183 protein-coding genes, 1 tRNA gene, 1 other RNA gene, 2 pseudogenes and 2 riboswitches are annotated in these 179580 nt (G+C 37.8%); of the genes and pseudogenes, 71 read left to right on the top strand and 116 right to left on the bottom strand.

Annotated elements, in window-relative coordinates:
* Positions 1 to 66 precede the first annotated feature (66 nt).
* Positions 67 to 2871: a phage tail tape measure protein gene (locus PTQ27_RS04630; RefSeq protein WP_273747852.1), complete on the bottom strand. Its 2805-nt coding sequence runs from the start codon at positions 2869 to 2871 to the stop codon at positions 67 to 69.
* Positions 2872 to 2916: 45 nt separating this feature from the next.
* Here PTQ27_RS04630 and PTQ27_RS04625 point away from each other — a divergent pair, with 45 nt between their 5' ends.
* Positions 2917 to 3240 carry a hypothetical protein gene (locus tag PTQ27_RS04625; RefSeq protein WP_273747853.1) on the top strand — a complete coding sequence of 108 codons (324 nt, stop codon included), beginning with the start codon at positions 2917 to 2919 and terminating at the stop codon, positions 3238 to 3240.
* Here PTQ27_RS04625 and PTQ27_RS04620 read toward each other — a convergent pair.
* From PTQ27_RS04620 to PTQ27_RS04450, 35 genes and pseudogenes are all read right to left on the bottom strand, one after another.
* Positions 3219 to 3335: pseudogene (locus tag PTQ27_RS04620) on the bottom strand (GpE family phage tail protein); the annotation flags it as partial. The gene PTQ27_RS04625 and the pseudogene PTQ27_RS04620 sit on opposite strands and share 22 nt — an antisense overlap.
* 32 nt (positions 3336 to 3367) lie before the next feature.
* A complete protein-coding gene (locus PTQ27_RS04615; RefSeq protein WP_273747854.1) occupies positions 3368 to 3682 on the bottom strand; it encodes a phage tail assembly protein in 315 nt (104 codons plus the stop codon).
* A gap of 91 nt (positions 3683 to 3773) precedes the next feature.
* Entirely contained in the window at positions 3774 to 4292 is a 519-nt protein-coding gene (locus tag PTQ27_RS04610) for a phage major tail tube protein (protein WP_273747855.1), read from the bottom strand.
* A 10-nt stretch (positions 4293 to 4302) separates the two neighbouring features.
* Positions 4303 to 5694 carry a phage tail sheath family protein gene (locus PTQ27_RS04605; protein ID WP_273747856.1) on the bottom strand — a complete coding sequence of 464 codons (1392 nt, stop codon included), beginning with the start codon at positions 5692 to 5694 and terminating at the stop codon, positions 4303 to 4305.
* 48 nt (positions 5695 to 5742) lie between these two features.
* Positions 5743 to 6246 (bottom strand): Gp37 family protein, encoded by a 504-nt coding sequence (locus tag PTQ27_RS04600; RefSeq protein ID WP_273747857.1) that lies wholly within the window; start codon positions 6244 to 6246, stop codon positions 5743 to 5745.
* On the bottom strand, positions 6247 to 6681 hold the full coding sequence (locus tag PTQ27_RS04595; protein ID WP_273747859.1) for a gp436 family protein: 435 nt from the start codon (positions 6679 to 6681) through the stop codon (positions 6247 to 6249).
* Positions 6681 to 6977 (bottom strand): DUF7210 family protein, encoded by a 297-nt coding sequence (locus PTQ27_RS04590; RefSeq protein ID WP_273747860.1) that lies wholly within the window; start codon positions 6975 to 6977, stop codon positions 6681 to 6683. Before PTQ27_RS04590 ends, PTQ27_RS04595 begins: the two co-directional genes overlap by 1 nt.
* Before the next feature lie 70 nt (positions 6978 to 7047).
* The gene (locus tag PTQ27_RS04585) at positions 7048 to 7989 is read right to left on the bottom strand and encodes a hypothetical protein (RefSeq protein WP_273747861.1); all 942 of its coding nucleotides are present in this window, start codon (positions 7987 to 7989) and stop codon (positions 7048 to 7050) included.
* 28 nt (positions 7990 to 8017) lie between these two features.
* A complete protein-coding gene (locus PTQ27_RS04580) occupies positions 8018 to 9130 on the bottom strand; it encodes a peptidase (protein WP_273747862.1) in 1113 nt (370 codons plus the stop codon).
* Between the two features lie 235 nt (positions 9131 to 9365).
* Positions 9366 to 9830 (bottom strand): phage virion morphogenesis protein, encoded by a 465-nt coding sequence (locus tag PTQ27_RS04575; protein ID WP_273747863.1) that lies wholly within the window; start codon positions 9828 to 9830, stop codon positions 9366 to 9368.
* Positions 9830 to 10093 carry a Gp49 family protein gene (locus PTQ27_RS04570; RefSeq protein WP_273747864.1) on the bottom strand — a complete coding sequence of 88 codons (264 nt, stop codon included), beginning with the start codon at positions 10091 to 10093 and terminating at the stop codon, positions 9830 to 9832. Before PTQ27_RS04570 ends, PTQ27_RS04575 begins: the two co-directional genes overlap by 1 nt.
* 123 nt (positions 10094 to 10216) lie before the next feature.
* A complete protein-coding gene (locus PTQ27_RS04565) occupies positions 10217 to 11500 on the bottom strand; it encodes a phage head morphogenesis protein (protein WP_273747865.1) in 1284 nt (427 codons plus the stop codon).
* A complete protein-coding gene (locus tag PTQ27_RS04560; protein WP_273747866.1) occupies positions 11493 to 12959 on the bottom strand; it encodes a DUF935 domain-containing protein in 1467 nt (488 codons plus the stop codon). The genes PTQ27_RS04565 and PTQ27_RS04560 overlap by 8 nt, the downstream gene beginning before the upstream one ends.
* A complete protein-coding gene (locus tag PTQ27_RS04555) occupies positions 12949 to 13074 on the bottom strand; it encodes a hypothetical protein (protein ID WP_273747867.1) in 126 nt (41 codons plus the stop codon). Before PTQ27_RS04555 ends, PTQ27_RS04560 begins: the two co-directional genes overlap by 11 nt.
* A complete protein-coding gene (locus PTQ27_RS04550) occupies positions 13074 to 14579 on the bottom strand; it encodes a terminase large subunit domain-containing protein (RefSeq protein WP_273747868.1) in 1506 nt (501 codons plus the stop codon). Before PTQ27_RS04550 ends, PTQ27_RS04555 begins: the two co-directional genes overlap by 1 nt.
* The gene (locus tag PTQ27_RS04545) at positions 14579 to 15151 is read right to left on the bottom strand and encodes a DUF3486 family protein (protein ID WP_273747869.1); all 573 of its coding nucleotides are present in this window, start codon (positions 15149 to 15151) and stop codon (positions 14579 to 14581) included. Before PTQ27_RS04545 ends, PTQ27_RS04550 begins: the two co-directional genes overlap by 1 nt.
* 22 nt (positions 15152 to 15173) lie before the next feature.
* Positions 15174 to 15470, bottom strand: a complete 297-nt coding sequence (locus tag PTQ27_RS04540) for a VpaChn25_0724 family phage protein (RefSeq protein WP_273747870.1) — start codon at positions 15468 to 15470, stop codon at positions 15174 to 15176.
* A gap of 1 nt (position 15471) precedes the next feature.
* A complete protein-coding gene (locus tag PTQ27_RS04535; protein ID WP_273747871.1) occupies positions 15472 to 15807 on the bottom strand; it encodes a DUF2730 domain-containing protein in 336 nt (111 codons plus the stop codon).
* Positions 15807 to 15959, bottom strand: coding sequence for a hypothetical protein (locus PTQ27_RS04530; protein WP_273747872.1), 153 nt, complete (start codon positions 15957 to 15959; stop codon positions 15807 to 15809). The genes PTQ27_RS04535 and PTQ27_RS04530 overlap by 1 nt, the downstream gene beginning before the upstream one ends.
* A gap of 39 nt (positions 15960 to 15998) precedes the next feature.
* Positions 15999 to 16271 carry a DUF2644 domain-containing protein gene (locus PTQ27_RS04525; RefSeq protein WP_273747873.1) on the bottom strand — a complete coding sequence of 91 codons (273 nt, stop codon included), beginning with the start codon at positions 16269 to 16271 and terminating at the stop codon, positions 15999 to 16001.
* Between the two features lie 2 nt (positions 16272 to 16273).
* Positions 16274 to 16783 carry a glycoside hydrolase family 108 protein gene (locus PTQ27_RS04520; RefSeq protein ID WP_273747874.1) on the bottom strand — a complete coding sequence of 170 codons (510 nt, stop codon included), beginning with the start codon at positions 16781 to 16783 and terminating at the stop codon, positions 16274 to 16276.
* Between the two features lie 88 nt (positions 16784 to 16871).
* Positions 16872 to 17555, bottom strand: a complete 684-nt coding sequence (locus PTQ27_RS04515) for a flagellar basal body-associated FliL family protein (RefSeq protein ID WP_273747875.1) — start codon at positions 17553 to 17555, stop codon at positions 16872 to 16874.
* Positions 17556 to 17639: 84 nt separating this feature from the next.
* A complete protein-coding gene (locus tag PTQ27_RS04510) occupies positions 17640 to 17999 on the bottom strand; it encodes a Mor transcription activator family protein (protein WP_273747876.1) in 360 nt (119 codons plus the stop codon).
* A 164-nt stretch (positions 18000 to 18163) separates the two neighbouring features.
* Complete coding sequence (locus tag PTQ27_RS04505) at positions 18164 to 18706, bottom strand: HI_1489 N-terminal domain-containing protein (RefSeq protein ID WP_273747877.1); 543 nt, start codon at positions 18704 to 18706, stop codon at positions 18164 to 18166.
* Positions 18693 to 19238 (bottom strand): gp16 family protein, encoded by a 546-nt coding sequence (locus tag PTQ27_RS04500; RefSeq protein WP_273747878.1) that lies wholly within the window; start codon positions 19236 to 19238, stop codon positions 18693 to 18695. The genes PTQ27_RS04505 and PTQ27_RS04500 overlap by 14 nt, the downstream gene beginning before the upstream one ends.
* A gap of 67 nt (positions 19239 to 19305) precedes the next feature.
* Complete coding sequence (locus PTQ27_RS04495) at positions 19306 to 19695, bottom strand: hypothetical protein (RefSeq protein ID WP_273747879.1); 390 nt, start codon at positions 19693 to 19695, stop codon at positions 19306 to 19308.
* A gap of 2 nt (positions 19696 to 19697) precedes the next feature.
* Positions 19698 to 20273: a DUF5420 family protein gene (locus PTQ27_RS04490; RefSeq protein WP_273747880.1), complete on the bottom strand. Its 576-nt coding sequence runs from the start codon at positions 20271 to 20273 to the stop codon at positions 19698 to 19700.
* A gap of 23 nt (positions 20274 to 20296) precedes the next feature.
* Complete coding sequence (locus PTQ27_RS04485; RefSeq protein WP_353617025.1) at positions 20297 to 20479, bottom strand: hypothetical protein; 183 nt, start codon at positions 20477 to 20479, stop codon at positions 20297 to 20299.
* 207 nt (positions 20480 to 20686) lie between these two features.
* Complete coding sequence (locus PTQ27_RS04480) at positions 20687 to 20890, bottom strand: ANR family transcriptional regulator (protein ID WP_273747882.1); 204 nt, start codon at positions 20888 to 20890, stop codon at positions 20687 to 20689.
* Positions 20891 to 21082: 192 nt separating this feature from the next.
* Positions 21083 to 21610, bottom strand: a complete 528-nt coding sequence (locus tag PTQ27_RS04475; protein WP_040080735.1) for a host-nuclease inhibitor Gam family protein — start codon at positions 21608 to 21610, stop codon at positions 21083 to 21085.
* The gene (locus tag PTQ27_RS04470; protein ID WP_273747883.1) at positions 21591 to 21830 is read right to left on the bottom strand and encodes a hypothetical protein; all 240 of its coding nucleotides are present in this window, start codon (positions 21828 to 21830) and stop codon (positions 21591 to 21593) included. Before PTQ27_RS04470 ends, PTQ27_RS04475 begins: the two co-directional genes overlap by 20 nt.
* A gap of 11 nt (positions 21831 to 21841) precedes the next feature.
* Entirely contained in the window at positions 21842 to 22156 is a 315-nt protein-coding gene (locus PTQ27_RS04465) for an HI_1482 family protein (RefSeq protein WP_273747884.1), read from the bottom strand.
* A gap of 2 nt (positions 22157 to 22158) precedes the next feature.
* Complete coding sequence (locus tag PTQ27_RS04460) at positions 22159 to 23076, bottom strand: AAA family ATPase (protein ID WP_273747885.1); 918 nt, start codon at positions 23074 to 23076, stop codon at positions 22159 to 22161.
* Positions 23077 to 23131: 55 nt separating this feature from the next.
* Positions 23132 to 25108 (bottom strand): transposase domain-containing protein, encoded by a 1977-nt coding sequence (locus PTQ27_RS04455; protein WP_273747886.1) that lies wholly within the window; start codon positions 25106 to 25108, stop codon positions 23132 to 23134.
* Between the two features lie 9 nt (positions 25109 to 25117).
* The gene (locus PTQ27_RS04450; RefSeq protein WP_273747887.1) at positions 25118 to 25360 is read right to left on the bottom strand and encodes a helix-turn-helix domain-containing protein; all 243 of its coding nucleotides are present in this window, start codon (positions 25358 to 25360) and stop codon (positions 25118 to 25120) included.
* A gap of 185 nt (positions 25361 to 25545) precedes the next feature.
* On the opposite strand from PTQ27_RS04450, the gene PTQ27_RS04445 reads away from it, so the two are divergent.
* The 3 genes and pseudogenes from PTQ27_RS04445 to dacB form a co-directional block, all read left to right on the top strand.
* Positions 25546 to 25929, top strand: a complete 384-nt coding sequence (locus tag PTQ27_RS04445) for a hypothetical protein (protein ID WP_273747888.1) — start codon at positions 25546 to 25548, stop codon at positions 25927 to 25929.
* Positions 25930 to 25935: 6 nt separating this feature from the next.
* Positions 25936 to 26241: a S24 family peptidase gene (locus tag PTQ27_RS04440; protein ID WP_273747889.1), complete on the top strand. Its 306-nt coding sequence runs from the start codon at positions 25936 to 25938 to the stop codon at positions 26239 to 26241.
* 235 nt (positions 26242 to 26476) lie between these two features.
* Positions 26477 to 27544: pseudogene (gene dacB, locus PTQ27_RS04435) on the top strand (serine-type D-Ala-D-Ala carboxypeptidase); the annotation flags it as partial.
* 62 nt (positions 27545 to 27606) lie between these two features.
* On the opposite strand, the gene PTQ27_RS04430 reads toward dacB, so the two are convergent.
* Positions 27607 to 27876 carry a GNAT family N-acetyltransferase gene (locus PTQ27_RS04430; protein ID WP_273747890.1) on the bottom strand — a complete coding sequence of 90 codons (270 nt, stop codon included), beginning with the start codon at positions 27874 to 27876 and terminating at the stop codon, positions 27607 to 27609.
* Between the two features lie 175 nt (positions 27877 to 28051).
* Between PTQ27_RS04430 and purH the strand changes: the two genes are divergently transcribed.
* Complete coding sequence (purH, locus tag PTQ27_RS04425; protein WP_273747891.1) at positions 28052 to 29641, top strand: bifunctional phosphoribosylaminoimidazolecarboxamide formyltransferase/IMP cyclohydrolase; 1590 nt, start codon at positions 28052 to 28054, stop codon at positions 29639 to 29641.
* A 63-nt stretch (positions 29642 to 29704) separates the two neighbouring features.
* Here the strand turns inward: purH and dapA are convergent, their stop codons facing one another.
* Entirely contained in the window at positions 29705 to 30598 is an 894-nt protein-coding gene (gene dapA, locus PTQ27_RS04420) for a 4-hydroxy-tetrahydrodipicolinate synthase (protein WP_434802827.1), read from the bottom strand.
* Positions 30599 to 30686: 88 nt separating this feature from the next.
* A complete protein-coding gene (locus PTQ27_RS04415) occupies positions 30687 to 31628 on the bottom strand; it encodes a Kdo(2)-lipid IV(A) acyltransferase (RefSeq protein ID WP_273747893.1) in 942 nt (313 codons plus the stop codon).
* Between the two features lie 177 nt (positions 31629 to 31805).
* On the opposite strand from PTQ27_RS04415, the gene hpf reads away from it, so the two are divergent.
* From hpf to gloB, 3 genes are all read left to right on the top strand, one after another.
* Positions 31806 to 32090, top strand: a complete 285-nt coding sequence (gene hpf / locus PTQ27_RS04410; RefSeq protein ID WP_273747894.1) for a ribosome hibernation-promoting factor, HPF/YfiA family — start codon at positions 31806 to 31808, stop codon at positions 32088 to 32090.
* 403 nt (positions 32091 to 32493) lie between these two features.
* Positions 32494 to 32591: signal recognition particle sRNA small type (gene ffs, locus PTQ27_RS04405), an RNA gene on the top strand.
* A 42-nt stretch (positions 32592 to 32633) separates the two neighbouring features.
* Complete coding sequence (gloB, locus tag PTQ27_RS04400; protein WP_273747895.1) at positions 32634 to 33341, top strand: hydroxyacylglutathione hydrolase; 708 nt, start codon at positions 32634 to 32636, stop codon at positions 33339 to 33341.
* A gap of 22 nt (positions 33342 to 33363) precedes the next feature.
* Here the strand turns inward: gloB and phoR are convergent, their stop codons facing one another.
* From phoR to pstS, 6 genes are all read right to left on the bottom strand, one after another.
* Positions 33364 to 34614, bottom strand: coding sequence for a phosphate regulon sensor histidine kinase PhoR (gene phoR, locus PTQ27_RS04395; protein WP_273747896.1), 1251 nt, complete (start codon positions 34612 to 34614; stop codon positions 33364 to 33366).
* 2 nt (positions 34615 to 34616) lie between these two features.
* Positions 34617 to 35309 carry a phosphate regulon transcriptional regulator PhoB gene (phoB, locus tag PTQ27_RS04390; protein WP_273747897.1) on the bottom strand — a complete coding sequence of 231 codons (693 nt, stop codon included), beginning with the start codon at positions 35307 to 35309 and terminating at the stop codon, positions 34617 to 34619.
* A gap of 69 nt (positions 35310 to 35378) precedes the next feature.
* Positions 35379 to 36143 carry a phosphate ABC transporter ATP-binding protein PstB gene (gene pstB / locus PTQ27_RS04385; RefSeq protein WP_273747898.1) on the bottom strand — a complete coding sequence of 255 codons (765 nt, stop codon included), beginning with the start codon at positions 36141 to 36143 and terminating at the stop codon, positions 35379 to 35381.
* A gap of 11 nt (positions 36144 to 36154) precedes the next feature.
* Positions 36155 to 37006, bottom strand: a complete 852-nt coding sequence (pstA, locus tag PTQ27_RS04380) for a phosphate ABC transporter permease PstA (protein WP_273747899.1) — start codon at positions 37004 to 37006, stop codon at positions 36155 to 36157.
* Positions 37006 to 37953: a phosphate ABC transporter permease subunit PstC gene (gene pstC, locus PTQ27_RS04375; RefSeq protein WP_273747900.1), complete on the bottom strand. Its 948-nt coding sequence runs from the start codon at positions 37951 to 37953 to the stop codon at positions 37006 to 37008. Before pstC ends, pstA begins: the two co-directional genes overlap by 1 nt.
* 64 nt (positions 37954 to 38017) lie before the next feature.
* Positions 38018 to 39040, bottom strand: a complete 1023-nt coding sequence (pstS, locus tag PTQ27_RS04370) for a phosphate ABC transporter substrate-binding protein PstS (protein WP_434802826.1) — start codon at positions 39038 to 39040, stop codon at positions 38018 to 38020.
* A 223-nt stretch (positions 39041 to 39263) separates the two neighbouring features.
* Here pstS and uppS point away from each other — a divergent pair, with 223 nt between their 5' ends.
* The 15 genes from uppS to PTQ27_RS04295 all read left to right on the top strand — a co-directional run bounded on the left by uppS (position 39264) and on the right by PTQ27_RS04295 (position 54836).
* Positions 39264 to 39977: a polyprenyl diphosphate synthase gene (gene uppS, locus PTQ27_RS04365; RefSeq protein ID WP_273747901.1), complete on the top strand. Its 714-nt coding sequence runs from the start codon at positions 39264 to 39266 to the stop codon at positions 39975 to 39977.
* Positions 39978 to 40002: 25 nt separating this feature from the next.
* Positions 40003 to 40872, top strand: coding sequence for a phosphatidate cytidylyltransferase (locus tag PTQ27_RS04360; RefSeq protein WP_273747902.1), 870 nt, complete (start codon positions 40003 to 40005; stop codon positions 40870 to 40872).
* A 3-nt stretch (positions 40873 to 40875) separates the two neighbouring features.
* Positions 40876 to 42189 (top strand): RIP metalloprotease RseP, encoded by a 1314-nt coding sequence (rseP, locus tag PTQ27_RS04355; RefSeq protein ID WP_273747903.1) that lies wholly within the window; start codon positions 40876 to 40878, stop codon positions 42187 to 42189.
* Positions 42190 to 42274: 85 nt separating this feature from the next.
* Positions 42275 to 44653, top strand: coding sequence for an outer membrane protein assembly factor BamA (gene bamA / locus PTQ27_RS04350; RefSeq protein ID WP_273747904.1), 2379 nt, complete (start codon positions 42275 to 42277; stop codon positions 44651 to 44653).
* A 62-nt stretch (positions 44654 to 44715) separates the two neighbouring features.
* Positions 44716 to 45495, top strand: coding sequence for an OmpH/Skp family outer membrane protein (locus tag PTQ27_RS04345; RefSeq protein ID WP_273747905.1), 780 nt, complete (start codon positions 44716 to 44718; stop codon positions 45493 to 45495).
* A complete protein-coding gene (gene lpxD / locus PTQ27_RS04340; protein ID WP_273747906.1) occupies positions 45495 to 46520 on the top strand; it encodes a UDP-3-O-(3-hydroxymyristoyl)glucosamine N-acyltransferase in 1026 nt (341 codons plus the stop codon). Before PTQ27_RS04345 ends, lpxD begins: the two co-directional genes overlap by 1 nt.
* A 31-nt stretch (positions 46521 to 46551) precedes the next feature.
* Positions 46552 to 47010 (top strand): 3-hydroxyacyl-ACP dehydratase FabZ, encoded by a 459-nt coding sequence (gene fabZ / locus PTQ27_RS04335; protein WP_273748250.1) that lies wholly within the window; start codon positions 46552 to 46554, stop codon positions 47008 to 47010.
* Between the two features lie 27 nt (positions 47011 to 47037).
* Entirely contained in the window at positions 47038 to 47832 is a 795-nt protein-coding gene (lpxA, locus tag PTQ27_RS04330) for an acyl-ACP--UDP-N-acetylglucosamine O-acyltransferase (protein ID WP_273747907.1), read from the top strand.
* A gap of 179 nt (positions 47833 to 48011) precedes the next feature.
* Complete coding sequence (gene der, locus PTQ27_RS04325) at positions 48012 to 49532, top strand: ribosome biogenesis GTPase Der (RefSeq protein ID WP_273747908.1); 1521 nt, start codon at positions 48012 to 48014, stop codon at positions 49530 to 49532.
* A gap of 175 nt (positions 49533 to 49707) precedes the next feature.
* Entirely contained in the window at positions 49708 to 51135 is a 1428-nt protein-coding gene (gene hldE, locus PTQ27_RS04320; protein ID WP_273747909.1) for a bifunctional D-glycero-beta-D-manno-heptose-7-phosphate kinase/D-glycero-beta-D-manno-heptose 1-phosphate adenylyltransferase HldE, read from the top strand.
* Positions 51136 to 51140: 5 nt separating this feature from the next.
* A complete protein-coding gene (gene pyrR / locus PTQ27_RS04315) occupies positions 51141 to 51689 on the top strand; it encodes a bifunctional pyr operon transcriptional regulator/uracil phosphoribosyltransferase PyrR (protein ID WP_273747910.1) in 549 nt (182 codons plus the stop codon).
* Between the two features lie 77 nt (positions 51690 to 51766).
* Positions 51767 to 52711, top strand: coding sequence for a peptidylprolyl isomerase (locus tag PTQ27_RS04310; RefSeq protein ID WP_273747911.1), 945 nt, complete (start codon positions 51767 to 51769; stop codon positions 52709 to 52711).
* A 61-nt stretch (positions 52712 to 52772) separates the two neighbouring features.
* Positions 52773 to 53642 (top strand): 16S rRNA (adenine(1518)-N(6)/adenine(1519)-N(6))-dimethyltransferase RsmA, encoded by an 870-nt coding sequence (gene rsmA, locus PTQ27_RS04305; protein WP_273747912.1) that lies wholly within the window; start codon positions 52773 to 52775, stop codon positions 53640 to 53642.
* Between the two features lie 60 nt (positions 53643 to 53702).
* Positions 53703 to 54101 carry a transposase gene (locus PTQ27_RS04300; protein ID WP_273747913.1) on the top strand — a complete coding sequence of 133 codons (399 nt, stop codon included), beginning with the start codon at positions 53703 to 53705 and terminating at the stop codon, positions 54099 to 54101.
* Positions 54102 to 54104: 3 nt separating this feature from the next.
* Positions 54105 to 54836, top strand: a complete 732-nt coding sequence (locus PTQ27_RS04295) for an IS3 family transposase (RefSeq protein ID WP_273747914.1) — start codon at positions 54105 to 54107, stop codon at positions 54834 to 54836.
* A 39-nt stretch (positions 54837 to 54875) separates the two neighbouring features.
* Here PTQ27_RS04295 and ilvY read toward each other — a convergent pair whose 3' ends face one another.
* The 3 genes from ilvY to rpmE form a co-directional block, all read right to left on the bottom strand.
* The gene (gene ilvY, locus PTQ27_RS04290) at positions 54876 to 55760 is read right to left on the bottom strand and encodes an HTH-type transcriptional activator IlvY (protein WP_273747915.1); all 885 of its coding nucleotides are present in this window, start codon (positions 55758 to 55760) and stop codon (positions 54876 to 54878) included.
* A 1-nt stretch (position 55761) separates the two neighbouring features.
* On the bottom strand, positions 55762 to 56802 hold the full coding sequence (locus tag PTQ27_RS04285) for a glycosyltransferase family 4 protein (protein ID WP_273747916.1): 1041 nt from the start codon (positions 56800 to 56802) through the stop codon (positions 55762 to 55764).
* 297 nt (positions 56803 to 57099) lie between these two features.
* Complete coding sequence (gene rpmE, locus PTQ27_RS04280; RefSeq protein WP_273747917.1) at positions 57100 to 57312, bottom strand: 50S ribosomal protein L31; 213 nt, start codon at positions 57310 to 57312, stop codon at positions 57100 to 57102.
* Between the two features lie 368 nt (positions 57313 to 57680).
* Between rpmE and tkt the strand changes: the two genes are divergently transcribed.
* Entirely contained in the window at positions 57681 to 59687 is a 2007-nt protein-coding gene (gene tkt / locus PTQ27_RS04275) for a transketolase (protein WP_273747918.1), read from the top strand.
* A 118-nt stretch (positions 59688 to 59805) separates the two neighbouring features.
* Here the strand turns inward: tkt and PTQ27_RS04270 are convergent, their stop codons facing one another.
* A complete protein-coding gene (locus tag PTQ27_RS04270; protein ID WP_273747919.1) occupies positions 59806 to 60876 on the bottom strand; it encodes a PhoH family protein in 1071 nt (356 codons plus the stop codon).
* A 12-nt stretch (positions 60877 to 60888) separates the two neighbouring features.
* Entirely contained in the window at positions 60889 to 61614 is a 726-nt protein-coding gene (gene fadR / locus PTQ27_RS04265) for a fatty acid metabolism transcriptional regulator FadR (RefSeq protein ID WP_273747920.1), read from the bottom strand.
* A 162-nt stretch (positions 61615 to 61776) separates the two neighbouring features.
* Here fadR and nhaB point away from each other — a divergent pair, with 162 nt between their 5' ends.
* The 3 genes from nhaB (at position 61777) to metC (ending at position 65185) form a co-directional block, all read left to right on the top strand.
* Positions 61777 to 63318, top strand: a complete 1542-nt coding sequence (gene nhaB, locus PTQ27_RS04260) for a sodium/proton antiporter NhaB (protein ID WP_273747921.1) — start codon at positions 61777 to 61779, stop codon at positions 63316 to 63318.
* Between the two features lie 61 nt (positions 63319 to 63379).
* Positions 63380 to 63919, top strand: coding sequence for a disulfide bond formation protein DsbB (gene dsbB / locus PTQ27_RS04255; protein ID WP_273747922.1), 540 nt, complete (start codon positions 63380 to 63382; stop codon positions 63917 to 63919).
* 75 nt (positions 63920 to 63994) lie between these two features.
* On the top strand, positions 63995 to 65185 hold the full coding sequence (metC, locus tag PTQ27_RS04250) for a cystathionine beta-lyase (protein ID WP_273747923.1): 1191 nt from the start codon (positions 63995 to 63997) through the stop codon (positions 65183 to 65185).
* 55 nt (positions 65186 to 65240) lie between these two features.
* Here metC and PTQ27_RS04245 read toward each other — a convergent pair whose 3' ends face one another.
* The 4 genes from PTQ27_RS04245 to PTQ27_RS04230 all read right to left on the bottom strand — a co-directional run bounded on the left by PTQ27_RS04245 (position 65241) and on the right by PTQ27_RS04230 (position 69065).
* Positions 65241 to 66329 carry a 5-methyltetrahydropteroyltriglutamate--homocysteine S-methyltransferase gene (locus PTQ27_RS04245; RefSeq protein ID WP_273747924.1) on the bottom strand — a complete coding sequence of 363 codons (1089 nt, stop codon included), beginning with the start codon at positions 66327 to 66329 and terminating at the stop codon, positions 65241 to 65243.
* A 122-nt stretch (positions 66330 to 66451) separates the two neighbouring features.
* Positions 66452 to 67096, bottom strand: a complete 645-nt coding sequence (pyrE, locus tag PTQ27_RS04240) for an orotate phosphoribosyltransferase (protein ID WP_273747925.1) — start codon at positions 67094 to 67096, stop codon at positions 66452 to 66454.
* Between the two features lie 85 nt (positions 67097 to 67181).
* Complete coding sequence (locus tag PTQ27_RS04235; protein WP_273747926.1) at positions 67182 to 68210, bottom strand: Lnb N-terminal periplasmic domain-containing protein; 1029 nt, start codon at positions 68208 to 68210, stop codon at positions 67182 to 67184.
* 12 nt (positions 68211 to 68222) lie between these two features.
* Positions 68223 to 69065 (bottom strand): 23S rRNA (adenine(2030)-N(6))-methyltransferase RlmJ, encoded by an 843-nt coding sequence (locus PTQ27_RS04230; RefSeq protein WP_273747927.1) that lies wholly within the window; start codon positions 69063 to 69065, stop codon positions 68223 to 68225.
* A 58-nt stretch (positions 69066 to 69123) separates the two neighbouring features.
* Here PTQ27_RS04230 and ampD point away from each other — a divergent pair, with 58 nt between their 5' ends.
* Complete coding sequence (gene ampD / locus PTQ27_RS04225) at positions 69124 to 69675, top strand: 1,6-anhydro-N-acetylmuramyl-L-alanine amidase AmpD (RefSeq protein WP_273747928.1); 552 nt, start codon at positions 69124 to 69126, stop codon at positions 69673 to 69675.
* 33 nt (positions 69676 to 69708) lie between these two features.
* On the opposite strand, the gene grxB is transcribed toward ampD, so the two are convergent.
* Genes grxB through hemC form a run of 5 tightly spaced genes read right to left on the bottom strand, consistent with a single transcriptional unit; the run spans position 69709 to position 74792 of the window.
* Complete coding sequence (grxB, locus tag PTQ27_RS04220) at positions 69709 to 70356, bottom strand: glutaredoxin 2 (RefSeq protein ID WP_273747929.1); 648 nt, start codon at positions 70354 to 70356, stop codon at positions 69709 to 69711.
* A 60-nt stretch (positions 70357 to 70416) separates the two neighbouring features.
* Positions 70417 to 71682 carry a heme biosynthesis protein HemY gene (locus PTQ27_RS04215; RefSeq protein WP_273747930.1) on the bottom strand — a complete coding sequence of 422 codons (1266 nt, stop codon included), beginning with the start codon at positions 71680 to 71682 and terminating at the stop codon, positions 70417 to 70419.
* Between the two features lie 14 nt (positions 71683 to 71696).
* On the bottom strand, positions 71697 to 73070 hold the full coding sequence (locus PTQ27_RS04210) for a uroporphyrinogen-III C-methyltransferase (protein ID WP_273747931.1): 1374 nt from the start codon (positions 73068 to 73070) through the stop codon (positions 71697 to 71699).
* Between the two features lie 16 nt (positions 73071 to 73086).
* On the bottom strand, positions 73087 to 73851 hold the full coding sequence (locus PTQ27_RS04205) for a uroporphyrinogen-III synthase (RefSeq protein ID WP_273747932.1): 765 nt from the start codon (positions 73849 to 73851) through the stop codon (positions 73087 to 73089).
* Between the two features lie 8 nt (positions 73852 to 73859).
* Positions 73860 to 74792, bottom strand: coding sequence for a hydroxymethylbilane synthase (gene hemC, locus PTQ27_RS04200; protein WP_273747933.1), 933 nt, complete (start codon positions 74790 to 74792; stop codon positions 73860 to 73862).
* A 323-nt stretch (positions 74793 to 75115) separates the two neighbouring features.
* Between hemC and adhE the strand changes: the two genes are divergently transcribed.
* Complete coding sequence (gene adhE, locus PTQ27_RS04195) at positions 75116 to 77722, top strand: bifunctional acetaldehyde-CoA/alcohol dehydrogenase (protein ID WP_273747934.1); 2607 nt, start codon at positions 75116 to 75118, stop codon at positions 77720 to 77722.
* A gap of 148 nt (positions 77723 to 77870) precedes the next feature.
* On the opposite strand, the gene PTQ27_RS04190 is transcribed toward adhE, so the two are convergent.
* The 6 genes from PTQ27_RS04190 to PTQ27_RS04165 all read right to left on the bottom strand — a co-directional run bounded on the left by PTQ27_RS04190 (position 77871) and on the right by PTQ27_RS04165 (position 86706).
* Positions 77871 to 78959 carry a hypothetical protein gene (locus PTQ27_RS04190; protein WP_273747935.1) on the bottom strand — a complete coding sequence of 363 codons (1089 nt, stop codon included), beginning with the start codon at positions 78957 to 78959 and terminating at the stop codon, positions 77871 to 77873.
* Positions 78960 to 79003: 44 nt separating this feature from the next.
* On the bottom strand, positions 79004 to 80212 hold the full coding sequence (locus PTQ27_RS04185; RefSeq protein ID WP_273747936.1) for an ATP-binding protein: 1209 nt from the start codon (positions 80210 to 80212) through the stop codon (positions 79004 to 79006).
* Positions 80213 to 80383: 171 nt separating this feature from the next.
* The gene (locus PTQ27_RS04180) at positions 80384 to 81778 is read right to left on the bottom strand and encodes an efflux transporter outer membrane subunit (RefSeq protein ID WP_273747937.1); all 1395 of its coding nucleotides are present in this window, start codon (positions 81776 to 81778) and stop codon (positions 80384 to 80386) included.
* A 3-nt stretch (positions 81779 to 81781) separates the two neighbouring features.
* The gene (locus PTQ27_RS04175; RefSeq protein WP_273747938.1) at positions 81782 to 82906 is read right to left on the bottom strand and encodes an ABC transporter permease; all 1125 of its coding nucleotides are present in this window, start codon (positions 82904 to 82906) and stop codon (positions 81782 to 81784) included.
* 1 nt (position 82907) lies between these two features.
* A complete protein-coding gene (gene rbbA / locus PTQ27_RS04170; RefSeq protein WP_273747939.1) occupies positions 82908 to 85640 on the bottom strand; it encodes a ribosome-associated ATPase/putative transporter RbbA in 2733 nt (910 codons plus the stop codon).
* 13 nt (positions 85641 to 85653) lie between these two features.
* The gene (locus PTQ27_RS04165) at positions 85654 to 86706 is read right to left on the bottom strand and encodes an HlyD family secretion protein (RefSeq protein ID WP_273747940.1); all 1053 of its coding nucleotides are present in this window, start codon (positions 86704 to 86706) and stop codon (positions 85654 to 85656) included.
* A 143-nt stretch (positions 86707 to 86849) separates the two neighbouring features.
* Here PTQ27_RS04165 and PTQ27_RS04160 point away from each other — a divergent pair, with 143 nt between their 5' ends.
* Positions 86850 to 87404, top strand: coding sequence for a TetR/AcrR family transcriptional regulator (locus tag PTQ27_RS04160; RefSeq protein WP_273747941.1), 555 nt, complete (start codon positions 86850 to 86852; stop codon positions 87402 to 87404).
* 60 nt (positions 87405 to 87464) lie between these two features.
* Here PTQ27_RS04160 and PTQ27_RS04155 read toward each other — a convergent pair whose 3' ends face one another.
* From PTQ27_RS04155 to trhP, 6 genes are all read right to left on the bottom strand, one after another.
* Positions 87465 to 88538, bottom strand: a complete 1074-nt coding sequence (locus tag PTQ27_RS04155; protein ID WP_273747942.1) for an N-acetylmuramoyl-L-alanine amidase — start codon at positions 88536 to 88538, stop codon at positions 87465 to 87467.
* A gap of 19 nt (positions 88539 to 88557) precedes the next feature.
* Positions 88558 to 89049: a tRNA (adenosine(37)-N6)-threonylcarbamoyltransferase complex ATPase subunit type 1 TsaE gene (tsaE, locus tag PTQ27_RS04150; protein WP_273747943.1), complete on the bottom strand. Its 492-nt coding sequence runs from the start codon at positions 89047 to 89049 to the stop codon at positions 88558 to 88560.
* Positions 89042 to 89602: an oligoribonuclease gene (orn, locus tag PTQ27_RS04145; RefSeq protein ID WP_273747944.1), complete on the bottom strand. Its 561-nt coding sequence runs from the start codon at positions 89600 to 89602 to the stop codon at positions 89042 to 89044. The genes tsaE and orn overlap by 8 nt, the downstream gene beginning before the upstream one ends.
* 8 nt (positions 89603 to 89610) lie before the next feature.
* Positions 89611 to 90090, bottom strand: coding sequence for a pantetheine-phosphate adenylyltransferase (gene coaD / locus PTQ27_RS04140; RefSeq protein ID WP_273747945.1), 480 nt, complete (start codon positions 90088 to 90090; stop codon positions 89611 to 89613).
* A gap of 1 nt (position 90091) precedes the next feature.
* Entirely contained in the window at positions 90092 to 91372 is a 1281-nt protein-coding gene (gene waaA, locus PTQ27_RS04135) for a lipid IV(A) 3-deoxy-D-manno-octulosonic acid transferase (RefSeq protein WP_273771111.1), read from the bottom strand.
* Positions 91373 to 91483: 111 nt separating this feature from the next.
* Positions 91484 to 92863 carry a prephenate-dependent tRNA uridine(34) hydroxylase TrhP gene (gene trhP / locus PTQ27_RS04130; protein WP_273747947.1) on the bottom strand — a complete coding sequence of 460 codons (1380 nt, stop codon included), beginning with the start codon at positions 92861 to 92863 and terminating at the stop codon, positions 91484 to 91486.
* A 130-nt stretch (positions 92864 to 92993) separates the two neighbouring features.
* Here trhP and PTQ27_RS04125 point away from each other — a divergent pair, with 130 nt between their 5' ends.
* On the top strand, positions 92994 to 93365 hold the full coding sequence (locus PTQ27_RS04125) for a cytochrome b562 (protein WP_273747948.1): 372 nt from the start codon (positions 92994 to 92996) through the stop codon (positions 93363 to 93365).
* 175 nt (positions 93366 to 93540) lie between these two features.
* Here the strand turns inward: PTQ27_RS04125 and frr are convergent, their stop codons facing one another.
* Positions 93541 to 94098, bottom strand: a complete 558-nt coding sequence (frr, locus tag PTQ27_RS04120) for a ribosome recycling factor (RefSeq protein ID WP_273747949.1) — start codon at positions 94096 to 94098, stop codon at positions 93541 to 93543.
* Positions 94099 to 94133: 35 nt separating this feature from the next.
* Positions 94134 to 94850, bottom strand: a complete 717-nt coding sequence (gene pyrH, locus PTQ27_RS04115) for a UMP kinase (protein ID WP_273747950.1) — start codon at positions 94848 to 94850, stop codon at positions 94134 to 94136.
* Between the two features lie 92 nt (positions 94851 to 94942).
* On the opposite strand from pyrH, the gene PTQ27_RS04110 reads away from it, so the two are divergent.
* The gene (locus tag PTQ27_RS04110; protein WP_273747951.1) at positions 94943 to 96484 is read left to right on the top strand and encodes a phosphoethanolamine transferase; all 1542 of its coding nucleotides are present in this window, start codon (positions 94943 to 94945) and stop codon (positions 96482 to 96484) included.
* A 9-nt stretch (positions 96485 to 96493) separates the two neighbouring features.
* Positions 96494 to 97297 carry a class I SAM-dependent methyltransferase gene (locus PTQ27_RS04105; RefSeq protein ID WP_273747952.1) on the top strand — a complete coding sequence of 268 codons (804 nt, stop codon included), beginning with the start codon at positions 96494 to 96496 and terminating at the stop codon, positions 97295 to 97297.
* A gap of 52 nt (positions 97298 to 97349) precedes the next feature.
* On the opposite strand, the gene PTQ27_RS04100 is transcribed toward PTQ27_RS04105, so the two are convergent.
* Genes PTQ27_RS04100 through PTQ27_RS04085 form a run of 4 tightly spaced genes read right to left on the bottom strand, consistent with a single transcriptional unit; the run spans position 97350 to position 99503 of the window.
* Complete coding sequence (locus PTQ27_RS04100; protein ID WP_273747953.1) at positions 97350 to 97574, bottom strand: sulfurtransferase TusA family protein; 225 nt, start codon at positions 97572 to 97574, stop codon at positions 97350 to 97352.
* A gap of 52 nt (positions 97575 to 97626) precedes the next feature.
* Positions 97627 to 98139 (bottom strand): hemerythrin domain-containing protein, encoded by a 513-nt coding sequence (locus PTQ27_RS04095; protein ID WP_273747954.1) that lies wholly within the window; start codon positions 98137 to 98139, stop codon positions 97627 to 97629.
* Between the two features lie 11 nt (positions 98140 to 98150).
* Entirely contained in the window at positions 98151 to 99305 is a 1155-nt protein-coding gene (gene tgt / locus PTQ27_RS04090) for a tRNA guanosine(34) transglycosylase Tgt (RefSeq protein WP_273747955.1), read from the bottom strand.
* A 57-nt stretch (positions 99306 to 99362) separates the two neighbouring features.
* Complete coding sequence (locus tag PTQ27_RS04085) at positions 99363 to 99503, bottom strand: hypothetical protein (RefSeq protein ID WP_273747956.1); 141 nt, start codon at positions 99501 to 99503, stop codon at positions 99363 to 99365.
* Positions 99504 to 99597: 94 nt separating this feature from the next.
* Here PTQ27_RS04085 and PTQ27_RS04080 point away from each other — a divergent pair, with 94 nt between their 5' ends.
* A complete protein-coding gene (locus tag PTQ27_RS04080) occupies positions 99598 to 100170 on the top strand; it encodes a YceB family lipoprotein (RefSeq protein ID WP_273747957.1) in 573 nt (190 codons plus the stop codon).
* 110 nt (positions 100171 to 100280) lie between these two features.
* A complete protein-coding gene (gene cspD, locus PTQ27_RS04075; RefSeq protein ID WP_273747958.1) occupies positions 100281 to 100493 on the top strand; it encodes a cold shock domain-containing protein CspD in 213 nt (70 codons plus the stop codon).
* 167 nt (positions 100494 to 100660) lie between these two features.
* On the opposite strand, the gene PTQ27_RS04070 is transcribed toward cspD, so the two are convergent.
* The 10 genes from PTQ27_RS04070 to PTQ27_RS04025 form a co-directional block, all read right to left on the bottom strand.
* Positions 100661 to 101140, bottom strand: coding sequence for an OmpA family protein (locus tag PTQ27_RS04070; RefSeq protein ID WP_273747959.1), 480 nt, complete (start codon positions 101138 to 101140; stop codon positions 100661 to 100663).
* A gap of 27 nt (positions 101141 to 101167) precedes the next feature.
* Complete coding sequence (gene tolB / locus PTQ27_RS04065) at positions 101168 to 102457, bottom strand: Tol-Pal system beta propeller repeat protein TolB (RefSeq protein WP_273747960.1); 1290 nt, start codon at positions 102455 to 102457, stop codon at positions 101168 to 101170.
* Between the two features lie 15 nt (positions 102458 to 102472).
* Positions 102473 to 103738, bottom strand: a complete 1266-nt coding sequence (tolA, locus tag PTQ27_RS04060; protein WP_273747961.1) for a cell envelope integrity protein TolA — start codon at positions 103736 to 103738, stop codon at positions 102473 to 102475.
* 17 nt (positions 103739 to 103755) lie between these two features.
* Complete coding sequence (tolR, locus tag PTQ27_RS04055) at positions 103756 to 104196, bottom strand: colicin uptake protein TolR (RefSeq protein ID WP_273747962.1); 441 nt, start codon at positions 104194 to 104196, stop codon at positions 103756 to 103758.
* Between the two features lie 127 nt (positions 104197 to 104323).
* A complete protein-coding gene (gene tolQ / locus PTQ27_RS04050) occupies positions 104324 to 105004 on the bottom strand; it encodes a protein TolQ (protein WP_273747963.1) in 681 nt (226 codons plus the stop codon).
* 35 nt (positions 105005 to 105039) lie between these two features.
* Positions 105040 to 105429 carry a tol-pal system-associated acyl-CoA thioesterase gene (gene ybgC / locus PTQ27_RS04045; protein ID WP_273747964.1) on the bottom strand — a complete coding sequence of 130 codons (390 nt, stop codon included), beginning with the start codon at positions 105427 to 105429 and terminating at the stop codon, positions 105040 to 105042.
* A gap of 164 nt (positions 105430 to 105593) precedes the next feature.
* On the bottom strand, positions 105594 to 105881 hold the full coding sequence (ybgE, locus tag PTQ27_RS04040) for a cyd operon protein YbgE (protein ID WP_273747965.1): 288 nt from the start codon (positions 105879 to 105881) through the stop codon (positions 105594 to 105596).
* Positions 105881 to 105979, bottom strand: coding sequence for a cytochrome bd oxidase small subunit, CydX/CbdX family (locus PTQ27_RS04035; protein ID WP_273747966.1), 99 nt, complete (start codon positions 105977 to 105979; stop codon positions 105881 to 105883). The genes ybgE and PTQ27_RS04035 overlap by 1 nt, the downstream gene beginning before the upstream one ends.
* A gap of 16 nt (positions 105980 to 105995) precedes the next feature.
* Entirely contained in the window at positions 105996 to 107132 is a 1137-nt protein-coding gene (cydB, locus tag PTQ27_RS04030) for a cytochrome d ubiquinol oxidase subunit II (protein ID WP_273747967.1), read from the bottom strand.
* A 13-nt stretch (positions 107133 to 107145) separates the two neighbouring features.
* A complete protein-coding gene (locus PTQ27_RS04025; RefSeq protein WP_273747968.1) occupies positions 107146 to 108696 on the bottom strand; it encodes a cytochrome ubiquinol oxidase subunit I in 1551 nt (516 codons plus the stop codon).
* Positions 108697 to 109117: 421 nt separating this feature from the next.
* Between PTQ27_RS04025 and PTQ27_RS04020 the strand changes: the two genes are divergently transcribed.
* The gene (locus PTQ27_RS04020) at positions 109118 to 109447 is read left to right on the top strand and encodes a DUF5339 domain-containing protein (RefSeq protein ID WP_273747969.1); all 330 of its coding nucleotides are present in this window, start codon (positions 109118 to 109120) and stop codon (positions 109445 to 109447) included.
* Positions 109448 to 109561: 114 nt separating this feature from the next.
* Here PTQ27_RS04020 and groL read toward each other — a convergent pair whose 3' ends face one another.
* The 5 genes from groL to secM form a co-directional block, all read right to left on the bottom strand.
* A complete protein-coding gene (gene groL, locus PTQ27_RS04015; protein WP_273747970.1) occupies positions 109562 to 111202 on the bottom strand; it encodes a chaperonin GroEL in 1641 nt (546 codons plus the stop codon).
* Positions 111203 to 111218: 16 nt separating this feature from the next.
* Positions 111219 to 111509 (bottom strand): co-chaperone GroES, encoded by a 291-nt coding sequence (locus PTQ27_RS04010; protein WP_273747971.1) that lies wholly within the window; start codon positions 111507 to 111509, stop codon positions 111219 to 111221.
* 386 nt (positions 111510 to 111895) lie between these two features.
* Positions 111896 to 112294 (bottom strand): 8-oxo-dGTP diphosphatase MutT, encoded by a 399-nt coding sequence (gene mutT, locus PTQ27_RS04005; protein ID WP_273747972.1) that lies wholly within the window; start codon positions 112292 to 112294, stop codon positions 111896 to 111898.
* 98 nt (positions 112295 to 112392) lie between these two features.
* The gene (gene secA, locus PTQ27_RS04000; protein WP_273747973.1) at positions 112393 to 115092 is read right to left on the bottom strand and encodes a preprotein translocase subunit SecA; all 2700 of its coding nucleotides are present in this window, start codon (positions 115090 to 115092) and stop codon (positions 112393 to 112395) included.
* Between the two features lie 59 nt (positions 115093 to 115151).
* Positions 115152 to 115472 carry a secA translation cis-regulator SecM gene (gene secM / locus PTQ27_RS03995; RefSeq protein ID WP_273747974.1) on the bottom strand — a complete coding sequence of 107 codons (321 nt, stop codon included), beginning with the start codon at positions 115470 to 115472 and terminating at the stop codon, positions 115152 to 115154.
* Between the two features lie 107 nt (positions 115473 to 115579).
* Here secM and PTQ27_RS03990 point away from each other — a divergent pair, with 107 nt between their 5' ends.
* Positions 115580 to 115882 carry a DciA family protein gene (locus tag PTQ27_RS03990; RefSeq protein WP_273747975.1) on the top strand — a complete coding sequence of 101 codons (303 nt, stop codon included), beginning with the start codon at positions 115580 to 115582 and terminating at the stop codon, positions 115880 to 115882.
* 31 nt (positions 115883 to 115913) lie between these two features.
* Entirely contained in the window at positions 115914 to 116288 is a 375-nt protein-coding gene (locus PTQ27_RS03985) for a copper resistance protein NlpE (RefSeq protein ID WP_273747976.1), read from the top strand.
* 178 nt (positions 116289 to 116466) lie between these two features.
* On the opposite strand, the gene PTQ27_RS03980 is transcribed toward PTQ27_RS03985, so the two are convergent.
* Positions 116467 to 116556, bottom strand: a tRNA-Ser gene (locus tag PTQ27_RS03980).
* A 98-nt stretch (positions 116557 to 116654) separates the two neighbouring features.
* Positions 116655 to 116966: a BolA family protein gene (locus PTQ27_RS03975; RefSeq protein WP_273747977.1), complete on the bottom strand. Its 312-nt coding sequence runs from the start codon at positions 116964 to 116966 to the stop codon at positions 116655 to 116657.
* Between the two features lie 93 nt (positions 116967 to 117059).
* Between PTQ27_RS03975 and PTQ27_RS03970 the strand changes: the two genes are divergently transcribed.
* The 10 genes from PTQ27_RS03970 to PTQ27_RS03925 all read left to right on the top strand — a co-directional run bounded on the left by PTQ27_RS03970 (position 117060) and on the right by PTQ27_RS03925 (position 126176).
* Positions 117060 to 117647: a YajG family lipoprotein gene (locus PTQ27_RS03970; protein WP_273747978.1), complete on the top strand. Its 588-nt coding sequence runs from the start codon at positions 117060 to 117062 to the stop codon at positions 117645 to 117647.
* A gap of 170 nt (positions 117648 to 117817) precedes the next feature.
* On the top strand, positions 117818 to 118549 hold the full coding sequence (gene rsmE, locus PTQ27_RS03965) for a 16S rRNA (uracil(1498)-N(3))-methyltransferase (protein WP_273747979.1): 732 nt from the start codon (positions 117818 to 117820) through the stop codon (positions 118547 to 118549).
* Positions 118549 to 119109, top strand: a complete 561-nt coding sequence (locus PTQ27_RS03960) for a YqgE/AlgH family protein (RefSeq protein WP_273747980.1) — start codon at positions 118549 to 118551, stop codon at positions 119107 to 119109. The genes rsmE and PTQ27_RS03960 overlap by 1 nt, the downstream gene beginning before the upstream one ends.
* Positions 119109 to 119522 carry a Holliday junction resolvase RuvX gene (gene ruvX, locus PTQ27_RS03955; RefSeq protein ID WP_273747981.1) on the top strand — a complete coding sequence of 138 codons (414 nt, stop codon included), beginning with the start codon at positions 119109 to 119111 and terminating at the stop codon, positions 119520 to 119522. The genes PTQ27_RS03960 and ruvX overlap by 1 nt, the downstream gene beginning before the upstream one ends.
* Positions 119523 to 119566: 44 nt before the next feature.
* Positions 119567 to 120625: an AI-2E family transporter gene (locus PTQ27_RS03950; protein WP_273747982.1), complete on the top strand. Its 1059-nt coding sequence runs from the start codon at positions 119567 to 119569 to the stop codon at positions 120623 to 120625.
* Positions 120626 to 120792: 167 nt separating this feature from the next.
* Positions 120793 to 120909, top strand: a riboswitch (glycine riboswitch).
* A 120-nt stretch (positions 120910 to 121029) separates the two neighbouring features.
* On the top strand, positions 121030 to 122397 hold the full coding sequence (locus tag PTQ27_RS03945) for an alanine/glycine:cation symporter family protein (RefSeq protein WP_273747983.1): 1368 nt from the start codon (positions 121030 to 121032) through the stop codon (positions 122395 to 122397).
* Positions 122398 to 122442: 45 nt separating this feature from the next.
* Positions 122443 to 123129, top strand: coding sequence for a thermonuclease family protein (locus tag PTQ27_RS03940; protein WP_273747984.1), 687 nt, complete (start codon positions 122443 to 122445; stop codon positions 123127 to 123129).
* Complete coding sequence (locus tag PTQ27_RS03935) at positions 123122 to 124318, top strand: aminotransferase class V-fold PLP-dependent enzyme (RefSeq protein ID WP_273747985.1); 1197 nt, start codon at positions 123122 to 123124, stop codon at positions 124316 to 124318. The genes PTQ27_RS03940 and PTQ27_RS03935 overlap by 8 nt, the downstream gene beginning before the upstream one ends.
* 105 nt (positions 124319 to 124423) lie before the next feature.
* Positions 124424 to 125398, top strand: coding sequence for a 6-phosphofructokinase (pfkA, locus tag PTQ27_RS03930; protein WP_273747986.1), 975 nt, complete (start codon positions 124424 to 124426; stop codon positions 125396 to 125398).
* 73 nt (positions 125399 to 125471) lie between these two features.
* Positions 125472 to 126176 (top strand): YwiC-like family protein, encoded by a 705-nt coding sequence (locus tag PTQ27_RS03925; RefSeq protein ID WP_273747987.1) that lies wholly within the window; start codon positions 125472 to 125474, stop codon positions 126174 to 126176.
* A 51-nt stretch (positions 126177 to 126227) separates the two neighbouring features.
* Here PTQ27_RS03925 and PTQ27_RS03920 read toward each other — a convergent pair whose 3' ends face one another.
* Together PTQ27_RS03920 and rluD are read right to left on the bottom strand one after the other, a co-directional pair.
* Entirely contained in the window at positions 126228 to 126350 is a 123-nt protein-coding gene (locus PTQ27_RS03920) for an entericidin A/B family lipoprotein (RefSeq protein WP_273747988.1), read from the bottom strand.
* 80 nt (positions 126351 to 126430) lie between these two features.
* Positions 126431 to 127408, bottom strand: a complete 978-nt coding sequence (gene rluD / locus PTQ27_RS03915) for a 23S rRNA pseudouridine(1911/1915/1917) synthase RluD (RefSeq protein ID WP_273747989.1) — start codon at positions 127406 to 127408, stop codon at positions 126431 to 126433.
* A 138-nt stretch (positions 127409 to 127546) separates the two neighbouring features.
* On the opposite strand from rluD, the gene PTQ27_RS03910 reads away from it, so the two are divergent.
* From PTQ27_RS03910 to PTQ27_RS03870, 9 genes are all read left to right on the top strand, one after another.
* A complete protein-coding gene (locus tag PTQ27_RS03910) occupies positions 127547 to 128326 on the top strand; it encodes an outer membrane protein assembly factor BamD (protein ID WP_273747990.1) in 780 nt (259 codons plus the stop codon).
* A 75-nt stretch (positions 128327 to 128401) separates the two neighbouring features.
* A complete protein-coding gene (tsaD, locus tag PTQ27_RS03905) occupies positions 128402 to 129436 on the top strand; it encodes a tRNA (adenosine(37)-N6)-threonylcarbamoyltransferase complex transferase subunit TsaD (protein ID WP_273747991.1) in 1035 nt (344 codons plus the stop codon).
* A gap of 86 nt (positions 129437 to 129522) precedes the next feature.
* Positions 129523 to 129828 (top strand): iron donor protein CyaY, encoded by a 306-nt coding sequence (gene cyaY / locus PTQ27_RS03900; RefSeq protein WP_273747992.1) that lies wholly within the window; start codon positions 129523 to 129525, stop codon positions 129826 to 129828.
* 100 nt (positions 129829 to 129928) lie between these two features.
* Complete coding sequence (gene recQ / locus PTQ27_RS03895; protein ID WP_273747993.1) at positions 129929 to 131728, top strand: DNA helicase RecQ; 1800 nt, start codon at positions 129929 to 129931, stop codon at positions 131726 to 131728.
* Between the two features lie 157 nt (positions 131729 to 131885).
* Entirely contained in the window at positions 131886 to 132428 is a 543-nt protein-coding gene (gene infC, locus PTQ27_RS03890; protein WP_273748251.1) for a translation initiation factor IF-3, read from the top strand.
* 282 nt (positions 132429 to 132710) lie between these two features.
* Positions 132711 to 132908: a 50S ribosomal protein L35 gene (gene rpmI, locus PTQ27_RS03885; protein WP_005596065.1), complete on the top strand. Its 198-nt coding sequence runs from the start codon at positions 132711 to 132713 to the stop codon at positions 132906 to 132908.
* Positions 132909 to 132986: 78 nt separating this feature from the next.
* Positions 132987 to 133340: a 50S ribosomal protein L20 gene (gene rplT / locus PTQ27_RS03880; protein ID WP_005596075.1), complete on the top strand. Its 354-nt coding sequence runs from the start codon at positions 132987 to 132989 to the stop codon at positions 133338 to 133340.
* 54 nt (positions 133341 to 133394) lie between these two features.
* The gene (locus PTQ27_RS03875) at positions 133395 to 133919 is read left to right on the top strand and encodes a hypothetical protein (RefSeq protein WP_273747996.1); all 525 of its coding nucleotides are present in this window, start codon (positions 133395 to 133397) and stop codon (positions 133917 to 133919) included.
* Between the two features lie 52 nt (positions 133920 to 133971).
* Entirely contained in the window at positions 133972 to 134250 is a 279-nt protein-coding gene (locus PTQ27_RS03870; protein WP_273747997.1) for a hypothetical protein, read from the top strand.
* Positions 134251 to 134296: 46 nt separating this feature from the next.
* Here the strand turns inward: PTQ27_RS03870 and paeA are convergent, their stop codons facing one another.
* The gene (gene paeA / locus PTQ27_RS03865; protein WP_273747998.1) at positions 134297 to 135589 is read right to left on the bottom strand and encodes a polyamine export protein PaeA; all 1293 of its coding nucleotides are present in this window, start codon (positions 135587 to 135589) and stop codon (positions 134297 to 134299) included.
* A gap of 30 nt (positions 135590 to 135619) precedes the next feature.
* Entirely contained in the window at positions 135620 to 136255 is a 636-nt protein-coding gene (locus PTQ27_RS03860) for a TIGR01621 family pseudouridine synthase (RefSeq protein WP_273747999.1), read from the bottom strand.
* Between the two features lie 49 nt (positions 136256 to 136304).
* On the opposite strand from PTQ27_RS03860, the gene PTQ27_RS03855 reads away from it, so the two are divergent.
* Positions 136305 to 136937, top strand: coding sequence for a histidine phosphatase family protein (locus PTQ27_RS03855; protein WP_273748000.1), 633 nt, complete (start codon positions 136305 to 136307; stop codon positions 136935 to 136937).
* Between the two features lie 148 nt (positions 136938 to 137085).
* On the opposite strand, the gene purT is transcribed toward PTQ27_RS03855, so the two are convergent.
* The gene (purT, locus tag PTQ27_RS03850; RefSeq protein ID WP_273748001.1) at positions 137086 to 138267 is read right to left on the bottom strand and encodes a formate-dependent phosphoribosylglycinamide formyltransferase; all 1182 of its coding nucleotides are present in this window, start codon (positions 138265 to 138267) and stop codon (positions 137086 to 137088) included.
* A 185-nt stretch (positions 138268 to 138452) separates the two neighbouring features.
* Positions 138453 to 139061: a DUF2057 family protein gene (locus tag PTQ27_RS03845; RefSeq protein WP_273748002.1), complete on the bottom strand. Its 609-nt coding sequence runs from the start codon at positions 139059 to 139061 to the stop codon at positions 138453 to 138455.
* 137 nt (positions 139062 to 139198) lie between these two features.
* On the opposite strand from PTQ27_RS03845, the gene corC reads away from it, so the two are divergent.
* Positions 139199 to 140098 (top strand): CNNM family magnesium/cobalt transport protein CorC, encoded by a 900-nt coding sequence (gene corC, locus PTQ27_RS03840; protein WP_273748003.1) that lies wholly within the window; start codon positions 139199 to 139201, stop codon positions 140096 to 140098.
* 57 nt (positions 140099 to 140155) lie between these two features.
* The gene (lnt, locus tag PTQ27_RS03835) at positions 140156 to 141664 is read left to right on the top strand and encodes an apolipoprotein N-acyltransferase (RefSeq protein WP_273748004.1); all 1509 of its coding nucleotides are present in this window, start codon (positions 140156 to 140158) and stop codon (positions 141662 to 141664) included.
* Positions 141665 to 141726: 62 nt separating this feature from the next.
* Here the strand turns inward: lnt and ribH are convergent, their stop codons facing one another.
* The 4 genes from ribH to ribD all read right to left on the bottom strand — a co-directional run bounded on the left by ribH (position 141727) and on the right by ribD (position 145419).
* Entirely contained in the window at positions 141727 to 142188 is a 462-nt protein-coding gene (ribH, locus tag PTQ27_RS03830; protein ID WP_273748005.1) for a 6,7-dimethyl-8-ribityllumazine synthase, read from the bottom strand.
* A gap of 181 nt (positions 142189 to 142369) precedes the next feature.
* Positions 142370 to 143569, bottom strand: coding sequence for a bifunctional 3,4-dihydroxy-2-butanone-4-phosphate synthase/GTP cyclohydrolase II (locus tag PTQ27_RS03825; protein ID WP_273748006.1), 1200 nt, complete (start codon positions 143567 to 143569; stop codon positions 142370 to 142372).
* A gap of 16 nt (positions 143570 to 143585) precedes the next feature.
* Complete coding sequence (locus tag PTQ27_RS03820; RefSeq protein ID WP_273748007.1) at positions 143586 to 144233, bottom strand: riboflavin synthase; 648 nt, start codon at positions 144231 to 144233, stop codon at positions 143586 to 143588.
* An 85-nt stretch (positions 144234 to 144318) separates the two neighbouring features.
* The gene (ribD, locus tag PTQ27_RS03815) at positions 144319 to 145419 is read right to left on the bottom strand and encodes a bifunctional diaminohydroxyphosphoribosylaminopyrimidine deaminase/5-amino-6-(5-phosphoribosylamino)uracil reductase RibD (RefSeq protein WP_273748008.1); all 1101 of its coding nucleotides are present in this window, start codon (positions 145417 to 145419) and stop codon (positions 144319 to 144321) included.
* 179 nt (positions 145420 to 145598) lie between these two features.
* A riboswitch (FMN riboswitch) is annotated at positions 145599 to 145724 on the bottom strand.
* Between the two features lie 209 nt (positions 145725 to 145933).
* Here ribD and lon point away from each other — a divergent pair.
* Positions 145934 to 148339: an endopeptidase La gene (gene lon / locus PTQ27_RS03810; protein WP_273748009.1), complete on the top strand. Its 2406-nt coding sequence runs from the start codon at positions 145934 to 145936 to the stop codon at positions 148337 to 148339.
* A 71-nt stretch (positions 148340 to 148410) separates the two neighbouring features.
* Here the strand turns inward: lon and upp are convergent, their stop codons facing one another.
* From upp to leuA, 7 genes are all read right to left on the bottom strand, one after another.
* Complete coding sequence (gene upp, locus PTQ27_RS03805; protein ID WP_273748010.1) at positions 148411 to 149040, bottom strand: uracil phosphoribosyltransferase; 630 nt, start codon at positions 149038 to 149040, stop codon at positions 148411 to 148413.
* Positions 149041 to 149054: 14 nt separating this feature from the next.
* The gene (gene fadD, locus PTQ27_RS03800) at positions 149055 to 150749 is read right to left on the bottom strand and encodes a long-chain-fatty-acid--CoA ligase FadD (protein WP_273748011.1); all 1695 of its coding nucleotides are present in this window, start codon (positions 150747 to 150749) and stop codon (positions 149055 to 149057) included.
* Positions 150750 to 150758: 9 nt separating this feature from the next.
* Entirely contained in the window at positions 150759 to 151190 is a 432-nt protein-coding gene (locus PTQ27_RS03795) for a SoxR reducing system RseC family protein (RefSeq protein ID WP_273748012.1), read from the bottom strand.
* Positions 151187 to 152146 (bottom strand): MucB/RseB C-terminal domain-containing protein, encoded by a 960-nt coding sequence (locus PTQ27_RS03790; RefSeq protein ID WP_273748013.1) that lies wholly within the window; start codon positions 152144 to 152146, stop codon positions 151187 to 151189. Before PTQ27_RS03790 ends, PTQ27_RS03795 begins: the two co-directional genes overlap by 4 nt.
* A 183-nt stretch (positions 152147 to 152329) precedes the next feature.
* Positions 152330 to 152959, bottom strand: a complete 630-nt coding sequence (locus PTQ27_RS03785) for a sigma-E factor negative regulatory protein (RefSeq protein ID WP_273748014.1) — start codon at positions 152957 to 152959, stop codon at positions 152330 to 152332.
* Positions 152960 to 153009: 50 nt separating this feature from the next.
* Positions 153010 to 153582: an RNA polymerase sigma factor RpoE gene (rpoE, locus tag PTQ27_RS03780; RefSeq protein WP_273748015.1), complete on the bottom strand. Its 573-nt coding sequence runs from the start codon at positions 153580 to 153582 to the stop codon at positions 153010 to 153012.
* A gap of 214 nt (positions 153583 to 153796) precedes the next feature.
* Positions 153797 to 155341 (bottom strand): 2-isopropylmalate synthase, encoded by a 1545-nt coding sequence (gene leuA, locus PTQ27_RS03775; RefSeq protein ID WP_273748016.1) that lies wholly within the window; start codon positions 155339 to 155341, stop codon positions 153797 to 153799.
* 533 nt (positions 155342 to 155874) lie between these two features.
* On the opposite strand from leuA, the gene PTQ27_RS03770 reads away from it, so the two are divergent.
* Together PTQ27_RS03770 and PTQ27_RS03765 are read left to right on the top strand one after the other, a co-directional pair.
* On the top strand, positions 155875 to 156690 hold the full coding sequence (locus PTQ27_RS03770; protein ID WP_273748017.1) for a Cof-type HAD-IIB family hydrolase: 816 nt from the start codon (positions 155875 to 155877) through the stop codon (positions 156688 to 156690).
* Positions 156691 to 156757: 67 nt separating this feature from the next.
* Positions 156758 to 157921, top strand: coding sequence for an efflux RND transporter periplasmic adaptor subunit (locus PTQ27_RS03765; RefSeq protein WP_273748018.1), 1164 nt, complete (start codon positions 156758 to 156760; stop codon positions 157919 to 157921).
* A gap of 78 nt (positions 157922 to 157999) precedes the next feature.
* Here the strand turns inward: PTQ27_RS03765 and PTQ27_RS03760 are convergent, their stop codons facing one another.
* Positions 158000 to 158944: a bile acid:sodium symporter family protein gene (locus PTQ27_RS03760; protein WP_273748019.1), complete on the bottom strand. Its 945-nt coding sequence runs from the start codon at positions 158942 to 158944 to the stop codon at positions 158000 to 158002.
* 150 nt (positions 158945 to 159094) lie between these two features.
* Here PTQ27_RS03760 and PTQ27_RS03755 point away from each other — a divergent pair, with 150 nt between their 5' ends.
* Positions 159095 to 159913, top strand: a complete 819-nt coding sequence (locus PTQ27_RS03755) for a 5'-nucleotidase, lipoprotein e(P4) family (protein ID WP_273748020.1) — start codon at positions 159095 to 159097, stop codon at positions 159911 to 159913.
* 98 nt (positions 159914 to 160011) lie between these two features.
* Here PTQ27_RS03755 and PTQ27_RS03750 read toward each other — a convergent pair whose 3' ends face one another.
* A complete protein-coding gene (locus PTQ27_RS03750; RefSeq protein WP_273771109.1) occupies positions 160012 to 162975 on the bottom strand; it encodes a TonB-dependent hemoglobin/transferrin/lactoferrin family receptor in 2964 nt (987 codons plus the stop codon).
* Positions 162976 to 163283: 308 nt separating this feature from the next.
* On the opposite strand from PTQ27_RS03750, the gene pepB reads away from it, so the two are divergent.
* The gene (gene pepB, locus PTQ27_RS03745; protein WP_273748022.1) at positions 163284 to 164564 is read left to right on the top strand and encodes an aminopeptidase PepB; all 1281 of its coding nucleotides are present in this window, start codon (positions 163284 to 163286) and stop codon (positions 164562 to 164564) included.
* 54 nt (positions 164565 to 164618) lie between these two features.
* Positions 164619 to 165101, top strand: a complete 483-nt coding sequence (gene greB / locus PTQ27_RS03740) for a transcription elongation factor GreB (RefSeq protein ID WP_273748023.1) — start codon at positions 164619 to 164621, stop codon at positions 165099 to 165101.
* Positions 165102 to 165131: 30 nt separating this feature from the next.
* Here greB and recB read toward each other — a convergent pair whose 3' ends face one another.
* Complete coding sequence (recB, locus tag PTQ27_RS03735) at positions 165132 to 168689, bottom strand: exodeoxyribonuclease V subunit beta (protein ID WP_273748024.1); 3558 nt, start codon at positions 168687 to 168689, stop codon at positions 165132 to 165134.
* 477 nt (positions 168690 to 169166) lie between these two features.
* Between recB and PTQ27_RS03730 the strand changes: the two genes are divergently transcribed.
* The gene (locus PTQ27_RS03730; RefSeq protein ID WP_273748025.1) at positions 169167 to 170336 is read left to right on the top strand and encodes a porin; all 1170 of its coding nucleotides are present in this window, start codon (positions 169167 to 169169) and stop codon (positions 170334 to 170336) included.
* A gap of 125 nt (positions 170337 to 170461) precedes the next feature.
* Here PTQ27_RS03730 and PTQ27_RS03725 read toward each other — a convergent pair whose 3' ends face one another.
* Complete coding sequence (locus tag PTQ27_RS03725) at positions 170462 to 171853, bottom strand: MATE family efflux transporter (RefSeq protein WP_273748026.1); 1392 nt, start codon at positions 171851 to 171853, stop codon at positions 170462 to 170464.
* A 184-nt stretch (positions 171854 to 172037) separates the two neighbouring features.
* Positions 172038 to 173117, bottom strand: coding sequence for an extracellular solute-binding protein (locus tag PTQ27_RS03720; RefSeq protein ID WP_273748027.1), 1080 nt, complete (start codon positions 173115 to 173117; stop codon positions 172038 to 172040).
* 221 nt (positions 173118 to 173338) lie between these two features.
* Here PTQ27_RS03720 and grpE point away from each other — a divergent pair, with 221 nt between their 5' ends.
* The 4 genes from grpE to hrpA all read left to right on the top strand — a co-directional run bounded on the left by grpE (position 173339) and on the right by hrpA (position 178942).
* The gene (gene grpE, locus PTQ27_RS03715) at positions 173339 to 173926 is read left to right on the top strand and encodes a nucleotide exchange factor GrpE (protein WP_273748028.1); all 588 of its coding nucleotides are present in this window, start codon (positions 173339 to 173341) and stop codon (positions 173924 to 173926) included.
* A 98-nt stretch (positions 173927 to 174024) separates the two neighbouring features.
* Positions 174025 to 174315, top strand: a complete 291-nt coding sequence (locus tag PTQ27_RS03710) for a CCDC90 family protein (protein WP_273748029.1) — start codon at positions 174025 to 174027, stop codon at positions 174313 to 174315.
* Between the two features lie 57 nt (positions 174316 to 174372).
* On the top strand, positions 174373 to 174825 hold the full coding sequence (locus PTQ27_RS03705) for a DUF441 domain-containing protein (protein WP_273748030.1): 453 nt from the start codon (positions 174373 to 174375) through the stop codon (positions 174823 to 174825).
* A 109-nt stretch (positions 174826 to 174934) separates the two neighbouring features.
* Positions 174935 to 178942 carry an ATP-dependent RNA helicase HrpA gene (hrpA, locus tag PTQ27_RS03700; protein ID WP_434802824.1) on the top strand — a complete coding sequence of 1336 codons (4008 nt, stop codon included), beginning with the start codon at positions 174935 to 174937 and terminating at the stop codon, positions 178940 to 178942.
* Positions 178943 to 179580: the final 638 nt, after the last annotated feature.

Genomic DNA, 179580 nt, shown 5'->3' with positions numbered 1-179580 from the left:
TATGTTGCTCGCTAAATTCCGTTAAATCCACCGGCTCAAAAGCGATATTCCCTAACATAAAATACATTAATACGCTCTCCGTCTATATTGGTCTTCACTACGCTTCACCACATCTAAAATCAGGCGTTCCAGCTCTTGCTTACTCCAGTTCATTGCTTGCTGTAAGTCTTGCATTACACCCTCTTTACTTTGATTACCGTTAATTTGAATAGTCGGGCTAAAATGCACCACAATATCGCCACGGTTTTCGGTGTGGGTAACGGCATTACGGTTTAACGGCTCATAATCGCTAAAAATAGACGGATTTTGACCGCTTGCATTAGGATTGAAATCAGGCGTTTTCAGGCTAGATTGGTTTAAGCCAAGCAGATTGCCGATAAAGTTTGCCCCGAATTTCACATCATCCCACAATGAGCCGAAAAAGCCTTTTTTCTGGCTTAGAATAGGTTGAGCAATACTACCAATCATTGCCCCACCATAGTTCAGGCTATCCAACATTCCGACCCCAAGACGAGAAGTAGCTTCTTTAGTCATTACATATTCTCCACGGTGGACAATACCGGCCGGGGTATATTTACCGCCTTGTCCGGTGAAACCACCGCTAGAGAATCCGGTATTGGCTGCCATATCAGCCGTTTTACTGATTTGTCCGGCGTGTTCTCGGCTCACAACCTTGGTAGCTACATTGCCGATTTTTGCCCCCATTTTGTCCACTTCATCGCCAAAACCTAAAAAGCTCTTAATGCTTGCCACAACAGAGCTGACTTTTTGGCTGATACTGTCAAACATACCAAAAGCGGCAGACTTGATACCCTCCCACAAACCAGAGAACCACGCCGTTGCTCCGCCCCAAATCGTTTGAATATTTGCCCAAGCCCCGCTAAATAAGCCCGTAATAGTCACCCATAACTGACTGAAAAAGGTTGCCACACCATTCCAAGTGGAAGATACCCAAGCTGTTACCCCTGACCAAACACCTTGCACCCACGTCCAAAAGCTATTGAAGTAAGCGGTTACACTTTGCCAAAGATTTGCAAACATCGGGCCGATGGTTGCCCAGTTGTCGTAAATCAGATAAGCCTCTGTTGCAATGCCGGTAATAATCAAACCGATAGGATTAGTGAGTAATGCTCTCCCCATAAAAACGAAAGCACGCCCAACGAGAGTAATACCACTGCGTAATGCGGTAATAACTCGCCCAAACAGACTGATTTCACCGCTCGCTTTTGTCAGTCTGAACACTGCAATGCCAGCTTGTAATTTTCTAAATGTGCTATTTATCGCTAAAAACGGCGAGAGAACTGAACTTGCTACTATGCCAATACCACTTAATGCCAATTTCAAGCCAACGAAACCGGCAACCACACCGGCTACGGTTTTAATGATTTCTTTATGTTGGGCGATGAATGGAGTGTATTTTTCAATCGCCCCTTGCAGCCATTTAGCAAGATCTTTAATATCTTGAGCAAATACGCTACCAATTTCGCCCACAGCAGTTTCCCACACACCACCGAGAGATTCTAATGCTGAGCCTAAGGTAGCCGTTTTCTGCTTAATACGTTCTTGCAGGCTGGCTTGCTCACGCATTTTGGTGAGCATTTCTTCTAAACCTTTTGCCCCTTTTTGTGCCAAAATATCGGCAAGGCGACCACCTTCAATACCAAATAATTCTTCTGCAACTAAACCTGCACCTTCATCACCAAATTTTTTACGGATTTTCTCAAATTTGGTCATTTCAGCCAGCATACCGTCAATGCCTTTAAAATTCCCTTTTTTATCCCAGAAATTAAATTCAACACCGACAGCTTCCATCATTGCTCGGGCTTCAGCTTTCATCCCTTTTTTGGCTTGGGCAATCATCTTAGGACCTTTATTCATACGGCTTAGCATCATATTTAAGCCCGTACCAAAGGTTGAACCCTCTAAGCCTTGCTGACCAGCCATTGCCTCAATTGCCAATACTTTTTCAGTATTTTCCGCCCCGGTAAGTTTCATTGAGTTGAGCTTAGGTGCATAGTATTTCATCGACTCATACATTTGAGCCTTACTTAAGCCTCCGGCAAACATTGCACGTTGCAGATAATCCGCTGCCTGTGGTAACTCGTTTTCACTTAAGCGATGTGATTCCATAAATTTTGCAAGGAACTCACCCCCACTTTCCTGATCCATATCTAATAACACGTTCAGTTCAGCCGATGTCTTTAATGCTCCGCCTGTTAAAACATTGTCAGAAACACCTTGCTTTTTCAAAGCCATTGCCAACTTATAGAAATCCTTTTTAGTGCCGGGTAAGTCTGTGCCTAGTTGGCTGGCGATTTTGCCGATTTCTTCAAACTGACCGTAGCTACCATCCGCTTTCATCATCGAAATTTTGAGGTTATTGGCAGCATCTTCTTGCTCCATAAAGGTTTTCATTACCGAGCTGCCAACCATATATCCACCTGCCGCATTAACGAGGTTAGATTTAAAGTTGTTCTTTTGCTCTTCTCGAAATTTGGCATTACCTTGTTGCAAAGCGGTTGCTTTTGCCAGTTTCTGCTGGGTCACAAGACTTTTTTCAATCAGCTTGGTATATTGAGTTTGCTGGGCTTTTACTTTTGCAATTTCTTGACCGATTTTGCTGTATTCTTGCCGCATTTTGGCAAGACCTGCACCACCGCTTGCACTTGCTCGGCTCATTTCGGCATAGGCTTTTGCCTGTTTTGTCCGTAACTCAGAAAGCGTTTTACCTAATTTTTGATGCTGTGCTTGTGTTTTGCTGACAGCCTGCTTTAAGTTTTCGATTGACTTATTGGCATTTGCGAAAGAGGTTTTAAACGAGCTTGCCAGACTGGCACCAATTACCATTCCGATAGCTAAATTATTTGCCATTGATGAAATCCTTAGCGTAAAATAGAGATAAATAAGGAGGCTGATATGCTGACTAAATTGAATAATGTGTTTTCAGAATGGGATAGCTTTGATGTATGGCATAAGCTCACCTTAGGTGTTGCTGTGGTTTGCTTTGCCATACCGGTTGTTGGGGCTACGTGGGTGTATTGGGTGGAAATGCTGAGCCATATACCCGAAAACGCCAGCTTATTTTTAACAATGATCTCTTTAAGTATCATTGCCATAATTTATGTTATCGCTCTCGGGTTACTTGCTTGGATTTGGGCTTATGCCAGTATTGCAATGGGCTTGGTATTCAGTACGGTAACGTTACCTTTTATTTGGCTTTACCGTAAAATTTGCCCATAACCCGCTTTAACTTGCCTATTCATCTGTTCCACCCATTTGGGAATATCCACTAAATCCAATTCCAAAAGCTCGCTTGGGGAAAACTTAAACCACCAAGCGAGATCAGCAAAAACGGCATCTAGCTCGCTTACTCTTTGGGCTTTCCCTCTTTAATCAACTCAAGTACCAGCGTTGTTAATTGGTTGTAATCAAGGTTGTCCATTTCATCTAAATCTTCAGGCACAAGGTTGGTTAAGCGTAAAATGTAGAAATTCGCCATACGAATACCATCTTGATGCTCATCAAAATTTTGTGCTTCAAATTCACGCATATCTTTTGCTTTAATACGGCGGACTTGTAATTCGGTAAGGGTTTCACCATCAGGTTTGGTAATTGGATATGCCAATTTATAGGTGGTTTGTACACGAAGATTGGTTAAGACTTGTTGAGCTGCGTTAGCCATAAAAAACTCCTTTGTGAGTGGTTGTTGTTTAACTTCACAAAGGAGTTTAATTAAATGGTGTTTAAATTGATTTTAAACGGCTTTAAAGATTTTACTGCCCGATATTGGTGCGGAATTTCTGCAACACATCAACCCCGTTTACACGGTAGATATTTGCCAGCACATCAATAAATAACACCTCTCGACCTGCCACGGTTTGCTTAATGGAATGCACATTTAACGTGTCGGCAAACTCGGCATTTTCTTTGTTTTTGTGGCCTGTACCGCCGATTTTAGCGGCTGACACATTCATCACTGTTACCATCGGTTCTTCGGCAGCCAAGCCTTGAGAGTTAAATACTTGCAGGTTAGAGCGGATCATTAACTGGGTGTTTTTATACGGATTAAGCATTACCGCACGCACTTCAGGGTAGAAACTATCCCAAGTCAGTTCAGCTTCAATCGCATTTGTACCCGCAGGCAATTTAATCACGCCGTGTAAGCCTAAGCCCTTATGCTCAATAGTTTCAAACTCAATATCAGGGATTTTAACTTCATTCAAACGCCCCATTTGGCTATTGCCGTTAATGTAAACATTACCGTTTACAATTTGGTTAATTGCAATACTCATTTATTTCCCCTTATCGTTGTGAAACTAAGTTTGCCAAGTATTTACGGGTCATCACCGATTTGTTGCTGATACGCTCGCCCGGCAGTTTCGGGGTATATTCATACATAATCGGAATTTGCCCACGGCTGAACGCATCGACTAAATCATATTCATAGTCTAGGCTTACCGAATAGCCAACAATTGATTTCTGCGTACGCAAGAAAGTGTCAATGGTTTCAAGGAAGCTATCCAGCAACGCATCGTCAATCGGCAAATCAATAAACTGCAATTCAGCTTGGCGAATGCTTTCGTCAATAATATCGCCGGTGCGTGAAGCCACTTCGAAATTGCTGATATGTGTTTCCACAGGGAAGTTACTTGAGCGGTTACCCCAACATCTAAAACCTGTACCAAAACTATTAAAGATGGTGGTAATACCTACCGAATTTAATAAGTTGGTTTCGCTCTGTTCATCATCAACACGAGCGGTTAAAGGGATTTCCATTCCAATTACACCTTTCAGCTCCCAATTAGAAGTGCTATACCAGTAACCTTTTTCAACATCAACTAGCATTCTTAACCCAGCGATATGAGTGGCGTAATGTTCAGGCGTATTGTGTGTTCCAATTGCATAAGGGTAAAAATGGCGAACACTCTCATTGCAAGCAGAAGCATTGATTGTTCCCATCGGACCACGACCTTGAATTGCCTTAGATAAGCTCGTACCTTTCGGCAACTGGATATACGCTTTTGCGTGCAGTTGGTCGGCAAGGGTTGCTAAGGCAGCAGCACAGCTTGCGGTTTTATCAAATTCCGGGCAGATTAAGATTTTGGCATCTGCACCATAAAGATTAAAGCCATCACGCAATAATTCAAAACCTTGACGTTTACCGGTTAAGCTATCCACGCCGCCTTTAATGTCATCTTCGGTGACTTTGGTCGGGTCGGCATAGATATAACTTGCGGTTAGGTCTTGCTCACCGGCAAGGGCTTTTAAGGTAATCACACCGTTTTGCAAATCCACGCCATATTCACTTTCGCTTAATGTGCGGCCACCAATTTTTACATCAGTTACACTAATTAAGCCTTTATGTGCTGTATTAGCAATCAAGGTGTTTTTATCTTGGGTTAGGGTTTCGTTTGTGACTTCCGTGCGGTGTTTGGCAGGGTCTAACACATTAACCACATACACCTTACCTGCCGCATAGCGTGCCAAAATATCAAAGGCATCAGGTAGGGTGAAACCTTGATTTAAGATTGTGCCGAATTTGGCAAAATCTTTTTTGGTTAAACAGACGGTCAATTCATTAACTGCACCGATTGGGGCTGTGCCGACAATGCCGATAATGGCACTATCAACCACCGACACAGGCACAGAGCCACCATTGACACGTTCTGTTTCTGAACCGTGGTGAAACGTCATAATTTTCTCCTTGTAGGATGGGCGTTAGCCCNNGGGCTAACGCCCATCCTACGGTTTAAGTTTTAAGTCCGGACGAACCTGCTGGTCTTGACGGCGAAGATGAGTGGTAACAAATTTAGGCAAATCTGCCTGTTCTACCTTTTGCACCTGCTGGGTTTCAGTTTGCAAAATCAACTGATATTGCCAAAGCCCGGTTTCTTCGCTTGAGCCATTAAAAAATTCATCAATCAGCCAGCATTCCCCGCAGTTTTGAGGCTTAAACCCCACCACCAATAACCGCAATTTATCCAATAAATCCAATGCTCCTTCGTCATTATGCAAATCACGGGTGAGTACCGTTAAAGCAATTTGAACGTGGCGAACCTGTAACACCGCCTGCGTGGTGCGGGGCTTTTCAAACTTACTGGCCAAATAGCTAATCAACACCGCACCGTTAATGTGCGAAAGGTGATAGGTGCTTGGGTCATTTGGGAAGAGTGCCACTTCCCATTCGGGTAAGGCTTGCCGTAAATGTTGGCAAATATCCTCTAAAATCGGTTGTGTGGCTGACATCTAGTAATGGCTCGTATCAATGCGTGCATTCGCACGGACTTCATATTCATTGTTATCAGGTAGCAAGTCGTCCGATTGTTCCGTCTTACTTTCGGCAATCCCCAAATGGAGTTTACCGTTTGCAATTTGTTCCAATTCTTTCACCGCTTGCTGATAGGTTTTTTCGACCGTATCAGGCATTTTGGTTTCCGGACGACGTGAGTAAAGCCAATAACGGGCAAGGGTTAATGCGTGCTGATTGATAAGCGTTGGCACTTCTGCAAGCGGTAATGTGTAGCGAGAGCGTAACGCCGCATCGATACGTTCATTGGCGACTTTAACAGCCGTTTCAAGCACGTTTAAATTTGGCTCGGTCGCTGCCGGGTCATCATTACTGAGCTGCACCATAATCTTGCGACTAAAGGCAGCGAGTAGCTCATCAATCTGTATGTACATTAACGTTTATTGCCCTTTGTTTTTTCAGCTTCTGCGATGTTTTCTTCAGCGAGTTTTACATCTTCATCTGTAACGATTGAACCGTTTTCTTCTAACTTTTGCTCATCTTCAGGTGTACCATTTTTGGGTGGTTTTGGCTCTTTAGGCTGCTTAGGTACTTTTGGCTCTTCCAAAATCACTTGTAAGTTGATCGCATTGTTTTCTGCCTGTTCAGCAGTTAATTCAATTTCTGCACCGACTTCATAGCGTTTGCCATTGTGTAAAATTGGGGTATTGAGTACGATAAATTTAGGCATAGTTTTTTCCTTTTGAGATATTATCTATAGGGCAAAATATCTTTTGCCCCATTGCTAGATTCAGTTGTGGTTACACCGCAGACTTAATTAAGTAGCCTGCTTCCGCCATTAACAAATATTCTTTGTTAATATCAGTGGCACGCACGTTATAGACTTTACCGCCTACCTCATCGTATTTATCCACCACTAACGCCCCTTGACGGCGGAAGGTGTAACCAAACGATGGGTTGTACATAAAGTGCTTGCCGTTTGCATCCGGTTTTGCCACGTGAGCCATTACAATATCGTTTGCCCAAATCGGCGTATCGACACCATCAAGGGTGGCACGATAGCTGGCACGACCGACCGAAACATTTAATTTCTGACCGTCTTCAGCCAACATTTCAGCAAGCAATGCCGGCGTTAAGCGTTGCAAGCCACGGCGTTTTAACACTTCCACAATTTGCACGTGTGAACGCAGTTCCGCCCATACATTTGCCGGAATGACGATAGTATTTACTGCACCTGCACCGGCTTTACGCACCGCTTCAAAACCATCATCAAATACACCGAAAATATCGGAATCTTTATGGCTGAATTGGCTTGTGCCGGAAAGCGTTACTTTATTGTTTGTGCCGTATGAGGCTTCATTGGTCACTAAGGTGGCAATGCGCTTTTCACGGTTTAAGGCTAATTTTTCCGACACCAAATTCACCGCATACTGTTCGTAAGCAAAGTCGGCTTCGTTGTTTTCACGGTAGTCGATTGGATACGCCAAATCTTTTTCCGTTAAGGCGATTTGGTCAGAGGTCACTTTTGCCGGAGTGATTTTGTTGCTTGCAGCGTGCAGTTCACGCTCATCGCTTTCCACCACAAAGGCTTCTTTACCAAAGCGAGGTAGTCTTGCCCCTTCTTTCGGGATTTCAACAATCGGCAATAGATTTGTTCCCACAAACTCTTCATTGCGATAACCTAACGCAAGGTTCGTAAGCACTGGGTCGGTAAGACGTTGTTTTACTACTTGTCCTGACATTTTGTTTTCCTTTTAATTAAACATTACATTACTGCACCGCAGCTAAGGCTGTGCCATAGTCCACGTCGTGGTCTTTCATATACGCACGCACACGGCGGTCTAACTCAATACGAGCCGGATCATCGTGTTCAGAGTATGCCACTTCATCAGCTTCAGGCTCTTTAGCTTTATCCGCTGTGGCAAACTCACCAAACTGGATAATCTGAGGTGATTGCGACATTGCAGCTTTTAACTGTGAAACCACATCTTCGCCTTCATTAAACTCCGGTTCACGGCCGGCTTTCAGCTCTGAAAGGTTATTTAAAGCCTGAATAAAGGCTTCTTTGACAACAGGGGCAAGTTTGCCCTCAGCAACTAAGCCTTCGCAAAACTCAGCATTACCTGCCTTTTCGGCTTCCAGTTCTGCTTCTGCCTTTTCCGCTTCAGCTTGAGCTTTTTCGGCTTTGAGCTTATCGTTTTCAGCTTTCAAGCGTTCAAGCTCTTCTTTCTCTTCTGCACTCATTTCAGGTTCTCCTTCTGGTTGTGCGGGTTCATTGAAAATCGGTTCAGGTGTTACCTGTTCGGCTTGCACCTGTTTAATAATTTGTTCACGCATTGCATCTTCTTTTAGCCAGTCCACTTCGTGTGGCGGGAGAGCTTTATTTGCCTCATCAACACCAAATTTGCTGACTAGCCAATCACGCAAACGGCTAAATAGATTGGCTTGTCCCCATTCCGAAAACTCAACAAACTCATCGTCTTCGGCAAACTCCACCTGCTTTAAGCCTTTCACCGCCGGTGACATTGCCCCTAAAAAACCAACGTGACGGAGCGATAACACGCCTTTATGTGGGTTATTAGGGCTATCAGGTAAATAAAACGCAGCTGACACTTTTTTGAATTTGCCTGTGGCGACCATTTCTGAAAATTCGGTGTCTAGCTGATCTACTTCAGCTTTTAGCACATCACCCTCAAGTGAAAGAGCTTTTACCCAACCCCAAGCAGGGTTATTTGATTTCGGGTGTCCAATCACCAATGGGGCTTCGTGAAATTCGGGGTTATAAGTCGCAACCGTTTGTTGCAACATTTCAGGGGTAATTTCGGTTAAAACACCATTAGCATCATAACGCTTACCGGCTTTAAAAATTTCAATTTGGGTCATATTGCCTCCGTGATGGGGCAATAATAAGGAATGAGCGGTGGAATAGCTTTTAAACTGGTTTAAAGATTTTTGAGGAGGAAAATAAGAAAAGTAAATTTATATAGATATGCAATACCGTTTAAATGCCGTTTAAATCGCCCTACAAGCGTTTAAATTTTTCTAACCGAATAATCAGGCGAATAGAAAATAAAAACGCACAGCGGCGTTTCTATGCGTTAAATTTGATTTTCAGCCGTTATTTGCCCATACGACCAATAATTTGCCCTAAATGCCACTCAGCTTTGCGTAAAAGCAACTGCTCATCTTTATCGCCTACGCCTAACCACGGTCGAGCCGGAATAGCCACTTTTTTACCCCGACCGGCATTACCACCAAATTGATGTAAACGGGCATAGACTTCTTGTGAGCCAAACTCAACATTATCATTTGTGACATTGTAAGCCGTTTTATCGGCAAGGTAGCCGTCTTGCCGTAAGATTTTGGTGGACTTACCTCGTTTACGTTTTAAAGCAAGCGTGCTACTGGCTAACGGTTTCCAATTTTTACCATCAGGGTCTTGCTCCGCTTTAAAGCGTGCCATGTGAATTTTCTTTAGGGTTTCCCCTAAAATGCCATACAGTCGCCGAGGTTGCTCAAGCTGATTTGCAATTTTTTGCAAAGAATTGACCGCTTGCGTGTGGTTAAGGGTGATCTTAATCATTAGAAACCGGCTAATTTATTTTTGAGGGCATAACCTTCTAATTGCCATAACTTATCAAAGGCATTTTGATAAGCGACTTTTTCGCCAATCTCCTGATTATAATTGGCTGGAGATACGCAAGCCGATTCGCCTGTAACAGTAAAACCATTGTGTAAAGTCAGCACGCAAACCGTTAATGTTTCACTTAAACGGTGGAAGGCTTTATTTGTGATAATTGATTCTAAGTGTTCTTTCGTAACACGAGGGGCTTGTTGTTCTGTCATTTTTGACTCCTTGTTATTGATTAAAAAATAGTTTAGGCGTATAGTAACTTCATTGCCTTAGGTGTTTCCTACTGGTAAAGGTTGTTAGCTCATCGCTTTCATTATGAGGTTCGATTCCTCCGCTTAAGGCAATTTTCCTTCTAACAATTCAAATGATTTGAATTCTTTCCACGCTTCTGCATTACTGATTAGGCTTCCGGTTACCACTTGGTTTATCAAAGCTCTTTGTCGTCCTTTTGCTCCGTGCCTATCTTGAAAAGCGACTTCATAGCCAACTTTAATTGCGATTTTGGTTTGTGCTACATCATATACAAACAATAGTGTTTGTTCTGTTTGATGTTTATCAATTAAGATAGCTGTGGGGTGTTGTAACTTTGCAGGCAGCTCTTCCCAAAATTCCAACGGTATGGCAATACCTGTATTTTGTTTTAGCTCTCGTAGAGCGTGTACCATATCGCCTTTTGTTATTGCAATAATTGCAGATTGCGGAGCTAAATTGATCTGCTGTAACCGTTCAATCACCGCAACAGGTAGTACCCCTAACAACTGCATATTCTCTACTTGGGATAATGCACTTCCTTTAGCATTGGCAACATCATTTACCCAATTTTTAAAGGCTTGGTTATGTAACTTTGCAACCGGCTCTTTTGCCAATAAATCACTGACTGCTTTGGAGGCAAATATAGGATCGGCGGTAACCATTTTTTGCATTAGCAACTTATCTACATTTGCTGTTCTCCCGGCTTTGAGATTATCAAAATTATGCGGTGTAAAACCCACATCAACGCCTTTCGGCACAGTTACGACTCGTGGATTACCTGTTCGCAGCCCTACCGTTTTTTGTTCAAACTCAATTTGAGGCGGTGGACTGAGAGTTTTAGCCTCGTGTTTCAGGTCAAAATCATCAAGTGCTTGCACAGTACAATGGCAGCCGTAGGCTTTGATTGGGTAGTGATACTTCCAAAACGGGTCGTCATAACGCAACACTAAGCCGTCCCACGCAACGTGCTGTGGGCGTGGGTGGGCGTTGTCGTTGTGTTGATATTCCCAATAAGGCATATCTTCGGCAAGCTCCAAATGCTGCTGCAATCGCCCACGGTTATACGCCCCATAAACATTGGTATCGTAAATAATGCGTGTTCGCCAGTTTCGTCCGCCGTTATATTCCCAACCGGTTTTCGCCACAATCTCATCAAAACGCTTGCGGAAACTTTCAAGCGTTTCGCCGTTGTGAATGGCTTCATCAACCGCTTTGCGAAATTCACTCAACACTTCGTTGCGATTAGCCCCAGCGACCACGAAAAAATAGTCGTGTTCTTCGCCGAGAATATCCAGATAGCTATTTGTGCGTAGATTGAGTTTTTTCTCAAAATATTGGGCTTGCTGTTCAAAAGTAAATTTACTCATTGCGTTTTGCCTTGATGTCATCGTTTACCGATTGTCTGCCAGCCAGCTCTGCAACTGTTGAACTTAATGCTAACAGCTCGCCATATTCGGCAAAACTTAGCTCAGGGATAAGGCTGTCTAACTGGCTCTGAAAATCTTCCAGACTGTCTGCTTGAGCGAGTTTATCTTTAACCCCCTGTAGCCAGTCATCCACCATCGCTTCGCCCTCGTGTTCTAACTGCTCCAAAATAGGCACGGGCATTGGCACTTGGGTTTTGATTTGGGTTCGGCGTTGTCCTTCACTAAATTCTGCGGTATTTGCAAATTTTTCCACTTTTTCGATCGCTTGCACCTCAATATCACCGGCTTCAAAACCGTATTCACGCTCGAAGTACGCTTTAGAAAAACGCACGCCCATTTCGTGCAGTTTACGATCTCGCTCGACTTGGTCGGTGTTGATGGCTTCTTGCTCGTAAAATTCAAACTTCGGCAGTTGTTCTACATTGAAGTTATATTTCACAATCCACTGCAACAGCGTGTTGAAGGTCGCCTCAATCATCGCTTGGTCGTCTGAGCGAATATCTTCTACCACTTCCAAGCCTGCGGTGGCACTTGCACGGTTGCTTTCTTGTTCGGTGGTTTGGTTCTGCCCGAGCAAGGCGATATTGATTTCTGCCTTACAGAAATTTAGAAACTTTTCAAAGGCATCGGTGCTGGCGGATTTGCCTGCCGCCTCTTTGATTTCCACCGAGCTGTCTTCGGGAATCACCGCAATCGCTGAGCTAATCATTCCCTCTAAGGCATCCGCTAGTCGTTCTTTATCTGTATTGTGAGCTTGGCGAGGGTGTTTACCTATCAGCCACGGCGAGCCGTATTTTTCGGTAAATTCCAACCAGTATTTGAAACCACCTTTTTTAAAGGTCGCCGCCCAAAAGCAGAGGGAGAGATCGCCCAAACCGTAAGGATTATCCTGTGAGGCTTCTTGGGTGGTGAGCAAGAATTTATCGTCTGGTAACAACTCACCATTAATCCAGTTTTCTTTGGTTCGAAAACGCAGCTGGTTTTCTTCGTCAAATACAAACCATTCCGGCTTTTTACCGATAATCGCTTTTGGTACAAATAATTCACCTTCTTTTGCCCAAATAACCTCGCTGATATGGTAGCCGTAAAGTGCCGCATTCAGCATTTCGGTAATCAGGTTATTCATCGGCAAGCGGTCAAAGATTTGATAAATCTGCTCGTCCACCTTCTCATTGTTAGTGGTGGTAATTCGCCACTCTAAGCCTTTAATCGCCGCTTTTCTACGGCGTACACCCGAGCGAACTTGACCATCTGATAGTAACTCACGGTAAACAGAAATATCTTTCCCCATTCGCTTTAAAATCGGGTCGGGGTTCGGCAGGTAATAGCCAAATGCCCAGTAATCAATACTTCTGGCACGGGTGGCAATTTCGCTCACTAAATTTGTTTTATTTGCCATAAGCTGCACTCGCTAAAATAAAAGAAAAAAGAATGCCCCAACCCCAACCATCAATGTTATTGATAAACAGGTAAAATGAGGCACACATCATTAAACAAAGTGGTATATATCGCATTATTCATATCCTTCTGTTAATTGTTGGCTACGGCGTGGACGGCGTGATACCGGCTCAACCGGCATTTGCACCAGTTGTCGGCTGGCATAATGTGCTAACAGTAATGAAATTGCCGTATCGCCGTGCCGTTTGTTTTTACCGTCTGCACTTTTGGTGCGTTTATCGGGTATGCGTGGCACGCCTTTTACCACTTGGAATGAACGTAAATCAGCCAAAATATCCGCATCTTTCGGTATGCCACCTAGTTCACCGTCTTCGAGGGCGGCTTTAAACGGTGCTGTGTGTTCCCGATACCATTTTTCGGATAATTGCACACACTCAATCAAGGTGCTAAATTCATCTCGTGCCGCCTCAGCCAAGTAGCCACCGTTGCCTCGTGCATCGAAAGCTCCACCGGCAAAGTGTGGTAAGCGTTTAAGAATAAACATCACGATCTGTTCTTGTTGTTTGTAGGGCATATTGCCGAGTTCAACAATAAATGCGACGTTACGCTCAAGATTTTGCTGTTGAGCTAATACCACCAACGAGGTCATATCACCCGAGCGGGCAAAGTCTTCTCCCATAAAATGCAGTAAATCAGGATTAAGTGTTGCTAATAGTGGCTCAATCTCTAACTCGCACCATTCGGCAATCTCAGCATAACGAGTGGGTTCAGGCACAAGGCTAAAGCCGTCTTTTGCAGTAAAACGGATAACCGGCGTCTCTTCGCTCATCTGCCGTTCAATCAAGGCACGAGAAAGCCATAAGCCCGAGCCGTTCTTTGGTACGCAGTAATATTCTTCTTCTGCATCTTCTTTAGTTGCTGTGTCGTTGAGCAAGTTTTCTTTCCACTCAGCTTCTTGTTCCGCTGTCCATTCCTGCTTGCTTACTTGGCAAATACGCTGATACAAGCCTTCAGCACAGGCATCATCAAGGGTAATAGTGTGAATTGAATAACGTTTTTTACCGGCACGGCTGTCTAAAATCAGTTCGTTAAACAGATTATCCGCCCCATTGTGGGTGGAGATTAAGCGTACTTTCGCTCCCCACATTGTGAGAGCCAACGCTGCTTTTAACACTTCGGCAAGGTATTCGTGGAACGCTGCCTCATCAATCACTACCACACCTTGCATACCCCGCAGGTTTTTCGGGTTGCTGGATAAGGCTTTGATTTTGAAGCCCGATGAAAAGTAGATCACATAAGTGAGAATATCTTTATCTTCATCATTGAAAATTTCTTCCTGAATTTCACCGCTTGCACGGTTAAATTTCGCTGCCCACATTGCACATGCATCAATAAATTCCCGTGCCATTTCCTTGTTTGAGCCGATGTAGAAAACATCAGAGCCACCACCGGCTTTGGTGCGTGAGGCAATTAAGACATCATCAGCCGCTTCCGCCCACGTTAAACCGGTACGGCGGGATTTTTCCGCAATCTTGAGTTGGCTATCGTCTGCTATCCAGCGTTTTTGATAGCCGAGCAGCAGCTCGTTCGGGTCAAAGGGGATAAAATCAGGTAAGGTCATTACACTATTCCTAAAATTTCAGCTTTTAGCCTATCTACGGTGTCTTTCGATAAACCGGCTTGTGCCACCACTTTTTCAGCAGTTTCGGCGGCTTGTTGGGCCACCTCTTTGCGGATCGCCTGTTCACGCTTAAAGCTCAAACTTTCCGCTTGTTCTAAGCGTTGAATAGCAGACGAGAGTAAAGCGAGCTGTTTGGGTTCAATACCGCCTTCTTGTTCGCCTAATTTCAACGAGGTTTCAAAGGCAATTTGCTTCACCATTTCCATTAAGGTTTTGCCGATGTCGGTTTGTGGCATTTCACCGAATTGCTTCGTCCAAATTTCAGCGACTTCACGGGCATTGCGGATTTTTGCCCCTAAGCGTTCCATACGGCTTGCGTAGCGGTTCAAGCCGGTTTTGCTTAACAGCATTTCATCAGGCAAGCCACAATCCCGAATTAAGTCATTAATTTCTTCTAAAATTTGTGACTGTGGGTACTGCTTATCACGCAACATCATCGCCAGTTGGGTTTTAATATTCGGCGGCAGTAAATCGACTTTTGATGCTCGACCACGAGTATTTTTCTCGCTCATTTAAACGCTCCTTAAATATCGTTTAAATTTTCGGGCGAGGGCGTTTAACACCACTAACCACAATACGCCCTTGAGCAACATCTAAGCCACGCTGGGTAATGCTTGCCACCATATAACCGTCACGCAAACGCTCCAAGGTAATTAAGCCTTGTTCCTCCAACCACTCTAAGTGCGATCTAACTAAATCACGGCTAATATCGTGACCGTATAAATCTAGGCAATCACTAATAATTGACTCATTGGCATCGTAACCGGCTTCAGCAAGGCTGCGTAAAATCACAAGCCGTTGGTCTTGGGTGAGTAAATCTCTTAACGACATATCATTCCTTTAATTTTGCTTCTAACAATAAGCCGAGTTGGTGGCTGATACTATCCACCTGTTTTGAGGTGGCTTTTGTATCGCCTTTCACATCAGTAACTAAGGTTTTCAGTTTTTCAACGTCCACCGCACTCGGCAGGTTTTCTACCTTCGTTTCAAGGGTGGTTAAGCGGTTATCGTGGCTTTTGGCAATTTCCAGTAATTCGCCAATATCATTTTTCTTGGCGTATTTACTGTCTAATTTCAGCCAAAATGCCCCGGCAATAATCGTAATCAGGGCGGAGATAAAGCCAAAATTCGTACGGATAAACTCCCAAAAAAGTGTTAATAAATCCATTACGACTCTCTCCGTCTTGCTCGCCCAACCGGGTTTTCTACGCCTTGTTTAGTGGCAATGGCTAATAAATCACGGCGTTCTGCAACAGTTGGCTTTTGTTGATGAAAACGCCAGCTCTGCCAGCGTTTACGAATTTTCTTTAAAAACTTCATTTACGTTTACTCCATTTCCCTAGCCACGCAAAAAAGCGTTTAATCAGCTTGAGGAGTTTTAACAATGCCAGCAAGGTGTTCATTGACCGCTCCTTTGATTTTGGCTTGATAGCTCGTAACCACACCTTTTGCAGTGGTTGCCCCGAAGAGATAAATCAACACATTATTTAATAGGCTTTCAGCGTAAGGTTGCTGAGTTAGCACCGCATAAATCATCAGCCCAAATACACACAGCGTGCCAAAAAATTGCACCGTACTGGTGGTGGATAATGTGCCGTTGGTTGAGAGTAGCTCTTTAAGTAGTTTTACCATTGTTACACCTCATTATCAGCTGCTGCATATTCCAAGTTGCCGGCTACACGGTTTACCCAGCCTTTACCGAAAGTCGGGAAAGTTTTGAGCTTGGTGTAGAATTTCAGGCGTTCGGCGTTAAATAGCATTAACAGATCGCTTTCCGCTTTTGCATTAATTGCCTGTACGGTAACGTTGCCGATAATGCCGTCATCAGCTACACCTGCTGCACGTTGCAACATTCGGCTGGCATTGCCAAAACCGTGATTGACTACGGCATCAAAGAACTGATACGCCACAGACGGGGTAAGTTCGTCACAACGGTAACGCTGCCAGAAGGCTTTTTGATAGATTTGGTAGGCTTGTTCACGGGTCATATTTTTCATTGCCGAAATGTAACCGTTAGCGACAGCAGTGCGTTTGGTAATTCCCCAGTTGGTTTCACCGCCCGGGTCTTGTGGGTGATTGACATAACCGCCCTCGTGTCCGATTAAGCGGTCAAAAATTTTGCGAAAGGTAAGGTTTTGAGACATAAAAAAACTCCAGTTATTAAGGATTACTTGATAACTGGAGTTTATAAAATAAGAGATTTTTTTGATTTTAAAGTGGTTTAAAGATTCTTTATTTCAGTAAATCTTTCACTATATTTGTGCGTTCTTTTTCGTTATAAACGAACTTATCCCATAGTTTTGAGCCACTCATACCCACTTGGCGATACTCTTTGTTCTCTTCTGTTTGCACAAGATCGTCAATAGACTCTGCTGCGGTGTATTTTCTTAATATTTCAAGGGCTTTCTCTCGTGTTACTGTTGCTTTTAATTTAACAGCTTTTTGTGGTATTTCTTTATTTTGGGCTGTTACTAATACAGGGTAAGCCTCCACCGTAACTTGATTTTCAGGTGTATTCATAAATGTGCGATAAATCGCATATAGAAAGCTCATTTCACCATATTCTTTTACTAGATTTTTTTCATCTTCATCTAATTTTTTAGTGATTAAGATAGAAAGTGGCTTTTCTGATAAGAATTTAACTTCCCCTTCTGATTCTCTATAATCATTAAATTCTCGGAACATATCTTTGGCTTTATCAAAGATTAAGATCCCTTTTTCACTCACAGTATATTTTACATCTTTGGAGATACGACCCTCAAAAGATGGTTTTGCAGGAGTGCTGTCTGTTTTAATTTCTGTGGTTTCAGTAGGTTGTTGAGCTACTTCTTGTTTTTGCTCATCATTGCCAACAATAGCCCCAATAATCATTAGTAATACAATAAGTGCTAAGATTATTTTTAATAATTTTTTCATTATAAACTCCCTAGATTATTAATTAAAAAAACAGCCCGATTATAAACAAAAAGCCCCGAAAATGATCAGGGCTAAGAAAATAATTTACATCTCAAACATACTCATCTGCCTGCGGGCAACTTCGTCCTTATGGACTTTCTTCACGATTTTATATACCCACTGCATTGATACATTGTACTTACGAGCCAATTCTCGGTGGTTGTTGCCGTTAAATTCCTCGTAAATTTTCATATCTCGCTCATTAAGAGCCATCAATAAATTGCGAGGGATATAAATTACCTCGCCACCCCAGTTTTGAGCAATCCGCTGTGCAATATCAATGCCGACCTGTTTTGCCTGTTCCGGCGTAAATTGATGTTTTTCTTCTAATTCGACTTCAATATGCTTGGCTAAATCGGTTAAAACTTCCGGGGCTTTTTCTTCAAAAATATCCACTAATTCCATTGTCTATTTCCTATCCAAAAACCGTTTCGGTTATTGTATAAAAAACCATTTCTATTTTGTGAAATATTTTTTAAAACTCAATCTTAAAACCCGTTTAAAGCCTGTTTAAATCAGGTTTTATCGCACTTTCAAAAAGTTAAAAAGCCACCTTCCGGTGGCTTGTGTTATTTGGGTTTATGAGCTAACCAAATCTGATACTCAGGGCTATTTTTTACAACCTCTTCACGCCCTAAATCAATAAACCGTTGCACATAGGCAATGGCATTGCGTGTTTTTTCCAGCTCTGCTTGTTCTGCATTTACGGTTTCGTTCTCGGCTTTCCCTGTTCTGACTACAGCAAAGTGGACTTCCTGTGTTTTATAAACTTTTTTCAGATAATTATGGTTAGTTAATGATTCAGTTTGCTTACCAGCTTGCATTTCTTCTAACCGATTTTTCCGAATACTTAATACCGTTTCACTTAATGCGTGAGCTAACAGTAACGAGCAAGGGTAGAGAGCCAACACTTCCTTGAAAATCTTTAACGCTCGTGAGTTGCTGAGATTGCTTTTCGGTGGTTTAAATAAGCCTAAATAGGCAACCATTGGTTGAGCCACGCCGTGCGTTAATTGGCTGGTTTTGCCAAGTAACTCACGCCCGGCTTCATCTTCCACAAGGGCTTCTAAATGTATGTCGCTGTGGCAAATAGGGCATCTACATAACTTCATTATACCACTCCACTAATTCGTTGTAGCTTATCTTTGGATCAACCGTGTAAGTCTTACCGCTTAAGGCTTTAATCATCACACGCTTATGCCATTTTTTCAGGATTTCCAGCATTTTGGCAGCATCATTACCGTCTAACGCCCCCACATTTAGCACCAACACAGAGCGATTTTTATTCATTACTTTTCGCATATAGGCATTTAACGCTTTTTCGCTTGGGTCGTTTAAAAAACCGTGTTTTCCCATCGTAATCCACACCGCACGGATTTTATGCACAATCTCACTTTTAACGGTTGTTTCACCGGTAGCCGGGCTGTAAGCGGTCGGTTTTTTACCACGTTTTGCAAAATATTTTACCTTTGCCCCTTTGGCTTGCAGCTCGTGTAAGACTTTGTGCAACTCGACCACCGTGCATTTAGTTGAGCTGGTTTTATTTGTCAGCCGTTTAAGTAGCTCTCGGTAGCTTAAATCGTCCATATTCAGCTGCGATTTGGCAATATGGATAAGCTGGATTAGCTTGGCTTTGTCTGTCATTGTTTTCTCCTGTAAAACACATTATTCAGCCCACTTAAAGAAGGGTTAAATGGGCTGTAAATGGAATTTACATCGTTTCTACTAACTCTAACCCGTCGAGTGTCTTATATTGACGAATCAGGGCAGTTGGCGATGGAAACGTAGGGGAGTATGTCACTACTTTTTTATTTAGCTGTTTTTTACTAACTAAACCTCTATATGATTTCTTCTCCTTAGCATTAAAAAGAGGGCTTTCTTTGCGATACCAAATCTCTTCCAAATAAGGACGTATTTCGTGTCCTTCTTTTGTCCAAGCTCCATCAATTTCCCCATCAACATACACAGCTAATTTTAAAGATCGCTTAATTTGTACAACATCTACCGTGAGTAAATGCTCTTTGTATCTAAATTTCACTCTTCCTATGATACTGTCTAGTTTTTGCTTAATTTCTTTCCATTGTTCTGTTGAAATAGCCATTTTTATTTCCCCTGTATCGCTAAAAACTCACTTTCTTTAATCTCAACCAATCCCTCTGCAATATCAGGAAATGGCTCATCATTTTTATCAATAGGCATTGGCACTTTAACCAGTAAGGTGTTTTCACAAATGCCAGCTACGGCTAAATAACTTCGCCCTGATGTTGGGGAATAACTAAAATCACTTGCAAAATAAAGCATATTCAAACGCTTTAAGATGTAGGGTGAAAAATCACGATGTTGTTCATAAATTTCATTAATCGCTTTAAAATCTTCTGCAAGTTCTTTCCCTTTTTTGTAACGTTTATCAGGTTTGACGAGGTAAAACTCATCATCAAATTTACTGACCTTGAACCCTTTAACACATAAAACTTGGCTAATATTGGTTGCTTTACAAGCAATCCCACTAACCATTCGATGAAACCAGCCTGCCCCACTTATTAATCCATCATTGAAAGGATATTTTTCTAAAATAGCATTGAGCTTATCCTTACGTTCTTCTTTAGATACTTGATAATCTGCATAAATGTTTTTTAGTGGCTCTTGGGTTACATCGCCTTTAAAAAATCGGTATTTCATTTCTACTTCCTCTCTATGTTCTGTTAATGTTTCCGATTTGCCGTTAATAACTTTAAATGTACCTTTGGCAGTAAATCCTGCACCGTACCGATATACACTCCACTACGAATGGCATCATCTTGGTTTAAATACTTTTGAGCTTGTATCAGCTGGATAATCGCCTCATTTAATTGGCTATTCAGTTGTTCTTTTACGGTTTCTGTCATTGTCATCATATTTGTTCCTAATTTTCAGTAATTCGTGGTCTAATGCTTCGCTTATTTCTAAAGACTTCTTCACAGCAGCCTTATGGATATTATTAGCTTTACTGTATTCTTCATTGAGTACACTAGTGCTTACTTCCCACAATAAATCTCTTACACAATCTATTTTCTCTCGCAATTCAAGCCTTTCTCTTGTATTCATACTCCCCCCTAAAACGGCTTTTCGTTCACACGTTTACAAAATTCCGCTCGTTGTTCCGCCCAATCACGGTTAGCGGTCTTTTTGGCTGATAACTTTGCAACCCCCCAATGGTCTTGTGCTTCCTTATAGTTGCCTTTGCGTTCGGCTTCAGCCGCTTTCTCTGCGTAATGTTGATAGCGGTTAAATTTCACTTCTGTTGGTTTCGTTTTCATATTTTCTCCTGTCGGTTTAAAACACATTACTAAAGCCCCTCAAAGCGAGGTTTAAAGGGCTTTTAAATGAGCTTTAAAACAGATTCAATAGAAACACTATTACACAAACAAAAAGCCAAATTAGAAAAATAGCTGCTGCAATCGCTATTGGCACAAGGAATGCTCCTAGTACAATCAAGCTCAATGTTTCCATCACTTCACCTCCTGCTCAAAAGGTTTAATTACAAACTCTTCAACACCTGACTTAATCGTAATGCCTGCCACAGTTTGTGCGGTTTCCGGCTCAAGTAAGATCGCATCTTTGTTGATTTCCTCTTTGGTGCGGATAAACTGGGTTAAGCCTAAGAGTTTCAAATTCTCAATCACTTGGTCGGCTTTTAGCACTCGCACGCTCGGTGGATTTTGTCGCCACTGCACCTCGCCGGTGTTAAAGTAGCCGGTTTTCTGTTTGCCGTTTTTTGTGAGTTCATCACGATGGCTTTCACAATAGGCTTGAATGGCTTGCTGACGGTCTTCTACCTCTTCTTTTAATGCTTGCAGAGGTTCTGCATATCGCTTGGTAATATCGGCAATTTCATCATTCTGTGCTGTTGTCAGACGTTGTAATTCCCGTTGCTTATCACCTAACTCTTTAATCATCAGTTCAGCCTCTTCACGAGTTTGCACTCGTAGTGTTTGCACCGCTGATTTCACTCGGGTTTTATTGGGTTGTTTTGCCATTTTGTCTTTCCTCTTTGTTTGTATAGGTATAAGGGTAAAAATCTTTGTTTACTTTCGGGGTAATGCCGCCTTTTTTATCACCGGAATAAATCAGGTACACCACGTTATCTACGCAGATTTCCGTCAAATTGTTGCCGATGTAATTTTTAGCTTGTTTGCTTTGGACTAAATCACACCCTACAAGCCCTAAAAGGGCGGTTAATAGTGCTAAGGTTTTCATCTGTTTTTCTCCTAGTAAATTGCGGCTTGTCGCCACCACACTCTGATACCTTCCAGCATTGTGTAGTAACCTTCCCATCTGCCTAAATCTTCGCTATTACCGAAGCTATAGCGGTAGGCTTTACCCTCACAAATCAAGCCTTGAGCAATGTGCTTGTTATTGCCAATTTCCACCTCAATGCGTGGCTTAATGCGGGTAAAATCAATATTCAGCACCGTAAAGCCAAGACTGTTTAAGCGGATAATTGCCTTTTGGGTTTGCTTTAAAAAACGGCACGCTGCTTGGTTGGTGCGGTTAAAACTGTGTTTGGGTTTTGGGGTTTTCATTGTTAATCTCCTTTGCCTAATAACTCTTGGCGAGCCTGAATAATCAAATCTGCGGTAATCGCTCGGTCTAAACCTTTTGCCACCATTCCGGCAAGGCGGAGCGTTTGGGTTAAAATTCGCAAGCCACCGCCTGTTTCGGTAATACTTTGCATTACTTTCAGGGCTTCCGTGTTTTCTTCCAGCCCCCACGCTTTGGCAACCGCTTTGGTGTCTGCCTGTTTGGTCTTTTGGATGCTGGTGTTTTTTGCCACTCGGCTCCACAATCTTGCGTATTCGTGGTGCGGGCTAATGCCACCTTTCATTCGGGTGTACACTTTGTCGTTACCCACCAACACCAAGCCGATATTTGCTTCTTCTTGCATAATGCGGAGTTCTTCCAACGCCTCATAAGGTAAGTGGTCTGCTTCATCAATAATCAGTAAGCCTTCCGTGCCTGTGATTTTGCGGGCAATTAAGCGTGAGAGCGTGCCTTTACGGCGTGGGGCATCGCTAATGCCTAGCTCTAGGGCGATTTCATATAAAATCTCGCTAAGGCTTGCACGGCTTGGGCTTGCGGTGACTAACCACACATTTGCACGCCCTTTTTTAAACTCCTGAATGGCTTTGGTTTTGCCTACGCCCGACATTCCATAAACGGTTGCCATACAGTTAGCGATTTGGGCAAATTCCAACGTTTTAAAAATCTGCTTTGCCGTTGCCGTTTCGATAAATGCAGGGGCTTCTACAAATTCCCGTGCCTGTACTTCTTTTTTGGTAAAGTAAGCGGTTAATTTTGCTTCTAAATTTGCAATATCTCCGCCATAGTTACCGTTTAAATAGGCGGATAATGCACCGGCATTTACGCCACTTTCTTTGGCTAGTTTGGCTTGTGATACGTTGTTTTCAGTTAAAAAGCCTTTTACTTGTTCGATTAAATTCATTTTTAAACCTCGTTTAAATTAGCGTTTAAATGTTTAAATAACGTTTAAAGCCTCGTTATTTTGTCCGTTTCAGCATTGACACACCTCGCATAAAGGCTTGGTCAAACTCGCTGATCTCTTCGGCTTCTTCCACCACCGTTGCTTTACGCACGGTATTGAAATCCACGATAAATTCTTCTTTCACCAGTACCTCTTTTACCTTCTTCTCTATCGGCTCCGGCACCTCCACTTGTGGAGCGAGGCTTGCCAGTTCGTGAGCTTCCAGTAATTCAAGGGCTTCGGCTTGAGCTTTGGCACTTTTCACTACTTTCTGATATAAGCGACCTTGCTCACGGCTTGCACTGGTATCACCAAATCCTTTCGCCTCTCGGCAAACGGCTTCGGCTAAGAATTGCCCCTCTAGGTTGTACACATACACGTTGCCGTGTAAGTCATCAGGGTCGAACCGTGCCACTACTTTCTTATCCGTTATCCCTATCAGGCTTTCCGCCCAGTAGGTATTGGTTAAGCCGTAGAGCTTGCCAGCTGCTTTCAGCGTAAATTCGCCGTTGCGTTTAATGCCGATCGTTTCCGCCTGCAAGAACAGTAACCGCAACTGCTCAGGGCTGGCTTGTCTTACGTTGCTTGGGTGGTAATCCCTCTCCCATACTTGGTCGAAGCTCAATTCGCCTCGGCACATTTCGGTATGGCGTTCGGTTTGGGCGTTATATTCGTCCACTCCGGCTGCAAGAGCTTTTAAAAACACCTCGTAATCCACACCGGCTTTGCCACCGTTGTAGTTATCGGGCTTATCATTTACACTTTTACCGGTGTAAAACCCGCTTAATTCAGGGCGTTTATCCACCTTTTCACCAATTCCGCCTCGCCCGAAAGCACGTTCAATCGGCTTCGCTTGTCCGTGTCCTTCGCCGTAAAGAATTGAGGTAAAATGCACATCAATCCCTAAAATCGGCATAATGCCTTTCGGGTCTAACTCGGTATGTTTAAAGCGGTAGCGGTTTTCAATACCACCGGTCATTGCCTTATTCGCTGCTGCTCGGGTGTTATCCAGCGTGAGCGTTTTCGGTATGCCTACGTTAAAAATCACATCCATTAATGCGTGGCGTATGCTGTCGGTGTTCTCCGAAATCGATGTCCGATAACCTAAAATCTTGCGGGTGCGAACATCTTGCCAAAACCACGTTTTAGGGCGGACAATCTCGCCGGTGTGCCATTTCACGAATACGTTGTGCTGGTAGCCGTCACCGTTAACCCATTCACCGGCGAGAATATCTTTCACCGTGCGTTGTAGTGCCGGTACTAACTTGGCAACCGCATTGGCTCCTTCTCGTTTCAGCAAAATCACCTCGTAAGGCACTTCCGCCAACACTCGGCGTTGGAAAGTCTGCAAACTTGCCATTTGCCAGCCGTATTGCTTAGCGATGGTTTGGGTTCGGCGGTAGCTTGCCCGTAAATCCGGCTTTTCAGGGCGGAGGTAATCCGATAAAAAGCAATCCCACGCTTCTTCGGTAACTTTCGCTTTAAGCTGAGGCTTTTTGCTTTTGCCACTTTCGGAAATTAAGATCGCTTGCCATAAATGGACCGGATGACCTTTCACTTTGTAGTACCAATTTTTTAAAGAACCTTGCGACACATTTTTAGCGGTTGCCGCTCCCGCTTCTGCCTGCGTATAACTAAACCCTTGGTCGAGAAAGGCTTGCAACTGCATACAGGCTTCTGCCTTGCCTTTTGCTTTCTCCCTGCCTTTATCGGTGGCATTATTGAGCCTTGCGATAAGAGCAGGGTCGTCCCGTTTGGGTTGTAATGCCTCTACTTGTGGAATAGTAGCAATGGCAACTCTGAATTTGAGTTGTTGTTGTGCAGTTATAGGTAAACAATTGATATGATATTCAAATGCTTTAGTACCATTTCGTTTTCGTTTGAACTCAGGGGTATTTATGGTTAAACGATCTAAATAATCCCTAATTCGTCTGACTGATGTAGGAAATTCAGGCAATCCTTCAGCTTCTGTAGCTGTGAGCCAATACTCCATAAAAGCCTCCTATTTGGTATATCTACTTTTCCAAATATCGCTTGGTTTAACCCCAATAGCGTTAGCAATAATTTTTTCTGCTTTTGGATATGACCTGTCTAAAGCATTATTCAAAGTTCGTGGTGATAATCCCGCCTCAATGGATAATTTAGAAAGAGATGTTCCTCGCTTCTTTAGCTCTGCAATAATGTCAGCTCTATGCCAATCTCTTCCATTTTTAGTAGTTTTATGCGATTCTATTGCGTTAATCACTTTAATTACTCCTATGTCTAACTCTATGGAATAAGACTACACAGACGGAAAAGACGCAAGTCAATATATTTTCGTCTTTTTCGTCTTTTTATTTATTTTTTAGTATCTTTGATATATAAGAATTAAAGACGAATAAGACAAAAAAGACATCGCGTCCTTTTCTTAACAATGAAAAGGACGAATTTATGGATCAATCATCTGAATGGGTAACTGCACAAGAAGTAGCTGGAAAAGAAGATATGCCAACTTCTGCAAGAAGAGCAAAAGATAAATTAGAGTTACTCTCTCAAAATTTTCCTGAAAAGAAAAGGCTACGAAAAGGAACAAAAGCAACAGAATACCATATATCTATTTTGCCTTCTTTGACTATTAAAGATTTGAATAACAATGAATATATAGAGAGTAAGACAATAAATACTAAAATTAGCTCAAGTCCATTAATTCAAGCCCAAACTGCAGATGAAATGGAACGTGTGCCGTTTTATAATGTACAGGCTTCAGCAGGTTTTGGTACATTTAATCAAGACGTTTACGCCCCTGATGATTATATTGGACTAAGTAAACAATGACTTGCTGTGCGTGGCTTATATATCAATTGTCTTGCGTTTATTACTGCTTCAGGTGATTCAATGTACCCAACCATCAGTGATGGCGATATGCTATTGGTAAACCAAGCCGCCACCCAGCCTAAAGACGGTAAAATTTATGTGTTCCGCCAAGGGGAACAGCTTTGGGTTAAACGTGTGCAAGGCATTATGGGGGGGATTCGCTTAATCAGCGATAATAAAGAGCTATACAGCCCTATTGATGTGATTTTTAATGAAGCGTTAGATTTCGAGGTTATCGGGCAGGTAGTTTATATCGGTCACGACCTCATTTAAACGCCATTTAAAGCCACTTAAATCATTTTTACTTTTTCGTTGTTTTAATGGTGCAAGCGGTAGGTTTTAGCCATTTTTTCGCAATTCATTATTTTTGCTTTTCTCTTTTATAAAAAAAGGGGCAATGCACCGCAAAGCCCCTGTTTTCAATACTTCTGTTTCACTTATTCCCGAAAAATTCCGCCAAATTCCTATTATTCTTTTATTTCTTAGTTTTAATGGTTCTATACACCTACTAATTAGCAAATTAAAACAGCAAAATATCAAAAAAATTGAGGGCGATTTAATTCTTGATACTTCTGTTTTTGCAAGTCACGACAAAGCATCCGGCTGGATTTGGAACGATTTAACAATGTGTTTTAGTGCACCGCCTGCTGCTATCAATATTGATCGAAACTGCTTTTATGTCACGCTTAATGCCGATCAAAACATAGGCGACTTTGCTAAAGTCAATATTCCTTCCGCTTATCCAGTACAAGTTTTTAGTTCTGCTTATATTGTCGATAAAAAAGAAGCTCCATTTTGCCAATTAGATGTAGTAGTACACGATAATAACCGTTATCAAATTAAAGGGTGTATGGCTCGCCAGTCTCAACCCTTTGGCTTAAGCTTTTCTGTACAAGATCCAAGTAATTACGGTGCTAATATCATCAAAGCACATTTGAACAAAGTAGGAATTGAGTTCACAGGCCAAATCAAAGAACCACTTCATTCCCAAGCCGGTAAATTATTAGCTGAACATTATTCTGAGCCATTGCCTGTTTTACTTAAGAAAATGATGAAAAAATCAGATAATCAAATTGCCGATGCATTATTTAGAACCGTTGCCAATAAACAACATAATCGCCCAGCCTCCTTCCAATTTGGTAGTTATGTTATTCGTCAATTTTTAAAATCTAAAGCGAATATTCATTTTAAAAATAGTGTCGTTGCCGATGGTTCAGGGCTTTCTCGCCATAACCAAATAAGTGCTTTAACAATGCTAGAAACTTTGGAATATATTGCTAAAAATGAAGAAAGTTTAAACTTATTTGAAACGTTCCCAATCGCTGGTGTTGATGGCACAATTTCAGGTAGAGGCTCTATTGCGGTTGAACCGCTAGCTAAAAATATCATCGCTAAAACAGGTTCATTAAAAGGTGTTTATAATTTAGCTGGCTTTATGAAAAATGCCAGAGGGGAACGCATCGCCTTTGTACAATTTATCAATGGATATTCCACAGGAGAGCTAGAAAGCAAAACCAAACGAGCTCCTCTCAATACCTTTGAAAATAATTTTTATATGGCATTGTTTAATGAGTAAATACATTTAAGAATAACACAAGCGGTCGTAAATTTTTTAACATTTACGACCGCTTGCTATTTTTAGGCAATTAATTCTTGATGACTTCGTTGCATTTTTACATCAATATAACTACAACTCGGTTTGATTTTTAAATTGTTTTCTTGGGCAAAAGCAATTAAAGCATTGTAAAGCTCACCTGCAATCCCTTTACCTTGAAATACCTCATCTACTTTGGTAGTGTAAGCATCAATCACGTTCTCTTTTATATAACGGTAACGTAATTTACCTGCTTTAACACTATTTTCTGTAATATATTCAAACTCAAAATTATCGAAATTATGATTAACCATAATACCTCCTATCTGCTTTGTAATATTTTACTCCCTTTAAAAATCTCTGCAAATGATTGCTTTAGTAATTTTTTACGGAAATCTAACCGCTTGCAGATGAAAAAAGCAAACGTTTGCGTTATAATCTTTCCGCTTTATTTTACATTCAAAACATTCATTTTAAGGAACTTAGAAAATGGCTATTCAACAAGCATTATTAAGTGTGTCTGATAAAAAAGGCATTGTCGAATTCGCTCAAGGCTTGGCTACTCGTGGCGTAAAATTGCTTTCTACAGGTGGAACTGCAAAATTATTGGCAGAAGCTGGCTTGAATGTCACAGAAGTGTCTGACTACACAGGATTCCCAGAAATGATGGACGGACGAGTAAAAACCCTTCACCCTAAAGTACACGGAGGAATTTTAGGTCGCCGTGGTACTGATGATGAAATAATGAATCAACACGGTATTGAACGTATCGATATGGTGGTAGTAAATCTTTATCCGTTTGCTGCTACAGTGGCAAAACCGGATTGTACGCTTGAAGATGCGGTTGAAAACATTGATATTGGTGGCCCGACAATGGTGCGTTCTGCCGCTAAAAACCATAAAGATGTCGCCATTGTCGTCAATAATAATGATTTTGATGCGATTCTTGCTGAAATGGATAAAAACCAAAATAGCTTAACTTTAGAAACCCGTTTTAATTTAGCGATCAAAGCCTTTGAACATACAGCTCAATATGACTCAATGATTGCAAACTACTTCGGGCAAAAAGTGCCACCTTATCAAGGAGCAGAGGAAGAAGATTTAAGCCAAGTATGCGGTCAATTCCCTCGCACGTTAAATCTAAATTTTGTACGTAAACAAACGATGCGTTATGGCGAAAATTCGCATCAAAATGCCGCATTTTATGTCGAAAATGAAGTGAAGGAAGCTTCTGTTTCCACCGCTAAACAATTACAGGGTAAAGCCCTTTCTTATAATAATATTGCCGATACCGATGCTGCTCTTGAATGTGTGAAAGAGTTTGCGGAACCGGCTTGTGTAATCGTAAAACACGCAAACCCTTGCGGGGTGGCATTAGGTAAAGATATTTTAGAGGCTTACAACCGTGCTTATCAAACCGACCCGACCTCTGCATTTGGCGGCATTATTGCCTTTAACCGTGAACTAGACGGCGAAACGGCTCAAACTATTGCGGAACGTCAATTTGTGGAAGTGATTATTGCCCCGACTATTTCAGTTTCAGCAAAAGAAGCATTAGCCAAGAAGAAAAATGTGCGAGTGCTTGAATGTGGCGAGTTCTCAACTGCTCAAAAGCGTTTAGATTTCAAACGAGTAAACGGCGGTTTATTAGTGCAAGATGCAGATCAGGGCTCAGTTTCAATCGAAGATTTACAAGTAGTTTCTGAACGTAAACCAAGTGAATCAGAATTAAAAGATCTACTATTCTGCTGGAAAGTGGCGAAATATGTGAAATCAAATGCGATTGTTTATGCTAAAGATGGGCAAACTATCGGTATTGGAGCAGGACAAATGAGCCGTGTTTATTCAGCGAAAATCGCAGGTATTAAAGCAAAAGATGAAGGCTTACAGGTTGCAGGTTGTGTAATGGCATCTGATGCATTCTTCCCATTCCGTGATGGTATTGATGCAGCGGCTAAAGTTGGTATTACTTGTGTTATTCACCCAGGTGGCTCAATGCGAGATCAAGAAGTTATTGATGCTGCTAACGAACACGGTATGGCAATGGTCTTAACAGGTATGCGTCATTTTCGTCATTAATTCATAAGTAAAAAGAAAGCCGATTAAGGAAACTTAATCGGCTTTTGTTTTTGCAAAAAATACTTAAATTAAACCCGCTTGTTGTAATGCTTTTAATACAACCGGTTGTGCAGATTCAGATAAAGTTGTAAGTGGTAAACGTAAATTAGGTTCGCTAATTAAGCCTAATTTATAAGCAGCCCATTTCACAGGAATTGGGTTAGATTCCACAAATAAATCTTTATGTAATGCCATTAAACGGTTATTAATTTCTTCTGCTTCGGCAAATTTTCCCGCTAAGGCTAATTCACACATTTTAGCCATATCTGCTGCCGCCACGTTATTGGTTACAGAAATAACACCTTGCCCACCTAGTTTCATAGATTCAAAACCTGTTGCATCATCGCCACTTAAGAAGATGAAATCATCACCTGCTAATTGTTTAATTAATGGTAAACGGCTTAAATCGCCTGTTGCTTCTTTTACTGCAACAATGTTTTCAATTTTTGCTAATCTGCCAATTGTTTCAGGTTTTAAATCGCTACCTGTACGCCCTGGCACGTTATAAAGAATTTGCGGTAAATCTGTGCTTTCTGCAATGGCTTTATAATGTAAATACATCCCTTCTTGAGTTGGTTTATTATAGTAAGGCACAACACTTAAACAACCAGCAACACCACTATTTGCTAATAATTTAGTCATAGTGATTGCTTCACTTGTTGCATTTGAACCAGTCCCTGCAATAACAGGAATACGACCATCTGCAAATTCAACTGTCTTTTTGATGACTTTAACATTCTCATCAATACTTAATGTTGTTGATTCACCCGTTGTACCAACAGATACAATTCCGTGAGAACCAGCTTGAATATGATATTCAACTAATTTTTTTAAGTCTTGAAAATCTACTTCACCGTGGGTCATTGGTGTGACTAACGCTACGATACTACCGTGAAATAATGGGGCTGCCATAATCATCTCCTGCATTTTTATTATGTTCAATATTCTTTGTTAGATTGCAAAATTCAGCTTAAATATGCAAGCATTTTTTGCAATTATTCTAAAATTAATTATAAAGACTTGGTAAGTCTTCATTTGGGCGGGTTTTAAAACGGCGGTGTAGCCACATATATTGCGATTGAGCTTTCATAATTTCGCCTTCAACAACTTTATTCATTAAAGCTGCTGTTTCTGTTTCATTTTGGCATTTACTAAAATCTACCATTGGGCTTACTTTAACTGTATAACCAGAATAATCAGCGTGACGAATTGGGCTAAAAGGAATAACAACCGTTTTAGGTGCTGAACGGAGTAATATATAAGTTCCTGCTGTTGTACTCGTTTTTTCTACACCAAAAAATGGCACAAATACACTATTACGTCTGCCATAATCGTGATCTGGAGCATACCAGATAGTCTCTCCTGATTTTAATGCTTTGATAATTCCACGAAGATCTTTACGGTCGATCATTGCTTTATTCGAACGGATACGGCCTCTAAACTGGATCCAATCAAGTAATTCATTATCATTAGGGCGATAGATACCTATACCTTGGTGGTGTAAGCCCACTATTCTTGCCCCTAACTCTAATGTTAAAAAATGCACCCCCACAAACAAAACGCCGGCATCTTTTTCTACGCTTTTTAAATGCTCTACCCCTTCAATTTTTGACCATTTCAGAATACGCTTATCTGACCAAAACCAAGCCATTCCGGTTTCAATAATCGCCATTCCCACAGATTTTACATTTTCTTGTAGTAATGCTTCGATTTTTTCAGCGGAATAATCAGGAAAGCAAAGCTCTAAGTTACGTCTTGCAATTCGCATTCTGCGTTTACCAAACCCTAAACTTGAAAATAATTTTCCTAGGCCCCAACCAATTTTAACCAAAATAGGATAAGGTAAGCATAAGATTAATTTAAAAACAGCTAAGCCAATCCATAACCCCCAATATTTGGGGTGCAAAAAGTCCATTTTAAAAGGTGGAAGTTGTTTTTTTTCGCTCATAATATTCTCGCTTTTCTATTCTTACTTTCATTATATCGAAAAATGGCAAAAAATGTTAAGTAGATCAAATTTTTGGAAACTTATTTCATTTTCCACTTGAATTTTTGGAGTGATAGGCATATGTTGAATATAGGAAATCAATGGCAAAGGCCTTAACTAAACAAAGAGGAAAATGTTATGTCACTAAATATTTCAAGCAAACAAATGGACATTACCCCTGCAATCCGTACTCATATTGAGGAGCGTTTAGCTAAGTTAGAAAAATACCACACCCAACTAATAAACCCACATTTTATGCTTATTAAGCAGCCAAATAGCTTCCAAGTTGAAGCAACTATTGGCACTCCATTAGGTGATTTAGTCGCAAAATCAGAACACGAAGATTTATATACCGCTATTTTTGATGTGAAGAAAAAACTAGAAGGTCAGTTAATCAAATTAAAAGAGAAAAAAGAACATTAATTTTTTAATTTAAAATAATTTTTAGGGCTAAGTGAAAAATCATTTAGCCCTGTTTTTTCTTTTGTAAAAGACCTTTTATTGTTCATCATATTTCCTTAAAAAATAGATTAAAAAAATAACCCTAGCCTAAATGCAAAATATATCCCCCCCCCCCCGATGGTGCGAGCGTCCTCGCTCGTACCCAAACAAGCGGTTGATTTATTTGCAAAAGTTTTAGAAAAATCGACCGCTTGTAGCCTCATTACCCAAGCACCAGTGTGGACGCTGGCACTATCTATGGTTTTTCTGGGAAACTTTGCAAAAAGTTATCAGAAAATAACCGCTTGTAAAATTCAGCCTTGTCTTATTTTGAAATTTATCTATAATAGAAACTCTTACGCTTAAAGCGTAATTCTATGGGGCGTTATTGGTTCCTCGCAATGGTGTTCAGCTTACTTGATCAGGTTCGGAAGAAAGCAGTCTGGGTTGAAATTTCCGTGTGCCGAGGGTGGCTGGTAATGCCCCACCCTATTTCTACAATCTCTCTTTTTCTAAGGAGAATCTATGCTTGCAATCACCCCTATTCCAGCCCTTTCTGATAACTATATTTGGGCAATTGTAAAAGATAAAGATTTGATTATTGTCGATCCATCTGAATCTCAACCTGTATTGGATTTTATTGCAAAAAACTCGCTAAATTTAACCGCTTGTTTGCTTACCCATAATCATCACGACCATACAGATGGCTTGCCCGATATTTTAAAGGCTTATCCAAATCTGACTGTTTACGGCCCAGAAGAAGTGGCACAATTTGCAACAAAGATTGTAAAGCCTGAACAGCATTTTGAGCTTTTTGGTTACGATGTGAGAGTGATTGAAAGTGCAGGCCATACCGAACAGCATATTAGCTATTTATTTGGCTTTGATTATCTATTTTGTGGGGATTCGCTTTTTTCAGCAGGTTGCGGGCGAACTTTTACCGGCAATTACCAAGCACAATTTGATGCATTGCAACGCTTTAAAGCCTTGCCAAATTCCGTTAAAGTTTATGCAGCCCACGAATATACACAAAGCAATTTAAAATTTGCACAAGCAGTGTTGCCAGAAAGTTGTGCGTTAAGTGAATATCAGGAATATGTCGATATACTGCGTTCGCAAAACAAACCAACCTTGCCCTCCACCATTGGGCAAGAAATGCAAATCAACCCCTTTATGCAAGCGGTTGATTTAGCAGAGTTTATTACACTTCGTCAGCAAAAAGATAATTTCTAACGCTAACTTTGGGGCAAGTTTTTTATTTTAAAATAAAAGAGAAACAAGCCCCTTCGCCTTCTTTACTAGTAATTTTTAACACCGAATGGTGCTGCTCTAGGGCGTGTTTAACAATGGCAAGCCCTAATCCACTGCCGCCTGTTTTTAAACTTCGGGATTCATCTACACGGTAAAAACGTTCGGTTAAATGTGGTAAATGATTTTCTGCAATACCAATGCCATCATCTTGTATTTTAAATTCCATTCCTTGTTTAGTTGGCTGCCAGCTAATTTCAATATTATTTGCCTCGCCCGAATGTTTAATCGCATTATAAATTAAATTAGAAACCGCACTCTGTAGCTGGTTTTCATTACCTAATATTTCCACATCAGGGTGAATATTGAAACGAATATTGTGTTGGCAAGTATTCAGTATTTCGGTTTCTTTTTGTAGCGATAAAATCATTGCTGACATATTAAATAACTTATGATCTTTATTTGATGAAGTTTCAATTTTTGCCAACATATCCAGTTGTTTTAATAGATTTGTCATTCTCAAACTTTGTTCTTCCATTGCTTTTACCGCTTTTTCTTGCAATAAGCTTTGTTTGGGGGCATCAGATAACATTTCTAAATAGCCTTGTAACACCGTAAGTGGTGTTCTGAGTTCGTGGTTAATATTACTTAAAAAGGTTTGTCTTGAACGTAACAGTTGGATCATTTCAGTAATATCTCGCCCAATAATTAATAAGGTTTCTGGGTCATATTGATGGATATGAATTTCAATATAACGCTCGTTGTAAGTCAGCAAAACAAGCGGTCGGCCTTTTTTCGGTTGGGCAAAGTAGTGCTTAAATTGTTTGTAGAAAATAATATTGAAAATGTTTTTTTCAACTTTTTTATGCCAGTAAAAATCAAACATCTTTTGGGCTGCGTGATTACACCAAGAGAGCGTGCCGTCTGCTTGGCAAATAATAATGGCATCGGGTAAAAATTGAATATTTTTATTGAGTTTTGATAATAAGCGTAAGTTTTCAAACTTCTCTTTTTTATTTTTATTGCGGTAATAAGCAATGGTTTGTGAAAAGGTTTCTAAATTAATTAAATCACTGCTCTTTTTGATTTCGGGATTTAAACTTTGAAGTAGTCGATGTTCTGTAATGTGGTGCCAAATTAATAGCCCAAGAAAAATAATAATTAGCCAAGTGGTAAAATCTAAACCAAATAAACTGAAAATAAATGCCACCATTACAGAAAATAACATCTCTGTTAAAAAGTTAAGCAATTTTTTCATTATTATTCTCCCTGAATATGTTGAGAAAAGAGATAGCCGCTTCCTCGCACGGTTTGTACATAAAGGTCACATTTATAGGGTTCTAAACTGCGGCGTAATCGGCGAATGTAACTATCAACGGTGCGATCTTCCACTTCTAAATCATCGCCCCAAATGCGGTTAAGAAGTTGTTCTCTTGAATAGACTTTTTCTGCGTGAGTCATAAAAAAGTGCAACAGCTTATATTCGGTATGGCTTAAATGAATTTGCTCTTGCTGATAAAACACTCGCTGTGCATTTTCATCTAAGGTGAGATTGCCAATTTGGATACTTTGTGCATTTTGCTCGTAAATCCGCCGCCAAACTGCCTCAATTCGAGCTAATAAGACTTTTGGAGAGAAAGGTTTAATCACATAATCATCGGCACCGGCATTTAGGCAAGTAATGCAATCTTCTTCTGCACTGCGTGCGGTCAGCATAATGACTGGAATTTGGGCGGTTTCTTCTTGTTTTTTTAAGTAATCAATCAGCTGTACACCAGAACGTCCGGGCAACATCCAATCTAGCAAAATAAGTTGTGGTTTTTCCGCTAATTTTTTAACCGCACTTTGGTAATCTTCTGCTTCAATCACATCGTAATCATTTTGCATTAAAAAAAGAGAAATCATTTCTCGAATGCCACGTTCATCTTCAACCACTAAAATTGTTTTAGGCATTTATAAATTCTCCGTCAGATAAGCACAATGCAGTGAAATGAACATTTACACTGCATTGTAGTTACTTTATTACCCCATTCTACCGAGTATGTAATCTGCAGTACGTGGCACCTTAGGCTGGTTGAAAATTTGCGAGGTTTCGCCAAATTCCACCAATTCGCCTAAATACATAAATGCGGTGTAGTCAGAACAGCGTGCTGCTTGTTGCATATTATGCGTTACCATTGCCACAGTATAATCTTGCTTGAGTTCGGTAATCAAGGCTTCAATTTTCATTGTCGAAATTGGGTCTAATGCCGAGCAAGGTTCATCTAATAGTAATACTTCAGGCTTAACCGCTATTGCACGAGCAATACATAAACGCTGTTGTTGCCCGCCTGATAAACTATCGCCACTTTGATTTAATTTCGATTTTACTTCGTCCCAAAGTGCTGCTTTAGTTAATGCCCATTCAACACGATCGTTTAATTCTGATTTTGGTAATTTTTCAAATAAACGAATACCAAACGCAATATTGTCATAAATAGACATTGGAAACGGTGTTGGTTTTTGGAATACCATTCCTACTTTGGCTCGAATAAGCGAAATATCAATATCGGTGGTTAATAGATTTTCGCCATCTAAATTGATCTCGCCTGTTGCACGTTGATTTGGGTAAAGTTCAAACATACGGTTAAATGAACGCAACAAACTTGATTTACCACAGCCAGAAGGCCCAATAAATGCCGTAACTTTGTTTTTCGCAATGTTTAAATTGATATTTTTGAGTGCGTGGAAATCGCCATAATAAAAATTAAGATTATTTACTGAGATTTTTGCTTCGTTGTTATACATTCTAAAATCCTTTATTTCTGTTTCGGTTGCAAGAAAATACGGGTCAAGATATTGACGCACAAGACAAATAAGGTAATTAAAATTGCCCCTGCCCAAGCCAGATTATTCCAATCGGTGAACGGGCTTGCCGCATATTGATAAATTACTACCGGTAAATTCGCCATTGGGCCGTTCATATCCCAAGACATAAATTGGTTATTCAATGCTGTAAAGAGTAGTGGTGCGGTTTCACCAGCAATACGAGCAACCGCAAGTAAAATACCGGTTAAAATGCCTGATTTTGCCGCACGGTAACAAATCATCACAATCACTCGCCATTGCGGGCAACCTAATGCAATCGCTGCTTCTCGCAAATTATTCGGAACCAGATTTAACATACTGTCGGTTGTTCTGACTACAATCGGAATCAATAACAATGCCAATGCCAATGACCCTGCCCAACCTGAGAAATGCCCTACTTTTGAAACATATAGGGTGTAAACAAATAAACCTATGACGATAGAAGGTGCAGAAAGCAGAATATCATTTAAAAAACGAGTTACTTTGGCAAAGCGGCTGTAATGCCCATATTCAGCTAAATAGGTTCCAGCTAAAACACCAATCGGTGTGCCAATTAACGTGCCTGTGCCGACTACTAAAAATGATCCAACGATCGCATTCATTAAACCGCCTTGTTCATTCGGTGCCGGTGTTTCTTGTACAAATAAATCGAGCGAAAGTGCCGGAATACCACGGCTAATAAGTGAAAATAAGATCCAGCATAGCCAAAATAATCCGAAAATCACGGCGATATGTGCCAAACCAAGCATTACTTTGTTACAACATTTACGCCAATAAAAACGTGAGTTTTGTAAATTTCTCATTATCGTTTTCCTTCTTTACGTTGCATTCTTAAAATCATTAAGCGAGAAATCGCCAGTACTACGGTGGTAATTAAGAATAAGAGTAAGCCTAGCTCAATTAATGCCGATTTTTGTAACCCTGCTGCTTCATTAAATTCATTAGCAATCGCAGAAGAAATTGAGGTAGATGGTGAGAATAAAGATTGTGGTAATTGGAAAGCGTTCCCGATAACAAAGGTTACCGCCATTGTTTCGCCTAATGCACGCCCAAAGCCAAGCATAATACTGCCGATAAGTCCTGTTTTTGTGTAAGGTAACACTACTTTCCACAATACTTCCCATTTGGTCGAACCCAAACCATAAGCACTCTCTTTTAGCATTGGTGGTACAACACCAAATACATCACGCATCATCGAGGCAATAAATGGAATAATCATAATGGCAAGCACTAAACCTGCGGTAAATAAACCAATTCCAAAAGGTGCTCCCGCAAAGAGTAAATTGAGTAGTGGTAAATCGCCTAAATGTTCAATCAATACAGGTTGAATATATTCTTGGAATAGCGGAACAAACACAAATAAGCCCCACATACCATAAATAATAGATGGAATGGCTGCCAGCATTTCAACCGCCGTACCAATCGGGCGTTTAAGCCATTCTGGTGAAAGTTCGGTAATAAAAACCGCAATACCAAAAGAAATAGGTACTGCAATAAATAATGCTAAAAATGAAGTAATTAAAGTACCAATGATAGGCACTAATGCACCATATTGGTTTTGAACAGGATCCCATTCATTATCCCACAAGAAACTGATCCCAAAATGTTGAATACTCTGCCAACTTTCCACAATAAGCGAAATAAGAATCGCAGCCAGTAAAATAAATACGCCCCACGCAAAGCAAGCGGTCGTATATTTGAAAAATAATTCAAATCGCTTTTGATTTAAACATTGTGTCATCTTAAGCATAATCGTTCTTCTGCATAAATTGATTTAATTGTGCGACCGCCAAGACAAGCGGTCGCTTTTTTCGTTATTTTTTCAATTCAGTTTGCCATTTCGCTTGAATGTTTTTCACTACATCTTCAGGAATTGGCACATAATCTAATTCCGTTGCAGCAGCTTGTCCCTTCGCAAATGCCCAATCGAAAAACTTAATTACATTTTGTGTGGCTTCAGGCTTGTTACCTTCTTTATGAATTAAGATGAAACTTGCCGCAGTAATCGGCCAAGATTTTTCACCTGCTTCATTGGTTAAAACAACGCCCATACCAACGGCATCATTCCATTTGGCGTTACTTGCAGCTGCCATAAAGCTATCTTTGTTTGGCTGCACAAATTGACCCGCTTGGTTTTGTAATGAAGCCCAAGCTAACTGATTTTGTTTAGCATAAGCATATTCCACATAACCAATTGAATATTTCATTTGGCGAACATAGGCCGCAATACCTTCATTACCTTTACCGCCTTGCCCTGTCGGCCATTTAACGGATTTACCTTCTCCAACTGTAGATTTCCAATCTGGAGAAACTTTAGATAAGTAGTTTGTAAAGCCGAAAGTTGTGCCTGAGCCATCTGAGCGATGAATCACGAGAATATCTTTTTCTGGTAATTTAAGAGAAGGATTTAGTTTTTGAATGGCAGCATCGTTCCATTTAGTCACTTTGCCAAGGTAGATTTGAGCGAGTAATTCGCCGGATAATTTAAGTTCGCCTGCTTTAATTTCGGGTAGATTAATCACAGGTACTGTTCCACCAATAATGGCTGGGAATTGTAATAATTTATGTTGTTGCAGTAGTTCTGCTTTCATTGGGTCATCAGATGCACCAAAATCAACCGTTTGAGCAATAATTTGCTGTTGGCCGCCACCTGAACCGATGGATTGATAATTTACTTTATTGCCTGTTTCTTTTTCATATAAAGATGCCCATTTCGCATAAATCGGATAAGGAAATGAAGCACCAGCTCCAGTAATAGTATCTGCGTGCGAAAATGCTGCGACAGATGATAAAAGAGTACCTAAAAAAATTGCTTTTTGAGTCTTACGCATTAGCATATTAATTCTCCTTAAATTGAATTGAGTTGCTGTTGCGTGGCTAAGTTTAGAAAAGAATTGTGACAGTTTGATGACAATTCATATAATTTTTAAAAAGAAATTTATCTTACTGTTTTTCAAAAGAAAAAAACTTTCAAATAGGGCTTGTTAATTCCACTAGCCTCTATCCTGTGATATAGTTACATCTATTTTTATTCTATTTATTATTTAGTGAGTGAACCCTGTGAACTTTGATCCTCAAAATATGCCTAAACACGTTGCCATTATTATGGATGGCAATGGTAGATGGGCAAAGCAGAAAGGTAAATTGCGTATTTTTGGCCATCAAAATGGTGTGAAAGCGGTTCGTTCTGCAGTTAGTTTTGCAGCTAAGCATCAGATTAAAGTGCTCACACTTTATGCATTTAGTAGCGAAAATTGGAGCAGACCCGAAGCTGAAGTGTCTGCATTAATGTCTCTTTTTATGCGAGCATTAGATTCTGAGGTCAAAAAATTACATAAAAATAATATTCGCTTGAATATTATTGGTAATAAATCTGCATTTAGTGAAAGCTTACAAAAACGCATTGCGGAATCAGAAAAATTAACGGAAAACAATACTGGACTAATTTTAAATATTGCAGCCAACTATGGTGGTTATTGGGATATTGTACAAGCTGCCCAAGCCTTGGCAGAAAAAACAAAAGGAAACCAAATTTCAGTAGCTGAAATTACACCAGAGTTATTTCAGCAACATTTATCGACAGGTACCCAACCACAAGTTGATTTATTAATTAGAACAAGTGGAGAACAGCGAATTAGCAACTTCCTACTTTGGCAGATTGCTTATGCCGAGCTATTTTTTACGCCTGTTTTATGGCCAGATTTTAATGACGAAGCTTTTAGTGAAGCTATTTTGTCTTACCAACAACGTGAGCGCCGCTTTGGTAGCTGCTAGTTCAAATAAAAGGAAATAAAATAAGATGCTTAAAGAACGTGTACTTTCAGCTATTGTAATGATCATTGCAGTACTAGCTGCTATCTTTTGGCTTTCGCCACTCCCTTTGACCTTAGCTCTTGCCGCAATTATTGTTGCTGCAATGTGGGAATGGGCTCAATTTGCAGGATTTAAACGTCCTGTTCCTCGTGCTATTGTCGCAATGGTTACCATTTGTTTATTGCTGTTTATTATTTTTGCTAATACGAATTATATCCGAGCAACTCGTTTTTTAACTGATGAAACCACCCCTATTTTATTTTTAGGGTGTGTTTGGTGGCTTATCGCATTTATTCTTGTCATCACTTATCCTAACTCGGCAAAAATATGGGAAAAATCTGTCGCTGCTAAATTCTTATTTGGCTTTGCAACCTTAATTCCATTCTTAATTGGAGTCTTAGCATTACGTTTTTATAATTACAGTATTCATCCGTATCAAGGCACTTACGTATTTTTATATGTTTGTTTGTTAGTATGGGGAGCGGATTCCGGTGCTTATTTTGCTGGTCGTGCTTTTGGTAAACGAAAATTAGCACCTAAAGTATCACCAGGAAAATCTTGGGAAGGTGTAATAGGTGGTTTAATTACTTCAGGTATTATTGCTTTTGCATTCTTGCAACTTACACCAAATAATGTTTTTGGGAGAGAACTTGCAACTGTACCATTCATTTTGGTTTCTATTGCAACGGTTGCTATTTCTGTATTAGGCGACCTTACCGAAAGTATGTTTAAACGCCAAGCTGGCATTAAAGATAGTAGCCAATTAATTCCAGGACATGGCGGTATTTTAGATCGTATTGATAGCTTAACGGCTGCAATTCCATTTTTTGCAACCTTCTTCTTTTTTGTACTTTAAGTTATGACTTCAACGATCGCTTTTTTTATTTTAATCTGTGTGCTGGTTTTTGTGCACGAATATGGACACTTCTGGGCCGCACGTAGATGTGGCGTGAAGGTTATCCGTTTTTCTATCGGTTTTGGCAAAGTCTTATTTAAGAAAACCGATAAGCACGGTACGGAATTTGCTTTTTCACTAATTCCACTTGGTGGCTATGTGCAAATGTGGAATGGCGAAAATGGCATTGCAGCTTCACCAGAACAATCATTAGCAACAAAGTCAGTTTTACAGCGTGCGTTTATTATTTTTGCAGGCCCTGCAGCAAACTTTATTTTTGCTATTATTGCATATTGGGCAGTTTTTATTTCTGGTATTCCTACTCTTAAGCCTGTTATTGGAGAGGTGTTACCTAATACTATTGCGGCTAACGCAGAATTACCGTCAGAATTAGAAATAACCAGAATCGGCAATCAAAATGTTCAAGATTGGGAGACTGCTTCACTTGCATTAGTTGGTTCAGTTGGAAATCGTAATGTAAGACTAGAAGGACGCTTAATTGATGATTCTCAAATTCAACAGTACCATTTAGATCTTTCAAATTGGCATATAGAAGGTGCTAAAGAAAATCCATTAACTACTTTAGGTATTCGCCCAAAAAGTGGAAAAGTATTGCCTGATATTAAAAATATTGTTGAAAACTCTCCTGCAAGTCTGGCAGGTTTAAAAGCTGGAGATCGCATTCTTCAAATAAATCAGCACCCTTTTGATTGGCTAAAGCTTGTCGAACTGGTACAAACAGGCAATTTAGTTGAACTAAAAGTGGAACAAAAAGGGCAAATAAGCACTCTAACCCTCCAACCTGAAAAGCAGGATGGACGTTATATTATAGGTATAGTACCTACATATGAGGGGCTTGCAGATAAATATCGTACAGAACTAAAATATGATATTCTTACTGCATTTTATAAAAGTATCGAAAAAGTATGGTCATTAATTCAAACCATATTGCAATTTATTGGTAACTTGATTACTGGCGATTTATCGATTAAAAACTTAGGTGGTCCAATTTCAATGGCAAAAGGTGCTGGTGCAACGGCTGAAATTGGTTGGATTTATTATCTAAGTTTTATGGCATTAATTAGTGTCAATTTAGGGGTAATGAATCTATTCCCTCTTCTACCATTAGATGGTGGACAACTTATTTTATTAGCTTTCGAAGCGATTCGTGGCAAAGCATTATCAGAAAAAGTGCAATTAAAATTTCAACAACTTGGGATTGCATTTGTGCTTAGTTTAATGGTTTTTGCTTTTGTAAATGACATTATTCATTTTTAACAAGCGGTCTTTTTTATAGATAAATTTACAAATATTTATAAATATTGCCGTAACTAATTTTGCAAAACTTCATAGGATAATTTCAATGAAAAAATTATTACTTTCTTCACTTTTAATTGCAAATGGTGTAGTTGCTGCCCCCTTTGTCGTAAAAGATATTCGTGTTGAAGGCGTTCAACCTACTACTGGTGCTGCGATCATTTCATCTATTCCAGTAAAAATCGGGCAAAGAGCTACCGATAATGATGTTTCTAATGTTGTTCGTCAATTATTCAGCCAACAACGCTTTGCTGATGTTCGAGCTACACGAGAAGGCAATACGCTTGTTATAAAAATTGCAGAAAAACCAATTATTGGCAATGTTGAAATTGATGGGAATAAAGTTATTCCTAAAGATGCATTAGAACAAAATTTAAAAGCAAATCTAATTAATCAGGGTGAAATTTTTGATGCTGCTAAACTAGAGTCATTCAGAGAAAGTTTAGTTGAGCATTACCACTCTGTTGGTCGCTATGAAGCAAACGTAGAAACCACCGTCACACCTACACCGGAAGGTAGTGTAAATGTTAAATTAACGATTAGCGAAGGCGATGTTGCCAAAGCAAAAACAATTAAATTTGAAGGTAATAATTCATTCTCCGATAAAAAATTATTAGAGAATTTAGATATTCAACCAGATGTTTCTTGGTGGAATATTTTTGAAAGTAGTAAATTTGAGCAAATTGCTTATCAAAAAGATTTAGATACGCTCAGAGATTTTTATTTAGATCGTGGTTACGCTAAATTTGCGATTAAAGATACCGATGTTGTCTTTAATGATAACAAAACAGAAGTAAATTTAACCTATAAACTTGATGAAGGTTCACAATATCATATTAATGAGATGCGTATTGTGGGTAACACCGCTAATATGGATAAGCAACTTAATGCCTTATTAAAAGATTTTGAACCTGGTCAATTATTCCGTAAAACTGATTTAGTACGTATTGAAGAAGATATTAAACAAGTTTTAGGAGATGCAGGTTACGGTTCTGCTCGTGTAGATCTTTACCCTCAATTTAACGATGCTGAAAACACAGTTAGAATTAGTTTCGTTGTTGATGCAGGCCGTCGAATTTATGTTCGTAAAATTCGTTTTGAAGGCAATGATGTAACCGCTGATTCAACACTACGCCGTGAAATGCGTCAGCAAGAAGGTGCTTGGCTTTCAACAAGTAAAGCTTCTCTTGGTAAAGCTCGTTTAGAAAGAACCGGTTTCTATGAAAGCGTTGAGATGTCAATGCCTAATGTTGAAAATACAACTGACCAAGTTGATGTAGTTTATAAAATCAAAGAACGTAACACCGGTAGCATCAACTTTGGTATCGGTTACGGTACTGAAAGTGGTATTAGTTACCAGGCAGGTATTAAACAAGATAACTTCTTAGGAATGGGTTCTACAATTAGCTTAAACGGTACTCGTAACGACTACGGTACAAGTGTTAATTTAGGCTATACCGAACCATACTTTACTAAAGATGGTGTAAGCTTAGGTGGAAATATTTTCTACGAAGATTACGATAACTCAGATAATGATAACGTAGCGTCATATAAACGCCAAACTTATGGTATTAACGGAACCCTAGGTTTCCCTGTTAATGAAAATAACTCATACTATCTAGGGCTAGGTTATACTCACGATAAGATTAAAAATGCATCTCGTGAATATACTCGTGAAAAGTATGTAAAATCAATGAATTTTGAATTTGATCCTAACGGTAGCCATTACCAAAGAATCAAAGCTGATGATTTTGATTTTTCACTTGGCTGGAACTATAACAGCTTAAATAGAGGCTATTTCCCAACAGAAGGAACAACGGCTAATATTGGTGGAAAAATTACAATTCCAGGTTCAGATAATAAATACTATCGTGTAAGTGCAGATTTTAGAAATTACTTCCCATTAAATCGTGAACACAAATGGGTTGTCGCAACTAAAGCGGGTGTTGCTTATACCAATGGATTTGGTGGTAAAGAAGTACCATTCTATCAACTCTACACAGCAGGCGGTATTGGCTCACTAAGAGGCTTCTCATATGGTGCAGTAGGGCCTAAAGCCATTTATTATCAAAATGGTTCATTCAGCAATACCTATACCAATGATATTATTGGTGGTAATGCACTAGCAACAGCAAGTTTAGAACTTATTACTCCAACTCCATTTGTGAGTGAAAAATATCAACACAATGTAAGAACTTCTATCTTTGTTGATGCTGCAAGTGCTTGGAATACCAAATGGAAGAAAAATGAATACTCAAACTTACCAGACTATGGTGATTTCAAACGCTTTAGAGCTTCTGCTGGTGTAGCATTCCAATGGATGTCACCTATCGGGCCTCTTTCATTCTCTTACGCAAAACCTATTCGTAAGTATGATGGCGATGAAATTGAGCAATTCCAATTCAATATCGGTAGCTCATTCTAATAAATAATAAGCGGTTAAATAGATTTCTTTGACCGCTTTACTAAAAATAAAAAGGAAAATAAATGAAAAAATTATTCAAAATTGCAACTTTAACCGCTGCTTTAGCAACAACTGGAATGGCAACTGCAGCAGATACGATTGGTTTTGTTGATCCAAGCTATGTACTACAAAACCACCCTGTTTTATTAGATGCAACAGCCAAATTTGAAAAGTTCATCAAAGAAAGCCAAGCTAAATTTGCAGAAGATGAAAAAAAATTAGCTGAAGAGAATAAAAAGCTCACAGCAGAGCGTGATAAAATCAACAGTGATGCTGAAAAATTGCAAAAAGAGCAAAAAACAGTAGAAGCCTCCATTAAGAAAAAAGTAGCTGCTTTAGAAAAAGAAGCACCACGTTTACGCTCTAAAGATATTCAGGCTCGCCAAAATGCAATTCAAAAAGAAGCAGATGCATTCCAGAAAAAAGTAGATGCGATTCAAAAACGTGAAGCTGAATTTGCAAAAAAAGCGGAAGCATTCCAAAAACAAGCGGATGAATTCCAACAAAAAATTGAACAAGCGAATAAAGAAAATGGCGGATTAAACCCGCAAGAAGCACAAAAGCAAGCGGTAGATGAAGTTAATGCAACCATTAAAGAAATTGCAAAATCTAAAGGTTATACATTAGTGCTTCAACCACAAGTTGCATTATATGCGGAAGATGAAAGCAAAGATATTACAGAAACCGTATTAAATGCAATTATCGCAAAACACCCTAATATCAAATTAGAACAACCTGCTGAAAAGGCTGAAGAACAAAAATCTGAAGCAACAGAAGCAAAACCAGAAGAAGCGAAAAAATAATGGCAGATTTCCGTTTAATTGATTTAGCGGAGCATATCGGCGGTACTCTTAGGGGTAACGCCGATTTGGCTATTCAAAGCATTGCTGCTTTAGATAAAGCCAATAGCTCACAAATTACCTTTATTTCAAATGCAAAATATAGAGAAAATTTAACCGCTTGCAATGCTGGTGCAATCATTGTTAATCAAGATGATGTTGCATTTTGTCGAGATGACCAAAATCTCATTATTGTATCAAATCCTTATGTTGCCTATGCTCTTCTTGCACAATATATGGATTCAACACCTAAAGCCTCAAATGGCATTCACCCAAGTGCTGTTGTTGCGACAGATGTAAAATTAGGCAATAATGTCTCTATTGGTGCAAATGCTGTTATCGAAAATGGTGTTGAAATAGGGGATGATGCCATAATTGGTGCGGGTTGTTTTATTGGGAAAAACAGTAAAATTGGTGAAAAAACCCAATTATGGGCAAATGTTTCAATTTATCATAATGTACAAATTGGTTCAGATTGCTTAATTCAAGCATCAACGGTAATTGGTAGTGACGGCTTTGGCTACGCTAATGATAAAGGTCAATGGATTAAAATTCCACAAACCGGTGGTGTTATCATTGGCAACAATGTTGAAATTGGTGCTTGCACTTGTATTGACAGAGGTGCATTAGATCCAACAGTTATCGAAGATAACGTAATTATTGATAACCTTTGTCAAATCGCACACAATGTACATATTGGCTACGGTACGGCTGTTGCAGGTGGTGTTATTATGGCTGGTAGTCTGAAAGTTGGACGTTTTTGCCAAATTGGTGGAGCTAGTGTTATTAACGGTCATATGGAAATCTGTGATGGTGCTGTAATTACAGGTATGGGAATGGTTATGCGTCCAATTACAGAAAAAGGAATTTACTCATCAGGTATTCCATTGCAAACAAATAAAGAGTGGCGAAAAACTGCAGCTTTAGTAATGAATATTGATGAAATGAATAAACGTTTAAAATCGTTAGAAAAACGTTTTAACGATTAATTTTTACTTAGAGGTCTTTAAAGTGACAGATATTACAACTGAAAATCGAGAGTCTAGAATTATTGAAGTAACTGAAATTATGAATATGTTACCGCATCGCTATCCATTTTTATTAGTTGATCGTGTAACAGATTATGAACCAGGAAAATGGTTAAAAGCGATAAAAAATGTCAGCTTTAATGAACCTTGCTTTACAGGACACTTCCCTAATACACCTATCTTTCCTGGTGTATTAATTCTTGAGGCAATGGCACAAGCAACCGGTGTATTAGCCGTTGCAACTTATGGTAAGTTAAAAGATGATGAGCTTTATTATTTTGCAGCTATTGATAATGCTCGTTTTAAACGCCCAGTTGTACCTGGTGACCAGCTTGTTCTGGAAGTTGAATTTTTAAAAGAAGTTCGTGGCATTACCAAATTTACAGGTAAAGCATTTGTTGATGGCAAATTAGTTTGCGAAGCAGACTTAATGTGTGCTCGTCGTAAATAATTTTCTACTAGCCTAAGGGAGCAAGCTATGCGTCTAATTGATTCAACTGCAAAAATCAGCCCACTTGCTATTATTGAAGAAGGTGCTGAAATCGGTGCTCGTGTTGAGATTGGCCCATTCTCAGTTATTGGCAAAAATGTAAAAATTGGAGCTAGAACCAAAATTCACTCACATGTTGTCATTAACGGCATAACTGAAATTGGAGAAGACAACCATATTTTCCAATTTGCAAGTATTGGCGAAATTAACCAAGATCTTAAATATCAAGGTGAGCCGACTAAAGTGGTGATCGGTAATCGTAACCGTATTCGTGAGAGTGTAACTATTCATCGAGGCACTGTTCAAGGTGGCGGAGTAACTAAAATTGGTGATGATAACCTATTTATGATCAATAGCCATATTGCTCACGACTGCTCTATTGGTAACCGTTGCATTATCGCAAACAATGGTACATTAGCAGGGCACGTTACCCTTGATGACTTTGTTATTGTTGGTGGAATGTCAGCTATTCATCAATTTGTTGTCATCGGCTCACATGTAATGTTGGGTGGTGGCTCAATGGTTAGCCAAGATGTACCGCCTTATGTAATGGCACAAGGTAATCACGCTCGCCCATATGGTATTAATTTTGAAGGCTTAAAACGTAGAAACTTTGATAAAGCAACACTACACGCAATTAGAAAAGTCTATAAATTAATTTATTCAAGCGGAAAAACCTTAGAAGAATGTATGACAGAAATTGAGCAAATTGCAGAAACAGAACCAGCTATTGCTATTTTCTTACAATTCTTTAAACGCTCGACTCGAGGCATCATTCGCTAATTGTATAAAGCTTCGAAATTAAAGAATGAATCTGTACCTAAAAGTTAAACTTATAATTAACTGCCTAAGGTACAGATTTTTTCTATTATCACTCCTAATTTCTTATTTCCTCAAATTTAAGCTATAATGACCCGATCTTTTGCGATAATTGCAAATCTTAGAATTTTAGAGGATAGAAAATGACTCCTGTTGTTGCCCTGGTGGGCAGACCCAATGTAGGTAAATCTACATTATTTAACCGTTTAACCCGTACCCGAGATGCTTTAGTAGCAGACTTCCCGGGCTTAACTCGAGATCGTAAATATGGGCACGCTAATATTGCCGGCTACGATTTTATCGTAATTGATACCGGTGGTATTGACGGCACAGAAGAAGGCGTGGAAGAAAAAATGGCGGAACAATCGTTACTTGCGATTGAAGAAGCCGATGTCGTATTATTTTTAGTTGATGCCCGTGCAGGCTTATTACCTGCGGATATCGGCATTGCTCAATACCTACGCCAGCGTGAAAAAACCACTGTTGTAGTTGCAAATAAAACTGACGGTATTGACGCTGATTCTCACTGTGCTGAATTCTATCAGCTCGGTTTAGGCGAAGTAGAGCAAATTGCTGCAGCACAAGGCAGAGGTGTTACCCAGCTTATTGAGCAAGTATTAGCTCCTCTTGGCGAGCAACTCAACGCTTCACAAGCGGTCGAAAATGATGAAAATTCTGCAAATGATGAAGATGCCGATGAGTGGGATACCGATTTCGACTTTGAAAACGAAGAAGATACTGCTTTATTAGATGAAGCCTTAGAAGAAGCGGAAGAATCTATTCAAGACAAAAACATCAAAATTGCGATTGTCGGCCGCCCAAATGTTGGGAAATCTACGCTGACTAACCGCATTTTAGGCGAAGATCGTGTGGTTGTTTATGATATGCCAGGGACAACCCGTGATTCTATCTATATTCCAATGGAGAGAGATGAACAACACTATACGATTATTGATACCGCCGGCGTGCGTAAACGTGGTAAAGTCAATCTTGCAGTTGAAAAATTCTCCGTAATTAAAACCCTGCAAGCAATTCAAGATGCCAATGTAGTGCTTTTAACCATTGATGCTCGTGAAGGGATTTCAGATCAAGACTTATCGCTATTAGGCTTTATTTTAAATGCCGGTCGTTCACTTGTTATTGTTGTGAATAAATGGGATGGTTTATCGCAAGATATTAAAGATCAAGTAAAATCAGAACTTGACCGCCGTTTAGATTTTATCGACTTTGCTCGTGTGCATTTTATCTCTGCTTTACACGGTTCAGGCGTAGGCAATCTATTTGATTCAGTGCAAGAGGCTTATGCGTGCGCAACGCAAAAAACCTCTACTTCAATGCTAACCCGTATTTTACGTATGGCAGCAGATGAACACCAACCGCCATTAGTGAATGGGCGCCGTGTGAAATTAAAATATGCTCACCCGGGTGGTTATAATCCGCCGATTATCGTCATTCACGGCAATCAGGTAGAGAAATTAGCGGACTCTTACAAACGTTATTTAAGCAATTATTTCCGTAAAAGTTTAAAAATTATCGGCTCACCGATTCGTATTTTATTCCAAGACGGAAATAACCCGTTTGCTGGTAAGAAAAACAAATTAACACCAAACCAATTACGTAAACGTAAACGTTTGATGAAGTTTATTAAAAAAAGTAAGAAATAAAACAAATCTCCCCTTCCCCTCTTTACTAAAGAGGGGAGAGCGTTCAATAAGTAATTTTCAGTCATCAGGCTATTTATGCTTTTTTAATGAAGAAAGATGAAAAACCAGCTTACGATGTTAGAGTTCCCCTCTTTAGCAAAGAGGGGTTAGGGGAGATTTGATAAAGGAGCAAAAAATGATGATGCAATACTCTCCAAAATTTAATAATGCTAAAGTGTTAGTACTTGGCGATGTAATGCTAGACCGCTATTGGTTTGGTGCAACAAATCGTATTTCGCCTGAAGCTCCCGTACCTGTTGTTAAGGTTCAAGATATTGAAGAGCGTGCAGGTGGGGCAGCGAATGTGGCAATGAATATTGCAAGCCTTGGTGTCCCGGTAACACTTCACGGTTTAGTTGGTAATGATGATGCAGGACGAGCTTTAGATCAATTACTCAATTCATATAATATTCAAAATCATTGTGTGGCGGTTGATTCACACCCAACCATTACAAAATTACGTATTCTTTCTCGCCACCAGCAATTATTACGTTTAGATTTTGAAGAGGGTTTCCAAAATGTGGATTCTGCCTCTCTACTTGCAAAACTTTCGCAAGAAATTACCGCTTACGGAGCGTTGATTTTATCGGATTACGGCAAAGGCACACTTGAATCAGTCCAGCAAATGATCCAAATTACCCGTAAAGCAAATGTACCTGTGCTTATCGATCCTAAAGGTACCGATTTTGAACGCTACCGTGGTGCAACGCTTTTAACTCCAAATATGGCGGAATTTGAAGCGGTTGTTGGGCATTGTAAAGACGAAAATGAGATCGTTCGCAAAGGTTTAAAAATGATTGCTGATTTTGAGCTATCAGCATTATTAGTAACCCGCTCGGAAAAAGGAATGACGTTACTTCGCCCGAATCAAGAACCTTACCACCTACCTACTCAAGCAAAAGAAGTTTATGACGTAACAGGAGCAGGAGATACGGTAATCAGTGTGCTTGCAACGGCGATTGCAGACGGTCGTCCTTATGAAGAAGCTTGTTATTTAGCCAATGCGGCAGCTGGGGTGGTTGTTGGTAAACTTGGTACTTCAACCGTTAGTCCTGTTGAGCTTGAAAATGCAATTCATCAACGCTCAGAAACTGGCTTTGGCATTGTTGCTGAAGCAGGATTAAAAGCTATTGTTGAAGCAGCAAAAAGCCGTGGCGAGAAAATAGTGATGACAAACGGCTGCTTTGATATTCTCCACCCGGGACACGTTTCTTACTTAGAAAATGCTCGTAAATTAGGCGATCGTTTAATTGTTGCGGTTAATACAGATAATTCTGTAAAACGCTTAAAAGGCGAGTCTCGTCCAATTAACGATTTAAATTCAAGAATGGCTGTGCTTGCTGGGCTTGCCTCTGTGGATTGGGTCGTACCATTCGATGAAGATACACCGCAACGTTTAATTGGCGAAGTTCTGCCGGATTTATTGATAAAAGGTGGCGACTATAAACCAGAAGAGATTGCCGGTAGCCAAGAAGTATGGGCAAATGGCGGCGAAGTTAAAGTGTTAAATTTTGAAAATGGTTGCTCTACGACTAATGTAATTAAAAAAATTCAAGCGTTATAATTTCTATGGAAAAAATAATTATTGATACTGAACAATTTCAGCGTATTATCTCTCGTATTTCTCATCAAATTATTGAAAAACACGGAGATTTACAAGATTTAGTTATTGTTGGCATTAAACGTCGAGGAGCTGAAATTGCTGAATTTATTCAAAAACGTATTGCTGAATTAGCCGACATCCAGCTTCCAATAATGGCATTAGATATTACCTTTTACCGTGATGATTTAGACTTAATTTATCAAGATCCTATTTTTGCTGGTGCTGATAATCAGCTAAATATTAATGGTAAAAAAGTCATCTTAGTTGATGATGTATTATTTACAGGCAGAACTATTCGTGCTGCATTAGATGCGTTATTAGATTTTGGGCGAGCCTCTCGAATTGAGTTAGTAATATTAGTAGATAGAGGACATCGGGAATTACCAATTCGTGCAGATTATGTGGGAAAAAATATCCCCACTGCTAAGAATGAACAAATTCAAGTGAAAACTTCTCATTATGATGGAACCAATCAAGTGGTCTTAGTTCCTGCAATAAATGAAGAAACTACTTAAGTTTAGTGAACCTTTTCTATAAACTTATCTCTAAAGAAAGGTATTTACTTATTATCTCCACTAGGATTGTTATAAAAATGAAATTAGTAAAATCATTATTTGCTGTCGCCGTTGCGACTGTTAGTCTTACCCAAACTGCTCAAGCTTTTGAGGAGCGAGTTGTTGCATTAGTAAACGATACTCCTGTAATGGAAAGCCAAGTTCAACGAGTTTTAGGAAAAAAGAAAGCGACACCATCAGCTCATAAAGCGGCTGTTGATCAAGTTATTGATGATATGCTTGTTCAACAAGTTACAAAAGAAGCTGGTGTAACAGTAAGCCCTGCAGCAGTTGATCAAGCAGTTGAAGACATTGCTATTCAAAATGGCATTACATATGGTCAATTATTAGATGCATTAGATTATCAAGGTATTACTTTAACGCAATTTAAACGTAATATTGCACATCAAATGGCAATGGAACAAGTTCGCCATTTTAGTATTGGTCGATCTATTCAGGTTTCACCTGAGCAAGTACAAACACTTGCAAAAGAATTAATGGCTAAAGATAAAGCAAATGGTAAATTCAAAACCGTTCTAGGTAAAGAACACCGTGTTAGCCATATTTTGTTAAAAACAAACCCAATTTTAAATGATAACCAAGCTAAAGCGAAATTAAATTCCCTAATTTCAGATATTAAAACAGGCAAAACAACTTTTGAAAAAGCAGCTGAAGCAAATTCTGTTGATTATGCTTCTGGCGCAGATGGTGGCGACTTAGGATTTAATTTCCTAGAAATTTATGATCCTGCTTTTGCAAAAGTTGCCTCAACAGCAAAAACAGGGCAAATTTCAGCACCTTTTAAATCTCAATTTGGTTGGCATATTCTTAAAGTAACAGATATTCGTGATGGCGATAGAACCGAAGATGCTTATCATCAAAGAGCTTACCAACAACTTGTAAACAAACAAGCTGAAGAGGCCTCAAAAGACTGGATTAAAGCTCTACGAAAAACTGTACATATCCAATATCTTGGTCAATAATATAAAAATAATAAGAACCTCGCCTTGCGGGGTTCTTTTCTTATTACTAAAAAGGATAAAAATGAGTTCACAAAATTCTAAAAAACATTTAGGACACACTGCCCGTAAACGTTTTGGGCAAAACTTTCTACACGATATAAACGTGATTCACGGCATTGTTTCTGCAATCAATCCGAAAAAAGATCAATTCTTACTTGAAATCGGACCAGGCTTAGGTGCTTTAACTGAACCCGTCGCTGAATTAGTTGATAAACTAACAGTGGTTGAATTAGACCGTGATTTAGCAGAACGTTTACGCCATCACCCTTTTTTAAATCAAAAATTAAATGTAATTGAAGAAGATGCATTACGTTTTAATTTCCGTGAATATTTTGAAAGCTTAAATCTAGCTGAAAATGAAGCAGTTCGAGTGTTTGGCAATTTGCCTTACAACATTTCTACTCCATTAATGTTTCATTTATTCAAATTCCACGATTTAATTCAAGATATGCACTTTATGTTGCAAAAAGAAGTGGTAAAACGCTTATGTGCAGCACCTAATAGCAAAGCTTATGGGCGATTAACGATTATGGCACAATATTATTGCCAAGTAATGCCTGTACTTGAAGTACCGCCAAGTGCATTTAAACCCGCACCAAAAGTCGATTCTGCAGTGGTTCGCTTAGTACCTTACAAAGAATTACCTTACCCTGTTAAAGATGTGTATTGGTTAAATCGTGTAACGACACAAGCCTTTAACCAACGTCGTAAAACATTACGTAATGCATTATCAACATTATTTAGTGTAGAGCAACTTGAAGCTTTAAATATCGATCTAACTGCTCGTGCCGAAAACTTAACTATTCAAGATTATGCCCGTTTGGCAAATTGGCTATGTGATAATCCACCAGCGGTTGATAATAAAGAAGAATTGATTGATGAAGATTGCTAAATTCTAAATAAAACATGATCTGCACCCCAAAACCTGGACACCCAATTTGAGGTGCAGATTATGTCTCATTCTTATCAATTTCGTTTAGAAATTATCAAACTCGTTACCGAGCAGGATTTCGGCATTCGCGAAGTGGCTAAACTTCATCAAATTCCCCATTCTGTTGTCATTAATTGGCTAAAAGCGTTTCACGAACGAGGCTTAGAGGGGGTAAAATCTCCCTGTATCAAGCCTAAACCACCTAAAATAGTGAAGCCTAAAATGAAAAAGAAAGAGATTGAAATCCCTGAGCCGACCGACTTGTCTCCCCAAGCTTTTAAAAAGCTACAGCGGGAGTTGGCTTACTTACGAGCGGAGAATGCCTATCTAAAAAAGTTGGAGGAACTCGACCGGCAAAATCACGCACTCAATGATTTATTAAAAGCGGCCAGAATGTCTCGTTCTACCTTTTATTACTAATCGGTGACGAAAGATTACGTCTCGGAAAAAGCGGCACTGTTATCGTTGTATCAGGAAAGCAAACAGTGGGACGGTTATCGTCCTTTGACAATAAAACTGCGCCAAATCGGCTTTAAACTGAACCATAAAACGGTATTGAAACTGATGAATGAGCTAGACATTTATTCGATTGTCCGCAAGAAAAGACACGGAAAACGCGGAAAAACTTCACATATTGCCCCGAATTTGCTGAATCGTGATTTTACGGCGACTAAGCTCAATCAGAAATGGGTAACGGACGTGACGGAATTTCATATCGGAGAGGAAAAACTCTATTTTTCCCCACTGATGGATTTAGCCAATCGGGAAATTATTGCTTATCAATTTGCCACCCACCCCAAGTTTTCCTTGGTAAAACGGATGTTAGAACAGGGGTTTAAGCGGTTAAAACCGACGGATTGCCCGATTATTCACAGTGATCAAGGTGTGCTTTACGGCATGAAAAAATGGGTGAAGATGTTAAAAGGCAAAGCGTTACAAAGTATGAGCCGACGAGGTCATTGCTATGATAATGCAGTAATAGAAAGTTTTTTTGGGATATTGAAATCGGAATGTTTTTACACTCGAAATTACACATCGATAGCAGAATTGCAGGATGAACTTGAAAAATATTTAGTGTATTACAACCAAAAACGCATTAAACTGAATTTAAAAGGGCTGAGCCCGGTGCAGTACCGAGCTCGATATTTAACTTAATTAATTTGTCCAACTTTTTGGGGTAGATCATGCCATTTATTAAATCTTAGTCAATAATGACCAGAATGCATTAACAATGGGCTCTTGTAAACGTCTTTGTTGTACACAAATACCTAATTCAAAAGGAGTGATGGGAGAAGACAAGTTTACATAAGAAACTTGATTATTCATTGGGCTATGCTTAATAACCACATCTGGTAATAATGCTACACCAAATCCTAAAGCTACCATAGGAACTATAGCTTCGTGGCCTGCCACTGTAGCATAAATTTTAGGTTCTTTAATTTTTTGCTCTTTAAACCAGCGATCAATTCGTTTCCGTACCGGCCCGTTTACTGGCAAAATAAAGGGTACATTTTTCCAATCTATTGGTGATTGTTGTAAACATTGTGTTGCACTACAAGCAATTCGAGGAGCAATAATTGAAAGCTCAATATCATCAATATAGTGGAAAATAATATTATTAGGTAATAATTCCGGTTTACCCGCTAAAGAAATATCTGCGGATAATGATTGCACCTCATACACGGCTTGAGCCGGGTCTCCGGTGCTAAGTTTGATATCTACCTTTGGGTACAGCTGCCGAAACTTCTCTAATATGGGCGGCAAATGGCTATACGAAGCAGTAACTGAACAAAAAACCTTTAATTCTCCCTCTAGCTCACCTTGCATAGGCGAAAGGCTATGCTGTAATTGTCGCCATTCCGTCCAACTCTGTTTTGCAAATTCTAAAAATTTTTCACCCGCTTCTGTTAAATGTACTTGCCGATTATCTCGCAAAAACAACGGTTGCCCCAACTCCTCCTCCATACGTTGAATATGCCGAGTTAAAGTTGAAGCCGTTATGTAGTTTTTTTCCGCACTACGGATAAAACTACGAGTTTGAGCAATATCTAAAAAAAGTTTAAGGCTTTGGAATTCCATTTCATTGAAGTTTTTCTATTATTTTTAATAAATTCTTTAAATGATTTTCTAACGTTGGATCATAGTCGATTAAACTATAGGGATTATTAATCCTGTATTTATTTTTTAGTGAATTTCTTATCGCATTATTTAAACTTTCATTGACATTTCTATCAAAGGTGTATCCAAAATCTCCTTTTAGAGCTTCTAAGCATGCCATATTTTCTGAAAATATGATGGGAGTCCCAGAGAAAATAGATTCTAATCCAACTAAACCAAAAGGCTCATATATTGATGCCATAATAGTGAAATCTGCTGCTTGATATAATTCAGGCATATCCTTTCTAAATCCCAAAGATGTTATATTTTTATCATCTTTTACTGGGGTACCAGCCACAACTAACCTTATAGGCAATGAACTATTTTTAAAATAATTGGCAAGAATCTCAAATCCTTTTCTTTTATGCCCTGTTGATGGAAATAGATAGATTGTTTCATTATCTTTAAAACCAAATTTTTTACGTAGATTTTTTCTTTGGCTATCATCAATAATTTTAAATTTTTCAATATCAAGAGGAGGGTAAAGAACTTCTATTTTATTGCTTGGAATATTATATAATTCAATTAACTCTTTTTTCATTAGCTTGGAGTGAGCTACAATAACTTTTGAGTTATTTAACGCTCTTTGTTCCATTTTTATTTTAATGGAAGCAGAAAATGTTTTCGTTTTATTTAAAGCATTTAAATAGCCTCTATATTGTCCTCCACAAAATAATATATCACCATCAGTGTAAGCTGCGGATAACGTTATTTCCTTATTTTTCTTTCTTCGTTGAATGGCTTGAGAAAAAAAGAAATTCTTTAATATTTTAGGAATTAAATTCAAAGTTATTTTATATGCTTGAATTTTTTTATATTCTGTTATGCTTTTATCAAATTTCATAGCATAGACATTGGGATGAATCCCTAAATCATAAAATCCATTAACTAAATCTAAAATATATCTTTCAGTACCACCACCATTCTTAAATTTATTTATTACCATAGAGATATTATATTTCATTTTTAAAACTCCTATTATTTTATATATAATTGCACTTCTGATTTAGTAAATAAAACTCTATAATATACTTTTTTGATTTACTTTATTAGAAGATTGCATTTTTTAAACAATGTGATTTTATATAACCATCTTTACTATCATGATTTATCTTATAATCACACTTATGATAAAGATATTGTAACACCTATGATATTAACTATACACCATAAAATAATCATCTATGAATAGTTACTAATTAATTCTCTTATTTACATAAAACAAAACCCCGCAAATGCGGGGCTTTTCAAAATATCTAAATTATTTTGAGCTTGGAATGCTGAAACGTTTGTTGAAACGTTCTACACGACCACCAGTATCAACAACACGTTGTTTACCAGTATAGAATGGGTGGCAGTTGCCACACACGTCTAAGTTTAAGTTTTTACCCACTGTTGAGCGAGTTTTAATTACATTACCGCAAGAACATGTTGCAGTAACTTCTGTATATTCTGGGTGAATACCTTGTTTCATTGGATAACCTCGTAAGAAGCCATATCGCTGCCTATCTTGTTAGAACATTCTACCGCTGATAGGTACCATATGTGATTAATAAAAATGTTGAGCCTATGCTCAACGCCTAAAAAGAGTGCATATTCTAGAGAAATTTAAAACCAAGATCAACCCTTAAATAAGTAGGCTTTTTGTAAGAAATATTAGAATTTAAAAAATCTTTTGCACAAAAAATCAAAAGCAATCAAAAAAAATCAAGTTATAATCATTTTTTGTGAGCCAGATCACATTTTTAGTTTAGATTTTTTGAGTTTTTAACTAAAAATAGTGTAAAATTGGGTAATAGTATTCTCTTCTAACATATAACATTCTTGACTAGGAGTAACACAATGGCAGAGCGTAAAACACTTGCAAATGCAATTCGTTTTTTAAGTATGGATGCTGTACAAAAAGCTAACTCTGGACACCCAGGTGCACCAATGGGTATGGCTGATATTGCTGAAGTTTTATGGCGTGATTTCTTAAAACACAATCCAACCAACCCTAAATGGGCAGATCGTGACCGTTTCGTACTGTCAAATGGCCACGGTTCAATGTTGATTTATAGCCTGCTTCACTTAACTGGCTATGATCTTTCTATTGAAGATTTAAAACAATTCCGTCAATTACATTCTAAAACACCTGGCCATCCAGAATATGGTTATGCTCCTGGGGTTGAAACCACAACTGGTCCTTTAGGCCAAGGTATTACAAATGCGGTAGGTATGGCTATCGCAGAAAAAACACTTGCCGCACAGTTTAACCGTGAAGGACATAATGTTGTTGATCACTACACTTATGCTTTCTTAGGCGATGGTTGCTTAATGGAAGGTATCTCACACGAAGCTTGCTCATTAGCAGGTACCTTAGGCTTAGGTAAATTAATCGCATTCTATGATGATAACAATATCTCAATCGATGGTCACGTTGATGGTTGGTTCTCTGATGATACCGCCCAACGTTTTGAAGCATATGGTTGGCAAGTTATTCGCAATGTAGATGGACACGACGCTGAGCAAATTAAATTTGCGATTGAAAACGCACAAGCAGAAACAGAACGCCCAACATTAATTATCTGTAAAACTATTATTGGTTATGGTTCTCCAAATAAATCAGCTTCTCACGATTGCCACGGTGCACCATTAGGTGATGCTGAAATTGCAGCTGCACGTGAGTTCTTAGGTTGGGAGCACACTCCTTTTGAAATTCCTGCTGATATTTATGCCGAGTGGGATGCGAAAGCAAAAGGTACTGTTGCAGAAAAAGATTGGAATGCAAAATTTGCCGCTTATGAAGCAGCATACCCTGAATTAGCTGCTGAATTTAAGCGTCGTAATGCAGGTGAATTACCCGCAAACTGGGAAGCAGAAAGCAAAGCCTTTATTGAGAAACTACAAGCAAACCCAGCAACGATTGCAAGCCGTAAAGCATCACAAAATGCTATTGAAGCATATGCCCATATTTTACCTGAATTCCTAGGTGGTTCTGCTGACTTAGCAAGCTCTAACTTAACGTTATGGTCTGGTTCAAAACCAATTCGTGCAGATCATAATGTTGATGGTAACTACATAAACTACGGTGTACGTGAGTTCGGTATGTCAGCAATTATGAATGGTATTGCTCTACATGGTGGTTTTATTCCTTACGGTGCAACTTTCTTAATGTTCTATGAATATGCACATAATGCAGTGCGTATGGCTGCATTAATGAAACAGCGTGCATTATTTGTTTACACTCACGACTCTATCGGTTTAGGTGAAGATGGTCCAACACACCAACCGGTTGAACAAACCGCTTCGTTACGTCAAATTCCTAACTTAGAAACATGGCGTCCAGCAGACCAAGTAGAATCAGCGATTGCTTGGAAAGCAGCTGTTGAGCGTAAAGATGGCCCAACTGCATTAATCTTTACACGTCAAAATCTTGCTCAACAAGAGCGTACTGCAGAACAACTTGCGAATGTTGCTCGTGGTGGTTATATCCTACGTGAATGTTGCGAAAAAGGCGGTTGCCCAGACTTAATTTTAATTGCAACTGGTTCTGAAGTGGATTTAGCAATGAAGGCTGCTGAGGTATTAGATGCTGAAGGTGTGAAAGTACGTGTTGTTTCAATGCCAAGTACAAATGTATTTGATAAACAAGACGAAGCATACCGTGAATCAGTATTACCTCGTTCAGTCACAAAACGTGTGGCAATCGAAGCTCAACTAGCAGACTTCTGGTACAAATATGTTGGTTTTGATGGTCGAATCGTAGGTATGAATAGCTTTGGTGAGTCAGCACCTGCAGATCAACTATTCAAACTATTTGGCTTCACAGTTGAAAACGTAGTTGCTAAAGCGAAAGAAATTCTATAGTAATTACAGATAGATAAGTGGGATTAAATTCCCACTTTTTTATTAATCATCAATAAATAAGCGGTTAAATTTGTAATTTATTTTGCAAATTTAACCGCTTGTCTTTTAACTATTTGAACTATAATGTTTCAGCTTGGGCTAAAATCTTTTCTTGTTCTAAAGCTAACTTTTCTAATTTTCGTTGTTCTTTTCTCTGTTCATCTAACGCCTCCCAAACATCGTAAGCTTGTACGATCTTAGCGACGACAGGATGTCGGACAATATCTTTGCTATCAAAAAAGTTAAAGCTTAACTCAGGCACTTCTTTTAGTACTTCCATTGCATGTTTTAAGCCTGATTTCTGGCTACGGGGTAAATCTACCTGGGTTACATCGCCAGTAATCACCGCCTTAGAATTAAAACCAATACGGGTTAAGAACATTTTCATCTGTTCTGTTGTTGTGTTTTGGCTTTCATCTAAAATAATAAAGGCATCATTTAATGTTCGCCCGCGCATATAGGCTAGAGGGGCAATTTCAATCACACCTCTTTCCATTAATTTTTGTGCTTTTTCAAACCCTAACATTTCAAATAAGGCATCGTATAGTGGGCGTAAATAAGGCTCAATTTTTTGCCCTAAATCACCAGGTAAAAATCCTAATTTCTCCCCTGCTTCTACTGCTGGTCGAGTCAGTAAAATTCGGCGAATTTCTTGTCTTTCAAGTGACTCTACGGCTGCTGCAACTGCTAAAAAGGTTTTCCCAGTACCTGCAGGCCCAATACCAAAACTAATATCGTGCGTAAGGATATTACGTAAATAAGCTTGTTGGTGTTCACCTCGAGGTTTAATCACGCCCCGTTTAGTCTTTATTGAAATATCGTGCTGAGTTGAAGATTGCCATTGGTTTTGTAGCAACATTCGGCTTTCTTGAATCGCAAGATGAATATCTTCTAAATCTAGTTCTTTAATTTTGCCCTTAATCGGTGCAGTTTCGTTATAAAGCTGCTTAATTAATTTCACACTATTTTGAATAAGTGTGCCGGAATAATGATTTTCATCAGCGGATTGAATAGTAAAATTAAATCCTTGGCGAGCAATAATAAGATTAAAACTTTTCTCAATAAGTGCTAAATGCTCATCAAAAGCACCGCAAAGTGATTGTAAGCGGAGATTATCTTGCGGTTCTAAATTAAAAATAATTTCGTTCAAAATGGTGCCTTTTTAAAGTTCGCCAAAACTATCTGGAAGATTTGCAGATAGTTTCCGCCAAATTTCACCACTTGATTGGCGATTTTTAGCCATACAAGCGGTTGCTTTTTCACTATCTTTTGCAATACAAGCTGCAAGCAGTGAACGATAGAAACTAAGAGTTAGCAAACGGTTATTTGCATCAGCAAAAAAGATTTCTGCCACTTGATGATACATTGCTTTAAAACTATTTAAAATCAATGCATACACGGGCTTATTTGCTAAAAATGTAAACTGTCTAAAAAGTTGATAATCAAATGCGGCATAAGCTTCGGCTGTGTTTTCTAGTTCATCTAAACCAGAAAATAATTTAACGCATTCATCTGGTACTAAATGGATAGCTTCTGGAATATAAGCTTCTGCCATACGAGTGCGTAATGACACAACATTAGCAATAATAACGGGTAAATAATTCTTATCTAATTTAATAATAGTGCCAATAATATTTGGCCCTGCTGTTTCCCAAATATTATTCACTCTTGTTGGCTTTCCGTGTTGAATATTCAGCCACCCTTCTCGAGCTAAGCGTTGTAAAACCTCACGTAAGGTTGTTCTTGTTACCCCAATACGCTCTGCAAGTTCACGTTCGGCAGGAAGATCTGAACCTGCTGGAAAATGATTATTCCAAATACTTTTTACGATGTATTCCTCTGCAAGTCCTGCTGGGCTTTGTGCCTTTAGAATATCATTTTGATCCATTCTTCCCCCAAAAAATAATAAAGTTTAGGTGTAAAATCACAACCAAACTATTCTTCATTTATAATCAATTATTATAGCTAAAAAATCTAATAGCAACTATTATCCTTTAATCTAAACTATATTACAATTACATTATTAATCTACAATTTTTTGAGGTCTTATATGAGTAACGTTGATGCTCTTTTTAAAAACTTTTTAGGTAAAAGTCCTGAATGGTATAAACTGTGTATTATTGCATTTTTAATGATTAACCCTCTCATCTATTTTTTCATTAGCCCTTTCGCTGCAGGTTGGACATTAGTCGCTGAATTCATATTTACACTTTCTATGGCTTTAAAATGCTACCCTTTACAACCCGGTGGGTTATTAGCGATTGAGGCGGTCATTATGGGAATGACTCATCCTCATCATATTAAAGAAGAAATTATCGCTAATTTTGATGTTATTCTTCTACTGATGTTTATGGTAGCGGGTATTTATTTTATGAAGCAATTATTGCTTTATATTTTCACTAAATTACTTATCACTATCCATTCTAAAAAAATCTTATCTCTCTCTTTCTGTTTAAGTGCTGCTTTTTTATCTGCTTTTCTAGATGCTCTAACCGTTATTGCTGTAATTATTAGCGTCGGTACAGGTTTTTATGGTGTTTATCATAAAGTTGCTTCAGGCAGTAGTTTTGATGATTCCACAGATATTGCAAATGATGAAAAAATTTTAACGCATAAAGAGATTTTAGAGCAATTTCGAGGATTTTTACGCAGCCTGTTAATGCACGCAGGTGTAGGTTCTGCACTCGGTGGTGTAATGACAATGGTTGGCGAACCGCAAAACTTAATTATTGCTTCACAAGCAGAATGGGGATTTTTAGAGTTTTTATTACGTGTTCTGCCAGTTAGTTTACCAGTGTTAATATGCGGTATTGCGACTTGTCTTATTGTAGAAAAATATAAAATTTTTGGTTATGGTGATAGATTGCCTCGTAAAGTATGGGTTGTACTTGCTCGTTATAATCAATTACAAGAACAAAAAATGACAACGCAAGATAGACTTAAAATGTTAGCACAATCTCTAGCGGGCATCTGGCTAATTATTGGCTTAGCTTTACATCTTGCTGATGTGGGTATTATCGGTTTAACAATTATTATTATCTGCACGGCTTTCTGTGGTATTACTGAAGAACACGCTCTAGGAAAAGCCTTCCAAGAATCAATGCCTTTTACCGCTTTATTAATCGTCTTTTTCTCTATTGTAGCTGTTATTATTGACTTAAAACTTTTCCAACCAATTATCAGCTTTGTATTGTCGTCTGAACCACATTCACAACTTTCATTGTTCTACATCTTTAATGGTTTACTATCAATGATTTCCGATAATGTATTTGTGGGTACTGTTTATATTAACGAAGCCAAAACAGCTTTAACCTCAAATATTATTGGACGGGAACAGTTTGATTTAATTGCAGTTGCTATTAATACTGGTACCAATTTACCATCAGTAGCAACACCGAATGGTCAAGCTGCTTTCTTATTCTTACTAACATCATCATTTGCACCATTAATTAAATTATCTTATGGAAGAATGGTTTATATGGCTTTGCCTTACACCATTGTGCTTTCTATTATCGGGTTCTTATCTTTAGAGTTTTTATTACCTAAATTTACGGAATTAATGATTAATTGGGGATGGTTCGTTATACGCTAACAATAGATAAGTCGCATTAAATAAGGTAAAATGCCGTAGTTATCCAAAATGAGGAATCACAATGCTCTATTATTTTAAAAATCTGTCTCTTTCTCGTGGTGCTTGGTTTTTACTAATGTTAAGCAGTATCATACTCGAAGGTGTTGCTCTCTATTTTCAACACGGTATGGGGTTGGTTCCTTGTGTAATGTGTATTTATGAACGTGTTGCTCTATTTGGTATTTTATTTGCCGCTATTCTTGGCTTTATGGGCAATCGTTATGCTATTTTACGTTGGTTTGCTATCCTAATCTGGTTAGGGAGTGCTTTTAAAGGTTTCTCACTTTCATTAAAACATCACGATTACCAAGTTAATCCATCACCTTGGAATCAGTGTGAATTCAAAGTTGATTTTCCTCAAACCTTACCATTAGATAAATGGTTACCCGATGTTTTTGCACCAGGCCCAGTAAACTGTAGCGAAAGTCAGTGGGAAATGTTAGGTCTCTCAATGGCACAATGGTTGATTTTTACATTTGCAATTTATCTTATTTTTGCCATCATTGTATTAATCAGCCAATTTAAACGTAGCACACCTAAAAATCGCTTAATGTTTAGATAATCTCTTTCAAGCGGTAAGATTTTGCAAAATTTTTACAAAATCTTACCGCTTGTTTTTTTATTATAAGGAAAAATAATGTCGAACTATAAGAATCTTTCCACCAAACTTGTCCACACTGGTCGTAAAAAACGCTACACTCAAGGTGCAGTAAGTAGCGTGATTCAACGTGCCTCATCGCTAGTATTTGAAACCCTTGAAGATAAAAAAAATGCCACTCGTAACCGCTATAAAGGTGCTTTATTTTATGGTCGCCGAGGTACACTTACGCACTTCTCTTTGCAAGAGGCTATGTGCGAATTAGAAGGTGGTGTAGGTTGTTATCTCTACCCTTGTGGAGCTGCGGCTGTTACTAACGCAATTTTAGCCTTTGTACAACAAGGCGATCACGTTTTAATGACGGGTGCAGCTTATGAGCCAACACAAGACTTCTGCAATGTTTTATTAAAACGTATGGGAATATCAACCACCTATTACGATCCGATGATTGGTGAAGGTTTGCGTGATTTAGTTCAACCCAATACAAAAGTTTTATTTTTAGAATCACCTAGCTCACTGACAATGGAAGTACCAGATATTCCAGCACTGGTTAAAGCTGCTCGTGAAGTAAACCCAGATATTGTAATTATGATAGACAATACTTGGTCTGCGGGGGTACTTTTCCCTGCACTTGAGTATGGTATTGATATTTCAATTCAGGCTGGTACAAAATATTTAGTCGGGCATTCTGATGTGATGATTGGCACGGCCGTTTCTAATGCTCGCTGTTGGGATCAGCTTCGTGAAGGTTCATATCTAATGGGCCAGATGGTTGATGCAGATTCAGCCTACACAACCGCCAGAGGCTTGCGTACCTTAGGCATTCGCTTAAAACAACACGAACAAAGTAGTATTGCTATTGCACAATGGCTTTCCGAACGCCCTGAAGTAAAAGCAGTTTACCACCCAGCACTTACAAGTTGCCCTGGCAATGTGTTTTTTAAACGAGATTTTTTAGGCTCAAGCGGTCTATTTTCTTTTGAACTTTGCGAAAAATTATCGGATGAAAAACTCGCTAACTTTTTAGAGCATTTTGAACTATTCTCTATGGCATATTCTTGGGGAGGTTTTGAATCGCTAATTTTAGCTAGCCAGCCTGAAGAGATAGCTAAAATTCGCCCTGCTATCGAGCGTAAACTGACTGGTACTCTTATTAGAGTTCATATTGGATTAGAAGCAGTAGAAGACTTAATTACTGATTTAGAGCAAGGCTTTGAACGTATTAAATAACTTGCAAAAATGCTAAGAAAAATGCCCGCTTGTTGCGGGCATTTTGTCAGCGTGATTAATCTTCACCCCAAACTTCTTTAACGATCTCTTCAACGTGGCGAACTTTTGCCCATTGCTGAGCTTCACTCATAATATTGCCTTCTTCCGTTGAGGCAAAACCACATTGCGGGCTTAAGCAAAGCTGCTCTAGTGGCACATATTGTGCGGCTTCACGGATACGGGCTTTAATTGCTTCTTTATCTTCTAGCTCAGGGAATTTAGAACTAATTAAACCTAGTACCACTCGTCCTTTATTATTAGCAAAATGTTTTAACGCTTCAAAACCACCTGAACGCTCATCATCATATTCTAAGAAATAACCATCATAATTTGTTTGTGCAAATAAACCATCTGCGATTGGATCATAAGCCCCTGTTAATAAATAAGATGATTTATAGTTACCACGGCAAACGTGGGTGGTAATGGTAAGATCTTCTGGTTTATCCGCTAAAATAGCTTGGATATTAGCTACCGCTTGGGCTTTATCCGCCTCAAATGAAGGTTGTTCAAAGTTATTACAGAGAGAACCCCAATACACATCATCAATTTGTAAATAACGGCAACCGGCATCATAAAAGGCTTTAATTGCTTCTTTGTAAGCTTGTTGCACATCTTTTGCAAATTCTTCACGAGTTGCATAAATGCCGTGATCCCATTGAATTGGGTACATTAGTTGGTTAGGGCTAGGAATAGTAAATTTCGCAACTGCACGCCCATCAACAATCGCATTAAATTTTTTGAAATGCTCAATAAATGGGTGGTTTGGGTTCCAAGAAACTTTACCGCAACAACGGGTATTATAAGGGCGAACTTCTACCCCCTTAAAAGCATAAGCTTTTTCCGGCACATAGCCTTCAATACCGTTTAGATTTTCTAAGAAATCAATATGCCACCAAGAGCGGTGATATTCGCCATCTGTTACCACTTGAATACCAGCGTCTAATTGAGCTTGTACCAATTTTTTGACTTCTTCTTCTACAATTTCATCTCGAGCTTCAAGTGAGATTCTGCCAGCCTTGTAATCTTCGTGAGCTTTTTTCCAAGCATCTGAACGTAAATAAGAACCTACTGTATCTGCGTGAAAAGGTAATGTTTTGTTTGCCATAATTTCTCCAAATAGTAATTTTTATCTCTCTATTTATCCTAAGTGAATTCAAAAATATGAACAAGGCAAATTCACTAAAAACAGGATGAAATTTATCGTATTTTAAAATGAAAAATTTTCATTTACTCCACACCATATTTTTCACGATATTCACGCATTTTCGGTAAAAATGGGGCGTATTGTTCCGATTTTTCGATAAATGTAAGTAAATCATCAAAATCAACAATAGAGAATACTTGGCAACCATAATCACGCTCTACTTCTTGGATGGCAGAAAGCTCCCCTTTACCTTTTTCTTTACGGTTAAGGGCAATCAGCACACCTGCAAGTTCTGCATTATTAGCGTTGATAATTTCCATTGATTCACGAATAGCAGTGCCTGCTGTGATTACATCGTCCACCAATAAAATTTTGCCTTTCAATGGTGAGCCGATTAAATTCCCACCTTCGCCGTGATCTTTTGCTTCTTTACGATTAAAACAACAAGGTTTATCTACATCAAATTGATTAGCAAGAGCAACCGCCACCGTTGTGGCAATCGGGATTCCTTTATAAGCAGGTCCGAATAACACATCATAGTCAATATTTGAGGCTTGAATCGCTTTTGCGTAATATTCGCCTAATTTAGCTAAATCACGTCCGGTATTAAATAAGCCCGCATTAAAAAAATAAGGGCTGATTCGTCCAGATTTTAGCGTAAATTCGCCAAATTTCAGCACATTACGGCTTAACGCAAATTCAATAAAGTCGTGTTTGTATTGTTGCATTTTGATTTCCCTTTTTAGATACAAGCGGTCATTTTTTATGAAAGTTTTGTAATATATCTCAACCTTACACAAATAAGGGGCTATATTACTGACTAGAAGACGGAAACCCTTTTCTAATAAGCTGAGAATAAGTGGCATTGGCCTCTTCCGATAAGTTCGTAAAACCAACAACTTTTGGATTAGCATGAGCCATATCTCGCCATTGTGATAGACTGTATTTATTATCTAGTACTTCTTTATCGTATAAATACTCAGGTAAAAGCCCTGACATTACTCCCCTATAATCAAGAGGAATTGCTTCAATTTTCGCCATCATATCAAAAATTAGGGTAGTACAATTACTCATTAATGTATTATACCAACTTGGGTTTTCTGATAACTTTTGCCCTTTCTCTATATACAAAAGAAACAGTTCCTGCATCGCTTTTTTTGATAATTTAACAGGGTAAATATAAACATCTTCCCCTCGTATATTCGTTCGAGTATAAAGTAAATCTAGCTCATCTCCGGCCACAAAACCTAATTCAAACTGGCGGAAAAAACCACCTATTGCAGAAAATCGTTCATTTTCTTCTTTACGAATTTCAATAGAAAAACTGATTCGCTTTCCATTACTAAATCCGAAACTAACCATTGTATGTACAATTTTCTTTAATCCCCAATCAGATAAGATTAAATCAAAGCTTTCTATCTTATCTAGGTCGTAATACCGGCTTTCCCAAATAACATCATAATCTCGCAAATTCCGCCAATGGAAATTTCTTACATTATCTAAACGAATGGTATTACCATCTTGTTGATAGGTCATTACTTTGGCAACTTCCAAATCCCAATTTCTATCATTTTTAGCTTCCATACTAAAAAACCAAAGCAATCCTATAGATAGGCAAGATGTATAAATAAAGATGTCTGTTTTTCGGCTAAAAATAACCCGTTTAATATAAAATCCAATTAAACTACAAGTTAATAAGCACCAAGAAATAATAATGAGTGAAGTCATTATGTTGCCTAAAGGCTTATGCACCCAAAGAGCAAGACTAAGCCAGATATTACTTGCAACAACAAAAACCCCACAAGTAACTTGAATTAACCAGTAAAAGAACTTTCTTTTCATTATTAATGAAACCTACTCCGGTGTAATCCAATCTACCGTCCAAGAGCCTGTTCCTTCTGGCACAAGCACTTTCGTTAAATAAGGCAGAATTTTCTTCATTTGCGATTCTAGTTGCCAAGGCGGGTTGATCACAATCATTCCACTTGCAGTCATTCCTCGCTGGTCGCAATCAGGGCGAACTGCAAGCTCAATTTGCAGAATCTTACGAATGCCTGTTTCTTGTAAGCCTCTGACAATACGTTTTGTATGCTGACGTAATACCACCGGATACCAAATGGCATAAATACCTGTAGCAAAGCGTTTATAGCCTTCTTCAATCGCTTTGACGACCAATTCATAATCTTCTTTTAATTCATAAGGAGGGTCAATCAGCACAAAACCACGACGCTCTTTTGGTGGCAAAGCTGATTTTAATTGTTGAAAACCATTTTCACGCTTGGTTTGCACATTTTGAACTTTCGCAAATTCTTGGCGAAGTAATGGGTAATCATTTGGGTGTAATTCTGTCAGAATAGCTCGGTCTTGATCTCGAAGTTGTTGAACCGCCAATAAAGGCGAACCAGCATAATATTTCAATTTTCCGCTACGGTTGATTTTTTTGAGTTCATCAATATAAAAAGCAATTTCTTCTGGTAAGTCTTCCCGTTCCCATAAACGAGAAACTCCCTCTAAATATTCGCTTGTTTTTTCCGACTCCGCACTAAAAAGGCTGTAACGTCCTACTCCTGAATGGGTGTCTAAATAGAGGAAACCTTTATCTTTTTGTTTTAAGGATTGTAAAATTAAAAGCTGGACGATGTGTTTAAGCACATCAGCGTGATTTCCTGCGTGGAAACTGTGGCGATAACTGAGCATAATCTTCTCTTTTCTAGTAAAATAGGCATTATTTTACCGTATTAACCTTCTTTAGACTATGCAAAAATTTAAAATTGAAAACGGTTGCTTAATCAATCAAAAGCAAGTGCCATCTCCTCATTTTAGCCCTCGCCCGAAAGAAAATGATATTTCGCTTTTGGTAATTCACTATATTAGTTTACCGCCAGAAGAATTCGGAGGCGATTTCATTGACCAATTTTTTCAAGGAACTTTAGATCCAACTATTCATCCATATTTTGACGAAATTAAGGATTTAAGAGTATCTGCTCACTGTCTAATTAACCGACAAGGCGAAGTGATTCAATATGTCAATTTTAATGATATGGCCTGGCACGCTGGCATTTCTTGTTTTGAGGGAAGATATAAATGCAATGAATATTCGATTGGCATTGAACTGGAAGGCAGTAATAATCAATCTTTTACTGAAGCACAATACCAAACCTTAGCTAAACTAACAAAAGCTCTTCAGAAACATTATCCTCAAATTTTAAATGAGCGAATAGCTGGGCATTGTCATATTGCCCCTGAGCGAAAAATCGACCCGGGGCAATATTTTGATTGGAAATATTACTATTATTTGTTGAAATAAAAGGACATTTTTATTTCCCTTTTATTCACATCATTAAATAGCTTGAGTAAAGTATAAGTTTACTTTACTCAATTCAGACATTTTCATTAGATAATTTAGTACCTCAGCCGGAAACTCAATATCTTTCACACAAGTAAGGTTTCTTAACATAGGAAAAACAATAATATCTTCCACTGATAACTGCCCATTCAATGCGGTATCTGATTTTATCAATCCTGACAATTTAGCTAATATCGGCTCAATAGCTTGTATATATTTAGCTGATTTTGCTAGATTCTGATCAAAGTTACCAATATATTCTGTTTTCTTTTCTACAAAATAATCTATTGCACTAGGTTGTTTAAATTCATCTAAATCTAACTTCACAAAACGAGGAAGAAGCAGATGATTATATATTTTTCCAAGCTCGCTCACCCATTGTTCTATTTCTGGTCGAATTGTTTCTGCGATAATTGGGCTACCGTAATTTGTATCAATATAGCGTACAATATCCAAACTTTCAGGCATTGCTGTGCCATCTTCTTTAACTAAAATAGGGACAACTTTTTTACCAACCAAGCTAATAGGTGTTTTTTCGTCATCATTAGCAATAGTGAGTATCTCAACAGGCAGATCTTTTAAACCAAATATCATTTTTGCTCTAACGCAAAATGGGCAATGATCATAAACATATAATTTCATAACAACTCCTTATAAATAGATAAAAAAATAGCAGGAAACACCTGCTATTTTATTCCATAGTTATGCTGTTTTAGTCGCATTTACATTTTCAGGTAATGCTAAAACTTCATCTGCTTTAGGTAGCACATCCATTTTGACCTGTTTTAAATTTTCTTCACGAATGCGGTTTGCAAGAATAAGATCATTTGTTTGCTCCGCCACATGCAGAGCCATAATTCTGTCATCTGCAACACATTCATCGTGTTCTAGTAGCAATTCAAATTGAGCTTTTGCTTTCTCATATTCTCCATTACGAGTATAAATGTAACCTAAAGCTCTTGCATAGTCATCGGTATATTTAACATTTGCTTTTTCTGCACGTTTCGCAAGCACTTTAAGTAATTTACTATCCGAATCAATTTGTAAACGTGTTAGCTGGATAAATAACCCTTGTAATTGTTCATCTTCAAATTTTTTCAATGTTTCAAGCGAAATTTCTTCAGCTGATTGGTGATCATCACTATCAATTAAACGTTTAATCACACCAACTCGACTATATACCGATTTGCGACGACGGCTTGGCTGATTTTCCCACCAGGTCAGTAAGCCCTCTTGTCCTTCTTCTTGTAAGCGTTCATCTTGTAAACCATCATCAACAAAATGTTCTAAATCTGCATACTCTTGAGAAGTTAAGAAGCTACGTTGTCCGATTTCTGTCAGTAAACGATCTAAAGCGACATAAGCTTTCGACTCTTTATAAATTTGAATCGCTAAGCGTAACACTTCATCATTATGTGGCGAAAGTTCTAATAAACTATCAATAGCTGTACGAGCTGCTGGTAATTTTCCTTGTTGAACTAAAATTTTTGTGCGAGAAAGTTCTACCGCAACATTATTTGGGCCTGCAATTTCAGCAGCTTTAATCAAATATTTATTAGCGGCTAAATCATCACCTTTTTGCTGAGCGGCTTCTGCTGCTTTAATCAAGTTAAGAATTGGTTCATCAGCGTGTTTGGCATTTTTGCTAAATAACTTCTCTGCTTTCGAGTAATTGCCCTCGCTCATACGCATCAAGCCCTCAAGTGTTTCTTGCTGAGCTTTTTTGTGTTTACGATTTGAGAACCAATTATATGCACCACTACTCATACGGCAAATTTTTGTCACAAACCATTCGAGTAAATAAACGACTGCCATTGCAATTACAAAGAATACAACGAGCATCACAATACTCATTTCAATCACAGTTGTTGCTGTTTCAATTCTGACATAACCTTGATTGCCCGCTAAATAGGGGCCTGAAACCAATCCAGCTAATAATAAAAGCATTAAAAAGAGAGTTCTAAACATAATATCATTCTCCTTTATTGTGCTGAAGATTCTGATGAAGACGCTTCTGCTGGAGCTTGCTCAGAAGGTGTATTTTCTTTTACAGGCTCAGCTTGATCTAATTCTTGCTCAGCTTTAATTTCCACTTTTTCTATTGTTTGTGGTGCTTTATTAATTTGTTGCTCTAGTACTTTCAAACTCTGCAATGAGTTCGGAGCATCAATATAAATAGTTTGTTCCGCTAATTCATCTACCTCTTTTAAGAAATTTTTCACATTTTCATTTGAGGTTTCAAAATAACTTCTTACCCAAGCACCAACAGTTTGTAATGATTTTGTGTATAGTTCATTTTGTTGGCGAGGAATGGCTAAAATCGCAATTTGTAAGCGTAAACGGATATTCTCACGTAAATAAATTTCTTGATTTGGTGCAACAAATGCCTTTTCATCTGCAATATTACGTTTAGATACACGGATAAAATGATCTAAGAACGATGTCGCATTTTTTTCTAAATTTGATTGCCAATCATCAATAGAGTCTGTTACTTGATTATTTGAATTTGAACCTTGAGTTTGCTCATTCTCTAAAATTGGTAAATCGTCCAATCTCGTTGTTAAATTAGCGACTCGTTGCATTAATGCATTTTGATCAATATTATTGATATTTGATAAGGTATTTAGATCTGATTTTATTGCTTCACGAATATTTGTTGCTTTTGGCACTTGGGATAGTACCTGATCTGCCTCAACTAAAAGATTTTTAGCTGTATCAATATCATTATCCAATACAACTTTACGCAGAGCATTATTAAGCAGGAAATCAGCTTCAGATAATAACCAAGCAGAATTATCAGCACTAGAAATAGTATTTAACTTTTGTAGTTGTAACTGTAAACCATTAATCTTCTGTGTATAACCTGATTGTGCAGTTTCTAGCTGGTTGATTCGCTCTAATGCTTTTTGATAATTGGTTGTTAGTTCTGCAATTTGTGCTTTTTCAGCATCAAAACTTGGCATTTCAACTACATTTTGAGATGAAGATGGCTGATTTGCTTTAGCCGAAACCTCCTGAAGTTGAGCTTCAACCTCTGCAAATTTTTTATTTGCCATAAAATGGCCTGCACCACCTACGGCAAGAGCAACCAACAAAGCAACTAGAGCCAAGCCTTTCCCGCCTGATTTTTGCTTAACGACTTCTTTTTGTGCTAACGGCTGTTCTTCAGATGCTTTTTTTTCATCTACTGGAATTTCAACATCTTTCTCTTGTGCTTCACTCACAACATCATCCTTAATATCTTTTTTTGCAAAAGTTTCTGCAGAATCAACCGCTTGTTCAGTATTTTCTACAGTTTCTTCAACTTTATTTTCGACAATAACTTCTTTTTGTTTATGTTGCTTCTGTCTTGACATGCTCACCACCTTAGTTTTAGTTAGATTTGTCAAATTTAAATAATAATGTATTCATTAAACTCACGTTATCTGCTTTATCAGATAAAATTATTTTATCTGATTGCCACCCCATCTGTTTTGCAATTTTTGCAATACGCTGACTGACAACAACCAAGTGACAATCCAATAACCACTGACGATTGTCCGCTTTTGTTTGTTCATATAATAAAGCCAATATTTCACTACTGGTAACAATAATTGTATCAACACCTAATCGTTTACATAAACTTAATTTTTCAGGAATATCTTCTTTAACGGGTTCTCTACGATAACATTCCAAATATTGAATACTTGCTCCCCGTTGAATTGCTTTTTCAGCTAACAATTCTCGCCCAGAATTCGCTCTTAAAATAAGAATTGTTTTATCTTGCAGCATTTGCATTTCGGGTAATTCTAATACACCTTCACTATTTTCTGAATCTATCGGATAAATAACCGCTTGTTGGGCTTTTTCAGAAAAATATTTAGCTGTTCGTTGCCCTACTGCAAAATACTTCAAATCAGTTCTAAAATGAAAACCTGTATCACTTAATGTTTTAACTGCATAATCTACCGCATTTGTAGATACTGCAAATACATAATCACCTGAATTAAGGCTAGAAAGCACGGTAGGTAATAACGGTAGTTCTTGCCCTGCCTCAATGATAAATAGTGGTTGATGAATAGCAAAAATTTGCTTTTCATTCAACATATCAACTAATTCTTGCCCTCTACTATCAGGTCGTGTAACAAGTACATTCATTTTATTTTTTATTCGTTATCTTTATACACTTCAGCTAAGATTTTATCAGCACCTTGTGCTAATAACTGTTCCGCAACTGAGATCCCTAACTGCTCAGCATCTTTAATATCAGCTTTGCCAGATGCTCTAATAATTTGCGAACCATCTAAGGCACCCACTAATGCATTTAAAGTAAGCTCATTACCATCTAAAGTTGCAAAACCACCGATTGGTACTTGGCAACCACCTTGTAATCGGGTATTCATTGCTCGCTCAGCCATTACACAACAAGCGGTCGAATTATGATTTAATTTTGCAACATAATTTAAAATCCGCTCATCATTAATTCTTGTTTCAATACCAACTGCACCTTGCCCAGCAGCTGGCAATGATTGTTCAACGGAAATATAACTACGAATTCGTTCTTTTAACCCTAAACGAATTAGACCAGCAGATGCCAAAATAATTGCATCATACTCGCCATTATCTAGCTTACTTAAGCGAGTACCGACATTCCCACGTAAAGATTTAACCTCCAACTGAGGATATTTTGCCATTAATTGGCATTGGCGACGTAAACTTGATGTTCCCACCACTGCCCCTTTCGGTAATTCATCTAAACTCTGGTATTTATTTGAAACGAACGCATCTCTTGGATCTTCACGCTCACAAATAACCGCTAATCCTAAGCCTTCAGGGAAGGTCATCGGCACATCTTTCATTGAATGAACGGCAATATCGGCTCGATTTTCTAATAGAGCTAATTCTAACTCTTTAACAAACAAACCTTTCCCACCAATTTTTGCCAGCGGTGTATCTAAAATCACATCACCTTTTGTTACCATTGTAACTAATTCAACCGATAATTGCGGAAAATGTTTTTCTAACTCACTTTTTACAAAGTTGGCTTGCCATAAAGCTAAAGGGCTTTGACGAGTTGCAATACGTAAAATATCTTTCATAAATCTCTAAATTTAAACACTATATTTAATGGTTTATCCTATCACTTTTTAGCTTAACTGCCAAAACTAATCACTAACTTCTATTTGTTATTTATCAAAAAAACACACCTTTTTACTTTTGGTTACACCACAATCAAATATAAAAAAGGGGTTACTATTAGAAGTAACTACTTTTTAGAGCATATATGCCATTTTATAAACTTTGATCTATGTCAAGGCAATGATAAAACAATACTAATTTTTGGCGACAAAATAACTCTTTTGGGTAATAATTTCATCAGTTAAAAAAATTATCAAATTTAAACTTTATGAGGAACCAAACTATGGCTAAAAATACTCAACCATATGATGCCCAAGCAGAAGTCAATGAGCTTGTTACAAAAGGCTTGAAAGCACTTGATGAGTTTAGAATGCTCAATCAAGAACAAGTAGATTTCATTGTTGCAAAAGCTTCTGTTGCAGCGTTAGATAAACACGGCATTTTAGCAATGCACGCCTTTGAAGAAACCGGACGAGGGGTCTTTGAAGATAAAGCCACTAAAAACCTGTTTGCCTGTGAGTATGTTGTCAATAATATGCGACATTTGAAAACGGCAGGTGTGATTAGTGAAGATGATGTTTCAGGTATTACCGAAATTGCCGACCCAGTTGGTGTTGTCTGTGGAATTACCCCAACAACGAACCCTACCTCAACTACTATCTTCAAAGCTCTTATCGCTCTCAAAACTCGTAACCCCATTGTTTTTGCTTTCCACCCATCTGCTCAACAATCTTCCGCTCACGCTGCACAAATTGTTCGTGACGCTGCGGTTGCAGCCGGTGCACCTGAAAACTGTGTACAATGGATTACACAACCTTCTATGGAAGGAACCTCCGCACTAATGAAACACCCTGGTATTGCAACTATTTTAGCCACAGGCGGTAATGCAATGGTGGAAGCTGCTTACTCTTGCGGTAAACCTGCATTAGGTGTTGGAGCGGGTAATGTGCCAGCCTATGTTGAAAAAACGGCAAAATTAAAACAAGCGGTTTACGATATTGTGATGTCAAAATCATTCGATAACGGAATGATTTGTGCTTCAGAACAAGCCGCTATTGTCGATAAAGAAATCTATGCCGATTTTGTAAAAGAGATGCAATCTTACGGTGTTTATCTCGTGAATAAAAAAGAGAAAGCCCTGCTTGAGAAATACATCTTTGGTGTAGATAAAGCCAAAGATGAAAACTGTGCAGGGGCTAAATTAAATGCAGCGGTAGTTGGTAAACCTGCAGCTTGGATTGCAGAACAAGCAGGTTTTAGCGTACCGGCAAAAACCAATATTCTTTTAGCAGAATGTGCATTTGTTGGCGAAGGCGAACCGCTTACTCGTGAAAAACTTTCTCCTGTGCTTGCTTTACTTAAATCTAACTCAACCGAACACGGCTTAGAATTATCTGAAGCAATGGTCAATTTCCACGGCTTAGGACACAGTGCGGCAATCCACACTGAAAATAAAGAGTTAGCAAAAATATTTGGTGAACGAGTCAAAGCGATTCGTGTTATTTGGAATTCGCCATCTACATTTGGTGGTATCGGCGATGTTTATAACTCCTTCCTTCCATCTCTAACATTAGGTTGTGGTTCTTACGGCAAAAACTCTGTAGGGAATAATGTTAGTGCAGTAAACTTACTTAATATCAAACGTGTGGGCAGACGGAGAAATAATATGCAATGGTTTAAAGTACCATCAAAAATCTACTTTGAACGTGATTCAATTCAATATTTACAATCTATGCACGATGTGCATAAAGTGATGATCGTAACCGACCGTTCAATGGTGGATTTAGGTTTTGTCGATAGAATTACCGAACAGTTACGCCAACGTCGTAACCAAGTGATGATTCAACTCTTTACCGATGTTGAACCAAACCCAAGCCTGCAAACTGTACAACGTGGTACAGATTTAATGCGTAGTTTCCAACCGGATACTATTATTGCATTAGGTGGTGGTTCGCCAATGGACGCTGCGAAAATTATGTGGTTATTCTATGAACAACCAGAAGTCGATTTCCGTGATTTAGTACAAAAATTTATGGATATCCGCAAACGTGCATTCAAATTCCCACAATTAGGGCGTAAAGCAAAATTTGTCGGTATTCCAACCACTTCTGGTACAGGTTCAGAAGTAACTCCATTTGCGGTAATTACCGATGGCGATATTAAATATCCGCTTGCAGACTACTCGCTAACCCCAACGATTGCGATTGTCGATCCTGCATTAGTAATGTCTGTGCCATCGCACGTTGCTGCTGATACTGGCTTAGACGTACTAACCCACGCAACAGAGGCTTATACCTCAATTTTAGCAAACGACTACACCGACGGTTTAGCCTTACAAGCCATCAAATTAGTGTTTGAAAATCTTGAAAAATCCGTTAAAGAGTTTGACGAAGCCGCTCGTGAAAAAATGCACAATGCTTCAACAATGGCAGGAATGGCATTTGCCAACGCATTCTTAGGTATTTGCCACTCAATGGCACACAAAATCGGTGGTAAATTCCACACTATTCACGGACGTACTAATGCCATTCTACTCCCACACGTGATTCGCTATAACGGCACACGTCCAACTAAAGTCGCAACTTGGCCGAAATACACAAACTATGTGGCAGACATTCGCTTCCAAGATATTGCTAGAATGCTAGGCTTACCGGCGGAAACCCCAGAGCAAGCGGTAGAATCTTATGCTAAAGCCGTTCACGATTTAGCCGTACGCTGTGGAGTAAAAATGTCTCTCAAAGAGCAAGGTGTACCAGAGAAAGAGTTTATTGCTTCACTTCGTGAGCTATCCCTTAACGCTTTTGAAGACCAATGTACACCAGCTAACCCTCGTTTAGCAATGATCGAGGATATGGAAGAGATAATGAAAAAAGCATTTTATGGCGAATAAATTATTTAGCTGATTCTAAAAACTAGATTAGCACTTAAAGGGCTGTTTCCGATATCTTATCAGATTCAGCCCTTTTAATTAGATTTAGCTAATAATTTTTGCAAATTCTTTACAAAATTTAACCGCTTGTGGGAATAGAAATGTTGTTTTAAAATTGTTTTTTCAGACGATATCTATTTAAATCTAGATATTTTTTTATTTCTAGTTCTATCCCTAAAACAGATTTTTCAATATTTTCTATTTTTGAGTTAAATTTGCTTTGTTGAAATTTTCTAGTTTCTAATAAATTGTTAGCTAATTTATCAACTTCGTTCCAATAAGAAAATTTTAATAATTCAATCTCTCTAACTGTTTCAATCGAATACCCAAAACCTTTCACTGTTTTTATAGGTTTGATGTCATTTGCTATAACGTAAAGCTTATCATCATTTGTTGCTAACCAATGCTCTGAAATAGTATATCCATTAGGTAATTTTTCTTTTTTATCTGTGCCAAAACCTATACATCGAATCCAATATGTATCCATTGCCGCATTCATAGCTGTTGCTTGTATCGATTCCCAAGAATTTTTTTCCTTGCAAAAATTATTCTTAATTCGTCTTCTGCGATTACGTATTTCTTCTGGTAGATTATGAATTTCTTTTTCTCCTATGTCCCAAAAGGCATATTTTGCAACCTCCATTTCAAATCCTGAAATCATATCTAAATAAAAAGAAATACCATATAAATATTTTTCAAATTTTTTGATCCCTGATATATCAGAACCTGACTTATAAATTTGTTGGATAAGTAAATAAGGCAAATAAAAAGAACCTAATGCTTTCTTTTCATTTATGCTAAGATTCGAAAAAATAAATTTTCCTTCATTCTCAATAATAATTTTATTTGTTGCTAGAGGATCGTCTTGATGTCCTTTCCAAAATTTTTCACAAAATAAATTATATGCTTTTCTGGCATTAGGAACATAGCAACTAGGCATTTCATTCAGACCTAGTGCAGATATAAGTATATTGGGGCATTCATTAAGCAATCTGTACAACGGATATAAACCAACCTTTTTTACATCATCTAGTGTGGATTGTTCGGTTAAACGTTCCATACGTTGGATCGCACAATTATCCAAACTTATCTGGATAGCTTCTCTGTAATAGGCTTTTGATTTTACATATCTGATTAAAAAATCAGTATTATCATCGTCAAAATTTGGAGTATACATTCTTATTTCATTACTAGACATATATAATCTCCTGCATCGGATACTTTAATTTTAAATAGAGCCAATTATTTATTCAGAATACCCAAAAACCCTCTCAAACTCAAACACTCCACCCCTTCAAACGTATTTCCATCAAATTCATCCATTGTTACTACATATTTCGGGTAGTTATCTTGAATTTTTAACAGGTTGCCAAATTCTCTTTCCAACGTTTTTTCTTCGTTAATCGTTAATGTGGCTTGCACGTAAATACGTTCACCATCTTTTTCAGCAACGAAGTCGATTTCTTGTGTGCCAAGCCGGCCGATTTTTACATCGTAGCCTGCAATTTTTAGATGGTTGAAAATCGTATTTTCTAATAACTTTCCTCGATCTTGCACTCGATAACCAATTAAAGCGTTGCGTAAACCTAAATCTTCAAAATAGTATTTCTCACCAATTTCAAAAAGACGCTTGCCTTCAATGTCATAGCGTGGCACTTTGTGGATTAAAAAGGCATTGGCAAGATATTCAGCATAGTTTTGTACTTGCACGGTATTAGAATTGATTTTTTGCGATTTGAGAAAATCGCTGATTTTTTTCGCCGAAAATAGATTGCCGATATTGCTAGCAAAAAATTGCGTGAGTTGTTCTAAAAACAGCACGTTACGCAAGGCATAGCGGTTCACAATATCACGTATGGCAATAGTGGAATAGATATTGCGTAAATATTCAAATACAATATTGTCTTGCAGTGGCAAATCTTTTAAATAAGGTAAGCCACCGTATTTCAGAAACTGTGACATCGCTTTATCACTGTCTTCCAGTCGCATAAATTCCAAAAATTCAAAGTAAGAAAGTGAATGCACGTTAATTTCAATCGCCCGCCCGCTCAAACTACCAGCAATATCACGGGAAAGCAAATGGGCATTGCTACCAGTGCAATATAAATCCAGTTCCTCATCTAATAGTAATGAGCGAAGGGCTATTTCAAATTCGCTAATTTCTTGAATTTCATCAATAAAAATATAATTTTTTTGACGATTTTTTTTCTTAGCAAGCACAAACTCTGCTAAATCTTGTGCAGTTTTAAGATGCGAAAAAGCTAAATCTTCTTTGTTGATATAAATAATATTGGCTTGACTATCACTAGCTTGAATTTCTTGTATAATCTGAAACAGCAAATAGCTCTTCCCCACACGACGTTGTCCGGTGAACACTTTAATCAATGATTTGCCTATAAACGGACGCACTCGCTCCAAGTAGCGTTTGCGGTAGATGAGATCTTTTTTCATAATCCACTCCTTCGAATTTATATTTTAAACCTTATATAAATTTAGAAAAAGTTTCAAGTATACATTAAACTTTTAGAATTATTAGCTATATTTAAAGTATAAATATAATCAATAAGCGGGCATTTTTTTATAAAGTTTTGCAAAAATCTATAATTTCTGGCCGCTTGTAAACTACATCCAACCGCCGCCAAGTGCTTTATATAAGCCGAGTAAACTAACTGCTTGAGAAAGTTGTGATTGGATTAGTTGTTCTTGATAATTCAAGGCATTTAGTCTGGCACGAATAGCGACATCTAAGGTTTTTTCTCCGTATTTAAATAGTGCTTGAGCATCTTTCGCTTGTTTTTGAGCTTGGCGAAGCGAGGTTTGTAATAAACTATTTTGTTTCGCTAAACTAAATTGATATTGGTAAGCTGTATCCACTTCGCTCAACGCATTTAACAGATTTTTGTCATACTCTATCACTGCGGCTTTTAAGCGAGCATCTTCGGCATCAATATTTGCCTGAATTCTGCCATTGGTAAAAATAGGTAATTGAACACCTACACTAACTAAATTTGCTAACCCTGAAATATGAGATAAATCATTATTCAGTTTAATATAACCACCTTGCCCTATAAAATTGATGTCAAAACGTGGATATAGATCCGCTTTTGCACTGGCAAGTTTTGCTACCCTCGCTTCAACTTGACGCATATTGGCTCGTAAATCCGGGCGACGTTCAATGACACTACTTGGCATTTGTCCGCTTGGACTTGCTGGAATTTTTGCCAATGGATTACCATTTTTTACAATTTTAAAGCCTTGAGGCACAACACCCAGCAATGTTGCAATATTACGTTGAAATTCATCCGCTTGCGATTTTAATGTTGATTGCTTCGCTTTTAATGCGGTAATTTGCGTTGTAATTTCATTCACTTCATAGCCTGTTGCTTGCCCTGCATTAAAACGACCTTGCACATAACGTTGTAATTCTTGCAAGGTTAGAATATTTTGTTGCAAGAGAACTTGTTGCTGTTCTGTAGCATAAATACGGAAATAATTTTCAGCAATCTGACTAGAAACTAATAATTGAGCCGCATAAACTTGCTCTTGCTGGGCTAATGCAGCAGCTTGTGCAGCATCGGCATCACTGCGTTTTTTACCAAAAAAATCGGGTTCCCAAGAGGCTGAAATACCACCATAAGCATTGCCTGATTCAGAACGTTTTGGGTTAATTACACCACTATCTATGTCTGTTATCATTCCACCAATAGAACCGCTGGCACCAATATTAATACCTTTATCTGCTTCTGTGTAATAACTATTTGCCAATGCTTCAGCTAAGCGGGCTTTTGCTAACTTAATATCTAAATTATTTTCCAGCCCTTGTTTGATTAGCATTGTTAATTGTGGATCATTCCAGTTTTTCCACCACTGTTGAATCTCGCTTGAACCCTGTGCGGCTTTAGCTTGATCAAATTCTAGCGGTATTTCAATCATTGATTGAGTATCAACAGTGATAGTATTGCAAGCGGTCAAAAAAGCGGTAAATATTGCAAGTGTTGATAATTTATAAATCTTCATTTTCTATCCTTGTCTTGATAACATTGATTTAAATTGCATTAATGCAATACTTAAAAATATAACACCTAGCACAGCCATTTTTACTAAGTGGATCCATACTAACTCTAAGCCTGCATTGCGAAATAACACATCTTGAGCATAAGCACCTAAAATGGTTGTAGGAGAAAATTGTGTTAATTGTTGTGCCAGTTCTGGCATATTTTCTATCGGTGAATTAGTACCAGAAAGCATATACATCACAATATAGATAGGAATACACAACAGACCAAACTGTGGCATAGTCGGGGCAAAAACTGCCAACAGAATGCCAAGTGAAGCAATTGAAAAAAGAAAAATAGCCGCTCCTAGCATAAAAGCCATTATTTGTTGAGCATTTATCGGGGTGCCTAAAAAATCAGATACGATAAATTTCAAAGAAAGAGAAGCTACGCTCAGCAACACTAAACCATTAGCTAGAATTTTGGCTACTGCTATTTCACTTGAGCCAACAGGCATTACAAGTAAATGCTCCATCGTGCCTCGTTCTCGCTCCCGAATAACTGCAGAGCCGGCTAAAAGTAGCGTGAGTAGGGTGAGATTTCCAACAATTTGTGCGGTTCCCATAAACCAAGCAGTTGTATAATTGGGGTTATATAATACATTGATACTCGCTTTTAAAGGCTCAAATTTGAAGTGATTTCCCATAAAATCTTGTATTTCCTGGCGGAAAATCTGAGTAATATAAGATGCTCCAATATTTGCTTGCGTCATTGCCGTTGCATCAACCAACAACTGTACTTGAGGATTTCTTCCTGCAAGCATATCTCGTTGGTAATTAGGTGGAATTTCAATAATAAAGGTATATTTTCCAACGTCCATTAATTGATCAACCGAATTGGAATCTATATCATCAACCGTTTTAAAATAAGGGGGGATTAGTGCATCTCTTAACCGATAAGAAAGAGCTGAATGGTCGTAATTTATAATACCGACCGAGCCATTTTTTACATCAGTCATACCCTGTTTGGCAATAGTAATAATAGCGAATGAGAACATATAAATAATCAACGCAACTAACACTTTATCACTAAATAAACTTTTCAGCTCTTTAAAAGTAAGGAATCCGATATTTTTTATCCAACGGTTCATCTTATTTCTCCTGTTTTTTCAAGGCAAGAGTAGCTAATGCCAGATAGACAACATAGATAAGTATTAAAGCTAAATAAGGCTGAATAAAATCTGTAAAGCCAAGCCCTTTTGTGAAGCCACCTAAACTAATTTGTTGAAACCACGCACCAGGAAAAATTTTAGAAATTAGCTGAATATTCGTATCTAAACGTGAAACTGGATACATCATTCCTGAAAAATTAATAGTCGGCACAATCGAAATAATAGCAGCCGCAAAGATAGCCGCTACTTGAGAATTAACAAAACTAGAGACTAACAACCCAAAACCAGTAGAAGCACATATTCCTAATAGCACACCCAAAAACATTGCAGACATCGAGCCTTTAATGGGTACATCAAATACCAAAAGGGCTGCTGATACCATAATTAAATAACTAATTAACGAAAGAGCGATATAAGGTAGCTGTTTGCCTAATAAAAACTGAAATTGCGAAGCGGGTGAACCATAAAGATTCATAATTGTGCCCATTTCTTTCTCCCGCACCACACTTAATGCAGTCATCATTGGCGGAACTAACATCATTGCTAGCATAATAATGCCAGGAGTCATTGCAAAAATACTTTTGAAATCTTGGTTATAAACCATTCTTGGCTCAGTGGGAGATTGCATATTTACCTCTATGCCGTTTTCTTGTAATAGCCCCTGCATATATTGCCCTATCACACCTGTTGCAGAACCTTTTAAATTTTCTGCAGTGCTTGGAAAAGCTCCATCAATAAAAATGCCGATATCAGGCTGATTTTGAGCTAATAAATTTCGCCCGAAATCCTCAGGAATTTCTAGCACCAATTTTGCTTTACCCATTTGAATGGTCGGATTGATTTCATTCGGCTGATAAAGATTCCCTTGATAAATAAAATAAGGCGAACCACTAAAAACCTCAATTAACTTTCTGCTTTCCGAGCTGTTATCGTGATCTAATACGGCAAATTTCATCGGTTTAATATCAAATGAAATACTTGATCCCATAGTCAGTAACATAATTAACGGACCAAGTAACGCAAAAAGTAAACGGATATTATCTCGTAATAATTCCTTTCCTTCCCGAACGGCAAAAGTCCAAATCACACTAAACCAATTTGCAAATTTACTTTGTTTTTCGACCGCTTGTAATGGTGTAATTTCCGTTATTTTTTGCGTCTTTGCCTCATTTTCTGAGCTTGTTTCTTCTTGTTCTTCCAAATAAGTAATAAAAGCCTCTTCTAAGGTTTCGGCATTTTTACCAAGCCGCAATTCCTCTGGTGTCCCTACACCTAAAACTTGCCCTCTATGCATAAAGGAAATGCGATCACAACGTTCCGCTTCATTCATAAAATGGGTGGTAACAAAAATAGTGATGCGATCCTCTCGAGAAAGTTTGATTAAGTATTCCCAAAACATATCACGAGCAGCGGGATCAACCCCCGATGTCGGCTCATCTAAAATAAGCACTTCCGGCTTATGCAAACAAGCTGCGGCTAATTGTAATCGTTGGCGAATACCAAGAGGTAAAGCTGAGGGTTTTTCTTCGGAAAAGTGTGCTAATGCAAATTGATTAATCGCCTCATTCACATAACTCGTCCATTTTTGAGACGGTATTTGATAGAGCTTGGCGTGTAGCTCAAGATTTTCTCGAACGGTTAATTCTTCATAAAGAGAAAAGGCTTGTGACATATAGCCCACTCGTTTACGAGTATTAATATCACTTGCATCGATCGGCTGCCCAAGAAGGCTGGCGGAACCTTCGGTCGGTTCAAGTAAACCGGTTAGCATTTTCATTGTGGTCGATTTCCCACACCCGTTAGAACCTAAAAAACCGAAAATCTCGCCTTTGGGGATCTCGAAACTCACATTATCCACAGAGGTAAAATCGCCAAATTTTTTGGTTAAGCCTTTGGCAGTTATAGCTGGCGGTTCATTTTTTAGCGCTTCGAACGGAGGAATGAATAACCCGTTTACCGCTCCTCGTTTTTCCGGCGGTAATAATTTTATATAAGCTTGTTCTAAATTTTCACTTTGTGTTTTAGCAATCACATCTTTTGTAGCTTCATCTACGATCAGCTTACCATCATCCATTGCCAATACATATTCAAATCCTTCTGCTTCATCAATATAAGCGGTTGCGACTATTACCGTCATATCCGGTGTTTCAGTTCGTAATTCTTCCACCAGTTGCCAAAACTGGCGGCGAGAAAGCGGATCAACGCCTGTGGTAGGTTCATCTAAAATCAGTAAATTAGGGCTATGAACCAAAGCACAACATAAGCTAAGTTTTTGTTTCATCCCACCGGAAAGCTTGCCTGCCGGTCGATCTGCAAAAGGCAATAGCCCTGTTGCTTGAAGCAATCGCTTAATTCTGGCTTTTCGCTGAGTTGCCGATAGCCCAAACATTCGGGCGTGAAAATCAACATTTTCGTAAATAGATAGGGTGAGATAGAGGTTTTTTCCTAAGCCTTGTGGCATAAAGGCGATTTGATGAGTGAGTGTTTCACGATCTTTTGCTTTTGCGATATCTAACCCAAAAACATTAATTTCTCCTTGCTGTAAAATTTTTGCTCCGGCAATCAATGAAAGCAAAGTCGATTTTCCCACACCATCAGGGCCAATTAAACCTACCGTACTTCCTTTGAGAATATTTAGAGAGATATTCTCAAGAGCAACTGTTTTGCCATAAATATGATGGAGATCTGTAATTTTTACTGCATATTCTGACATATATCACCCGCCACTAAGGTAATTTTACAGAAAGGGATTCAGGCCAATCTACCGTATTATCATATTTGACATAACCTATTGCCGTCATTCCTCCTTTAAATAACCCTGCGTAGTTTAGTGCGACATCTTCAGGTACCTGTAATTTTACTTTAAACATTAATTTTGTACGTTCTTCTGCAGTTTCTACTGATTTAGGTGTAAATTGTGCACTAGATGCAACATAGCTGATATGGGCAGGAAAAACATTGTCCATTCCATCAATTTTAATGCGAGCTTCATCGCCTATTTTTAGACTATTCGACTGATGAGCAGGTAAAAATACGTTAAGGTAAACATCTTTCGGATCTAATAAGCTAATCACCTTGCTTCCCGCTCCAACAACGCTACCAACATCTGCTATTTTATATTCAACTCTACCTGCGATTGGTGCTTTAATCAGCATATCATCATTTTGAGAACTAGCCTGTTTAGATTGAGCTTGTGCTTGATTAACATTAGCTTGAGCTTGTGAAATAGTTGCCTGAGCCTGATTAACTGCTACTTGAGCCTCTGTTTTCGCAGCTTTAGCCGCTTCTACCGCCGATTGAGCCGCCTTATAATTAGCCTGGCGACGCTCTAATTCGCTTGCTGAAATCAAATTATCTCGACGCAATTTTCTTGCATTATCCAGTTCTAATTTAGCCACTGCTACTTGTTGCTGCTGGGCATTCATTTCAGCATTTGCACGAGATACCGCCTCTTCTGCTCTTAATTTTTGTGCTTTAGCACTTTCTACTTGTGCTTGAGCTGCAACAATTTGGGCTTCTGTGGCTTCAACCTGACTTTGTGATTGCGTAGAGGAAAGGCGAACAAGCGGTTCGTTTTTTTCAACATTTTGCCCCTCTTTTACATACATTTCTTCAATACGTCCTGCATAAAGTGTTGCAATATCTAACCGCTCTAGCTCTAATCGCCCGTTTACAGAAGTAATACCTACAAAATCACTACGTTCAGACTGTATCTGTTTCCATAAATAAACACCTGCAACAAGGAAAACGATTAAAGTTGCTATCAATAATTTTTTCATTTTCTTGTCCTTTTATAATTTTATATCTCTTCAAAGTGTAAGGATTTACTATTTTATGAACAACCATCAACAAACAATAAAATGTTGCTTAAGGGTACATAAAAAGATAAAGTGTTGCTTATCTGCCATCAACGGAAAATAAAATGAAAAGAGAAGATCCTAGAATTACTCGTACTAGAGAAACTATTCATTCAGCTTTTATCTCATTACTAGAAAATACTGACTATGATGATATTACCGTACAAAATATATTAGATAAATCAAAAATTAATCGTTCTACCTTTTATAAGCATTATATGAATAAAGATGCTTTAGCGACTGCTATAATTGAAAAATTAAAGATAGAATCGCTCATTCCATTGCTTGAAGAACGTTTCACTACTCCAAATATGGAATTTGCATTAAAAGCTGCACCTATTATTAATACTCTTCGTAAAACACTACGTATATTATGGAAAATTGACACGCATCGTATTAGTTTAAAACGAGATATGCAAAAAGAAGTGCAAAGAAAATATCTTGAAGTAAATGCCAATCAAATGCTGCTTACAAATACAGATATTAATTTTCAGGCTCACTTATTTGCAATATTATCAATTTCGGTAATGGAGCATATTATCATTTCAGAAAAGCCTTTAAATCCAATTACGATGCAAGCAAATCTGCAAGAAGTACTTGCATATTTTACGCATAAATAGATGTTCAGTGACTAAAAAATTAAAGGCTCCTTCAGAAAATACTGAAAAAGCCTTTATTAGTTATTTTACCTTTAACTTCTGCCCAACTCTAATTTGATAATTTTTTAGTTTATTCAACTCACTTATTTTTTGTGGTGTTGTACCATAAGCTCGAGCAATAGAATAAACCGTTTCATCTTTTTGGACAGTATGGTAATTCGTTGATGAAACTTTTACCTCTCTTTTTTGAGATTGTGTAGTATCTGCTTTCTTAGAGGTGTTTTTCTCCGTTTGCTTTACTTTTGTTGAAGATTCCGTCTTCTTTGTTGTTTTATTAGCTGTATTTGATTTTTTAGCTTCATTAGCACTATTTTTTGTTGGAGCTGAAGTCGTTTTTGCATTTTTAGCTCGATATGCAACTAGCCCGTTATAAATAGCTCTTGCCACTTGTTTACGATAGCTAGCTGTTGCTAATTTGGCTTCTTCTGTTGGATTAGATAAAAATCCTGTTTCAATTAATACAGACGTAATATCTGGCGAACGCAGTACGCTCAAACTTGCGTGTTGCGGAGTCGATTTTGCCAGTGTAGTTACCTTTGCCATTCGATTTAAGATATTTCTACCTAATTCATAGCCTGAACGCTGTGAGTGAGAAAATTGTAGATCTAATACCGTTTGGTTTAAATAACGTTCATTATTATTTGAGAGAACAGAACCCGCACCGCCTAATAATTCCGATTGTTTTTCGTGATCTTCCAACCATTTCCCCATTTCATCACTTGCGCGTCTATTTGACAGAACCCAAACCGATGCCCCTCTTAACGAATCTGACTTTGGTGAAGAATCTGCGTGAATAGAAATAAGTAACTCCGCTTTGTGCTTACGAGCTATTTCGGTTCGTTGCGGTAATTGAATGAAATAATCACCACTACGTGTCATTACCGCTTTAAAATTAGGATCTGCATCTAATAACGCTTTAAGTTCTTTTGAAATAGCAAGTGTAATATTTTTTTCTTGAATACCAAGTCGCTTTCCTATTGCACCAGGATCTTTTCCACCGTGCCCAGCATCAATCGCCACCACGGTTTTGGCGAAACTTGAAAAGCTTAATAAACTGAATATACTAAAAATAAAATATTTAATAACCTTATTCATTTCCTTCCCTACAAGCGGTCTATTTTTTCTTAAAATTTACTAAAATTTCTAAAGCTTTTTGATTCTGTGCGAAAATTGTGAGTTCTCTTCCTTCATCTCGGTAATCAATTTGAACAACAAAATCAGCTTCTGGAATCATACCTTTACCCTTGATTGCCCATTCAAGCAAACATAATGTTTGCGGTTTAAAATAATCTCGAATACCCATAAACTCAAGCTCTTCTGGATCAGCAAGTCGGTAAAGATCAAAATGATAAACACTAATTGGTGCTAATTGATACTCTTCCACAAGGGTATAAGTTGGACTTTTTACATTACCTTGATGCCCAAATGCTCTTACAATACTACGAGTTAAGGTTGTTTTGCCAGCTCCAAGTTCGCCGTTTAAATAAATAACCAACGCACGATTTTCATCTTGCAATAAATATTTTTTTAGCTCTACTGCGAATGATTGACCAAATTCAAGTAATTTAGTTTCATTCTCACAGTAAAAAGAGAGTGAATTATCCATTATTTTCATCTAAGTTAATAAAATGTTCCCGATAAAATTTAAGTTCGTTAATTGATTCACGAATATCATCTAGTGCTAAATGCGTATTGCCTTTTTTAAACTGTTCGAGCATTTCAGGCTTCCAGCGTCTCGCTAATTCTTTTAAAGTGCTGACATCTAAATGGCGGTAGTGGAAATAATCTGCCAAATCAGGCATATATTTGTAAAGAAAACGCTTATCTTGTGCAATGCTGTTGCCGCAAATTGGTGAGGCCCCTTTTGGCACCCAGCGTTTTAAAAAATCAATCGTTTGTAATTCTGCCGCTCTTTCGGTTAATTTACTGGCTTTTACACGTTCAATCAAACCATTTGCCGTATGGGTTTTTACACACCAATCGCTCATTTTAGCCAGTAATTCATCAGATTGATGAACGGCAAGAACTGGGCCTTCTGCTAAAATATTCAGATCTTTGTCGGTAACAATAGTCGCAATTTCAATAATGCGTTCTTTTTCGGGATCCAAACCTGTCATTTCAAGGTCGATCCAAATTAAATTATGTTTATCTTGGCTCATTCTATTTCCTATTCTTTTGCAAGTTTTAACGCTTTTTTGACCGCTTGTGGTACAAATTGACTAATATCGCCATTGTGTCGGTAAATTTCTCTGACCATAGTAGAAGAGAGATAACGCCATTCCACCGAAGGGGGGAAAAATAACGTTTCTAAATTACCCGATAACTTTTGATTGAGTTGTGCTAGTTGGATTTCGTAGTCAATATCGTCTGCTCCTCGAATCCCCCGAATCAGCACTTTTGCATTCTGTGCTTTCGCAAAATCAGCAAGTAAACCGCTAAAGCCGATAACCTCAATATTGTTTAAACCTTCACAACTTTGTTTCACTAATTCAACCCGTTCTTCCAATTCAAACAAAGGTTGTTTGCTAGGGTTTTTGGCTACTGCAACAATTACCTTGCCAAATAAAGCGGAGGCTTTTCGGATAATATCTAAATGCCCATTGGTAATTGGATCAAATGTGCCTGCGTAAATTACATTATAATTCATTTTACTTCTCTAAATAGGCGGCTAATAGGTCAATATGACGTTTTAATGCACCTTGGTTTTCTTTTAATACTTCATACCCAGATTGTGCAATTTCTTGCCCAAGTTCTGGTTTTTCCAATAATAGACAAATACTTTCAGATAAAGATTCTAGAGTGCTTTCAATTTCAATCACGCCTTTTACTTCTCGTAATTTCGCAAAAATTTCAGGGAAATTATACGTAAATAAGCCGGAAATAACCGGAATATTAAAGGCGATTGGCTCCAATGGATTATGTCCGCCGTGTTTTACCAAGCTCCCCCCCACAAAAGCAATATTTGATACACCATATAGCAACATCATTTCGCCCATCGTATCACCTAACAACACCTGCGTATTTGAACTTAACGGCTGATTGGCAGAACGTTTTACATAATTTAAACCCGATTTTTCAATCAGCATTTTTACTAAATGAAAACGCTCAGGGTGACGAGGGACTAAGATCAGCAGCAAATCAGGGTACTTCTCTAATAATAGTTTATGTGTATCTAAAATTAGCTTTTCTTCGCCCTCGTGGGTGCTACCTGCAATCCAAACCTGCCTTTCCCCTAAATTTAAGCTTGATTTGGTTTCTAACACCGATTGATGAAGTTCTGGTGTAATTTCTAGGTCAAATTTAAGATTTCCCGTATTGACCATTTTTTCAGGATTATAGCCTAATGCTAAATAGCGATCCTTACTTACCTCATCTTGTGCCATAATCAGAGAAATTTGGTTCAACATTCCTTTAATACTATGCTTAACCCAACCGTAACGTTTTGCGGAACGAGGTGATAATCTAGCATTAGCAATAATAAATGGAATATTGCGTAAATTTACCTTTCGGATCAAGTTTGGCCATAATTCGGTTTCAATTACGATCATCAATTTAGGATCGATAAAATTCAAAAAACGTTCAACCGCATCAGGCAGATCGTAAGGTAAATAGAAGTGTGAAACTGAATTACCAAATGCCGCTTTAACTCTATCAGATCCTGTTGGTGTTACTGTCGTGATAATTAAAGGCAAATTAGGGTATTTTTTTATAATTTCTTTCACTAGCGGGGTTACTGCAATCACTTCACCAACAGAGGCTGCGTGAATGATTACTCCTTTAGCTTCTGGTTTATCTGATTGTTCATAAATACCATATCGCTCCCACAATCGCTTGCGATAAGCAGGCTGTTTACGGCCTTTATACCACATTAAAAATAGTACCAAAGGCTGCAATAAATAACTTAAACCAATATAGAGTAAACGTAGCATTTGCTTTCCTTACAGGCGGTTATATTTTCCAAAAATTTTGCAAGTTATTATACCTAAAACAAAGCCACGACTAACGTTAATTTCGTGGCTTTAATGAGTTTACCTCAAATATTACGCTTGGTGCGGATTGCGAGTATTAGTATTGACCAAATTACGCATAAGTAAGGCAAAATCTAGCTCAATATCCGCCGGCACATCTAAAAAGACAAAATGCCCATCGCCTAATGCCGCTTCCACATTTTCATTTTTGCGGTTGAGCATACGCTCAATTTTAAACACAATGTTACCTTTCGGTGTCATCATTTCGACTGAATCGCCAACTAAGAATTTATTCTTAACCGCCACTTCCGCCATTCCTTGCTCATTACGTTTGCCGGTAAATTCCCCCACAAACTGCTGACGTTCTGAAATAGAATAACCATATTCATAGTTTTGATATTCATCGTGAGTGTGGCGACGCAAGAAACCTTCGGTATAACCACGGTGTGCAAGGCTTTCAAGGGTATCGAATAATGACTCATCAAAAGGTTTACCGGCTGCGGCATCATCAATCGCTTTGCGGTAAACTTGTGCGGTTCTGGCACAATAATAGAAAGATTTTGTTCGCCCTTCAATTTTAAGGGAATGAACCCCCATTTGAGTTAAACGCTCAACGTGTTGCACTGCACGTAAATCTTTTGAGTTCATAAAATAAGTGCCGTGTTCGTCTTCAAAGGCAGTCATTTGCTCATCAGGACGTTGAGATTCCGTATAAAGGAAAACTTTATCTGTAGCCTCGCCCGTACCTAAGGTTGGTGCGACATTTTTCACTTCAATTTCAGGCTCATATTTCGGTACGATTTGACCGACTTCATCAACCTTGCCCTCTTCCATTTTATATTCCCAACGGCAAGCATTGGTGCAAGTGCCTTGGTTCGGATCTCGTTTATTGATATATCCCGAAAGCAAGCAACGCCCAGAATATGCCATACATAACGCACCGTGCACAAAAATTTCAAGCTCCATATCCGGTACTTGTTGGCGAATTTCTTCAATTTCTTCTAGTGATAATTCACGGGATAAAATCACACGGGTTAAGCCCATTTGGTGCCAGAATTTTACCGTTGCCCAGTTTACCGCATTCGCTTGCACGGAAAGGTGAATATCCATTTCTGGGAAATTTTCACGCACCAGCATAATTAAGCCAGGATCCGACATAATTAGGGCATCTGGCCCCATATCGACCACTACTTTTAAGTCTTTAATAAAGGTTTTTAATTTAGAATTGTGAGGGGCAATATTCACTACCACGTAGAATTTTTTGCCTAATGCGTGGGCTTCATCAATCGCAATTTTAAGGTTGGCGTGATTAAATTCATTATTACGCACACGCAAGCTATAGCGTGGTTGGCCTGCGTAAATCGCATCTGCTCCATAAGCAAAGGCATAACGCATATTTTTCAAAGAACCTGCAGGCGAGAGTAGCTCAGGTTTTGCATATTTTAATGTCATAGGTAATTCTCTTTCTGATAACAAGTCAGCACCTCCCAAAGTGGGAAGCGTAAGCGATATATTTTCTAAGAAATATTGCCTTATGGCAAGTTAATACATTAAAATCCTTTTTATTTTTATGTGGGGAATTATGAAACTTAAACTCTTTTTAACAACAGCATTATGTGCATTATCAACATTAACTGTGGCACAAAGCATTAAAATGGAAATGATGCAGATGAATATGCAAGCTAACAAATTAGTCCGTGCAAAAACCGCAGAAGAATTTCAACTTGCTTCGCAAGATTTTATTACGATTACCGAAAAAACAAAGGCTATATTACCTAATGGTGTAGAAGGCAATCAAAAAGCAACTGAAGATTACCAAGTAGGTATGCAAAAATTGATCGATATTGTTAAACAAGCCAATGAACAAGCACAAGCTGGTAATTTACAAGATGCGAAAATTGCAATTTCAGAGCTAGAAATATTAAAACGTGAATATCACAAAAAATATAAGTAATTAAGATTACCTGTAGAAGATTAAATCTGATCTTCTACAACTAATGTTGGACCTAAATTGTAAATTCAAGTCATAAAAAATCTGCACCTTAACTAGTTAGTTAGCCTAACGTTTAAGGTGCAGATTATTCAAGCTATATAGAGGAAAAATTCCTTTTTATATTTAAGCTTACAAATTAGAAGTCTAATAACTCTTTCTCTTTTGCAGCTAATACTTCATCAACTTTTTTAACAAAAGTGTCTGTAATTTTTTGAATATCTTCTTCAGCCTTGTGCTGCTCGTTTTCACTGATTTCTTTATCTTTTAATAAAGCTTTGATTTGATCATTTGCATCACGACGTACATTACGGATTGCAACTTTACCTTGCTCACCTTCTGCTTTTACAATTTTGATTAATTCACGACGACGCTCTTCTGTTAATGGTGGAAGTGGTACACGGATTGTCGTACCTGCAGATGATGGGTTTAAGCCTAAGTCTGAAGTTAAAATTGCTTTTTCTACTGCAGAAATGAGTGATTTATCAAATACATTCACTGCTAATGTACGAGCATCTTCAGCAACAACATTGGCCACTTGGCGTAATGGTGTAGCAGAACCATAATATTCAACTTGAATTGCATCTAATAAAGAAGGCTGTGCACGGCCTGTACGAATTTTAGCAATATGTCCTTTTAAAGCCTCTAGGCTTTTTTCCATACGCTCTTGTGTGTCTTTTTTGATTTCGTTGATCATTGATTTTTTATCCTTTAAAAACAGAGTAAGTAAAATTATTCAGTAATAGTTGTGCCTTCTTCAGTACCGAAGACTGCTTTACGTAATGCACCAGGTTTACCCATATTAAACACACGAATCGGCATACCGTGGTCACGTGCAAGGGTAAAAGCTGCTAAATCCATAACTTGTAATTCTTGGTCGATAACCTCAGCATAGGTTAATTTATTATAAAGTTTAGCATCTGGATATTTTGCAGGGTCTTTATCATAAACCCCATCAACTTTCGTAGCTTTTAATACAACATCAGCTTCAATTTCAATACCACGTAAACAAGCTGCTGAATCCGTTGTAAAGAATGGACTACCTGTTCCTGCTGAGAAGATAACTACACGTTTTTCACGTAACATCTTAATTGCTTCAGACCAATTATAAGTATCGCAAATACCATTAAGTTGGAAAGCTGACATTAATTTTGCATTTACATCTGCACGATGTAAAGCATCACGCATTGCTAAGCCGTTCATTACGGTTGCCAACATTCCCATATGGTCACCTACCACACGGTTCATTCCAGCTTTGGCAAGTTTTGCACCACGGAATAAGTTACCACCACCAAGTACAACACCAACCTCAACGCCTTCTTCAAGCAATTCTTTAATCTCTAACGCCATACGATCTAAAATTGATGGATCGATTCCAAAACCTTCACTACCTTGTAGTGCCTCTCCGCTTAACTTGAGAAGAATTCGTTTATAAATAGGATTACTCATTTTAATTGCCTCTTAATACTGTATGGACTAAAAACAAAATTACGCTATTATAGAACAATCCATCTCAACGATAAACTGAAAAATTTTAACTAATGAATGCTAAACAAATTTTCAGCATAATTACTGCTCTTTTTTTGGCAACAATTGCCAGTTATTTAATGCTTATTGGCTCAGGATTTTTCCCAACTCCTTCTTTTTTTGAGATCCTATTTGGTATTTTCCTCATTATAGCTCTCGCAAGTTCCAAATGGACTTATTATCTACTGCTACTACCAATTAGTATTGCTTACGCGCTTTATACACCTGTCGGATTAAATTTTGGGAAACCTACCTATGAATATATCGCTTCCATATTTGCGACAGATATGATGGAAAGCCGAGAATTTTTACAACAACTCCCTTTGCTGCATATTTTGGCAGGGGTAACTATCATACTAGCGGTTGTTTTTTATAAAAAAATTATCAATAGTTACCAAATCCATTTTTTAAAGAATAAAACCTTTGTTATTAGTGCTTTTGTATTAATGCTTCTCTCCCTCGCACCTTTTAAATTCTTTCAAGAATTTTATAGCGCTGGTGAAAAAGTGAAAAAGGAACTCGATGTACTAAATAATTTAACCCTTGAATCAAAGTGGGGAAAATCCTCTCTAAATGAAAATTCACGATATGATGATTACATCTTAATTATGGGTGAAAGTGCAAGAAAGGATTATCATCACGCTTATGGCTACCCGCTTCCCAATACACCATTTATGAGTTCTGCTAAAGGGACACTTATTGATGGTTTAACATCTGGTGGAACGAATACTATTGCTTCGTTACGCTTAATGCTCACAAAGCCTGATACAGAAAAATGGGAAGCAAACTATAGTCTAACCTTAATTGACTTAATAAAATCATCAGGTATAAAAACTTATTGGATCTCGAATCAAGGATATTTAGGAAATTTTGACACACCAATTTCCTCTATTGGTAATAAAAGCGACGTTAAAATCTTTACCAAAGCAGGGGATTCACTAAATTCCAATGTGAGCGATTTTGAACTTATTCCTCATTTTACAAAAGTAATTACAGAACCTGCCTCAGGAAAACGTTTTATCTTTTTGCATCTATATGGTTCACACCCAATTACTTGTGATCGTTTAAACGATTACCCCAAAATGTATGATGACAAAAAAGTACCAAAACGTTACTTTAATGTGAATTGCTATGTTTCATCTATCAAAAAAACCGATGAATTAATCAAACGTATTTATGAAATATTGCAGAAAAATCAGGAAAATAATCAGCGTTCATTTTCAATGATCTATTTATCTGATCACGGTTTATCGCACGAGATGTCAGAAGAAAATATCTTAATCCAAAATGGGAAAGATAGAAGTAAATTACATTATGATATCCCGCTATTTAAAATTTCAAGTGATGATACACAGCGTAAAGAATACAAAGCCTTTAAATCAGGTTTAAACTTTACTAATGGTATTGCAAATTGGATAGGAATTAGCAATCCACTGCTAAATAAAGAACTCGATTTATTTAGCAATCAAGCAGATAAAGATGATTATGGACTGAAAAAAATCATTGAAACACAATCTACTGTGGAAGATCCGGCTGTTGTTATCCCTATTAAATAAGGAGTAAAAATGAAGACAATTTATGACGTTCCTTTTACAGAACTATACCGTAATCATTTTAGCTTTTCTCAACGTAAGCCTAAAACGGCAAGCGAGTGGGATAGTAAAGCAGAAAAAATGCAAGCAACTGATTTTGATCGTAGTGATGATTATATTCAGGCTTTTATCTCTAAAATGGATTTAGTTGGCAATGAGAGTTTATTAGATGTCGGTTGCGGCGGAGGTGCCATTAGCCTTGCAGTTGCTGATAAAGTGAAGCAAATTTATGCACTGGATCACAGCCCTAAAATGCTCGAGCTTGTAAGAACACGTGCTAATTTGCAAAATATTCACAATATTCAACCGCTTGTTTTAGCTTGGGAAGATGATTGGAGCCAAGTGCCTGAAGTGGATATTTGTGTTTCTTCTCGCTCTTCAATGGTTCCTGATTTAGAACTTGCACTGGCCAAACTTAATGCTAAAGCGAAAAAAGCGGTTTATATGACAATGACAGTTGAAAAAGACTTTATTGTACGTGATGTGTTGCAATATATTGGGCGAGAAAGTGTCGGTTTTCCAAGCTATATTTATGCGGTAAATATTCTGCACCAACAGGGCTATCGAGTTAAAGTGGACTTTATTGAAACCAAATTTGCTAACCAGCCAGAAAGAAAATCTGATTTAGCAGATTTTATAAAAACAGTGCAATGGTCCATTGGGCAACTATCTGAGCAAGAAATTACCAAATTAACGGAATATTACCAACTACATCAAGGTAATATTTTTGCAAGAAACCCTGAAACGACTTGGGCTTTTTTAAGCTGGAGTAAATAAATTATTTTTACACTCAAAAAACAGCCCAAGATGGCATTCATTATTTATTTGGTTACTGGGCTAATAGTGTAAAAATAATCTTATTTTTAACCGCTTGCTCAATAATTTCAATCTGAAAATAATTTTCTTGAACGAGTAATTCGAAATCAGCAAGGCTACTCTGCTTATTAAGTAAAATTTCCAAGCTGTCGCCTTTTTTAAGATCGTCCATCGCTTTTTTAGCCATAAATAATGGTAACGGGCAGCAATAGCCTGTTAAATCTAAAGAATATTGCATAGTTTAAAATAAAGCGGGCGAATAATAATTCGCCCTAATAATGAAATAGAAATCAAAGCTTACGGCGTTCTGCCATTACTTTACCTATTTGAGATAATTTTTCTTGAGCTAAATGCTCACGTCCTAATTCAAATAGAGGTTCTTCAATCGCAATATGCACATCATAACCTGCCACAAAACGTTCAATCAGAGCACTATCTACATTTTCTCTTTTACCTGCTAGTAAATCCTCTAACTGTTGCGATAAATCATCCCAGTTTTTATGCAGATGTACGTGCTGCCGTTCAAGTTCATCAACATCATCTTGAGCCTGAGGCTGTACCTTAATTAATTCAGGGAAGAAATCATCTTCTTCATCTTCGTGATGAAGCGGTGCTGAAATATTAAAATAGTTTAAAATTTGTTGCACATCATTTATTACTGCTTGGTTTACCCCATTTTTCTCAAGGTAATCAGGCAAAATTTGTAATTGACGACAAAAACTTTTTACCTTGCTATGACAAGCATAAAGCATATCAATCGGTTCTGCCCAGCTTGCAAAGGTTTGTGGCTCAAGTTGTTGCATATTCTTCCCTCTTATTCTTGATGGCTAACTTCAGATTGTAATGGCGGCACTTCTTTACCAATACGTTGATAAAACTCTACTACAAAATCATCAAAACGATCATCTTCTATTGCCTGGCGAATTTCAGCCATTAAGCGTTGATAGTAACGAAGGTTGTGAATTGTATTCAAACGAGCCCCTAAAATCTCACCGCACTTATCTAAATGATATAGGTAGGCTTTGGTGTAATTTTTACAAGTATAGCAATCGCATTCTGGATCAAGTGGTGCGGTGTCATTACGATATTTTGCATTACGGATTTTCACAATGCCATTGGTTACAAACAAATGGCCATTACGCGCATTACGGGTTGGCATTACACAGTCGAACATATCAATACCACGACGAACACCTTCCACTAAATCTTCTGGCTTACCTACTCCCATTAAGTAACGAGGCTTATCCGCCGGAATTTGCGGGCAAACATATTCTAAAATGCGATGCATATCTTCTTTAGGTTCACCTACTGCCAAACCGCCAACCGCATAGCCATCGAAGCCTATCTCGACTAATTTCTCAACCGAAACCTTACGTAATTCTTCATAAACACCACCTTGAATAATGCCGAATAACGCATTTGGGTTTTCTAGTTCATCAAAACGATCACGACTACGTTTTGCCCAACGTAGTGACATTTCCATTGATTTTTTTGCATAATCGAAGGTTGCTGGGTATGGCGTACATTCATCAAAAATCATCACAATGTCTGATCCAAGATCATATTGAATTTCCATTGATTTTTCAGGCGAAAGGAAAATTCTCTCCCCACTAATCGGGTTTTGGAAAGTTACTCCTTCCTCTTTAATTTTACGCAATTTACCTAAACTAAAAACTTGGAAACCTCCTGAGTCCGTTAAAATAGGACCGTGCCATTGCATAAAATCGTGCAAATCGCCGTGCATTTTCATAATTTCCTGCCCAGGACGGAGCCAAAGGTGGAATGTATTCCCTAATAGAATCTGTGCCCCTGTTGCAGCAACTTCTTCAGGAGTCATACCTTTTACAGTGCCGTATGTACCAACCGGCATAAATGCAGGTGTTTCAACGTGAAACTCGCCTTTAGGGCGATTAAAAGTTAAACGCCCACGACGAGCGTTACCATTTGTTTTTTTTAATTCGTACTTCATTTTATCCACAAATAAACAGTTCGTGAAAGCGGTCAAAAACCACTAAAATTTTACAAATTAGAATCTAAAGCCAGTACCTACACCTAACCCGATTCCAACACCATTTGAGCCGCCTCCGGCTCCAATGCTTCCGCCAACGCCCGTTGAAGAGCAAGCAACTAGCATCAAAATGCTTACGCATAGTAAGAATTTTTTCATTTTTTTCTGTCCTAAAATAGAAAGAGGTACTATTATACCTCAGGAACTATTTTAACCTGTTTAAGCCATTAAACCTAATTTAAAAGAGTAAATTATGAGAATTTTACGAAAATTAAGTATTCTAGTGATTTCTTTTGGAGCAATTCTATCTAGTAATGCGAGCTTACTTAGTATCAGTGAAGCAGAGATAAACGATTATCTTGCAACAAAATTAAATGAAAAAGTACCTTTACAAGATAAAATCGGAATCCCTAATCTATTTGAATTAAATTACAACCTACACTCGCTAAAGACTCAGATTGGTCGAACAGATGAGAAAAAAGTTGCTATTTCAGGTATTGTCGATGGCATCTTAAAAATCAGAGGAAAAAAATATAATGCAACAATTACGCTCGATATGGATACAGTTCCTTACTATGATGCAGAAAAAGGTGCATTATTCTTAAAAGATGTGCGACTATTAAGTTGGTCTGCTCAGCCAAATAAATACCAAAACGAACTACAAATGTTTCTCCCAATGCTTGCCGAGGGATTAAGTTATTTCTTAAATAATACCCCAATCTATACTCTAGATGATAATAAAATGCGAGAGGCAATGGTTAAAAAATTTGGAAAATCTATCCTTATTGAAGAAGGCATTATCAAATTAGAAACTTCCATCTTCTAAACACGAAAAATTTTGTGATCTTTGTCTAGTTTTCGAACTTTATTCATTGTAGTTTCAACTATTTTATTTACAATTCAAACTATTGAATTTAACTATATTGGAGAAACACTATGGATATTGGTATTGTTAAATGGTTTAACAATGTAAAAGGATTTGGTTTTATTACCTCTGAAGCTTGCGAAGGCGATATTTTTGCTCATTTTTCAGAAATTAAAACAGAAGGTTACCGTTCTTTAAAAGTCGGACAAAAAGTACAGTTTGAATTAGTGCAAGGTGAACGTGGAGCATCTGCTACTAATATCGTTCCAGTAGATGAAAAGTAAAAGAATAAAAAGAAATTAAACATCGGCCTAATATAGTTGGTAATTAATTCTAACAATTACCAACTTTTTTATTGCCCGTTGAAAATAGATATAAAAATACGCCTTAAATATCAAGTATAAACCAATATTTAAGGCGTAATTAATTATAAGCTATGTAGATTACTTAATTAGTATTCTAATACCGCACGACGGTTTTTCGCATAGTCAGCTTCTGTGTGACCTAATACTGCTGGTTTTTCTTCACCGTAAGATACTGTTGAAGTGTTGTTAGCACCTTTAGCTGCTAAGTAACCTTTAACTGCATCTGCACGACGTTGTCCTAATGCGATGTTGTACTCTGGAGTACCACGCTCATCAGCGTGACCAGCGATAGTTACATTGCCTTGAGTTTGAGCTAATAATTGAGCGTGAGCGTCTAATAATTGACGGTATTCACCTTCAACTGCATAGCTATCGAAACCGAAGTATACTGTGTTGTATTGTGCTTTTAATTGTTCAGCTGTTAAACCACCGAATTCGCCTGCTGCATTTGCTGCTGCGTTTGCATTTGCACTTGCATTTGCTGCTTCATTATCTGATGAACTACTACATGCTGCTAATGCGAAAGCTGGTACTGCTACCATTAAAACTTTAGCAAATTTTTTCATTTGTTGCTCCTAATAGAGAAATATTTATTATTTAATCAAATATGGTGACCACGCAGGGAATTTGTAATGCCCACCTGCTCCCGGCAAATTAGCTTTAAAACGGCCATCTGCTGACACCAACTGTAGCACTTTGCTCGTACCTTTAGTAGAGCTATAGATAACCATAATGCCATTTGGAGAAATACTTGGACTTTCGTCTAAGAAAGTTGAACTCAAAACTTCTGTGCTACCTGAAGCGAGATCGCGTTTCACAACTTTATCACCTGCAATCATGATTAAATTCTTACCATCAGAGGAGACTTTAGCGTTATAGCTACCACGTCCTCCCATAGGGGTTACACCACCGCCTGATGAACTCATTCTGTAAACTTGCGGAGAACCTGCACGGTCAGAAGTAAAGTATATTGTACTTCCATCTGGAGACCAACTTGGTTCGGTATTATTACCCGCATTTGCTGTTAATTTATTTGGTGTGCCACCATTACTTCCAACAACATAAATATTTAATTCACCATCTTGGTTAGACGCAAATGCAATACGTGAACCATCAGGAGAGAAAGCAGGTGCACCATTATGACCTCGTAATGCAGCAACTACATTGCGAGCCCCTGAACGCAAATCTTGCACAACAATTTGTGCTCTTTTATTTTCAAATGTTACGTAAGCTAATTTTTCACCATTAGGCGACCATTCTGGAGACATTAGCGGCTCTTTACTTCTAGTTACAGTAAAGGCATTAAAACCATCATAATCAGATACTCTTAATTCATATGATGATACACCACGTTGTACAACATAGGCAATTTTTGTTCTAAAAGCCCCCTTAATTTGTGTCAATTTCTCAAATACTTGATCACTAACAGTGTGTGCACCTTGACGAATTTGAGCTGCTGGAACAATAAATGCTCCTTGCTCAATTACCCCACCAGCTGTACCTGAAACCCCTAAAGTATCAATTAATTGATAAGCAACATTATAGCCACCATTTGCTGGGCTTACTTGCCCAACAACAATATTATCAATCCCAATAGCACTCCATTGGTCAGCAACAACTTCTGCAGCCGAACCTGGCTGTGCAGGCATTCTTGAACGTTCAAGCGGTGTAAATTTACCACTATTTCGCAAATCGTCAGAAATAATCTGTGCAATATCAGCTGGCACATTACCATTTACTTTAAATGGTACAACCGCTATGGGTTGAGCCATACTAACACCTTCATCAATCGAAATTCGAACATCTGAATCTGCAAACACTGATGTAGAAATGAATGCAGATATAAGACTTATTACACCCGATATACGAGAGAATAACTTCATTTTTAACCCTCTAAATTATTTAATTTTTAAACTAAAATCAAGCGTTGGTGATTTAAACATATTGTAAACTGCATCTGAAGGTGCAGCTGGTACTTTTCTAGTTGCCACAATAGCACTAACTGCCGCATCACAAACTGCTTTATCACCTTTAATAACCTGATAATTAGTAATTGTACCATCTCGGCTTAAGAAAATCTTAACATCACATTGCTTCCCAGCAAAACTAGGATCGACCCGATATTTCGATTGAATTAATCTCTTAATTCGTTGCCCATATGCATTACCATCAACATTGGCTCCTTGCCCAAGCCCAGTTCTACCACCACTACCTTGTGAGCCTGATGAGTTTTTATTACCCCCCCTGCTGGAACCTCCGCCAACATCACCTCCACTTAAGAAATCATCAAGTGCTTGATTATTTCTTGCTTGAGCTGCTTTGGCAGCATCGGCTTTAGCTTTTGCTTCAGCAGCTGCTTTAGCTTTGGCTTCTGCTGCAGCCTTGGCTTTAGCTTCTCTCTCAGCCTTTTCTTTCGCTTCTTTTTCGGCTTTTAACTTAGCTTCCCTTTCCGCTTTAGCTTTGGCTTCTCGTTCTGCTTTTTGCTTAGCTTCTCGTTCTGCTTTTTCTTTAGCTTCTTGCTCAGCCTTTAATTTCGCCTCTTTTTCTGCTTGTTTTTGTTGTTCAAGTCGTTTTTGCTGCTCAGCTTTTTTCTGAGCTTCCTTAGCTTTCTTCTCTTCTTCAGCCTGTTTGGCTGCAGCCTCTAAACGCTTAGCTTCTGCCTCAGCTTTCAATCTTGCTGCTTCTGCTGCTTTTTTACGAGTAGCTTCTTCTGCTTGTTGCTTTTTCAACTCTTCTTGCTTAGCTTGTTCTTGCTTTTGCAACGCTAGTAGCTTTTGCTGCTCTATTTCTTGTTGCCGTTGTTGTTCTTGAATTGCTGCAAGCTCAGCTTGTTTTTGCTCTTGGATTTCTTCTGGTGTTGGCTTAGCCTCCTCCACTTTTTCAACAGTTTCTTCTTTTAAAGGTTTTTCCTTTGATTCCACTGTTGCTGGTTTTAGTGCTTGAGAACCTCTTTTCTCGGCGATTAATTGCCCATACTCAGCGGCCACCTGCCCCGTATCCACCATAACAGCCTCGAAGCTGTCACTATCTCCGCCACTACCACCTGCAGATGCTAGATTAGTTTTTGTGAAAAGAGACCCAAGCAATAACAATCCAATTAGCAATATATGCAATAAGATTGAAATAATAACTGCAAGCTCTAGTCTATCTTGTTGAGATTTCACACGTTATCCTTGGCTTATTATTTACCTTCAGTCATTAAACCAACCGATTTAACACCCGCTTCTTTAAGTAATGTGATACCTTTCATAATTTCTTCATAAGGTACAACTTTGTCGCCAGCAACTAAAAATAAAGTATTATTATCTTTTTGAAATTGCTCGCTAGCATAGGCTATTACTTCTGCTTCTGCCAAATTAGCTTGTTCATTACTTTGTATATAATTACCATCAATTTTTAATTTATATTCGCCAATTCCTGCAACTTCTAAGATAACTGGGGTTTTATCTTCATTTGAAACGGATTGGCTATGTGAATCTTCTGGTAAATTAACCTCCACACTTTGACTAATAATTGGAGCTGTTGCCATAAAAATAAGCAACAACACCAACAAAACATCTAAGAATGGTACGATATTAATTTCAGATTTAATGTCATTACGTTTTACACGACGAGAAGACATACATTCCTCTTCTAAAGTGCTAATGCACTGATTATTTATTTCTTTGGTGTAAAGACACCTCATCACAAGCGGTTAAATCTTGCAAAAGAATTGCAAAAATTCATTAGAATTTAACTGCTTATATCAATTACTTTTTAGAAAAAACCTGGCGATGTAATAAAGTAGTAAATTCATCAATAAAGTTTACATACCCTTGCTCAACTTTTCCTAGACGTAAATTCAAACGGTTATATGCCATAACAGCCGGAATTGCCGCAAATAAGCCGATTGCTGTTGCAATAAGTGCTTCAGCAATACCTGGTGCAACAGATTGTAATGTTGCTTGTTTTACTGCACTTAATCCCATAAATGAATGCATAATCCCCCAAACTGTACCAAATAGGCCAATATAAGGGCTAATTGATCCAACTGTTCCTAAAAAAGGAATGTAATTTTCCAGCTCTTCCATTTCACGATTTAATGCTAAATTCATTGCACGAGTTGAGCCTTGAATAATTGATTCTGGAGCTTCAGGATTCGCCTGTTGTAAGCGTGTAAACTCTTTAAACCCTACATAGAAGATCTGCTCAGAGCCACTTAAAGCATCACGGCGATTTTCCAATCCTTGATGTAGGCGATTTAAATCTTCGCCAGACCAAAAGCGATCTTCAAATGCTAATGAATCTTTCTTTGCTTTTGCTAACACCTTGCTACGTTGAATAATCACTGCCCACGATAAAATTGAAAATACTACAAGGATCAACATCACGATCTTTACAACAATACTTGCTTCCAAAAATAACGAAAGAAGACTAAATTCAGTACCCATTACTAAAACTCCGAATAGTTTTTAAATATAAAAAATTATTTAATCTGTAGCACTTGACGAATGTCGTCAGGAATTGCAACCGGTTTCATCTTTACTAAATCAACACTGGCGACAGTTACTGTTGCACTACTTAAACATATCTCATCTTTCCATAAATTTTGCTTAAAAATAACGCTTGCTTTTTTTACTTCTAAGATAACTGTTTCAACTTTTAATAAATCATCCAAACGAGCAGGTGATTTATAATCTATTTCAACTCGCCTAACTACAAAGGCAAATGATTTTGCAAATAGTTCCTGCTGAGAAAAATTATATTGCCGTAAAAACTCCGTTCTTGCACGTTCGAAAAAGTTAAGATAATTAGCATGATAAACAACACCACCAGCATCAGTATCTTCATAATACACTCGAATCGGGAAATCCATAGACATCTTCTCTTATTCAAAATGAAAAAACGCCCAAAATTTAGGCGTAAATTGCTTGCTATTGTAGAGATAGAAAAATCGTTGTGCAAGTAGATTTTATAGCAATACTACAAAAAAATTTTTTATTAATACAACCAAAGAAAAAAGAGGCTTCAAAAGAGCCTCTATTTATTCAATAAAATCCACAATGATGGTAATACGATCAAGTATCCGACTATTGGTAAGAATACTGCCTTCCAAAGTGTTGTTCGTATTTCAAATCCTATTCCGTGGATCCACAAAATAGCCATACCATAAAATGCCAGAATTGCTAAATAGGGAATTCTGCCGCCAAAATATTGGCTAAAAGCGGTCGAATTTAGCAAAATAGTTGCAAATAAGGCTGTTGCTAAAAGGAAAGAAAGGGCTTTTAACAAGCCCTTTGCTGTTAAGTTATAAAGAGTATTAATCATTACTCGTCAAACTTACCCGTTTTTTCAACGCTAATAGTGATAACTGTTGCAAAGAAAATTGCAAGCATCACACCTAAGACCCAAGTTACATAAAACATAATCTAGTCTCCTTAATTAGTAAGCACTTGCTTTGTTTTCTTCTAAATAGCTAGCATCTAAGCGACCATACATCTTGATATATGACCAAATAGTATAACTTAATACTAATGGAACAAAGATCGCAGCAACAATTAACATAACTGTTAATGTTGTATGGCTCGCAGTTGAATCCCAAACTGTTAAACTCATTTCAGGATGAGTAATTGATGGCATAATGAACGGGAACATAGAAACTGCAGCCGTTAAAATAACACCAATAATCATCAGTGATGATGAGAAGAATGCCCAGCCAGAACGATTTGCTTTTGAGCTAATAACTGTCAAGATTGCACCAATGATGGCTAATGCAGGAACAACCCATAAAATTGGCATTTCTGCATAATTTTTAAACCAAGCACCAGTCTCAACAATCACTGTTTTATTAGTCAATAACGATTGTGCATTACGATCTAATTCACTTGTAATGATAAAGCCGTCTTTAAAATAAAGCCACACACCCGCTAAAACAAAAGCTACTAAAACAACTGTCGCAGTAATTTGTGCAACTACTCTTGAATTATTATGTAATTCATCTGTTGTTTTCATTTGTAACCAAGTTGCACCTTGTGTTGTTAACATCATTAAACTAATGATACCACATAATAATGCAAATGGATTTAACAAACCAAAGAATGTGCCTGTGTATTGTGATTGGTTAATATTGTTAAACTCAAATGGTACACCTTGTAATAAATTACCGAATGCAACACCGAATACTAATGATGGAACAAAACCACCAATAAATAAGCCCCAATCCCAAGCATTACGCCATCTTGGATCATCAATTTTAGCACGATATTCAAAACCGACTGGACGGAAGAATAATGCCGCTAAAACTAATACCATTGCAATATAGAACCCTGAGAAAGAAGTTGCATATACTGTAGGCCACGCCGCAAAGATAGCACCACCTGCCGTTAATAACCATACTTGGTTACCATCCCAGTGAGGAGCGATCGTATTGATCATAATACGACGTTCAACATTACTTTTACCAATAACAGGTAAAAGATTTAATACGCCCATATCAAAACCATCTGTGATGGCAAAACCAATTAACAATACCGCAATTAAGATCCACCAAATAAAGCGGAGAATTTCATAATCGATCATTTTTAACTCCTAATTATTTTGCAGATTGTTCAAAGTGATAACGACCTGTTTTTAATGCACTTGGACCTAAACGACCATATTTGAACATTAAATACATTTCTACAATTAAGAACAGTGTATATAAACCACATAGTAACCCAATCGTGAACCATAAATCGCCAGTTGTTAATGCAGAATTAGAAACACCTACAGGTAACATTTCATAAATCGCCCAAGGCTGACGACCATATTCTGCTAAGAACCAACCTGATTCAATAGCAATCCAAGGCAATGGAATACCCCATAATAATGCTTTTAATAAGAAGCGGTTTGAGCCTACTGTTCCACGTACATTTTGAGCAAATGCAAAAATGATTAATAGAAGCATTAAACCACCAGAAGCCATCATAATACGGAATGCCCAGAATGTAGGACCTACATTTGGAATAGTACTATCTGCTGCTTTTTGGATTTGCTCTTCAGTTGCATCAACAACATTATCTGTATATTGTTTTAACAATAAGCCAAATCCTAAATCTTTTTCTACTTCTTTAAAGGCTGCTTTATCAGCTTCGGTATAATCGCCTGAACGTAATTTTTCTAATAACGCATAAGCTTGAATACCTGTACGAACACGTTGCTCATTTACAACACGAATATCTTTTAAGCCTTTAATTTCAGTATCTAAAGAACGAGTTGCAATAATACCTGCCGCATAAGGAATATGAATTGCGAATTCATTTTTCATTTCAGCGGTATTAGGAATTACAGCCACATTCCACGCAGCTGGTGCAGGCTGAGTTTCAAACTCCCCTTCCATTGCCGCTAATTTTGTTGGTTGAGCTTGACCGATGGTATAACCTGATTCATCACCCATTACTAATACAGAGATAATCGCAATTAAACCAAAACTTGCACCAACAGAGAATGAACGTTTTGCAAAGCCTAAATCACGGCCTTTTAAGATATAGTAAGCACTAATTCCTAATACAAAGATTGCACCACAAGTATAGCCCGCTGTTACGGTATGTAAGAACTTCGCCTGCGTTACTGGGTTTAAAACAAGTTCAGAGAAACTTGCTAATTCCATACGCATTGTTTCAAAATTAAACTCAGAACCAACTGGGTTTTGCATCCAACCGTTAGCAACTAAAATCCACAATGCTGAGAAGTTAGAACCAAATGCAACACAATATGTTGCTAATAAATGTTTACCTTTTGATAAACGATCCCAACCGAAGAAGAACAATCCCACAAATGTAGATTCTAGGAAGAATGCCATTAAGCCTTCAATCGCTAATGGAGCACCAAAAATGTCTCCCACATAATGAGAATAATATGACCAGTTCATACCAAACTGGAATTCCATTGTAATACCAGTTGTTACACCTAGAGCAAAGTTAATACCAAATAACTTACCCCAGAATTTAGTCATATCTTTATATACTTCTTTACCCGTCGTTACATATAAGGTTTCCATCACCACAAGAATGAAAGAAAGACCTAATGTAAGTGGTACGAATAAGAAGTGGTAGAGTGCAGTTAAAGCAAACTGCAAACGTGAGAGTTCAACTACGTCTAACATCTCAAACCTCTTATTAATATACTAATTGTAATAATTAGATTACTTAATTTAAGTAATCGCCCACAAGTTCTCACTTAATTGAAATAAATAACTCAAAGGAGTTAATCTATAATAAAGTGTCGGCGACTATTCTACTCGTAAATAACTAATTAAAAAATAGCAATTTTGTTATATTGTTCACAAATTTGGTTTATTTATATAATAAATATCATATACCATACTAAATAACTTGGTTATATTTAACATTAAATTAACAATAAAATTACCAGCTTTTAAAATTCCAGAAATTGATGATCGGATATAAGAAAAAAGATCAAATTCTAGATGACTTTAAATAAAACTTTTGATAGTATCGGCGAGCTTTATCGCAAAAATAGATAAAACAATTAATTTTAATCACGGCCTAATGTGCGAGGAAACAATGCTAAAAAGAATTTTAGGGGTAACACTGATTACTGGTGCTCTAGTTTCAGGAACGGCGATCGCTAGTGTTAAAACCTCCTCACTTACAGTTGCAAAGCCTACTTTAAGTAAAACATTGCCAACTGAATGCGAAAAGATGTTTAACACTGCTGATAAACTCGTTGCTGATGCAGAAAAACAACCTGGAACACATACTCAGGTAGTAAAAATGAAAAATAAACTTTCTTCAACAAAACAGCAAATCTTAAAAATGGATTCTGCATTACAATTAAAAAGTTGTGAAAAAGGTTTAACTGCATTAAATACATTAAAACAAAAGCATCAATAATAAAATAAAGGATATTTACTAATTTTTAGTATAAACAAATGAAAAGATTTATATAAAAAAAGCTACCGAAAATAATTTCAGTAGCTTTTTTATTTTGGTCTATCTCAAAGCGAATTACATCATTCCGCCCATTCCACCCATACCGCCCATTGCAGCAGGATCTAATTTTTCTTCTTTTGGTAGATCTGTGATCATACATTCTGTTGTGATCATCAAGCCTGCAATCGAAGCAGCAAATTGAAGTGCCGAACGAGTTACTTTAGTCGGATCTAAAATACCCATTTCAAGCATATCGCCATATTGTTCAGTACCAGCGTTATAGCCATAGTTGCCTGAACCGTCTTTTACATTGCGAGCAACAACCGATGCTTCTTCGCCAGCATTTGCCACAATTTGACGTAAAGGAGCTTCCATTGCACGTAATGCAAGTTTAATACCTACATTTTGCTCTTCGTTATCGCCTGTTAAAGTGGTAGCCACTTTACTTGCCGCACGCACTAAAGCAACACCGCCTCCCGGTACAATACCTTCTTCAACTGCTGCACGAGTTGCGTGAAGGGCATCATCTACACGGTCTTTTTTCTCTTTCATTGCCACTTCAGTTGCAGCACCTACTTTGATGACCGCTACACCACCTGCTAATTTAGCAACACGTTCTTGTAGTTTTTCTTTGTCGTAGTCTGAAGTTGAATCTTCGATTTGCTGGCGAATTTGTGCAACACGAGCTTTAATTTGTGTTTCATCACCAATACCATCAATAATGGTTGTATTATCTTTCGTGATAACAACACGTTTTGCTTGACCTAACTCTTCAAGTGTTGCTTTTTCAAGCTCCATACCGATTTCTTCAGAAATAACAGTACCTGCGGTTAAAATCGCAATATCTTGTAACATTGCTTTACGACGATCGCCAAAGCCTGGTGCTTTTACTGCAGCCACTTTCACAATACCACGCATTGTGTTTACCACTAATGTTGCTAATGCTTCGCCTTCAATATCTTCAGCAATAATTAATAACGGTTTACCTGCTTTTGCAACACCTTCTAACACAGGTAATAATTCACGAATGTTAGATACTTTTTTATCCACTAAAAGAATATAAGGATTTTCTAGTTCAACAGTACCGGCTTCCGGTTTATTGATGAAATATGGTGATAAGTAACCACGGTCAAATTGCATACCCTCAACCACATCTAACGCATCTTCTAAGCCTGTGCCATCTTCAACCGTAATGACGCCCTCTTTGCCCACTTTTTCCATTGCTTGAGCAATTAACTGACCTACAGTTGAGTCTGAGTTTGCAGAAATGGTACCAACTTGTTCAATTTCTTTTGAGGTTTCACACGGTTTTGAAATCGCTTTTAACTCTTCAACTACCGCTGTAACTGCTTTATCAATACCACGTTTTAAATCCATTGGGTTCATACCGGCAGCAACTGCTTTTAAGCCTTCGTTTACGATTGCTTGAGCAAGCACCGTTGCGGTTGTTGTACCGTCACCTGCGGCGTCATTGGCTTTAGAGGCAACCTCTTTTACCATTTGAGCACCCATATTTTCAAATTTATCTTCTAACTCAATTTCACGAGCAACGGATACACCATCTTTAGTGATGGTTGGAGCACCATAAGCACGATCTAATACCACATTACGACCTTTAGGGCCTAAAGTAACTTTTACTGCATCGGCTAAAATATTCACACCGTTTAACATTTTTACACGTGCATCATTACCAAATTTAACGTCTTTTGCTGCCATTTTCTGTTCCTTTTAATTATTCTACAATCGCTAAAATATCGTGTTCAGCAAGAATTAATACTTCTTCGCCATCAATTTTTTCAGTTTTTACGCCGTAACCTTCATTAAAGATCACAACATCGCCAACCTTAACGGCTAAAGGCTGAACTGAGCCGTTTTCTAAAATACGACCAGTACCAACTGCGATAACTTTACCACGAGTTGATTTAGTTGCCGCTGAGCCTGTTAAAACAATACCGCCAGCAGATTTTGTTTCAATTTCTTCACGTTTTAAAATTACTTTATCGTGCAATGGACGAAGAGCCATATTATGTTCCTTTTTTAAATGTAATAAATAAGAGTTCCACGCAAAAAGCGTAACGCATAACAATATAGAGCCAGATTCTAGACTTTCAAGTGCAAGCGGTTAAATTTGTCAAAAATTTTGCAAATTTAACCGCTTGATGATGAAATTTTATCCTAAGAAATAAGGTACCCACAAAATGAGCTCCCCCGATGGTGCGAGCGTCCTCGCTCGTACCCAAACAAGTGGTCAATTTACTTTCAAAACTTGCAAAAGTTTGAGAAAAATTAACCGTTTTTAGCTAACACAAAAACTTTCTATTCATAGAATGTCGGCTAAAATTGTCCGACTTACTTTACTTAAAAAATTAAGGTACCCATAAAATGAGTACCTTTATAAGATTGAAATAATTACACTTCCGCCTTTAAACGTTTTATTAGCTCTGCATTTGCCGGAGGAAATGCCCCTTCATCTAAATCAGATTGGGCAATCCAGAAGCCTTCTTGTCCTTCTCTTCCAAAAGGTTCATTAATCCATTCTTCTACCAGATAGAAGAAAAACTCAATAATCTTGGTTGGGTATTCGAAGCTAAAATGTTCGTAGGGAAAAGCACTTAATATCTGAATACCAATTTCTTCTTCGAGTTCACGTTTCAATGCTTCTTCTGGTGTTTCGTTTGCATCAACTTTTCCACCGGGGAACTCTAAGGATTGAGCGAAATCTTGACCTTCTAAGCGTTGGGTTAAATAAATTTGCCCAAATTCATTACGGATGATGCCAGCAGAGACTTGAACAATAGGTTTTGACATAATTCTTTACTCTTTTATAAATTAAAAGCGGTAATATTTAGAGGGATGTTTTCATAAATTAGTTGCAAATTTTTCACTAAATATCACCGCTTGTTTCATTATGCGTATTTCGCTTTGTTACCGTGGCAATGTTTATATTTTTTGCCAGAACCGCACGGACAAGGTTCATTTCTACCGATATTTAAGTTTGCGAGTTCTTCATCACTTAATTCTCGATCTTCTGACTTAGTATCAGTACTTTGCGCTTGTGCAGCTTCCATCTCAGCTTGAGCACGTTGTGCAGCCTCTACTTCTTCTTGGCTACGTACTTGAATACGGCTTAAAATACTGATGACATTCGATTTTAAGGTATTTAGCATATTGGTAAACATTGCAAAAGATTCTTTTTTGTACTCTTGTTTCGGATCTTTTTGTGCATAACCACGTAAGTGAATACCTTTACGTAAATAGTCCATTGCAGATAAATGCTCTTTCCATAATTCATCAAGGTTTTGTAACATTACTCCCTTTTCAAAATTACGAAGCACTTCACTGCCAACTTTTTCTTCTTTTGCTTTATATTCATTTACTGCAATATTTAAGATACGTTCACGTAAAGTCTCTTCGTGCAGATCTTTTTCCGTTTCTAACCATTGAGAAATTGGTAACTCTAAGCCAAATTCACGTTGTAGGCGTTCTTCCAAACCTGGTACATCCCACATTTCTTCAATCGATTGTGGTGGAATATACTGGCTGATTGTGCTGTCGAAAACGTCTTGACGAATAGTTTCGATCATCGCTGAAATATCATTAGTTTCTAATAAATGATTGCGTTGCTCATAAATAACTTTACGTTGTTCATTTGCCACATCATCATATTGTAAGAGGTTTTTACGGCCGTCAAAGTTATGAGCTTCAACTTTTGCTTGTGCGGATGCAATCACTTTTGTTAAAAGTTTTGATTCCATCGCCTCGCCTTCTTCACTAAAGGCTTTACGCATCATATTCAATTTACCTTCGTTTAGGTAAATTCGCATTAGTGCATCATCTAAAGATAAGTAGAAACGTGATGAACCTGGGTCTCCTTGACGACCTGAACGACCACGTAGCTGGTTATCAATACGGCGAGATTCGTGGCGTTCCGTACCGATAATATGTAAACCGCCAGCTTTCATTACTGTTTCATAACGTTCTTGCCACGCTGCTTTAATTTCATCAATTTGTTCTTGAGTCGGATTTTCTAGCTTGGCAATTTCCATTTTCCAGTTACCGCCAAGTACAATATCGGTACCACGACCAGCCATATTAGTTGCAATGGTGACTGCACCTGGAGCCCCTGCTTCTGCTACAATTTCAGCTTCTTGCGCGTGGAATTTTGCATTTAATACATTGTGTTTAATGCCCGCTTTGGTTAAAGCATCTGATAATAACTCAGATTTTTCAACCGATGCCGTCCCCACTAAAACAGGTTGTTTACGCTCAATACAATCTTTGATTTCATCAATAATGGCCGCAAATTTTTCTGCCTCGCTCTTAAACATTAAGTCAGTGCGATCATCACGAATAACCGGTTTGTTAGTTGGCACAACTACGGTATTTAGCCCATAAATTTGTTGGAATTCAAAAGCTTCTGTATCTGCTGTACCTGTCATCCCTGCTAATTTTTCGTATAGGCGGAAATAGTTTTGGTAAGTAATGGAGGCAACAGTTTGGTTTTCGCCTTGAATATTAACACGTTCTTTTGCTTCAATCGCTTGGTGTAAACCATCAGACCAACGACGACCCGCCATTGTACGACCAGTATGTTCATCAATGATAACCACTTCGCCATCTTTTACCATATAATCTACATTACGCTCAAATAATTTATGAGCACGTAATGCTGCACTTACGTGGTGTAATAATGAAATTCGAGCCGGATGATATAAACTTTCCCCTTCTTCCATTAACCCCATTTGAGTTAAGAATTCTTCCACTTTAACCATTCCACGCTCAGTTAAGTGTGCCTGTTTGTTTTTTAGATCTAAAGTGAAATCGCCTTCGCCGGTGTATTCTTCCGTATCTTCTTTATCTTGAGCAATTAGATGAGGAATAATTTGATCGACCGCCTGATAAATTTGGGTTGCATCTTCCGCAGGTCCCGAAATAATTAATGGAGTACGGGCTTCATCAATTAAGATAGAATCTACTTCATCCACTAACGCATAGTGCAATTCACGCTGAAAACGCTCATTTTTATCGTGGGCTAAATTATCACGCAGATAGTCAAAACCTAATTCGCTGTTGGTTGAATAAGTAATATCTGCTTGGTATGCGGCACGTTTAACATCAGAAGGTAAACCTGGGACATTTACCCCAACAGTTAAGCCTAAAAATTCAAATAATGGACGGTTTGTTTCAGCATCTCGGCGTGCAAGGTAATCATTTACGGTTACCACGTGAACACCTTTCCCTGTTAGAGCATTTAAATAGCAAGACAAGGTTGCGGTTAATGTTTTACCTTCCCCCGTACGCATTTCTGCAATATTACGGCCTGTTAGCACCATACCGCCAATTAATTGCACATCGAATGGACGCATTCCTAATACACGACGGCTTGCTTCACGCACAGTTGCAAAAGCTTCTGGTAACAAGCTATCTAAGCTTGCACCTTCTGCTAAACGCTGTTTAAATTCTGCTGTTTTCGCTTGTAGTTCTTCGTCTGATAATTGCTCAAACGTTGGTTCTAGTTTATTGATTTGTACAACACGTTTTTTTAAACGCTTTAAAATACGATCGTTGCTTGAGCCAAAAATTGAAGTAAGTAGTTTTGAAATCATTGTGTTATTCCTAAATATAAATATGTAAAAAAGTTTCGTTTAAAATAGTAAATTTATATTTAGGCAATAGGGCCCGCTCGGATTGGATTGAGGTTACAGTTATCTAAGCGGTAATAATTTGCAAAGAATTCGCAAAAACTCACCGCTTGAGATTTACCTTTGATGGGGGTATCGTTTAATGCAACAATAAAAAGAGCCTGTTGCTCTACATCAATAGCAGTTTGTGCATATTGAACTAAGGATTGATTAATAACGCTTTCTTGTTCATTTTCATTGGGATTTATCGCCTGAATTTCAGGCAAGGCAAGCATCGCAACCATACCCAAAAGCAGTTGCGACCAAAATGGTGTTTTATGAAAATGTTTAAAAAATAAATTCATCAAGATAATATTAAATATAAATTTACGTTATTATACGCTAAATTCGAGTAGAATGAGAAAATTATTGGGGCAAGTCACCTAAAATCAAGTATAAAGATGATAAATAGATGAAAAATTCCGCACCTAAAAATATTAATGATATTTTACAGAACTCAACTCTGACAAGAATTGTCGAAAAAGCAAATGTCATTAATGACTTAAATCAAAAAGTTCAGAAAATATTGCCTGAATCGTTTCGTGGGCTTTACCGAGTCGCAAATTTAGTTGATAATCAGCTTATTATTAATGTTCAAAGTGCAACGGTTCGCCAAGGCTTAATTTTACAACAAGCTAGATTATTAGAACAAATACAAGCTGATTTACCTGAAGTAATTCGTCTTGAATTTAAGGTAAATCCGAGCTTTAAATAACTTAATTATTTATTACAAAGAGGAAAATGGTATGAAAAAAATCGCATTAATTGGATTAACTACTGCGATGTTAGGAGCTTGTTCATTACTACCACAACAAAATGTAACAGGCACTTATGCTGGCGAGTTACCTTGTGCTGACTGTGAAAAAATTCAAGCACAACTTACTTTAAATGCGGACAAAACTTACCAATATGACACTGTTTATTTCAAAGATAAAAAAGAATATGCCTATCGTGATAAAGGCACCTACAGCTGGGAGCCAAACAAAAAGAATGTACTCCGTTTAGAAAAAGCATCGGGTAATCTTGCATTTTTAGTTACCGAGCAATATGTCGAAATTTGCGATTCAAACGGCAATACAGTAAAAAGCGACAACAATTACAAACTTGATAAAATACGTTAAAGCATAAAAATAAAAAAGAGATTCTATAGAATCTCTTTTTTATTTTAGAGAATGTTTCAAAGATAAAAAAATCCCCGAGCAATAAATACTCGGGGATAACCTAAAATAAAAAGTATTATCTACTTTTACTTAACCAAGGAAATATCTATGAAAACAGTAAGGAATCTTTTAGTATGAATGGCGGTGAGAGGGGGATTCGAACCCCCGATACACTTTCGCATATACACGCTTTCCAGGCGTGCTCCTTCAACCACTCGGACATCTCACCGAAACCGAAACAAACAAAAGATTGGAAAAATATACCAATTTTACTAGGCTATTTCAAGCATTTTATTTACAAAATAAATTAAATCAATTTTTAGCCAATTACTGCCCAACACCTAAACAATTTGGCGATTTTGGTACAGTTCCGCTTATTTCTTCCCATTCGCTTTCTGTATATAAATGTAAAGCTAGTGCGTGCACACCATTTGCTAATTCATCGGCTAGACAAGTATAGACTGCTCTGTGGCGAGCAACCGTTCGCTGCCCTTCAAATTTTTTTGATACTAACGTTAATTTAAAATGCGACTCTGAACCTCTACCAGAGCTATGCATATAGCTTTCGTTTTCAATATTTAGTACTAATGGTGAAAATTCAGCATTGATTTTCTCAATAATTGTCTGCTCTACTGACATTTTTTGCTCTCTTTAATTGAAAATTAAAATAGAATGATACTATACTAGCAAATATATTTCTCACACAATTTCTTTAATATAGAAGGATTTACTATGAAACTATCTAAAAAAACTTTAGTTTTAGCTAGCACGTTTGCAGCTGCTTTATTAGCAGGCTGCCAGAGTCAATCAAATGTACTGACATTCTCAACCCCAACACCAACTGCGGTATTTAACACGAATAACCAAACAGCTGCAGTTAATGTAATGACTCAAGATCTACGTACTTCTCGTGAAGTGGGTAGTTATACAAAAAGTGGTGAAATTATTCGTTTAACCGCAGTCCCAGAAGTTGCGGCTATGTTCCAACAAGCAATGCAACAAGATTTAAATGCAAAAGGTTTCCAAATTGTGCAAGGTGCAGCTAATGCCAATGTTACCGTAAATATCCGCCAATTCTTTGCTACTGTTGAACAAGGTAACTTGCGTTATAAAGCCAATGCTCAGGTTGGTGTAGAAGTGACTGTTCAAGGTGCAAGAGGCAACTTTAGCAAAAACTTTAATGCAACTCGTGGCTATGAAGGTGCATTTGGTGCAGATAACAATGAAATCAAAAAAGTATTAGATCAAGCATATTCTGATGTTGTGAAAGCAATTTATAACGATAATGAAATTGCAAATGCAATTCATCAATTTAAATAATTGATATTTTAAATGCTTTTACAAGCGGTTAAATTTCTTCAATACATTGCAAAGTTTTGGTGGAATTTAACCGCTTGTTATTTTTCTTTTTGACCTTATATCAATAAATTATATCGATAACCTTATTTTAATGCTAAATTAGACTAATAATTTATTAATCACTAAACATTATGAGAATTCCAAGAATTTATCATCCTGCCCCATTGGCAAATCAACAAAGTTGTATTTTAAGTGAAGACGCTACTAATCACGTTGGGCGTGTATTGCGAATGAAAGCAGGCGAGCAAATTATTTTATTTGATGGCTCAAATCATATTTTTAATGCAACTTTACAAGCGGTTGAAAAAAAACAAATTATTGCAAAAATTGACTCGATTGAATTAGATGACCGTGAATCCAACCTAAATATTCATTTAGGACAAGTAATTTCTCGTGGCGATAGAATGGAATTTACCATTCAAAAATCGGTCGAGCTTGGGGTTAAAACTATTACACCACTTTGGTCTGAGCGTTGTGGTGTAAAACTCAATGATGAACGCCAAGATAAAAAATTACAACAATGGCAAAAAATCGCTATTGCTGCTTGTGAGCAATGCGGACGCAATGAAATTCCAGAAATTCGTCCGATTATGAAATTAACCGATTGGTGTAAAGAGCAAGATGAAATGTTAAAACTTAACCTTCATCCTCGTGCGAAATATACTATTCGTGAACTTCCTAATGTGCCAGAGGCGGGAGTACGTTTATTGATTGGCTCAGAAGGTGGCTTATCCGCTGAAGAAATTGCAATGACAGAGACTCAAGGTTTTACCGAAGTGTTACTCGGCAAACGTGTTTTACGTACTGAAACCGCCTCACTGGCAGCCATTACCGCACTGCAAGTCTGTTTTGGAGATATTTAATGTTAGAGAATTTACAAGGTAAGTTTTTAATTGCAACACCTGAAATGGATGATGAGTATTTTGATCGTACCGTTATCTATATTTGTGAACATAATCAACAAGGAGCAATGGGGGTTGTGATCAACACTCCTACCGATCTTTCTGTATTAGAATTGCTTACTCGAATGGATTTCCAAATGGCAAATCAACGAAACTATAAAAAAGATCAAATGGTACTAAGTGGTGGCCCGGTGAATCAAGATAGAGGCTTTATTATCCACACCAGAACAGAAAAAGATTTTGTGCATACTTATCCGATCACTAATGAAATCGCATTAACAACTTCTGGCGATGTGTTAGACTCTTTCGGTACCCCTGATTCACCAGAAAAATTTATTGTTTGCTTAGGTTGCTCGACTTGGCGAACGAACCAATTAGAACAAGAAATTGCATTAAATTATTGGGTTATTTCTGATAGTAATGAAAAAACATTATTTGAGACGAGCTATTTAGAACGCTGGTCAGAAGCTTATGAAATGATGGGTGTTTTAGGTGTATTAGCAAAAGCAGGGAGGGCATAATGGCACAAACTATTATTGCTTTCGATTTTGGTACTTATAGCATTGGCTGCGCAGTTGGGCAAAGTATTACAGGTACAGCACAAGGTTTGCCCGCATTTAAAGCTCAAGACGGTATTCCAAACTGGGAAGAAATAGGTAAGGTTTTACAAGAGTGGAAACCCGATCTGTTAGTAGTAGGTTTGCCTCTCAAGATGGACGGTACAGAACAACCTCTTACTCTACGTGCTAAAAAATTTGCTAACCGCTTAAATGGCCGCTTTAATTTACCTGTTGAATTACAAGATGAACGTTTAACAACCGTTGAAGCAAAAGCAGAAATTTTTTCCCGTGGTGGCTATAAAGCATTAAAAAAAGATAAAGTAGATTCTATTTCTGCTTGTTTAATTTTAGAAAGTTGGTTTGAAAATCAATAAATTGCAAAAATTATTATTTTTTGACCGCTTGCATAAGGATATTTATGACATCATACAGTCGCACTTTAGTTAGTATAGCCGCTATAATCATCATCCTAGCTGGCATTAAGCTTTCCAATGAAATTGTGGTACCGTTTTTACTTTCTCTTTTCATTGCGATTATCTGCTCTCCAATGATTAAATTTATGATAAAACGCAAAGTACCACTCTCTTTGGCTATTGCGATACTCTTTATCGTCTTTATGCTAGGTTTTTCTTTTCTTGCTGGCGTAATTAATAGCACCTTACAAGAATTTACAACTTCTATTCCTCAATATAAAGTACAACTTTCAGCTCGAATTCAATCGTTAATGACAATCGCTAATCAATGGAATCTACCGATTACCGTAACGCAAGAAGAAATAATGAGCAAGCTTGATCCAAGCTCAATAATGAATTTAGTGAGCCAATTACTAAAAGGGCTTTCTGGTGCATTATCAAATATTTTTGTGATATTCCTGATTGTTATTTTTATGTTATTTGAAATGCCCGTTGCTAAATATAAACTCGCATTAGTGCTTAGTGCCGATGACGACTTACGCAATGAGAAAGAATATATTAACCAAGTATTAGATGGTGTTATTGGATATCTAGGTGTCAAAACTTTTGTGAGTTTAATAACCGGTTTATTGGTCTGGATATTACTAGAATGTCTCGGTGTTCAATATGCTATTTTATGGGCTATTTTAAGTTTCTTACTGAATTATGTGCCAAATATCGGTTCTATTTTGGCAGGTATTCCGATTGTTATTCAAGCTTTAATATTAAATGGTTTTTCCGTAGGATTAGGTGTACTGCTAGGGATTATTGCAATTAATATGGCTATTGGTAATGCTCTTGAGCCTAGATTAATGGGTAAAAAACTTGGGCTTTCTACTTTAGTTGTTTTCCTCTCACTCTTATTTTGGGGCTGGTTGCTAGGCACTGTTGGAATGTTGCTATCTGTTCCTTTAACAATGGCGTGCAAAGTTGCACTAGAGTCTAATAAAAATACCCGAAAATATGCTGTATTATTTAGCGATTTAGAAGAAGTACCAAAAGATCAAAAACATCACGAAAATTAAACTTGACGATAAAAAAAGAGTTGCTAGAATTGAGCAACTCTTTTTTATTTTATTATTTAAAATAAATCAGATTGTTCGGATGAAGGTAGCTGGAGAGAAATGAATTAACATTTCACCGACGAGGTAAACTCTTTCAGGTGCAACTTTTAGTTGCGAGGACTGTTACTGGACGAACCCTTGGAGAGATCCACTCTATGTAAATAGAAAATGGACGCCGAAGGCGAAAATGCATTACTTATATTTATATGCGTGAAACGCTCAGGCAAAAGGACAGGGGAGAAAAGTAAAATCTATTTAACATCAAGCGAGTTTTTTGTTTTGCAAAAAATTATCGTTTTTTAATCGCTTGTTTGCCATCATTTGCTTTTCTTTCCTTGTAAGCAGTTTTTACGAGGAATTTTCAAATGTCATTTGACACTATTCTTAATCAAATCAATAGTTTTATTTGGGGAGCGCCACTACTTATTTTGCTCTCTGGTGTAGGTCTTTATTTAACACTTTCATTAAAAGGTATCCAAATTACCCAGCTTGGACGTGCTTTCGTTTATATGTTTAAGCCCGAAAAAGGTAACAACCAATCTGGCGATATTTCTGCATTTGCTGCTCTTTCAACTGCTCTTGCTGCCACTATTGGTACGGGAAATATTGTCGGTGTTGCAACCGCAATCCATTCAGGTGGGCCTGGTGCATTATTTTGGATGTGGTTAATTGCTCTATTCGGAATGGCGACAAAATATGCTGAAGGCTTACTGGCTATTAAATATCGAACCAAAGATAAGTCAGGTTTTGTTGCGGGTGGCCCGATGTATTATATCGAAATGGGTATGGGTAAAAAGTGGCGTTGGTTGGCTAAAGCCTTTGCGTTTTTTGGTATTTTAGTTGCCTTACTTGGTATTGGAACATTTCCTCAAGTAAATGGAATTACGACGGCACTGGAAAAAACCTTTGATATTCCAATTATTTTTAGTGCAATTATCTTAACTTTAGTGGTGACATCTATTATTTTAGGCGGTGTAAAACGTATTTCGAAAATTGCTGCGATTATTGTACCTTTTATGGCTATTGCTTATGTGGTCGCCTCGCTATCGGTTATTTTAATGAATGCAGATAAAGTTCCTTCTGCAATAGCAACAATTATTCATGCTGCATTTAATCCTGAAGCCGCATTAGGTGGAGCCTTTGGTTTTACGGTAATGCAAGCAATTCAATTAGGTGTGGCTCGTGGTATTTTTTCTAACGAATCAGGTCTTGGTTCTGCTCCTATTGCAGCAGCTGCTGCACAAACAAAAGAGCCGGTACGCCAAGGCTTAATTTCAATGACAGGCACATTTTTAGATACCATCATTGTATGCACAATGACAGGCTTGGTAATTGTTATTTCAGGAGCTTGGACTGGCGATATTAAAGGTGCCGCATTAACCACCACCGCATTTACTCAAGGGTTAGACAGCTCGTTTGGGGCCATTATCGTTACTGTTGGTTTAGTCTTTTTTGCATTCACAACCATTTTAGGTTGGTGCTATTATGGCGAACGTTGCTTTGTCTATTTAACTAAAGGGCGAACACAATATCTCAAACTTTATCGTTTCGTCTTTATTGCATTAATTGCCTCTGCTCCATTTTTAACCCTTGAAACTATCTGGACGATAGCAGATATTGTAAATGGTTTAATGGCATTCCCAAATTTAATTGCTCTTATTGCATTACGCAAAGTGATTATTGGCGAAACTAAAGATTTCTTTAATCGTCTTAAAAAAGGCGAAACATTATAAAATCTGATAAAATATAGGGTATCAATGCCCTATATTTTTTTATTTATGAAGTATATTTATTCTCTTATTATTACTTTTCTTTTTTGTCTAAATAGTGTTGCCTCTGAGCGACAAATCCAATGCAAAGTCGTAAGTATTAGTGATGGCGATACGCTTACTTGCTTATTCGATCGCAAACAAATTAAAGTCCGATTACTTCACATCGATGCACCGGAATCCTCACAACCTTATGGGAACAGAGCAAAACAAGCTTTAGCAAACCAGGTTTTTAAACAAAATGTTATGCTCAAAAGTACAGGTTACGATCGTTACCAGCGATTACTTGCTGAGGTGTATAACGACAAAGGCGAAAATATTAATTTAAAATTAGTGCAACAAGGTATGGCTTGGGCTTATACAAGAACCGCTAAACACTATGAACAGGCCCAAAAACACGCTCAACAAGCAAGAATCGGTTTGTGGCGAGACAATTCTCCCATACCACCTTCAGAATGGCGAAAACATAATGGAGTGTCTTCTACACAAGCGGTTAAAAATCGTGAAAGTTTTGCGAACTCATCTCGACATATTAATTGCCAAAGAAAACTAAGCTGCCAACAAATTGGTAGCTATGAACTTGCATTACGTTATTTTCGCCAATGTGGTTGGAAAGAATTAGATGGTAATAATGATGGTATTCCGTGTAACAAACTTATCGCAAAGCACAGCAAAATAGGAAATAATTATGCTTAATACTGAATTTCGTAGTCATTTTCCCTTTTTTAAAAAATCAGAGAGTTGGACGTATTTAGATTCAGCCGCAACAACGCTAAAGCCAAACACATTAATTCAAGCAACGAGTGAATTTTATGCCTCTGCGGGTTCTGTTCATCGTAGTCAATATGATTTACCACAAACAGAACAATATGAGCAAGCTCGTGAATTAGTAGCAAAACGGTTTAATGTAGAAGCTCGTGAAGCTGTCATTTGGACAAATGGAACAACGCAAAGTATTAATCTTGTTGCTTATGGCTTAGAGCATCAAATTTCAGCAGAAGATGAAATTATTATTTCTGTCGCCGAACATCACGCTAATTTCATTCCTTGGCAACAACTTGCAAAACGCAAACAAGCAAAATTAATTGTTTTGCCTCTTGATGATAATTATCAGATTAATGTCGATACATTAAAAAAAGCATTATCCGAAAAAACCAAAGTTGTCGCATTTAATTTAGTTTCCAATGTGACGGGGGTTCGCCAAGATGCCGAGCAATTAATTCCTATAATCCGCCAATATTCTAACGCTAAAATTTTGCTGGATATTGCTCAAGCTGTTTGTTGTGAACAGGTCAATGTGCAAAAGTTAGATGCCGATTTCTATGCTTTTTCGGCTCATAAAATGTACGGCCCAAATGGTGTGGGTGTACTCACTGGTAAATTGCAAAGTTTAGAAGAAATTCAACCGCTTGTATTCGGTGGAAAAATGCTGAAAACTATTACCGAAAATAGCTTAACTGTTTCAGAACTCCCCTATCGTTTAGAGGCTGGCACACCAAATATTGCAGGCATTATCGGTTTTGGTGAAGTGCTAAAATGGCTTAATAACTTAGACTTCAAAGCTCTAAATCATAACCTTTATGCGTTATCAGAATCTTGTCGCAAGCGGTTAAATGCTTACCCAAATTTGCAAATTCTTGGACAACAAAATACACCGACTATTAGCTTTGTGATCAAAAATCAGCACCCTGCGGATATAGCCGCCTTTTTAACGCAAAGTAAAATCGCAATTCGTCACGGTGAACATTGTGCAAAACCCTACTTACGCTATTTAGCTCAAGTTGGCACTCTTAGAATTTCACTTGCACATTACAATAATCAAGAAGATATTGAGCAATTTTTCAACGCATTAGATTTCGCTTTAGAAATTTTGCAAGAAAGCTAAAACTAAATCAAAAAATACGTATTTTTTAGTAGAACGAAAAGGCTGAATATTGTAATCTTTGCATCAGTTCTAATTTAAGTTAATTTATCAACAAGGTGTTTTTAAATGAGTAAAAAAATTAAAAAAATTGCAGTTTTAACCAGTGGTGGTGATGCACCAGGTATGAATGCCGCAATCCGTGGTGTAGTACGTACTGCCTTAAACGAGGGGTTAGAAGTTTGTGGTGTTCAAGACGGTTATTATGGTCTTTATCACGATAAAGTCATTCCACTTGACAGACGTTCTGTATCAGAAACAATCAACCGTGGTGGTACATTCTTAGGTTCCGCTCGCTTCCCTGATTTCAAAAGACTTGAAGTACGCAAGCAATGTGTCGAAACATTAAAAAAATATAATATTGATGCATTAGTTGTTATTGGTGGAGACGGCTCTTATATGGGGGCTAAATTATTAACTGAGGAATTTGGTTATCCTTGTATTGGTATTCCTGGCACCATTGATAATGATATTGTTGGTACAGACTACACTATCGGTTATCAAACTGCATTAGAAACAGCATTAGATGCGATTGACCGTTTACGTGATACTTCAAGCTCACATCAACGTATCTCTATTGTGGAAATTATGGGTCGTCACTGTGGCGATTTAACATTAAGTGCCGCATTAGCAGGTGGTTGTGAGTATGTTATCGTGCCAGAAAAAGGTTTAGATAAAGAATCTCTAATGAAAAGCATTGAAGATGGCTTCCATAAAGGTAAACGCCACTCAATCATCGCTATTACTGAATTAATGACAGATGTTCACGAACTAGCAAGAGAAATTGAAGAGAGATTTGGTAACGAAACCCGTGCCACAGTATTAGGCCATACTCAACGTGGTGGTTCGCCTTGTGCTTTTGACCGTATTTTAGCTTCACGTATGGGTGTATATGCAGTTGAATTATTACTTCAAGGCTTTGGTGGACATTGTGTGGGTATCCAAAATGAACAATTAGTTCATCACGATATTATTGATGCAATTAACAATATGCGTCGTCCATTTAAAGAAGAATTATTTGAAGCCTCTAGAAAATTATTCTAATCTTACTTACAATTTAAAGGCGACTATTTTAGTCGCCTTTTTGTTTTTAAAATCAGCTTAAGAAGGAATAGAAATGTTAAATGATAAACCGGTAATTTCTAATCAGCACGGAGCATTAGCAATGGCGATTTTACCCTTTTTTTATGGTGTTATTGCAAGTCGGTTTATACCTTTACACATATTTTTTGGGTTGTCTTGGTTAGCTCTTTATTTTTTCTCTTATCCTTTCCTCTCTTTATTTAGTAAAAAACCAACTGTACGTAATAAAAAATGGGCAAAAATTTATTTTATTTTAAGCCTTGTATTTGCATTGCCTGTTATTTATAGCAAACCGGCTATTTTGCAATTTTTACTTATTATTCTACCGCTTGGATTGATTCAAATTTATTTTGCTAAACAAAAAGATGAACGAAATTTATGGAATGATATTGCAGGCATTTTAACCTTTGGTGTAATAGGAATGGCTAGTTTCTACTTAGTGCAAGAAGAATATAATTTTTATATTTTATTACACCCTACACTATTTTTTATAGCCACTACTTTTTATGTAAAAAGTATGGTTCGAGAACGTCGTAATCCAATTTATATGGAAATAAGCATCGGATTGCACCTTTTATTTGCGATTATTTATGCCTTATTTTCAATGCCTATTTTCTTTGCATATTTAGTCGCTCTTGCAAGAGCAATTATTGTACCCAGCTTAGGTTGGAATGTTAAACAAGTAGGAATGTTAGAGTTTCCTGTAATTTTAATATTTCTTATCTGCTTAATATGGTAATAAAAAACCTCTGAAAGTTATGTTCAGAGGTTTTTAATAATCTATTTGGTTTTATTGTGCGGTTTGTTGAATTTTATCGCCCGCTTTTTCAATGTCTTTACCTACACCATCGACGGTATTACAAGCGGTTAAAAAAGTTGCTGTTGCTAAAATTGCTAATACTAATTTTTTCATAAAAAGCTCCTTATTTTTTGCTGTTTTGTTATGAAAACAACTTGACTATAACAAGTTTAGATAGTAAATGCAAATTTCAATTAATAATCCAACTCGTCTTTATACAATTCATAATCCGCTTTTAGTGCCTGAACAAGCTCAACAAAATCATCTGGTAATGGTGCGTGCCACTCCATTAATTCGCCCGTAATAGGGTGTTCTAATCTTAGCATTGTTGCGTGTAGTGCTTGTCTTTGAAACCCACGTAACACGGTTAAAAACTCCTCGCTAGCCCCTTTGGGTGGACGAGGTCTGCCACCATATAGCTGATCCCCTAATAACGGATGAGCAATATAGGCCATATGCACACGAATTTGATGAGTTCTCCCTGTTTCTAAACGCAGACGTAAGCGTGTGTAGTTACGAAAACGCTCCATAATACGATAATGCGTTACCGCAGGTTTTCCCATAGGATGAACTGCCATTGCTGTACGCTTAGTTGGGTGGCGAGCCATTGGCTCATCTACTTTACCCCCTTGAGTCATAATGCCACTTGCAACCGCTTCATATTCCCGAGTAATGCGACGTTTTTGTAAAGCGGTCACTAAGTGAGTTTGAGCAGGAATATTTTTTGCAATAACCATTAGTCCGGTTGTATCTTTATCTAAACGATGAACAATCCCTGCTCGAGGCACTTCAGCAATAGATGGATAGTAATGCAACAAGGCATTTAATACCGTTCCGTCAGGATTACCTGCCCCCGGATGCACGACTAAATCTTTTGGTTTATTAATAACAATAATATCATCATCTTCATAAACAATATTTAAAGGAATATCCTGTGGTTCAAAACGAACTTCTTCTTCAATTTCTGCAGCAATCTCAACTTCTTCCCCACCAAAGACCTTCTCTCTTGCTTTATTAACAATATTCCCATTTACTTTCACTAAATTATTTTCAATCCATACTTTAATGCGAGAGCGTGAATAGTCTGGAAAAAGTTGTGCCAGGGCTTGATCTAAACGAGCCCCGAGTAAGTCTGCTGTAATTTCTGCTTTTAAAATTTTTTGTTGAGTCATTAAATAATAAATCCTAATTAGCCATTTGCTTACTGGCTTGATGTTATATAAAATAGAATGAACTTCATAAGTTATTCTTAGTCTGACGACATTGTACATTAAACTTTTCGTCCTCGACACTTTTTATAGGTAAAACATATGCGTAAATTTAAATCTCTTGCCACTTTATTACTAGCAGGACTTGTTGTTACAGGTTGTTCAAGTACGAATAAAGAGCTTGAAGAAGCTCCGGTTCAAGATCTTTATAGTAAAGGTCAAACTTATTTACAAGATGGCGATTATAATTCAGCTATCCGCTATTTAGAAGCTGCAGGTTCTAAAGGTGGGCAATATTCAGGAATTGGTGAGCAAACCCAATTAAGTTTAATTTATGCAAACTATAAAGTAGGCGAATACTATAAAGCATTAGATGCAGCAGAGCGTTTTGCTCGTGCTTACCCAAATGCTGCTAATATGGATTACGTATTTTATTTAGCGGCTCTTTCAAATGCTCGCTTAGGTGATAATTTTATCCAAGATTTCTTTGGTGTGAATCGTTCATCTCGTGCGGTTGATAACATTCGCAACGCTTATGGTAATTTTCAAACTATCGTACAACATTATCCACAAAGCCAATATGCACAAGATGCTCAAAATTGGATGAATTATCTATTTAACCGCTTAGCAGAACACGAATTGGCTGTTGTAAAATTTTATGACAAACGCAATGCTTATGTTGCTGTAGTAAATCGTATAGAAGAAATGTTACGCTTTTATCCGAATACCGTCGCAACTAAAAAAGCATTACCTTATTTAAAAGAAGCCTTTAAGCAAATGGGCATTCAAGATTCTGAACAAAAAACAGATATTCTTATCCAAGAATACGAAAATAAAACATTACCTAGTCCTGAAAAGCCGAAATATGGTGAACAATTTTAATTAGGTATAACAATAATTCCAGGGGCGATAATTCGCCCCTTTTGGCTTTTACCTTATCGAATAAATTTAAAAACTATGCGAATTTTAGGCATTGAAACATCTTGTGATGAAACAGGTGTTGCCATTTACGACGAACAAAAAGGCTTAGTAGCAAATCAGCTTTATAGCCAAATTGAAATGCACGCAGATTATGGCGGTGTTGTGCCAGAGCTTGCATCTCGAGATCACATTCGAAAAACCATTCCCCTAGTGCAAGAAGCATTAAAAGAAGCAAATCTTAAGCCTTCCGATATTGATGGTATTACTTATACCGCAGGCCCTGGCTTAGTGGGTGCTTTATTAGTGGGGGCAACTATTGCTCGTTCACTTGCTTACGCTTGGAATGTGCCGGCTCTTGGTGTTCATCATATGGAAGGGCATTTACTTGCTCCGATGTTAGAAGAAAACGCCCCCGAATTCCCTTTTGTCGCTTTACTGATTTCAGGTGGCCACACCCAATTAGTAAAAGTTGATGCCGTTGGGGAATATGAATTACTCGGCGAATCGATTGATGATGCCGCAGGCGAGGCATTTGATAAAACAGGGAAACTACTCGGGCTAGACTATCCTGCTGGTGTGGCGATGTCAAAATTGGCAGAATCCGGCACACCAAATCGTTTTAAATTCCCCCGCCCGATGACAGACAGACCTGGCTTAGATTTCAGCTTTTCTGGCTTAAAAACCTTTGCCGCAAATACAATCAAAGCGAATCTAAACGAAAATGGCGAATTAGATGAACAAACCCGTTGTGATATTGCCCACGCATTTCAGCAAGCTGTTGTCGATACAATCCTAATCAAATGTAAACGGGCATTAGAACAAACAGGCTATAAACGGCTTGTGATGGCAGGTGGTGTGAGTGCGAATAAGCAATTACGAGCAGACCTTGCCGAAATGATGAAAAAATTAAAAGGCGACGTTTTCTACCCTCGCCCACAATTTTGTACCGATAATGGGGCAATGATCGCCTACACAGGTTTTTTACGCTTAAAAAACGGCGAACGAACAGATTTAAGTGTGAGTGTTAAACCTCGTTGGGCAATGACAGAGCTACCAAGCATTAACCCTTAATCTTCAAGCGGTCTGATTTTGTCGAAATTTTGCAAAATTACACAAAAAAATAACCGCTTGTTTTTTTATTTTATGATGGAGAAAAAATGAATACCGCACAATTTCACCAAGCTGTAGAACAAGTATGGCAACAAATTGAAGAAAAAATTGATGACAAAGGTTTATCAGTCGATACCGAAATTCAAGGTGCTGTTTGCACCTTAACCTTTGATGATGATTCCCAAATTGTGATCAATAAACAAGAAGCAATGCTTGAATTATGGTTGGCAAGCAAGCTCGGCGGTTTCCATTTTAAAAATATCGACGGCAAATGGGTAACGGCAGAAGGGCGTAGTTTCTGGCAACATTTGGAAGAAGCCTTTGCAAGACACGGGGAAGAAATTTCTTTTTAATCCCAATATTTCAATGATGATAGCACTTGTCTTTGATGAGTGCTCTATTTTTTATATCAACTATACTCATCAAAAATAAGTACCAATAAATAAGAATTTAATGAATACCACTGCAATTTCTGTTTTAAATAATGTTTTTGGCTATCAAAAATTCCGAGATGGGCAAGAAGAAGTGATCAATGCCGTCTTGGAAAATCGTGATTGCCTTGTCATTATGACAACAGGCGGTGGGAAATCACTCTGCTATCAAGTGCCGGCTCTTTGCTTGGAAGGATTGACGTTGGTTATTTCACCACTTATCTCGTTAATGAAAGACCAAGTAGATCAACTCATTACCAATGGCATTGAAGCGGCTTACCTAAATTCTACACAAAGCTTTGAAGAGCAACAGAGTGTTGAACAAAAAGCGTTATCGGGTCAATTAAAATTGCTCTATCTTTCGCCCGAGAAAGTGATGACGCAAGGTTTCTTTCACTTTATCTCTCATTGCAAAATCAGTTTTATTGCGGTTGATGAAGCACATTGTGTTTCACAATGGGGGCACGATTTTCGCCCCGAATATACCTTACTTGGTGGCTTACGCACCACTTTTCCCAACGTGCCACTAATGGCATTAACGGCAACGGCAGATCCGACAACCCGAGCCGATATTCTGCACCATTTACGCTTAAATAAACCGCATATTTATTTAGGGAGCTTTGACCGCCCAAATATTCGCTATACCGTGCAAGAAAAATTCAAACCGCTTGAGCAATTAGTAAAATTTATCAATAAACAGCAAGGAAAAAGTGGCATTGTTTACTGTAATAGTCGCAAAAAAGTGGAAGAAATTACCGAAAAACTATCTGCCCGAAAAATTAGCGTAATGGGCTACCACGCCGGAATGAGTTTTGAACAACGGGAATTCGTGCAAAATGCCTTTCAGCGAGATAATATTCAAATTGTGGTGGCGACTATCGCCTTTGGTATGGGGATCAATAAATCTAACGTGCGTTTTGTAGTGCATTTCGATCTTCCTCGTTCGATAGAATCCTACTACCAAGAAACTGGACGTGCAGGACGTGATGATTTACCCTCTGAGGCTGTTTTGTTTTACGACCCGAGCGATTATGCTTGGCTACAAAAAATCTTACTAGAAGAGCCAGAAAGCGAGCAACGAGATATTAAACAGCATAAATTACAAGCAATTAGTGCTTTTGCAGAATCGCAAACTTGCCGCCGTTTAGTTCTGCTCAATTACTTTGGTGAACATAGACAAGAAGCTTGTAAAAACTGCGATATTTGCTTAGATCCGCCACAAAAATATGATGGTTTAATTGATGCTCAAAAAGTAATGTCGGTCATTTACCGTACAGGGCAAATTTTTGGGCAACATCATATTGTTGCGGTTTTACGAGGAATGAATAATCTTAAAATCCGAGAACATAACCACGATCAACTCTCTGTTTACGGCATAGGCAAAGAACAAAGCCAACATTATTGGCTAAATGTGATTAGGCAGCTGATTCACTTAGGGTTAATTTTTCAAAATATAACTAATCATTCCGCTTTGCAATTAACAGAAAATGCTCGTGTTTTCTTACGGGGCGAAAAGCCCTTACAGCTTGCAATGCCTCGTTTGGGTGTTTCAGCAACCGCTTTTGTGCAAAGGCAAGCAAGCCAACGCTACGACAAAGACTTATTTGCTCGCTTACGCTTTTTACGTAAGCAAATCGCCGATAAAGAAAATATTCCGCCTTACATCGTTTTCAATGATGCCACTCTACAGGAAATGGCGGAGTTTTTACCAACATCTAAAATAGAAATGTTAGAAATAAATGGTGTGGGCGAACGAAAATTTGAGCGTTTTGGCGAAGCTTTTATGACCTTAATCAAAGAACATCAAAATAACCGTAAATAGTGAGCAAAATAGGTGTTTGTTATTGCATAAGCCTTGAAAATCCTATAGAATTCGTTCGTTTATCCGTTTTATATCCAGATAAAACGGTCATTATAAGAATATCTATCTTCTGCTAAGCAGTTGATTTTAACCAAACTTTACTAGAAGGAATTATACTATTAAACCTGTAAAACGTGTTCAGTCAAATCGTGCACACCGTCTTAACGACGAAATTCGTGGCGTAAAAGAGGTTCGCTTAACTGATGAAAATGGCGAACAAGTTGGTATCGTATCGATTCAAGAAGCATTAAGCCGAGCTGAAGAAGCTGAGTTAGACTTAGTAGAAATTAGCCCAAATGCCGAGCCGCCTGTTTGCCGTATTATGAACTACGGTAAATTTATCTACGAAAAAGAAAAAGCGGCTAAGGAACAAAAGAAAAAACAAAAAGTTGTTCAAGTGAAGGAAATTAAATTCCGTCCTGGCACAGATGAAGGTGACTATCAAGTTAAACTTCGTAATATTATCCGTTTCTTAGAAGATGGTGACAAAGTTAAAATTACCGTTCGTTTCCGTGGTCGTGAGATGGCTCACCAAGAAATTGGTATGGATGTCTTAGAACGTGTAAAAACCGATACAGCAGAAATTGCGGCTGTTGAATCTGCACCGGGTAAATTGGAAGGTCGCCAAGTTGTAATGGTTATTGCACCGAAGAAAAAATAGTACTTAGTATTAATTCATAAAGGCGTATATTTTATACGTCTTTTTTATGTGTATAAGATATGAATTCTACTTGCATAAAGTGCAAATTTTAGCTAAAATCCTCCAGTTTTTTGCATATGCAAAGAATAAAAGCAATCAACAGGCAGACTCAGCAGCCTGATTTGCTTTTTAACAACGATAAAATCGTTATTGAGAGATAATTAGAGCCTTACAAGTAATATTGGCAGCAATATTCGCCTAATTGTCACATTTTTAATCAAACAATGCGGAGTTATTTTAACAATGCCTAAAATTAAAACAGTACGTGGTGCTGCTAAGCGTTTCAAGAAAACAGCTTCTGGCGGTTTCAAACGTAAACAATCTCACTTACGTCATATTTTGACTAAGAAAACCACTAAACGTAAACGTCACTTACGCCACAAATCAATGGTAGCGAAAGCAGACCAAGTATTAGTAGTAGCTTGTTTACCATACGCATAAGCGTAAGTTAGACAAGACATAAAGTTACGTACTTTAGTCAAATTTTAGTTCAATTTATTACATTTAGGAGATTAAATAATGGCTCGTGTAAAACGTGGTGTTATTGCAAGAGCACGCCATAAGAAAGTTCTTAAGGCTGCTAAAGGTTATTATGGTGCGCGTTCACGTGTTTATCGTGTTGCGTTCCAAGCTGTAATTAAAGCTGGTCAATATGCTTACCGTGACCGTCGTCAGCGTAAACGTCAATTCCGTCAATTATGGATTGCTCGTATCAATGCTGCAGCACGTCAAAACGGTTTATCTTACAGCAAATTCATCAACGGCTTGAAAAAAGCTTCTGTTGAAATCGATCGTAAGATTTTAGCTGACATCGCTGTATTCGATAAAGTAGCATTCGCTGCTTTAGTTGAAAAAGCAAAATCTGCTCTTTAATTTTAAAGAATAGAGATTAGGACGCCTTAGGCGTCCTTTTTTATACCAAGAAATATGCAAAAACTCATTATCATTAGAGGGCATTCAGGCTCCGGCAAAACTACTTTTGCCAAAGAGAAAATAGCCGAATTTCAACAACAATACCCAATAGCTCACACCTTTCATATTGAAAATGATCTGTTTATTGAACAAGACGGAAAATATGAATGGACGGAAGAACGCTTTCAGCAAGCGAAAAAGCTCGCTTCACAAGCGGTTAAAAATGCATTTAATTTTGCAAAAAATAATCCAAGTGCCGATATTCTCATTATAGTAAGCAATGTCGGCATTAATACCACTGTAATTCACGGATTACAACAATCTGCCCTTAAGCTTAAAATGCATATTGAGGTATATCGTATGCAAAACTTTTTTCCGAATTTACATAATGTGAGTGAAGAAAAGGTTTACAGTATGTATTTAGCATTAAATGATAATCCTATTCAAGGTGAGATATTTATTGAGTCAGTCTCTGATTTCCCTAAAATAATGGGTTCTACAAAAAATTATAATTTTGGGGATAAAAAAGCTAAATTTTAAGTCTAACGAGTGTTACTCAATACACCATTAGTCAGATTATTAAGGATATCAAATGAAAAAATTACTTTTAATGACATTACCTTTAGTTATTACCGCTTGTTCAACACCTACTCAAAAAAGTACGGTTCCAATGGATATGCAAGCAGTAGCAGATTATCAACAACGTGTTATTACAAAGCAAACCGTTAATCCAAATGATAAAAATGATGAACCGCTGAACCAAAGCGATAAACGTTCAAAAAGTACAGCAACTCCAATTCGCCCTGTAATCTATCCAAGCATTGGGGTTGGCTATCATCACGGGTGGGGACGCTATCGCCATTGGTATTAAACTTCCCATATAAAAAATGAGGCAGATTATCATCTGCCTCTTGTAGTTAAATATCTTTACGAATTGAAACCATTAACTGATCAATTTTAAAATTTTCAGTATCAATAATTTCAAACTTATATTTGTTATATAAAACAAAATCTGTTTTCTTTGGAATTTTACGTAGCATATACATCATAAAACCACCTATAGTTTCATAATTTTCCGAACTTGGAAAAGCTTCTATATCTAAGGCTCGCATTACATCTTCCAACGGTGTGGCACCATCAATTAGCCAAGAATCTTCATCACGACGGACAATTTGCTCTTCTTCCGTTGAAACTAGCTCTCCCATTACAATACTCATTACATCATTTAAGGTAATTATGCCAACAACTAAGGCATATTCATTAACAATAACGGCAAAATCTTCACCCGCAGATTTAAATAATTCTAATACTTCGTAGAGTGAGAGCGTATCAGGAATAAATACCGTTTTGCGTAATAAGCGACTATCTGTCAATGAAACTTCTTCTTTTTTTAAATATTGTGTTAGTAAATTATGCGTTTCGACATAACCTAAAATTTTGTCTAATCCACTATCACAAATCAAAACCTTAGAATGAGGATCTTCCCCTAAAGTAGCTAGAACTTGTTCTTTATTATCAATCCGATCTAAAAAAACAATATTCTCACGTGTTGTCATTGTCGAGGTTACACGACGTTCTTGCATTTCAAACACATTTTCAATTAAGTAATGTTCTTGTGCTTTTAAAATGCCTGCTTTTGCCCCTGCATCAACCACTGCAAAAATATCTTCAGAAGTCATATTGTCTTGTCGAACTGTTGAGATACCAAATAGCTTAAATAGCTTATTCGCAATAAAATCAAAGAAGATAACCAGTGGTTTAAATAAGAAAATAGCAACACTCATTACTCCTACGGTTCGTACTGCAACTTGCTCGGGGTAAGTCATTGCTACACTTTTAGGCATTAGATCCGCCAATAACACAAAAGCGGAAGTCACCAATAAAAATGCAACCCAAGAAGCTGCTGTGTTTACCCATTGGGCATCAGGATAATAGTGTGAGAGTAATTCACTAACATAAGGGTTAATTGCACTTTCTCCAACTACACCACCTAAAATAGCCACCATATTTAGACCAATTTGTACAACAGTAATAAATCGTCCAGGTTGCTCTTGTAACCTTAATACTTTTTCAGCTCGTAGATCACCTTCATTGATCATTGCTTGTAATTTTAATTTTCGAGAGCCAGCTAGTGATATTTCAGAAGATGAAATGACCGCACTAATAGCTATCAATACTAAAATAATAAAACTTGCTTCTAATAAGCTCATAAAGACCCCGCTTTAAATGAAGAAGAAAAATTATATCACTTTGCAAATTTTCTGCCAAAAATCACCGCTTGTTGGCATTGCTTGTACGCTAATTTGTTCGTTATCATACTCAAAATCAAGTTGATATGCGTGTAAGTAAACTCTATCTGCCTCTGAGCCTGAGTACAATTTATCACCTAAAATTGGACTACCTAAACTTTTCATCGCAACTCTTAATTGATGCGTTTTACCCGTTTTAGGTTGCAACACAAATTGACGTAACGAGGGTTCAATCGTTGTTGAAGTAAATTGAGTGATAGCTGGATTTTCTTTGCTATGACACAATTTCCAAGCACCATTGCGGGCCTTTTGCATATCACCAACAATTTTGCCTTGCTTTTTCTTTGGTTTTCTATCACTTAATGCCCAGTAGGTTTTCTGAATTTTATGCTGCTCAAATAAGTGGTAAAAATAAGCTGCAGCCTCTTTATTTAAGGCTAAAATTAATAAGCCAGAGGTAATTTTATCTAACCGATGCACAAGCCAAACCTGCTTAACCCCAAGCTGTTTTGCAACGCTTTCCGTTAAACCTATTTCTTCATTATCTTTATGTACACTTACACCATCAGGCTTATTGATAATAATAAAGTCTTGATGTTGATAACAAATCGTCAATTCCGTATTCATTTTGCTATAATCTCAATTAAAATTTTGATTATTTTAACAAGGAAATGCGATGGCACTTACAATTTATTTAATTCGGCACGGAAAAACAGTTTGGAATACTGAAGGTCGATTACAAGGCTCTGCAGACTCAGCATTAGTTGAAGAAGGCATAATAGGAGCTCAAAAGGCAGGAATTGCTTTAAAAAATATCCCTTTTACTGCCGCTTATTCGAGTATGCAAAAGCGTGCACAAGATACTGCGAATTATATTCTGGCAGAAAATAGCCTTTCTAATATCCCACATTTCCATCACTGGGGGCTAAATGAATTCGATTTTGGCTCTTGGGAAGGTGTTAAATCGGTAGATTTACAAGATAACGATGAGTATTGGGTAATGAAACGCACCCCTGCTGAGTATCAAGCAAAAAGCAACGGAGGCGAAGTATTTGAACAATTATATCAACGTGTAACAAATGTATTTAACCAAATTGCTCAATTACATCAAAATGATGAAAATGTACTGATTGTTTCTCACGGAATGACCCTTACCCTACTCACTGCTGTACTTAAAGGTATGCCTTGGCAAGATTTTCGTAATGAAGAAAAACATAGCTTTACGATTAATACCGCTATTACAAAAGTGAAAGTCGAGAATGGACAAATCGAGCTTATTGATTTCAATAATACGGAACACCTAAGCTAAGTGTTATATTATTGTTGTTAAAGAATACAATATTCGCCTTAAAAATTAAGGCAAATAATAACAATATTTGCCTTATTCACGCAACAAGCGATTATTTTTGAATAAAAATTTGCAAAAAATAGAGCTGAGAAAATCAGCCCTATTAACATTACAATCTTATTTCTAATTTATTATAAGCACGGCGAGCCTTTTCTAAGGCTTTTTCAGTGCTGTCATCTCTAGCTAAAATCACACCTAAACGGCGGTGTCCATTTACTTCGCCTTTACCAAATAAACGGATATTCGTGCCTATTTCTTCAAGCACTTTATCTAAACCGCTAAAACACATATTTTCTGATTTTCCTTCAACGACAATCGCCTTCGATGCGGCTGGACTAATACGATAAATCTCAGGAATCGGTAGGCCTAAAATAGCTCGAGCGTGTAGGGCAAATTGCGATAACTCTTGCGATGCCATAGTTACCATTCCGGTATCGTGTGGGCGAGGCGAAACCTCATTAAAAATAATATCATCGCCACAAACAAATAACTCCACACCAAAAACACCTCTGCCTCCCAGTGCCGTTGTTATTTTCTCCGCAACTTCTTGAGCTTTTTGCAATGCTTTGTCAGACATTGCTTGCGGTTGCCAAGATTCACGATAATCGCCATCTTCTTGGATATGACCTATTGGTGTAAGAAACGAAGTTCCATTAATATGGCGGACTGTAAGTTGTGTAATTTCATAATCAAATTTGATAAAACCCTCAACAATAACTCTCCCCCCTCCTGCACGTCCGCCTTGTTGTGAGTAATCCCACGCTTTTTGAATATCTTCTGTAGATTTGATAACGGATTGGCCGTGTCCAGAAGAAGACATTATCGGTTTTACTACACAAGGAATACCAATGGCTTGAATAGCTTGTTCAAATTCTTCAAAATTATTAACAAAACGATAAGGAGATGTTTTCAAACCTAATTCTTCAGCAGCTAAACGGCGAATTCCTTCACGGTTCATTGTAAGCTGGGTCGCTTTGGCTGTTGGAATGATGTTATAGCCTTCTTGTTCTAGCTCAACTAAGGTAGCAGTTGCAATCGCTTCTACTTCTGGCACAATAAAATCAGGTTTTTCTTTTTCAACAAGCTCTCTTAATGCTTGCCCATCTAACATTGAAATTGTATAAGCTCGATGAGCAACTTGTTGTGCTGGTGCATTTTTATAGCGATCTACTGCAATAACCTCTACACCTAACCGCTGTAATTCAATTACCACCTCTTTCCCTAATTCACCTGAACCTAACATCATAACCTTAGTCGCAGCGGGTCTTAACGGTGTACCTATTGTTGTCATTTTTTCTCTCCTAACAAAAAGCAAACGTTTGCGTAATAAAATTATACATTAAATAATGGTAAATTTAAAAGCTAGAGGGGATTTTAAAATAAGATTTCTAATAGATGAGATAGAGCCAATAATCGTAATTATTTTGTTATAAATAAATTGAGCTCTATAGATTATAGAGCTCAACTGACATTCCATTATTTTGTATTTTTAGTCGCCCAATCTAAGAAGCGTTTCTGGGTTTCTTTATCTGCTTTTTGGAATAAAAGCTGTAACTCTTCTTGTGATACTTTGTTGGTATCCACAATAATTTGCCCTTTTGCTTCTAGAGGTGCTGTTGCAAATTTTTGTACAGACGCTGGATTTTTCGCTAAGTTATATTTACTTAAATTTTCTTCAATACGAGTTGATGCTAAAAAACCTTCTCCTTTTAAGAAGTCTTGTTTATGGGAAATAACTTTACCTGAAGCAGTTTTAATAGTAACCGTTTGATTATCTTTAAATTTACGTAAATCTAATTTTGAGTTTAATCTTGGTGCTTCCAGTTTGGCATTTTCAGCACTACCTTGGAAGGTTAAAATAATCTGTTCTGAGGTAAAATAATCGCCTTCCACGGTACCGGCAACTTCAACCACCACTTGGTGTGTTTGATTTTCATTGATTTGCACAGAGGTTGTGCCTGATTTTACTCGCTGACCATCAAAAGCTAAGATTTCAACCTTTGGTGATGAACTTAATGTACCGGCCATACTTACTGCACTTACAAATAATGTGCCAACTGCTAATGCCATTTTGGTTAATTTCATTCAAAACTCCTAAATTAATTAAGAAATAAAAAGATTTTGTCTATCCTATGCTAATTTAAGTAAAAATAGCAATGTTTTATTTGATTTGTCCTCTATTTTGCTTATTATAAGCATAATTTATTTAACTGGAAAAAACTATGAGTGATGAACAACAAAGTGCAAACACATTAGAAAAATCAGAAAAAAAATCTATTTTACACTCTTTATTTAGCGGGCTTTTCCAAAATGAGCCCAAAAATCGTGAAGACTTAGTCGAAGTTATTCGTGATTCTGTTGAAAATGAATTAATTGACAGCGACACAAAAGAAATGATTGAAGGGGTTATGGAGATCTCCGAGCTACGTGTTCGTGATATTATGATTCCTCGTGCTCAAATTGTCTTTATTGATGCAAATGAACCGTTAGAAGCTTGTATTGATTTAATAATTGAATCTGCACACTCCCGTTTTCCTGTTATTCGGGGTGAAAAGGATACGATTGAAGGTATTTTGCACTCTAAAGATTTACTGAAATATCTGCGTTCAGACTCTGAACCTTTTAATCTACAAGAAATTTTACGTCCTGCGGTTATTGTGCCAGAAAGTAAACGTGTGGATAGAATGCTAAAAGAATTCCGTTCCGAACGTTTTCATATGGCGGTTGTAGTTGATGAATTTGGTGCAGTTTCTGGTTTAGTTACTATTGAAGATATTCTCGAGCAAATTGTGGGCGATATTGAAGATGAATTTGATGAAGAAGAAGTAAAACCTATTCGTCAGCTTTCTCGCCATACTTATGCTATTTTACCACTCACAGATATTAAAAAATTCAATGAGTTTTTTGCTACCAACTTTAACGATGAGGAAGTTGATACTATTGGCGGGCTTGTAATGCAGGCTTTCGGTTATTTCCCTAAAAGAGATGAACAAATCGAATTAGAAGGGTTGGATTTCAAAGTAACTTCTGCAAATAGCCGCCAGCTTATTCAACTGAGGGTTACGCTTTCTGATGAACAGTTGGAAAAAATGGAACAGCGTTCTCAACCTGAAGAAGAATAATCTATTAATTTCAATGAAAGGCACGTTTCGACGTGCCATTATTATTTAGTACAATCTATGAATTTTGTAAAAAATCCACCAATTCTGACCGCTTGTTTATTCGCATTATTACTTGGTGCAATAGGCACTTTTGCTTATTCTCCTTTTGATATTTGGCTTATCGCCTTTATTTCTGCCGCAGGTTTAATTTGGGCTGCAACTCTTAAACATAGAAAAGCTGCATTATGGGCAACATTTTCTTGGTCTATTGGCTATTTTTGTGCAGGTGTTAGCTGGGTTTCTGTTAGTATGACGCAATTTGGCGGTGTGCCGACTGTTGTGAGCTATTTAGCTGTTTTTATACTGGCTTGCTACCTTGCAATTTATAATCTGCTATTTAGCTTACTTTCAGCTAAATTTAAACTCAATTCCCCCTTTGCACTAGCGGCTATTTTTACCTTAACGGAGTATCTACGTGGTGTGTTCTTTACTGGCTTTCCGTGGCTACAATTCGGATATAGTTTAATTGACAGTCCTTTTGCCTATATCGCACCTATCTTTGGAGTAGAAGGTTTAACGTTTTTAGTCATTGTGGCTAGCGGTTACTTAGTGAATTTACTGAAACAAGAAGGTCAGATTGTTCCTTCCCTTGCCATACTAGCGGTTATTTTTTCTATAAGTTTTGCAACTCGCTTTATTTCATTTGTGCAAATTGATGAAGAAAAACAACCGCTTATCGTAAGTCTTATACAAGGCAATATTGAACAAAAAATGAAGTGGGATCCACAACATTTTAACCATAGCGTCCAAACCTATGAAAAATTAGTCGTGCCACTATTAGGTAAAAGTGAGTTAATTATTCTGCCAGAATCGGCTATTCCTGATATGGAAAATAATATTACCCCTATTCTTTCTGCCTTAGACCAAGCTGCTCGCCAAAGTGACAGCGAGGTAATTATCGGCACGCTTTACCAAAGCTTACAAGGCGAATTATTTAATAGTGCGGTATTACTTGGGGAAACTGAAAAAGCTTATTCTATCAGCTCTAATAGTCGTTATAACAAACATCACTTAGTCCCATTTGGCGAATATGTGCCTTTTGGCTCGGTGTTAGATTGGATGCGAGAAGTCTTTATTCTGCCGATTAATCTCTCACAAGGCAGTTTTATTCAAAACCCAATTTTTAGCCGAAATAACCGTCTTAATATGGCAATCTGTTATGAAATAATTTTTGGCACGCAAGTCCAGCAAAATCAAAAAGCTCAAAATTCAGACTATTTATTAACCATTACCAATGACGCTTGGTTTGGTTCTTCTATCGGCCCTTGGCAACATTTCCAAATGGCAAGAATGAGAGCATTAGAGCTTGGCAAACCGCTTTTACGTGCGGCAAACACAGGAATTACAGCGATTGTTGAAGCCAACGGTAAAGTAGCACACCAACTGCCTCAATTTACGGCAGATGTATTAACGGCAACGGTTCAACCAACTAAAGGCGATACGCCGTTTAAACAATTTGGGAGCTGGCTAATTTATGGGTTAAGTTTCTTATGTTTTGCCCTTGGACTTGCTTTTAAACGAAAATAAAAAAATCCCCTTAGCATTGAATATCTAAGGGGATTTCTTCGTTTTTACTTACTTAAGTTGGCTTATAATGCTTTTAATAGATTAGCCATTTCAATCGCTACCATCGCACACTCTTCACCTTTGTTACCAGCTTTAGTGCCTGAGCGTTCAATCGCTTGTTCTAAGTTTTCTACAGTTAAAATGCCGTTGATAATCGGCACACCGGTTTCTAAAGCAGAAGAACTGATGCCTTTTGCCGATTCATTTACCACAACATCATAGTGGCTTGTTGCCCCACGGATTACCGCACCTAAGCAGATAATGGCATCATAACGACCGCTTTGTGCCATTTTTTTAGCTGCAATCGAAATTTCCAATGCACCGGGTACCCAAACAGTATCGATATTCTGTTCTTCAACACCGTGGCGTAATAATTTATCGGTTGCCCCGTTAAGTAATTGTTCGATAAAGATTTTGTGCCAGTTAGTTGCCACAATACCGAATTTTAAACCGGTTGCGATGTAATTACCTTGAAATGTTGCCATTTTGTGTTCCTTATAAATAAATTGCGTGATATAAAACTATTATCTTTTTCTTCCCCCTATGGGGGAAATATCTTGCATAGCAAGGGGTTGGGGAATTTACAGATTTCTGCAAAATAGACCGTTTTCCCCCTTCGGTTTCGCTATGCTCAACCACTTCCCCCAAAGGGGGCAGAAAATATCATTAAAAATTAAACATATGTCGCATTTTGTGCTGCTTAACTTTTAAATAATCTAAATCATGTTCGTTTGGTTCAACCATAATCGGCTCACGCTCAACGACGTTAATTCCTTGGGCAACCAAACCTTCGATTTTTGCCGGATTATTGGTTAATAAACGGATTGATTTTACCCCAAGTTTTTCAAAGATTTGTGCCGCAATATAATATTCACGTTCATCATCTTTAAAACCTAAAGCAAGATTCGCCTCAACAGTGTCCATTCCTTGATCTTGCAGTGCATAGGCTTTTAATTTATTGATAAGCCCAATACCTCGTCCTTCTTGGCGTAGGTAAAGTACTACACCTCTGCCCTCAGATTCTACTTGGTTCATTGCTGCTGCAAATTGCTGGCCACAATCGCAACGCTGAGAACCAAAGGCATCACCGGTTAAACATTCTGAATGGATACGGCATAATACGTTTTCGCCATCGCCGATATCCCCTTTCACTAAGGCTACGTGTTCCTTGCCCGAAATTGTTTCAACAAAACTATGAGCCTTAAATTCGCCGAATTTTGTCGGCATTTTTACCACAGAAACTGCGTCCACTAAGCTGTCGTGCTTTCTGCGGTATTCTTGTAATTGTTGAATAGTGATAAACGGCATATTGTGTTTTTGAGCAAACGCTTGAAGCTCTGGCATCTGCATCATCGTGCCATCATTTGCCATAATTTCACAACATAATCCTGCTGCTTTTAAGCCAGCAAGGCGAGCTAAATCTACCGTCGCTTCGGTATGCCCATTGCGAACTAATACTCCTCCCTCTTTCGCAATCAGGGGGAATACGTGTCCCGGACGGCGAAAATCGTCTGGTTTAGCATTATCATCTACCATTTTCTGACAAGTTAAAGCACGCTCAAAAGCAGAAATGCCGGTGCCGGTTTCGATATAATCAACCGATACGGTAAATGCGGTTTCGTGATTGTCTTGATTTACCTCAACCATTGGGTGAAAATGTAATTTCTTGGCAATTTCCATTGAGATTGGGGTGCAAATCAAGCCTTTGCCATAAGTTGCCATAAAGTTAATATTTTCAGGGGTGGCAAATTCGGCAGCACAGATAAAATCACCTTCATTTTCACGATCTGCATCATCGCTGACTAAAATAATTTTCCCTTCTGCAATCGCTTTAATTGCTTCTTCCACAGTTGAAAATTTAAACATCTTTAATCCTTCCTAATTAAAATCCTGCATTTTTTAGAAAATCCGCTGTAATCTTACTTGCTGGATTTTCAGCTTCTTTTTTTAATAAAAACTGTTCAATATATTTGCCAACAATATCGTTTTCTAAATTCACAATACTGCCAACGTTTTTCGAGCCTAAATTCGTTTCTTTAATCGTATGTGGAATAATGGATACTCTGAAAGAATCCACTGTTGTATCGACCACCGTTAAACTAATACCATCAATGGTAATCGAGCCTTTTTCAATAATATAACGCATTAGTTTTTCTGAAGTTTTAATTCGATACCAAACGCTATTATCTGCCGGAGTAATTTCTGCAACGGTTCCTGTTCCGTCAATATGCCCCGACACAATATGCCCGCCAAAGCGTCCGTTTGCCGCCATTGCTCGCTCTAAATTCACAGGGCTGTTAATGCTCAATTCGCCTAATGAAGTGCGTTTGAGTGTTTCAGACATTACATCAGCGGTAAATTGTTCTGCGGTAAATGAGGTAACGGTTAAACAAACTCCATTAACGGCAATGCTATCGCCTAAATGTACATCAGAAAGCACTTTTTTAGCTTTAATAGTAATTACTGCAAACTCGCCTTTTTTATTTATTTGAGCGATATTGCCAACTTCTTCAATAATACCTGTGAACATTCTATTTTCTCCATTGTGCCTTTATGTGTACAACCATCGCCCCTTGTAGGAGAGAGTGTTAATTGATTTTTAATACTAAATTACCCTATCCCTTGCAGGAGGTTTGAACGACATAATCCAATAAAATATCTTCGCCGATTAACTCTGTTGATTTTAATTTTAATTTAACCGCTTGCGATAATTCCCCAATCCCCTCGCCACCAATTGGTGTTTTTGCGGTTTTACCACCCACTAATTTAGGGGCGATATAGCAATGAACACGGTTTACACAACCAGCTTGTAAAGCACTGAAATTAAGGCTTGCTCCGCCTTCAATTAATAAACTGTCTATTTGCATTTCGCCTAGCTTTTGCAAAAATTCAGGTAAATTTACCCGCTTGTTTAAAGCTGAAGTAACGATGATCTCAACACCAAACTGCTGATAAGCTTGGTGGGCGGAACTATCATTGTTTAAGGTAGCAATAATAGTTCGGTATTGCTTTGCCGTTTGGACTAATTGGCTATCAAGCGGTGTGCGTAACTGACTATCACACACAATGCGTACCGGCTGTTTGGCATTCGGCATTCGGCTGTTAAGCATCGGGTTATCTGCAAGTACCGTTTCCACACCCACCATAATGGCACTATATTGGTGGCGGGTTTGCTGGACTTTGGCTCGGGCTAACTCGCCGGTAATCCATTTCGATTCCCCTGTATGAGTAGCAATTTTGCCATCTGCCGTCATCGCATATTTCAGTAATACATAAGGGCGTTTGGTTTGAATGTAATGAAAGAAAATCGGGTTTAATTCATCACATTCTGCTCGCATAAAATCTTCAATGACTTCTACACCTGCGGCTTTGAGCTGTTTTGCTCCTTTGCCAGAAACCAAAGGGTTTGGATCACGTGATCCGATAAACACCTTTTTAATGCCTCGCTCAATCAATAAATCAGAACAAGGCGGTGTTCGCCCTTGGTGGCAACAAGGCTCAAGTGTTACGTATGCGATAGCCCCTGTTAAATCTTGTTCAGAGCGTAAAATCGCATTACGCTCTGCGTGCCACTGACCATATTTTTCGTGATAGCCTTCTGCCACTATTTTGCCGTTTTTGACAATCACACAACCGACAAGCGGGTTAGGATTCGTCCAGCCTCTAGCTTTTTTGGCAAGTTCGATGGCATAAGCCATATATTGAGCATCTGTCATTTGAATTCAGTTACATTGAGGGCAAGATGAAAAGATTATTTCAAATACAAGCAGTTGTTTTTGCGAAAAATTTTGCAAAAACATTGATTGATTTAAAATAATAAAGCCTTGAAATCTGACGATCTCAAGGCTTGTAAAAAAGACATAAAAAACGACCGCTTGCACGGTAGTTTTTATTTTTGACTCTTCTTCCATCCAGACTATACTGTCGGTACCGGAGTTTCACCGGTTCCTGCCAAACCTTTTTCGTTTCGCTCGCGGACTTTACCGCCGATCGGGAATTTCACCCTGCCCTGAAGATTAAAATTTGTTGAGAATTCTGCTCGCATTCGCATTTAATGTCAAGTCAGAATTTGACTAATATACTCAGTTTTTAGCAATTGAATAAATCGATATAAACTTATCTTTTTAATGTTAGAGTTTTTTTAATTTAAATCAAATTTTCCCTTGTTTTTCACAAATTCGACCTCATAATGAGTAAATTAGATTTTATATACACAAAGAGAGCAAATTTATGGCACCAAGAAAAAAGAAAGCCCTTGAATTACCATTACTTCCTTTACGAGATGTTGTGGTATTTCCCTATATGGTTATGCCTTTATTTGTAGGACGTGAAAAGTCAATTCAAGCCCTACGCTCGGCAATGGATTCTAACAAACAATTATTTTTAGTTACTCAGCAAGATCCAAATAAAGAAGAGCCAAATTCAACAGATATGTACGATGTTGGCGTAATCGCTAACATTATTCAGATGCTAAACCTACCAGATGGCACAGTTAAAGTATTAGTTGAAGGTCAGCAACGTGCAAAAATTGAAAATATTACTGATGGTGAAAATGGTTTCTGGGCAGTAGTTCAGCCTTTAATTTCAGAATATGATGAAGAAAATGAAGAGTTAAAAACCATTGCGAATACGACCTTAAACGAATTTGAAAATTACGTTAAAAATAATAAGAAAATTCCTGCTGAAATTATTCCTAAGTTGCAAAAAATCACCCTTGAAGATCGTTTAGCAGATACTATTGCTTCAAATTTAATTGCACCAGTGAAGAAAAAACAGGAACTGTTAGAAATTCCAAATCTAATTGCCCGTTTTGAAGCTTTATTAATCGCCATGGCAACAGAAATGGATACGCTTGAAACCGAAACCCGTATTCGTAATCGTGTTAAGCAGCAAATGGAAAAAAACCAACGTGATTACTATTTGAATGAGCAAATTAAAGCGATTCAAAAAGAGTTAGGTAATGGTGATGATCCTGAGCAAAGTGAATTAGATAAGCTAAAAGAAAAAATTGATGCGGCTAAACTGCCAACCGAAGTAAAAGAAAAGTTAGATACTGAATTTAGAAAGCTAAAAGCAATGCCTTCAAGCTCATCGGAAGCAACGGTAGTGCGTGGCTATATCGACTGGATTTTACAAATGCCTTGGCATAAAAAATCGGCGGTGAAAAAAGATTTAGTCAAAGCACAAGAAGTATTAGATAAAGATCACTACGGGCTTGAGCGTGTAAAAGAGCGTATTGTGGAATATCTTGCTGTACAAAGCCGTTTAAACAAATTAAAAGGCCCAATTCTTTGCTTAGTAGGCCCGCCAGGGGTGGGTAAAACATCATTAGGGCAATCTATTGCTAATGCGACAGGTCGTAAATATGTGCGTATGGCATTAGGTGGTGTGCGTGATGAAGCGGAAATTCGTGGGCATCGTCGTACTTACATCGGTTCAATGCCGGGTCAGCTAATGATGAAAATGGCAAAAGTCGGTGTACGTAACCCACTATTCTTATTAGATGAAATCGATAAAATGGCTCAAGATATGCGTGGCGACCCTGCTTCTGCTTTACTTGAAGTACTAGATCCAGAGCAAAATAAAGCCTTTAACGATCACTATTTAGAAGTGGATTACGATTTATCAGACGTGATGTTTGTTGCGACTTCAAACTCAATGAATATTCCGCCAGCATTGTTAGATCGTATGGAAGTAATTCGTCTTTCAGGTTATACCGAAGATGAAAAAATGCATATCGCACGTGACCATTTACTTGCTAAACAGCAAGAAAACAATGGGTTAAAAGCAGGAGAATTAACCGTTGAAGATAGTGCAATTTTAAGCATTATCCGTTACTACACCCGTGAAGCTGGGGTTCGTGGTCTTGAGCGTGAAATTGCTAAAATCTGTCGTAAATCAGTAAAAGCCTTAGTATTAGATAAAAAATTAAAATCTATCACGGTTTCTGAAAGTAATATTCAAGATTATCTTGGTGTGAAACGCTTTGATTACGGCAAAATGGACAGCCAAAATCGTATCGGCGAAGTGACTGGTCTTGCGTGGACACAAGTTGGTGGCGATTTATTAACTATTGAAACAACGTCTGTTGCTGGTAAAGGGAAATTCTCTTACACAGGCTCATTAGGCGATGTAATGAAAGAGTCTATTCAAGCCGCTATGATGGTTGTTCGTGCAAGAGCAGATAAATTAGGTATTGCTGAAGACTTCTACGAAAAACGTGATATTCACGTACACGTGCCAGATGGTGCAACACCAAAAGATGGTCCTAGTGCAGGTATTGCAATGTGTACTGCGTTAATTTCAAGCCTAACCGGCAACCCAGTACGTAAAGAAGTAGCAATGACAGGTGAAATCAGCCTGCGTGGTAAAGTGCTTCCAATCGGTGGTTTAAAAGAGAAATTATTAGCGGCACACCGTGGTGGTATTACAACGGTTATTATTCCGAAAGAGAATGAAAAAGACTTGGAGGAAATTCCGGAAAATGCCAAAGCAGCATTGCAGATTCACGCAGTTGAAACCATTGATGAAGTGCTAGCAATCGCATTAGAAAACCCACCAATGGGTATTGAAGTGATGCCAGCTAAAGCTGAGATTAAAGTGAAAAAATCCCGCTCAAAAGCGGTAGTACAATAATAATCTAACAAATAAGGTGCGATCTAACTCGCACCTTATTTTTATCTATTTGTGATTTATGGGAGACTATATTATTTAGTACCAAAAATTTTATCACCCGCATCACCTAAACCAGGAATAATATACCCTTTATCGTTTAAGTGGCTATCAATAGAGGCTGTGTAAAGCTCAATATCAGGGTGAGCCTCTTCTAATACTTTTACCCCTTCTGGTGCAGCCACTAATACTAATACTTTAATATGTTTACAGCCGGCTTCTTTTAATAGATCGATAGTTGCAACCATTGAACCGCCTGTTGCTAACATAGGGTCTGTAATAATAGCTAAACGCTCATCAACATCATTCGCTAATTTTTTAAAATATGGAACAGGTTGTAATGTTTCTTCATCACGATAGATACCAACCACGCTAATACGTGCACTTGGAATATGCTCTAATACACCGTCCATCATACCAAGACCCGCTCGTAAAATTGGCACTACTGTTACTTTTTTACCTTTAATACGTTCAACGGCAATCTTATCTCCACTCCAACCATTAATTTCAACGGTTTCCATTTCAAGATCTTTTGTTGCTTCATAAGTAAGTAAACTACCAATCTCATTTGCTAATTCACGAAAATCTTTTGTGCTGATGTCCGCTTCACGCATCAAACCAAGTTTATGTTTTACAAGCGGGTGTTTTACTTCAACAATTTTCATTTTCAGGTCCTCATTTAAGATTTATTTATTGTTTTTGCTTTAGCTAATTCTTCATCTTTTAACACTCGACGAAGGATTTTACCGACATTACTTTTCGGCAGCTCATCACGGAATTCAATATCTTTTGGAATTTTATAGCCGGTTAAAAACTGGCGGCAATAAGTACGTAATTCATCTCGAGTTAAGCTTTCATCTTTTTTCGTAACAAAAATCTTAATACTTTCACCCGAAGCTTGGCTTGGAATACCAATTGCGACAACTTCATTTACTTTTGGATTTTGCGAGATAACTTCTTCGATCTCGTTTGGATACACATTAAAACCTGAAACGATAATCATATCTTTTTTGCGATCAACAATGCGTAAATTAAGATCTTCGCCCATTACGACAATATCGCCTGTTGCCATCCAACCATCTTGTAAAACTTCTGCCGTATCTTCAGGACGATTCCAATACCCCTTCATTACTTGTGGGCCTTTAACGACAAGTTCTCCTCGCTCACCCAAAGGTACTTCATTGCCTTGTTCATCTACAATTTTAATATCTGTATTTGGCACTGGAACACCGATTGAGCCTGAATATTCAACAGAATCGCTACGAGTTGCAGCAATAAGTGGAGAACATTCCGTCATTCCATAACCTTCTATGATATGACTGCCCGTTAGCTCGTGCCAGCGTTTGGCAACACTAGATTGAATGGCGGCACCGCCACCAACACTTAATTTAAGAGCAGAGAAATCAACTTCTTTTAAGCTTTCGTTATTGAGTAGGGCATTAAATAGCGTATTTACACCGGTAAAGGCGATCACAGGGTATTTTTTAAACTCTTTAATTAACGACGGAATATCTCGTGGATTGGTAATCAGTAATCCTGTTAATCCAAGCTCAATAAAAAGTAGGCAGTTTACCGAAAGAGCAAAAACGTGATAAAGCGGTAATGGAATCATTGCAATGCGACCTTTTGCGTCTTTGATTAGAGGCTCTGCAACCCATTTTGCCTGCATAACATTAGCAATTAAACTGCTATGCGTAAGCATTGCACCTTTGGCAACTCCTGTTGTCCCCCCCGTATATTGTAAAAAGGCAAGATCATCTTTAATGATATTAGGTCTTACATATTGTCTTTGCTTACCAATGCTTAATGCTTCTCTAAAACTTACCGCATTAGGTAACTTATATTTTGGCACCAATTTCTTAATATATTTAACGACAAAATTCACTAAAGTACGCTTACCAAATGAAAGCTGATCGCCCATTCTTGTAAGTATTACGTGCTTAATCTGAGTGTCAAATACAACTTTTTCTAAGGTTGCTGCAAAATTTGAAACAATAACAATGGCTTTTGCACCGCTATCATTTAGCTGATGTTCTAATTCACGTGGAGTATAAAGTGGATTAACATTAACAACCACTAAACCTGCACGTAATGCACCAAATAATGCAATCGGATATTGCAATAAGTTTGGCATCATTAATGCAATTCTATCCCCTTTTTGTAAACGTAATTCATTTTGCAAATATGCGGCAAACGAACGGCTACGTTCTTCTAATTTACGAAATGTCAAAATTTGCCCCATATTGATATAGGCTGGCATATCTGGATGCCGTTGAATAGCCAACTCAAACATCTCAACTAAAGATTCATATTGATCCGTTTTTATTGTTTCTGGGGAATGAGGGGGATAATTATTAAACCATATTTTTTCCATTATAGTCTCCTAAACCTTGCCTAAAAAAATAGGCGAAAAATTTGATTGTTGGCTATTTTTATCTATCAATTTTTTTACAGCCCAAAATGTAATACTTATCGAAATTAACATAGCTAATACTACAATTAATTCATTTGCAAAAAGTTGAGAAAATCCGACCGCTGCTAGAATTAAAACAAGTAATGGAATAGCATAAATTAAAAAAACACTCTTTAATAATGTATTCTCAGGTAAGCCTATTTGAATAACCTCACCAGCTTGAAGAGGCTCAGTGACAGAAAGTTGAAAACGAGGAGCTCTTTTTTCGCCAGCTAATGCAGATAATGCTTTGCTCCCACAACTCGATTCTGCAGCACAACCGCCACAGCTACTTTTTGCATAGCATTGTACCAAAGCCACTCCATTCTTATACTCAAGAACCGTAGCTTGTTCAATCATCATTGGGCTGGTTCCTCTAAAAATTGAATATTCCTTAAAATTCGTTGTGCACTTTCAAGTGGGATTTCGCCAATAACCACAATATCTTTATCATTAATTGTTTGATTTAAAATAGTAAGCTTTCCTTGTTGCCAAGCATATTCATTAAAGGTTATCCCTTGGCTAGGCATCATATAAATATTGAATGTCGATAATCCATCACTATATAAACGACTATCAATATTTTCATTTTCAAGAGCATATTGTTTACCACTCATCGTTTGATCTTCAATTAAATGAAAACCTAATGGCAACCAATTTACGTCCCATTTATAAGAAGATTTAATATTTTCTTTTTCGACTGCAGTAATAGGGGGCAATATCAATGAATTAATAGTAGAAGCTATCATTTCTAATTCACTGCTTTGATATAGATGTAACACCCTAAACTCTTCTAAAACAACATTTTGTTTATCTACTAATTGGCTTTTAAGTAATAAATTGGTTTTATCATCAATCCAAAGCGTATAAGCATAACGAAATTTATCATTGGGGACTAAACGGATTACTCGAGCATTACGATCAGAAATTCTATCTTTCCCAGAATCTAAAAAAACATAACCCGTTAATGTACTATAATCAGTATAGAGGACGTTAGGTAAGTTATCTAAAATATGTGAGCTATTTAAACTGAAGGGCCTAAAATTCAGACCTAAGTAACTTACCGTATTATCATTAAGGATAATCTCTTCTCGGCTATGATCTAAATTTAATAATTGAGAATACGCTTTATTTTCCATAAACGTATGTCGTAAACGAAAAGATTCTACTCGGCCATTTTGTTGTAGAATATAAAGTAACTCATAACTTGATTTTTTATGGGCTTCTACCATATTAGTTAAATACGATAAAGCTGTTCTCGTGCCAGTTTCTGCCCAAGTTAAAGTAGGTTGAACAAAAATAAAAATGCACAGAAACAAATATTTTCTTATATACGCTAGCATACTTATTCCTTAATCAAATTACGCTTTCTCATTCTATCAAAAAAAACGTTTAATTTCGCTATTTGTTAGCTATTTCTTATTTTTTCGCTACATTTACATACAAAAAAACCACGTAATTCATTTTTGATTACGTGGTTTTAAGTTCTTTATATCAATAAATTATTTTTGCGAATTAGTTCTACTTTCTATTGTAGATGAAGTTTTTGATTTTTCTTTCTCTGCATCACTTAAGGTAACATCTTTCACATTATTTGTACGACGTTGCAATTCGTGATTTTCTAACAAGGCATTAATTTTGCGTTGTTGAAGTTCTAATTGCTCTGCTGTTGGTTGAGCGTGAGCTGGTGCATTATAGCTAACTGCTTCAATCGAGTTACTAAACGGTAAAGTCTGTAATACAGGTTGAACTTGTGCAACTTCATCATCAGAATTAAATGTATTTACACCTAAAACTGCAATTAAACAAACAGATGCTGCAATCCCTGCCTGCATAATTGGCGTACCCCAACGTTTCAATTTAAGCACCAATCCTTTTTTAGGTTGCTCTTTTTGAACTGGAGAGAGTGATTCAATCTCTTCATTTTCTAGTAACGCTTCCATTTTTGCAGAAAAATCATTACCTAAAATAATCTCATCACCTTGCATCACACTACGAATAGTATGATAGTCTGCCCATTTTTGCTTTAATTCTGGGCTATTTAATAATGTTTCTACAAAGTCTGTATCAACATTTTGCCCATCCATATAAGCTGAAAGGCTTTCATTCTGTTGAGTAATGCGTTGTTGCATAATCGGCTCCAATGATTTCTACATTTCTATCTTAAAATTTTGATCTTTAATTACTGCATAAGCGGTTTAACTTTTGCATCTATCGCTTCTCTAGCTCGAAAAATCCGTGAACGCACGGTTCCAACAGGGCACCCCATTGCTTCGGCTATTTCTTCATAACTTAATCCTTCTAATTCTCTTAATTGAATAGCAGTTTTAAGTTCATCAGGTAAATTTTCAATGGTATCGAACACCACTCGTCTTAGCTCTTCAGATAACACCAAATTTTCTGGTGTATCACTTTCACGAAGTTGTGTGCCAACATCATAACTTTCAGCATCTTCTGCCAAAATATCTTCTTTAGGCGGTCTTCTGCCTAAAGAGGTTAAATGATTCTTTGCAGTATTAACTGCAATTCGATAAAGCCACGTATAAAAAGCACTTTCTCCACGGAAAGATTCTAAAGAACGATAGGCTTTAATAAAAGATTCTTGCACAATGTCTGGAATATCATCTCTACTTACATAGCGGGTCAATAACCCTGCCACTCTATTTTGATAACGTACAACAAGTAAATTAAATGCTTTTTTATCACCTTTTTGTGCTTTTTCGACTAATTCTTGGTCGGTGATCTGTTCGCTCAACTGCGGACTCTCCTAAATATAAATATGTCATTTTCCATTGCACACTCTCTTAGTGTGTGCTTTCTTCTTAAAGTTCCAATAATTTGGAAAATTATTTAATCTTTTTTACTTTCTTGATAAAACCCAAAACAAAAATAAACAAGCGGTCGGATTTTAACGAAAATTTGCAAAATTTTCAAAAAATCCAACCGCTTGTCTGCATATCTAATAAAAATTATTTCTTCGCTTTTAAATCTGCCACTTTCTGCGAGCGATAAATTGCATTAATAGCGTGAATTAAAGCACGAGCTGAAGATTCAACAATATCAGTTGCTAAACCAACACCGTGGAATTTTCTATCCTCATATTCCACTACGATATCCACTTGCCCTAAAGCCTCTGCTCCTTCACCTTTTGCGGTTAAGTTATAGTGCGATATTTTAACTTCCATTCCAACAATTTGCATAATAGCGTTATAAGTTGCATCTACAGGGCCATTACCGCCTTGAGAGGTTGCACTTACACGTTTGCCATCTAATTCTACCTGCACAAATGCCGATGCTGGCAAACCACTAATCAGCTGAGATGTGATCACATCTAATTTTAAGCGGTCTTCATCGCCTTGTTGCATATCAATAAAAGCAAGTGCTTCTAAGTCATAATCAAACACCTGGCCTTTTTTATCTGCAAGCTGTAAGAAAGCTTCATATAATTTATCTAAATCATAATCGCTTTCGGTATAACCCATATCTGCCATATGTCCTTTTACGGCGGCACGGCCAGAGCGAGCCGTTAAATTCAACTTTTCTTTCTTAAGCCCGATCGTTTCCGGCGACATAATTTCATAAGTATTTTTATTTTTAAGCATTCCATCTTGGTGAATACCAGAAGAGTGAGCAAACGCATTGCTCCCCACAATCGCTTTATTCGGCTGAATCGGCATATTACAAAGCTGGCTGACCATTTGGCTGACACGATGAATTTCTTGGGTATTAATGCGAGTATCTACCCCTAAAAATTCCTGACGTGTCTTAATTGCCATCACCACTTCTTCTAAAGCGGTATTTCCTGCTCGCTCACCAATGCCGTTAATAGTACATTCAATTTGTCTTGCCCCGTTTTGCACCGCCGTTAATGAATTTGCTGTCGCCATTCCTAAATCGTTGTGGCAATGCACGGAAACAATGGCTTTATCAATATTCGGTACTCGGTTCATCACTTGATGAATAATATTGCCATATTCATTTGGTAAGCAGAACCCAACCGTATCTGGAATATTCACAGTTGTCGCCCCAGCGTTAATGGCTGCTTCAACAATTCGGCAAATATTATCAATACCGGTACGCCCTGCATCTTCACAAGAGAATTCCACATCATCTGTATAGTTTCTTGCACGTTTCACTGCCGCAACTGCCATTTCCACGACATCATCAAATGAGCGTTTTAATTTCGCTTCAACGTGTAATGCAGAACTTGCAATAAAGGTATGAATTCGGAAAGCTTCCGCCACTTTTAATGCTTCATAAGCGGCATCAATATCTTTTGCCACCGCACGAGAAAGTGCAGCAACACGGCTATTTTTAATATGGCGAGCGATAGTTTGCACCGACTCAAAATCGCCCGATGAAGAAACAGGAAACCCCACTTCCATCACATCAACCCCTAAACGTTCTAGTGCTAATGCAATTTGTAATTTTTCTTTTACGGTTAAGCTTGCTTTTAATGATTGTTCGCCATCACGTAAGGTCGTATCAAAGATAATGATGTTATTATTGCTCATAGGGAATCCTTAATTAATTTATTGAATATAATTTCTCTTTTAATAAAATAAAAAAAGCCCGCATTTTTAAGTGCGGGCAAGAATGTGGATAGTTTATTTACTTTTTCCAAGCAATCTTTATCCTCGCACAAAATGCGATAACAGAGATAATCGGAGTAAGGTAAATTTTTCCATATTGTGTTGTGTGTTTATGTTTGCATTATTATTCAGTAAGTGAGATGTATATTAGCTTTATCTAAGGCAATGTCAATAGCATTTTTCTCTTTACGCAAACGTTACCATACCATTTTCAACAACTCTTACCAGATTATTATTTCTAAAAGAGTTAAATTGTCAGTTAAAAACACTAAATTAAACTACAACCCCAAAACAATGAGTTAGCTTTAACTATAAACTTAATATTTTAGCTTCAAACAAATATTTTTTTATTTTGTGAAAAAATATTTTAAAACTTCGTAAAAAACTATTTTCTTTGAAGTTTTAAGCTAAATTTGATAGCCTTTTACTTTATTTTAAATTTTAAGGATAATGCTATGAGCCTACCATTTCGTGCAATTATTTCTGATCTCGATGGCACACTTCTTAATGCAAATCATAAAATTGGCAATTTTACTATAGACACACTTGAAAAATTATCTCAGAAAGGGGTTGATATCTTTTTTGCAACTGGCCGCAATTACCCTGATGTTTCTCATATTATCGGTAAAGTTAATGCTAAAAACACAATGCTTGTCACTTCAAATGGTGCAAGAGCTAATGACTTAACGGGTAAAAAATTAGTAAATCATTATCTGCCTGAAGATCTCGCCGTTGAATTAATGAATATAAAATACGATCCTCAAAATATCTGCTTAAATAGTTATCAAGGAGATGAATGGTTTATCAATAAAGAGATTGAAGAACTGAAAAAATATCATCAAGATTCTGGTTTTAGCTATCAAGTGGTTGATTTTGCCCATCATCACGGCAGACAAACTGAAAAAGTCTTTTTTATTGGTAAAACTGCAGAGGCTCTTGTTCCGATTGAAAAATATATTCAAGTTACCTATGGTGACCAAGTACAAATGACTTACTCTGCCCTTCTCTGCCTTGAGGTTATGGCAAAAGGTGTGTGTAAAGCAAATTCTCTAGCGGAATTAGTGAAATTAAGAGGTTATACTTTGCAAGATTGTATCGCCTTTGGTGATGGTATGAATGACGTTGAAATGCTTTCTCGAACAGGAAAAGGCTGTCTGATGAAAAACGCAGATCCTCGCTTAAAAGCAATATTGCCAAATAATGAAGTGATTGGACACCATAAATATGAAGCCGTAGCAAGCTATATCCGAGCAACATTTGGCATTATTTAAGCAACTTTTTTGCAAAAAGTTGGTCAATTATGACCACTTATAATATCAATAAATTAAAAGAGATAAAATGAAACTAAAAAAATTAGCTACTTTAACGATTATTATTGCAATCAGTGTCGGTGGATATATCTATTACAATCAGAAAAATACAACTACACAAATTCACTATATTACTGAACCAGTTACTCGTGCAGCTATTGATAAAAGCGTATTAGCAACAGGCTCTGTGCGAGCAAATAAACGAACAGAAGTTGGTGCTCAGGTTTCTGGTAAAATACAAAAACTCTATGTTGAACTTGGGCAAACCGTTAAACAAGGCGATTTAATTGCCGACATTGACTCAAGCAACCAAAGCAATAGCCTAAGCACTGCAGAAGCACAACTTTCCTCTTATCAAGCACAACTAAAATCTGCCCAAGTTGCACTTGAAGTTGCTCAATCAAACTATAATCGTTTAAACAGATTGTATAAAGCAAATAGCACCTCATTAAATGAGCTTGAGAGTGCCAAAAACACATTGGCCTCTGCCAAAGCTAGTGTAGATAACATTAAAGCACAAATTAAATCGGCAGAAATCTCGGTAAATGATGCTAGAACCAACTTAACTTACACTCAAATTGTTTCGCCAATGGACGGCGTAATTGTGTCAGTGCCTGTTTCTGTAGGGCAAACTGTAAATTCAAACCAAGTTTCTCCCACGATTGTACAAGTTGCCGATTTATCTAAAATGTTGATTAAACTTGAAATCTCTGAAGGCGATATTGCACAAGTAAAAGTTGGGCAAAATGTTAGCTTTAGCACACTTGCAGAGCCTGAACGAACCTATAATGCAATTATTGATTCGGTTGATCCTGCCCTTACCACCCTAACTGATAATAGTTATACAGAGAAATCGGGCAATACTGAGGCTGTTTACTACTACGCTAATGTATCTATTGACAATACAGACAATAGTTTAAGAATTGGAATGACAACTCAAGCACAAATTACTATTGATAAACGAGAGAATGTATTAGTAGTACCAACTACAGTCATTAAAAAACGTGGCAAAGAAAACTACGTTCTCGTATTAGAAAATGGAAAATCCGTTGAAAAACCAATTCAACTGGGGCTAGCAGACAGTATCAATACAGAAGTGTTATCTGGTTTAAATGAAGGGGATAACATCATTGTTACTCAACGAGCAGCCGGCGAACAAATCAGTATCACTCGAGGCCCAAGAATGTTTTAAGTCATCACTCAAACAACAAGCGGTCTAATTTGTAAATTTTTTTGCAAATTAAACCGCTTGTTTATTTATATAGTACTCTTATTTTTCGCTATCATTTTTCATTTTTGAAAAAATCATTGCTAAAATCGGGCCTGAAATGTTGTGCCAGAAACTAAATACCGCACTTGGAACTGCAATGACTGGGTTTGCTTTAAAGTGTAATGCGGCAAGAGCAGCCCCTAAACCAGAGTTCTGCATTCCTACTTCAATCGCTACCGCTTTGCTATCTGCAACAGGCAATTTTAAGAAACGTCCTGCAAAATAGCCAATTAAATAGCCTAAACCGTTATGTAATGCCACCACTGCAAAAATTAATAAACCAGATTCAATAATACGATCACGGCTGACAGAAACTACGGCAGTAACAATTAACACAATCGCAATAACTGAAATTAATGGCATGGTTTGGCTAAATTGTTCAATTTTTTGCTTAAAGATAGTACGAATCACAACCCCAACAAAAATAGGTAATAGCACCATTTTCAAAACTGAAATAAACATAGCCATTGCATTAATTTCTAACCATTGGCTTGCAAAAAGATAGAAAACTGCAGGTGTTAAGATTGGAGCTAATAAAGTTGAAATTGTGGTACAAGCCACTGATAGAGCCGTATTACCACGAGCCAAATAAGTCATCACGTTTGAAGATGTTCCACCAGGACAACAACCAACCAAAATTACCCCAATCGCCAAATCAGGCGGAAGATTAAATAATTTAGCTAAACCATAAGCGATACTTGGCATCACAATAAATTGTGCTACTACACCAATTAATACCGATTTAGGATTTTTAGTTACCTCAGCGAAATCTTTAAAGGTTAAGGTAAGCCCCATTCCTAGCATAACAATTCCTAATAAATAAGGAATCCAAGGAACAAAAACTTTAAAGGTTTCAGGAAATTGAGCTGCAATATAAGCAAAAACCACCACCCAAACAGCGAATGTCTTGCTAACAAATTGCGTTAATTTTAATAATGCTTGCATATAGCCTCTTGTATAGTTGTTATAAAAAGGTTAATAGACTATCTTAGTTTATTTTAAAAGTGAATAGCTAAACGAAAATAAGTAGCATTTGATACTTATTTAGAGGTATAATCTTCAGTCCATTATCAACAATAAAACTAAGGATATTTTATGAAAATGTTTAAACTTCCTGCTTTAACTGCTGTTGCAATGTTAGCTCTAACCGCTTGTACTCACAATCATAATAAAGATGAACATCATCAAATGATATTACAAGAACAAGCTACTTTAGGTATTAACTGGATGCAACAATCAGGTGAATATCAAGCCCTTGCCCATCAAGCATTTAATACTGCAAAAGTAGCATTCGACCAAGCTAAAGTGAAAAAAGGTAAGAAAAAAGCCGTTGTTGTTGATTTAGATGAAACAATGGTAGATAACAGTCCTTACGCTGGCTGGCAAGTAAAAAACCACAAACCATTTGACGGCGAAAGTTGGACACGCTGGGTAGATGCCCGCCAAACAGGAGCTATTGCCGGTGCTGTAGAATTTAATAATTATGTCAATAGCAACAAAGGTACCGTGTTCTATGTTTCAAATCGTAAAGACAGTGTTGAAAAAGCGGGTACTATTGATGATATGAAAAAATTAGGCTTCACTGGTGTTAGTGAAGAAACACTATACTTAAGAAAAGATAAATCAAACAAAACACCACGCTTTGAAGAAATTGAAAAGCAAGGCTATGAAATCGTACTTTATATTGGTGACAACCTAAACGATTTTGGCGATGCAACTTACCGTAAATCAAATGCGGAACGTCGTGCGTTTGTGGCAGAAAACAGCAAATTATTCGGCACAAAATTCATCGTATTACCAAACCCTAACTACGGCGACTGGGAAGGTGGTTTAGATAAAAACTACTACAAAGGCAATGCAGAAAGCCGTGTAAAAATCCGTCACGATGCCCTTAAAGCGTGGGACGGAAAATAACTAAGCTTAGGTCAATGTGCAAAATTTTTATCAAAAATAACCGCTTGTAAACAAAATAGACCTCCAATTCTAGAGGTCTATTTTATTGATAAGATAAATTAGAAAGTTATTTCCGCATTTAACTTATAATTTCTACCCGGTGAATAGAAGCGGTTTATTCCTTCTCCCGTCGTTTTATTAATCATATTGCTCGTACCAAATGAACGAATTGAACGCGCTGAATCCCACGTCATATATTTACGATTAGTTAAGTTATAAACCCCAAACTGTAATGTTAGATTTTTAATCGGTTTTATATAAGTAGTAAAATCTACCACTGTATAACTATCACTACGCCATTTCAGATAAGGTGTGGCATCTGCATTTCCACCGTTTAATTCCTCTTCATAGAACATATTGTTGGTATCTTCTGCTTTTTTACTGCTTACATGACTAATATATAAATCAAACCCAAATTTCTGACTTGGTGCGTCATACCCAAGATTAAACACAGACGTCATCGGTTGAATGGCATTCATAGGAATACCTTCACCGGTACGACCTTTTTGGCGTGTAAGTTTATAGCCAATATTCAGCCCTTGTAATCGGGAATAAAGATACCCTACATTTAAATTTGTATTTATTTCAAAGCCCTGAACTTGTGCTATTTCTCTATTAATACTCTTATAAAGAGGATATTTCCGACTTGAAACAGTTGCTCCTGGTTTCCCGGTTAACGCTCCTAAATCTTTATTACCGACAAATGCAAAATCAATAAAATCTTTATAATCCGTACGGAAAACGCCTCCTGTTATAAAACCTAACTCACCATGCAGAGTAACAGCCAACTCTTTCGTTTTGGCTGTTTCCGGCGATAAATCGACATTTGGTAATACGGTAATATCCGGATGCTGGAAAGTAAAATACATTTCATCAGTTGTCGGCATTCTAAAACCTTTAGCATATTTTGCCTGTAGTCTTATGTTGTCCGTTGCATCAAAAGTACCTGCTAAAGAATAAGATTTTTCACTAAATTTCTTTGGTTTGGAAAAATATGCAATATTTTCAGCCGGATTATTGGCGACAGCGGCATCATATGCTGCTTTCCGTTCTCTATAAGCCTGCAAATCTTGATTATATTTTGGATCAGAGAAACCGTTATAGGCATCATCCCACCATTTTGGCTCATTTCCTACATTATTTGCCGGTAATGGAATAAACAGACCTTTTACCATATCATCCGGAATTTTTGCAGTTTGCCCAGCAACATAGTTAGGTTGATATTTAGTTGAATTATAGCGAAATCCCAAATCTAGACTGAAACGATCGTGTAACTGAATATTATCGGTTAAATAGAGCGATTTATCCTTTGTTTTAACCGGAATCAGAAATGAGTAAGTATCTACAGTTGGACAAACTAGTGATGATCTATCATTTTTTCTTGCTTGCCAACTAGTGTCTTTCCTTGCATTTTCACACGAAGTATATGGTACATTATTAGCATCGACACCTAAAAAAGTATTAGCCCACCAAACAGGATTAATACCGTTGTAGCCTGTACGGTTAACCATCGATTTTTCTGTTTCACTATACGAGAATCCATAAGTAAAATTGTTTTCTTTACTCAAAATTACCGCACTTTTCGTTAAGTCCAAATTTAATTGCTTAGTCTTAGTATTTAAATCTCTATCGGTATAAAGATTTTCTGAGTAACCTGAAGATCTAGGAATAACGATATAATCGGAATACCCAAAAGAAGATGATGTCGCATAACGTTTTCCTGTTCTAGGATCAATATATTGCTCATCTAAGTTAAGTTCTTTATTCGTAACTTGAGTTCCAGATCCCCATCCACTTTTACTCCAAGTTGAAACTGGAGCATTACAATCAAAAATAGAGCAATCAAACCAAAATTCCCGTGCTCGGGCATCAATGCCATCTGAGGTAACAACATTACCATTAGAATCAACTAAAGCAGCAGTATGCTCATTCCATCCTCCCTTATCGACTTCTCTAACCTCAACTTTTGGTGTGTTGCCTTCTCTATCTACAATTTTCCCATCTTTTAATTGTAATCCATACGGATTTTTATACTGTTCGCATTTTTCATTGCCGTCGCAATAATCATCGGTACGGGCTTTAGTGGTAATTTTTTGATTGGAGAATGAAATTTTTGCAGTATCCCAAAATAGATTTGATGCGGTATTTTCATAGCTTATTGAAAAGAATTTGCGAGTTGTCGCATCATTGGTATGACGCAAATCATCTTCAGCAAGATTTATATAATCTTGCGGTTTAAGATTGTAAGAAAAATCGTGGCCACGGCTGGTGCGTTCACTTTTATCACTGGTAATTGTAAAGCGATGATTTTCATTTGGTGACACAGAGAATTTGGCAAGCAAACTGTTTGCTTCGATTTTATAAGGATCTGCTTTTTCTCTCTCTTTTCCTTGTTTAAAAGCGTTATAGCCTGTATAACCATAATTTTCTGTTTCGTGTCCATTTCGCCCAGTTACAACAACTAAAGCATCAAACCATTTATAACGACCTGCTGCAGTCACGCTATTTAAACGTTGCTTATCCGCTGTGGAATAACCTGTTCTATAGCCCAAATACCAATCTTTTTCAATTAAAAAATCACGAGCATCTTTAGTCTCAAATGCAACTGCGCCACCTAAAGCCCCGTTCCCAGAAGCCACTGAATCGGCTCCTTTACGAATGACCGCTTCTTTTAGTGTTTCAATTTCCACACTATTACGGGTATTATTAAAATTACCATAACCTTCAAATAGTTCTTTAAACCCTTGATTAGCAAGGGTTTCAGCTTGACGAAGCCCATCAATATTAATTGCTACACGGTTTTCATCTACACCTCGAATAGCATAACCGCTCGCCCCAAAGCGTCCGGCTTCAACTACTGTAACGCCTGTTTCGTAGCGCACTAGGTCTCGACTATCTTGTACTTGTTGTTTTTTTAATTCTGTCGCTGTTTTTCTGGTTTCACCCATTTTGTCATTAGTTATACTAATTACATTAATCGTATCTAATTCTTCAACTTCTTCAGCAAAAGAATTCCCATTCATTATTAATGCAACCAGTATTGCCATAGCTAATGTTGGTTGATTATGAGCAATTTTAAATCGCTTGAATTTACCATTAATTTCCATAGATTTTCTCCACAATAAAATAGGACGCTATTCTAATCTATTTTCATTAAAATACAAATAAAAACAATTCTCATTTATAAAAGTTGTAAATCTCATCATTTTAAAATCTCCCGATTTCATCGGCATATTGATACTAATCAAAATAACAAGCGGTCTTTTTTCTATCTCGTTTTGCAAATTTTTGCTAGGATAAGCAAACTATTTTCTCGTGAAGGAAGAATAAAATGACTGCAATGAATATTACTCTTAGCCAACAACCTGCCCCTGCTACTTGGGGAGAAAACGCAATTCTTTCAGCAAGCGATTCCGGCTTTATTATTCACAACACCAAAAACAGCCTAAATATCATTCAAAAAGCTGCCCGTAAAATTAAAAGCCAAGGTATTTTGAATGTCGCATTAACAGGCGAGAATTGGCAATTAGAAGAATGTTGGGCATTTCATCAAGGCTTTCATTCGGTGCGTAACCAAGGCTTAGTTAGCTACCCGAATTTAGGGCAACCGCAAACCGAATTTGATAATCGCTTAAAATGTTCAAGCTTTGTGCGAGATCTTATAAATGAACCCTCTGACAGCTTAACTCCCGAAAAACTTGCCGAAAAAGCGGCGGAATTTATTAGCAGCCAAGCTAAACAAGGCGAAGTTTCTTATGAAATTATCCGTGGCGAAGAGTTAAAAGCCCAAGGCTACAATGGGATTTGGACGGTGGGTAAAGGCTCAATCAACGCCCCTGCTTTATTAAAATTAGATTTCAACCCGACAAATGATCCAAATGCTACTGTGTTAGCCTGTTTAGTCGGTAAAGGCATTACCTTTGATACTGGTGGTTATAGCATTAAACCAAGTGACGGAATGAGTACAATGCGTACCGATATGGGCGGAGCAGCATTATTAAGCGGTGCATTAGCCTTTGCGATTACCCGAGGCTTGAAACAGCGTGTAAAACTTTACCTCTGCTGTGCCGAAAATATGGTTAGCCACAATGCGTTCAAACTTGGCGATATTATCACTTATCGCAATGAAGTAACAGTTGAAGTATTAAACACCGATGCTGAAGGTCGCCTTGTGTTGGCAGACGGCTTAATTGACGCAAGCGAGCAAAAAGCACAATTTATTATTGATGCAGCTACTCTTACAGGAGCAGCCAAAGTCGCCGTAGGGAACGATTACCACTCAGTGCTTTCAATGGACGATGAATTAACCGTACAACTGTTAAACGCAGCCAAAGCAGAAAACGAACCATTCTGGCGATTACCGTTTGAAGAGTTCCACCGTGGGCAAATTTCCTCTTCTTTTGCTGATATTGCCAATATTGGTTCTGTACCGGTGGGGGCGGGGGCAAGTACCGCAACAGCGTTTTTATCTTACTTTGTGAAAGATTATGCACAAAATTGGTTGCACATTGATGCCTCTGCCACATTCCGCAAAACGGCAAGCGATTTGTGGTCAGCAGGTGCAACGGGCATTGGTATGAAAACTATCGCCAATTTATTACTTTCTAAATAAATTTAACGCTTTTGGGGCTGGCATAAGACTAGCCCCAAGAAATAAGGAAAAACTGTGGCTAAATCAAACTACATCACTCGAGCGGGGTGGCAAGCCTTAGACAAAGAGCTGAAATTTTTATGGAAAGAAGAACGCCCGATGGTAACACAAGCGGTTTCTGATGCCGCAGCCCTTGGCGATAGAAGTGAAAATGCCGAATATATTTACGGCAAACGTCGCCTGCGTGAAATTGACCGCCGTGTGCGTTTTTTATCAAAGCGGTTAGAAGTATTACAAATTGTCGATTACCACCCAAAACAAGAGGGAAAAGTCTTTTTCGGTGCTTGGGTGGAATTAGAAAATGAAGAGGGCGAAGCCAAACAATACCGCATTGTCGGTTGCGATGAATTCGACCCAGCCAAAAACTGGATTTCCATAGATTCCCCTGTTGCCCGAGCCTTAATCGGCAAGCAAGTTGATGATGAAATTCGGGTCGAAACACCTGTTGGAAAAGTTTTACTCTATATCAATAAAATTTGGTATGAAACGGAGAATTAAAAAATGCCCTCTTAAACCAGAGGGCCATTTTTATCCAAACAAGGTATCCATTTCTTCAATTAAGATTTTACTTGGTTTATCAAAATAAACGCCGTTATCGGTTGTGCCGTCCATTGCTCGTAAAAAGAGATAAGCCACACCGCCAAAATCACGTTCGTAATCGTAATTTTCGCCTAGACGAGATTTGAGATAACGATGTACGGCAAGGGTGTAGAGCAAATATTGTAAATCGTAACGCTGTCTGCCCATTTCTCGTTTGAGGTTTTCCGCCATGTAATTTTGTGGCAAGAAACCTAAAAAATTCGATTTATAATCAATCAAATAAAACTTGCCGTTCATTTGCACAATGCAATCGACAAAACCTCGTACAAAACCTTCTAATTGCGGTAGTTGCAACTCCGGTAAATGCTTGGCTAAAGTCGTATGCTGTTTTAAAAGCTGATTAAGCTTGATTAAGGCTTTTTCATTTTTTAGGCGTAAATAAAACTGCCATTCATTTAAGCATTGCTTTTCATTAACCTCTTTTAGTTTAAAATTTGCTTCTGCTAAAGGTGTTTCAAGAATACGTTCAAACCACGCTTGAGTGGGTTCAATCCATTCCTCATTTAATTCCAACTGTTCACAAACTTTAGTAACGGCTTCTTGCTCAATCGGCTTACCAAATTGGCAATGCTCAAAAAAGCTATGCAAAATCGTCCCTACTTTTATGCCGTGTGGGAATTGGAAAGGCGAAAAAGGCTCTGTCGCATCATTTGCCAAATAATCCGTTTCAATCACTTCAAGATCAATATCTCGATCTTGAGCAAAATCGGTTACTAAATTGATCTTTCCTTCGCTAAAACGTTCGTGTTGAGCATAAAGGGAGCTAAAGCTGGTAATTTGCCCGACCACCCGAATATTACCTGTGAAAGTTTTAGCTTGGTATGATTCTTCTGTTTCATCATTTTGCCAACGGCTTTCTGGTAAATCTTTCTCCACCGCAACAAGATCAGCCTCAATCCCTTTTGTAGCTAGCTTTTCAGCCACATTGATTTTTTCATTTTCTGTATTGCCGTTTGTCAGTAAATAATGCAATGGACTAAAACCTGAAATTTCGGTTGGTAACACTAAATTAAGTTGCGATTCCGCACGGGTTAGTGCGACATAAAATAAACGTAGATCTTCCGCATACTCTTCATTTTGGAGCGTATTTTTAACCTCATCATCAGCTGTGCCGATATACCAATTTAGCTTGCCTGCTTGGTTACGATACACACCAAATTCCTTCGGTTTCCCAACTTCACTTTTTTGTGAGGCAAAAGGCAACCACACAATCGGATACTGCAATCCTTTTGAACCGTGAATAGTAATAATTTTAATCAGTTCTTCTTCACTTTCTAAGCGTAACTTTTGTTCATCATTCGCCTCAGGGGAGCTAAGCTGTCGCTCAAACCAATGAACAAGCTCGGCTTCAGATTCAAAATCTTGCGATTTTTCTTGCAAAATCTCCGTTAAATGCAATAAATCAGTAATCAATCGGTCTGCATTTACCATTCCTTTTAATCGTTGGATTATGCCTTGCTCTAAGTAAATTTTATGCAACATTGGCAATATTCCGTGGGTTTTCCAGATGGCACTATATTCTACAAACTGATTAACCTTAGTCTCCCATAGCATTTCATTTTCTTTATAACGATAAATTTCAGCTGCTGTCATCCCCCAAAAGGTTGAACCTAATGCCGATAACAAAGCTTGATAATGATAAGGGTTCTGTGCAGCTTGCAATAACCAACATAGCTCTGATGCAATCTCAGAACTAAATACCACCTCTGATTCGGCTAAATAAACCGATTTAATACTACGTTTAGCTAAGGCTCTTTTTATGCGAGTTGCTTGCGAACCTTTTCGCACTAAAATCGCAATATCTTTGGCAGCAAAAGGTTTAAATTCGCCATTTTTTTCTATGCCAAACTGCCCGGCTTTCATCGCATTTAGCTGCTGATGAATTTGGTAGGCACAAATTTCTGCCATATCATCTAATTTTGTTTTCTCAGCCGTATGGCAAACAAAATGCCCTTGATGGCTAATTAACTTCCCTTTATTCTCATCTGCGGTAACTGGGTGGAAATCAATGCCTTGGTAAATAAAAGGCGATTTTTCTGAATTTGCAAAATTAAATAAATTATTGACCGCTTGTACCACTTCGGGCAAAGAACGCCAGTTTTTCGCCAGCGTAAATTGGGCATTTGTTTGCTGAGCAGCTTTTAAATAGGTAAAAATGTCCGCCCCACGGAATTTATAGATAGACTGTTTCGGGTCTCCAATCATAATAAAACCCTTATTCGCCTGCTCTACCATAAAGATTTGGCTGAAAATTTCGTATTGCGTTAAGTCAGTATCTTGGAACTCATCAATCATCGCAAAAGGGTAAACTGAACGAATTTTTTCCGCTAACACCTTACCTGTTGCAGGTTGTTTTAAGGCTTGATTAAGCATTATCAATAAATCATCAAAACTACGTTCAGGGTGGGATTGCTTATATGCCACCAGTTTTTCTTTTACCCCGATTAAAAATTGATACAACAAAATTGGCTTTAAGCTATTTTCAAAATTTTCTTGGTAAGCGGTTAAAAATGCTTGGTTTTTTGCAAAATGTGGCGATTCTAATATTTCTGCTCCCTCCTCTGCCTTTTCTGCAATCATTTCTTGACAGAAACGTGAAAATAGCTCAACTGGTAAAACATCATTTTTACTTTCTACCCATATGTCTAAATTGGCCACCCAACCATTAATAAATCGTTCTTGATATGAACGGCGACTTAAAGATTTTTTCTGCCCTTTTTTATAAGTTTTATTTAACTCAACCAAAAGAATCTCAATTATTTCCGCTTTATTGCTTAACCAGTAAGTCTTTATCTCTTTAATTAAGTTCTGATATTGTGTTAAATGCTCCACAAAATCCTTACCTAAAAACGCACTTGGCTCTGGCAATGCTATCGGCAAATAATCTCTAATTGCCGCCAAAGCATTAGCTGGAGTAGATAATTGACTAGAAATCGCATAAGTTGCATTTACACCTTGCGGATAAAACTGCTCTCGCCATACTTCTTCGCTTAGCCTTTTCAACAACTCACTTTGGTTTGGTTGCAAATCTAAATCGAACCGCACGCCCGATTCAAAAGCAAACTGCACTAACATTTTTTGGCAAAATCCGTGAATAGTAAATACGCTTGCGGTATCGACTTCTCTTTCTGCAATACTTAAACGCAGTAAGGCTTCATCTAGCGGTAAAATTTGCTGATAAAGCTCACTTAAGAACTCTTCATTCCCCCGATAACTCGCATTTTCTTGAAGAGTGTTATTTCGATTATCCAAAATAAAAGCTCGGCAAGCCTGAATATTTTGCCGAATTCTATCTTTTAACTCTTCGGTTGCTGCTTTGGTAAAGGTTACTACCAAAATTTGCTCAACAGTTAAAGGCTCACAACCTACCCCTAACAATAAACGCAAATAAAGGTTAGCAATGGTAAAGGTTTTCCCCGTACCTGCTGAGGCTTCAATTAAAACAGATTGATTTAATGGGAGTTTGATAGGGTTTAGGTTTTGCATAATCAGAAATTTATGAAAATAGAATAAAAAGATTTTATCGACAAAAGCATAAAATAACCAGCCTTTCACATTCAAGAAAATTTATTATGCAATTTAATAAATTTTCTAGCTTCTAAATAATGAACGCTAATCAATAAAATATGAAGAGATTTTCCTTATTTTTCTGTCGCCTTACGGTTTAATTTGTGATCAATATCACAAATCTGAATAATTTTTTGAATTTTTTCTTGCTTTATAAATACATAAAAAACCAAAAACAAAAAATAATATATAAATCAAATGGTTACAAAAATTCAATGAAATTTCACTCCAAAAGAATTATCAAAAATGTGATCTATGCACCATTTTTTAGCTATTAAAATTTTCGCAAGAACAACATAACTCATTGATTTACAAGCATTTTAAAAAAGTTCAAAAAAATTCATAAAATTTGGCGAAAAAATTTTATTTATGTAAATTCCGCCACAAGAAACATCGATGTTAAAACCAATTTTTCTAACGTTGTCGGGTAACCGACTTGTTAAAAACTCTAACCTAAAGGAAGACAATTATGAAAAAACACTTCTTGCATTATCAATCGCAGCAATGGCTGCTAGTGGGGCAAACGCTACTGTTGTTTATCAACAAGACGGAACAAAAATCGATGTCGATGGTCGTGTTGCATTAGAGGTTAATAAAGCTAAAGATAAACGTACTGACGTTATTGATAGAGGTTCTCGCGTTCGTGTTCGTGCATTCCAAGAAATTGGTGGTGGTTATGAAGCTGTAGCGGCAACAGAATTACGTTTTTCTGATGCAAATAGCTTAGGTGGTAATGTTCGTGCACACCGTTTATTCGGTGGTGTTCAACACAAAGATATTGGTTCTTTAACCTTTGGTCGTCAATTAGTATTAGGTGATCATATTCCTAAAGCAAACTACACTTGGGAAATGGGTGGAAACGTGTTCTTAGATGCACACACTAAAGCATTCCACTTTATGTCTGCAAAATTTAATGGTGTTCGTGTAGCCGCAGACTATTATGTTGGCCACTCAGATAAAACAAGAGTAGATACAGGTAACGGTTTTCAATTTGGTCTATTCTATGATGGTGAATTAGGCGATGCTAAAGTACGCTTTGGTTCAGGTTATGGTGAATTAACTGCAGCTAAAGCAGGCGCAGAAACTAGAACATGTAATGCAACGGTAGCAACACTAGAGGGTAATACAGTATGCCTCCAAGAAACTGTTACTGTAGGAAAAGAAGAAGAATTTAAACGTAAATTTGCGGGTGTAGGTTTTGATGTAAACTATGGTATTGTTACCGCAGGTCTTGACTGGGCTTATGCTAAATCTCCAAAAGGTCAAGCATTCAATACATTCCAAACATTCGGTGTGAAAAAATTTGAAAAAATCAACCGCTTTGATGCAGGCTTAAAAGTAGCCGTAACGCCACAAAATAATATCTATGGTGGTGTATTATTTGGTACAGCACAAAATGATGGTGAAGCAAAAGCGAAAAACTTGGGCTGGAAACTAGGTGTTGATCACAAATTCAACAAATATGTTGCCGTGTACCTTGAAGGCGGTAAAGCGAGAACCAAACAATCTGGTAAAACTATTGAAGACAATAGCAGAATCGGTTTAGGTACTCGTATCACATTCTAATAAAAACAATTCACCTTAGTTTTTTTAGCCACTCGCAAGAGTGGCTTTTTTCTGTAAAAAAATCGTAAGAGTGATTATAAATAAACATTTACAACTCAAATTAGTCATAAAATTAACTTAAAAACTTATTTGATTCTCTCCAATTTAGCAATTAGCTGCTCTGCTGGTATAGCCTGAATTTTCCGCATTTGCCATAATAATAAACCACTTGCCAAACTTAACCCAATACAAAAAACAAGCCAAAAACCTTGTGCCGACATTGGTTTTACAAGCCAATCTGTTCTGGCTAAAACATAACCGAGTGGAATACTCACTACCCAATAACAAAACATAGTGACATATAAAATTGGTTTCGTGTGTTTATAACCACGTAGAATTCCATTTACCACCGCTTGCACTGCATCGGGAATTTGATATACCGCCGCAAAAAGCAATAAATTAGCTGCAATAGAAATCGAAATTGGATCACTAGTAAAAGCGTGTGGAATAATTTGGTTTAACAAAATGATAATTACTGCGGCAAGAATAGCGAGTAAAGTTGCCGTTATCAAAGCGTGATAGCTCAACACTTTCGCTCCTTCCACATTTTTTTGCCCAAGTGTTTGCCCAATTACAATCGTGGTTGCAATTCCAAAAGACATTGGAATCATAAAAAATAGCGAACTGGTTTGTAAGGCTGCTTGGTGGCTTGCAACCACTTGCGAACCGAGTGGCGATAAAAAAAGTGCAGAAGTTGAAAACAGCATCACTTCAGTAAAAGTCGCAAAGGCAATCGGCAAGCCTAATTTGCAAAGTTTTAGTAAAATCTGACCGCTTGGTGCTTCAAACCATTTTTCAAAAAGTTTAATATCTCGTTGCGATGGGTGGGTATAGCAATAATGCAACATCATTAAAAACATTACCCAGTTCACGATCGCCGTTGCTACACCACAGCCAACCGCTCCCATTTCTGGCAAGCCTAATTTGCCAAAAATGAAAATATAGTTTAACGGAATATTAATTAGCAAGCCAAAGAAGGTAATTTGCATTGCAGGTTTTGGATTTGATAAACCATCATTCATACAGCGTAGGTTAATACCTAATAGTGCAGGAATCAGCCCGATTGCCATTATTGCCAAATATTGTTGCGATTTAATCGAAAACTCCGCAGGTGTTTCCATTAAATCTAAAATCAGATGACTATTTAAGAAAATAGCAATCAGTGGTACAGACATAGCAAGCACAATCCATACTCCCTGCCTTACTTGACTTGCAATTAAATGGCGATTGCCTGAACCATTTAAATAAGAAACCGTCGGCGTAATTGCATTGAGTAAGCCTAGCACAAATAAGAAAAGCGGAAAGTAAATCGAATTACTTACCGCAATTGCTGAAACATCAGCATCACTCACCAATCCTGCCATCACAATATCCGCTAACCCCATTCCCGATGCAGAAAGCTGGGAAATAAAAATAGGTAGCGATAGCTTAAATAGTCTTTTGGCATTATCTGGATATTCTTGCCATCTTAAATTCATATCAACCTCTTTAATTTGGGCTTTATTATACGTTAGAAAGCGGTCATTTTTGGGGAAAAGTTTGCAATTTTAATCAATATAAAAATTTTAGCGCCCTCTCCTCTCTTTAGAAAAGAAAGAATGGGAGAAAATTTAACAAAAAAACCTCCGAGATAATTCGGAGGCTTTTTAAACTAATCAGCAATTATTTTGCTGCTTTTAACTCTTGATAGTATTTTTCATAAAGTTCGATTGCATCACCAACATCATCTTGCCATTGTGCGGCTTGTAATACTTCAGCAGTTGGGTAGATTGCTGGGTCTTCTGTAATCTCTTTTGGTAATACTTTTAAAGCTTCCATATTAGATGTTGGGTAACCAATCTCTAATGTTAATTTCTCAGCTACTTTTGCACTTAATAAGTAGTTAATTAACTTATGTGCATTTTCTTTGTTTTTAGCATTTGCTGGAATTGCTAAAGTATCAACCCAAAGTACTGGACCTTCTTTCGGGAATACCATATTCACAGGTGCATTTTCTTTCTTAGCAATACGCACAGAACCATTCCATAATTGACCAACTGAAACCTCACCAGAAATAAATGAGTTTGCAGGGTTATCAGAACTAAATGAAAGTACGTTTGGACGTAATTTTCTTAATTCTTCGTAAGCAGCTTCAATTTCTGCAGGATCTGTTGTATTTGGATTTTTACCTAATTTTAATAACGCAATATTGAATACTTCACGTGCATCATCTAATAATTGTACACGGTTTGCATATTCTGGTTTCCATAAATCAGCCCAAGAAGTAAATTCACTACCTTGATAGTCTGAAGTGTTAAATGCAATACCTGGTGCACCTAATAATTGAGGTAATGAATATTTGTTACCTTCATCATAAGGTTTGTTTAACCAGTCTTGGTTTAATTCTTGAATAACAGGAAGTTGAGCGTGATCTAATTCTGCTAACATTCCTTCTTTTGCCATTTTAGATACAAAGTAGTTTGAAGGAGCGATAACATCATAACCGCCATCTTTACCTTGTAACTTTAATTTTGCATACATTGTTTCGTTAGATTCAAGACTTGAAACTTCTACTCTAATTCCAGTTTCTTTTGTAAATTCATCTAACAAGCCATCAGGTACATATTCTGTCCAAGTATAAAGATGAACAGTTTGGTTTGCTGCGCCCGTTGTCGCATTATTGTCAGTTGCTTTCTCGTCATTACACGCTGTTAATGCAACTGTTGCTAAACCTGCTGCAAATAAACCTGCTAATTTTTTCATTTATGTTTTCTCCGTTAAAAGAAAGTGAGTAAAAAATATAGCCTTGCCTAAGGGCATAAAAGACGGGGGCATTTTAAGCTACCCCCTATATTTTGCAAGCCTTTTCTTATTAAAACTGCAATTTTTTGCCAAATTTTTTATCCAAACCTTGAAATCCACCCATTTATCGTTATATTAAAGAAGATTTATCATTTCATAATTTGGTATTTAGAGGATTAAAAATGACCACTCAAAACGAAAATATTCAAACGGAAGAAATTATCGCTGAAAATGAAGAAATTCAACAAGATGTTGTTACCGAAGAAGTAGAACAATTAATCAATCCGTTAGAAGAAGCTAACGCTAAAATTGCAGAATTAGAAGCCTATATTTTAGATGCTGACAAGCGTGAACAAGATATTCAATTACGTGCTCAGGCAGAAATCCAAAATATTCGCCGTCGTGCTGAGCAAGATGTCGAAAAAGCACATAAATTTGCCTTAGAAAAATTCTCTAAAGAGTTATTAAATGTGGTAGATAATCTAGAGCGTGGTTTAGATGCGTTAGATAAGGCCGTAACCGATGAAACCACCCAAGCTCTTGTTGATGGTGTGGAAATGACACATAAAGAATTTATTAATACGCTAGCAAAATTTGGTGTAGTGGCTATGGGTGAAGTAGGCGAAGCATTTAACCCTGAACTGCACGAAGCGATTTCAATGCAACCGGCTGAAGGGATTGAATCTAATCATATCAGCACTGTTTTACAAAAAGGCTACACCTTACAAGGCAGAGTTATCCGCCCTGCAATGGTAATGGTTGCGGCTTAATATTTAATTTTTCGATATACATCACAAAATTAGCCCAAATCCCTTTTTGTTATTGTGCTAAATTTAATTTTATTATTCAGTAACAAAAGGATACAAGAATGGATACGATGATGAGCCTACGATTTGATAAACTTCGTTTTGTAAAACGCTTACAAGAAGCTAATCAAACACCTGAAATAGCCGAAGCATTTGCTGATGCTCTTGATGAAGCATTAGAACAAAGCCAATCTGCGTTAGCGACAAAGCAGGATCTAAAAGAATTAAAGGCAGAAATTAGAAATGAAATTTCTAATCTTGAGGTTCGTTTAACATCATCTATGTATAAGATGGCTGGCTTTATTTTAGCTGGTGTCGGTGTGCTAATGGGATTGATGAAATTCATCAACTAATCTAACTTTTCAACTTCCCTTACCTCACAAGGTAAGGGATTTTACATTTTGAAACTTATGACATTACAACTTAATTCTGTTGCGTTATTGTTAGTAGTACTCATTATTTTAGGCTTAATCAGCCAAAACAGTGCTGTAACTATTTCCGCTGCGGTACTGTTAATTATGCAACAAACACTGCTTTCTAAATACCTTCCTTTTATTGATCAATATGGTTTAAAAATCGGTATTATTATTCTTACTATCGGTGTACTCGCACCACTAGTATCAGGGCGAATTCTATTGCCTGAACTCGCACAAATTTTAAATTGGAAGATGATGTTAGCGATTGTTTCAGGTGTATTAGTCGCCTGGCTTGGCGGGCGAGGTGTGAGTTTAATGAGCGGGCAACCCATTTTAGTGACGGGCTTGCTAATAGGCACTATTATCGGTGTTGCATTATTCGGTGGTGTGCCTGTCGGCCCGCTTATTGCAGCAGGGATTATTTCGCTGGTAATCGGGAAAGCTTAAAAACTTCTTTAACGATGGCGCAAGCGTCCACGCTTGTGCCAATTAGTTTGTTAGCACAAGCGTGGACGCTTGCGCTATCAGTTATTATTCATTTTACTGATAACAACCAATGACCAAAATTTCGCAAAATTCAGACAAAAAACGACCGCTTGCACACAAACCAATGCCATATTCAGAAGAACAAAAGGCATTACTTTCTCAGCTTAAAGCAGTAACTAACACCGACTATCGCCGTTTACGCAACCGTATTAACGGTATGGCTAATATTAAAAGTGAGCCTGCTCGCCTTGCGGTAAAAGCAGAAATTGAAGCCGATATTTTATCGGCTCAAGCTCGTTTTTCTGCACGTAAAACAACGCAAGAAAGCCTAAAAATCAGCTATCCTGATTTACCTGTTTCCGCTCGCCGTGAAGAAATCTTAAAGCTGATTGCGGAAAACCAGGTAGTGGTTATTGCCGGGGAAACCGGCTCGGGTAAAACCACTCAACTGCCTAAAATGTGTTTAGAACTCGGACGTGGCGTAAAAGGCTTAATTGGGCATACTCAGCCTCGCCGAATTGCAGCTCGCTCGGTAGCAAACCGTATTGCGGAAGAATTACAATGCGAAATCGGCTCAACGGTGGGTTATAAAGTCCGTTTTAACGATCAAATTAACGACAACACCCTAGTCAAACTGATGACAGACGGGATCTTGCTTGCCGAAATTCAAAATGATCGCTATCTCAATCAATACGACACCTTAATTATTGACGAGGCTCACGAACGCTCGCTCAACAATGATTTTATCTTAGGCTACTTAAAGCAGATTTTAGATAAACGCCCTGATCTTAAAGTAATCATTACCTCGGCAACCATTGATGTTGAGCGTTTTTCTAAGCATTTTAATAATGCCCCTATTATTGAAGTTTCTGGTCGTACTTTCCCTGTGGAAGTGCGTTATCGCCCAATTATTGAAGAAGAGGATCAAGACCAACTGCAAGGCATTTTAAATGCGGTGGACGAGCTACAAGCCGAAGGCAGAGGCGATATTCTGATTTTTATGAACGGCGAACGTGAAATTCGAGATACCGCCGAGGCATTAAATAAGCGAGAACTTCGTTTTACTGAAATTCTGCCCCTTTATGCTCGCCTTTCCGCAGAAGAACAGCAACGCATTTTTAAACCTAGCGGACTAAATCGTGTGATTTTAGCCACCAACGTTGCTGAAACCTCGCTCACTATTCCGAATATTAAATATGTGATTGATACGGGGACGGCTCGTATTTCTCGTTATAGCTACCGCACCAAAGTGCAACGCTTACCGATTGAGCCGATCTCTCAAGCCTCAGCCAATCAGCGGAAAGGACGTTGCGGACGTATTTCGGAAGGGATTTGTATCCGCTTGTATTCAGAGGAGGATTTTAACAACCGCCCTCAATTTACCGATCCTGAAATTTTACGCACTAATCTTGCTTCCGTGATTTTGCAGATGAGCTCGCTCGGCTTATCCGACATTGCCTCTTTTCCCTTTGTCGATAGCCCCGATATTCGCCAAGTGCAAGACGGGATTCGCTTGTTGGAAGAGCTGCAAGCGATTAGATTTCATAATAAAGATGGTGCAAGCGTCCACGCTTGTACCACGAAAAAGACAAGCACGAGCGAGGACGCTCGCGCTAGCAAAAATGGCTGGAGATTAACCCCAATCGGCAAACAACTTGCCCAACTGCCTATCGACCCTCGTTTGGGCAGAATGGTAATTGAAGGGGCAAAAAATGGCAGTTTGCACGAAGTGATGATGATTGTTTCGGCTCTTTCAATTCAAGACCCACGTGAGCGTCCGCAAGAAAAACAGCAATCGGCAGACGATAAACACCGCCGTTTTGCTGATAAAGATTCCGACTTCTTAGCTTTTGTGAATTTATGGCGTTTTATTCAGCAACAACAAAAAGAGCTGAGCAAAAATCAGTTCCGCAAACTGTGCCAGAAAGATTACCTCAACTATTTGCGGGTGCGTGAATGGCAGGATATTTATCATCAACTCCGCCTTGCCGTGCGAGAAATGGGCTTGCCGATTAACACCCTTGAGGCGAATTATCAGCAAATTCACACCGCTTTACTCACGGGCTTGCTTTCCCATATCGGCTTAAAAGATAATGAAAAAATGCACTACTTAGGGGCAAGAAACGCACAGTTTTTTGTGTTCCCAAGCTCTGCTCTTTTCAAAAAACAGCCGAAATGGATTATCGCCTCTGAATTGGTGGAAACCACAAAATTGTGGGCAAGAACAGTGGCAAAAATTGAGCCAGAATGGATTGAGCCGCTTGCCGTGCATTTAATTAAAAGCAGTTACAGCGAACCCCATTGGTCAAAATCTAAAGGGACGGTAATGGCTTATGAAAAAGTCTCGCTTTACGGCTTGCCGATTGTGGTAAACCGCCCTGTTAATTATGGCTCAATCGACCCTTCCACCAGCCGTGAGATTTTTATCCGCTCAGCAATGGTGGAAGGCGATTGGCATAATAATTACAAATTTTTCAAAGAAAATAACCGCTTGATCAAAGAAGTGGAAGATCTAGAACATAAATCTCGCCGCCGTGATATTTTGGTAGATGAACAAGTGTTGTTTGACTTTTACGATCAGCGTGTTGGTACGGAGGTAGTTTCCAGTAAGCATTTCGACACTTGGTGGAAAAAAGCAAGCAAGCAAGATCCTGAATTGCTTAACTTTGAAAAGTCGTTTTTGATCAATGAAGAGGCGAATAAAGTCAGTGAATTAGATTTCCCGAATTTCTGGCATCAAGGGCAACTCAAGCTCAAATTAAGCTATCAGTTTGAAATTGGGCAAGATCACGACGGTGTTACGGTGCATATTCCGCTCCCCTTGTTAAATCAAGTTGAGCCAGAAGGTTTTGACTGGCAAATCCCGGGCTTACGTCAAGAGTTAGTGGTCTCACTGATCAAATCATTACCTAAAGCGACTCGTCGCAGTTTTGTGCCGGCACCAAACTATGCCGAGGCTTTTTTAGCTAAAGCAGAGCCTTTTGCCAAACCGCTTTTGGAAAGTTTAACTTACGAACTTCGCCGAATGACAGGAGTAGCAGTTCCGCCAGAATTATGGGATCTCTCCCAACTGCCTACTCATTTGCGAATGACTTTCCGTGTGATTGATGAAAAAGGTAAAAAAATTGCTGAAAGCGAAAACCTTGATGAGCTGAAATTTGCCTTAAAAGATCAGGTGCAAGAAACACTTTCTAACATTGCCGATGACGGCATTGAGCAAAGCGGGATTCATGTTTGGAGCTTTGCAGATTTACCTCAATTCTATGAGCAGAAAAAACGCCATTTCAGCGTAAAAGCCTACCCTGCGATTGTGGATGAAAAAGAATCGGTTGGTATTAAACTGTTTGAAACCGAATTTGAGCAAGCCCGAGCAATGCAGGCAGGGTTACGTCGTTTACTGCTATTAAACGTACCTTCGCCAATTAAATATTTACACGAAAAACTGCCGAATAAAGCGAAATTAGGACTATATTTCGCCCCGTTCGGTAAGGTGTTAGATTTAATTGATGACTGCATTGCATGTGCGGTAGATAAATTAGTGGAAGAATTTGGTGGCTTTGTGTGGAATGAAGAAAAATTCCACGCCTTACACGAATTTGTACGAGCAAACCTTAACGACACAACCGCCGAAATAGCTCTGCAAGTGGAAAAATGCCTCACCCTCGCCTTTGAAATCAATAAACGAATGAAAGGAAAAATGGATTTCACAATGGCATTTGCATTGTCGGATATTAAAGCCCAAATAGAAGGCTTGATTTACCCTGAATTTGTAACCCAAACTGGGCATCAACGCTTGGCGGATTTATACCGCTATTTAAGTGCAATTGACAAACGCTTAGATAAATTAGGCATAGACACCAACACCGACCGAGCCAAAATGCTACGGGTAGAGCAAGTTCAAAACACCTATAAACAACTGTTAGCGAAATTACCAAAATCGAAAGCAATTCCTGATGAAATTATTGAAATTCGCTATATGATTGAGGAATTACGAGTGAGCCTCTTTGCTCAGCAAATTGGTACTAAATACCCGATTTCAGATAAACGTATTTTAAATTTGATTGCTGACGTAAAATAATCTGATAATAAGACAAGCGGTTAAATTTGGCGAAACTTTTGCAAATTGCAAGAAATTCAGGAAATTTAACCGCTTGTTTTTAATTAGTAGAGAGGTAATTTAACTATGATATTTTTTGCACATACAAGGTAATCCCCTCAACCCGTTGTACTTGCACCGATGGTGCGAGTGTCCCACTTGTGCCAAAAGCAAATAATCAATTTACTCCCCAAATTTGCATTTTGGGATAGTGAACATTTTTGATGTCTGCTATGGCTTTATTTTAACTCTTTTAGCAAATAAAATCTTTTATAAACATTATCTTATGTTCATCAGTTAGTCACTGATACGAGGCTAATTTTGCTTTCATTTGTCTAAAAAATGATTCCACCAAGTTGGTTGTATGAGCAATGTTTAACTCGGGATACACTTGATAGGCAAATAAATAGCTTATGCTACGTTTTAAACTCCAATAAGTACTCCGTAATTTGCTGATTCTTTAAGTGACTATATGGGAAAAGTATATTGACTCACAAAGCAATTTTTGTATTTATAAGTAGTGCTAATTTTAGTAAAATTTGTTTGACATTTATTTTCAAAGGAACATCATAATGACAGCACAGCACAGCACAGCACATCACAGCACAGCACAGCACAGC

This window comes from Mannheimia cairinae, from assembly GCF_028649535.1.
Classification (GTDB): Bacteria; Pseudomonadota; Gammaproteobacteria; order Enterobacterales; family Pasteurellaceae; genus Mannheimia; species Mannheimia cairinae.
The sequence above is the reverse complement of the archived record's forward strand: the minus strand, read 5'-3'. Positions and strand labels throughout refer to the sequence as shown.

Bases quoted from the DNA above. Each gene is read 5' to 3' on its own strand.
- PTQ27_RS04630 (WP_273747852.1), bottom strand. From the start codon at position 2,871: ATGGCAAATAATTTAGCTATCGGAATGGTAATTGGTGCCAGTCTGGCA.
- PTQ27_RS04625 (WP_273747853.1), top strand. From the start codon at position 2,917: ATGCTGACTAAATTGAATAATGTGTTTTCAGAATGGGATAGCTTTGAT.
- PTQ27_RS04615 (WP_273747854.1), bottom strand. From the start codon at position 3,682: ATGGCTAACGCAGCTCAACAAGTCTTAACCAATCTTCGTGTACAAACC.
- PTQ27_RS04610 (WP_273747855.1), bottom strand. From the start codon at position 4,292: ATGAGTATTGCAATTAACCAAATTGTAAACGGTAATGTTTACATTAAC.
- PTQ27_RS04605 (WP_273747856.1), bottom strand. From the start codon at position 5,694: ATGACGTTTCACCACGGTTCAGAAACAGAACGTGTCAATGGTGGCTCT.
- PTQ27_RS04600 (WP_273747857.1), bottom strand. From the start codon at position 6,246: ATGTCAGCCACACAACCGATTTTAGAGGATATTTGCCAACATTTACGG.
- PTQ27_RS04595 (WP_273747859.1), bottom strand. From the start codon at position 6,681: ATGTACATACAGATTGATGAGCTACTCGCTGCCTTTAGTCGCAAGATT.
- PTQ27_RS04590 (WP_273747860.1), bottom strand. From the start codon at position 6,977: ATGCCTAAATTTATCGTACTCAATACCCCAATTTTACACAATGGCAAA.
- PTQ27_RS04585 (WP_273747861.1), bottom strand. From the start codon at position 7,989: ATGTCAGGACAAGTAGTAAAACAACGTCTTACCGACCCAGTGCTTACG.
- PTQ27_RS04580 (WP_273747862.1), bottom strand. From the start codon at position 9,130: ATGACCCAAATTGAAATTTTTAAAGCCGGTAAGCGTTATGATGCTAAT.
- PTQ27_RS04575 (WP_273747863.1), bottom strand. From the start codon at position 9,830: ATGATTAAGATCACCCTTAACCACACGCAAGCGGTCAATTCTTTGCAA.
- PTQ27_RS04570 (WP_273747864.1), bottom strand. From the start codon at position 10,093: ATGACAGAACAACAAGCCCCTCGTGTTACGAAAGAACACTTAGAATCA.
- PTQ27_RS04565 (WP_273747865.1), bottom strand. From the start codon at position 11,500: ATGAGTAAATTTACTTTTGAACAGCAAGCCCAATATTTTGAGAAAAAA.
- PTQ27_RS04560 (WP_273747866.1), bottom strand. From the start codon at position 12,959: ATGGCAAATAAAACAAATTTAGTGAGCGAAATTGCCACCCGTGCCAGA.
- PTQ27_RS04555 (WP_273747867.1), bottom strand. From the start codon at position 13,074: ATGCGATATATACCACTTTGTTTAATGATGTGTGCCTCATTTTACCTG.
- PTQ27_RS04550 (WP_273747868.1), bottom strand. From the start codon at position 14,579: ATGACCTTACCTGATTTTATCCCCTTTGACCCGAACGAGCTGCTGCTC.
- PTQ27_RS04545 (WP_273747869.1), bottom strand. From the start codon at position 15,151: ATGAGCGAGAAAAATACTCGTGGTCGAGCATCAAAAGTCGATTTACTG.
- PTQ27_RS04540 (WP_273747870.1), bottom strand. From the start codon at position 15,470: ATGTCGTTAAGAGATTTACTCACCCAAGACCAACGGCTTGTGATTTTA.
- PTQ27_RS04535 (WP_273747871.1), bottom strand. From the start codon at position 15,807: ATGGATTTATTAACACTTTTTTGGGAGTTTATCCGTACGAATTTTGGC.
- PTQ27_RS04530 (WP_273747872.1), bottom strand. From the start codon at position 15,959: ATGAAGTTTTTAAAGAAAATTCGTAAACGCTGGCAGAGCTGGCGTTTT.
- PTQ27_RS04525 (WP_273747873.1), bottom strand. From the start codon at position 16,271: ATGGTAAAACTACTTAAAGAGCTACTCTCAACCAACGGCACATTATCC.
- PTQ27_RS04520 (WP_273747874.1), bottom strand. From the start codon at position 16,783: ATGTCTCAAAACCTTACCTTTCGCAAAATTTTTGACCGCTTAATCGGA.
- PTQ27_RS04515 (WP_273747875.1), bottom strand. From the start codon at position 17,555: ATGAAAAAATTATTAAAAATAATCTTAGCACTTATTGTATTACTAATG.
- PTQ27_RS04510 (WP_273747876.1), bottom strand. From the start codon at position 17,999: ATGGAATTAGTGGATATTTTTGAAGAAAAAGCCCCGGAAGTTTTAACC.
- PTQ27_RS04505 (WP_273747877.1), bottom strand. From the start codon at position 18,706: ATGAAGTTATGTAGATGCCCTATTTGCCACAGCGACATACATTTAGAA.
- PTQ27_RS04500 (WP_273747878.1), bottom strand. From the start codon at position 19,238: ATGACAGACAAAGCCAAGCTAATCCAGCTTATCCATATTGCCAAATCG.
- PTQ27_RS04495 (WP_273747879.1), bottom strand. From the start codon at position 19,695: ATGGCTATTTCAACAGAACAATGGAAAGAAATTAAGCAAAAACTAGAC.
- PTQ27_RS04490 (WP_273747880.1), bottom strand. From the start codon at position 20,273: ATGAAATACCGATTTTTTAAAGGCGATGTAACCCAAGAGCCACTAAAA.
- PTQ27_RS04485 (WP_353617025.1), bottom strand. From the start codon at position 20,479: ATGACAGAAACCGTAAAAGAACAACTGAATAGCCAATTAAATGAGGCG.
- PTQ27_RS04480 (WP_273747882.1), bottom strand. From the start codon at position 20,890: ATGAAAACGAAACCAACAGAAGTGAAATTTAACCGCTATCAACATTAC.
- PTQ27_RS04475 (WP_040080735.1), bottom strand. From the start codon at position 21,610: ATGGCAAAACAACCCAATAAAACCCGAGTGAAATCAGCGGTGCAAACA.
- PTQ27_RS04470 (WP_273747883.1), bottom strand. From the start codon at position 21,830: ATGAAAACCTTAGCACTATTAACCGCCCTTTTAGGGCTTGTAGGGTGT.
- PTQ27_RS04465 (WP_273747884.1), bottom strand. From the start codon at position 22,156: ATGAAAACCCCAAAACCCAAACACAGTTTTAACCGCACCAACCAAGCA.
- PTQ27_RS04460 (WP_273747885.1), bottom strand. From the start codon at position 23,076: ATGAATTTAATCGAACAAGTAAAAGGCTTTTTAACTGAAAACAACGTA.
- PTQ27_RS04455 (WP_273747886.1), bottom strand. From the start codon at position 25,108: ATGGAGTATTGGCTCACAGCTACAGAAGCTGAAGGATTGCCTGAATTT.
- PTQ27_RS04445 (WP_273747888.1), top strand. From the start codon at position 25,546: ATGGATCAATCATCTGAATGGGTAACTGCACAAGAAGTAGCTGGAAAA.
- PTQ27_RS04430 (WP_273747890.1), bottom strand. From the start codon at position 27,876: ATGGTTAATCATAATTTCGATAATTTTGAGTTTGAATATATTACAGAA.
- purH (WP_273747891.1), top strand. From the start codon at position 28,052: ATGGCTATTCAACAAGCATTATTAAGTGTGTCTGATAAAAAAGGCATT.
- dapA (WP_434802827.1), bottom strand. From the start codon at position 30,598: ATGATTATGGCAGCCCCATTATTTCACGGTAGTATCGTAGCGTTAGTC.
- PTQ27_RS04415 (WP_273747893.1), bottom strand. From the start codon at position 31,628: ATGAGCGAAAAAAAACAACTTCCACCTTTTAAAATGGACTTTTTGCAC.
- hpf (WP_273747894.1), top strand. From the start codon at position 31,806: ATGTCACTAAATATTTCAAGCAAACAAATGGACATTACCCCTGCAATC.
- gloB (WP_273747895.1), top strand. From the start codon at position 32,634: ATGCTTGCAATCACCCCTATTCCAGCCCTTTCTGATAACTATATTTGG.
- phoR (WP_273747896.1), bottom strand. From the start codon at position 34,614: ATGAAAAAATTGCTTAACTTTTTAACAGAGATGTTATTTTCTGTAATG.
- phoB (WP_273747897.1), bottom strand. From the start codon at position 35,309: ATGCCTAAAACAATTTTAGTGGTTGAAGATGAACGTGGCATTCGAGAA.
- pstB (WP_273747898.1), bottom strand. From the start codon at position 36,143: ATGTATAACAACGAAGCAAAAATCTCAGTAAATAATCTTAATTTTTAT.
- pstA (WP_273747899.1), bottom strand. From the start codon at position 37,006: ATGAGAAATTTACAAAACTCACGTTTTTATTGGCGTAAATGTTGTAAC.
- pstC (WP_273747900.1), bottom strand. From the start codon at position 37,953: ATGCTTAAGATGACACAATGTTTAAATCAAAAGCGATTTGAATTATTT.
- pstS (WP_434802826.1), bottom strand. From the start codon at position 39,040: ATGCTAATGCGTAAGACTCAAAAAGCAATTTTTTTAGGTACTCTTTTA.
- PTQ27_RS04360 (WP_273747902.1), top strand. From the start codon at position 40,003: ATGCTTAAAGAACGTGTACTTTCAGCTATTGTAATGATCATTGCAGTA.
- rseP (WP_273747903.1), top strand. From the start codon at position 40,876: ATGACTTCAACGATCGCTTTTTTTATTTTAATCTGTGTGCTGGTTTTT.
- bamA (WP_273747904.1), top strand. From the start codon at position 42,275: ATGAAAAAATTATTACTTTCTTCACTTTTAATTGCAAATGGTGTAGTT.
- PTQ27_RS04345 (WP_273747905.1), top strand. From the start codon at position 44,716: ATGAAAAAATTATTCAAAATTGCAACTTTAACCGCTGCTTTAGCAACA.
- lpxD (WP_273747906.1), top strand. From the start codon at position 45,495: ATGGCAGATTTCCGTTTAATTGATTTAGCGGAGCATATCGGCGGTACT.
- lpxA (WP_273747907.1), top strand. From the start codon at position 47,038: ATGCGTCTAATTGATTCAACTGCAAAAATCAGCCCACTTGCTATTATT.
- der (WP_273747908.1), top strand. From the start codon at position 48,012: ATGACTCCTGTTGTTGCCCTGGTGGGCAGACCCAATGTAGGTAAATCT.
- hldE (WP_273747909.1), top strand. From the start codon at position 49,708: ATGATGATGCAATACTCTCCAAAATTTAATAATGCTAAAGTGTTAGTA.
- pyrR (WP_273747910.1), top strand. From the start codon at position 51,141: ATGGAAAAAATAATTATTGATACTGAACAATTTCAGCGTATTATCTCT.
- PTQ27_RS04310 (WP_273747911.1), top strand. From the start codon at position 51,767: ATGAAATTAGTAAAATCATTATTTGCTGTCGCCGTTGCGACTGTTAGT.
- rsmA (WP_273747912.1), top strand. From the start codon at position 52,773: ATGAGTTCACAAAATTCTAAAAAACATTTAGGACACACTGCCCGTAAA.
- PTQ27_RS04300 (WP_273747913.1), top strand. From the start codon at position 53,703: ATGTCTCATTCTTATCAATTTCGTTTAGAAATTATCAAACTCGTTACC.
- ilvY (WP_273747915.1), bottom strand. From the start codon at position 55,760: ATGGAATTCCAAAGCCTTAAACTTTTTTTAGATATTGCTCAAACTCGT.
- PTQ27_RS04285 (WP_273747916.1), bottom strand. From the start codon at position 56,802: ATGAAATATAATATCTCTATGGTAATAAATAAATTTAAGAATGGTGGT.
- rpmE (WP_273747917.1), bottom strand. From the start codon at position 57,312: ATGAAACAAGGTATTCACCCAGAATATACAGAAGTTACTGCAACATGT.
- tkt (WP_273747918.1), top strand. From the start codon at position 57,681: ATGGCAGAGCGTAAAACACTTGCAAATGCAATTCGTTTTTTAAGTATG.
- fadR (WP_273747920.1), bottom strand. From the start codon at position 61,614: ATGGATCAAAATGATATTCTAAAGGCACAAAGCCCAGCAGGACTTGCA.
- nhaB (WP_273747921.1), top strand. From the start codon at position 61,777: ATGAGTAACGTTGATGCTCTTTTTAAAAACTTTTTAGGTAAAAGTCCT.
- dsbB (WP_273747922.1), top strand. From the start codon at position 63,380: ATGCTCTATTATTTTAAAAATCTGTCTCTTTCTCGTGGTGCTTGGTTT.
- metC (WP_273747923.1), top strand. From the start codon at position 63,995: ATGTCGAACTATAAGAATCTTTCCACCAAACTTGTCCACACTGGTCGT.
- PTQ27_RS04245 (WP_273747924.1), bottom strand. From the start codon at position 66,329: ATGGCAAACAAAACATTACCTTTTCACGCAGATACAGTAGGTTCTTAT.
- pyrE (WP_273747925.1), bottom strand. From the start codon at position 67,096: ATGCAACAATACAAACACGACTTTATTGAATTTGCGTTAAGCCGTAAT.
- PTQ27_RS04235 (WP_273747926.1), bottom strand. From the start codon at position 68,210: ATGAAAAGAAAGTTCTTTTACTGGTTAATTCAAGTTACTTGTGGGGTT.
- PTQ27_RS04230 (WP_273747927.1), bottom strand. From the start codon at position 69,065: ATGCTCAGTTATCGCCACAGTTTCCACGCAGGAAATCACGCTGATGTG.
- ampD (WP_273747928.1), top strand. From the start codon at position 69,124: ATGCAAAAATTTAAAATTGAAAACGGTTGCTTAATCAATCAAAAGCAA.
- grxB (WP_273747929.1), bottom strand. From the start codon at position 70,356: ATGAAATTATATGTTTATGATCATTGCCCATTTTGCGTTAGAGCAAAA.
- PTQ27_RS04215 (WP_273747930.1), bottom strand. From the start codon at position 71,682: ATGTTTAGAACTCTCTTTTTAATGCTTTTATTATTAGCTGGATTGGTT.
- PTQ27_RS04210 (WP_273747931.1), bottom strand. From the start codon at position 73,070: ATGTCAAGACAGAAGCAACATAAACAAAAAGAAGTTATTGTCGAAAAT.
- PTQ27_RS04205 (WP_273747932.1), bottom strand. From the start codon at position 73,851: ATGAATGTACTTGTTACACGACCTGATAGTAGAGGGCAAGAATTAGTT.
- hemC (WP_273747933.1), bottom strand. From the start codon at position 74,792: ATGAAAGATATTTTACGTATTGCAACTCGTCAAAGCCCTTTAGCTTTA.
- adhE (WP_273747934.1), top strand. From the start codon at position 75,116: ATGGCTAAAAATACTCAACCATATGATGCCCAAGCAGAAGTCAATGAG.
- PTQ27_RS04190 (WP_273747935.1), bottom strand. From the start codon at position 78,959: ATGTCTAGTAATGAAATAAGAATGTATACTCCAAATTTTGACGATGAT.
- PTQ27_RS04185 (WP_273747936.1), bottom strand. From the start codon at position 80,212: ATGAAAAAAGATCTCATCTACCGCAAACGCTACTTGGAGCGAGTGCGT.
- PTQ27_RS04180 (WP_273747937.1), bottom strand. From the start codon at position 81,778: ATGAAGATTTATAAATTATCAACACTTGCAATATTTACCGCTTTTTTG.
- PTQ27_RS04175 (WP_273747938.1), bottom strand. From the start codon at position 82,906: ATGAACCGTTGGATAAAAAATATCGGATTCCTTACTTTTAAAGAGCTG.
- rbbA (WP_273747939.1), bottom strand. From the start codon at position 85,640: ATGTCAGAATATGCAGTAAAAATTACAGATCTCCATCATATTTATGGC.
- PTQ27_RS04165 (WP_273747940.1), bottom strand. From the start codon at position 86,706: ATGAAAAAATTATTGATAGCAACTTTAATCGTTTTCCTTGTTGCAGGT.
- PTQ27_RS04160 (WP_273747941.1), top strand. From the start codon at position 86,850: ATGAAAAGAGAAGATCCTAGAATTACTCGTACTAGAGAAACTATTCAT.
- PTQ27_RS04155 (WP_273747942.1), bottom strand. From the start codon at position 88,538: ATGAATAAGGTTATTAAATATTTTATTTTTAGTATATTCAGTTTATTA.
- tsaE (WP_273747943.1), bottom strand. From the start codon at position 89,049: ATGGATAATTCACTCTCTTTTTACTGTGAGAATGAAACTAAATTACTT.
- orn (WP_273747944.1), bottom strand. From the start codon at position 89,602: ATGAGCCAAGATAAACATAATTTAATTTGGATCGACCTTGAAATGACA.
- coaD (WP_273747945.1), bottom strand. From the start codon at position 90,090: ATGAATTATAATGTAATTTACGCAGGCACATTTGATCCAATTACCAAT.
- waaA (WP_273771111.1), bottom strand. From the start codon at position 91,372: ATGCTACGTTTACTCTATATTGGTTTAAGTTATTTATTGCAGCCTTTG.
- trhP (WP_273747947.1), bottom strand. From the start codon at position 92,863: ATGACATTAAAATATGCAAAACCTGAGCTACTCTCGCCTGCAGGTTCT.
- PTQ27_RS04125 (WP_273747948.1), top strand. From the start codon at position 92,994: ATGAAACTTAAACTCTTTTTAACAACAGCATTATGTGCATTATCAACA.
- frr (WP_273747949.1), bottom strand. From the start codon at position 94,098: ATGATCAACGAAATCAAAAAAGACACACAAGAGCGTATGGAAAAAAGC.
- pyrH (WP_273747950.1), bottom strand. From the start codon at position 94,850: ATGAGTAATCCTATTTATAAACGAATTCTTCTCAAGTTAAGCGGAGAG.
- PTQ27_RS04110 (WP_273747951.1), top strand. From the start codon at position 94,943: ATGAATGCTAAACAAATTTTCAGCATAATTACTGCTCTTTTTTTGGCA.
- PTQ27_RS04105 (WP_273747952.1), top strand. From the start codon at position 96,494: ATGAAGACAATTTATGACGTTCCTTTTACAGAACTATACCGTAATCAT.
- PTQ27_RS04100 (WP_273747953.1), bottom strand. From the start codon at position 97,574: ATGCAATATTCTTTAGATTTAACAGGCTATTGCTGCCCGTTACCATTA.
- PTQ27_RS04095 (WP_273747954.1), bottom strand. From the start codon at position 98,139: ATGCAACAACTTGAGCCACAAACCTTTGCAAGCTGGGCAGAACCGATT.
- tgt (WP_273747955.1), bottom strand. From the start codon at position 99,305: ATGAAGTACGAATTAAAAAAAACAAATGGTAACGCTCGTCGTGGGCGT.
- PTQ27_RS04085 (WP_273747956.1), bottom strand. From the start codon at position 99,503: ATGAAAAAATTCTTACTATGCGTAAGCATTTTGATGCTAGTTGCTTGC.
- PTQ27_RS04080 (WP_273747957.1), top strand. From the start codon at position 99,598: ATGAGAATTTTACGAAAATTAAGTATTCTAGTGATTTCTTTTGGAGCA.
- cspD (WP_273747958.1), top strand. From the start codon at position 100,281: ATGGATATTGGTATTGTTAAATGGTTTAACAATGTAAAAGGATTTGGT.
- PTQ27_RS04070 (WP_273747959.1), bottom strand. From the start codon at position 101,140: ATGAAAAAATTTGCTAAAGTTTTAATGGTAGCAGTACCAGCTTTCGCA.
- tolB (WP_273747960.1), bottom strand. From the start codon at position 102,457: ATGAAGTTATTCTCTCGTATATCGGGTGTAATAAGTCTTATATCTGCA.
- tolR (WP_273747962.1), bottom strand. From the start codon at position 104,196: ATGTCTTCTCGTCGTGTAAAACGTAATGACATTAAATCTGAAATTAAT.
- tolQ (WP_273747963.1), bottom strand. From the start codon at position 105,004: ATGGGTACTGAATTTAGTCTTCTTTCGTTATTTTTGGAAGCAAGTATT.
- ybgC (WP_273747964.1), bottom strand. From the start codon at position 105,429: ATGGATTTCCCGATTCGAGTGTATTATGAAGATACTGATGCTGGTGGT.
- ybgE (WP_273747965.1), bottom strand. From the start codon at position 105,881: ATGATTAATACTCTTTATAACTTAACAGCAAAGGGCTTGTTAAAAGCC.
- PTQ27_RS04035 (WP_273747966.1), bottom strand. From the start codon at position 105,979: ATGTTTTATGTAACTTGGGTCTTAGGTGTGATGCTTGCAATTTTCTTT.
- cydB (WP_273747967.1), bottom strand. From the start codon at position 107,132: ATGATCGATTATGAAATTCTCCGCTTTATTTGGTGGATCTTAATTGCG.
- PTQ27_RS04025 (WP_273747968.1), bottom strand. From the start codon at position 108,696: ATGTTAGACGTAGTTGAACTCTCACGTTTGCAGTTTGCTTTAACTGCA.
- PTQ27_RS04020 (WP_273747969.1), top strand. From the start codon at position 109,118: ATGCTAAAAAGAATTTTAGGGGTAACACTGATTACTGGTGCTCTAGTT.
- groL (WP_273747970.1), bottom strand. From the start codon at position 111,202: ATGGCAGCAAAAGACGTTAAATTTGGTAATGATGCACGTGTAAAAATG.
- PTQ27_RS04010 (WP_273747971.1), bottom strand. From the start codon at position 111,509: ATGGCTCTTCGTCCATTGCACGATAAAGTAATTTTAAAACGTGAAGAA.
- mutT (WP_273747972.1), bottom strand. From the start codon at position 112,294: ATGTCAAAACCTATTGTTCAAGTCTCTGCTGGCATCATCCGTAATGAA.
- secA (WP_273747973.1), bottom strand. From the start codon at position 115,092: ATGATTTCAAAACTACTTACTTCAATTTTTGGCTCAAGCAACGATCGT.
- secM (WP_273747974.1), bottom strand. From the start codon at position 115,472: ATGAATTTATTTTTTAAACATTTTCATAAAACACCATTTTGGTCGCAA.
- PTQ27_RS03990 (WP_273747975.1), top strand. From the start codon at position 115,580: ATGAAAAATTCCGCACCTAAAAATATTAATGATATTTTACAGAACTCA.
- PTQ27_RS03985 (WP_273747976.1), top strand. From the start codon at position 115,914: ATGAAAAAAATCGCATTAATTGGATTAACTACTGCGATGTTAGGAGCT.
- PTQ27_RS03975 (WP_273747977.1), bottom strand. From the start codon at position 116,966: ATGTCAGTAGAGCAGACAATTATTGAGAAAATCAATGCTGAATTTTCA.
- PTQ27_RS03970 (WP_273747978.1), top strand. From the start codon at position 117,060: ATGAAACTATCTAAAAAAACTTTAGTTTTAGCTAGCACGTTTGCAGCT.
- rsmE (WP_273747979.1), top strand. From the start codon at position 117,818: ATGAGAATTCCAAGAATTTATCATCCTGCCCCATTGGCAAATCAACAA.
- PTQ27_RS03960 (WP_273747980.1), top strand. From the start codon at position 118,549: ATGTTAGAGAATTTACAAGGTAAGTTTTTAATTGCAACACCTGAAATG.
- ruvX (WP_273747981.1), top strand. From the start codon at position 119,109: ATGGCACAAACTATTATTGCTTTCGATTTTGGTACTTATAGCATTGGC.
- PTQ27_RS03950 (WP_273747982.1), top strand. From the start codon at position 119,567: ATGACATCATACAGTCGCACTTTAGTTAGTATAGCCGCTATAATCATC.
- PTQ27_RS03945 (WP_273747983.1), top strand. From the start codon at position 121,030: ATGTCATTTGACACTATTCTTAATCAAATCAATAGTTTTATTTGGGGA.
- PTQ27_RS03940 (WP_273747984.1), top strand. From the start codon at position 122,443: ATGAAGTATATTTATTCTCTTATTATTACTTTTCTTTTTTGTCTAAAT.
- PTQ27_RS03935 (WP_273747985.1), top strand. From the start codon at position 123,122: ATGCTTAATACTGAATTTCGTAGTCATTTTCCCTTTTTTAAAAAATCA.
- pfkA (WP_273747986.1), top strand. From the start codon at position 124,424: ATGAGTAAAAAAATTAAAAAAATTGCAGTTTTAACCAGTGGTGGTGAT.
- PTQ27_RS03925 (WP_273747987.1), top strand. From the start codon at position 125,472: ATGTTAAATGATAAACCGGTAATTTCTAATCAGCACGGAGCATTAGCA.
- PTQ27_RS03920 (WP_273747988.1), bottom strand. From the start codon at position 126,350: ATGAAAAAATTAGTATTAGCAATTTTAGCAACAGCAACTTTTTTAACC.
- rluD (WP_273747989.1), bottom strand. From the start codon at position 127,408: ATGACTCAACAAAAAATTTTAAAAGCAGAAATTACAGCAGACTTACTC.
- PTQ27_RS03910 (WP_273747990.1), top strand. From the start codon at position 127,547: ATGCGTAAATTTAAATCTCTTGCCACTTTATTACTAGCAGGACTTGTT.
- tsaD (WP_273747991.1), top strand. From the start codon at position 128,402: ATGCGAATTTTAGGCATTGAAACATCTTGTGATGAAACAGGTGTTGCC.
- cyaY (WP_273747992.1), top strand. From the start codon at position 129,523: ATGAATACCGCACAATTTCACCAAGCTGTAGAACAAGTATGGCAACAA.
- recQ (WP_273747993.1), top strand. From the start codon at position 129,929: ATGAATACCACTGCAATTTCTGTTTTAAATAATGTTTTTGGCTATCAA.
- rpmI (WP_005596065.1), top strand. From the start codon at position 132,711: ATGCCTAAAATTAAAACAGTACGTGGTGCTGCTAAGCGTTTCAAGAAA.
- rplT (WP_005596075.1), top strand. From the start codon at position 132,987: ATGGCTCGTGTAAAACGTGGTGTTATTGCAAGAGCACGCCATAAGAAA.
- PTQ27_RS03875 (WP_273747996.1), top strand. From the start codon at position 133,395: ATGCAAAAACTCATTATCATTAGAGGGCATTCAGGCTCCGGCAAAACT.
- PTQ27_RS03870 (WP_273747997.1), top strand. From the start codon at position 133,972: ATGAAAAAATTACTTTTAATGACATTACCTTTAGTTATTACCGCTTGT.
- paeA (WP_273747998.1), bottom strand. From the start codon at position 135,589: ATGAGCTTATTAGAAGCAAGTTTTATTATTTTAGTATTGATAGCTATT.
- PTQ27_RS03860 (WP_273747999.1), bottom strand. From the start codon at position 136,255: ATGAATACGGAATTGACGATTTGTTATCAACATCAAGACTTTATTATT.
- PTQ27_RS03855 (WP_273748000.1), top strand. From the start codon at position 136,305: ATGGCACTTACAATTTATTTAATTCGGCACGGAAAAACAGTTTGGAAT.
- purT (WP_273748001.1), bottom strand. From the start codon at position 138,267: ATGACAACAATAGGTACACCGTTAAGACCCGCTGCGACTAAGGTTATG.
- PTQ27_RS03845 (WP_273748002.1), bottom strand. From the start codon at position 139,061: ATGAAATTAACCAAAATGGCATTAGCAGTTGGCACATTATTTGTAAGT.
- corC (WP_273748003.1), top strand. From the start codon at position 139,199: ATGAGTGATGAACAACAAAGTGCAAACACATTAGAAAAATCAGAAAAA.
- lnt (WP_273748004.1), top strand. From the start codon at position 140,156: ATGAATTTTGTAAAAAATCCACCAATTCTGACCGCTTGTTTATTCGCA.
- ribH (WP_273748005.1), bottom strand. From the start codon at position 142,188: ATGGCAACATTTCAAGGTAATTACATCGCAACCGGTTTAAAATTCGGT.
- PTQ27_RS03825 (WP_273748006.1), bottom strand. From the start codon at position 143,569: ATGTTTAAATTTTCAACTGTGGAAGAAGCAATTAAAGCGATTGCAGAA.
- PTQ27_RS03820 (WP_273748007.1), bottom strand. From the start codon at position 144,233: ATGTTCACAGGTATTATTGAAGAAGTTGGCAATATCGCTCAAATAAAT.
- ribD (WP_273748008.1), bottom strand. From the start codon at position 145,419: ATGACAGATGCTCAATATATGGCTTATGCCATCGAACTTGCCAAAAAA.
- lon (WP_273748009.1), top strand. From the start codon at position 145,934: ATGGCACCAAGAAAAAAGAAAGCCCTTGAATTACCATTACTTCCTTTA.
- upp (WP_273748010.1), bottom strand. From the start codon at position 149,040: ATGAAAATTGTTGAAGTAAAACACCCGCTTGTAAAACATAAACTTGGT.
- fadD (WP_273748011.1), bottom strand. From the start codon at position 150,749: ATGGAAAAAATATGGTTTAATAATTATCCCCCTCATTCCCCAGAAACA.
- PTQ27_RS03795 (WP_273748012.1), bottom strand. From the start codon at position 151,190: ATGATGATTGAACAAGCTACGGTTCTTGAGTATAAGAATGGAGTGGCT.
- PTQ27_RS03785 (WP_273748014.1), bottom strand. From the start codon at position 152,959: ATGCAACAACGCATTACTCAACAGAATGAAAGCCTTTCAGCTTATATG.
- leuA (WP_273748016.1), bottom strand. From the start codon at position 155,341: ATGAGCAATAATAACATCATTATCTTTGATACGACCTTACGTGATGGC.
- PTQ27_RS03770 (WP_273748017.1), top strand. From the start codon at position 155,875: ATGAGCCTACCATTTCGTGCAATTATTTCTGATCTCGATGGCACACTT.
- PTQ27_RS03765 (WP_273748018.1), top strand. From the start codon at position 156,758: ATGAAACTAAAAAAATTAGCTACTTTAACGATTATTATTGCAATCAGT.
- PTQ27_RS03760 (WP_273748019.1), bottom strand. From the start codon at position 158,944: ATGCAAGCATTATTAAAATTAACGCAATTTGTTAGCAAGACATTCGCT.
- PTQ27_RS03755 (WP_273748020.1), top strand. From the start codon at position 159,095: ATGAAAATGTTTAAACTTCCTGCTTTAACTGCTGTTGCAATGTTAGCT.
- PTQ27_RS03750 (WP_273771109.1), bottom strand. From the start codon at position 162,975: ATGAATGGGAATTCTTTTGCTGAAGAAGTTGAAGAATTAGATACGATT.
- pepB (WP_273748022.1), top strand. From the start codon at position 163,284: ATGACTGCAATGAATATTACTCTTAGCCAACAACCTGCCCCTGCTACT.
- recB (WP_273748024.1), bottom strand. From the start codon at position 168,689: ATGCAAAACCTAAACCCTATCAAACTCCCATTAAATCAATCTGTTTTA.
- PTQ27_RS03730 (WP_273748025.1), top strand. From the start codon at position 169,167: ATGTTAAAACCAATTTTTCTAACGTTGTCGGGTAACCGACTTGTTAAA.
- PTQ27_RS03725 (WP_273748026.1), bottom strand. From the start codon at position 171,853: ATGAATTTAAGATGGCAAGAATATCCAGATAATGCCAAAAGACTATTT.
- PTQ27_RS03720 (WP_273748027.1), bottom strand. From the start codon at position 173,117: ATGAAAAAATTAGCAGGTTTATTTGCAGCAGGTTTAGCAACAGTTGCA.
- grpE (WP_273748028.1), top strand. From the start codon at position 173,339: ATGACCACTCAAAACGAAAATATTCAAACGGAAGAAATTATCGCTGAA.
- PTQ27_RS03710 (WP_273748029.1), top strand. From the start codon at position 174,025: ATGGATACGATGATGAGCCTACGATTTGATAAACTTCGTTTTGTAAAA.
- PTQ27_RS03705 (WP_273748030.1), top strand. From the start codon at position 174,373: ATGACATTACAACTTAATTCTGTTGCGTTATTGTTAGTAGTACTCATT.
- hrpA (WP_434802824.1), top strand. From the start codon at position 174,935: ATGACCAAAATTTCGCAAAATTCAGACAAAAAACGACCGCTTGCACAC.